At 66.7% G+C, this 229737-nt stretch carries 222 protein-coding genes (2 of these 222 cut by a window edge); 158 read left to right on the top strand and 64 right to left on the bottom strand.

Translation table 11 applies throughout. The annotated features are described in order from the left end of the window. The 9 genes from rpoB to K6L26_RS25635 all read left to right on the top strand — a co-directional run. On the top strand, nt 1-3286 hold the 3' portion of the coding sequence (rpoB, locus tag K6L26_RS25675) for a DNA-directed RNA polymerase subunit beta (RefSeq protein WP_036389104.1). It extends 227 nt beyond the left edge of the window; 3286 of the gene's 3513 nt are visible here — the last part of the coding sequence; the start codon falls outside the window, past its left edge; its stop codon occupies nt 3284-3286. Nucleotides 3287-3334: 48 nt separating this feature from the next. Then, complete coding sequence (locus K6L26_RS25670; RefSeq protein ID WP_076215837.1) at nt 3335-7300, top strand: DNA-directed RNA polymerase subunit beta'; 3966 nt, start codon at nt 3335-3337, stop codon at nt 7298-7300. A 194-nt stretch (nt 7301-7494) separates the two neighbouring features. After that, nucleotides 7495-8319 carry a type IV toxin-antitoxin system AbiEi family antitoxin gene (locus K6L26_RS25665; protein WP_234709460.1) on the top strand — a complete coding sequence of 275 codons (825 nt, stop codon included), beginning with the start codon at nt 7495-7497 and terminating at the stop codon, nt 8317-8319. 96 nt (nt 8320-8415) lie between these two features. Next, nucleotides 8416-9168, top strand: a complete 753-nt coding sequence (locus tag K6L26_RS25660; RefSeq protein WP_019348653.1) for a deoxyribonuclease IV — start codon at nt 8416-8418, stop codon at nt 9166-9168. Between the two features lie 66 nt (nt 9169-9234). Then, entirely contained in the window at nt 9235-10347 is a 1113-nt protein-coding gene (locus tag K6L26_RS25655; protein ID WP_064896485.1) for a phosphatase PAP2 family protein, read from the top strand. 224 nt (nt 10348-10571) lie between these two features. Further along, on the top strand, nt 10572-12200 hold the full coding sequence (locus K6L26_RS25650; RefSeq protein ID WP_221851959.1) for an acyl-CoA dehydrogenase family protein: 1629 nt from the start codon (nt 10572-10574) through the stop codon (nt 12198-12200). An 88-nt stretch (nt 12201-12288) separates the two neighbouring features. Further along, nucleotides 12289-13209, top strand: coding sequence for a crotonase/enoyl-CoA hydratase family protein (locus tag K6L26_RS25645; RefSeq protein WP_019347813.1), 921 nt, complete (start codon nt 12289-12291; stop codon nt 13207-13209). Nucleotides 13210-13228: 19 nt separating this feature from the next. Then, complete coding sequence (locus K6L26_RS25640; protein WP_047036432.1) at nt 13229-13942, top strand: PaaX family transcriptional regulator C-terminal domain-containing protein; 714 nt, start codon at nt 13229-13231, stop codon at nt 13940-13942. Beyond that, nucleotides 13939-14706, top strand: coding sequence for a crotonase/enoyl-CoA hydratase family protein (locus K6L26_RS25635; RefSeq protein ID WP_019348729.1), 768 nt, complete (start codon nt 13939-13941; stop codon nt 14704-14706). Before K6L26_RS25640 ends, K6L26_RS25635 begins: the two co-directional genes overlap by 4 nt. Here K6L26_RS25635 and K6L26_RS25630 read toward each other — a convergent pair. Both K6L26_RS25630 and K6L26_RS25625 read right to left on the bottom strand, forming a co-directional pair. After that, nucleotides 14703-15119: a DUF3060 domain-containing protein gene (locus K6L26_RS25630; protein WP_019348730.1), complete on the bottom strand. Its 417-nt coding sequence runs from the start codon at nt 15117-15119 to the stop codon at nt 14703-14705. The two genes, K6L26_RS25635 and K6L26_RS25630, sit on opposite strands and share 4 nt — an antisense overlap. A 41-nt stretch (nt 15120-15160) precedes the next feature. Continuing rightward, entirely contained in the window at nt 15161-15493 is a 333-nt protein-coding gene (locus K6L26_RS25625; RefSeq protein WP_019348731.1) for a DUF3060 domain-containing protein, read from the bottom strand. Nucleotides 15494-15670: 177 nt separating this feature from the next. On the opposite strand from K6L26_RS25625, the gene K6L26_RS25620 reads away from it, so the two are divergent. The 13 genes from K6L26_RS25620 to K6L26_RS25560 all read left to right on the top strand — a co-directional run bounded on the left by K6L26_RS25620 (nt 15671) and on the right by K6L26_RS25560 (nt 28850). Further along, nucleotides 15671-16255: a DUF3558 domain-containing protein gene (locus K6L26_RS25620; protein ID WP_047036329.1), complete on the top strand. Its 585-nt coding sequence runs from the start codon at nt 15671-15673 to the stop codon at nt 16253-16255. A 2-nt stretch (nt 16256-16257) separates the two neighbouring features. Next, nucleotides 16258-16788, top strand: coding sequence for a DUF3558 domain-containing protein (locus K6L26_RS25615; protein WP_245008642.1), 531 nt, complete (start codon nt 16258-16260; stop codon nt 16786-16788). A 79-nt stretch (nt 16789-16867) separates the two neighbouring features. After that, nucleotides 16868-17491: a TetR/AcrR family transcriptional regulator gene (locus K6L26_RS25610; protein WP_019344482.1), complete on the top strand. Its 624-nt coding sequence runs from the start codon at nt 16868-16870 to the stop codon at nt 17489-17491. Between the two features lie 270 nt (nt 17492-17761). Further along, entirely contained in the window at nt 17762-18136 is a 375-nt protein-coding gene (gene rpsL, locus K6L26_RS25605; RefSeq protein WP_003881867.1) for a 30S ribosomal protein S12, read from the top strand. Continuing rightward, entirely contained in the window at nt 18136-18606 is a 471-nt protein-coding gene (rpsG, locus tag K6L26_RS25600) for a 30S ribosomal protein S7 (RefSeq protein ID WP_003881868.1), read from the top strand. The genes rpsL and rpsG overlap by 1 nt, the downstream gene beginning before the upstream one ends. A gap of 87 nt (nt 18607-18693) precedes the next feature. Continuing rightward, nucleotides 18694-20796 carry an elongation factor G gene (fusA, locus tag K6L26_RS25595; protein WP_019344481.1) on the top strand — a complete coding sequence of 701 codons (2103 nt, stop codon included), beginning with the start codon at nt 18694-18696 and terminating at the stop codon, nt 20794-20796. 166 nt (nt 20797-20962) lie between these two features. After that, a complete protein-coding gene (gene tuf / locus K6L26_RS25590; RefSeq protein WP_003881870.1) occupies nt 20963-22153 on the top strand; it encodes an elongation factor Tu in 1191 nt (396 codons plus the stop codon). A gap of 220 nt (nt 22154-22373) precedes the next feature. After that, entirely contained in the window at nt 22374-23243 is an 870-nt protein-coding gene (locus K6L26_RS25585) for a hypothetical protein (protein WP_221851957.1), read from the top strand. A gap of 78 nt (nt 23244-23321) precedes the next feature. Beyond that, entirely contained in the window at nt 23322-24161 is an 840-nt protein-coding gene (locus K6L26_RS25580) for a cutinase family protein (RefSeq protein ID WP_047036333.1), read from the top strand. A gap of 57 nt (nt 24162-24218) precedes the next feature. After that, nucleotides 24219-25064, top strand: a complete 846-nt coding sequence (locus K6L26_RS25575; protein ID WP_019344478.1) for an SHOCT domain-containing protein — start codon at nt 24219-24221, stop codon at nt 25062-25064. 138 nt (nt 25065-25202) lie between these two features. Continuing rightward, entirely contained in the window at nt 25203-26657 is a 1455-nt protein-coding gene (locus K6L26_RS25570) for a basic amino acid/polyamine antiporter (protein ID WP_064896477.1), read from the top strand. A gap of 25 nt (nt 26658-26682) precedes the next feature. Continuing rightward, nucleotides 26683-27930 carry an arginine deiminase gene (locus K6L26_RS25565; protein WP_043368158.1) on the top strand — a complete coding sequence of 416 codons (1248 nt, stop codon included), beginning with the start codon at nt 26683-26685 and terminating at the stop codon, nt 27928-27930. Between the two features lie 65 nt (nt 27931-27995). After that, nucleotides 27996-28850: a mycofactocin-coupled SDR family oxidoreductase gene (locus K6L26_RS25560; RefSeq protein ID WP_019344475.1), complete on the top strand. Its 855-nt coding sequence runs from the start codon at nt 27996-27998 to the stop codon at nt 28848-28850. 5 nt (nt 28851-28855) lie between these two features. Here K6L26_RS25560 and rocD read toward each other — a convergent pair whose 3' ends face one another. Then, nucleotides 28856-30106: an ornithine--oxo-acid transaminase gene (gene rocD / locus K6L26_RS25555; RefSeq protein WP_065064499.1), complete on the bottom strand. Its 1251-nt coding sequence runs from the start codon at nt 30104-30106 to the stop codon at nt 28856-28858. Continuing rightward, the gene (ddaH, locus tag K6L26_RS25550) at nt 30103-30948 is read right to left on the bottom strand and encodes a dimethylargininase (protein WP_221851956.1); all 846 of its coding nucleotides are present in this window, start codon (nt 30946-30948) and stop codon (nt 30103-30105) included. Before ddaH ends, rocD begins: the two co-directional genes overlap by 4 nt. A 113-nt stretch (nt 30949-31061) precedes the next feature. Here ddaH and K6L26_RS25545 point away from each other — a divergent pair, with 113 nt between their 5' ends. After that, nucleotides 31062-31508 (top strand): Rv2324 family transcriptional regulator, encoded by a 447-nt coding sequence (locus tag K6L26_RS25545; RefSeq protein ID WP_043368157.1) that lies wholly within the window; start codon nt 31062-31064, stop codon nt 31506-31508. Between the two features lie 91 nt (nt 31509-31599). After that, a complete protein-coding gene (locus tag K6L26_RS25540; RefSeq protein WP_036389089.1) occupies nt 31600-32787 on the top strand; it encodes an NAD(P)/FAD-dependent oxidoreductase in 1188 nt (395 codons plus the stop codon). 11 nt (nt 32788-32798) lie between these two features. On the opposite strand, the gene K6L26_RS25535 is transcribed toward K6L26_RS25540, so the two are convergent. After that, nucleotides 32799-34079 carry a VOC family protein gene (locus tag K6L26_RS25535; RefSeq protein WP_221851954.1) on the bottom strand — a complete coding sequence of 427 codons (1281 nt, stop codon included), beginning with the start codon at nt 34077-34079 and terminating at the stop codon, nt 32799-32801. Further along, complete coding sequence (locus K6L26_RS25530; protein ID WP_036390124.1) at nt 34076-34591, bottom strand: RNA polymerase sigma factor; 516 nt, start codon at nt 34589-34591, stop codon at nt 34076-34078. The genes K6L26_RS25535 and K6L26_RS25530 overlap by 4 nt, the downstream gene beginning before the upstream one ends. 94 nt (nt 34592-34685) lie before the next feature. Between K6L26_RS25530 and K6L26_RS25525 the strand changes: the two genes are divergently transcribed. Further along, nucleotides 34686-35429, top strand: coding sequence for a phytanoyl-CoA dioxygenase family protein (locus K6L26_RS25525; protein ID WP_245008641.1), 744 nt, complete (start codon nt 34686-34688; stop codon nt 35427-35429). Here K6L26_RS25525 and mftR read toward each other — a convergent pair. Then, a complete protein-coding gene (gene mftR / locus K6L26_RS25520; protein WP_036389086.1) occupies nt 35415-36020 on the bottom strand; it encodes a mycofactocin system transcriptional regulator MftR in 606 nt (201 codons plus the stop codon). The two genes, K6L26_RS25525 and mftR, sit on opposite strands and share 15 nt — an antisense overlap. Before the next feature lie 93 nt (nt 36021-36113). On the opposite strand from mftR, the gene mftA reads away from it, so the two are divergent. The 7 genes from mftA (at nt 36114) to mftG (ending at nt 42605) form a co-directional block, all read left to right on the top strand. After that, the gene (gene mftA, locus K6L26_RS25515) at nt 36114-36209 is read left to right on the top strand and encodes a mycofactocin precursor MftA (protein WP_019344466.1); all 96 of its coding nucleotides are present in this window, start codon (nt 36114-36116) and stop codon (nt 36207-36209) included. A gap of 23 nt (nt 36210-36232) precedes the next feature. After that, nucleotides 36233-36526, top strand: coding sequence for a mycofactocin biosynthesis chaperone MftB (gene mftB / locus K6L26_RS25510; protein WP_019344465.1), 294 nt, complete (start codon nt 36233-36235; stop codon nt 36524-36526). After that, nucleotides 36523-37701 carry a mycofactocin radical SAM maturase gene (gene mftC / locus K6L26_RS25505; protein ID WP_221851952.1) on the top strand — a complete coding sequence of 393 codons (1179 nt, stop codon included), beginning with the start codon at nt 36523-36525 and terminating at the stop codon, nt 37699-37701. The genes mftB and mftC overlap by 4 nt, the downstream gene beginning before the upstream one ends. Before the next feature lie 4 nt (nt 37702-37705). After that, a complete protein-coding gene (gene mftD / locus K6L26_RS25500) occupies nt 37706-38896 on the top strand; it encodes a pre-mycofactocin synthase MftD (protein ID WP_019344463.1) in 1191 nt (396 codons plus the stop codon). 134 nt (nt 38897-39030) lie between these two features. After that, nucleotides 39031-39774: a mycofactocin biosynthesis peptidyl-dipeptidase MftE gene (gene mftE / locus K6L26_RS25495; protein WP_221851950.1), complete on the top strand. Its 744-nt coding sequence runs from the start codon at nt 39031-39033 to the stop codon at nt 39772-39774. Beyond that, nucleotides 39771-41183 carry a mycofactocin biosynthesis glycosyltransferase MftF gene (mftF, locus tag K6L26_RS25490; protein ID WP_019344461.1) on the top strand — a complete coding sequence of 471 codons (1413 nt, stop codon included), beginning with the start codon at nt 39771-39773 and terminating at the stop codon, nt 41181-41183. Before mftE ends, mftF begins: the two co-directional genes overlap by 4 nt. A gap of 6 nt (nt 41184-41189) precedes the next feature. Beyond that, nucleotides 41190-42605, top strand: coding sequence for a mycofactocin dehydrogenase MftG (mftG, locus tag K6L26_RS25485; RefSeq protein ID WP_221851948.1), 1416 nt, complete (start codon nt 41190-41192; stop codon nt 42603-42605). On the opposite strand, the gene K6L26_RS25480 is transcribed toward mftG, so the two are convergent. Next, nucleotides 42535-44166: an MFS transporter gene (locus tag K6L26_RS25480; RefSeq protein ID WP_221851946.1), complete on the bottom strand. Its 1632-nt coding sequence runs from the start codon at nt 44164-44166 to the stop codon at nt 42535-42537. The genes mftG and K6L26_RS25480 overlap by 71 nt on opposite strands. 84 nt (nt 44167-44250) lie before the next feature. On the opposite strand from K6L26_RS25480, the gene K6L26_RS25475 reads away from it, so the two are divergent. Continuing rightward, nucleotides 44251-44874, top strand: coding sequence for a TetR/AcrR family transcriptional regulator (locus tag K6L26_RS25475; RefSeq protein ID WP_065064509.1), 624 nt, complete (start codon nt 44251-44253; stop codon nt 44872-44874). On the opposite strand, the gene K6L26_RS25470 is transcribed toward K6L26_RS25475, so the two are convergent. Continuing rightward, a complete protein-coding gene (locus K6L26_RS25470; protein ID WP_221851944.1) occupies nt 44859-46112 on the bottom strand; it encodes a cytochrome P450 in 1254 nt (417 codons plus the stop codon). The two genes, K6L26_RS25475 and K6L26_RS25470, sit on opposite strands and share 16 nt — an antisense overlap. 109 nt (nt 46113-46221) lie before the next feature. On the opposite strand from K6L26_RS25470, the gene K6L26_RS25465 reads away from it, so the two are divergent. Together K6L26_RS25465 and K6L26_RS25460 are read left to right on the top strand one after the other, a co-directional pair. After that, nucleotides 46222-47835 (top strand): carboxylesterase/lipase family protein, encoded by a 1614-nt coding sequence (locus tag K6L26_RS25465; RefSeq protein WP_221851942.1) that lies wholly within the window; start codon nt 46222-46224, stop codon nt 47833-47835. A 5-nt stretch (nt 47836-47840) separates the two neighbouring features. Further along, nucleotides 47841-48194 (top strand): YybH family protein, encoded by a 354-nt coding sequence (locus K6L26_RS25460; protein ID WP_221851941.1) that lies wholly within the window; start codon nt 47841-47843, stop codon nt 48192-48194. A 15-nt stretch (nt 48195-48209) separates the two neighbouring features. On the opposite strand, the gene K6L26_RS25455 is transcribed toward K6L26_RS25460, so the two are convergent. Continuing rightward, nucleotides 48210-48683, bottom strand: coding sequence for a hotdog fold domain-containing protein (locus tag K6L26_RS25455; protein ID WP_221851939.1), 474 nt, complete (start codon nt 48681-48683; stop codon nt 48210-48212). Between the two features lie 491 nt (nt 48684-49174). Between K6L26_RS25455 and rpsJ the strand changes: the two genes are divergently transcribed. From rpsJ to K6L26_RS25380, 15 genes are all read left to right on the top strand, one after another. Then, the gene (gene rpsJ, locus K6L26_RS25450; RefSeq protein ID WP_003883485.1) at nt 49175-49480 is read left to right on the top strand and encodes a 30S ribosomal protein S10; all 306 of its coding nucleotides are present in this window, start codon (nt 49175-49177) and stop codon (nt 49478-49480) included. Between the two features lie 10 nt (nt 49481-49490). After that, a complete protein-coding gene (rplC, locus tag K6L26_RS25445; protein ID WP_070186343.1) occupies nt 49491-50165 on the top strand; it encodes a 50S ribosomal protein L3 in 675 nt (224 codons plus the stop codon). Then, nucleotides 50165-50812, top strand: a complete 648-nt coding sequence (rplD, locus tag K6L26_RS25440; RefSeq protein ID WP_019345610.1) for a 50S ribosomal protein L4 — start codon at nt 50165-50167, stop codon at nt 50810-50812. Before rplC ends, rplD begins: the two co-directional genes overlap by 1 nt. After that, a complete protein-coding gene (gene rplW, locus K6L26_RS25435) occupies nt 50812-51114 on the top strand; it encodes a 50S ribosomal protein L23 (protein ID WP_019345609.1) in 303 nt (100 codons plus the stop codon). Before rplD ends, rplW begins: the two co-directional genes overlap by 1 nt. Nucleotides 51115-51142: 28 nt before the next feature. Further along, nucleotides 51143-51979: a 50S ribosomal protein L2 gene (gene rplB, locus K6L26_RS25430; RefSeq protein ID WP_019345608.1), complete on the top strand. Its 837-nt coding sequence runs from the start codon at nt 51143-51145 to the stop codon at nt 51977-51979. 21 nt (nt 51980-52000) lie between these two features. Continuing rightward, nucleotides 52001-52282 (top strand): 30S ribosomal protein S19, encoded by a 282-nt coding sequence (rpsS, locus tag K6L26_RS25425; protein WP_003883480.1) that lies wholly within the window; start codon nt 52001-52003, stop codon nt 52280-52282. Beyond that, entirely contained in the window at nt 52279-52743 is a 465-nt protein-coding gene (gene rplV, locus K6L26_RS25420; RefSeq protein ID WP_019345607.1) for a 50S ribosomal protein L22, read from the top strand. The genes rpsS and rplV overlap by 4 nt, the downstream gene beginning before the upstream one ends. Beyond that, entirely contained in the window at nt 52743-53576 is an 834-nt protein-coding gene (gene rpsC, locus K6L26_RS25415) for a 30S ribosomal protein S3 (RefSeq protein WP_036389073.1), read from the top strand. The genes rplV and rpsC overlap by 1 nt, the downstream gene beginning before the upstream one ends. 2 nt (nt 53577-53578) lie before the next feature. Beyond that, nucleotides 53579-53995, top strand: coding sequence for a 50S ribosomal protein L16 (gene rplP / locus K6L26_RS25410; protein WP_019348878.1), 417 nt, complete (start codon nt 53579-53581; stop codon nt 53993-53995). Continuing rightward, nucleotides 53995-54228, top strand: coding sequence for a 50S ribosomal protein L29 (rpmC, locus tag K6L26_RS25405; protein WP_019348877.1), 234 nt, complete (start codon nt 53995-53997; stop codon nt 54226-54228). Before rplP ends, rpmC begins: the two co-directional genes overlap by 1 nt. Then, on the top strand, nt 54228-54524 hold the full coding sequence (gene rpsQ, locus K6L26_RS25400) for a 30S ribosomal protein S17 (protein WP_019348876.1): 297 nt from the start codon (nt 54228-54230) through the stop codon (nt 54522-54524). Before rpmC ends, rpsQ begins: the two co-directional genes overlap by 1 nt. A 141-nt stretch (nt 54525-54665) precedes the next feature. Next, nucleotides 54666-56594, top strand: coding sequence for a cellulose biosynthesis cyclic di-GMP-binding regulatory protein BcsB (locus K6L26_RS25395; protein WP_234713688.1), 1929 nt, complete (start codon nt 54666-54668; stop codon nt 56592-56594). Then, complete coding sequence (locus K6L26_RS25390; RefSeq protein WP_043367957.1) at nt 56591-58117, top strand: hypothetical protein; 1527 nt, start codon at nt 56591-56593, stop codon at nt 58115-58117. The genes K6L26_RS25395 and K6L26_RS25390 overlap by 4 nt, the downstream gene beginning before the upstream one ends. Then, nucleotides 58114-59601, top strand: a complete 1488-nt coding sequence (locus K6L26_RS25385) for a glycosyltransferase (protein ID WP_019343956.1) — start codon at nt 58114-58116, stop codon at nt 59599-59601. Before K6L26_RS25390 ends, K6L26_RS25385 begins: the two co-directional genes overlap by 4 nt. Further along, nucleotides 59598-61286, top strand: coding sequence for a glycosyltransferase family protein (locus K6L26_RS25380; protein ID WP_081281686.1), 1689 nt, complete (start codon nt 59598-59600; stop codon nt 61284-61286). Before K6L26_RS25385 ends, K6L26_RS25380 begins: the two co-directional genes overlap by 4 nt. A gap of 4 nt (nt 61287-61290) precedes the next feature. Here the strand turns inward: K6L26_RS25380 and K6L26_RS25375 are convergent, their stop codons facing one another. Further along, a complete protein-coding gene (locus K6L26_RS25375; RefSeq protein ID WP_221851938.1) occupies nt 61291-62484 on the bottom strand; it encodes a lipase family protein in 1194 nt (397 codons plus the stop codon). A gap of 122 nt (nt 62485-62606) precedes the next feature. Here K6L26_RS25375 and K6L26_RS25370 point away from each other — a divergent pair, with 122 nt between their 5' ends. The 6 genes from K6L26_RS25370 (at nt 62607) to K6L26_RS25345 (ending at nt 71759) form a co-directional block, all read left to right on the top strand. Next, entirely contained in the window at nt 62607-63890 is a 1284-nt protein-coding gene (locus K6L26_RS25370) for a glycosyl hydrolase family 28-related protein (RefSeq protein ID WP_221851936.1), read from the top strand. 315 nt (nt 63891-64205) lie between these two features. Further along, nucleotides 64206-66290, top strand: coding sequence for an alkyl/aryl-sulfatase (locus tag K6L26_RS25365; RefSeq protein WP_245008640.1), 2085 nt, complete (start codon nt 64206-64208; stop codon nt 66288-66290). 78 nt (nt 66291-66368) lie between these two features. Further along, nucleotides 66369-68960, top strand: coding sequence for a winged helix-turn-helix domain-containing protein (locus K6L26_RS25360; protein WP_076215786.1), 2592 nt, complete (start codon nt 66369-66371; stop codon nt 68958-68960). Between the two features lie 9 nt (nt 68961-68969). Continuing rightward, the gene (locus K6L26_RS25355; RefSeq protein ID WP_019343837.1) at nt 68970-69494 is read left to right on the top strand and encodes an NUDIX hydrolase; all 525 of its coding nucleotides are present in this window, start codon (nt 68970-68972) and stop codon (nt 69492-69494) included. Between the two features lie 55 nt (nt 69495-69549). After that, entirely contained in the window at nt 69550-70974 is a 1425-nt protein-coding gene (locus K6L26_RS25350; RefSeq protein WP_221851934.1) for an NAD(P)/FAD-dependent oxidoreductase, read from the top strand. A 77-nt stretch (nt 70975-71051) separates the two neighbouring features. Then, nucleotides 71052-71759, top strand: a complete 708-nt coding sequence (locus K6L26_RS25345; protein ID WP_019343839.1) for a TetR/AcrR family transcriptional regulator — start codon at nt 71052-71054, stop codon at nt 71757-71759. A 4-nt stretch (nt 71760-71763) separates the two neighbouring features. On the opposite strand, the gene K6L26_RS25340 is transcribed toward K6L26_RS25345, so the two are convergent. Further along, nucleotides 71764-72465, bottom strand: coding sequence for a TetR/AcrR family transcriptional regulator (locus K6L26_RS25340; protein ID WP_051752336.1), 702 nt, complete (start codon nt 72463-72465; stop codon nt 71764-71766). 54 nt (nt 72466-72519) lie between these two features. Here K6L26_RS25340 and K6L26_RS25335 point away from each other — a divergent pair, with 54 nt between their 5' ends. The 13 genes from K6L26_RS25335 to rplO all read left to right on the top strand — a co-directional run bounded on the left by K6L26_RS25335 (nt 72520) and on the right by rplO (nt 80937). Beyond that, nucleotides 72520-73197, top strand: a complete 678-nt coding sequence (locus tag K6L26_RS25335; protein ID WP_221851933.1) for a DUF2306 domain-containing protein — start codon at nt 72520-72522, stop codon at nt 73195-73197. A gap of 73 nt (nt 73198-73270) precedes the next feature. Next, on the top strand, nt 73271-75634 hold the full coding sequence (locus tag K6L26_RS25330; RefSeq protein WP_221851931.1) for an arylsulfatase: 2364 nt from the start codon (nt 73271-73273) through the stop codon (nt 75632-75634). A gap of 46 nt (nt 75635-75680) precedes the next feature. Beyond that, nucleotides 75681-76556, top strand: a complete 876-nt coding sequence (locus tag K6L26_RS25325; protein WP_221851929.1) for a formylglycine-generating enzyme family protein — start codon at nt 75681-75683, stop codon at nt 76554-76556. Nucleotides 76557-76742: 186 nt separating this feature from the next. Then, nucleotides 76743-77111, top strand: a complete 369-nt coding sequence (rplN, locus tag K6L26_RS25320; protein ID WP_003883432.1) for a 50S ribosomal protein L14 — start codon at nt 76743-76745, stop codon at nt 77109-77111. Beyond that, the gene (gene rplX, locus K6L26_RS25315; protein WP_019343844.1) at nt 77112-77429 is read left to right on the top strand and encodes a 50S ribosomal protein L24; all 318 of its coding nucleotides are present in this window, start codon (nt 77112-77114) and stop codon (nt 77427-77429) included. Beyond that, the gene (gene rplE, locus K6L26_RS25310) at nt 77429-77992 is read left to right on the top strand and encodes a 50S ribosomal protein L5 (RefSeq protein ID WP_003883430.1); all 564 of its coding nucleotides are present in this window, start codon (nt 77429-77431) and stop codon (nt 77990-77992) included. Before rplX ends, rplE begins: the two co-directional genes overlap by 1 nt. A 4-nt stretch (nt 77993-77996) precedes the next feature. After that, nucleotides 77997-78182, top strand: coding sequence for a type Z 30S ribosomal protein S14 (locus K6L26_RS25305; RefSeq protein WP_003883429.1), 186 nt, complete (start codon nt 77997-77999; stop codon nt 78180-78182). Between the two features lie 85 nt (nt 78183-78267). Beyond that, complete coding sequence (gene rpsH / locus K6L26_RS25300) at nt 78268-78666, top strand: 30S ribosomal protein S8 (protein ID WP_003883428.1); 399 nt, start codon at nt 78268-78270, stop codon at nt 78664-78666. 13 nt (nt 78667-78679) lie between these two features. Further along, nucleotides 78680-79219: a 50S ribosomal protein L6 gene (rplF, locus tag K6L26_RS25295; protein WP_019343845.1), complete on the top strand. Its 540-nt coding sequence runs from the start codon at nt 78680-78682 to the stop codon at nt 79217-79219. 3 nt (nt 79220-79222) lie between these two features. Continuing rightward, on the top strand, nt 79223-79639 hold the full coding sequence (gene rplR, locus K6L26_RS25290; RefSeq protein WP_047036352.1) for a 50S ribosomal protein L18: 417 nt from the start codon (nt 79223-79225) through the stop codon (nt 79637-79639). 25 nt (nt 79640-79664) lie between these two features. Continuing rightward, nucleotides 79665-80312: a 30S ribosomal protein S5 gene (gene rpsE, locus K6L26_RS25285; protein WP_076111965.1), complete on the top strand. Its 648-nt coding sequence runs from the start codon at nt 79665-79667 to the stop codon at nt 80310-80312. Nucleotides 80313-80314: 2 nt separating this feature from the next. Next, the gene (gene rpmD / locus K6L26_RS25280; protein ID WP_019346190.1) at nt 80315-80497 is read left to right on the top strand and encodes a 50S ribosomal protein L30; all 183 of its coding nucleotides are present in this window, start codon (nt 80315-80317) and stop codon (nt 80495-80497) included. Next, nucleotides 80494-80937 carry a 50S ribosomal protein L15 gene (rplO, locus tag K6L26_RS25275; RefSeq protein WP_019346191.1) on the top strand — a complete coding sequence of 148 codons (444 nt, stop codon included), beginning with the start codon at nt 80494-80496 and terminating at the stop codon, nt 80935-80937. Before rpmD ends, rplO begins: the two co-directional genes overlap by 4 nt. A 57-nt stretch (nt 80938-80994) precedes the next feature. Here rplO and K6L26_RS25270 read toward each other — a convergent pair whose 3' ends face one another. Next, nucleotides 80995-81924: an LLM class flavin-dependent oxidoreductase gene (locus K6L26_RS25270; protein ID WP_221851927.1), complete on the bottom strand. Its 930-nt coding sequence runs from the start codon at nt 81922-81924 to the stop codon at nt 80995-80997. A gap of 84 nt (nt 81925-82008) precedes the next feature. Between K6L26_RS25270 and sppA the strand changes: the two genes are divergently transcribed. Together sppA and K6L26_RS25260 are read left to right on the top strand one after the other, a co-directional pair. Further along, entirely contained in the window at nt 82009-83793 is a 1785-nt protein-coding gene (gene sppA / locus K6L26_RS25265; protein WP_221851926.1) for a signal peptide peptidase SppA, read from the top strand. A 244-nt stretch (nt 83794-84037) separates the two neighbouring features. Beyond that, a complete protein-coding gene (locus K6L26_RS25260) occupies nt 84038-85456 on the top strand; it encodes an MFS transporter (protein ID WP_245008775.1) in 1419 nt (472 codons plus the stop codon). 95 nt (nt 85457-85551) lie between these two features. On the opposite strand, the gene K6L26_RS25255 is transcribed toward K6L26_RS25260, so the two are convergent. The 4 genes from K6L26_RS25255 to K6L26_RS25240 are packed head-to-tail and all read right to left on the bottom strand — an operon-like array spanning nt 85552 to nt 89233. Further along, on the bottom strand, nt 85552-86472 hold the full coding sequence (locus K6L26_RS25255; protein WP_221851922.1) for a class I SAM-dependent methyltransferase: 921 nt from the start codon (nt 86470-86472) through the stop codon (nt 85552-85554). Between the two features lie 17 nt (nt 86473-86489). Beyond that, on the bottom strand, nt 86490-87395 hold the full coding sequence (locus K6L26_RS25250) for a class I SAM-dependent methyltransferase (RefSeq protein WP_076215762.1): 906 nt from the start codon (nt 87393-87395) through the stop codon (nt 86490-86492). Nucleotides 87396-87402: 7 nt separating this feature from the next. Next, complete coding sequence (locus K6L26_RS25245; RefSeq protein ID WP_047036358.1) at nt 87403-88308, bottom strand: class I SAM-dependent methyltransferase; 906 nt, start codon at nt 88306-88308, stop codon at nt 87403-87405. A gap of 10 nt (nt 88309-88318) precedes the next feature. Then, entirely contained in the window at nt 88319-89233 is a 915-nt protein-coding gene (locus K6L26_RS25240) for a class I SAM-dependent methyltransferase (RefSeq protein WP_047036360.1), read from the bottom strand. Nucleotides 89234-89547: 314 nt separating this feature from the next. On the opposite strand from K6L26_RS25240, the gene secY reads away from it, so the two are divergent. From secY to K6L26_RS25185, 11 genes are all read left to right on the top strand, one after another. Beyond that, the gene (secY, locus tag K6L26_RS25235) at nt 89548-90873 is read left to right on the top strand and encodes a preprotein translocase subunit SecY (RefSeq protein ID WP_019345884.1); all 1326 of its coding nucleotides are present in this window, start codon (nt 89548-89550) and stop codon (nt 90871-90873) included. Beyond that, complete coding sequence (locus K6L26_RS25230) at nt 90870-91415, top strand: adenylate kinase (protein ID WP_019345885.1); 546 nt, start codon at nt 90870-90872, stop codon at nt 91413-91415. The genes secY and K6L26_RS25230 overlap by 4 nt, the downstream gene beginning before the upstream one ends. Next, nucleotides 91412-92209, top strand: a complete 798-nt coding sequence (map, locus tag K6L26_RS25225) for a type I methionyl aminopeptidase (protein ID WP_064964409.1) — start codon at nt 91412-91414, stop codon at nt 92207-92209. The genes K6L26_RS25230 and map overlap by 4 nt, the downstream gene beginning before the upstream one ends. A 115-nt stretch (nt 92210-92324) precedes the next feature. After that, a complete protein-coding gene (locus K6L26_RS25220; protein WP_019345887.1) occupies nt 92325-92852 on the top strand; it encodes a sigma-70 family RNA polymerase sigma factor in 528 nt (175 codons plus the stop codon). Further along, nucleotides 92849-93583, top strand: a complete 735-nt coding sequence (locus K6L26_RS25215) for an anti-sigma factor family protein (RefSeq protein ID WP_036389050.1) — start codon at nt 92849-92851, stop codon at nt 93581-93583. Before K6L26_RS25220 ends, K6L26_RS25215 begins: the two co-directional genes overlap by 4 nt. A gap of 282 nt (nt 93584-93865) precedes the next feature. Then, nucleotides 93866-95599 (top strand): thiamine pyrophosphate-binding protein, encoded by a 1734-nt coding sequence (locus tag K6L26_RS25210; RefSeq protein ID WP_221851920.1) that lies wholly within the window; start codon nt 93866-93868, stop codon nt 95597-95599. Beyond that, entirely contained in the window at nt 95580-96260 is a 681-nt protein-coding gene (locus K6L26_RS25205; protein ID WP_221851918.1) for an SRPBCC family protein, read from the top strand. Before K6L26_RS25210 ends, K6L26_RS25205 begins: the two co-directional genes overlap by 20 nt. 9 nt (nt 96261-96269) lie before the next feature. After that, nucleotides 96270-97319, top strand: coding sequence for a 3-oxoacyl-ACP synthase III family protein (locus tag K6L26_RS25200; protein WP_221851916.1), 1050 nt, complete (start codon nt 96270-96272; stop codon nt 97317-97319). Beyond that, nucleotides 97319-98350: a pyridoxal phosphate-dependent aminotransferase gene (locus K6L26_RS25195; protein ID WP_221851914.1), complete on the top strand. Its 1032-nt coding sequence runs from the start codon at nt 97319-97321 to the stop codon at nt 98348-98350. The genes K6L26_RS25200 and K6L26_RS25195 overlap by 1 nt, the downstream gene beginning before the upstream one ends. A gap of 70 nt (nt 98351-98420) precedes the next feature. Then, nucleotides 98421-98924 carry a MarR family winged helix-turn-helix transcriptional regulator gene (locus tag K6L26_RS25190; RefSeq protein WP_047036365.1) on the top strand — a complete coding sequence of 168 codons (504 nt, stop codon included), beginning with the start codon at nt 98421-98423 and terminating at the stop codon, nt 98922-98924. A gap of 56 nt (nt 98925-98980) precedes the next feature. Then, a complete protein-coding gene (locus tag K6L26_RS25185; RefSeq protein WP_221851912.1) occupies nt 98981-99406 on the top strand; it encodes a hypothetical protein in 426 nt (141 codons plus the stop codon). Nucleotides 99407-99433: 27 nt separating this feature from the next. On the opposite strand, the gene K6L26_RS25180 is transcribed toward K6L26_RS25185, so the two are convergent. Beyond that, nucleotides 99434-100648: a GAF domain-containing sensor histidine kinase gene (locus tag K6L26_RS25180; RefSeq protein ID WP_019349232.1), complete on the bottom strand. Its 1215-nt coding sequence runs from the start codon at nt 100646-100648 to the stop codon at nt 99434-99436. Beyond that, nucleotides 100645-101307, bottom strand: coding sequence for a response regulator (locus K6L26_RS25175; RefSeq protein ID WP_019349231.1), 663 nt, complete (start codon nt 101305-101307; stop codon nt 100645-100647). The genes K6L26_RS25180 and K6L26_RS25175 overlap by 4 nt, the downstream gene beginning before the upstream one ends. 104 nt (nt 101308-101411) lie before the next feature. On the opposite strand from K6L26_RS25175, the gene K6L26_RS25170 reads away from it, so the two are divergent. Together K6L26_RS25170 and K6L26_RS25165 are read left to right on the top strand one after the other, a co-directional pair. Then, the gene (locus tag K6L26_RS25170) at nt 101412-102209 is read left to right on the top strand and encodes an HAD family hydrolase (RefSeq protein ID WP_036390111.1); all 798 of its coding nucleotides are present in this window, start codon (nt 101412-101414) and stop codon (nt 102207-102209) included. Nucleotides 102210-102317: 108 nt separating this feature from the next. After that, nucleotides 102318-103154, top strand: coding sequence for a putative endonuclease domain-containing protein (locus K6L26_RS25165; protein ID WP_019348643.1), 837 nt, complete (start codon nt 102318-102320; stop codon nt 103152-103154). A gap of 56 nt (nt 103155-103210) precedes the next feature. Here K6L26_RS25165 and mmsB read toward each other — a convergent pair whose 3' ends face one another. The 4 genes from mmsB to K6L26_RS25145 form a co-directional block, all read right to left on the bottom strand. Continuing rightward, complete coding sequence (mmsB, locus tag K6L26_RS25160) at nt 103211-104083, bottom strand: 3-hydroxyisobutyrate dehydrogenase (protein WP_221851910.1); 873 nt, start codon at nt 104081-104083, stop codon at nt 103211-103213. A 12-nt stretch (nt 104084-104095) separates the two neighbouring features. Beyond that, the gene (locus K6L26_RS25155) at nt 104096-105256 is read right to left on the bottom strand and encodes an isobutyryl-CoA dehydrogenase (protein ID WP_047036368.1); all 1161 of its coding nucleotides are present in this window, start codon (nt 105254-105256) and stop codon (nt 104096-104098) included. Nucleotides 105257-105264: 8 nt separating this feature from the next. Beyond that, nucleotides 105265-106785, bottom strand: a complete 1521-nt coding sequence (locus K6L26_RS25150) for a CoA-acylating methylmalonate-semialdehyde dehydrogenase (RefSeq protein ID WP_019349209.1) — start codon at nt 106783-106785, stop codon at nt 105265-105267. 125 nt (nt 106786-106910) lie between these two features. Next, on the bottom strand, nt 106911-107735 hold the full coding sequence (locus K6L26_RS25145) for an MOSC domain-containing protein (RefSeq protein ID WP_047036369.1): 825 nt from the start codon (nt 107733-107735) through the stop codon (nt 106911-106913). A gap of 76 nt (nt 107736-107811) precedes the next feature. Between K6L26_RS25145 and K6L26_RS25140 the strand changes: the two genes are divergently transcribed. The 3 genes from K6L26_RS25140 to K6L26_RS25130 all read left to right on the top strand — a co-directional run bounded on the left by K6L26_RS25140 (nt 107812) and on the right by K6L26_RS25130 (nt 110873). Continuing rightward, on the top strand, nt 107812-109323 hold the full coding sequence (locus K6L26_RS25140; RefSeq protein WP_047036371.1) for an FAD-dependent oxidoreductase: 1512 nt from the start codon (nt 107812-107814) through the stop codon (nt 109321-109323). Continuing rightward, entirely contained in the window at nt 109320-109919 is a 600-nt protein-coding gene (locus K6L26_RS25135) for a TetR/AcrR family transcriptional regulator (RefSeq protein WP_047036373.1), read from the top strand. Before K6L26_RS25140 ends, K6L26_RS25135 begins: the two co-directional genes overlap by 4 nt. A gap of 90 nt (nt 109920-110009) precedes the next feature. Beyond that, the gene (locus K6L26_RS25130; RefSeq protein ID WP_047036374.1) at nt 110010-110873 is read left to right on the top strand and encodes a class I SAM-dependent methyltransferase; all 864 of its coding nucleotides are present in this window, start codon (nt 110010-110012) and stop codon (nt 110871-110873) included. 1 nt (nt 110874) lies between these two features. Here K6L26_RS25130 and K6L26_RS25125 read toward each other — a convergent pair whose 3' ends face one another. Continuing rightward, nucleotides 110875-111291, bottom strand: coding sequence for a GbsR/MarR family transcriptional regulator (locus K6L26_RS25125; protein WP_411431139.1), 417 nt, complete (start codon nt 111289-111291; stop codon nt 110875-110877). 184 nt (nt 111292-111475) lie between these two features. On the opposite strand from K6L26_RS25125, the gene K6L26_RS25120 reads away from it, so the two are divergent. Genes K6L26_RS25120 through K6L26_RS25110 form a run of 3 tightly spaced genes read left to right on the top strand, consistent with a single transcriptional unit; the run spans nt 111476 to nt 113813 of the window. After that, on the top strand, nt 111476-112348 hold the full coding sequence (locus tag K6L26_RS25120) for an ABC transporter ATP-binding protein (protein WP_019345387.1): 873 nt from the start codon (nt 111476-111478) through the stop codon (nt 112346-112348). Further along, entirely contained in the window at nt 112345-113058 is a 714-nt protein-coding gene (locus K6L26_RS25115) for a fluoroquinolone export ABC transporter permease subunit (RefSeq protein ID WP_019345388.1), read from the top strand. The genes K6L26_RS25120 and K6L26_RS25115 overlap by 4 nt, the downstream gene beginning before the upstream one ends. Continuing rightward, a complete protein-coding gene (locus K6L26_RS25110; protein WP_019345389.1) occupies nt 113055-113813 on the top strand; it encodes an Rv2686c family ABC transporter permease subunit in 759 nt (252 codons plus the stop codon). The genes K6L26_RS25115 and K6L26_RS25110 overlap by 4 nt, the downstream gene beginning before the upstream one ends. Before the next feature lie 4 nt (nt 113814-113817). On the opposite strand, the gene K6L26_RS25105 is transcribed toward K6L26_RS25110, so the two are convergent. Continuing rightward, nucleotides 113818-114228: a MarR family transcriptional regulator gene (locus K6L26_RS25105; protein WP_019345390.1), complete on the bottom strand. Its 411-nt coding sequence runs from the start codon at nt 114226-114228 to the stop codon at nt 113818-113820. A 167-nt stretch (nt 114229-114395) separates the two neighbouring features. Here K6L26_RS25105 and K6L26_RS25100 point away from each other — a divergent pair, with 167 nt between their 5' ends. The 4 genes from K6L26_RS25100 to K6L26_RS25085 all read left to right on the top strand — a co-directional run bounded on the left by K6L26_RS25100 (nt 114396) and on the right by K6L26_RS25085 (nt 118311). Continuing rightward, on the top strand, nt 114396-115433 hold the full coding sequence (locus K6L26_RS25100) for a substrate-binding domain-containing protein (protein ID WP_221853468.1): 1038 nt from the start codon (nt 114396-114398) through the stop codon (nt 115431-115433). 83 nt (nt 115434-115516) lie between these two features. After that, entirely contained in the window at nt 115517-116146 is a 630-nt protein-coding gene (locus K6L26_RS25095; RefSeq protein ID WP_019345392.1) for an AmiS/UreI family transporter, read from the top strand. A 30-nt stretch (nt 116147-116176) separates the two neighbouring features. After that, nucleotides 116177-117214: an aliphatic amidase gene (locus tag K6L26_RS25090; protein WP_019345393.1), complete on the top strand. Its 1038-nt coding sequence runs from the start codon at nt 116177-116179 to the stop codon at nt 117212-117214. Nucleotides 117215-117225: 11 nt separating this feature from the next. Further along, nucleotides 117226-118311: an AAA family ATPase gene (locus tag K6L26_RS25085; RefSeq protein WP_043368472.1), complete on the top strand. Its 1086-nt coding sequence runs from the start codon at nt 117226-117228 to the stop codon at nt 118309-118311. Here the strand turns inward: K6L26_RS25085 and K6L26_RS25080 are convergent. After that, nucleotides 118308-119171: an EamA family transporter gene (locus K6L26_RS25080; protein ID WP_052773166.1), complete on the bottom strand. Its 864-nt coding sequence runs from the start codon at nt 119169-119171 to the stop codon at nt 118308-118310. The two genes, K6L26_RS25085 and K6L26_RS25080, sit on opposite strands and share 4 nt — an antisense overlap. Further along, nucleotides 119168-119779, bottom strand: a complete 612-nt coding sequence (locus K6L26_RS25075) for a TetR/AcrR family transcriptional regulator (protein ID WP_019344673.1) — start codon at nt 119777-119779, stop codon at nt 119168-119170. Before K6L26_RS25075 ends, K6L26_RS25080 begins: the two co-directional genes overlap by 4 nt. Before the next feature lie 98 nt (nt 119780-119877). Between K6L26_RS25075 and K6L26_RS25070 the strand changes: the two genes are divergently transcribed. Next, nucleotides 119878-121002 (top strand): DmpA family aminopeptidase, encoded by a 1125-nt coding sequence (locus K6L26_RS25070; RefSeq protein WP_221851908.1) that lies wholly within the window; start codon nt 119878-119880, stop codon nt 121000-121002. Then, a complete protein-coding gene (locus K6L26_RS25065; protein WP_221851906.1) occupies nt 120999-122420 on the top strand; it encodes an APC family permease in 1422 nt (473 codons plus the stop codon). Before K6L26_RS25070 ends, K6L26_RS25065 begins: the two co-directional genes overlap by 4 nt. Here the strand turns inward: K6L26_RS25065 and K6L26_RS25060 are convergent. From K6L26_RS25060 to K6L26_RS25025, 8 genes are all read right to left on the bottom strand, one after another. Continuing rightward, nucleotides 122411-123022 carry a dTDP-4-dehydrorhamnose 3,5-epimerase family protein gene (locus K6L26_RS25060; protein WP_221851904.1) on the bottom strand — a complete coding sequence of 204 codons (612 nt, stop codon included), beginning with the start codon at nt 123020-123022 and terminating at the stop codon, nt 122411-122413. The two genes, K6L26_RS25065 and K6L26_RS25060, sit on opposite strands and share 10 nt — an antisense overlap. After that, on the bottom strand, nt 123019-124014 hold the full coding sequence (gene rfbB / locus K6L26_RS25055) for a dTDP-glucose 4,6-dehydratase (protein WP_036389029.1): 996 nt from the start codon (nt 124012-124014) through the stop codon (nt 123019-123021). The genes K6L26_RS25060 and rfbB overlap by 4 nt, the downstream gene beginning before the upstream one ends. Nucleotides 124015-124039: 25 nt before the next feature. After that, nucleotides 124040-124891, bottom strand: a complete 852-nt coding sequence (locus tag K6L26_RS25050) for an LLM class F420-dependent oxidoreductase (protein WP_036389028.1) — start codon at nt 124889-124891, stop codon at nt 124040-124042. 36 nt (nt 124892-124927) lie between these two features. Continuing rightward, the gene (locus tag K6L26_RS25045) at nt 124928-125791 is read right to left on the bottom strand and encodes an LLM class F420-dependent oxidoreductase (protein ID WP_221851902.1); all 864 of its coding nucleotides are present in this window, start codon (nt 125789-125791) and stop codon (nt 124928-124930) included. 336 nt (nt 125792-126127) lie between these two features. Continuing rightward, nucleotides 126128-127615, bottom strand: coding sequence for an ATP-binding protein (locus tag K6L26_RS25040; RefSeq protein ID WP_019344835.1), 1488 nt, complete (start codon nt 127613-127615; stop codon nt 126128-126130). Between the two features lie 33 nt (nt 127616-127648). After that, nucleotides 127649-129340: an NAD(P)/FAD-dependent oxidoreductase gene (locus K6L26_RS25035; protein WP_036389025.1), complete on the bottom strand. Its 1692-nt coding sequence runs from the start codon at nt 129338-129340 to the stop codon at nt 127649-127651. 36 nt (nt 129341-129376) lie between these two features. After that, nucleotides 129377-130906 carry a flotillin family protein gene (locus tag K6L26_RS25030; protein ID WP_036389024.1) on the bottom strand — a complete coding sequence of 510 codons (1530 nt, stop codon included), beginning with the start codon at nt 130904-130906 and terminating at the stop codon, nt 129377-129379. A 39-nt stretch (nt 130907-130945) separates the two neighbouring features. Next, nucleotides 130946-131440: an NfeD family membrane protein gene (locus K6L26_RS25025; protein WP_221851901.1), complete on the bottom strand. Its 495-nt coding sequence runs from the start codon at nt 131438-131440 to the stop codon at nt 130946-130948. Between the two features lie 327 nt (nt 131441-131767). Here K6L26_RS25025 and infA point away from each other — a divergent pair, with 327 nt between their 5' ends. The 8 genes from infA to truA all read left to right on the top strand — a co-directional run bounded on the left by infA (nt 131768) and on the right by truA (nt 136411). Continuing rightward, on the top strand, nt 131768-131989 hold the full coding sequence (gene infA / locus K6L26_RS25020) for a translation initiation factor IF-1 (RefSeq protein ID WP_003418601.1): 222 nt from the start codon (nt 131768-131770) through the stop codon (nt 131987-131989). A gap of 86 nt (nt 131990-132075) precedes the next feature. Next, on the top strand, nt 132076-132189 hold the full coding sequence (gene rpmJ / locus K6L26_RS25015; RefSeq protein WP_003879483.1) for a 50S ribosomal protein L36: 114 nt from the start codon (nt 132076-132078) through the stop codon (nt 132187-132189). Nucleotides 132190-132375: 186 nt separating this feature from the next. Further along, a complete protein-coding gene (gene rpsM / locus K6L26_RS25010) occupies nt 132376-132750 on the top strand; it encodes a 30S ribosomal protein S13 (RefSeq protein WP_019347692.1) in 375 nt (124 codons plus the stop codon). 5 nt (nt 132751-132755) lie between these two features. Beyond that, complete coding sequence (gene rpsK, locus K6L26_RS25005; RefSeq protein ID WP_004571524.1) at nt 132756-133169, top strand: 30S ribosomal protein S11; 414 nt, start codon at nt 132756-132758, stop codon at nt 133167-133169. 15 nt (nt 133170-133184) lie between these two features. Next, nucleotides 133185-133790: a 30S ribosomal protein S4 gene (gene rpsD / locus K6L26_RS25000; protein ID WP_019347691.1), complete on the top strand. Its 606-nt coding sequence runs from the start codon at nt 133185-133187 to the stop codon at nt 133788-133790. A 75-nt stretch (nt 133791-133865) separates the two neighbouring features. Further along, on the top strand, nt 133866-134921 hold the full coding sequence (locus K6L26_RS24995) for a DNA-directed RNA polymerase subunit alpha (RefSeq protein WP_019347690.1): 1056 nt from the start codon (nt 133866-133868) through the stop codon (nt 134919-134921). 58 nt (nt 134922-134979) lie between these two features. Continuing rightward, entirely contained in the window at nt 134980-135522 is a 543-nt protein-coding gene (gene rplQ / locus K6L26_RS24990) for a 50S ribosomal protein L17 (RefSeq protein WP_019347689.1), read from the top strand. Nucleotides 135523-135538: 16 nt separating this feature from the next. Next, nucleotides 135539-136411: a tRNA pseudouridine(38-40) synthase TruA gene (gene truA / locus K6L26_RS24985; protein WP_221853467.1), complete on the top strand. Its 873-nt coding sequence runs from the start codon at nt 135539-135541 to the stop codon at nt 136409-136411. Nucleotides 136412-136520: 109 nt separating this feature from the next. Here the strand turns inward: truA and K6L26_RS24980 are convergent, their stop codons facing one another. The 5 genes from K6L26_RS24980 to K6L26_RS24960 all read right to left on the bottom strand — a co-directional run bounded on the left by K6L26_RS24980 (nt 136521) and on the right by K6L26_RS24960 (nt 140410). Continuing rightward, on the bottom strand, nt 136521-137168 hold the full coding sequence (locus tag K6L26_RS24980; RefSeq protein WP_064897788.1) for a cutinase family protein: 648 nt from the start codon (nt 137166-137168) through the stop codon (nt 136521-136523). A gap of 91 nt (nt 137169-137259) precedes the next feature. Continuing rightward, nucleotides 137260-137913 (bottom strand): cutinase family protein, encoded by a 654-nt coding sequence (locus K6L26_RS24975; RefSeq protein ID WP_221853466.1) that lies wholly within the window; start codon nt 137911-137913, stop codon nt 137260-137262. 75 nt (nt 137914-137988) lie between these two features. After that, nucleotides 137989-138654, bottom strand: a complete 666-nt coding sequence (locus K6L26_RS24970; protein ID WP_047036378.1) for a cutinase family protein — start codon at nt 138652-138654, stop codon at nt 137989-137991. A gap of 24 nt (nt 138655-138678) precedes the next feature. Next, nucleotides 138679-139347 carry a cutinase family protein gene (locus K6L26_RS24965; protein WP_076111849.1) on the bottom strand — a complete coding sequence of 223 codons (669 nt, stop codon included), beginning with the start codon at nt 139345-139347 and terminating at the stop codon, nt 138679-138681. Nucleotides 139348-139372: 25 nt separating this feature from the next. After that, nucleotides 139373-140410, bottom strand: coding sequence for an EamA family transporter (locus tag K6L26_RS24960; RefSeq protein ID WP_221851899.1), 1038 nt, complete (start codon nt 140408-140410; stop codon nt 139373-139375). A 92-nt stretch (nt 140411-140502) separates the two neighbouring features. On the opposite strand from K6L26_RS24960, the gene K6L26_RS24955 reads away from it, so the two are divergent. Beyond that, nucleotides 140503-141054, top strand: coding sequence for a CGNR zinc finger domain-containing protein (locus K6L26_RS24955; RefSeq protein ID WP_043367495.1), 552 nt, complete (start codon nt 140503-140505; stop codon nt 141052-141054). A gap of 65 nt (nt 141055-141119) precedes the next feature. Beyond that, a complete protein-coding gene (gene eccB / locus K6L26_RS24950) occupies nt 141120-142523 on the top strand; it encodes a type VII secretion protein EccB (RefSeq protein ID WP_221851897.1) in 1404 nt (467 codons plus the stop codon). On the opposite strand, the gene mycP is transcribed toward eccB, so the two are convergent. Beyond that, nucleotides 142476-143816, bottom strand: a complete 1341-nt coding sequence (mycP, locus tag K6L26_RS24945; protein ID WP_221851895.1) for a type VII secretion-associated serine protease mycosin — start codon at nt 143814-143816, stop codon at nt 142476-142478. The two genes, eccB and mycP, sit on opposite strands and share 48 nt — an antisense overlap. Next, entirely contained in the window at nt 143813-145159 is a 1347-nt protein-coding gene (gene eccD, locus K6L26_RS24940; protein WP_064897780.1) for a type VII secretion integral membrane protein EccD, read from the bottom strand. The genes mycP and eccD overlap by 4 nt, the downstream gene beginning before the upstream one ends. A gap of 169 nt (nt 145160-145328) precedes the next feature. On the opposite strand from eccD, the gene eccCb reads away from it, so the two are divergent. From eccCb to K6L26_RS24920, 4 genes are all read left to right on the top strand, one after another. Then, a complete protein-coding gene (gene eccCb / locus K6L26_RS24935) occupies nt 145329-149027 on the top strand; it encodes a type VII secretion protein EccCb (RefSeq protein ID WP_435405375.1) in 3699 nt (1232 codons plus the stop codon). Next, nucleotides 149024-150172 carry a type VII secretion-associated protein gene (locus K6L26_RS24930; protein ID WP_019343749.1) on the top strand — a complete coding sequence of 383 codons (1149 nt, stop codon included), beginning with the start codon at nt 149024-149026 and terminating at the stop codon, nt 150170-150172. The genes eccCb and K6L26_RS24930 overlap by 4 nt, the downstream gene beginning before the upstream one ends. A gap of 78 nt (nt 150173-150250) precedes the next feature. Further along, entirely contained in the window at nt 150251-150574 is a 324-nt protein-coding gene (locus tag K6L26_RS24925) for a WXG100 family type VII secretion target (RefSeq protein ID WP_043367875.1), read from the top strand. Nucleotides 150575-150586: 12 nt separating this feature from the next. Next, the gene (locus K6L26_RS24920) at nt 150587-150883 is read left to right on the top strand and encodes a WXG100 family type VII secretion target (RefSeq protein WP_036390101.1); all 297 of its coding nucleotides are present in this window, start codon (nt 150587-150589) and stop codon (nt 150881-150883) included. A gap of 66 nt (nt 150884-150949) precedes the next feature. Here the strand turns inward: K6L26_RS24920 and K6L26_RS24915 are convergent, their stop codons facing one another. After that, the gene (locus tag K6L26_RS24915; protein WP_043367877.1) at nt 150950-152356 is read right to left on the bottom strand and encodes a DEAD/DEAH box helicase; all 1407 of its coding nucleotides are present in this window, start codon (nt 152354-152356) and stop codon (nt 150950-150952) included. A 250-nt stretch (nt 152357-152606) separates the two neighbouring features. Between K6L26_RS24915 and K6L26_RS24910 the strand changes: the two genes are divergently transcribed. From K6L26_RS24910 to K6L26_RS24900, 3 genes are all read left to right on the top strand, one after another. Continuing rightward, complete coding sequence (locus K6L26_RS24910; RefSeq protein WP_221853464.1) at nt 152607-153911, top strand: helix-turn-helix domain-containing protein; 1305 nt, start codon at nt 152607-152609, stop codon at nt 153909-153911. Nucleotides 153912-154030: 119 nt separating this feature from the next. Further along, on the top strand, nt 154031-155554 hold the full coding sequence (gene adh / locus K6L26_RS24905; protein WP_036390099.1) for an aldehyde dehydrogenase: 1524 nt from the start codon (nt 154031-154033) through the stop codon (nt 155552-155554). An 86-nt stretch (nt 155555-155640) separates the two neighbouring features. Then, the gene (locus tag K6L26_RS24900; RefSeq protein ID WP_019347564.1) at nt 155641-156039 is read left to right on the top strand and encodes a GlcG/HbpS family heme-binding protein; all 399 of its coding nucleotides are present in this window, start codon (nt 155641-155643) and stop codon (nt 156037-156039) included. Between the two features lie 4 nt (nt 156040-156043). Here K6L26_RS24900 and K6L26_RS24895 read toward each other — a convergent pair whose 3' ends face one another. Then, nucleotides 156044-156742 carry a (2Fe-2S)-binding protein gene (locus K6L26_RS24895; protein ID WP_221851893.1) on the bottom strand — a complete coding sequence of 233 codons (699 nt, stop codon included), beginning with the start codon at nt 156740-156742 and terminating at the stop codon, nt 156044-156046. A 125-nt stretch (nt 156743-156867) separates the two neighbouring features. Between K6L26_RS24895 and K6L26_RS24890 the strand changes: the two genes are divergently transcribed. From K6L26_RS24890 to K6L26_RS24850, 9 genes are all read left to right on the top strand, one after another. After that, nucleotides 156868-157296, top strand: a complete 429-nt coding sequence (locus K6L26_RS24890; protein WP_019347562.1) for a diol dehydratase small subunit — start codon at nt 156868-156870, stop codon at nt 157294-157296. Nucleotides 157297-157306: 10 nt separating this feature from the next. Then, the gene (locus tag K6L26_RS24885; protein ID WP_221851892.1) at nt 157307-159025 is read left to right on the top strand and encodes a propanediol/glycerol family dehydratase large subunit; all 1719 of its coding nucleotides are present in this window, start codon (nt 157307-157309) and stop codon (nt 159023-159025) included. Nucleotide 159026: 1 nt separating this feature from the next. After that, a complete protein-coding gene (locus tag K6L26_RS24880) occupies nt 159027-159623 on the top strand; it encodes a propanediol/glycerol family dehydratase medium subunit (protein WP_019347560.1) in 597 nt (198 codons plus the stop codon). Further along, complete coding sequence (locus K6L26_RS24875; protein WP_221851890.1) at nt 159623-161482, top strand: diol dehydratase reactivase subunit alpha; 1860 nt, start codon at nt 159623-159625, stop codon at nt 161480-161482. The genes K6L26_RS24880 and K6L26_RS24875 overlap by 1 nt, the downstream gene beginning before the upstream one ends. A gap of 28 nt (nt 161483-161510) precedes the next feature. After that, complete coding sequence (locus K6L26_RS24870) at nt 161511-161831, top strand: glycerol dehydratase reactivase beta/small subunit family protein (protein ID WP_245008638.1); 321 nt, start codon at nt 161511-161513, stop codon at nt 161829-161831. 216 nt (nt 161832-162047) lie between these two features. Then, nucleotides 162048-163463 (top strand): ethanolamine permease, encoded by a 1416-nt coding sequence (gene eat, locus K6L26_RS24865; protein WP_221851886.1) that lies wholly within the window; start codon nt 162048-162050, stop codon nt 163461-163463. Then, on the top strand, nt 163460-164875 hold the full coding sequence (locus K6L26_RS24860; RefSeq protein ID WP_036389004.1) for an ethanolamine ammonia-lyase subunit EutB: 1416 nt from the start codon (nt 163460-163462) through the stop codon (nt 164873-164875). The genes eat and K6L26_RS24860 overlap by 4 nt, the downstream gene beginning before the upstream one ends. Further along, complete coding sequence (gene eutC, locus K6L26_RS24855; protein ID WP_019347556.1) at nt 164872-165645, top strand: ethanolamine ammonia-lyase subunit EutC; 774 nt, start codon at nt 164872-164874, stop codon at nt 165643-165645. Before K6L26_RS24860 ends, eutC begins: the two co-directional genes overlap by 4 nt. Nucleotides 165646-165658: 13 nt before the next feature. After that, nucleotides 165659-166936, top strand: coding sequence for an HAD family hydrolase (locus tag K6L26_RS24850; RefSeq protein WP_221851884.1), 1278 nt, complete (start codon nt 165659-165661; stop codon nt 166934-166936). 61 nt (nt 166937-166997) lie between these two features. On the opposite strand, the gene K6L26_RS24845 is transcribed toward K6L26_RS24850, so the two are convergent. Then, on the bottom strand, nt 166998-167846 hold the full coding sequence (locus K6L26_RS24845; protein WP_221851882.1) for a hypothetical protein: 849 nt from the start codon (nt 167844-167846) through the stop codon (nt 166998-167000). A gap of 263 nt (nt 167847-168109) precedes the next feature. On the opposite strand from K6L26_RS24845, the gene rplM reads away from it, so the two are divergent. From rplM to K6L26_RS24810, 7 genes are all read left to right on the top strand, one after another. Continuing rightward, the gene (gene rplM / locus K6L26_RS24840; RefSeq protein WP_019347553.1) at nt 168110-168553 is read left to right on the top strand and encodes a 50S ribosomal protein L13; all 444 of its coding nucleotides are present in this window, start codon (nt 168110-168112) and stop codon (nt 168551-168553) included. 8 nt (nt 168554-168561) lie between these two features. Beyond that, nucleotides 168562-169026 (top strand): 30S ribosomal protein S9, encoded by a 465-nt coding sequence (gene rpsI / locus K6L26_RS24835; protein WP_085980482.1) that lies wholly within the window; start codon nt 168562-168564, stop codon nt 169024-169026. Between the two features lie 333 nt (nt 169027-169359). Then, complete coding sequence (locus tag K6L26_RS24830; protein ID WP_019347551.1) at nt 169360-169791, top strand: hypothetical protein; 432 nt, start codon at nt 169360-169362, stop codon at nt 169789-169791. 140 nt (nt 169792-169931) lie between these two features. Further along, nucleotides 169932-171272 (top strand): phosphoglucosamine mutase, encoded by a 1341-nt coding sequence (gene glmM / locus K6L26_RS24825; RefSeq protein WP_221851881.1) that lies wholly within the window; start codon nt 169932-169934, stop codon nt 171270-171272. Nucleotides 171273-171341: 69 nt separating this feature from the next. Next, the gene (locus K6L26_RS24820; protein ID WP_043370201.1) at nt 171342-171638 is read left to right on the top strand and encodes a type VII secretion target; all 297 of its coding nucleotides are present in this window, start codon (nt 171342-171344) and stop codon (nt 171636-171638) included. 3 nt (nt 171639-171641) lie between these two features. Then, complete coding sequence (locus tag K6L26_RS24815) at nt 171642-173117, top strand: hypothetical protein (RefSeq protein ID WP_221851880.1); 1476 nt, start codon at nt 171642-171644, stop codon at nt 173115-173117. A 63-nt stretch (nt 173118-173180) separates the two neighbouring features. Continuing rightward, nucleotides 173181-173837, top strand: coding sequence for a TetR/AcrR family transcriptional regulator (locus tag K6L26_RS24810; RefSeq protein WP_036388997.1), 657 nt, complete (start codon nt 173181-173183; stop codon nt 173835-173837). 13 nt (nt 173838-173850) lie between these two features. Here K6L26_RS24810 and K6L26_RS24805 read toward each other — a convergent pair whose 3' ends face one another. The 9 genes from K6L26_RS24805 to K6L26_RS24765 all read right to left on the bottom strand — a co-directional run bounded on the left by K6L26_RS24805 (nt 173851) and on the right by K6L26_RS24765 (nt 183686). Next, the gene (locus K6L26_RS24805) at nt 173851-174891 is read right to left on the bottom strand and encodes an LLM class F420-dependent oxidoreductase (protein ID WP_019343099.1); all 1041 of its coding nucleotides are present in this window, start codon (nt 174889-174891) and stop codon (nt 173851-173853) included. Between the two features lie 79 nt (nt 174892-174970). After that, nucleotides 174971-176317 (bottom strand): NAD-dependent succinate-semialdehyde dehydrogenase, encoded by a 1347-nt coding sequence (locus tag K6L26_RS24800; RefSeq protein WP_221851878.1) that lies wholly within the window; start codon nt 176315-176317, stop codon nt 174971-174973. Nucleotides 176318-176339: 22 nt separating this feature from the next. Then, nucleotides 176340-177296, bottom strand: coding sequence for a PDR/VanB family oxidoreductase (locus K6L26_RS24795; protein ID WP_036388989.1), 957 nt, complete (start codon nt 177294-177296; stop codon nt 176340-176342). Beyond that, nucleotides 177296-178087 (bottom strand): gamma-glutamyl-gamma-aminobutyrate hydrolase family protein, encoded by a 792-nt coding sequence (locus K6L26_RS24790; protein ID WP_019343096.1) that lies wholly within the window; start codon nt 178085-178087, stop codon nt 177296-177298. The genes K6L26_RS24795 and K6L26_RS24790 overlap by 1 nt, the downstream gene beginning before the upstream one ends. Beyond that, nucleotides 178084-178800 carry a gamma-glutamyl-gamma-aminobutyrate hydrolase family protein gene (locus tag K6L26_RS24785; RefSeq protein ID WP_047036394.1) on the bottom strand — a complete coding sequence of 239 codons (717 nt, stop codon included), beginning with the start codon at nt 178798-178800 and terminating at the stop codon, nt 178084-178086. Before K6L26_RS24785 ends, K6L26_RS24790 begins: the two co-directional genes overlap by 4 nt. Nucleotide 178801: 1 nt before the next feature. Further along, entirely contained in the window at nt 178802-179503 is a 702-nt protein-coding gene (locus tag K6L26_RS24780; protein ID WP_221851876.1) for a substrate-binding periplasmic protein, read from the bottom strand. Then, the gene (locus tag K6L26_RS24775; protein ID WP_019345295.1) at nt 179500-180885 is read right to left on the bottom strand and encodes a glutamine synthetase family protein; all 1386 of its coding nucleotides are present in this window, start codon (nt 180883-180885) and stop codon (nt 179500-179502) included. Before K6L26_RS24775 ends, K6L26_RS24780 begins: the two co-directional genes overlap by 4 nt. A 47-nt stretch (nt 180886-180932) precedes the next feature. Beyond that, on the bottom strand, nt 180933-182138 hold the full coding sequence (locus tag K6L26_RS24770; protein WP_019345294.1) for a cytochrome P450: 1206 nt from the start codon (nt 182136-182138) through the stop codon (nt 180933-180935). A gap of 36 nt (nt 182139-182174) precedes the next feature. Beyond that, a complete protein-coding gene (locus K6L26_RS24765; RefSeq protein WP_221851874.1) occupies nt 182175-183686 on the bottom strand; it encodes an APC family permease in 1512 nt (503 codons plus the stop codon). Nucleotides 183687-183827: 141 nt separating this feature from the next. Between K6L26_RS24765 and K6L26_RS24760 the strand changes: the two genes are divergently transcribed. Together K6L26_RS24760 and K6L26_RS24755 are read left to right on the top strand one after the other, a co-directional pair. After that, on the top strand, nt 183828-184580 hold the full coding sequence (locus tag K6L26_RS24760; protein ID WP_019345292.1) for a FadR/GntR family transcriptional regulator: 753 nt from the start codon (nt 183828-183830) through the stop codon (nt 184578-184580). A gap of 79 nt (nt 184581-184659) precedes the next feature. Next, nucleotides 184660-185412 (top strand): PDC sensor domain-containing protein, encoded by a 753-nt coding sequence (locus K6L26_RS24755; RefSeq protein ID WP_221851872.1) that lies wholly within the window; start codon nt 184660-184662, stop codon nt 185410-185412. 24 nt (nt 185413-185436) lie between these two features. Here the strand turns inward: K6L26_RS24755 and K6L26_RS24750 are convergent, their stop codons facing one another. Continuing rightward, nucleotides 185437-188565 carry an NAD-glutamate dehydrogenase domain-containing protein gene (locus K6L26_RS24750; RefSeq protein ID WP_221851870.1) on the bottom strand — a complete coding sequence of 1043 codons (3129 nt, stop codon included), beginning with the start codon at nt 188563-188565 and terminating at the stop codon, nt 185437-185439. Between the two features lie 182 nt (nt 188566-188747). Here K6L26_RS24750 and gabT point away from each other — a divergent pair, with 182 nt between their 5' ends. From gabT to K6L26_RS24725, 5 genes are all read left to right on the top strand, one after another. Then, nucleotides 188748-190100, top strand: a complete 1353-nt coding sequence (gene gabT / locus K6L26_RS24745; RefSeq protein WP_435405374.1) for a 4-aminobutyrate--2-oxoglutarate transaminase — start codon at nt 188748-188750, stop codon at nt 190098-190100. Between the two features lie 35 nt (nt 190101-190135). Then, entirely contained in the window at nt 190136-191332 is a 1197-nt protein-coding gene (locus K6L26_RS24740) for an acyl-CoA dehydrogenase family protein (RefSeq protein ID WP_221851867.1), read from the top strand. A gap of 31 nt (nt 191333-191363) precedes the next feature. Beyond that, nucleotides 191364-192830: an aldehyde dehydrogenase family protein gene (locus tag K6L26_RS24735; RefSeq protein ID WP_221853463.1), complete on the top strand. Its 1467-nt coding sequence runs from the start codon at nt 191364-191366 to the stop codon at nt 192828-192830. Beyond that, nucleotides 192827-193942, top strand: coding sequence for a CaiB/BaiF CoA transferase family protein (locus K6L26_RS24730; protein WP_221851865.1), 1116 nt, complete (start codon nt 192827-192829; stop codon nt 193940-193942). Before K6L26_RS24735 ends, K6L26_RS24730 begins: the two co-directional genes overlap by 4 nt. Before the next feature lie 68 nt (nt 193943-194010). Continuing rightward, nucleotides 194011-195555 carry a PucR family transcriptional regulator gene (locus K6L26_RS24725; protein ID WP_064897733.1) on the top strand — a complete coding sequence of 515 codons (1545 nt, stop codon included), beginning with the start codon at nt 194011-194013 and terminating at the stop codon, nt 195553-195555. A 19-nt stretch (nt 195556-195574) separates the two neighbouring features. Here the strand turns inward: K6L26_RS24725 and K6L26_RS24720 are convergent, their stop codons facing one another. After that, nucleotides 195575-196426, bottom strand: coding sequence for a dienelactone hydrolase family protein (locus tag K6L26_RS24720; RefSeq protein WP_019345364.1), 852 nt, complete (start codon nt 196424-196426; stop codon nt 195575-195577). An 87-nt stretch (nt 196427-196513) separates the two neighbouring features. Here K6L26_RS24720 and glmS point away from each other — a divergent pair, with 87 nt between their 5' ends. From glmS to K6L26_RS24705, 3 genes are all read left to right on the top strand, one after another. Beyond that, on the top strand, nt 196514-198391 hold the full coding sequence (gene glmS / locus K6L26_RS24715) for a glutamine--fructose-6-phosphate transaminase (isomerizing) (protein ID WP_221851863.1): 1878 nt from the start codon (nt 196514-196516) through the stop codon (nt 198389-198391). Nucleotides 198392-198486: 95 nt separating this feature from the next. After that, a complete protein-coding gene (locus tag K6L26_RS24710) occupies nt 198487-199743 on the top strand; it encodes an IS30 family transposase (RefSeq protein WP_420094197.1) in 1257 nt (418 codons plus the stop codon). 69 nt (nt 199744-199812) lie between these two features. Next, nucleotides 199813-200730 carry an alpha/beta fold hydrolase gene (locus K6L26_RS24705; protein WP_221851862.1) on the top strand — a complete coding sequence of 306 codons (918 nt, stop codon included), beginning with the start codon at nt 199813-199815 and terminating at the stop codon, nt 200728-200730. Nucleotides 200731-200742: 12 nt separating this feature from the next. On the opposite strand, the gene K6L26_RS24700 is transcribed toward K6L26_RS24705, so the two are convergent. Continuing rightward, the gene (locus K6L26_RS24700; RefSeq protein ID WP_221851861.1) at nt 200743-201501 is read right to left on the bottom strand and encodes a DeoR/GlpR family DNA-binding transcription regulator; all 759 of its coding nucleotides are present in this window, start codon (nt 201499-201501) and stop codon (nt 200743-200745) included. Nucleotides 201502-201536: 35 nt separating this feature from the next. Then, a complete protein-coding gene (locus K6L26_RS24695; protein WP_221851859.1) occupies nt 201537-203486 on the bottom strand; it encodes a PTS mannitol transporter subunit IICBA in 1950 nt (649 codons plus the stop codon). A 194-nt stretch (nt 203487-203680) separates the two neighbouring features. Here K6L26_RS24695 and K6L26_RS24690 point away from each other — a divergent pair, with 194 nt between their 5' ends. Then, nucleotides 203681-204760 carry a zinc-dependent dehydrogenase gene (locus K6L26_RS24690; RefSeq protein ID WP_221851857.1) on the top strand — a complete coding sequence of 360 codons (1080 nt, stop codon included), beginning with the start codon at nt 203681-203683 and terminating at the stop codon, nt 204758-204760. Nucleotides 204761-204762: 2 nt separating this feature from the next. Here the strand turns inward: K6L26_RS24690 and K6L26_RS24685 are convergent, their stop codons facing one another. Then, nucleotides 204763-205431 carry an MSMEG_1061 family FMN-dependent PPOX-type flavoprotein gene (locus K6L26_RS24685; protein WP_245008637.1) on the bottom strand — a complete coding sequence of 223 codons (669 nt, stop codon included), beginning with the start codon at nt 205429-205431 and terminating at the stop codon, nt 204763-204765. 11 nt (nt 205432-205442) lie between these two features. Beyond that, nucleotides 205443-206402 (bottom strand): PDR/VanB family oxidoreductase, encoded by a 960-nt coding sequence (locus K6L26_RS24680; protein ID WP_221851853.1) that lies wholly within the window; start codon nt 206400-206402, stop codon nt 205443-205445. A gap of 68 nt (nt 206403-206470) precedes the next feature. On the opposite strand from K6L26_RS24680, the gene K6L26_RS24675 reads away from it, so the two are divergent. The 10 genes from K6L26_RS24675 to K6L26_RS24630 all read left to right on the top strand — a co-directional run bounded on the left by K6L26_RS24675 (nt 206471) and on the right by K6L26_RS24630 (nt 215386). Next, nucleotides 206471-207109, top strand: coding sequence for a TetR/AcrR family transcriptional regulator C-terminal domain-containing protein (locus K6L26_RS24675; protein WP_245008636.1), 639 nt, complete (start codon nt 206471-206473; stop codon nt 207107-207109). A 118-nt stretch (nt 207110-207227) separates the two neighbouring features. Further along, nucleotides 207228-208640 (top strand): NAD(P)H-hydrate dehydratase, encoded by a 1413-nt coding sequence (locus K6L26_RS24670; protein ID WP_221851851.1) that lies wholly within the window; start codon nt 207228-207230, stop codon nt 208638-208640. A gap of 15 nt (nt 208641-208655) precedes the next feature. Continuing rightward, nucleotides 208656-210038, top strand: coding sequence for a glutamate decarboxylase (locus K6L26_RS24665; protein ID WP_019344354.1), 1383 nt, complete (start codon nt 208656-208658; stop codon nt 210036-210038). A 69-nt stretch (nt 210039-210107) separates the two neighbouring features. Further along, a complete protein-coding gene (gene alr / locus K6L26_RS24660) occupies nt 210108-211265 on the top strand; it encodes an alanine racemase (RefSeq protein ID WP_221851849.1) in 1158 nt (385 codons plus the stop codon). Next, on the top strand, nt 211262-212350 hold the full coding sequence (locus K6L26_RS24655) for an alpha/beta fold hydrolase (RefSeq protein ID WP_076210958.1): 1089 nt from the start codon (nt 211262-211264) through the stop codon (nt 212348-212350). Before alr ends, K6L26_RS24655 begins: the two co-directional genes overlap by 4 nt. Then, a complete protein-coding gene (gene tsaE, locus K6L26_RS24650; protein WP_019344357.1) occupies nt 212343-212810 on the top strand; it encodes a tRNA (adenosine(37)-N6)-threonylcarbamoyltransferase complex ATPase subunit type 1 TsaE in 468 nt (155 codons plus the stop codon). Before K6L26_RS24655 ends, tsaE begins: the two co-directional genes overlap by 8 nt. Next, nucleotides 212807-213445 carry a tRNA (adenosine(37)-N6)-threonylcarbamoyltransferase complex dimerization subunit type 1 TsaB gene (tsaB, locus tag K6L26_RS24645; protein WP_221851848.1) on the top strand — a complete coding sequence of 213 codons (639 nt, stop codon included), beginning with the start codon at nt 212807-212809 and terminating at the stop codon, nt 213443-213445. Before tsaE ends, tsaB begins: the two co-directional genes overlap by 4 nt. Beyond that, nucleotides 213442-213903: a ribosomal protein S18-alanine N-acetyltransferase gene (rimI, locus tag K6L26_RS24640; RefSeq protein WP_076210956.1), complete on the top strand. Its 462-nt coding sequence runs from the start codon at nt 213442-213444 to the stop codon at nt 213901-213903. The genes tsaB and rimI overlap by 4 nt, the downstream gene beginning before the upstream one ends. After that, nucleotides 213900-214934, top strand: coding sequence for a tRNA (adenosine(37)-N6)-threonylcarbamoyltransferase complex transferase subunit TsaD (gene tsaD / locus K6L26_RS24635; RefSeq protein ID WP_221851846.1), 1035 nt, complete (start codon nt 213900-213902; stop codon nt 214932-214934). The genes rimI and tsaD overlap by 4 nt, the downstream gene beginning before the upstream one ends. Then, entirely contained in the window at nt 214931-215386 is a 456-nt protein-coding gene (locus K6L26_RS24630; protein WP_221851844.1) for a nuclear transport factor 2 family protein, read from the top strand. The genes tsaD and K6L26_RS24630 overlap by 4 nt, the downstream gene beginning before the upstream one ends. Here the strand turns inward: K6L26_RS24630 and K6L26_RS24625 are convergent, their stop codons facing one another. Further along, entirely contained in the window at nt 215387-216421 is a 1035-nt protein-coding gene (locus K6L26_RS24625; RefSeq protein WP_036388961.1) for a PucR family transcriptional regulator, read from the bottom strand. 117 nt (nt 216422-216538) lie between these two features. Then, complete coding sequence (locus K6L26_RS24620) at nt 216539-217981, bottom strand: APC family permease (protein WP_221851843.1); 1443 nt, start codon at nt 217979-217981, stop codon at nt 216539-216541. 245 nt (nt 217982-218226) lie between these two features. Between K6L26_RS24620 and K6L26_RS24615 the strand changes: the two genes are divergently transcribed. Genes K6L26_RS24615 through K6L26_RS24605 form a run of 3 tightly spaced genes read left to right on the top strand, consistent with a single transcriptional unit; the run spans nt 218227 to nt 222520 of the window. Further along, a complete protein-coding gene (locus K6L26_RS24615) occupies nt 218227-220500 on the top strand; it encodes a propanediol/glycerol family dehydratase large subunit (RefSeq protein WP_221851841.1) in 2274 nt (757 codons plus the stop codon). Continuing rightward, nucleotides 220497-220856 carry a diol dehydratase small subunit gene (locus K6L26_RS24610; RefSeq protein ID WP_019344365.1) on the top strand — a complete coding sequence of 120 codons (360 nt, stop codon included), beginning with the start codon at nt 220497-220499 and terminating at the stop codon, nt 220854-220856. Before K6L26_RS24615 ends, K6L26_RS24610 begins: the two co-directional genes overlap by 4 nt. Beyond that, nucleotides 220853-222520, top strand: a complete 1668-nt coding sequence (locus K6L26_RS24605; RefSeq protein ID WP_221851840.1) for a diol dehydratase reactivase ATPase-like domain-containing protein — start codon at nt 220853-220855, stop codon at nt 222518-222520. The genes K6L26_RS24610 and K6L26_RS24605 overlap by 4 nt, the downstream gene beginning before the upstream one ends. Here the strand turns inward: K6L26_RS24605 and K6L26_RS24600 are convergent. Continuing rightward, the gene (locus K6L26_RS24600; protein ID WP_221851838.1) at nt 222455-223747 is read right to left on the bottom strand and encodes an HNH endonuclease; all 1293 of its coding nucleotides are present in this window, start codon (nt 223745-223747) and stop codon (nt 222455-222457) included. The genes K6L26_RS24605 and K6L26_RS24600 overlap by 66 nt on opposite strands. Before the next feature lie 132 nt (nt 223748-223879). On the opposite strand from K6L26_RS24600, the gene K6L26_RS24595 reads away from it, so the two are divergent. The 4 genes from K6L26_RS24595 (at nt 223880) to K6L26_RS24580 (ending at nt 228126) form a co-directional block, all read left to right on the top strand. Then, nucleotides 223880-225175, top strand: coding sequence for an integrase core domain-containing protein (locus K6L26_RS24595; protein ID WP_221851836.1), 1296 nt, complete (start codon nt 223880-223882; stop codon nt 225173-225175). A gap of 297 nt (nt 225176-225472) precedes the next feature. Continuing rightward, nucleotides 225473-225775 carry a co-chaperone GroES gene (gene groES, locus K6L26_RS24590; protein ID WP_036390082.1) on the top strand — a complete coding sequence of 101 codons (303 nt, stop codon included), beginning with the start codon at nt 225473-225475 and terminating at the stop codon, nt 225773-225775. Between the two features lie 86 nt (nt 225776-225861). Then, nucleotides 225862-227481, top strand: coding sequence for a chaperonin GroEL (gene groL, locus K6L26_RS24585; protein WP_115150684.1), 1620 nt, complete (start codon nt 225862-225864; stop codon nt 227479-227481). 165 nt (nt 227482-227646) lie between these two features. Beyond that, the gene (locus K6L26_RS24580) at nt 227647-228126 is read left to right on the top strand and encodes an SRPBCC family protein (protein WP_221851834.1); all 480 of its coding nucleotides are present in this window, start codon (nt 227647-227649) and stop codon (nt 228124-228126) included. Here the strand turns inward: K6L26_RS24580 and K6L26_RS24575 are convergent. Next, nucleotides 228089-228601, bottom strand: coding sequence for a hypothetical protein (locus tag K6L26_RS24575; protein WP_221851832.1), 513 nt, complete (start codon nt 228599-228601; stop codon nt 228089-228091). The two genes, K6L26_RS24580 and K6L26_RS24575, sit on opposite strands and share 38 nt — an antisense overlap. 247 nt (nt 228602-228848) lie before the next feature. Here K6L26_RS24575 and K6L26_RS24570 point away from each other — a divergent pair, with 247 nt between their 5' ends. After that, nucleotides 228849-229737: the 5' portion of an FAD-binding oxidoreductase gene (locus K6L26_RS24570; RefSeq protein ID WP_221853461.1), read on the top strand. It continues 545 nt past the right edge of the window; only the first 889 of its 1434 coding nucleotides appear in the window; its start codon is at nt 228849-228851; its stop codon lies beyond the right edge, outside the window.

Here is a 229737-nt window from a genome sequence, read left to right as displayed (position 1 = left end):
CGGCCTCGAAGAGGTGCTCGAAGAGCTCTCCCCGATCGAGGATTTCTCGGGCTCGATGTCGCTGAGCTTCTCCGACCCGCGCTTCGACGAGGTCAAGGCGCCGGTCGACGAGTGCAAAGACAAGGACATGACGTACGCGGCCCCGCTGTTCGTCACGGCCGAGTTCATCAACAACAACACCGGTGAGATCAAGAGCCAGACGGTCTTCATGGGTGACTTCCCGATGATGACCGAGAAGGGCACCTTCATCATCAACGGCACCGAGCGTGTCGTGGTGAGCCAGCTCGTGCGCTCTCCCGGTGTGTACTTCGACGAGAGCATCGACAAGTCCACCGAGAAGACGCTGCACAGCGTCAAGGTGATCCCCGGCCGCGGTGCGTGGCTGGAGTTCGACGTCGACAAGCGCGACACCGTCGGCGTCCGCATCGACCGCAAGCGTCGTCAGCCGGTCACCGTGCTGCTCAAGGCGCTCGGTTGGACCAACGAGCAGATCACCGAGCGCTTCGGGTTCTCCGAGATCATGATGGGCACCCTGGAGAAGGACAGCACCGCCGGTCCCGACGAGGCGCTGCTCGACATCTACCGCAAGCTGCGCCCGGGCGAGCCGCCGACCAAGGAATCCGCGCAGACCCTGCTGGAGAACCTGTTCTTCAAGGAGAAGCGCTACGACCTGGCCCGCGTGGGTCGCTACAAGGTCAACAAGAAGCTAGGCCTCAACGCCGGCCAGCCGATCACGTCGTCGACGCTGACCGAGGAAGACGTCGTCGCCACCATCGAGTACCTGGTGCGCCTGCACGAGGGCCAGACCACGATGACCGTCCCCGGCGGCGTCGAGGTCCCGGTCGAGGTGGACGACATCGACCACTTCGGTAACCGTCGTCTGCGCACCGTGGGTGAGCTGATCCAGAATCAGATCCGGGTCGGCCTGTCCCGCATGGAGCGCGTCGTGCGTGAGCGCATGACCACCCAGGACGTCGAGGCGATCACGCCGCAGACCCTGATCAACATCCGTCCCGTCGTGGCGGCGATCAAGGAGTTCTTCGGTACCAGCCAGCTGTCGCAGTTCATGGACCAGAACAACCCGCTTTCGGGTCTGACCCACAAGCGTCGCCTGTCGGCGCTGGGCCCCGGCGGTCTGTCCCGTGAGCGTGCCGGCCTTGAGGTCCGCGACGTGCACGCCAGCCACTACGGCCGCATGTGCCCGATCGAGACCCCTGAGGGTCCGAACATCGGTCTGATCGGCTCGCTGTCGGTGTACGCCCGGGTCAACCCGTTCGGCTTCATCGAGACGCCGTACCGCAAGGTCGTCGACGGTGTGGTCACCGACCAGATCGACTACCTGACCGCCGACGAGGAGGACCGCCACGTCGTGGCGCAGGCCAACTCGCCGATCGACGCCGACGGCCGCTTCACCGAAGACCGCGTCATGGTGCGTCGTAAGGGCGGCGAGGTCGAGAACGTGGCCCCGTCCGACGTCGACTACATGGACGTCTCGCCGCGCCAGATGGTGTCTGTCGCGACCGCGATGATCCCGTTCCTCGAGCACGACGACGCCAACCGCGCCCTGATGGGTGCCAACATGCAGCGCCAGGCGGTTCCGCTGGTGCGCAGCGAGGCCCCGCTGGTCGGTACCGGCATGGAGCTGCGTGCCGCCATCGACGCCGGCGATGTCGTCGTCTCCGAGAAGGCGGGCGTCGTCGAGGAGGTCTCGGCCGACTACATCACCGTGATGGCCGACGACGGCACCCGGCACACCTACCGGATGCGCAAGTTCGCGCGGTCCAACCACGGCACCTGCGCCAACCAGCGTCCGATCGTGGACGCCGGCCAGCGCGTGGAGGCCGGCCAGGTCGTCGCCGACGGTCCGTGCACCGAGAACGGTGAGATGGCCCTGGGCAAGAACCTGCTCGTGGCGATCATGCCGTGGGAAGGCCACAACTACGAGGACGCGATCATCCTCTCGAACCGGTTGGTCGAAGAGGACGTGCTCACCTCGATTCACATCGAAGAGCACGAGATCGACGCCCGCGACACCAAGCTGGGCGCCGAGGAGATCACCCGGGACATCCCGAACGTCTCCGATGAGGTGCTGGCCGATCTCGACGAACGCGGCATCGTCCGCATCGGCGCCGAGGTCCGCGACGGCGACATCCTGGTCGGCAAGGTCACCCCGAAGGGTGAGACCGAGCTGACCCCGGAAGAGCGCCTGCTGCGTGCCATCTTCGGTGAGAAGGCACGCGAGGTCCGCGACACCTCGCTGAAGGTGCCGCACGGTGAATCCGGCAAGGTCATCGGCATCCGCGTGTTCTCTCGCGAGGACGACGACGAGCTGCCCGCCGGCGTCAACGAGCTGGTCCGCGTGTACGTGGCCCAGAAGCGCAAGATCTCCGACGGCGACAAGCTCGCCGGACGCCACGGCAACAAGGGCGTCATCGGCAAGATCCTGCCCGTCGAGGACATGCCGTTCCTGCCCGATGGCACCCCGGTGGACATCATCCTGAACACCCACGGTGTGCCGCGTCGTATGAACATCGGCCAGATCCTGGAAACCCACCTCGGGTGGGTGGCCAAGGCCGGCTGGAACATCGACGTCGCCGCGGGGACTCCGGAGTGGGCGAGCAAGCTGCCCGAGCAGCTGTACTCGGCCCCGGTCGACAGCATCGTGAGCACCCCGGTGTTCGACGGTGCCCGCGAAGAGGAGCTGGCCGGTCTGCTCGGCTCGACGCTGCCCAACCGTGACGGCGACGTCATGGTCGACAGCGACGGCAAGGCGACCCTGTTCGACGGCCGCAGTGGCGAACCGTTCCCGTACCCCGTGACGGTCGGCTACATGTACATGCTGAAGCTGCACCACCTGGTGGACGACAAGATCCACGCCCGCTCCACCGGTCCGTACTCGATGATCACCCAGCAGCCGCTCGGTGGTAAGGCGCAGTTCGGTGGCCAGCGATTCGGTGAGATGGAATGTTGGGCCATGCAGGCCTACGGCGCCGCCTACACCCTGCAGGAGCTGCTGACCATCAAGTCCGACGACACCGTCGGCCGGGTCAAGGTGTACGAGGCCATCGTCAAGGGCGAGAACATCCCCGAACCCGGTATCCCGGAGTCGTTCAAGGTGCTTCTCAAGGAGCTGCAGTCGCTGTGCCTCAATGTCGAGGTCCTGTCTTCTGACGGAGCCGCGATCGAGATGCGTGACGGTGACGACGAGGACCTGGAGCGCGCTGCCGCGAACCTGGGAATCAACCTGTCGCGCAACGAGTCCGCTTCAGTCGAAGACCTCGCCTAAGACCGCCAGCCATTTAGTTTCAACACCCGCAAGGGGAAAGGGAGTTACGTGCTAGACGTCAACTTCTTCGATGAACTCCGCATCGGCCTGGCCACTGCGGACGACATCCGCAACTGGTCCTTCGGCGAGGTCAAGAAGCCGGAGACCATCAACTACCGCACGCTCAAGCCCGAGAAGGACGGCCTGTTCTGCGAGAAGATCTTCGGACCGACTCGCGACTGGGAGTGCTACTGCGGTAAGTACAAGCGCGTCCGCTTCAAGGGCATCATCTGTGAGCGCTGCGGCGTCGAGGTCACTCGCGCCAAGGTGCGCCGTGAGCGGATGGGCCACATCGAACTGGCCGCACCCGTCACGCACATCTGGTACTTCAAGGGTGTTCCGTCGCGGTTGGGCTACCTGCTCGACCTGGCCCCGAAGGATCTGGAAAAGATCATCTACTTCGCGGCCTACGTGATCACCTCCGTCGACGACGAGATGCGCCACAACGAGCTGTCCACGCTCGAGGCCGAGATGGCCGTCGAGCGCAAGGCCGTCGAGGATCAGCGCGACTCCGACCTGGAGGCCCGGGCACAGAAGCTCGAGGCCGACCTGGCCGAGCTCGAAGCCGAGGGTGCCAAGTCCGACGTCCGCCGCAAGGTGCGCGACGGCGGCGAGCGTGAGATGCGTCAGCTCCGCGACCGGGCCCAGCGTGAGCTGGACCGGCTCGACGAGATCTGGACCACCTTCACCAAGCTGGCTCCCAAGCAGCTCATCGTGGACGAGGTGCTCTACCGCGAGCTGCAGGACCGCTACGGCGAGTACTTCACCGGCGCCATGGGCGCGGAGTCGATCAAGAAGCTCATCGAGAACTTCGACATCGAGGCCGAGGCCGAGAGCCTGCGTGAGACCATCCGCAGCGGCAAGGGGCAGAAGAAGCTGCGCGCCCTCAAGCGCCTGAAGGTCGTCGCGGCCTTCCAGCAGTCGGGCAACTCCCCGCTGGGCATGGTGCTCGACGCCGTCCCGGTGATCCCGCCGGAGCTGCGTCCGATGGTTCAGCTCGACGGTGGCCGCTTCGCCACCTCCGACCTGAACGACCTGTACCGCCGCGTGATCAACCGCAACAACCGGCTCAAGCGACTGATCGACCTCGGCGCGCCCGAGATCATCGTCAACAACGAGAAGCGCATGCTTCAGGAGTCGGTGGACGCGCTGTTCGACAACGGCCGTCGCGGCCGTCCGGTCACCGGTCCGGGCAACCGTCCGCTCAAGTCGCTGTCCGATCTGCTCAAGGGCAAGCAGGGCCGCTTCCGTCAGAACCTGCTGGGTAAGCGCGTCGACTACTCGGGCCGTTCGGTCATCGTGGTCGGCCCGCAGCTCAAGCTGCACCAGTGCGGTCTGCCGAAGCTCATGGCTCTCGAGCTGTTCAAGCCGTTCGTGATGAAGCGTCTGGTCGACCTGAACCACGCGCAGAACATCAAGAGCGCCAAGCGCATGGTGGAGCGTCAGCGTCCCCAGGTGTGGGATGTCCTCGAAGAGGTCATCGCCGAGCACCCGGTGCTGCTGAACCGTGCACCTACGCTGCACCGCCTGGGTATCCAGGCCTTCGAGCCGCAGCTGGTGGAAGGCAAGGCCATCCAGCTGCACCCGCTGGTGTGTGAGGCGTTCAACGCCGACTTCGACGGTGACCAGATGGCCGTGCACCTGCCCCTGTCGGCAGAGGCGCAGGCCGAGGCCCGCATCCTGATGCTGTCGTCGAACAACATCCTGTCGCCCGCGTCGGGTAAGCCGCTGGCCATGCCGCGTCTGGACATGGTGACCGGCCTGTACTACCTGACCACCCTCGTCGAGGGTGACAAGGGCGAGTACGCGCCGGCCGGCAAGGATTCGCCGGAGCAGGGTGTGTACAGCAGCCCGGCCGAGGCCATCATGGCGATGGACCGCGGCGCCCTGTCGGTGCGCGCCAAGATCAAGGTGCGGCTGACCGACGCGCGTCCGCCGGCCAGCGTCGAGGCTGCACTTTTCGGCTCCTCCGAGCACGGTGGCTGGAAGCCGGGCGACGCCTGGACCGCGGAGACCACGCTGGGCCGGGTGCTCTTCAACGAGCTGCTGCCCAAGGGCTACCCGTTCGTCAACGAGCAGATGCACAAGAAGGTCCAGGCCCGGATCATCAACGATCTGGCCGAGCGCTTCCCGATGATCGTGGTGGCGCAGACCGTCGACAAGCTCAAGGACGCCGGTTTCCACTGGGCCACCCGTTCGGGTGTCACGGTCTCGATGGCCGACGTTCTGGTGCCGCCGCAGAAGCAGGAGATCCTGGAGCGGCACGAGGCCGAGGCCGAGGCGATCGAGCGCAAGTACCAGCGCGGCGCGCTGAACCACAACGAGCGCAACGAGTCCCTGGTCAAGATCTGGCAGGACGCCACCGAAGAGGTGGGTAAGGCGCTGGAGGAGTACTACCCGGCCGACAACCCGATCATCACGATCGTGAAGTCCGGCGCCACGGGTAACCTCACCCAGACCCGCACCCTGGCCGGCATGAAGGGTCTGGTGACCAACCCGAAGGGTGAGTTCATCCCGCGCCCGATCAAGTCCTCGTTCCGTGAGGGCCTGACAGTGTTGGAGTACTTCATCAACACCCACGGTGCCCGTAAGGGTCTGGCCGACACCGCTCTTCGTACCGCCGACTCGGGTTACCTGACCCGTCGTCTGGTGGACGTGTCGCAGGACGTCATCGTTCGCGAGAACGACTGCGAGACCGAGCGCGGCATCATCGTCACGCTGGCCGAGCGCGCTGCGGACGGTTCGCTGATCCGCGACGCCCACGTCGAAACCTCGGCGTTCGCCCGGACCCTGGCCACCGACGCAGTCGATGCCGACGGCAACGTCGTCATCGAGCGCGGCCATGACCTGGGTGACCCGGCCATCGACGCGCTGCTGGCTGCCGGCATCTCGCAGGTGAAGGTCCGCTCCGTGCTGACCTGTGGCTCGGCTGCCGGTGTGTGTGCCAAGTGCTACGGCCGTTCGATGGCCACCGGCAAGCTGGTCGACATCGGCGAGGCCGTCGGTATCGTCGCCGCCCAGTCCATCGGTGAGCCCGGTACCCAGCTGACCATGCGTACCTTCCACCAGGGTGGTGTTACCGGTGGCGCCGACATCGTCGGTGGTCTGCCCCGCGTGCAGGAGCTGTTCGAGGCTCGTATCCCGCGGAACAAGGCGCCCATCGCCGACGTCGCGGGCCGGGTCCGGCTGGAGGAGAGCGACAAGTTCTTCAAGATCACCATCGTTCCCGACGATGGTGGCGAGGAAGTTGTCTACGACAAGCTCTCCAAGCGTCAGCGCCTGCGCGTGATCACCCACGAGGACGGCTCCGAAGGCGTGCTGTCCGACGGTGACCACGTCGAGGTCGGCGACCAGCTGATGGAAGGCTCCGCCGATCCGCACGAGGTGCTGCGTGTCCAGGGCCCCCGCGAGGTGCAGATCCACCTCGTCAAGGAGGTCCAGGAGGTCTACCGGGCCCAGGGCGTGTCGATCCACGACAAGCACATCGAGGTCATCGTCCGGCAGATGCTGCGTCGCGTCACGATCATCGACTCGGGCGCCACGGAGTTCCTGCCCGGTTCGCTCACCGAGCGGGCCGAGTTCGAGACCGAGAACCGTCGCGTCGTGGCCGAGGGCGGCGAGCCCGCGGCCGGACGTCCGGTGCTGATGGGTATCACCAAGGCATCGCTGGCCACGGATTCGTGGCTGTCGGCGGCGTCGTTCCAGGAGACCACCCGCGTGCTGACCGATGCGGCGATCAACTGCCGCAGCGACAAGCTGCAGGGTCTGAAGGAAAACGTGATCATCGGCAAGCTGATCCCGGCCGGTACCGGCATCGCCCGTTACCGCGACATCCAGGTGCAGCCGACCGAAGAAGCCCGCGCTGCGGCGTACACGATCCCGTCCTACGAGGATCAGTACTACAGCCCGGACTTCGGCCAGGCCACCGGTGCTGCGGTGCCGCTGGACGATTACGGATACAGCGATTACCGCTAGCGCGTAGCTGCGCGAGCAGACGCGAATGTCCCCGCACGCCCGGCGTGTCGGGGACATTTGCGTCTGGTGGGCAAGTTATCCACAGGTGCTCGACCTCGCCGCTTTGTAGTGAGCCGGCGGGCAATCACGATGAACGGGTGTTCATCGATGAGGTGTTCGCCGTCAACGGCGGTGTGGCTACGCACCGGCAGCTGATGGAAGTGATGTCCCGAAAGGCTCTCGCGCAACATTTGCGTGTCGGAGCCATCACCCGGGTGTGGCACGGAATCTACGCACTCAACTCGCCGGATACTCGCGACCGGCTCGCCGGGCTGGACCTGATCGCCGGCAAGCCCATGGTCGCCTGCCTGTATACCGCAGCTGACCTGTATGGCTTCGGCACCGACGGTGATGCACGAGTTCATGTACTCGACCCTGGTGTCCGGATGCGCCCGACTGTCGGGCTGATGGTCCATCAGAGAACTGGGGCGCCGTTACAGCGTGTGCACGGTCGGTTGGCGACGGCTCCGGCATGGACGGCCATCGAAGTCGCGCGAACCTTGCGCCGGCCGCGTGCCCTGGCGGTGCTCGACGCCGCTGTGCGTAGCGGCACCTGCAGTGCAGTGCAACTCGACGCAGCGATACGGGAGCAGAAGGGGCGGCGCGGGATCGTCAAGGTCCGCGAGCTGCTGCCGCACGCCGACGGCCGCGCGGAGTCTCCGATGGAGAGTGAAGCACGGCTCGCGTTCATCGACGGCGGACTGCCTCTGCCTGAGTTGCAGTACGAGATCGTCGATCGGTGCGGGCAACTGTGGCGCGTCGATTTCGCTTGGCCGGAAGCGATGGTGGTGGCCGAGTACGAGAGCATGGATTGGCATGCCAGCCGCGAGGCGCTGAAGCACGACCGGCTGAAGGTCGCCCGGCTGCAGGAGTGCGGTTGGATGTCAGTCCCGCTGGTGGTCGATGATGTTCGTCGCCATCCATTGGACCTGGTTGCCAGGATTCGCCACCATCTGGAGCGCCCCTTACTCGCGGGCTGAGCAGACACATATGTCCCCGACACGCCGCGGAATGAGGGACATATGTGTCTGGTCGGCGGAAGTTGGGTGTCACCGTCCCCGCCTAGACTTGGCGGCGTGCTCATCGGCTCGCATGTAGACAACACCGACCCATTGGCCGCGGCCGCCGCAGACGGTGCCGACGTGGTGCAGTTCTTCCTCGGCAACCCGCAGAGCTGGAAGAAACCCAAGCCGCGCGAGGACGCCGAGGTGCTGAAAGCGTCGACGGTGCCGCTGTATGTGCACGCGCCGTACCTGATCAACGTGGCCTCAGCCAACAACCGGGTGCGGATTCCGTCCCGTAAGATCCTGCAGGACACGTGTGACGCCGCCGCCGAGATCGGCGCGACCGCCGTGATCGTGCACGGCGGCCATGCCGATGACAACGACATGGAGGCCGGGTTCGAACGTTGGGCCAAGGCACTGGACTACCTGAACACCGATGTGCCGGTCTACCTGGAGAACACCGCAGGCGGCGACCACGCCATGGCCCGGCATTTCGACACCATCTCCCGGTTGTGGGATTCCATCGGGGACAAGGGAATTGGCTTCTGCCTCGACACCTGCCACGCCTGGGCGGCGGGGGAGGCGTTGATCGACGCGGTGGACCGGATCAAGGGCATCACCGGCCGCATCGACTTGGTGCACTGCAACGATTCCCGCGACGCGGCCGGCTCGGGGGCGGACCGCCACGCCAATTTCGGTGCCGGGCAGATCGATCCGCAGTTGCTGGCGGCAGTCGTCAAGGCGGCTGACGCGCCGGTGATCTGCGAGACCGCGGAAGCGGGACGTAAGGATGACATCGCCTTCTTGCGTGAGCACGCGCGCTGATAACGATCGGTGGTCTGAACCGTTTTCAACGGCCACATGACGTGTTGGTGAACTACCGTCACCTCTGTGACCGCGGTTGATGACTCGGTAACCGACGTAGCTCCCGCGCAGGCGGGCCCGCCGGCACGCGCACGTCGGCTGCGCATCCTGCGATACGCGGCCATCCTGACCTGGGCCGCCGTGGTGGTCTACCGCACCGTCACCGACGGTTTCGCGTTCAACCGCGAACTTTTGCTGCTCTACATCGCGACCGGTCTGCTGGCGGCCAGCATCGGGCAGGGCCGACGGATGCTCTATGTCATCCGCGACTGGCTGCCGTTCGCGGTGGTGCTGGCGGCCTACGACCTGAGCCGCGGTGCGGCCACCCTGGTCGGCCGGCCCACCCTGTGGCACTGGCAGGTCGACGCGGATCGGTGGATGTTCTTCGGCACCGTCCCCACGGTGTGGTTGCAGGAACGGCTGAAACTGCCGCACCCGCCGTGGTGGGAAGTGGTGATCAGCACCGTGTACATGTCGTTTTTCATCCTCCCCTACGTCGTGGCGGGTGTGCTGTGGCTGCGTGACCGCGAGGAGTGGAAGCGGTTCGTGCGCTTGTTCGTCGGGCTCTCCTTCGTGGCGTTGGCGATCTATGCCCTGCTGCCGGCCGCGCCGCCGTGGGCCGCGGCGCGATGCACCGCCGATGACGTGGACGGCGGGCCCTCCGGACCCAGGTGCATGTTCCGGTCGGCGCGCGAAGCCGTCGACGGCGGGCTGCTGGGCGCGATGCAGGACAGCCAGCACGGCGCGCACGAGTGGATCGAACGGATCGTCACCCGGGGCTGGGGCAAACTCAACCTGCACACCGCGACTGCGTTGATCGATCAGGGCCAGGCCAGCGTGAACCTGGTTGCCGCGATCCCTTCCCTGCATGCCGGGCTCACGGCCGCGGTCGCGGCGTTCTTGTGGAACCGGGTGAACCGCGGGTGGCGGCCGTTGTTGGTGGCCTATCCGCTCGTCATGGCCTTCACGCTGGTCTACACCGCCGAGCACTATGTGGTCGACATCCTGCTCGGCTGGGCCTTGGCAGCTGTGGTGCTGTTCGCGCTCAATCGCTACGAGGCGTGGCGGTCGAGCCCGCCTGTCCCGGTCCAACGGGACAACGAGCAGCCGGCGCCTGGTGCCGAACTCGACCCGGCCTGAGTGCCTTTCGCTTTGTCACGCTGGAGTGGCGGTCGAGCTCGAGAGCCACGCTGGCGTGACGAGCGTGGGTGGCCGCGCCGACCTCGCCCGCCCAGCGTCACGCTGGAGTGACCGCGGACGTCCACTGCCACTCCAGCGTGACAACGCGGCGGGCGAGACGGGCCGAGACCGACGACGTCATTACAACTATTGTGCGGTTGTCGGAAATTTGTAACACTGGGCGCATGGCCGATACGCATGTCGTCACCAATCAAGTCCCTCCACTGGAGGACTACAACCCCGCCACGTCACCGGTGCTCGCTGAGGCATTGATCCGCGAAGGCGGCGAGTGGGGCATCGACGAGGTCCACGAACTGGGTGCCATCAACGGCAGTGTCCAGGCTCAGCGCTGGGGTAAGCTGGCCGACCGCAACCAGCCCGTGCTGCACATCCACGACCGCTACGGCTACCGGATCGACGAAGTCGAATACGACCCGGCGTATCACGAGCTGATGAATGTGGCGGTCACCCACGGTCTGCACGGTGCCCCGTGGGCAGATGACCGCGAAGGCTCGCACGTGGTGCGCGCCGCCAAGACCTCGGTGTGGACGGTGGAGCCGGGGCACATGTGCCCGATCTCGATGACCTACGCGGTGGTGCCCGCGTTGCGGTTCAACCCGGAGCTGGCCGCCGTCTACGAGCCGCTGTTGACCAGCCGGGTGTACGACCCCGAACTCAAGCTCGCCTCGACGAAAGCCGGCATCACGGCGGGTATGTCGATGACCGAGAAGCAGGGCGGCTCCGATGTCCGCGCCGGCACCACCGAGGCCACGCCCAACGGCGACGGCACGTACTCGCTGCGCGGGCACAAGTGGTTCACCTCGGCCCCGATGGGTGACATCTTCCTGGTGCTCGCCCAGGCCCCGGGTGGCCTGAGCTGTTTCTTCCTGCCACGCATCCTGCCCGACGGCAGCCGCAACCGGATGTTCCTGCAGCGGCTCAAGAACAAGCTGGGCAACCACGCCAACGCCTCCAGCGAAGTCGAGTACGACGGGGCCACCGCTTGGTTGGTGGGCGAGGAAGGCCGCGGTGTGCCGACCATCATCGAGATGGTCAACCTGACCCGCCTCGATTGCACACTGGGCAGCGCCACCAGCATGCGCACCGGCCTGACCCGTGCTGTTCACCACGCCCAGCATCGAAAGGCGTTCGGCGCCTACCTGATCGACCAGCCGTTGATGCGCAATGTGCTGGCCGACCTGGCTGTGGAGGCCGAGGCCGCGACCATGCTGGCGATGCGGATGGCCGGCGCCACCGACAAGGCGGTCCGCGGCGACGCACGCGAAGCGCTGCTTCGCCGCATCGGCCTGGCGGCCGGCAAGTACTGGGTGTGCAAACGGGCCACCCCGCACGCCGCCGAGGCGATGGAATGCCTGGGCGGTAACGGTTACGTCGAGGATTCGGGTATGCCTCGGTTGTACCGCGAGGCCCCGCTGATGGGCATCTGGGAAGGCTCCGGCAACGTGAGTGCGCTGGATACGTTGCGCGCCATGGCAACCCGGCCCGAGAGCGTCGAGGTGCTGTTCGACGAGCTGTCCAAGACCGCTGGGCAGGACCCGCGGCTGGACCGCCACGTCACCACGTTGCAGACCGAGCTGGCCGACCTCGAGACCATTCAGTACCGGGCCCGCAAGGTTGCCGAGGACATCTCGCTGGCGCTGCAGGGCGCACTGCTGGTGCGTCACGGCCACCCGGCGGTGGCCGAGGCGTTCCTGGCCAGCCGGCTCGGAGGGCAGTGGGGCCAGGCGTTCGGCACGCTGCCGACCGGGCTGGACCTCGCGCCGATCCTCGAGCGGGCGTTGGTCAAGGGGTGACGGCTACTGTCGATCCGACACGAAACTGCCCTTTTCGAGCCGAGAGTGGGCAGCTTTGTGTCTGCTCGCGGGGAAGGTGACCCACCGCATGACCGTCGACTTCGACAATCTCAAGACGATGACCTATGAGGTCACCGATCGCATAGCGCGAATCACGTTCAACCGCCCCGAAAAGGGCAACTCGATCGTGGCGGACACCCCGCTGGAACTGCAGGCCCTGGTGGAGCGCGCGGACCTCGACCCGAACGTGCACGTGATCCTGGTGTCGGGTCGTGGCGAGGGCTTCTGCGCCGGATTCGACCTGTCCGCCTACGCCGACGGCACGGGCGAGGCCGGGGGCCACCGCTATGACGGAACCGTGTTGTCGGGCAAAACCCAAGCCGTCAACCACCTTCCGGATCAGCCGTGGGACCCGATGGTCGACTACCAGATGATGAGCCGGTTCGTGCGCGGCTTCTCCAGCCTGATGCATGCCGACAAACCGACCGTGGTCAAGATCCACGGCTATTGCGTGGCCGGCGGCACCGACATCGCACTGCACGCCGACCAGGTGATCGCCGCCTCCGACGCCAAGATCGGATACCCGCCGATGCGGGTATGGGGTGTTCCGGCCGCGGGTCTGTGGGCACACCGGCTCGGGGATCAACGCGCCAAACGCCTTCTGTTCACGGGCGATTGCATCACCGGTGCGCAGGCCGCCGAGTGGGGCCTGGCCGTCGAGGCGCCTGAGCCCGAGGATCTCGACGAGCGCACGGAGCGTCTCGTCGCGCGCATCGCCGCGATGCCGGTCAACCAGCTCATCATGGCCAAGCTGGCCTGTAACACGTCCCTGCTGCAGCAGGGCGTGGCAACCAGTCGGATGGTCAGCACCGTGTTCGACGGCATCGCCAGGCACACCCCGGAGGGGCACGCCTTCGTCGCCGACGCGGTCGAGCACGGCTTCCGCGAAGCGGTGCGCCACCGCGACGAACCGATGGGCGACTACGGGCGTAGGTCGTCCGGGGTCTGAGGTGCCCGTGCTCAAACGGATGACAGCCCGCTCGGTGGTGTTGAGCGTGCTGCTCGGTGCGCATCCGGCCTGGGCGAGCGCTGCCGAGTTGGTCCGGCTGACAGCCGATTTCGATATCAAAGAGCCGACGCTGAGGGTGGCGCTGACGCGCATGGTCAGCGCCGGGGACCTGGTCCGCTCCGAGGACGGCTACCGGCTGTCGGATCGGCTGCTGACCCGCCAGCGCCGCCAGGACGACGCGATCGACCCGCGGCTTCGCGAGTACGACGGGCAGTGGCTGACGCTGGTCATCACCAGTGTGGGCACCGATGCCCGCACCCGGGCGGCCCTGCGGAACACGTTGCAGCAGTACCGCTTCGGTGAGCTGCGGGAGGGAGTCTGGATGCGCCCGGACAACCTCGAGCAGGTGTTGCCCCAGGACATCACCGACCGGGTGCGGGTGCTGCGCGCCTGTGATCAGGATCCCGCTGATCTGGCCGCCAGGTTGTGGGATCTGCCGGGCTGGCGGCGCACGGGCGAGCTGTTGCTGCACGAGATGGCCGACGCGACCGATGTGCCGGGACGGTTCGTCGCGGCCGCGGGCATCGTGCGCCACCTGCTGGCAGACCCGGTGCTGCCGGACGAATTACTGCCCGACAACTGGCCGGGCGCCCAATTGCGCAAGGCCTACAACGACTTTGCCGCCGAGCTCGTCGAGCGGCGGGACGGCACCGAACTCATGGAGGCGACATGACCGACGCTGTGCGGGTGGACCGCAACGGACCGGTGACCACGGTGATCATCGATCGGCCGCATGCCCGCAACGCTGTCGACGGCCCCACTGCCGCGGCCCTGTTCGCCGCGTTCGAGCAGTTCGACGCCGACGACGATGCCGCGGTGGCGGTGCTGACCGGCGCCAACGGAACGTTCTGCGCCGGAGCCGATCTCAAAGCCTTCGGTACTCCGCAGATGAATGAGCTGCACCGCACCGGCCCGGGGCCCATGGGGCCGAGCCGGATGGTGTTGTCCAAGCCGGTGATCGCCGCGATCAGCGGCCACGCGGTGGCCGGCGGTTTGGAGCTGGCCCTGTGGTGTGACCTGCGCGTGGTCGAGGAGGACGCCGTGATGGGGGTGTTCTGTCGCCGGTGGGGTGTGCCCCTGATCGACGGCGGCACCGTGCGGCTGCCCCGGTTGATCGGGCAGAGCCGCGCCATGGACCTGATCCTGACCGGCCGCGCGGTCGACGCCACCGAAGCGCACGCGATCGGCCTGGCCAACCGGGTGGTGCCGAAGGGCCAAGCCCGCCGACATGCCGAGGAACTGGCCGCGGAGCTGTCCCGGCTACCGCAGCAATGTCTGCGGGCCGACCGTATGTCGGCACTTCATCAATGGGGCGAATCCGAAGAGGCGGCCATGGAATTCGAATTCGCCAGCATTGCCCGCGTAGCCGATGAGGCCGCCCGCGGTGCCGGTCGGTTCGCGGCGGGGGCCGGCCGGCACGGCGCCAGCGCCGACTAACCCTTGTTGATCTTGTTGTTGCTACCGGTGTTGTTGATCTTGGGGTCGCCTGCGGCATAGGTGATGGTGTTGTTGAGCCCGAAGATCGTCAGTCCCTTGTCGATCCGCTCGAACGTGATCTTGTTGTCGGATCCGCCGACGTTCACGTTGGCGCAGGTGCCCTTGACCGTCAACGTGTTGTTGGTGCCGCCCACGGTGAGTGACTTGCCGTCGGCGCAGTCGATGTCAGTCGTGGTGCCGACCGACATGTAGTTGATGGTGTTGCCGACTTCGAGATTGACCCCGGACTCGCCCGCGGTGGCGCTGGGCGTGGAGGTATCCGAGCTTTCGGAACCACAGGCCGCCAGGCTGAGGGCAGCGGCTGCCGCGCCGACTCCGAGGATCAGCTTGCTGTGGGGGAAACGGGTACGCACGGGTCTACTCTGCTTTCTTGCTCAGGCGCCCTGAGGCGCCGTCAGGCGGGCACGCGGCTGATCTGGTTGGTCATCCCCAGTTCACGGCCGCGGTCGACGAGTATCGGATCGCCGTTCTTGAAGAACACGGTCTGGTCATAGCCGTACACCGTCACGTCGTTGATGACGTTGTCGGCGATGACCACGTTGGACGACCCCTGCACGGCCACCGCCCAACACGTACCCAACGCGTTGACCCGGATGCCGGTTCCGTTGACGAACAGCGTGGCGTTGTTGCAGTCGATGGTCTGGTCGACGCCCTGGCCGGTGATGGTGGTGTCACCGTTCTTGGCCGCCGCGCCGGGAGCGCCGATGGTCAGTGCCAACGGCAACATGAGCAGTCCGGCAGTAGCTATCCGGCCCACAGCTGTCCATTTCACGGTGAGATCCCCTTCCGATCCGCTGCGAGAAGAGTACGTGGCGCGCTTGCGCCGTCGGCAAGTGTTGATCAGTTTGACGGGCGGTTGCCGACAGGTCGCGTGCGGTGTCCTTGCTGGGTACCGTGTTCAGCAATGCGTCGGTGTGTTGTTGCAGCTGCTGCCGTGGCAGTCACAGCCGTGGTGACCGTCGCGGGGTGTTCGCACACCATCGACGGCGCTGCCCAGCGCGCGTCGGCAGACACCGCCGATACCGATCGCAGTTTCGGGTACGTCGACGACCGGTGCGGGTTGCTCGTCGACAGCACGGTCCAGGAGATCCTGGCCGCCGACAACCTGGTGCGGCCGTACAGCGGTGCGGTCTGCCAGTACGTGTTGTCACGCAAGACCCAGCCCGGTCCCGAGGCGAATGCGGACTCGCCCGCGATGCTCGACGTGATCTTCTCGTGGTTCGAGAAGGGCTCGCTGGATCGTGAGCGAGCGGTGGCCCGCAGCCGGGATGCCGAGATCACCGACGTCGTGGTCGAGCGGCATCAGGCGTTCGTGGCGCGTCGCGACGTGACGGGCGCGGCCTGTGCGGCCACGGCGGCGGCCGGGTCGGGTGTGATCAGTTGGTGGGTGCAGTTCCGCAAGGCGGGCGGCGCGGTCCAGGCCGGCAAGGGTGACCCGTGCCAGGACGCCAAGAAGTTGCTGTCGGCCACTCTCCAGTCGGAACTCTGACCGTGACGTACCGCTACCTCGCAGCGAGGTGTCTGATCGGCGTCGCAGCGGCAGTCGCGCTGCTTACGGCGTGCGGATCGACCGACAAAGCCGCTGCCCCCGACTCGGTGCCCGTGGGCGACGGATTTCACGGCGCGGACTGCAACGGCATCACCGACGCCGACATCGCCGATGCCGTCGGCTCTTCGATGTTCACCAAGGCGGTGGTCAGCGACACCGGGTGTTTCTGGCAGGAGAACACGGTGCTGGGCACCTTCGGCGCCGGCATGGGCATCTCCACCTGGTGGTACCGGGGCAGTGACATGGACACCGAGAGGACGCTGGAGACCCGGGCCGGACGCACGCTGACCGAGCTGTCGATCGACGGCAACAAGGGCTTCCGTGCCTCGGATCCCAATGTCTGCAGCATCTACGTGGCCAAGGGTCAGGACGTGATCACGTGGTCGATTCAGACGATGAACCCGGCCAGCCTGCCCGACCTGTGCCAGGTCACGGAGAAACTCGCCCGGCTCAGTCAGGGCCGGGTGAACTGATCTGCGCTGTCAGAGGGGCTACAGTTTCACGGCGACCCGAATGGCGGCGTCAATCACATCGACTCGAAGGCAGTGCCACATGTCAGCTCGGCCGGAGGCACAGGCGGCGGGAACTCGGCGTTCCCAGTCCCGGCCGGCGCGCACCACGAAGCTCAGCCGTGACGCGATCGTCAATGCGGCGCTGACGTTCCTGGACCGTGAGGGCTGGGATGCCCTGACCATCAATGCGCTGGCCGGCCAGCTCGGCACGAAGGGCCCGTCGCTCTACAACCACGTGCACAGCCTCGACGACCTGCGCCGCACGGTTCGGATGCGCGTGATCGACGACATCATCGAGATGCTCAACACCGTCGGTGCCGGCCGTACCCGCGACGATGCGGTGGCGGTCATGGCCAGCGCCTATCGCAGCTACGCGCATCACCACCCCGGCCGCTACTCGGCATTCACGCGGATGCCCTTCGGTGGGGACGACCCGGAGTACTCGGCGGCCACCAAGGCCGCGGCCGGGCCGGTCATCGAGGTCCTGACCTCTTACGGCCTGGAGGGGGAGGACGCCTTCTATGCCGCACTGCAGTTCTGGTCGGCTCTGCACGGGTTCGTCCTGCTGGAAATGACGGGTGTTATGGACGATATCGACACCGATGCGGTGTTCACCGATATGCTGCGACGACTGGCCGCAGGTATGGGGCAGTCGGAGTCGTAGCGTCTGACCTGGGATTAGGTCGTCGTGAGCGGGTTTGGTTCGTCGCGCCCAGCCCTGGTATTGTGGTAGATCGTGCCTGGCCGGAAGGCGCACGTGGCTGAGTGTTTCGCTAGCGTGCCCGCACGCCGGGCGAATTTGCATGTCTAACACGCATCGGAATTCCGCCGGTGTGAGCACGTGCGACACGCCCGGGCGCGGGGTACGCGGCCGGGGGATAACTGCAGTACAGAGACTTAGAACAGCAAGAAGCAACACAGAGAAAGCCGGTACATGCCAACCATCAACCAGCTGGTCCGCAAGGGTCGCCGCGACAAGGTCGCGAAGGTCAAGACCGCGGCCCTCAAGGGCAGCCCGCAGCGCCGTGGCGTGTGCACCCGCGTGTACACCACCACCCCGAAGAAGCCGAACTCGGCGCTTCGCAAGGTCGCTCGCGTGAAGCTGACCAGCGGCGTTGAGGTCACCGCTTACATCCCCGGTGAGGGTCACAACCTGCAGGAGCACTCGATGGTGCTGGTGCGTGGTGGTCGTGTGAAGGACCTCCCCGGTGTCCGTTACAAGATCATCCGCGGGTCGCTGGACACCCAGGGTGTCAAGAACCGCAAGCAGGCCCGTAGCCGTTACGGCGCCAAGAAGGAGAAGAGCTGATGCCGCGCAAGGGTCCCGCGCCGAAGCGTCCGTTGGTCAACGATCCGGTCTACGGGTCGCAGCTGGTCACCCAGCTGGTCAACAAGGTTCTGCTGGACGGCAAGAAGTCGCTGGCCGAGCGCATCGTCTACGGCGCGCTGGAGCAGGCTCGCGACAAGACCGGCACTGATCCGGTCGTCACCCTCAAGCGCGCGCTCGACAACGTCAAGCCCGCCCTCGAGGTGCGCAGCCGCCGCGTCGGTGGTGCCACCTACCAGGTGCCGGTCGAGGTCCGCCCCGATCGCTCCACCACCCTGGCCCTGCGTTGGCTGGTCAGCTTCTCCAAGGCCCGTCGTGAGAAGACCATGATCGAGCGCCTCGCCAACGAGATCCTCGACGCCAGCAACGGCCTTGGCGCCGCTGTGAAGCGTCGTGAGGACACTCACAAGATGGCCGAAGCGAACCGGGCTTTCGCGCACTACCGCTGGTGACACCCGCGCCCGGCATCCAGCGTCGGGTGCCGGTAAGCGCGCAATCGAACACCTAATCAAGCAAGCGAAAGAGTTGGGAAGACTTCCGTGGCACAGGACGTGCTGACAGACCTGAACAAGGTCCGCAACATCGGCATCATGGCGCACATCGACGCCGGTAAGACGACGACGACCGAGCGCATCCTCTATTACACCGGCGTCAACTACAAGATCGGTGAGACGCACGACGGTGCCTCCACCACCGACTGGATGGAGCAGGAGCAGGAGCGTGGTATCACCATCACCTCCGCAGCCGTGACCTGCTTCTGGAACAACAACCAGATCAACATCATCGACACCCCCGGGCACGTCGACTTCACCGTTGAGGTGGAGCGTTCGCTCCGTGTTCTTGATGGCGCCGTCGCAGTGTTCGACGGCAAGGAGGGTGTTGAGCCCCAGTCCGAGCAGGTGTGGCGTCAGGCCGACAAGTACGACGTGCCCCGGATCTGCTTCGTCAACAAGATGGACAAGCTCGGTGCGGACTTCTACTTCACCGTGCAGACCATCAAGGACCGCCTCGGCGCCAAGCCGCTGGTGATCCAGCTGCCGATCGGTGCGGAGAACGACTTCGAGGGCATCATCGACCTGGTCGAGATGAACGCCAAGGTGTGGCGCGGCGAGACCAAGCTCGGTGAGAGCTACGAGACCATCGAGATCCCCGCCGAGCTGGCCGACAAGGCCGCCGAGTACCGCAGCGAGCTGCTGGACACCGTCGCCGAGACCGACGAGGAACTTCTGGAGAAGTACCTGGGCGGCGAAGAGCTCACGATCGATGAGATCAAGGGCGCGATCCGCAAGCTGACCGTGGGCAGCGAGCTGTACCCGGTGCTGTGCGGCAGTGCGTTCAAGAACAAGGGTGTGCAGCCGATGCTGGACGCCGTGATCGACTACCTCCCGTCGCCGCTGGACGTCGAGTCCGTCAAGGGCCACGTCCCGGGCAAGGAGGACGAAGAGGTTCTGCGCAAGCCGTCGACCGACGAGCCGTTCGCCGCGCTGGCCTTCAAGATCGCCGTGCACCCCTTCTTCGGCAAGCTCACCTACGTTCGCGTGTACTCGGGCAAGGTCGAGTCCGGTGCCCAGGTCGTCAACGCCACCAAGGGCAAGAAGGAGCGTCTGGGCAAGCTGTTCCAGATGCACGCCAACAAAGAAAACCCTGTGGAATCCGCCAGTGCGGGTCACATCTATGCCGTGATCGGCCTGAAGGACACCACCACCGGTGACACCCTGTGCGATCCGAACCAGCAGGTCGTGCTGGAGTCGATGACCTTCCCGGACCCGGTTATCGAGGTGGCCATCGAGCCCAAGACCAAGAGTGACCAGGAGAAGCTGGGCACCGCGATCCAGAAGCTCGCCGAAGAGGACCCGACCTTCAAGGTGCACCTGGACCAGGAGACCGGCCAGACCGTCATCGGCGGCATGGGCGAGCTGCACCTGGACATCCTGGTGGACCGCATGCGTCGCGAGTTCAAGGTCGAGGCCAACGTCGGTAAGCCGCAGGTGGCCTACCGCGAGACCATCCGCCGCAAGGTGGAGAAGGTCGAGTTCACCCACAAGAAGCAGACGGGTGGATCCGGCCAGTTCGCGAAGGTGCTCATCGACCTCGAGCCGTTCGTCGGCGAGGACGGTGCCACCTACGAGTTCGAGAACAAGGTCACCGGTGGCCGCATCCCGCGCGAGTACATCCCGTCGGTGGATGCCGGTGCGCAGGACGCCATGCAGTACGGCGTGTTGGCCGGCTACCCGCTGGTGAACCTGAAGGTGACGCTGCTCGACGGCGCCTACCACGAGGTCGACTCCTCGGAAATGGCGTTCAAGGTGGCGGGTTCGCAGGTGCTGAAGAAGGCCGCCCAGGCGGCCCAGCCGGTCATCCTCGAGCCCATCATGGCTGTCGAGGTCACGACGCCCGAGGATTACATGGGCGATGTGATCGGCGACTTGAACTCCCGCCGTGGTCAGATCCAGGCCATGGAGGAGCGCAGCGGTGCGCGTGTCGTCAAGGCGCAGGTGCCGCTGTCGGAGATGTTCGGTTACGTGGGCGACCTTCGGTCGAAGACCCAGGGCCGGGCGAACTACTCCATGGTGTTCGACTCGTACGCCGAAGTTCCGGCGAACGTGGCGAAGGAGATCATCGCGAAGGCGACGGGTCAGTGAGCATCGATGGCCGCTTGCGGCCAAGGCGCGAACTGGGCCGGAGTCGAGCCATCGATCACGCGAAGGCGACGGGTCAGTAAGCTCGTCGCGGCAACTCGCGGGCACACAACTGAACACATCGAAACTGCTTTAACCAAAGCACCAACAAGTCCAGGAGGACACCACAGTGGCGAAGGCGAAGTTCGAGCGGACGAAGCCGCACGTCAACATCGGGACCATCGGTCACGTTGACCACGGCAAGACCACGCTCACCGCAGCAATCACCAAGGTTCTGCACGACAAGTACCCCGATTTGAACGAGTCGCGCGCATTCGACCAGATCGACAACGCGCCTGAAGAGCGTCAGCGCGGTATCACCATCAACATCTCGCATGTTGAGTACCAGACCGAGAAGCGCCACTACGCACACGTGGACGCCCCCGGCCACGCCGACTACATCAAGAACATGATCACCGGTGCCGCCCAGATGGACGGCGCGATCCTGGTGGTCGCCGCGACCGACGGCCCGATGCCGCAGACCCGCGAGCACGTGCTGCTGGGCCGCCAGGTCGGCGTGCCCTACATCCTCGTGGCGCTGAACAAGTCGGACATGGTCGATGACGAGGAGCTCCTCGAGCTCGTCGAGATGGAGGTCCGCGAACTGCTGGCCGCCCAGGAGTTCGACGAGGACGCCCCGGTCATCCGCGTGTCCGCGCTGAAGGCACTGGAAGGCGACCCGAAGTGGGTCAAGTCGGTCGAGGACCTCATGGAGGCCGTCGACGAGTCCATCCCGGACCCGGTTCGTGAGACCGACAAGCCGTTCCTGATGCCCGTCGAGGACGTCTTCACCATCACCGGTCGTGGCACCGTGGTGACCGGTCGCGTCGAGCGTGGCGTGATCAACGTCAACGAAGAGGTCGAGATCGTCGGCATCCGCCCGACCACGACCAAGACCACCGTCACCGGTGTGGAAATGTTCCGCAAGCTGCTCGACCAGGGCCAGGCCGGCGACAACGTCGGTCTGCTGGTTCGTGGCATCAAGCGCGAGGACGTCGAGCGTGGCCAGGTTGTGGTCAAGCCCGGCACCACCACCCCGCACACCGAGTTCGAGGGCAGCGTCTACATCCTGTCCAAGGACGAGGGCGGCCGCCACACGCCGTTCTTCAACAACTACCGTCCGCAGTTCTACTTCCGTACCACGGACGTGACCGGCGTGGTGACCCTGCCCGAGGGCACCGAGATGGTGATGCCCGGTGACAACACCGACATCTCCGTCAAGCTGATCCAGCCCGTCGCCATGGACGAGGGCCTGCGCTTCGCGATCCGCGAGGGCGGCCGTACCGTCGGCGCCGGCCGGGTTACCAAGATCATCAAGTAGGCTCCGCCTACTGGGATCACCTAAGTGATGATCTGACCTAGTACGCGAAAGCCCCCGAAATCTCACAGATTTCGGGGGCTTTTGCGTACCTGCTGAAGGGGCGGCGGACGGACACGCGCATGTCGCGCGGCTGGGTGATAGTTTGGCGGAGGCGACGTCGTTGAAACTGCAACGGTCGGGACCGCGATCGTTACGGGGCGAGCTAGAGATGGACGTTGATGTGACAGAACCGATCTCGGCGTCGGTGCCGCTCGCCGACCGGATCCGGACGCAATTGAGTCCGTCACGAATCGTGGCCGGGGTCTCGACAACCGTGGCGGTCGCCGCGGTGGGAACCCTGGTCTGGGTGGTCGGGCACGAACCCGAGAAACCGGCGGCCGAGACCGAGAGGCCCGTTGCCGCCGCGGCGGCGGCACCGGTCCCACATGCGCAGCAAGTAGCGGCCCATCCCGCGCCGTCGGTGATTCCGGATGTGTTGCCTTCGGTGACACCGTCGCCGAAACCGCCGAGTCGGGCGACGTCGTCGCTGCCGGTCTTCGGCGGGCCCAGCCGGGGTGCCAATATCGCGAGCCGTTCCGAACCGGTGCTGCCCTCGTTGCCCGAGGCGCCGGCTGAGCTACCGACCATCTCCTGGCCGCAGTTCGACGCGGCGGCCGTGCAGCCGCCGTGGTCGACGTTGATCGACACGAATGCGCAGAACACCGCGGGCACCATCGCTTCTTCGGTTTCCGGCGGGGTCGGTGGCATCGGTGGCGGCGCATTGGATTTCCTGGGCGCCGTCATCACCGCCGCCAACTACGGCAATCAGAACTCCGGATTACCGTCTCCGGATGGTTTGACCGCGCTGATGCTGGGCCCGGCAGTTGCCGGAGCGGGCATGCCGGCCCTGCCGCCTCCGCCGGCGTTCGACTTCACGAAGTTACCGCCACCGCCGGCGTTCGATTTCTCGAAGCTGCCGCCACCGCCGTCCTTCGATTTCTCGAAGCTGCCGCCCCCGCCCGCGCTGCCGCCTCCGCCCCCGCCTCCGTCGTTCGACAATCCGCTCACCAAGCTGCCCAGTATCACCCGGGCGGTCGGCCTCCCGTTCTGATCCCACGGGCCTGCTGTAACGCATGTGATCCGTGAGGCGATGGATCCCACATAGACCGAAGGGTATGGGGGTCCGCTGATGTTTCGACGGGTAGGTGCACTGGTAGGCGCCGCTGTGGTCGCCGGTGCGACGCTGATCGGCTTGGCCGGCCCGGCCACGGCGATCCCCGGATGTCCGGACCTGCACTGGATCGGCGTCGCCGGCTCAGGCGAGCGTGACGATCCCACGGTCAACGCCGGCATGGGCCGCGTGGTCTACAACTCGCTGCGCGACCTGAATCAATGGGTCCAGCAGGATGGGCGCACCATGACCGCCGAGGCCGTGGCTTACCCGGCGGCACCGGTGCCGGCAGACGGAGACCTCCTGGGTTGGGGCGGCTTCATGAGCAGCGTCGACGCCGGCGTGGCGGCTCTGGGAAACCAGTACGCCGCCTTCACCCAGCAGTGCCCGTCCAGCAAGGTGGTCCTGGCCGGCTACTCGCAGGGCGCGATGGTGGTGCACCGCAATCTGGCCGGCCTGGCGGGTAGCCCGAATCTGGTCGCCGCGTTGTTGGTGGCGGATGGCGACCGGTTGCCTGCCGATCCCACCGTGAACTTGGGGACCGCGACGGCTATGCCGGGGGCCGGCAAGGGCGTCGCACAGGACTGGCCGATCCTGGCCCACGCTCCGGCGCCGCTGCCCGCCACGGTCGGCAGCCGCACCATCAGCGTGTGTGACCGCGGCGACGCGGTGTGCGACTACGACGAGGACGCCGAAGAGGTGACGGCCACCGCCATCGCGGTGCACACCAGCTATGCCCGGTCGAGTAGCGGGGGATACCGCTGGACGTGGCCGCTGTACCGGATGCTGGGCCCGTCGCCGATGCAGCAGCAGACGGTGCCGACGGCGATCGCGCCCGATGGAGTCGTTCACTCCTGATTTGCGTGGTCTCTGGCGCTAATCTGATGGCGCCCGCGATGACGACAGGAGACCGCGATGTCCACATTCTGGCGGTACATCCGCATTCAGGCCTTCGTACTGTTGTGCGGCATCGTAGGTCCGATCTTCCTGGTCATCTACTTCGCCGGCGGCGGTGACCCGTTGCTGAAATGGATGTTCTGGACGGGCCTGTTGGTCACCGCCATCGATGTTCTGATCGCGCTGGGGCTCACCGCTGCCGGGTCGAAGTCGGCCGCGCAGAACCAGAAGCTCGAACAGGTCGGCGTGCTGGCCATGGCCCAGGTCACCGGAATTCACGAGACCAACACCCGCATCAACGAGCAGCCGTTGGTGAAGCTGGATCTGCAGATCTCAGGGCCCGGCATCGCGCCGTTCGCCAGTCAGGACCGCGTGCTGGCCTCGGTGTCGCGGCTGCCCATGATCACCAATCGCAAGTTGGTCGTCCTCGTCGACCCGGCCACCAACGAATACCGGATCGATTGGGAGAGAAGCAGTCTGGTCAGCGGCCTGATGCCGGCGACGTTCACGATCGCCGAGGAGAACAAGACCTACGACCTCACCGGTCAGTCCGGCCCGCTGATGGAGATCCTGCAGATCCTCAAGGCGCACGGCATCGCCGTCAACAGCATGGTCGATCTGCGGGCCAATCCGGTGGCCCGCGAAGAGGTTCAGGCCGTGGTGCGGCGCGCGGCCGCACAGCAGGCGGCGCCGTCGTCGCCGGTGGCCGGCACGGAACCGGCCGCGCCGTCGGCCCCATTCCTCGCGCCGCCCGCGCCGTCGACGGCCCAACGCCTACAGGAACTGGAAACGCTGCGGGCGACGGGCGCCGTCAGCGAAGACGAGTACGCGGCCAAACGACAGCAGATCATCGCCGAGCTCTGATCTGGACCCCGGTCAACCCGATTGTTGCGTTTACTGTTTGGGTCCGGCACGTTCACCGGCTGTTTGGTGAACGTGATCTATGGTTAGCCGCATTCACGATCGTTCCGGTACCGGCCAACGCACTGCGAAGGACGACATATGAGCACGGCTGAACCGAAGACAGATTTGACGGGTGAAAAGGTCAGTCTGCCGACGCTGACCGCGATGGTGGTCGGCTCGATGGTGGGCTCGGGGGTCTTCCTGCTGCCGCGCCGGTTCGGCGCGGAGTCCGGTGTGCTGGGGGCGATCATCGCCTGGACCATCGCCGGCACGGGAATGTTGATGCTGGCGTTCGTATTCCAGCGGCTGGCCACCCGCAAGCCCGATCTGGATGCCGGGATCTTCGCCTACGCCAAGGCCGGATTCGGCGATTACGTCGGATTCAACTCGGCCTTCGGCTTCTGGGCCTCGGCATGTGCGGGCAACGCGTCGTACTGGGTTCTCATCATGACCACCGCCAGCGCGATGTTCCCGCAACTGGGCGACGGCAGCACAGTGCTCGCGGTGTTGGTGTCGTCGATCGGGGTGTGGCTGTTCTGCTTCCTGATCCTGCGCGGGGTCAAGGAAGCGGCGGTGATCAACCGGATCGCCACAATCGCCAAGATCGTCCCTATCGTGGCGTTCATCGTGATCGCACTGGTCGCGTTCAAGGCCGGGGTGTTCGCCGACAATTTCTGGGGCGGGTGGAAGGCCGAGGGTGGCCCGTCGGCCTCGGTGTTCGAACAGGCCAAGGGCACGATGCTGATCACGGTGTTCGTGTTCATGGGTATCGAGGGTGCCAGCGTGTATTCGCGTTACGCGAAGAAACGTGAGGACGTCGGCCGCGCGACCGTCATGGGATTCCTTTCCGTACTCGCTGTTTTCGCTCTGGTCACTCTGGTGTCCTACGGCGTATTGCCGCAGTCCGAACTCGCGAACGTAAGCCAGCCGTCCATGGCCTCGGTGCTCGAATCCATCGTGGGTCCATGGGGTTCGGTGTTCATCCGGGCCGGCGTCGTGCTCTCGGTACTGGGGGCGTACTTGGCCTGGACGCTGATGGCCGCCGAGATTCTGTACATCCCGGCGAAATCCGAGGACATGCCGCGGTTCCTGGCCCGCACGAACAGCCACGATGCGCCGGTGACGGCCTTGGTGTTGGCCGGTGGCCTGGTGCAGTTGCTGCTCATCCTGCTGCTGTTCACCTCCGAGGCCCTGGATTTCATGCTGGACCTCACCGCGGCGCTGGCGCTGATTCCCTACTTCCTGGCCGCCGGTTACGCCCTCAAGCTGGTGCTGACCCGGGAGACCTACGAGGACCGGAGACCTCCGCTGGCGGACGGCGTGGTGGCCGGGCTGGCGACGGTGTACACGTTGTTCCTCGTCTACGCCGCCGGATTCGACCATCTGCTCCTGTCGTGCATCCTCTACGCGGCCGGGGCGGTCCTGTACGTGATGGCCCGCCGGGAGCGCGGCCTGCGGCTGTTCACGGCGCCGGAGGCGGTGTTGTTCGTGATCATCCTGCTCGGGGCGGTGGCCGGCATCGTCGGGTTGTTCACCGGACACATACAGATCTAGTGCCACACAACGTGAAAGGAAGATGATGTCGAATCCGTCCGGCACGTACGGCGTGCACTCCGAGGTCGGAAAGCTGCGCAAGGTACTGGTCTGCTCGCCAGGTCTGGCCCACGAACGACTCACCCCGACCAACTGTGACGATCTCCTGTTCGACGACGTGTTGTGGGTGCAGAACGCGCGGCGCGACCACTTCGACTTCATGGACAAGATGCGCGACCGCGGGGTGGAGGTCGTCGAGCTGCACAACCTGCTCACCGAAACGATCGAGATTCCCGAGGCCAAGGCGTGGTTGCTGGATCGCAAGATCGTGGCGAACGAGGTGGGCGTCGGGTTGGTCGACGACACGCGCGGATTCCTGGATTCCCTTCCGGAGCGCCGGCTCACCGAGTTCCTAATCGGCGGCCTGTCCACCCGGGATTTGCCCGCTGAGGTTCGTTCGGGGTACCTGGCGCTGGCGCGCGAGGACACCGGGGTCAACGAATATCTGATGCCGCCGCTGCCCAACACGCTCTACACCCGCGACACCACCTGCTGGATCTACGGCGGGCTGACGCTCAACCCGTTGTTCTGGCCGGCCCGGCACGACGAAACCTTGCTGATGAAGGCGATCTATCAGTTCCATCCCGACTACGTGGGCTCGACGGTGTGGTGGGGTGACCCGGAAAAGTCATGGGGCCAAGCCACTCTCGAAGGCGGAGACGTGTTGATCCCCGGCAATGGCGTGGTGCTGATCGGGATGAGCGAACGCTCCTCCCGGCAGGCGATCACCCAGGTGGCCGCGGAACTGTTCGCCAGCGGCGCTGCCGAGAAAGTGATCGTCGCGGGCATGCCCAAGCTACGTTCTGCCATGCACCTGGACACGGTGTTCACTTTCGCCGACCGTGATGTGGTGACCATCTATCCCGAGATCGTCGACAACATCGTCGCGTTCACCCTGCTGCCCAGTGATACCGAGCCGGGTGTCGAGGTGGTGCCGGAATCCAAACCGTTCATCGAGGTGGTGGCCGGAGCGTTGGACCTGCCGAAGCTTCGTGTCGTCGAGACCGGCGGCACCGCCTACGACTCGGAGCGGCAGCAGTGGGACAGCGGCAACAATCTCGTCGCCGTCGAACCCGGGGTGGTGTTCGCCTATGACCGCAACACCCACACCAACTCTCTGCTCCGCAAGGCCGGCGTAGAGGTGATCACGATCGTCGGTGCCGAGCTGGGCCGCGGCCGAGGTGGCGGGCACTGCATGACCTGCCCGATCATCCGCGATCCCATTCAGTGGTAGGAGTCCAGGAACACGTTCTACTTCTGCTGTTAGCCTGTGGCCAGGCTCACTGAAAGGACCCAGGGATGGCGGCAGGTAACGGAACTCTGGAAGGCCGGGTGGCATTCGTCACCGGCGCTGCGCGCGGTCAGGGACGCGCGCACGCGGTGCGGTTGGCCAACGAAGGTGCCGACATCATCGCGATCGACGTGTGCCGGTCGGTCGGCGACACGATCACCTATCCGGCCGCGACGTCAGAGGATCTCGCCGAGACCGTCGCCGCCGTGGAGGCCGCGGGCCGCAAGGTGCTGGCGCGTGAGGTCGACGTCCGTGACCTGGCGGCCCAGCAGCAGGTGGTGGCCGACGGTGTCGAGCAGTTCGGCCGGCTCGACGTCGTGGTGGCCAACGCCGGGGTGCTCAGCTGGGGTCGGCTGTTCGAGCTTTCGCCCGAACAGTTCGACACCGTCGTCGACGTCAACCTCAACGGCACCTGGCGGACCATCCGGGCCGCCGTGCCCGCCATGATCGAGGCCGGCAATGGCGGGTCGATCATCATCGTCAGCTCTTCGGCCGGGCTCAAGGCCACGCCGGGCAACGGGCACTACGCGGCCTCCAAGCACGGCCTGGTGGCTTTGACCAACACGTTGGCACTTGAGGTGGGGGAGTTCGGTATTCGGGTCAACTCGATCCATCCCTACTCGATCGACACCCCGATGATCGAGCCGGAGGCGATGGCGGAGATCTTCGCGAAGTACCCGAGCTACCTGCACAGCTTCGCGCCCATGCCGTATCACAAGGTGACCGACGGCAAGAACGAGGGACTCGCGGCGTTCATGGCGCCGGAAGAGGTTGCCGATGTCGTGGCGTTCCTGGCCAGTGACAACTCGGCGACCTTGTCGGGCAGCCAGATCGCCGTCGACCGGGGCGTGCTCAAGTACTGACCGGGCTACCGGCGCGCCTGGATCAGCACGTCGGCGAACTGGTCGACGGCCCAGTCGAGTTCGTCTGCGGTTACCACCAGGGGAGGGGCGAACCGCAGGGTCGAGCCGTGGGTGTCCTTGACCAAGACCCCACGTTCGGCCAATGCGAGGCCGAATTGCTTGCCGGTGCCCAGATCTGGGTCGATGTCCACGCCCGCCCACAGGCCCATGCCGCGCACCGCGGTGACTCCGTGCCCGATCAGCCCGGTGAGCCGCTGGTGTAGGCGGGTTCCGAGTTCAGTTGAGCGGCGCTGGAATTCGCCACGTTGCAGCATGCCCACCACGGTGGTCCCGATGGCCGCGGCCAGTGGGTTGCCGCCGAAGGTGGAACCATGTTCGCCGGGGTGCAGAACGCCGAGGATGCCTTGGTCGGCCACCACCGCGGACAGTGGCACCACGCCACCGCCGAGGGCCTTGCCGAGCAGGTACACGTCGGGAATCACATCCCAGTGTTCGCAGGCGAAGGTGCGCCCGGTGCGGGCCAGGCCGGACTGGATCTCATCGGCGATCATCAGCACGCCGTTGCGGATACAGGTGTCGCGGACGCGGGGCAGGTAGTCGGCCGGCGGAACGATGATCCCGGCCTCGCCTTGGATGGGTTCGATCAGGACCGCGGCCGTGTTCTGGTCGATCGCCTCGTCGATTGCTCGGTGGTCGCCGAAGGGCACCGAGCGGAATCCGGGGGTGTACGGGCCGAAGCCGCGGCGGGCGGTGTCGTCGTCGGAGAAGCTGATGATCGTGGTGGTGCGGCCGTGGAAGTTGTTGTGCGCCACCACGATGTTGGATTCGCCGGCGGGAACGCCCTTGACATCGGTGGCCCATTTGCGGGCCACTTTGATGCCGCTCTCGACGGCTTCGGCGCCACTGTTCATCGGCAGCACCATGTCCTTGCCACACAGTTCGGCCAAGGCTTCGGCGAACGGGCCCAGGCGGTCGGAGTGGAAGGCGCGGCTCACCAGGGTCAGCCGATCCAGTTGGGCGTGTGCGGCGGCGATGATCTCCGGGTTGCGGTGGCCGAAATTGACCGCCGAGTACGCGGCCAGGCAGTCGAGGTAGCGCCGGCCGGTCACATCGGTGATCCAGGCTCCCTCGGCGCTGTGGGCCACCACCGGCAGCGGTGAGTAGTTGTGGGCGACATGGCGATCGTCGAGCGCGATGGCCTGGGCGATCGCAGAATCCGGGGTGGCCTGATTGTCCACGCTGTCCAGGATGGTCATGAATGTAGCTCCAGGGTGCAGCATTTGACGGATCCTCCGCCTTTGAGGAGTTCGGACATGTCGACGCCGACCGGCTCGAATCCGGCCCGGCTCAGTTGTGCGGCGAATCCGGTCGCGGCTGCGGGCATCACGACGTGGCGGCCGTCGGACACCACGTTGAGGCCGAGGACGTATGCGTCGGCCGATCCCACTTCGATGGCGTCACCGAACAGGTCGGCCAACTGCTCTCGGGCGGCGGCGCTGAAGGCCGGGGGATAGTAGGCGATCGTCGAATCGTCGAGCACGGCCAAAGCCGTGTCGAGGTGATAGAAGCGCGGGTCGATGAGCTCCAGGCTGGTGACCTCGAGGCCGGTGATGGCCGCGATTTCACCGTGGGCTCGCAGGTCGGTGCGAAAGCCGTATCCGGCCAACAGTTTTGATCCGACGAGCAGCAGGTCGCCCTGGCCTTCGTTGACGTGTTCGGTGCGAACCGGACGGTAGCCGGCCGCAGTCATCCACTCGGCATAGGCGTCGGCCTCTGCGGCGCGCTGCGGGTAGGCGAATCGTGCCACCACCGCGATGTCCCCGCACAGGAAGCCCCCGTTGGCGGCGTAGACCATGTCGGGCAGGCCGGGGCGCGGGTGCACCAGGTCGACGGTGTGGCCCAGTTCGACGTATACGCGGCGCAGCGTGTCCCACTGGGCCAGTGCGAGTGAGGGATCCACCGGCGTGGCGGTGTCCATCCACGGGTTGATCGCGTATTCGACGGTGAAGTACTTCGGGGCGGTCATGGCGTAGTGGTGGGTGGCGGCGGTCCGAGCTTCGGGCGCAGCCTCGGGCATGACTTCATCGAAGATGGTCATGAATCGACGATATGAAGTGCTCGTAGCACAATCAATCACCGTTCATTGCGTGATGAGTAGAGATACATTGCACAAATCGTGATACTGCGACGGTTTATTGCGTGGAGGGTGATGTGGACCGTTTGGATGACACCGACGAGCGGATTCTGGCCGAACTCACCCAGCACGCCAGGGCGACATTCGCCGAGATCGGGCAGCGCGTGAACCTGTCGGCGCCCGCGGTCAAGCGGCGGGTGGACCGCATGGTCGCCGACGGGGTGATCCGGGGCTTCACCACCGTGGTCGACCGCAACGTGCTCGGTTGGAGTACCGAGGCGTACGTGCAGGTGTTCTGCCAGGGCACCATCGCGCCGGACCAGTTGCGCGCCGCCTGGATCGACATCCCGGAAGTGGTCAGCGCGGCCACGGTGACCGGCACCGCCGACGCGATCCTGCACGTGCTCGCCCGGGACATGCGTCACCTCGAGGAGGCCCTCGAGCGCATCCGGTCGACGGCACGGATCGAGCGCAGCGAGAGCATCGTGGTGCTCACCAACGTCATCGACCGGGGCCGGCCGTAACGTCACTTAGGAGAACGTCGGCATCAGCGGCCGGCCTGGGCAAACGTAGGGTGCCCTACAACGTTTGACCCCGATCGTGTAAAAACCCCACGTGACTACTTCAGCGGGATCAGCAGCGGGCATCGTCATCGTCGGCGGCGGCTTGGCTGCGGCCCGGACGGCCGAACAGCTGCGCCGCTCGGAGTACGCCGGGCCCATCACCATCGTCAGCGACGAGGACCATCTGCCCTACGATCGGCCTCCGCTCTCCAAGGAAGTGCTGCGCGCCGAGACGGATGACGTGACGCTCAAGCCGGCCGAGTTCTACGCCGAGAACAACATCACGCTGCGGCTGGGTTCCGCGGCGCAATCGGTGGACACCGCGGCCAAGACCTTGAAGCTGGCCGATGGCAGCGACGTGGCCTATGACGAGCTCGTCATCGCCACCGGCCTGGTGCCGAAACGCATTCGGGCGTTCGGTGATCTGGCGGGCATTCATGTGCTGCGGAACTACGACGAGAGCATGGCCCTGCGCGAGCAGGCCGGAAAGGCTTCGCGGGCCGTGGTGGTCGGCGCGGGCTTCATCGGCTGCGAGGTGGCCGCGAGCCTGCGCAAGCTGGGCGTCGAGGTGGTGCTGGTGGAACCGCAGCCGACGCCGTTGGCCTCGGTGCTGGGTGAGCGGATCGGGGCATTGGTGACCCGGCTGCACCAGGCCGAAGGTGTCGACGTGCGTTGCGGTGTCGGCGTGAGTGAGGTGCGTGGCGCCGAGAAGGTCGAGCAGGTCGTGCTGGGCGACGGCACCGAGCTCGACGCCGACCTGGTTGTGGTCGGTATCGGTTCGCATCCGGCGGTGCAGTGGCTCGAAGGCAGCGGTATCGAGCTCGACAACGGCGTGGTCTGCGATGAGGTGGGCCGCTCCAGCGCTGCGGGCGTGTGGGCCATCGGCGATGTCGCGTCGTGGCGCGATCACGTGGGAGGCCAAGCGCGCGTTGAGCATTGGAGTAACGTCGCCGACCAGGCCCGGGCCATGGTGCCGGCGATCCTGGGCCAGGAGGCCTCGCCCGTGGTGTCGGTGCCGTACTTCTGGAGCGATCAGTACGACGTCAAGATCCAGTGCCTGGGTGAGCCCGAGGCCGACGACGTCGTACACGTGGTGGAGGACGACGGACGCAAGTTCCTGGCCTTCTACGAGCGCGACGGCGTGGTGGTCGGCGTGGTCGGCGGCGGCATGCCGGGCAAGGTGATGAAGGCCCGCGGCAAGATCGCCGCAGGCGCCCCCATCTCCGACGTCCTGGGCTGACCTGCTCGGCGTCAGAACTGGCCGAGGTAGAACCGGCTGCCCTGGTCGTCGGTGCACTCTGCCATCAGCCCGTAGTCCTGCCTCGACGGCTGTTGCAACACGGTGCCACCGGCCTCGATGACACGGCTGACCGCGGCGTCGATGTCGGCGACCGTCCACATGGGCACGGTCACGGCCCGTCTGCCGCCGCCGGCCATACCTGACATCGGCTGGCTGCCCTGCACACCCCAGCCGTCGTTGACCCGGCCGGGTTCGAAGGTCCAGAAGAACAGGCGGCTGTAGAACTCCTTGAACGCCGTCGAGTCGGGGACCTCGTAGGTGATGTACGAGAGTTCGCCTGGCCCTGCGCCGTTCAGTTTTGGCCGACGGGTGCCCGGCTTGGGCAAGAACACCGCGAACGGGGCACCGGCCGGATCGGTGGCGTCGAGCACGGTGCCGTAATCGAAGTCCTGCGTCTGGCCGGGTCGGCCCCCACCTGCCACGATCGCCTGGCGGGCGCCGTCGAGGTCAGCCACCGCGTAGCAGCAGAAAAGTGTCGCCGGACCGGCCACGCTGAAGATGCCAACGGGCTGCTCGGTGTTGGTCACCTGCCGGGTGGCCGGGTCGTAGGTCCAGCCCAGGACGTGACCGTAGAACGCCGCGGCCCGCTCGGCGTCGGGCACCCAGACCGAGACGTAGCCGACATCGCCGTGCTGGATGGGCACGGCGGCCCCGGTCACCGGTCCGGACAGCATCCAGCGGTGGCCCGATGGGTCGACGAAGGCGGCGTTGCGGGTGCCGTAGTTCTCATACGGTTCCCGTTGCACCTGCGCACCCAGCGTCCGGGCCCGCTCCAGTGTCGCGTCGGTGTCGGCGACCGCGAGCATGAGGCTCACTGAATTGGCTTGTGGCGCCGGTGCTCTCAAACCAAGTTCGGGATACTCGTCGGCCAGGTACAGCACGCCGTCACCGATCTGCAGCTCTGCATGTCCGATGCGGCCGTCCTCCATCACGATCGGCTCGCCGATCGGCGCCGCTTCGAGCGCATCGATGTACCAGGCGATCGCGGCCCGGGCGTCGGGTACGGCCAGGTAGGGAATGGCCGCCGGGCGCGGGGGTGCAGGCACGGGCGCGGGCTGGTTCAATTCGGCGATCGCAGTGTCGGTTCCGCTCATTTCAACTCCTTCGGCGTGGGTGGGCAGGGTGAGCGCAGATTCCAGTCGTGCGCGCAGCCGGGCGGCGAACGCCGGATCGGGGGCGACCGGGTGGTCCCCGCCGCTGAGCACGGTCAACGGATCGTGGCTGTTGATCACGGCGTCCCTCCCTCCGGTGTCGGGTACTCGGATCTGAAGGCGCGGCGGGCCCGCACCAGCAGGGCCTCGGTGGCGTGTACGGTGCGGCCGATCAACTCGGCGCATTCACCCACCGACCGGTCGTCGAGGTAGCGCAGCGCCAGCACGGTCCGATGGTGTTCGGGCAGGCGGGCCAGGACCGCCTCGGCGACAATGCGATCCAGTTCGGTGTCCCAGTCGTCGATGGGGTCCACCGGTTCGGGCAGCTCGGCCACCGGCACGGTGAACCGGTCGCGGCGGCGCCGGTAGTGGTCGGCCAGCTTGTGCCGAGCCACCCCGATCAGCCAGGGCACCGACATCGGCGGCGGCGAGGGTTTCCTGGCCGCGTCCATCGCGGCCAGGAACGTCTCCGAGGTCAGGTCCTCGGCGGTTCCGCGGTCACCGCAGCGTCGCACGAAGTACCCGTACACCACCGGCAGGGCCTCGTCGTACAGGTTCAGCAGCGCCCGCGGAGCGTCTGTTTCGGCGCTCACATCCATATCGTCGCCGCCGGGCGTCGAACTCCGACGGGGTTGGGCGAAGAATTTTCGCCGGAAAATCATTGGCGTAGGTCAGCAGGGGTGGGTCATGGTGGTCGGTGTGGTGGACGTCGATGCCTTCGAGCGGGACGGTTTCGTCAAACTCGAACAGGCAGTTCCCGTCGAAATCGCCGATGCCGCCAGGGATCTGCTGTGGCATCAAATAGGGGTCCGCGCGGACGAACCGGCATCGTGGACCAGTCCGGTCGTGTGGACGGCTGACCTGACCGGTGCCGGGCCGTTCCAGCGGCTGGTGCGCAACGCCGCGCTCACCGAGGCCCTCGAGGTGATCTGCGGTGTAGGCGGTTGGCTGCCGCGCGGATCCCTGGGCAACATTCCGGTCCGATTTCCGGTCGATCCGCCCGCTGATGACCGGGGTTGGCACATCGATGCCAACACTGAACTGCCGGGAGGGCGGTGGGCGGTCAGCGGTCGCCCGCACACCGTGCTGGTGCTGACGCTGATGTCGGAGGTCGGGCCCGCCGACGCGCCGACGCGTATCCGGGTGGGTTCGCATCGCTGCGTGGCCGGAGTGCTGGGGCCGGAGCCCCTCGACTTCGTCGACGCCGGGGCCATGGTGGACGAGGTGAGCCGCGGCTGTCCGGTGGCACAGGCGACGGGGCGGCCCGGCGACATGTACGTGGTTCACCCGTTCACGGCGCATGCCGCCGATGTACATCGAGGCCGCACACCACGTTTCATGTCCCAGGCTCCCGTGATGCTCAGCGAGCGGCTCAGCCCCACAGGGCCGCGGGCTCTGGCTGCGGCATGGGACGGGCTATCGCGGGGCTAGCGCTTCCAGCCCGGGCCGGGCCAGCTCGAAGGCCTGGGCAATCGCGTCGGCCAGCGCGACCGCCTCGTCGGCCAGCCAGTGCTCGTACGCCGACAGTGCGACGCCCAGCATCAGCCAGCCCGCGGTCTGGGGCATCAGATCGGCGGGTGCTGCGCCGATCCGCTGCGCCACGTAGGTCGCGATCACCTCGCGCCAGCCGGCGTACATCGTCATCGAATAGGCCTGCAGCCCAGCGGTTTCCAGAATCACCCGCATGCGCCGGCGATGCTGGGCCATCTCCTGGTCGTCGTAGGTGTTGAACGACAGCAGGGCCTCGCGCAACGCCTCGGCCAGCGGGATCTCGGTGCTGAGGCCATGGAGCAACTCGCGCAGGTGCTGGAGGTGGGCGTCGAAGTCGCCCCAGGGGATGGCGTTCTTGGAGGCGTAGTAGCGGAACAGGGTGCGCCGGGCGATGCCGGCGGCCTTGGCCACGTCGTCGACACTGACTTCGTCGAAACCTCTGCTGGCGAACAGGGCCAGCGCCACGTCGGTGATGTGGTCCTGCGTGGTGGACGGGCGTCGGCCGACACGGGGCCCCGATACCTGGCGCATGAAACCCGCCCTTCCATTTGTGCACTCGATGCCATATTCTTGCGACTCAGGTCACAATTGTCGAGACCCACAGTTGCAGGAAAGGTGCGATTCATGGATCAGAACCCGCAGGTTGAAACCGAAACCCAGCTCGTCACCGAGACGCTCGTCGAAGAGGTCTCGATCGACGGTATGTGCGGGGTTTACTGACGGTGTCCGCAGAGGTTGCCGATATGGCTGGGCGCACTGGTGTCGTATTCGACCCCGATGTCAGCTGGCGGTTGCACCACCAGGTGGCGGTGCGGCCGGAGCCGTTCGGCGCCCTGCTGTATCACTTCGGAACTCGCAAGCTGTCGTTTCTGAAGAACCGGACGGTCGTCGAGGTGGTCAACTCATTGGCTGATCACCCCGACGCCCGGTCCGCGTGTCGCGCGGCCGGCATCGCAGACTCCGACCAAGGTCCCTACCTGCATGCGCTGAGCGTGCTGGTGTCCTCGAAGATGCTCATCCCCGGGAACTCACAATGACTTCTGTTGCCCCTGTGCCCAGGCTCGTCGATCAATTCGAGAGCGGGCTCGACGCCCCGATCTGCCTGACCTGGGAGCTCACCTACGCCTGCAACCTGGTGTGCGTGCACTGCCTGTCCTCCTCGGGCAAGCGGGATCCGCGCGAGCTGTCCACGCAGCAGTGCAAGGACATCATCGACGAGCTGGAACGCATGCAGGTGTTCTACGTGAACATCGGCGGCGGCGAACCCACTGTGCGCCCGGACTTCTGGGAACTGGTCGACTACGCGACCGAGCACCACGTCGGGGTCAAGTTCTCCACCAACGGTGTGCGCATCACGCCGGAGGTGGCCGCCAAGCTCGCCGCCAGCGACTACGTCGACGTGCAGATCTCACTGGACGGGGCCAACGCCGAGGTCAACGACGCGGTGCGCGGCAAGGGCTCGTTCGACATGGCCGTGCGCGCGCTGGAAAACCTTGCCGCCGCAGGCTTTTCCGATGCCAAGATCTCGGTCGTGGTGACTCGCCACAACGTCGACCAGCTCGACGAGTTCAAGGCGCTGGCCGACCGTTACGGGGCCACGCTGCGGATCACCCGGCTGCGTCCGTCGGGCCGCGGTGCCGATGTCTGGGACGAGCTGCACCCGACCGCGGACCAGCAGCGCCAGCTGTACAACTGGTTGGTCGCCCATGGTGAGCGGGTGCTGACCGGCGATTCGTTCTTCCACCTGTCGGGGCTGGGCGAGCCCGGCGCGCTGGCCGGGCTGAACCTGTGTGGGGCCGGTCGTGTGGTGTGCCTGATCGATCCGGTGGGCGACGTCTACGCCTGCCCGTTCGCCATCCACGACAAGTTCCTGGCCGGAAACATCTTGGAAGATAACGGTTTCCAGAATGTCTGGCAGAACTCCACCCTGTTCCGCGAGCTGCGCGAGCCGCAGTCGGCCGGTGCCTGCAGCGGTTGCGGACATTACGATGCCTGCCGTGGCGGCTGCATGGCGGCCAAGTTCTTCACCGGTCTGCCGATGGACGGACCGGACCCCGAGTGCGTCGAAGGCTGGGGCGAGCCCGCCCTGGCTCAGGAGCGCACCAAACCCAAGCCCAGCGGTGACCACTCCCGCGGCACCAAACAAGGCCCGGTGGCACTGAAGTTGCTGACCAAGCCGCCCGCCCGCATCTGTAACGAAAGTCCGGTATAAATCCATGGCCCGTGATACCTGGTTCGAGACCGTCGCCATCGCCCAGCAGCGGGCGAAGAAGCGGCTGCCCAAGTCTGCCTACTCGTCGCTGATCTCTGCCAGTGAGAAGGGTGTGACGGTCTCCGACAACGTGGAGTCGTTCGCCGAGCTCGGGTTCGCCCCGCACGTGGTGGGCGCCACCGAGAAGCGTGAGATGGCGACAACCGTGATGGGGCAAGACATCTCGATGCCGGTCATCATCTCGCCGACGGGTGTGCAGGCCGTGGACCCCGACGGTGAGGTGGCCGTGGCCCGCGCGGCGGCGGCCCGTGGCACCGCCATGGGGCTGTCCTCCTTCGCCAGCAAGCCGATGGAGGAAGTCACCGCCGTCAACGACAAGATCTTCTTCCAGATCTACTGGCTCGGGTCGCGTGACGAGATCGCCGAGCGGGTGCAGCGCGCGAAGGATGCCGGTGCCGTCGGGCTCATCGCGACGACCGACTGGAGCTTCAGCCACGGCCGCGACTGGGGTAGCCCGAAGATCCCGGAGCGAATGGACCTGCGCACGATGTTGCGGATGTCTCCGGAGGTGCTCACCAAGCCCCGCTGGTTGTGGAGCTTCGGCAAGCACCTGCGCCCGCCGGACCTGCGCGTGCCCAACCAGGGCCGGCGTGGTGAGCCGGGGCCGACCTTCTTCGAGGCCTACGGGCAGTGGATGGGTACCCCGCCGCCGACCTGGGAGGACATCGCCTGGCTGCGTGAGCAGTGGGGCGGTCCTTTCCTGCTCAAGGGCATGGTGCGCGTCGACGACGCCAAACGTGCCGTGGATGCGGGTGTTTCGGCCATCACGGTGTCCAACCACGGCGGCAACAACCTGGACGGCACGCCTGCGGCGATCCGTTGCCTGCCCGCCATCGCCGAGGCGGTGGGGGACCAGGTCGAGGTTTTGCTGGACGGCGGGATCCGCCGCGGCAGCGATGTCGTGAAGGCGGTGGCGCTGGGTGCCCGTGCGGTGATGATCGGACGCGCCTACCTGTGGGGGCTGGCCGCCAACGGTCAGGCCGGTGTCGAGAACGTGCTGGACATCCTCAGCGGCGGCATCGACTCGGCGCTGCGCGGGTTGGGCAAGTCTTCGATCCACGACCTGACGCCGGACGACATCCTGGTTCCCGAGGGCTTCACCCGGACCCTCGGCGTGCCGCGCACCGACTCCTGACGGCCGGCCCCGGCGCGTCGCGGCGTGGCGTGACAGGGGTGGCAGAAGGGACGTACGTGATGTTCATGGCGGCTGTCGGAGAAAGCTAAGGCAAATCAATTGCTGCTCGGGCTCCAACAATTGGCGCACAGTAGGTGAATTCGGCCTACGATCGGCACGTGGCTTTCCCCAGCGGGCTCGGGAACTCAACGTCGAGACAGCTACGCAGCATGTCGCCAATGTTGATCATCCCCGTGGGCTCTACCGAGCAACATGGTCCGCACCTGCCTCTGGACACTGACACCCGGATCGCGACAGCCGTCGCCCGGGAGGTCCTCGAGCAGCTCGACGACGCCTCGACCGGCGACTGGATGGTCGCCCCGCCCGTGTACTACGGCGCCAGCGGCGAGCACGAGGGGTTCCCCGGCACGGTATCGATCGGCACTGCCGCTTTGCGGTCGTTGCTGGTGGAGTACGGCCGCTCTGCCTCCAGCTGGGCCCGCCGACTCGTCTACGTCAATGGTCACGGGGGCAATGTGGAAGCGCTGGTCGCCGCGGTGACCCTGTTGCGCCAGGAGGGCCGCGACGTTGGCTGGGTCCCGTGCATTGCCACGGGTGCCGACGCCCATGCGGGGCACACCGAAACATCTGTATTGCTACATATTTCGCCCGGCGATGTCTGGACCGATGACCTGACAGTGGGGAACACGGCCCCGCTGGCCGAGCTGATGCCTGCGATGCGCAGTGGTGGGATCGCGGCTGTCAGCGAAGTCGGGGTACTCGGTGACCCGACAACCGCCACGGCTGCCGAGGGGGAGCGTATCTTTGCTGAGATGGTCAACGGCTGCGCCGGTCGGATTAGGCGGTGGCAGCCCGACCGGAACGGATTGCTGACATGACCGGACCGAGGCTGCCCGACGGCTTTGCCGTGCAGGTGGACCGCCGGGTCAAGGTCCTCGGCGCCGGCGCGGCGCTGCTCGGCGGCTCACCGACCCGGTTGCTGCGGTTGGCGCCGACGGCGCAGACCATGCTCAACGGTGGCCGCTTGGAGGTGCACGACGCCCAGAGCGCGCAATTGGCGCGGACTTTGCTCGACGCCACGGTCGCCCACCCCCGTCCGCCCAGTGGGCCGTCTCATCGCGACGTGACGGTGGTTATCCCGGTGCGCGACAACGTATCCGGTCTGCACCGGCTGATCGCCGCGCTGCGCGGGTTACGGGTGATCGTCGTCGACGACGGCTCGGCGGTGCCGGTCGCGCAATCGGAGTTCGCCGGGATGCACTGCGATGTCCAGGTGCTCCGGCACCTCCGCAGCAACGGTCCGGCGGCCGCCCGCAACACCGGGCTGGCCGCGTCCGAGACCGACTTCGTGGCGTTCCTCGACTCGGACGTGGTGCCGCGGCGCGGGTGGCTGGAAGCGTTGCTCGGACACTTCTGCGACCCGGCGGTCGCGCTGGTGGCCCCGCGTATCGTCGGGCTGCACACCGCCGACAATGTGGTCGCCCGGTACGAGGCCGTGCGTTCGTCGTTGGACCTCGGGGTGCGGGAGGCGCCGGTGGTGCCCTACGGACCGGTGTCCTACGTCCCGAGCGCTGCCATCATCTGCCGGCGGTCTGCGCTGGCCGCGGTGGGCGGGTTCGACGAGACCATGCAGTCCGGCGAGGACGTCGACCTGTGCTGGCGTCTGGTCGAGTCGGGTGCCCGGCTGCGGTACGAGCCGATCGCGCTGGTGGCCCACGACCACCGGACGGATCTGCGAGAGTGGTTCAACCGCAAGGCTTTCTATGGGACATCGGCAGCGCCGCTGAGTGTCCGCCACCCCGGTAAGACCGCCCCTGTGGTGATCTCGGGCTGGACGCTGATGGTGTGGCTGTTCCTGGCCATGGGGTCGTGTTTCGGTTATCTGGGCTCGGTGGTGATCGCGATCATCACCGGTCGGCGGATCGCGCGCTCGCTCAGTACCGTCGAGACCGAACCCACGGAGGTCGCCGCGGTGACCGCACGCGGACTATGGTCGGCGGCCCTGCAGTTGTGTTCGGCGATCTGCCGGCACTACTGGCCCGTGGCGCTGATCGCCGCCCTGCTGTTCCGGCGGGCCAGGCATGCGGTCCTGGTGGCCGCGGTGCTCGACGGGGTGGTCGACTGGGCGAGCCGGCGCGGCAATGCCGACGATGACACCAAACCGGTCGGCCTGCTGGCCCACATCCTGCTCAAGCGTCTGGATGACCTGGCCTACGGCATCGGGCTGTGGACCGGTGTGGTGCGCGAACGCCGGCTTGGTGCCCTCAAGCCGCAGCTGCGGAGCTAGAACCAATTGACCGATGTCCTGATCGTCGGCGCCGGAAGCGCCGGTTCAGTTCTGGCTGAACGGCTTTCCAGCGATCCCGATTGCCGCGTCACCGTCGTCGAGTCCGGCCCGGCGCCGAGTGACCCGCGGGTGGAAGCGCAGATCACCGACGCCCTGCGGCTGCCGATCGGGGCGGCCAGCTCGGTGGTGCGCCACTACGCGTCGGTGCTGACCGATAACCCGCCGCGGCTTACCCAGATCATGCGCGGTGCGGTCGTCGGTGGTTCCGGTGCGGTCAACGGCGGCTACTTCTGCCGGGGGCTGCCGACGGACTTCGACCGGTGGGCGGTACCCGGGTGGGGCTGGGACGACGTGCTTCCGCATTTCCGTGCCATCGAGACCGATCTGGATTTCGGCACCGCGTTGCACGGCGACACCGGCCCGATCACTGTCCGTCGGGTACGTGAATTCGACGGTTGCACAGCGTCATTCGTCGATGCTGCGACACGCGCCGGATTCGGGTGGATCGACGATCTGAACGGTTCGGACGCCGGTGCGGCGTTGCCGGCCGGCGTGGGCGCGGTCCCGTTGAACATCAACGGCGGCACCAGAGTCGGGCCGGGCGGCGCCTACCTGAAGCCGGCGTTGGGGCAGCCGAATCTCGACCTCCGTGCCGATACCCGGGTCCAGCGGGTGTTGTTCCGGGGGAACCGAGCGGTCGGGGTCGCCTGCGCGGACGGTTCTGTTCTGCGCGCTGATCGAATTGTGCTGTGCTCCGGCGCGATTGGCTCGGCACACCTGCTGCTGCTGTCGGGTGTCGGGCCCCCGTCCGACCTGGAGCCGCTGGGTGTTCCGGTGGTGGCCGGCCTGCCGGTCGGTATGCACACCGTGGATCACCCGGAGTGGGTCCTTCCGGTGTCGTGGGTACCCACCCACGACCTACCGCCGTTGGAGGCGGTCCTCACCACATCGGAGGGCATCGAGGTTCGTCCGTACACGGCCGGCTTCGCGGCGATGGTGCACGGGCCCGGGCATGACCCCGCGGAGCTTCCGCACCTCGGGGTGGCGCTCATGCGTCCGCACTCGCGGGGCCGGGTCCGGTTGGCGTCGGCGGATCCGAACGTGGCGCCGGTGATCGAGCACCGCTACGACACGGTGGCAGCTGATGTCGACGCCCTGCGGCAGGGGTCCCAGTTGGCCCGCGAATTGGTCAGCCGCACAACCGAAGTCGGTGAGGCGTCATGGTCTACGTCGCAGCATCTGGCCGGCACTGCTCCGATGGGAACCGGGCCGCAGGCAGTAGTCGACCCGACGTGCCGCGTGCTGGGCGTCGAGGGCCTCTGGGTGGTGGACGGGTCGATCATGCCCGCGATCACCAGCCGCGGCCCGCACGCGACCATTGCCATGATCGGTCATCGGGCGGCGGAGTTTCTCGCCGCTTGATCCGGCGGACGAACCGCAGCTGTTCACCGTCGCGGCCCGGTGCCCAAATTCCGACGAACGCCGCCGCCACGGCCAGTACCACCGCCATCACCAGCATGGCCGCGTTGGCGGCGTCGAGAAACGCCTGCTTGGCGAGTTCGGTGACGGCTTCGCCTCGCGGGCCCAGATGCGCGGCCACCGACAGGGCTTCGGCCAGCGAGCTCAGGGTGGAGTCGCGCACTTCGGCGGGTAGCCCGGTCAGCTCGGGGGCCAACTGGTTCTGATAGTGGGCGGCCAGGATCGAGCCGGCCACCGCGATGCCCAGCGCCGCACCGACTTCCCGGGTGGTGTCGTTGACGGCGGAGGCCACCCCCTGCTTGTCGTCCGGAACCGCGCCCATGATGGCCGATGTGGTCGGCGCCGTGCACATGCCGATGCCGATGCTCATGATCACCAGCGGCCAGGAGTATTGCGGATAGCTGGAGTCGATTTCGAGCCAACGCATGCACACGAGTCCGGCCGAGATGATCAGGAGGCCGACGAACACGCAGGTGCGCAACCCCAGCCGGGGCAGATACAGGTGCGTGGTGGCGCTGAGGATCAACAGAGGTACGGCCAACGGGCACAGCGCTATTGCGGTTTGGATCGGGCTATAGCCCATCACCAGCTGGATGTATTGCATGCTGACGTAGAAGTAGCCGAAGTTCACGAAGAACAGGAATGTCACGCCCACCGCGCCGGTTGCGAAGTCGGGCTTGGCGAACAGCCGCACGTCGAGCAGGGGGTGTCGCTGCCGCAGCTGTACCACGGTGAACGCGGCGGCCAAGACGACGCCTGCGGACAGGCAACCCCACACCACCGGGTGCGTCCAACCGCGCATCGGCGCCTCCACCACGCCGAGCACGAAGACCGCCACCGCAGCGCCGATCAGGATGGCGCCGAGCCAATCCACCGGGGCGCTGTGTTCGTCGCGTGAGGAGGGCACGGTGCAGGTCAATACGAACAAACCCACCCCGGCGCCGACGAATGTGACGAAGATGGACTGCCATTGCCAGAGATGCAGCAGGCCGCCGGTGACCAGGAAGCCGACGATGGCTCCCGATCCGACCACACCGGCCCAGATGCCAACCGCCTTGTTGCGCTCCGCCTTTGGGAATGCCGCGGTCAGAAGGGACAGGGTGGCCGGCATGATGAAGGCCGCGCCGGCCCCGGCCACCGCACGCGCTGCGATCAGTTGAGCGGGACTGTCGAAGATCAGCGGCGCCGCCGAGGCCAGCACGAAGACCACGAGCCCGGTCAGCAGGGCGCCGCGGCGACCGTAGCGGTCACCGATCGCCCCGGCCGGTAGCAGCAGGCAGGCGAGCACCAGGGTATAGCCGTCGATCACCCAGGTGAGTTGGGCTTGGGTGGCCGAGGTCTGGCGGGCGATGTCGGGCAGTGCGGCATTGAGCGCCACCATCGACGCGATCACGATGGAGACGTCCATGCAGGCGACGGCGAGCAGCCAGTACCGCTGCTTGATCGTCAGATCCGCCATGCGCGGGTCGCTATCCTGGCTGGACTCGACCAGGGTGTCGGACATGCTTCGCCCTCCTGCGTCGATGAAGTTCTGAGACTAACAGTCTCGGAGCAAGACGGTAAGTCTCTTTTAGGAAGGTGCAGGCGAATGGCTGCCGAAAGCGCTGACCCGCGCCCCGCCCGGTCCCGGGCCCGGCTGCTGGAGGCGGCGACCGCGCTGTTGCGGTCGGGCGGACCCAGCGCGGTGACCGTCGACGCCGTGACAAAGCACGCCAATGTGGCCAGGGCGACGTTGTACCGGCACTTCCCGAGCGGAAACGACTTGCTGGCAGCGGCATTTCGCGCGCTCATTCCGGCGGCGCCGATGCCGCCGGAGGACGGAACGCTGCGCGACCGGCTGATCGCGCTGGTTCAGGCGCAGGCCGATTCGATCGCCGAGGCGCCGATCAGTATCACCGCGATGTCGTGGTTGGCGCTGGGCGGGGATCTGGAGAAGCTGCCGTGGCGGACCGGTGACAGCGATGAGGTGCGGACGCTGCGCGAGCGGGTGGCCGAGCAGTATGCGAAGCCGTTCGAGGCGATCTTCGACAGCCCTGACGCCGTGGCCGAACTCGGTGAGGTGGATCGTACGCAGGCCGCCGCGCTGCTGTTGGGCCCGATCGTGTTGGGCAAACTCAGCACGGTGGCTGAGTTCGACTACGTCTCATGCGTGCGGGCCGCGGTGGATGGCTTCCTGGCCACCCACCGCCGCGACCCTCAGCGCAGGGAGTAGCGAATCGGCAGGTGCTTGAGCCCGCCGACGAACGTGGTCGCGGAAAGCTCTGGCGTTCCGGCCAATTCGATCGAGTCGAGCCGGCTCAGCAGCTCGGTGAACAAGCTGTTCATCTCCATCCGGGCCAGCGCCGCGCCCAGGCAGAAGTGCACGCCGTATCCGAAGGCCAGGTGCTTGTTCGGATCCCGCCCGACATCGAAGCGGTGGGGGTTGTCGAACACCTCCTCGTCGCGGTTGCCCGAAACGTAAGCCAGGTAGACGGATTCGCCCTTGGCGATCGGCACGCCGCGCACAGTGGTGTCGGCCGTGGCGGTGCGCATGAACTCCTTGACCGGGGTGGACCACCGGATCATCTCCTCGACCGCGGTGCCCATCAACCCGGGCTGTGCCTGCAGTCTGGCCAACTGGCCCGGATTCTCGATGAGCGCGTGCAGCCCGCCGGAGATGGCGTCCTTGGTGGTGTCGTGGCCCGCGCTGGCGACGATGACGTAGTACGACGCGGTGTCGACGTCGGACAGCGGCTCACCGTCGATGGTGCCGTTGGCGATGGCCGACGCCAGGTCCTCGGTCGGGTTGGCGCGGCGCGACGCGGTCAGCGTGGAGAAGTAGGCGAAGAAATCCATCAACACTGCCAGTTGGTCTTCCAGCGAACCCCCGTCGCGCTTGTATTCGTCATCGTCGCCGCCGAACATCTCCTGGGTGAGCATGTGCATGCGGCCAAAGTCCTCTTCGGGCAGCCCGAGCAGGGACATGATCACGTAGAGCGGGAAGTCGACGGCGATGGCGGTGACGAAATCGCATTCGGGCCCGATGTCGCGCATCTTGTCGACGTAGCGTTTGGCGAGCTCGTCGACCCGAACCTTGAGGGCTCGCATTGCCTTGGGGCGGAACCAATCCGCGCCGATGGCCCGTACCTTGCGGTGGTGCGGGTCGTCCATGTGGATCAGGGTGCGCAGGCCCATGCCCGCCTCGAGTTGCTGCTTGGCCAGATCGTCGGCGGCCGCAGTGGCCAGCAGCGGCCGGGGTTCGCTGATGAAGAGCTCGTTGTCCCGCTCGATGGCCATGATGTCGGCGTGCTTGGTGATCGCCCAGAACGGCCGGTAGGGCCGGTTGTCCACCCAGGCCACCGGATTGTTGGCGCGCAAATGGGTCAGCGCGGTGTGCAGTCGCGAATCGTCGGCGTAAGCCGTCGGGTCGGCGAGCACCTTCGCGGCTTCATCCATTGTCGGCGCGCTCATACAGAACTCCTCCCGGGGCGGGTACTTGACGGGTGTCAACTACCACCATATGTGATCGCCGCCACGTAAGGGAGCTGATTTTGCCGATCCGCCCCGTACGCTCGCAGCCATGCGGTCGGGCCGTTGCGTCGTCGCGTTGCTGGCACTGCTGGCGATGCTGGTGGGAGGCTGTGCGCAAGGTGGCGGCCACGCGGTGACGCCGCCCCGGCCCTTCGATGGCGCGCCGGGGCGGGTCCAGGGGCCTGACCCGGCGGTGGTGCGCACGGCCGCCGGAACCCTGCGTGGCACAGTGGCATCCGACCATCGGCTGTTCGCCGGGATCCCGTATGCCGCAGCGCCGGTAGGTCCGTTGCGGTTCGCCGCACCGGCGCCCGCCCCGGGTTGGCCGGGGGAGCGCGACACCACCGCGCCGGGGCCACGCTGCGTGCAGGATCCGGATTCGGATCCCGAACGCGGAGCCAACACCGCGGAGGACTGCCTGAACCTCAACGTCTGGACGCCGCCGGTCTCTCAGGAGAAGCGCCCCGTGATGGTGTGGATTCACGGCGGCGCGTTCGCGGGCGGCAGCAGCGGTATCTACGACGCGGCGCGTCTCGCCGCGCGTGGCGGCATCATCGTGGTCACCATCAACTACCGGCTCGGCACCCTGGGGTTTCTCGCCCACCCCGCTCTGGGGGCCGGCGGCGATGTCGGCAACTACGGTCTGGCTGACCAGCAGGCAGCGCTGCGGTGGGTACGGGACAACATCGCCGATTTCGGCGGGGATCCCGAAAAGGTCACCATCGCAGGTGAATCCGCCGGAGGGATGTCCGTCTGCGACCATCTGGTGGCACCGGGTTCGGCGGGCCTGTTCCATGCCGCGATCCTGATGAGCGCACCATGTCAGGCGCAGGCCGGTCTGGCCGTCGCGACCGGCCGTTCAGTCGACTACGCGGCCGCGGCCGGCTGCCCCGACCCGGTGACCGCCGCCGGTTGCCTGCGCGCCCTGCCGGTGGATGCGCTGCGAAAGCCGGTGTGGTACTTCAATATCGGAAGTGATCAGTTGACCGGTCCGGTCACCGACTCGGCAACTATTCCCCAGCCGCCGTTGGCGGCTTTCGGTGCCGGCCGCTCGGAAACCGTGCCGCTGCTCATCGGCACCACCCGCGATGAGTTCACCCTCTTCGTGGCGTTGCGCTACCTGCGGCAAGGTCAGCGCTACGTTCCGGCGGACTACCCGCGGTTACTGGCCGAGACCTTCGGAGCCGATGCGGCAGCGGTCGGTGCGCACTATCCCGTCGACCGGTACGGCGGTGTGGCGCAGGCGTATTCGGCGGCCGTCACCGATGGCGCCTTTGCCTGCGTATCGGAACGAATGGCGGGGGAGCTGTCTCGCAGCGCGCCGGTCTACGCCTACGAGTTCAACGATCGCTCCGCCCCCGCGCCCGAGGTGATGCGAACGCTGCCTTTCCCGGTCGGGGCCAGCCACTCGTTGGAGCTTCGCTATCTGTTCGACGTCGGCGGGGCGCCGGCGTTGGACCCGGCCCAGCAACGGCTCTCCGACCAGATGATCGACTACTGGAGCGCTTTCGTGCGCAACGGTGATCCCGCGGTCGACGGCCAGCCGGCGTGGCCGAAATTCGATGAAGGCCGAATGTCGTTGCAGCCGGACGGCAGTCGCGTCGACAATGTCTACGCGACCGTGCATCAATGCTCTTTCTGGGCCGGGCTGAAGGAGAAATGAACTCGATGGCGACACCGGATCCGCAGGCCTTCGCGCAAGAGTGGGCGAGTGCGTGGAACGCGCACGACGTGGACGCGGTGCTGGCTCATTTCCACGACGACGTGGTGTTCAGCTCACCGGTGGCGGCGCGGCTCTTCCCGGAGACCGGGGGCGTGGTGCGCGGCAAGGACGCGTTACGTCACTACTGGACGACGGCCCTGCCGAGCATGCCGGATCTGCACTTCGAGGTCGTCGGTGTCTACCGCGGTGAATCGGCCCTGGTCATCCATTACCGCAACCAGAAGGGCGGCCTGGTCAACGAGGTGCTGCTGTTCGACGGCGATCTGGTGCGCGAAGGTCACGGCACCTACTTGGACTAGCGCCGACGATCCGCCTCAGACTGGCGTCACCCAGGTGGTGATGTCGGCGTGCACCACTTCGACACCATGGCGGTCGGTGATGCTCACCGGAACCACGATGTCGGTTCCTTGTGTGACGGCACCGAAATCCGGCGGATCGAGCTTGGCCCTGGCCCGCAGCGAGGTGGTGGCCTTGGCCAGGTACTGCACGTTCATGGCTTTTGGGATCCAGCGGTGCGTCGTGGGCACGGTGGCCTCCATGAGCATGCCCATCGCCATCTCGGCGGCGTTGCATGACGCGATCGCGTGCACGGTGTGCAGGTGGTTGTACACGTAGAACCACTTCGGCACGGTCACCTCGGCCAGGCCGGGTTCCATGCGTACGACGTGGGGCAGGATCGATGCGAAATACGGCACCCGGGCCATGGCGGCGGCCGAGAACGCCCAGCTGCCGCCGGGAAACGGCGACATCTTCTTCCAGGCGCGGTACGTAGGGCTGGGCTGCGTCATGCGCCATACCTTACTCAAAAGTAAGTTCCAGGTTCCCCGCGCCGCGGAATCACGACTGCCGCGTGTGAAGCGCTGTGGCGCTCGAAAGCGCGAATTTCCGCCACAGCGCTTCATGCGCGGAGCTCATGGGTGGGAAGATGGGTGCGGCCGGGCGGCTTCCTAGCTGCTCGATCGCAGATTTGGAGCATGCCCGGATCTAAGGCATACTGTTCGGGTTGCCTTGCGCCGGGTATTCCTGGCCGGGCATACGACCGGCGCCCCCACGGGCGCATCCGGTCCCAACACTAGATCGCGACTGAATTTCAGGGCGAGCAAGTGTGCGCGAGGGCGACACGCCCGACCGCGGGGGTCGGTGGACCACAGACAGGTAAACAGCGGCGGCAATACTCGGCGCATCCGCGCCGGGGCACCAGGCCCGACGGGTTTCGATGGGGTAATCCCATCAAGCTTCGATACGGCCGGCCGATGAACGAAGTAGAGGTAGGAGAAGCGTGGCGGGACAGAAGATCCGCATCAGGCTCAAGGCCTACGACCATGAGGCCATTGATGCCTCGGCGCGCAAGATCGTCGAAACGGTCACCCGTACCGGTGCCAGCGTGGTGGGCCCCGTGCCGCTGCCGACCGAGAAGAACGTGTACTGCGTCATTCGGTCGCCGCACAAGTACAAGGACTCGCGGGAGCATTTCGAAATGCGCACCCACAAGCGACTGATCGACATCCTCGACCCGACGCCGAAGACGGTTGACGCGCTCATGCGCATCGACCTGCCGGCCAGTGTCGACGTCAACATCCAGTAGGAGAACAGAAATGGCTAACAGTGCTAGTTCTGCCGCTCCGCGGCGTGGCATTTTGGGCACCAAGCTGGGCATGACGCAGGTGTTCGACGAGAACAACAAAGTCGTCCCGGTGACGGTCGTGAAGGCCGGCCCCAACGTGGTGACCCTTATCCGTACCCCCGAGCGCGACGGCTACAGCGCCGTGCAGCTCGCCTATGGCGAGATCAGCCCGCGCAAGGTCAACAAGCCCGTCACCGGTCAGTACGCCGCCGCGGGTGTCAACCCGCGCCGCCACCTGGCTGAGCTCCGGGTCGACGAGGCCGCTGCCGCCGAGTACGAGGTGGGCCAGGAGCTGACCGCCGAGATCTTCGCCGACGGTGCTTACGTCGACGTGACCGGCACCAGCAAGGGCAAGGGCTTCGCCGGCACCATGAAGCGTCACGGCTTCGCCGGTCAGGGCGCCGCTCACGGTGCCCAGGCGGTGCACCGTCGTCCCGGCTCCATCGGTGGCTGCGCCACCCCGGGCCGCGTGTTCAAGGGCACCCGGATGTCGGGCCGTATGGGCAACGACCGGGTGACCACGCAGAACCTCAAGGTTCACAAGGTCGATGCCGAGAACGGCGTGCTGTTGATCAAGGGCGCCATCCCCGGACGCAACGGTGGTCTGGTGGTTGTCCGCAGCGCAATCAAGCGAGGCGAGAAGTAATGACTTTGAAGATTGACGTCAAGACTCCGGCCGGCAAGAAGGACGGTTCCATCGAACTGCCCGCCGCGCTGTTCGACGTCGAGCCCAACATCGCTCTGATGCACCAGGTCGTCAACGCTCAGTTGGCTGCCAAGCGCCAGGGCACCCACTCGACGAAGACCCGCGGTGAGGTCTCCGGTGGCGGCAAGAAGCCGTACCGGCAGAAGGGCACCGGCCGGGCGCGTCAGGGTTCGACCCGTGCACCGCAGTTCACCGGTGGCGGTATCGTCCACGGCCCGCAGCCGCGCGACTACAGCCAGCGGACCCCGAAGAAGATGATCGCCGCCGCCCTGCGCGGTGCGCTCTCGGATCGGGCCCGCAACGAGCGGATCCACGCGATCACCGAGCTGATCGAGGGCCAGACCCCGTCGACCAAGAGCGCCAAGGCGTTCCTGGGCTCTCTGACGGACAACAAGAAGGTCCTGGTCGTGATCGGCCGCACCGACGAGGTCGGCGCCCGCAGCGTTCGTAACCTGCCCGGTGTGCACGTGATCTCGCCGGATCAGCTGAACACCTACGACGTGCTCAACGCTGACGACGTGGTGTTCTCGGTCGAGGCCCTGAACGCCTACATCTCGGCGAATACCAAAGAAGGAGCGTCGGTCTGATGGCAACGATTACAGACCCCCGCGACATCATCCTGGCCCCGGTCATCTCGGAGAAGTCGTACGGGCTGATCGAGGACAACGTGTACACGTTCATCGTGCACCCGGACTCCAACAAGACGCAGATCAAGATCGCTATCGAGAAGATCTTCGACGTCAAGGTGAGCTCGGTGAACACCGCCAACCGGCAGGGTAAGCGCAAGCGCACCCGCTCGGGCTTCGGCAAGCGCAAGGACACCAAGCGCGCCATCGTGACCCTGGCCGCCGGCAGCAAGCCGATCGAACTGTTCGGAGCCTCGGCCTAAGGCCGGGAACTAAGAGGATTTAACTGATATGGGAATTCGCAAGTACAAGCCGACGACCCCGGGTCGTCGCGGTGCCAGCGTCTCCGATTTCGCCGAGATCACTCGTTCGACTCCGGAGAAATCGCTGATTCGCCCGCTGCACGGCAAGGGTGGACGTAACGCCCACGGCCGCATCACCACCCGTCACAAGGGTGGCGGCCACAAGCGTGCCTACCGCGTCATCGACTTCCGTCGCCATGACAAGGACGGCGTCAACGCCAAGGTCGCGCACATCGAGTACGACCCCAACCGCACCGCGAACATCGCGCTGCTGCACTTCCTGGACGGCGAGAAGCGCTACATCATCGCGCCGCAGGGCATCAAGCAGGGCGACGTGATCGAGTCGGGCGCCAACGCCGACATCAAGCCGGGCAACAACCTGCCGCTGCGCAACATCCCCGCCGGCACCGTGATTCACGCTGTGGAGCTGCGGCCCGGTGGCGGCGCCAAGCTGGCCCGCTCGGCCGGCGTGAGCATCCAGCTGCTGGGTAAGGAAGGCACCTACGCCTCGCTGCGTATGCCGTCCGGTGAGATCCGTCGCGTCGACGTGCGCTGCCGCGCCACCGTCGGCGAGGTGGGCAACGCCGAGCAGGCCAACATCAACTGGGGCAAGGCCGGCCGTATGCGATGGAAGGGCAAGCGCCCGACCGTCCGTGGTGTCGTGATGAACCCGGTTGACCACCCGCACGGTGGTGGTGAAGGCAAGACCTCCGGTGGCCGTCACCCGGTCAGCCCGTGGGGCAAGCCCGAGGGCCGCACCCGCAAGCCCAACAAGCCGAGCGACAAGCTCATCGTCCGTCGCCGGCGCACCGGCAAGAAGCGCTAGGCCGCGGAAGGAGTAGCAGCGATGCCTCGTAGTCTTAAAAAGGGTCCGTTCGTCGACGACCATCTGCTCAAGAAGGTCGACGTCCAGAACGAGAAGAACACCAAGCAGGTCATCAAGACCTGGTCGCGTCGGTCGACCATCCTCCCCGACTTCATCGGGCACACCTTTGCGGTGCATGACGGCCGCAAGCATGTCCCGGTGTTCGTCACCGAGGCGATGGTCGGGCACAAGCTCGGCGAGTTCGCCCCGACGCGCACCTTCAAGGGTCACATCAAGGACGACCGGAAGAGCAAGCGTCGATGAGCACTGTCACTGAATATCCGTCCGCGCAGGCGAAGGCGCGCTTCGTGCGCGTCTCGGCCAGCAAGGCGCGCCGCGTCATCGATCTGGTCCGCGGCAAGAGCGTCGAGGAAGCCCTCGACATCTTGCGGTGGGCGCCGCAGGCCGCCAGCGAGCCGGTCGCCAAGGTGATCGCCAGCGCTGCCGCCAACGCGCAGAACAACGAAGGCCTGGACCCGACGACCCTCGTGGTCGCCACCGTCTACGCAGACGAGGGTCCGACCGCCAAGCGCATCCGTCCGCGTGCCCAGGGGCGTGCGTTCCGGATCCGCAAGCGCACCAGCCACATCACGGTGATCGTCGAGAGCCGGCCGCCGCGGAAGGGCAGCGAGAAGGGTTCCGCAGCATCTTCGCGCAGCCGTCGTGCGCAGGGCAGCAAGGCCGCCACGAAGAAGTCTGCCGAGACGAAGGGAGGCTCGGAGTAGTGGGCCAGAAGATCAATCCCCACGGTTTCCGGCTCGGTATCACCACCGAGTGGAAGTCCCGTTGGTACGCCGACAAGCAGTACTCGGACTACGTGAAGGAAGACGTCGCCATCCGGCGTCTGCTGGCCACTGGTCTGGAGCGCGCCGGTATCGCCGACGTGGAGATCGAACGCACCCGGGACCGGGTCCGCGTTGACATCCACACCGCGCGTCCCGGCATCGTCATCGGCCGCCGCGGCACCGAGGCCGACCGCATCCGCGCCGACCTGGAGAAGCTGACCGGCAAGCAGGTTCAGCTCAACATTCTCGAGGTGAAGAACCCTGAGTCGCAGGCTCAGCTCGTCGCCCAGGGTGTCGCCGAGCAGCTGAGCAACCGTGTGGCGTTCCGTCGCGCGATGCGCAAGGCGATCCAGTCGGCCATGCGTCAGCCCAACGTCAAGGGCATCCGGGTGCAGTGCTCGGGTCGCCTCGGCGGTGCTGAGATGAGCCGCTCGGAGTTCTACCGCGAGGGTCGGGTTCCGCTGCACACGCTGCGCGCGGACATCGACTACGGCCTTTACGAGGCCAAGACCACCTTCGGCCGGATCGGTGTGAAGGTGTGGATTTACAAGGGCGACATCGTCGGTGGCAAGCGTGAGCTGACCGCCGCCGCGCCGGCCAGCGATCGGCCGCGTCGTGAGCGTCCGTCGGGCACTCGGCCGCGTCGTAGCGGTGCCTCGGGCACCACCGCGACGAGCACCGAGGCCGGCCGCGCCGCGACCGGTGACGATGCACCGGCCGCAACCGAGGCCGCGGCTGCTTCGGCACCCGCAGCTGAGAGCACGGAGAACTAATCATGCTGATTCCCCGCAAGGTCAAGCACCGCAAGCAGCATCACCCACGGCAGCGTGGCATCGCCAGCGGTGGCACGTCCGTGAGCTTCGGTGATTACGGCATCCAGGCCCTGGGCCACGCCTACATCACCAACCGGCAGATCGAGTCCGCTCGTATCGCCATCAACCGGCACATCAAGCGTGGCGGCAAGGTCTGGATCAACATCTTCCCGGACCGCCCGCTGACCAAGAAGCCCGCCGAGACCCGCATGGGTTCCGGTAAGGGTTCGCCGGAGTGGTGGGTCGCCAACGTCAAGCCGGGCCGCATTTTGTTCGAGATCAGCTACCCCGACGAGAAGATCGCCAAGGAAGCACTGACTCGCGCAATCCACAAGCTGCCGATCAAGGCACGCATCGTGAGTCGAGAGGAGCAGTTCTGATGGCAGTGGGAACTACGCCTGGTGAACTGCGCGAACTGTCCGACACCGAGTTGACGGACAAGCTGCGCGAGTCGAAGGAAGAGCTGTTCAACCTGCGCTTCCAGATGGCAACCGGTCAGCTGGCCAACAACCGTCGGCTGCGCACTGTGCGCCAGGAGATCGCACGGGTTTACACCGTGCTGCGTGAACGTGAGTTGGGTCTGGCTTCCGGGCCCGGAGGTGAGGAAAGCTAATGGCGGAGACTAAGGGCCCCAAGCACACTCCGCGCACCGAGCAGGCCCGAGGCCGTCGCAAGACCGCCATCGGCTACGTGGTGAGCGACAAGATGCAGAAGACCATCGTGGTCGAGCTGGAAGATCGTAAGAGCCACCCGCTCTACGGCAAGATCATCCGGACCACCAAGAAGGTCAAGGCGCACGACGAGAACGGTGATGCCGGCATCGGCGACCGCGTCTCGCTGATGGAGACCCGGCCCATGTCGGCCTCCAAGCGCTGGCGCCTGGTCGAGGTGTTGGAAAAGGCGAAGTAGCGAAGGCTTCTTCTCCTTTCCCGCGCGAGCAGACATCAAAGTGCCCCAAACCTTTGGGTTTGGGGCACTTTGGTGTCTGCTCGACAACGAATTTCGAGTTTGCGCAGGCGAGGGACGGAGCTCACCCCTAGTCTGTTTCGAGTGACTGTCCGAATCTCTCGGCTGTTTGCCGCCGCTATCGTCGTCACTGCGGTCACGGTCATGCCGGGGACGGCCGTGGCCGCTCCGGGAGATGACCCGTCGCTGGTGAGTTCACCGACGCTGAATCTACGAACGCTCGGCGTGCCCCCGGATATCGCGCTGTACGGCGTCCAGGGCTCACAGACCCTGACAATTCCGGTGCCGCGCGGACTCGTTCCCACTGAGCTGGCCGCCACTGTGCTGCTTCCCGTGAACGTCCGCGGGGGCACCCTCGAGGTGACACAGGATCAACGGGTCGTGTCGCGCGTCCCGCTGCCGCCGGATCAGGCGCCGATCACGATTCCGCTGGCCGGCGCTCGGGTGGTGGAGAACGCCGTGACGGTGCAGCTGACCAGTTATCTGACGGTTCCCGACGACTATTGCGCTTACGATCCGACGAACCCGCTGCGGTTGATCGACAGCGACGTCCGATTCACCGGCATCGAACAGCCGCCGATGGTGATTGCCGACTTCTTGCCGCCGGTACTGAGCAAGCTCACGCTGTTCGTCCCGCCCGATCCGTCGCAGTCGGAATCCGACGCCGCACTTCGGATCTCGACGGCAGTGGTGGCGCGTTACGGCGCCCAGCGTCCGGCCATCGACATCGTCACGACCGACGGCGGGCCGGTCGCGCCGCCGCAACCGCTGGAGCGCCAGGTCATCGTGCGGGAGGGGGATCCGGCCGGGTTGAGCCTTCAGGGGCCCAATGTGGTTCCTGCTCTACTGATTTCGGGTCCTGCCGGTGAGGTGACGAACCAGGCCCGGTTGCTCTCGAGTGACATATCGCAGCTGGCCGTGCAGTCGAAGGCCGTTGTGGGGCCGCTGTCCAACACGCCTCAACTGCCGAGTGACCACACCACGATCCGACAGCTCGGCCAGCCGGGCGTCAACGCGACCGCGCTGGTCAATCCGCGGGTCACCGTACCGTTGGATCAGACCCGATTGGGTCGAGCGGCCCACAACGTCCGGATCCACCTGCAGGGCTCGTACACCCCATTGCCTGCGGGCATCGCAGGCCAGGTGGTCGTCAGCATCGGGGGCCAGACCATCGACCGCTGGCCGACTGAAGCCAACGGCCGGATCGACCGCTGGATCGACGTTCCTGACCGGCTCCTGCAGCGCTACACCAACGTGGACATCGCAGTGCAGGCGGCAGGCAACACCGGTCGATGTGGTGAGTTCCAGCCGATCACACTGACGATCGACGGGGAGACCCCGGTTGAGAGCACACTCGCGAAACCCCCTGTCCCGGCGGGCTTCCAGTCCTTGCCGCAGGCTTTGATGCCACGGGTCGTGGTGGGTATGGACCCTGGATTCGCCAACCTGCGGCGTGCGGTGCAGATTCTGACGGGGCTGCAGCGGCTGAGCTCACGGCCGTTCGACGCCGAGGTCCGTTCGATCCCCGATGCCGTCGCGTCCGCCAACCCCGCGCTGCTGATCAGTCCCGACGGCTGGGATGACGCGCGGATCGCGCTGCCCGTGGCGGTGGATGCCGATGGCGTGATCACCGTCGAAAACGTTGACGGATCGGGTAATTCGTCCACATTGACGCTAGATCCCAAGGTGGGTTTCGGATCGCTCCAGACCGTCTATACCGGTGGCCGTTCGGTGCTCGTCGCCACGTCGAGCAAGGCTCCCCAGGAGTTGGATCGGCTGCTGAGCTGGTTGGGCGGCGACGTGTCGCGTTGGTCGGGTCTGTCAGGAAATGCCGCGCTCGCGATGCCGGGCCGCGACCCGTTCACACTGACTACGCCTGCCGCCGAATCGGAAAGCGTCGCAGGACCGGAACATAAGTCGTTGCGGCTGTGGGCCGGGGCCGGTGCCGTGGTGCTCGCGGCGCTGGGTGCCGGGTTGGTCGCGTGGCGTGGGCGGTCCCGGGGCACGTCGTGACGACGACGGCCCCGGACACTCGCGGCGAGTGGGACCGGCTGGCGGCGTGGTGGTTTTCACTGAATCCAGTGGTCCGCCTGACGGCTCGCTGGGCGCTCATCCTCACGCTCACGGCGGTGGCGTTCCGGAACAGCCTGGTCAATCTGTGGCAGACCACGTTGGCCGGCGGCCTGATCGGTTATATGTGGATGGTTCCGGTCGCGGCCACACTGGCCGCTGTGGGGATCAATTTCCGGCGCCGCACGGAGCTGCCCATCCATGACCGGCAGACCGATGTGATCGTCGGTGTCATCGGTCTCGGTCTGGCGCTGATGGTCCAGGGCGTCCTGCTCAAGCGGTATTCCGAGTTCTTCCATCTGGTGCGCCTCGACATCTTCGCGATGTGGGTGTTCGCACTGAGCAGCGCATTGGTGTTGTTCGGCATTCGTCCGGTGGCCCGGTTCGGCTGGGCCTGGGCGCTGATGGGGGCGTCCTCCGCGCTGCCGTATCAGGTGGTCGTAATCCTGCTCGGTGGCGGGAAGTTCGCTGCGGGGATCGGGACGTTGTTGATCGCCGCGGCCGCGTCCGCGATCGCGGTGGGCCGTACCCGAAGGCGTGCGGCCATCGGCGCTGCTGTGTCGTTCTTGATCGGCCTGGTGATTCTGGTGGGCATGGAGTTTCTGGCTCCTGATCTGCCGATCCTGGCCTTTCAGATGATTCCCTCGCTGGCCTCGATCGTGGTCGTCGGCGCTGCCGCGTTCGTCTACCGGCGCCGCAATCTGACCAAGGAGCTGTTCAGCCGGAAGATCGAACCGCTTGCCGCCAAACAGATCTGGTCGGCCATTCCGGTAGTGGTGGCAGTTGCGGTGGCATTGGCGTTCATGCCGCTGCCGACGCAGACGAGCACGACGGTGATCAGCCGCACCGTCCCCTTCGATCTGGTGCCGGGCCGGCCGATGGTGGCACCACCCGGCTGGACGATCACCGAGGAGCACACCGTCACCGATGTGTCCCGGTACTACGGTGACGACGCGCAACTCGTCCGGCAGAAGCTGACCGCCGATGTCGGTGACCCACGGTTCGACAAGTTGTCGGCGCCACGCACCGTCGTGGTGGACAGCATCGTCAGTGACCTACCGTTCTCCTTCGACGCCTATCCCGGGCAGGTGCTCTATGACACCACGGCCGCCCGGTTGAGCAGTCAGCTGTCGATCGATCTCGGCTACGGGGTGACCGGGAAGCTGGTGTCGGCTGTCGATGACCGTCTACTGGTCACGTGGGATGTGTTGCGGTTCGCCTGGGGCGACCAGGACGAGGAGCAGGTTGTCGACATCTTCGCCGTCGACAACCATCTGCCGGACGCGCCGTTCCCGATCCCGCAACGCGGTCTGGTGTCCACCCTCCGCAATCTGCTGACCGTGTTGTTCCGCGGCAACGCGGTCCTGGTCCAAAGCCGCCCGTCTTTCAAGGATGAGGAGCTGCTGACGGAGTTCGGCCGCGCATTCGTCGCCGCCCAGTTCGAGAATGAGAGGGTCGCGCAATGATATTCCGTGAGACCTTCGATCCGGAGACCGTCACCGAGGAACAACGGGCGTACGCGCTCGACCGGGCGATCAATGGCCTCCGGGAAGACGAGCCCATGCATTCGGCGTCCAAGCCCCTGATGGGTTGGCAGCGGCCGGTGATCGTGGCCGTTCTGGTCGTCGTCGCCGCCCTCGGGATCTGGAAGCCGCTGGAAACCGTGGTGGTGCTGATCGGGTTGTGTACGCTCGCTTATCTTTTGACACTCGGCGACCGGGTGTTGATCTTCAAGCGCGGCCTCGCGTCACGGCCCATCGTCATTCCCGACGACGTGGCGCGTGCCATTCCGGACGACGAGCTGCCGCCGTACACCATCCTGGTGCCGGCCTACAACGAGCCGGAAGTGGTGGCCGACCTCATCGCGGCCATGGATGCTCTGGAGTATCCGCGGGATCGGTTGCAGGTACTCCTGCTGTTGGAGGCCGACGACCACGTGACCATCGAAGCGGCGAGGGCCTGCGGGGAATCCGAGGTCATCACGATTCTTCTGGTGCCGCCCGCGGATCCGCGAACCAAGCCCAAGGCGTGCAACTACGGTCTGCATTTCGCGACGGGGGAGATCGTCACGATCTTCGACGCCGAGGACCTGCCTGAGCCGTTGCAGTTGCGCCGGGTGGTCGCGGCGTTCCGCGACCTTCCCGACGAGGTGGCCTGTGTGCAGGCCAAACTGGTGTATCACAACGGCCACCAGAACCTGCTGACCGCCTGGTTCACGGCAGAGTATGCGTTGTGGTTCGGCTACCTGCTGCCCGGCATGATGGTGAGCTCATCACCGATTCCGTTGGGCGGCACGTCCAACCACCTGCGTCGCGACATTCTGCGCGAGATCGGCGCCTGGGACCCGTTCAACGTCACCGAGGATGCTGATCTCGGCCTGCGCATCGCGTCGTACGGATATCGCACCGCTGTGATCGACTCCTACACACTTGAGGAGGCCAACAGCGACGCGATCAACTGGGTCCGTCAGCGGTCACGGTGGTACAAAGGTTACCTGCAGACCTGGCTGGTCCATATCCGCGAGCCGCTGAAGCTGTACCGCACCTTGGGGTTACGCAGTTTCGTCCGGTTCAACCTGGTGCTCGCCGGAACCCCGATCATCGCGGTACTCAACCTGCTGTTCTGGTTCATCACCGTGTTGTGGTTCCTGGGCCAGCCCGGGGTTGTCGCGCAGGTGTTTCCACCACTGATCTACTTCCCGGCGCTGATCGCGATGATCATCGGCAATGTGACGGTGATGTACATGAACATGATCGCGCTGCGTGAGGACGACCGGTCCGATCTGCTGCTGGCGGCGCTGAGTGTGCCGTTGTTCTGGCTGATGATGAGCATCGCTGCGGCCAAGGGCCTGTATCAGTTGATTCGCCAGCCGTCCTATTGGGAGAAGACATTTCACGGGCTGGCCGGCCATCCTGATGAGGCAACCGCTGACGCCAAGGCCGCAGCGTGACCAGCGCTGTGCTCGGCGGTTCGGATCGTCGACTGAAGATCACGGTCTACTTCGCGTTCCTGGTTCTCTATCTGGCCGTCGGCTACTGGCTACAGGTTAGGCACGACTTCATCATGGGCGACACCCTGTCCCGCGTGGTCGCCACGCAATCGGTGTTGTTCAGCCGCGATCCGCACCTGGCGGCGTTGGGTTTCATCTTCACGCCGGTGTCGGCCATGGTGCAGATTCCCGCGGTTCTGCTGAGCCCGTGGTGGCCGGATATCGCGGTGCGCGCCTTCGCGGGGACGATCATGTCCTCACTGTTCATGGCCGGCGCCGCCGTGCAGATCTTGAGCATGGGCACTGATCGCGGTCTGCCGCGGGCATATTCGGTGACCATCACGCTGTTGTTCGCGCTGAACCCGATGATCGTCTTCTACGGCTCCAACGGGATGAGTGAGGCGCCGTTCGTCTTCTTCATGACGTGGGCGGTGCGCCGGCTCATCATGTGGATGGTCGATGACGATGTGCACCATCTCATCACCGCAGGCGGTATCGCGATGGGCCTGGCCTATCTGACCCGCTATGACGCGCTGGCCTCGGTCGGCTCCGCGGGGTTGCTCGTGGGGATCACCACCTACCTGCGGGCCAAGCCGGCGCCCAGATTACGGCGGGCCGTCTTGGACATGCTGATCGTGAGCGGCCCGGGTGTCCTGGCATTCTTCGGGTGGGCGGCCGCGGGCTGGTTGATCACCGGGGAGGCGTTCGCGCAATTCACTTCGCAGTACGGCAACACCGCCATCCTCGAGCAATCCGGGCAGACGGCACCCAACTTCGGCAACGGGATCGAGTTCGCCATGGTCTGCGTCATGCTGCTGGCGCCGACCATGCTGCCCCTGGCGTTGTGGGTGGCGATGCAACGCTGGGGACGCCCGAACTGGCAGGTTCTCGTCGTCCCGCTGACGATGTTCGGTGCCGTGCTGGCCTTCCAGGCCTACAGCTACGCAACCGGTTCGACGTTCCCGTTCCTGAGGTTCTTCATCATCGCCATTCCGCTGACCGCCTGCCTGGCGATGCTCGCGGTGCCAGACGGTGTGCTCAGGGAGCCAACCCGACGCGGCAGGTATGCGCCAACCGTGCCGCCCGAAACGCCGCAGCACCGTTCCGCGGCGCGCTACATCGCTGTCGCTGCAACGGTTGCCCTGGGCATCCCTCTGACGTTGTTCGGCATGGCGCAGCCCACCTATGCGCCACAGGAATACGGGCTCGGAGCGATACTGAACCCCGACCCGTACAACGTCACCGATCGCAAGGCCACCGAGCACCGCATCGCCAGGACATTCGGTACCGAGCGCAAGATCGCCGAGTACCTGGAGAACCTGAATCTCCCGGACAGTTCGGTGATCACCGATACCGTCTACGGTTTCGGCATCCTGGCCGCCTCCAGCCGGCCGCGGGTCTTCGTGATCCCGTCAGACCCTGATTTCACCGAGCTGCTCAACGATCCACCCGCCAACGGGATCCGGTATCTGCTCGCGGTGCCCCGGGCCGGCCGGGGCACAGCAGACGCCCTCAACGTTCGCTACCCGACGCTGTATGACACCGGAGCCGAGGTCGCGACGCTGGAGTTGGAGATCCCCAATGACGGTGACGGTCAGCCGGATTGGCGGCTGTACCGGGTGAACGAGCCGGTCACCCGGAGATGACCGGTCATCGTGGGTGCGCCGCCGTGAAAGCCGGGCAGTCGTTGGCCGCCGGAATCGATTGCATCCGGTCATTCAGCCAGCCCAATGCCGCGACGGGTTCGACCTGTTCGCGTGTGGATTCGGGCCAGAATGCGATCTGGATGCCGTCGCCCATCTTGCAGGCCTCGGCCAGCGCCCGCTCCGTCGATGCGGCGGGTACCACCGCGTCCCTCCCGGCGTAGATGACGTACATCGGCGCCGCGGTGGGCCCTTGTGGCAGGTTCGTCTTCTGCAGGTAGCCGCGCAACGTCTTCAGTGCTTCGGGACCGGCGGGACGTAGGTCATCGGCGCTCAACTTCTCGGCCAATGAGATTCGCTGGGCGGCGTCGTTGCAGCTGAGCAGGGCGTCCCAATTCTCCTGGGCGGCGCCGCGTCGGTAATCGTCGAGTTCGAAGTCGTAGTAATACTGATCTTTCAACGCGGCGAGGTAGGCGACGAAGGCGAGTTTCTGGTCGGTGTTCAGCGTGCCGGCCATCGCAGCATCCGCGAGTACATCGAGGTTGGCCATCGGTGCTAGAGACGCTGTCGCGATCAGGTTGAGGTCGTAGCCGTAGTTGTCGATGAGTTCGTTTGCGGCCCAGGCGGCTTGCCCGCCTTCACGAGCTCCCAGCGCCGCCCAGGACGTCGATGTAGGGGCAACCATGGTGCGGGCCGCCCGCACGGCGTCGATCATGTTGTAGCCAGCGGTGGTCGAATCCAGGTAAGGGTGGAAGTCGTAGTCGTCGGGCTTGGCCGGCTGTCCCAGACCCTGGTAGTCGGGCACGGTGACGACATACCCGGCGTTCAGCAAGGCCACCACCGTCGATGCTTCACCACGCAGGTCGGGAGACAGCGAGGGTGCGCAGTCGGCGGATGTGCCGGTGGTCCGGTGGCCCAGTGCCACGATCGGAAAGCCGTCCGCGGGTGGGTTGCCCTTGGGGACGAACACCGTTCCCGTCACGTGCGAGACTGCGTCGTTGACCCCGTTGCGAGAGGCATACGTCATGGTCTTGGCTTCCGCACTTGCCTCGCGCAGCGCCGGTGCCAGGTTGTCCAACGGCGCCTGAGACACGACGTGGCCGGCACTGTCCGGGTCTTCCGCCGAGTCCTGGGTCGGAGATCCGCCACACGCCGTGAGAACGGCGAGAGCGACCGAGAACAGAACGGTGACTCGAACCATCGAACGTCCCCTGCCTGGTTTTCCGTAGCCGGTCGTGGGCATCCACCATCTTTTCATCGGAGCGTGCGGCACGTGAGCGGATACCCGATCGAATACCCGGGACACGCAATAGATTGGGCACCATGTCGGTGATCGATGTGAGGTCGCACGGGGCCACCGGGGACGGCACGACCGACGACCATGCGGCCGTGATGGGCGCGATCCGGCAGGCGGACGATGACGGTGGCGGCACGGTGTTCTTCCCGGCCGGTGAATATGCGTTGTCGGATTCGATCGGAAATGGCGCCGACGGGTTCTCCCACGTCTGGCTGCTCGGCGACGGTGAACGTGCGGCGCGGCTGCGGGTCACGGCGGACGTCGCGCCCATCAGTGGGCACTGGACCGAATGCCGCATCGAAAACCTCAAGATCGATGCGGGTACTCGCGGATCTCCCGGGCTCGATGTCGATCTGGACAAGAGCTACGTCAGACACTGTTGGATCGTCGGTTGGACCGATTACGGCATGCGGCTCAACGCCCGTACCGAGGGCCTGCTGAACTGGATCGACGACAACTTCATCGAGCAGAGCACCGGCTACGGCATCTACACCACCTACCGGTTTTACGACTCGTGGGTCGTCAACAACAACATCGGGTCGACGGGACCCAATCTGTCGATCGAGGCCGGTCCGGTACGGATCCTTGCCAATCACCTCAACGGCGCCCCGCAGCACAACATCGAGCTGCGCGGAAACAAGCAGCTGACGATCATCGGCAATATCTGTGAGGGTGCGCGCAGAGAAGCCATTGTCTTCACGATGCCGCCGTGGCTGGATGCGGATGACGAGCAGGTGGCTATCGTCGGGAACAACATCACGAACGGCGGTAAAGGTGCGCCGGACCAGTATTCCGCGATCGGGATCTACTCGGTCGACGCCGACCACCGGGCTCGAGGGTTCAACGTCACCGGCAACTTCATCGCCAATACCGACGACGGTGCGGGCTGGAGCTACGCGGTAGACGCGAGATTCGTCGATGACCTTGCGATCTCCGGAAACCAGTGGGACAACAACGGATATTCCATCGCTCCGGTGCGCGCCGAGGGCAGCAACGTCGGCATTGCCGGCAACACATCGGGAAACCTGGCGCCGGCGCGACGTGTGGTGATCACTCTGTCCGGAGACGCCGTACTCGCGAACGCGCGGGACACCGAGTACGTGTACCTGCTGGCATCAGGGGCGAGCGCGGTAACCCTGCCCACTGCCGTGGACAATTCCTGCCGATACACAGTCAAGAACATCTCGGGCGTCGACGCTGGGCTGGGCACTTCGAAAGGGCAACGCATCGACTCCGAATCAGAATTGGTGCTTATCGACGGGGCAGCCGTTGCGGTGATCTCCGACGGGACGAATTGGTGGACCGTATGACATGCACTGAGGGCGAATTCGGATATCAACTCACCCTTTTTGGGTGAGGCGCCGCGTGGGGAGCGTGCTGCCTCTTCGAGAATTCCGACCGGGCAGTGCCCGATGGCTTGCAGTGCGGTCTGCGGACAGATGTCGAGTACCGCTGTGGTCAGCATTCCGGTTGCGCTGTCGTGGATTTCGTGGTCTAGCGGCCCGGTTGCGCGCGACCCGTATTCACTACTGGTTAATCTCGTCCGTCGCAATTGGCCGCTCCAATTCGGATCGCTGAGGCGAATTGTCCGACATCTGGACGACGCGACGGCATAATTGGCCCGCATGGATCCCAATTCGAAGCCATATCAATCAGATGAGCCTGACGAATTGCGTGCGCAGCTCCCGCGGCGCAGGATGCTCGGCGGCCTAGTCGTGGCTGGCATCGCGACCACGCTCATCGCCGCGTGTGAGGACAACGCCGGCGGTGGGTCATCAGGCGGCGATGGTGGTGCAGTCAAGACCGACAACAGCGTCAAGGGTGCGACCGAGGCCACCAAGGCGGCCAACAAGAAGGTTGCGGATGCCCTTCCGTTCAACGACAAGTCCGATTTCGAGGACGCCAGACGTGGTCTGCTCGAGCGGCCTGACACTCTGACGATCAAGAACACCAACGGTGACGTGATTTGGGACCTGGAGGAGTACAAGAAGTACATCTCCGCGGACAAGCCGGCACCGGACACGGTCAATCCGAGCTTGTGGCGCAACGCCCAGCTGTGCATGGAATACGGGCTGTTCGAGGTGGTTCAGGACAAGATCTACCAGGTGCGCGGGTACGATCTGTCGAACATCACGTTCATCCGTGGCAACACCGGCTGGATTGTGTACGACACCCTCATCTCACCCGAAACCGCCACGGCGGCATTGGATCTGGTCAACAAGAAGCTGGGTCCGCGGCCGATCGTGGCTGTTCTGCACAGCCACTCGCATGTGGACCACTACGGCGGTGTCCGCGGCATCATCAACCAGGCTGACGTCGACTCCGGCAAGGTGAAAGCCGTTGCGCCGGCGAACTTCGTCGAAGATGCCGTCAGCGAGAACGTGATCGCGGGCAACGCGATGGGTCGACGCGCCGTCTACATGTACGGTGCGCTGCTGCCGCGCAACGCCGAAGGTGGCGTCAACGGGGGTCTCGGCATGACGGTGTCGACCGGACTACCGACATTGATCCTCCCGACCGATCTCGTCACCACCAGCGGGCAGAAGATGACCATCGACGGCGTGGACATGGAGTTCCAATTCACTCCCGGCACCGAGGCGCCCACCGAGATGAACACCTACTTCCCTCAGTTCAAGGCGATGTGGATGGCCGAGAACACCACAAACACCATGCACAACCTGCTGACTCTGCGTGGCGCCCAGGTGCGCGATGCCCGGATCTGGGCGAAGTTCCTCGACGACACCATCAACACGTACGGGCCCAACACCGACGTGAAGTTCCAGAGCCATCACTGGCCGATGTGGGGGCGCGAGAAGATCATCGACTACTGGAAGAAACAGCGTGACATGTACAAGTACATTCACGATCAGTCGGTGCGCCTGATGAACAACGGCCTCATCGGTTCCGAGATCGCCGAAGAGATCCAAATGCCGCCCGAGCTCAACAATTTCTGGCCTGACCGCGGGTACTACGGCACTCTCAAACACAATTCGCGGGCGGTGTATCAGCGTTATATGGGCTGGTATGACGGCAACCCCGCGGACTTGGACGATCTTCCCCCCGAGCCCGCGGGCAAGAAGTACGTCGATTACATGGGCGGTGCGGAAGCGGTTCTGGAGAAGGCCAAGCGAGACTTCGACAACGGCGAGTATCGCTGGGTGGCCATGGTGCTCAAGCACGTGGTGTTCGCCGATCCGAACAACACCAACGCCAAGAACCTTCTGGCAGACAGCTTCGAGCAGATGGGTTATCAGGCCGAGTCCGGTCCGTGGCGGTCGGTGTATCTGCAGGGAGCCTACGAACTGCGCAACGGTGTGCCCAGTGCGGGCGGAACCGATGTCGCCAGCCCGGACACCATCAACGCCATGCCGCCGGAAATGATGTTCGACTACCTGGCCGTCCGGCTGAACGGGCAGAAGGCAGCGGGCAAGACCATCACGATGAACGTGGATTTCACCGATCTCAAGAGGCAGTACGGTCTGCGGGTCGAGAACGGCGTGCTCAACTACACCACCGCGCCGATCCCGAATGCCAACGCGAATCTGAAGCTGACCAAAGACACGATGAACGAGATTCAGTTGGGCAAGCTCAAACTCAACGACGGCATCGATCAGAACAAGGTCACGCTCGACGGCAACCGGCAATCGGTCGACGATTTCGTCGGCATGCTCGACACCTTCCCGTTCTGGTTCAACATCGTCACTCCATAGCTGGGACAATGGTGTGCTGCCCTGCGGCCCGTAGGGCAGCACACCGCGTCCCGGGCAGTGATCGATAGGAACCCCAAAGTGCAGCCCTCCGGAACATCGTCGATGCAGCCGGTGCCGTGGTTTCTGGCCACCATTCCGTCATCGAGCCGCGGGATGCTGCCGCGCCATGCCATCGGTCACCGACTGGACGAGCACATCGACACCAGGCGCGCCGTTCTGGTGGCCGCCCCGTCCGGGTTCGGCAAGACCGTCGCCGTCGCGCAGTGGGCGGTCGAGCGGCAACGGGCCGAATCAGGTTCTGCGGCATGGCTGACCGTCACTGAGCGGATCAACGACCGTAGGGATGTACTGCGCGGCGTGCTGACCGCATTGCTGAACAGCGCACGCGATGCGGGCGACCGGGCGCTGGATCAGTCCTTATCCGCGGCCTTCGACTCGGCCTCCTACGACGGGGCGGTAGCTGCGCTCATGGCCATCGACGCCCATCGCACCGTGACCATCGTGATCGACGACTTCCAGTTCGCGCGGTCGGCATGGGGCGACGAGGAAGTGGTGGAGCTGGTCGAGAACGGGCCGCAGTGGTTGCGGTTCGTCCTGATCACGACGGACCCGGTCAGCCCATCGTGGGCCCGGCTGCGAGTCCACGACAAGGTGGCGGTCATCGGCTCTGGGGAACTGGCCTTCACGCGTGATGATGTGCAAGCCCTGGTCGAACAACGCGATATCTCGGCGCGGCCTGAGGACATCGCCCGCATCATGACGGCCAGCGGCGGGTGGCCCGGTGCGGTTCGGCTCATGCTGGTCAGCGGTGACGAAGCCGGCGCGTTCTCCGACGATGTCGACCTCACCGACTACATCGGCACCGCGGTGCTCGCCAGGCTGCGGCCAGATCTGGCCGATTTCGTGCTGAGGGCCACTATCTGCCCTCGGGTGGACGCGCAGCTGGCCCGGGCACTCACGGATCGTCCGGACAGTGGAGAACTGCTCAACGACTGCGTTGCCGCGGGCCTTTTCCTCGAGCGCGTCGGTTCGGGCGAAAGTGCAGTCTTTCAATGGCATTCGCTCTTTATGAAGCACTGTCAGGAGATACTGAGGCAACGGCAGCCCGAGGAGTGGACACGGCTCAACCGGTTGGCGGCGGCCGAGCTGGCACCGCAGTACCCGCTGGAAGCTGTCGAACTCGCGATCCGCGGCAACGACCGTTGCGGGTATGACGTCGTTGCCGAACATTGGCTCGAGCTGCTGCTGCAATCTCGTTCGGGTGCACTGGATCTGGCCTGCGTGCGACTTTCCGAAGCCTTCGGGGAGAATCCCGAGATCCTGATGATCCGGTCCAGCTGTCGAGCCATGGCCGGTGATGATGTCGCGGCGGCACTGTTGTTCGACCGGGCCGCGCGGATGTCGCAGTCGGAACAGAGGCAGGGGCGCCTCGACCTCATCGCGGATCTCACGCAGCTGCTGATCTCTGACGACCGAGAGGTGATGGACGGGGCCGCAGGCCGCGTCGAGGTCGCGCTGTCAGACCGTGAATTGGTCGCGCCGCGCATCTACGCGTGCGCGCTGTTCGTGCTCGGCTGGGCGGATTCGCGGTTGCGGCGCAGCCCGACTCGCGGTTCGGAGTACCTGGAAGCGGCCGTCCACGAATGTGCGGCCCTCGGACTGCCGGAGGTGGCACACCGCGCCCGGCAGAGTTTGGCTTTCGCCCTGGCGCACTCAGGTGAGTTGGGCCGCGCCCAGCAGGCACTGCACCTGGCTGTGTCATCGTGCGCTTCGACGCCCGAGCTCTGGCTGTCGCACGACGGCGACGGTATCGAGCGCTTCACGGCAGGCTGGATTCGCTTCTGGCATGGTGAGATCACCGCCGCTGTAGCGGATTTCATCTCGTCGAGCGGCACCGTTGGCGTCGGATATCCCGACACGTCACGGATGTTCCTCGCGTTCAGTGCGGCTACCCTTCGCGACAACGGGGTGCTCGCCGCCGCCGAGGCCGCCGTGGCCCGCATGCCTGACGTCGATACTCACGGCGTGCCGTGGGGCAACTACAAGACAGGCAGTCGTGCACGGTTGGCTGAAGCGCGCGGCGAGCATCGACTGGCACTCGCGCTGGCTGCCAGGGTCGTCGGCGCCGCGCACCTTCCCATGGTGTCAGCGGTGCTCTCGGGGATGTGCCGACGACTCGGTGCGCCCGAGTTGGCCGGCCGCCTGGCCCGCCAGGCGCTGGAGCCGCGGCTGCCGGGCTATATCGCCGCTTACGCGCTGTACACGTTGGCGTTGTTGGACTGGCAGGACGGGCAGTCTGAGCGGGCTCACAAGCGGATGGAAGAGATGTTGGCGGCCGCATGCCCGGAGCACGTGCGGTACCAGTTCGTCGACAATCCCGACTCGGTCTGCCAGGAACTGCTGGCAGCCCACCGCTCGTACACCGCCTACCCCGACTTCGTCGAGCAAGCCCTGTTGGCGAGTGAGCATCATCGGCCGGATTCCGGTGCGGCAGGCCTGACGCGGCGCGAGCGGGAGATTCTGGCTTTCCTGCGGACGCCGATGACGATGCAGGAGATCGCCGGCAAGATGTCGATTTCGGTGAACACGCTCAAGACTCACCAGCGCGCCATCTACCGCAAACTCGGTGCGTCCAACCGTCGCGAAGCCATCAACCGGGCGGCCCGCTAGCGTGAAGCGGTGACCGAAGAACTCGTCACGGTGTATGACGCCGACGGCAATGTGATCGGCGCCCAGCCACGTTCCCGGGTGTACGCCGAGGGTCTGTGGCATGCCAGTGCCGGTGTGCTGGTGCGTTCTGTCGACGGGGCGCGCATCTATGTCCACCGCCGCACCATGACCAAGGCGGTGTTCGCCGGCATGCACGACTGCCTGGCGGGCGGGGTCGTCGACCCGGGGGAGACGCCGCTGCAGGCTGCCACCCGGGAGTTGGCCGAGGAACTCGGCATCAGCGGCCCACCCTTGACGGCACTGGCTTCGGTGGCCTGGGACGGTCAGTGGGCGGGAAATCCCATGCGGTGTCACCTGTTCGCCTACGAGGCGCGCTGGGACGGTCCAATTAGCCACCAACCCGAAGAGATCATCGACGGCTGGTGGTGGACCGACGAGGAACTGGCAACGCACCTGGCCGACCCGGATTGGCCGTTCGTCCCAGATACCCGAGTTCTGATCCCACAGCTGCTGCGTTTACGTCAACACCCTTGAGGTAGTGCGAGCCATGGTTCTTACTGGGTGATACCTCACCACCCAGGAAGAAACCGTGCAAACCGTCTTCGAACGACACACCCCCGCAGGCAGCCTCATCGACCGCTCATTGGCCACGTCGGCGCTCCAGCCTTTCTGGCTCGACGACATACCTGATCAGCCCAACTATCCGGTGCTGACCAGCGCGTCGTCGCACTACGACCTCGTCGTGGTCGGCGGTGGGTATACCGGGCTGTGGTCAGCCTTGCTGGCAAAGCAGCGGGACCCGGGAATCCGGGTCGCCCTCGTCGAGGGGCAGACCATCGGATGGGCAGCTTCGGGACGTAACGGCGGGTTCGTCGAAGCGTCGCTGACCCATGGTGCCGAAAACGGACGTAGCCGCTGGCCTGACGAGATTGACACGCTCGACCGGCTGGGCCTGGAAAATCTGGACGGCATCGCGAAGACCGTCGACACGCTCGGCCTCGACTGCGACTTCGAGCGGACCGGCTCGATCGCGGTAGCGGTCGAGCCTTACCAGGCTGCCGAACTCGCCGGTGCCGCACTGCGGCCCGACCAGGTCTACCTCGACCAGCAGGCGATCCGCGCCGAGGTGCAGTCACCCACATACCTGTCCGGGGTCTGGTCGAAGGACGCCGCGGCGCTGGTTCATCCGGCAAAGCTTGCGAGCGAACTCGCCCGGGCCGCAGGTGAACTCGGTGTCGAGATCTACGAGTACAGCAAGGTGCTCGGTTTGGCGCAGGATCGCCGCGGTGGGCCGCTGTCGGTTCGGACCGAACGCGTGACGGTACGTGCCGACCGGGTGATCCTGGCGACCAACGGTTTTCCGTCACTGCTCAGGCGATACCGTTACCACACGGTGCCGGTATACGACTACGCCTTGATGACCGAGCCGCTGACCGATGCCCAGCTTGCCGACATCGGCTGGACCAATCGGCAAGGAATCAGCGACATGTCGAACCAGTTCCATTACTACCGGCTGTCGAAGGACAACCGGATCCTGTGGGGCGGGTATGACGCCATCTATCACTTCGGCGGCCGGATCCGGCCCCAGTACGAGGATCGTGACGCCACCTATCGGCGTCTCGCGGGCCACTTCTTCACGACATTTCCACAGCTCGAGGACGTCACGTTCACCCACCGGTGGGCCGGGGTGATCGACACCTCGACGCGGTTCTGCGCATTCTTCGGGTCGGCCTACGGGGGCCGAGCCGGGTATGCCGCCGGCTTCACCGGGCTCGGGGTGGCGGCAACGCGTTTCGCTGCCGAGGTGATGCTCGACCGCTTCGCCGGCGCGCCGACGGTTCGCACCGAACTCGACATGGTCAAGTCCATCCCCGCGCCGTTCCCGCCGGAACCGTTGGCCTCGGCCGGTATTCAAGCGACCCGCTGGTCGTTGGACCGGGCTGACCATCACGAGGGGCGCCGCAACATCCTGCTGCGGGCGCTCGACTCGGTCGGGCTGGGATTCGACTCGTAGCGTTTCCGTGCGCCGGACGCGGCCGCGCCGCACAATGGCTGGAGGGCGTTGACGTAAGCGCGGAGAAAGCAGTGCGGATGGGCCGAACCTTGAAGTCCGAGTCGCCGCGGCGACGGCGGCGGCAGACGAAGCAGGGTGTGGTGCTGTCCGAGGAACTCATCGTCGAGGCCGCCTTGCGGGTGTTGCAGTACCACGGTGCCGCCGGTCTCACGGTCCGGCGCCTCGGGGTCGCGCTCGGCGCCGACCCGACCGCCCTGTACCGCTACTTCCGCGGCATCGAGGATGTGGTGCTGGCCATCACCGACGAGCTGCTGCGGCGCGTGGTCGACGGATGGGAACCGACGGGGCTGTGGCGCGAAGACATGCGGGAACTCGGGCTGCGCATACACCGGGTCTACCTCGACCACCCACAGGCCGGAGTACTGGCGGCGAGCCGGGTGACCGGAGGTCCCCACGAGATCTCGATCATCGAGACGGTGTTGGGCTCACTGCGCGCAGCCGGATTCCCCGAGCGGGAAGCCGTCGAGGTGTATCACGCCTTCATCGACCAGATGTTGGGCTTTGCCGCGCTCGACGCCGCGTTTGAGGCCCTACCTGCCGAGCACAAGAAGCGCGACGACGACACGTGGGGTGACACCTACGCGCGGTTGCCGGCCCAGACACATCCGAACATCGCGGCCACCAGCCGCTTTCTCGACGAGTCGATGCGGCGGAGCGGGTGTGAATCGGCGCTGGAGCTGCTGCTGGACGGCATTGCCGCCAGGCTCGACGCTCGACGGCGCTGACGGCTCATCCCAGTCTGGCGGCAATACCGTCCAGCAGTTGAGCCAGGCCGCAACGGAATTCGGTCAATGGGTCCTCGTCGGACCGATCGAGTGCGCCCGCATCGATCGCGGCCGCCAGGGCCGGGAACCGCGCCGGGGTCACCAGGCGACGTAACAGCCCGGGGTACTCGCTGTCGTCCACATCGCGGGCTTCGATGGCCAACGCGGCCGAACCGCGGGTGAAGATCAGCACGGCCATGACTGCGGTGAGCTTCTCGCGTTCGGTCAGGCGGGTGCCGGACAGGCCGGCCAGTGCGGCGTCCAGCCAGGCCAACTGGCCGGGGTCGGCGGGAAGCCCAGCCGACGCACACTGCAGGACCCAGGGATGGCGGTGGTAGACGTCCCACAGGGCGCCAGCCCAATTTTCCAGTGCCGTACGCCAATTCGCGTCCACGGGTGCCGACGGCGCCGGGCCGGGCGCGACGGCCAGCATGAAGGTGACCAGCTCGTCTTTGTTGGCCACGTGCCGGTAGAGCGACATGGTGCCGCACCCGAGTTTCTCGGCCAGTCGTGCCATCGACAAGGCGGCCAGGCCGTCGTCGTCGGCGAGTTCGACAGCTGCCGCGACGATGGTCTCGCGGGTCAGTCCACGTGACCGACGTGGCTCGGCGTCCTGCTGCCAAAGCAGGCGCAAGGCGCGGGGGAGTGGAGCATCGGCGCTGGTCATCAGTGTTCAGAATAACCAGTGACATCGCTATGCGTATGCCATACCCTTTTGCGTATGACATACGCATCCCTGCGTTCCGTCCGCTGGGCAGCGGCACTCACCGTGATCGTGACGGTGTTTCTCGTGTACTCGCTGCCGCCGTATCTGACCGGCGGGACTCGGGTACAGGCCACGTTCGGGCTGCACTACCCGTTGCTGGTCGCACATGTCCTGTTGGCGAGCGTGGCGATGGTGTGCGCGGTCGCGCAGGTGTGGCCGGGACTGCGGCGCCGCCACCCGGCGTGGCATCGACGTACCGGGCGGATCTATGCCGCCACCGCCATCCCGGCGACCCTCTGTGCCATCGTGATCGGGGCGGCCACACCCTTCGGCCCGATCCTGGGGGTCAGCAACGTCGTACTCGCAGCGTTGTGGTTCTGGTTCACCGTCGACGGCTTCCTGGCGGCACGGCAGCGCCGGTTCGGTGCACACCGGCGTCAGATGCTGCGCAGCGCGACGCTGGCACTGTCGATCATCACCAACAGAGTGTGGACCCCGGTGCTCTACCTGGGCTTCGATCCATTGCGCGACAGCATCTTTGGCGGGAACGAGGAGAAGTATGTCTGGGTTGTAGCGGGCGTGGGCGGTTGGCTGGGCTGGACGATTCCGCTGCTACTCCTGCAGGTATGGCTGCGTCGGCACCCGGGGACCGGCTCTGAGCCCGTGCCGATGGCTGCCTCGGTTCCCCGGTAAACGCCAGTGAGCAAGAGTAGTCTCCTGCGCGACCAGTCTTACCGGTGCTGAATCGCCAACAAGTGAGGTCGCCATGGCAGCCGTGTCCAACTCAGCGTTCAACGGCAAGATCGCCCTGGACATCAGGGATTCCGAACCGGACTGGGCGCCCTATGCGGCACCCACCGCCGTCGAGAACGCTCCCAACGTCCTGTATCTGGTGTGGGACGACACCGGCATCGCCACGTGGGACTGCTTCGGTGGGCTGGTGGACATGCCCGCCATGAGCCGGATCGCCGAACGCGGAGTTCGGTTGTCGCAGTTCCACACCACGGCGCTGTGCTCACCGACCCGAGCCTCACTGCTCACCGGACGCAATGCCACCACGGTGGGGATGGCCACCATCGAGGAGTTCACCGACGGGTTCCCGAACTGCAACGGCCGGATTCCGCATGAGACGGCGCTCCTGCCGGAGGTGCTGGCCGAGAACGGCTACAACACCTACTGCGTGGGCAAGTGGCACCTGACGCCGCTGGAAGAGTCCAACCTGGCTGCCACCAAACGGCATTGGCCGTGCGCGCGGGGGTTCGAACGGTTCTACGGATTCATGGGCGGCGAGACCGACCAGTGGTATCCGGACCTGGTCTACGACAACCACCCGGTCGATCCGCCGGCCACTCCGGAGGAGGGCTACCACTTGTCGCGCGACCTGGCCGACAAGACCATCGAGTTCATCCGCGATGCCAAGGTGATCGCCCCGGACAAGCCCTGGTTCACCTACCTGTGCCCGGGAGCCGGCCACGCCCCGCACCATGTGTTCAAGGAGTGGGCCGATCGGTACGCCGGTCAGTTCGACATGGGTTACGCGGCCTACCGCGACATCGTGCTCCAGAACCAGAAGCGGCTCGGCACCGTGCCGTCCGACACCGAACTGTCACCGCTGAACCCTTACGCGGATGTCAAGGGCCCCAACGGCGAAGCCTGGCCCGCGCAAGACACCGTCCGGCCATGGGAGTCCTTGTCGGCCGAAGAGAAGCGGCTGTTCGCCCGGATGGCCGAGGTGTTCGCCGGGTTCCTGTCCTACACCGACGCGCAGATCGGCCGGGTGCTGGACTTCCTGGAGCAGACGGGCCAGCTCGACAACACGATCATCGTGGTGATCTCCGACAACGGGGCCAGTGGCGAAGGCGGGCCGAACGGTTCGGTCAACGAGACCAAGTTCTTCAACGGCTATATCGACACGGCCGAGGAGGGGCTGAAGTTCATCGACCGGTTGGGCTCACCGGATACCTACAACCATTACCCCATCGGGTGGGCCATGGCCTTCAATACGCCCTACAAGCTGTTCAAACGCTATGCCTCTCATGAGGGCGGGATCGCCGACACCGCAATCATCTCCTGGCCCAATGGCATTCGGGCCCATGGTGCGGTGCGCGACAACTACGTCAACGTCTGCGACATCACCCCGACGGTTTACGACCTGCTCGACATCACGCCGCCGGCCAGCGTGCGCGGCGTTCCGCAGAAGCCGTTGGACGGGGTGAGCTTCAAAGTGGCACTGGATGATCCGGATGCCCCGACGGGCAAGGAGACCCAGTTCTACACCATGCTCGGCACTCGCGGCATCTGGCACCAGGGCTGGTTCGCCAACACCGTGCACGCCGCCACGCCCTCGGGATGGTCGCACTTCGAAGCCGACCGCTGGGAGCTCTTCCATATCGAACGCGACCGCAGTCAGTGCCATGACCTGGCCGACGAAGAACCCGACAAGCTCGAAGAGCTGAAGGCCTTGTGGTTCAGCGAAGCCGACAAGTACAACGGCCTGCCGCTGGCCGATCTCAACATCTTCGAGACGATGACGCGGTGGCGGCCCTATCTGGTCGGGGAGCGGACCCGCTACACCTACTACCCACACACCGCCGAAGTCGGCCTCGGTGCGGCCGCCGAACTGCGCGGGCAGTCCTTCACCGTGCTCGCCGAGGTCACTGTTGACGGCGCTGACGCGCACGGCGTGTTGTTCAAGCAGGGCGGGGCGCACGGCGGCCATGTGCTGTTCATCGCCGACGGGCGGCTGCACTACGTCTACAACTTCCTCGGCGAGCACGAACAGGCGTTGGTCTCTCCCGATCCGGTTCCGTTGGGGCGGCACCTCTTCGGAGTCCAGTACCGGCGCACCGGCACCGTCGAGGGCAGTCACACCCCGCTCGGGGACACCGCCCTGTACATCGACGACACGGCCGTCGCCGAGCTTGCCGGGATGCGAACCCACCCCGGTATGTTCGCGCTCGCCGGGGGCGGCATCTGCATCGGACGCAATACCGGATCGGCTGTGTCCCAGCGATACCGGGCACCGTTCGCGTTCACCGGCGGTGCCATCGGCCAGGTCACCGTCGATTTGTCCGGCGAGCCGTACCAGGACCTCGAGCGCGAACTCGCCGCGGCGTTCGCCAAGGACTAGCGAGGAGCCGTCGAATCGGTCGGTTGCGACGACTAGCCTCGAATCCGTGGTCACCGAACTCATCGAACTGCCCGGCGGCACCTTTTCGATGGGATCGACGGCCTTCTATCCCGAAGAGGCGCCGGTGCACGCCGTGACCGTCGCCGGATTCGCCATCGAGAAGCACCCCGTCACCACCGCGCAGTACGGCGCCTTCGTGGAGGCCACGGGATACGTCACGGTCGCCGAACGCCCGATGGACCCGGCGTTGTACCCCGGCGTGGCCGAGGAAGACCTGGTGCCCGGCGCCCTGGTGTTCCGGCCCACCGACGGCCCCGTCGACCTACGGGACTGGCGTCAATGGTGGGACTGGGCGCCCGGCGCCAATTGGCGGCATCCCTTCGGTCCCGATCGCGGCGCGGCCGCACCGGACCATCCCGTGGTGCAGGTGGCCTACCCGGATGCGGTGGCGTATGCGGCCTGGACCGGGCGCCGGTTGCCCACCGAGGCCGAATGGGAGTACGCGGCGCGTGGGGGAGTCGATGGCATCTACGCCTGGGGCGACGAGGTCGCCCCAGACGGGGTGCTCATGGCCAACACCTGGCAGGGCCGGTTCCCGTATCGCAACGACGGCGCCTTGGGCTGGCGCGGTACCTCACCGGTCGGAGCCTTCCCGCCGAACGCGTTCGGCCTGTCCGACATGATCGGCAACGTGTGGGAGTGGACCACCACCCGCTTCGCCGGACACCACCGTCCGCAGGCCGATGCCCCGGCGTGCTGCCCACCTCCCGGCGACCCCGATCCGATGGTGAACCAGGTGCTCAAGGGCGGTTCGCACCTGTGCGCGCCGGAGTACTGCCACCGCTATCGCCCGGCTGCGCGGTCACCGCAGTCGCAGGACAGCTCGACCACGCACATCGGGTTTCGCTGCGTGGCCGGCTGAAGCCCGCAGAACCGGATCTACGGCGATTTGGCGCATTCGCCGTGCTCACCTAGTATGTAGGGGTTGCCTTGGGCAGACCTCGGTTGACTGCTGTTTTGAGTCAGCCCCGCGTGCCCTTCGGAAACAAAGACCGCGCACGTCCAGGTCGGTATCTGGCGTGCATACAAAACCAGGTCAGGAGATCGAGTGATTCAGCAGGAATCGCGGTTGAAGGTCGCCGACAACACGGGCGCCAAGGAAATCTTGTGCATCCGCGTGCTCGGTGGCTCATCGCGACGCTACGCCGGCATCGGTGATGTCATCGTCGCGACCGTCAAGGACGCCATCCCCGGCGGCAACGTCAAGCGCGGCGACGTCGTCAAGGCAGTCGTGGTGCGCACCGTCAAGGAGCGCCGCCGCGCCGACGGCAGCTACATCAAGTTCGACGAGAACGCCGCCGTCATCATCAAGGCCGACAACGACCCGCGCGGTACCCGCATCTTCGGGCCCGTCGGCCGCGAACTGCGCGAGAAGCGCTTCATGAAGATCGTTTCGCTGGCGCCGGAGGTTTTGTAAATGAAGGTCCACAAGGGCGACACCGTGCTGGTGGTCTCGGGCAAGGACAAGGGCGCCAAGGGCAAGGTCATCGAGGCCTACCCGGCTCGCGACAAGGTCCTCGTCGAGGGCGTCAACCGGATCAAGAAGCACACCGCGCAGTCGCAGAACGAGCGCGGCGCATCGTCGGGCGGCATCGTCACCCAGGAAGCCGCGATCCACGTGTCCAACGTGATGGTCGTCGACTCCGATGGCAAGCCGACCCGTGTGGGTTACCGCGTCGATGAGGAGACCGGCAAGAAGGTCCGCATCGCCAAGACCAATGGCAAGGACATCTGATGACTGCACCAGAGAAGGTTCAGCCGCGGCTGAAGCAGCGCTACCGCGAAGAGATCCGTGAGGCGCTCAACAAGCAGTTCGAGTTCGACAACGTCATGCAGATCCCGGGCGTCGTCAAGGTTGTCGTCAACATGGGTGTCGGCGACGCCGCCCGTGACGCCAAGCTGATCAACGGCGCGGTCAACGACCTGGCCCTGATCACCGGCCAGAAGCCGGAGATCCGCAAGGCCCGCAAGTCCATCGCACAGTTCAAGCTGCGTGAGGGCATGCCCATCGGTGCCCGCGTCACCCTCCGTGGCGACCGGATGTGGGAGTTCCTGGACCGGCTGATCTCGATCGCCCTGCCCCGTATCCGCGACTTCCGCGGCCTGAACGGCAAGCAGTTCGACGGCACCGGCAACTACACCTTCGGCCTCAACGAGCAGTCGATGTTCCATGAGATCGACGTGGACTCCATCGACCGCCCCCGCGGCATGGACATCACCGTCGTCACCTCGGCGACCAACGACGACGAAGGCCGTGCGCTGCTGAAGGCGCTGGGCTTCCCCTTCAAGGAGAACTGAGCACATGGCAAAGAAGGCGTTGATCCACAAGGCCAACAAGAAGCCCAAGTTCGCGGTCCGCGCGTACACGCGGTGCAACAAGTGCGGTCGTCCGCACTCGGTTTACCGCAAGTTCGGGCTGTGCCGTATCTGCCTGCGCGAGATGGCGCACGCGGGTGAACTGCCCGGCGTGCAGAAGTCCAGCTGGTAACACAGACCCCCAACAACAGGTTGCGGAAGGCCTCCCCCAATAACTGGGCAAGGGGAACCGCCGCGAGGAAGGTGAGCCGGTTGTCATGACGATGACTGACCCGATCGCAGACTTTTTGACACGTCTGCGCAACGCCAATTCGGCGTACCACGATGAGGTGACTCTGCCCCACTCGAAGCTCAAGGCGAACATCGCCGAGATCCTCAAGAAAGAGGGCTACATCAACGACTACCGCACCGAGGATGCTCGCGTCGGTAAGTCCCTGGTGGTCTCGCTCAAGTACGGCCCCAGCCGTGAGCGCAGCATCGCCGGCCTGCGCCGGGTGTCCAAGCCCGGCCTGCGGGTCTACGCAAAATCCACCAACCTGCCTCGGGTGCTCGGCGGCCTGGGCGTGGCGATCATCTCCACGTCCTCGGGTCTGCTCACCGACCGCCAGGCAGCACGACAGGGCGTGGGCGGCGAAGTCCTCGCTTACGTCTGGTAGGGGGCAGCAGAACATGTCGCGTATTGGAAAGCAGCCGGTCCCGGTTCCCGCCGGGGTCGATGTGACGATCGACGGCCGCAACGTCTCGGTCAAGGGCCCCAAGGGCACCCTGACCCTGGATGTCGCCGAGCCGATCACCGTCGAGCGCAACGAAGACGGCGCCATCGTGGTCAGCCGTCCCGATGACGAGCGGCGCAGCCGCTCCCTGCACGGGCTGTCCCGGACCCTGGTGGCCAACCTGGTCACCGGTGTCACCGAGGGCTACACCCGCAAGATGGAGATCTTCGGCGTCGGCTACCGCGTCCAGCTCAAGGGTTCCAACCTGGAGTTCGCACTCGGTTACAGCCACCCCGTGGTGATCGAGGCGCCCGAGGGCATCACGTTCGCCGTCGAGACGCCCACCAAGTTCTCGGTCTCAGGTATCGACAAGCAGAAGGTCGGTCAGATCTCCGCGGTCATCCGCCGCCTGCGCCGCCCCGACCCGTACAAGGGCAAGGGTGTGCGTTACGAAGGTGAGCAGATCCGCCGCAAGGTCGGAAAGACAGGTAAGTAAGTCATGGCTACAACTAAGACTGACTCAGCAGCTGCCGCCGTCCGTAAGCCGGTGGGACAGAACATCTCTGAGACCCGTCGCAACGCCCGGCTGCGTCGGCACGCCCGGCTCCGCAAGAAGGTCTCCGGCACCGCCGAGACCCCGCGCCTGGTGGTCAACCGCTCGGCACGGCACATCCACGTCCAGCTCGTCGACGACCTGGAAGGCGTCACGCTGGCCGCTGCCAGCTCGATCGAGGCCGACGTGCGCGCCGTCGAGGGTGACAAGAAGGCGCACAGCGTTCGGGTCGGTCAGCTGATCGCCGAGCGCGCCAAGGCTGCCGGTGTCGAGACCGTGGTGTTCGACCGTGGTGGTTACACCTATGGCGGCCGGATCGCCGCGCTGGCGGATGCCGCGCGCGAGGGCGGGCTGAAATTCTGATGACTGTCAACGAGAGGACTGCATGATGGCCGAGCAGGCAGGAGCCGCTCCGGCGCAGGAGAACCGTGGCGGCCGTGGTCGTCGCGACGACCGCGGTGGCCGTGGCGGCCGCGACAGCGGCGAGAAGAGCAACTACATCGAGCGCGTGGTGTCGATCAACCGCGTCTCCAAGGTGGTCAAGGGTGGTCGGCGCTTCAGCTTCACCGCACTGGTCATCGTCGGTGACGGCAAGGGCATGGTCGGCGTCGGTTACGGCAAGGCCAAGGAAGTTCCGGCCGCTATCGCCAAGGGCGTCGAGGAGGCTCGCAAGGGCTTCTTCCGCGTGCCGCTGATCGGTGGCACCATCGTGCACCCGGTTCAGGGTGAGGCCGCTGCCGGTGTCGTGATGCTGCGTCCGGCCAGCCCCGGTACCGGTGTGATCGCCGGTGGTGCGGCTCGCGCGGTGCTGGAATGCGCCGGCGTGCACGACATCCTGGCCAAGTCGCTGGGCAGCGACAACGCGATCAACGTGGTGCACGCCACCGTTGCCGCGCTGAAGCAGATCCAGCGGCCGGAAGAGGTGGCGGCCCGTCGCGGCCTGCCGCTGGAGGACGTTGCGCCGGCCGGCATGCTGAAGGCCCGGCGTGAGAGCGAAGCGCTGGCTGCCGCAGCAGCGCGTGAGGGATCGGCATAACCATGGCAGAGCTCAAGATCACCCAGGTGCGCGGAACCATCGGCGCACGCTGGAAGCAGCGCGAAAGCCTGCGGACGCTGGGGCTGAAGAAGATCCGTCAGTCCGTGGTGCGTGAGGACAACGCTCAGACGCGTGGCCTCATCAATGTTGTCCATCACCTCGTCGAGGTTGAGGAAGTCAAATGAGTGTTATCAAGCTTCACGACCTGAAGCCTGCTCCTGGAGAGAAGACCGCCAAGACCCGCGTGGGTCGCGGTGAGGGCTCCAAGGGTAAGACTGCCGGTCGTGGTACCAAGGGCACCAAGGCCCGCAAGAACGTCCCCTCGACGTTCGAGGGTGGCCAGATGCCGATCCACATGCGGCTGCCGAAGCTCAAGGGCTTCAAGAACCGCTTCCGGACCGAGTACGAGGTCGTCAACGTCGGCGACATCAACAAGGCCTTCCCGCAGGGCGGCACCGTCGGTGTCGACGAGCTGGTCGCCAAGGGCCTGGTTCGCAAGAACAGCCTGGTGAAGGTTCTCGGCGACGGCAAGCTGGCCGTCAAGGTCGACGTGACCGCCAACAAGTTCAGCGGTAGCGCCCGTGAGGCCATCACCGCTGCCGGCGGTTCGGCCACCGAACTGTAATTCTGCGCGAGCAGACACAAAAGCCCCCGCTTCGGCGGGGGCTTTTTGCGTCGGCGGTCAGCTCAGCCGGGGGATCACGTCGGCGGCCAGCCGTTCCAACTGCTCGCGATCCTCCGCGATGGTCGCACCGGTGGGGTTGAGCACGATGGTCTGCGCGCCGGCATCCAGAACCGCACGCAGGCCGTGCACCACGTCTTCTACCGTGCCGGCGACGGCCACATCCCCGAGTTGGTCGGCCCGGTCGCCGTAGATGCGCCGCAGGCCCGCCTGCACCCGGTCCCGGGCGCGGGCGCTGTCGTCGTCGACGATGAGATACACCCGCTTGCCGATCCGGAACCGGTCGGCATCCTTGCCCTGTTCGTTGAGCTCCCGGCGCACCGTGCGCACGGCCTCGGCGAAGGCCGCGGTGGTCGAGGAGCCGGCGCCGAGAAACGCGTCGCCGTGCCGCACGGCCCGGGCCAGTGCCGCCGGGGCGTTGGCGCCGAACCAGATCGGCGGGTGCGGGCGCTGAACGGGTTTGGGACTGATGGCCAGGTCGTCGACATCGCGGAAGCGGCCGTGGAAGGTGATCCTGGGCTCGTCCGACCACGCGGCCTTCATCAGCTCCAGCCCCTCGGTGAAGCTGGCGATGAACGTCGAGCGGTCCACCCCGAAGGCCGGGAACTGCCGGAAACTCCCGCCGGGAGCCACACCGACGTCGAGGCGGCCGTGGCTGAGCCGGTCCACCGCGGTGATCGCCGACGCCAGTTGCAGCGGATCGTGCAGCGACGTGACAAGGACCGCCACACCCAGCCGCAGCCTCGTGGTGACCGCTGCGGCGTAGGACAGCAGCTCCAGCGGGGCGATCGTCGGAGCCGGACCCACGGTCTGCTCGATCGTCCAACCGCCCTCGAATCCGAGTTCCTCGGCGCGAGCCAGGTAGGCCTTGAAGCCCGATTCGTCGAAACCGTCGTGATCGAGCTGCGGAAGCGAGATGGAGAAGGTCACCTGTATCACGGTACGACGACGAGGTGGACGTGCCGAGGTTTCTCGTCGACGCGCGCGCAGTACGCGGATCGGTAGGCTCGTTTCATGTTCGCGTTTCTCCCAGGGATCCCGGGCCAGGACGAACTGAAGGTGCTGGCCCGGCGCATTGACACCGCCCGGCACAACGGCGTCCCGAACGGATGCGTGCTGGAACTGGATCTGCTGTCGATACCGCCGGAGACCGCGGGCTTCGACCCGTTGGCCATGATCGCGGGCGGTGGTCGGCCGCTCGTGCTGCGGCAGGCCATCGCGGCGATCCACCGCGCCGCAGAGGACGATCGGGTGGCGGGACTGATCGCGCGGGTGCAGCTTCCCGCCGCCGCTCCAGGGCCGGTGCAGGAACTGCGGGCCGCCATAGCGGAATTCAGCGCCGTCAAACCCACGCTGGCCTGGGCCGAGACCTACCCTGGCACGCTGTCGTACTACCTGGCATCGGCGTTTCGTGAAGTCTGGATGCAGCCGTCGGGAACGGTCGGCCTGGTCGGTTTCGCCACCAATGCGACGTTCCTGCGTGATGCGCTCGACAAGGTGGGCATCGAGCCGCAGTTCGTCGCGCGCGGTGAATACAAGTCAGCGGCAAATGTTTTCACCGAGGATCGCTACACCGACGCGCAGCGTGAGGCTGACGGCCGGATGATCGAGAGCCTGCAGTCGCAGGTGTGGCAGGCCATCGCCGAATCCCGTCAGCTGAGCATCGAGGCGGTCAACGCACTGGCCGACCGGGCACCGGTGTTGCGGGACGATGCGGTGACGGCCGGTCTGGTCGACCACATCGGGTTCCGCGACGAGGCCTATGCGCGCATCGGTGAACTCTCGGGTGGCCCCGAGGCGGCCGGTACCGATGCCGACAACCATCCGGATGCCTTGCCGCGGCTTTATCTTTCGCGTTATGCGCGGACTTCCCCGAAGGTGCCCGCACCGCAGATCCCGGGCCGTAAATCCAAGCCCACCATCGCGGTGGTGACGCTGCACGGTCCCATCGTCAGCGGTCGCGGCGGTCCGCAGGTGTTGCCGTTGGGCAATTCCAGTGCCGGCGGCGACACCATCGCCGCGGCCCTGCGTGAGGCGGCCGCCGACGACGACGTCTCGGCGATCGTCCTGCGGGTAGACAGTCCCGGCGGTTCGGTCAGTGGTTCGGAAACCATTTGGCGGGAGGTGGTTCGGGCCCGCGATCGAGGAAAACCCGTCGTCGCGTCGATGGGCGCGGTCGCCGCGTCGGGTGGCTACTACGTGTCGATGGCGGCCGACGAGATCGTGGCCAACGCCGGCACCATCACCGGATCCATCGGCGTGATCACCGGCAAGCTGATCTCACGCGAACTCAAGGACAAGCTCGGGGTGGGGTCGGATTCGTTGCGTACCAATCCCAATGCCGATGCCTGGTCATCGAATGCTCCGTTCACCGACGAACAGCACACCCAGATCGAAGCCGAAACCGACCTGCTCTACACCGATTTCATCGAGCGGGTGGCGGTCGGGCGCAAGCTGTCGGTCGAGCAGGTCGATGAAGTGGCTCGGGGACGGGTCTGGACCGGCGCCGACGCCAAAGATCGCGGCCTGGTCGACGAACTCGGCGGGCTACGGGCCGCGGTCACCCGCGCCAAGGTGCTGGCCGGGCTGGACCCGGACACCAAGGTACGGGTGCTGAGTTACCCGGGCTCGTCCTGGCTGGACATGTTGCGGCCCAAGCCGTCTTCGCAACCGGCCGCGGCGACACTGCCGCAAGCCGTCGGGAACCTGCTGGGCCAATCGGTCGTGGGAGCGATCGAAAATGCGGGCCGCACGATGACCGGGGCCAGTGCCCTATGGCTGGGCGACCACCGATTTTGACGATTTTGACGTAAAGGACAATTGCGACAGGGTAACGCCGCGGTGCATCGACCCGGCCGGCGCGGTAACGTCAGATCTTGGCAATTGATGATTTGTCGACGAAACGACGGCCTGGCCCTGCGGTGTTCAACCCAGTCAGAGCAGCCGTAACAGAGTGCGCGGCGGGGAACGGTGTCGTCAGACACATGGAGGACCCGTGCCCGCGCGCAAAAGCCCGATCAGGGGCTTTGGAGACAAACCGGAGATCGACTACCGCGAACCTGCCGAGAATCCGCCGGACCCTGGCGTACTGAAGCGGGCGATCGCCGCATCGGCGATCGGTAACGCCACCGAATGGTTCGACTACGGCATATACGCCTACGGCGTGGGCTATATCTCGGCCGCCATCTTTCCCGGGGACGCCCAGCAGGCGACCTTGCTGGCATTGGCCACGTTCGCCATTTCGTTCCTGGTCCGTCCGCTCGGCGGCTTCGTCTGGGGACCGCTCGGCGACCGGCTCGGCCGTAAACACGTGCTGGCCATCACCATCGTGCTGATGGCCGGCGCAACCTTCTGCGTCGGGCTGATTCCGTCGTACGCCTCGATCGGAATGTGGGCCCCGGCGCTGATGGTGGCCTTGCGGATGATCCAAGGTTTCTCCACCGGCGGCGAATACGGCGGTGCGGCAACATTTATGGCGGAGTACGCGCCGTCGCGGCGACGCGGGTTCCTCGGCAGTTTCCTCGAATTCGGCACGTTGGCCGGTTTTTCGGTGGGCGCCCTGTTGATGCTGACGTTCTCGGTGGTGCTCAGCGATGAGCAGATGGGGCAATGGGGATGGCGCCTGCCCTTCCTGGTCGCCGCCCCGCTCGGGCTGATCGGCGTCTACCTGCGTTCGCGGCTGGAAGACACCCCGATATTTCGTGAGCTGGAGGAGTCCGGCGAGACCGAACAAGGTGCGGTCAGCCAGTTCCGCGATCTGGTGGTGGAGTACTGGGCCCCGATCCTGCGTCTGGTGGGCCTGGTCGTAGCCCTCAACGTGGTCAACTACACGTTGCTCACCTATATGCCGACCTATCTGGAACAGACCATCGGCTTGTCGAGCAGTCACTCGCTGATCGTTCCCGTGATCGGGATGCTCTCGATGATGGTGTTCCTGCCGCTCAGCGGCCACATCTCGGACCGGGTCGGCCGCAAACCGATGTGGTGGGTCTCGCTTATCGGCCTGTTCATCGCCGGCGTGCCGATGTTCCTGCTGATGTCGACGAACATGGTCGGCGCGATCATCGGATTCGCCGTGCTCGGGCTGCTCTATGTGCCGCAGTTGTCCACCATCTCGGCGACGTTCCCGGCGATGTTCCCCACCCAGGTCCGCTATGCCGGGTTCGCCATCGCCTACAACGTGTCGACGTCGCTGTTCGGCGGTACCGCGCCGGCGATCAACGACTGGCTGGTCAACAAGACCGGCGACCAGCTGATCCCGGCCTACTACATGATGGTGGCCTGCGTGATCGGCATGCTGGCGCTGATCAAGGTGCCCGAGACGGCCCGATGTCCGATCAGCGGCACCGAGATCCCCGGGACTCCGGAAGCCCCGGCACAGCTCGATTACGAGACGGGGGCCGAGGAGGAGTCGGAGGCCGATGCCGGCGCGGGCACGCCGGCCGCGTCAGCCGACCGGTAGCCGGGCGATCCATGTGAGGGCGACTCGGTCCGCGCATGAAGCGTGGTGGCGGTTGCAGGGCCGATTTTCCGCCGTAGCGCTTCATACGCGGGGTGTCATTCCAAAGTGCCGCTGATATAGACGATTTCGCCCATCGGGTCGTTCTCGTCACGGTCGGGTACCGGCAGGCCGTGGCGGACGAACAACTCCGAACGCACCACGCCGTTCATCTGCCAGCCCTTGGCGCTCAAATAGTCGGCAGCCGAATGCCGCTCGCCGTGATAGATCAACGACGGCATGTCCAGGTTCAACCCCATCTGGCTGAAGGCCGCGGTGGCGGCGCGGGCCTTCTCCGGGTCGAAATCCTTGAGCCCCGGCACGAACTCGGTGGCCACCGCGCTGCCCCGGGCACTGAGCGCGGCGATGTTGTCGAACAACCGATCCTGCGCTTCGGGCGGCAGATAGATCAACAACCCCTCGGCGCACCACGCGGTCGGAGCAGCGGGATTGAATCCCGCTGCCTGCAGCGCGGCCGGCCAGTCGTCGCGCAGGTCGACGGGCACGGTGCGGCGTTCCGCCGTGGGTTCGGCGCCCAGATCGGCCAACGTGCGGGTCTTGAACTCGATCACCTCGGGCTGGTCGATCTCATAGACCACGGTGCCCTCGGGCCACGGCAGCCGATAGGCGCGGGAATCCAGGCCCGAAGCCAGGATCACCGCCTGGCGAATCCCCGCCTTTCCTGCCGCGATGAAGAAGTCGTCGAAAAACCGGGTACGCACCGCCATTTCGTCGATGTTGGCGCGAGCCCGGTCGGCGGCGTCCGGTGTCAGCTGAGCCAGCGATTCCAGGCTCAGCTCACCGTCGACCATCTTGGTGAACACGTCGATGCCCACCGCGCGGACCAGCGGCGCCGCGAACGGATCGTCGATCAGCCCGTGCGGTTCCCGGCTGGCGATAGCCCGCCCCGTCGCCACCAACGTCGCGGTTGCCCCGACACTGGAGGCCAGATCCCAGCTGTCGCCGTCGGTACGTGTCATCGTGTGTCTCCCGATCTCTAGTTCGATGCCTTCAGGGTTGCCGACAGATAACCGGAATCGCCCGCGAGATCGGCGAGCTCCTCGGGATAGTCGAAACCGTGCGAGTCGTAGGCCGCCTGGGTGGGTAGCACCGTGACGTCCCAGCCCTGGGGTGCGAGGTGATCGCGGACCGCGGTGCGCTCGCCCGAATAGAACAGGTCCGTCAGATTCACGTCGGATCCGACCTTCTTGGACCATTGGCTGACCCGTTCGGACCACTTGTCGGTGAGCGAGGCGGCGTCCATGTGTTCGGTGGCCAACCGGCTGCCCGGGGCGCTGAGCGCGGTGATGTTGTCCAGCAGCCGGTCCTGAGCTTCCGGCGGCAGGTAGATCAGCAGGCCTTCGGCGATCCAGGCGGTCGGAACCTGTGGGTCGAAGCCGTTGTCACGCAGAGCCTTCGGCCAGTCGTCACGCAGATCGATCGGCACCGTGTGAAGTTCGGCGGCCGGTTGAGCCCCGAGATCGGCCAGGGTGCGGGTCTTGAACTCCAGGACCGCCGGCTGGTCCACCTCGAACACGACGGTGCCGGCGGGCCAGTCGAGCCGGTAGGCGCGGGTGTCCAACCCGGCCGCCAGGATCACCGCCTGCCGGATGCCGGCCTCGCCTGCGGCACTGAAGAAGTCGTCGAAGAACCGCGTGCGTACCGCGATCTGCTCGCACATCCGCTGCCGGTCGAGCATCACGTCGCCCTCGACGCACACCTCTCCGTCGGCGAGCCGGATGCTGTGTTCCAGGCCTACCGCACGTACGAGCGCGTCAGCGTACGGATCGTTGATCAGCGGGTCGGGTTGCTTGGTTGCCAACGCGCGGGATGCCGCGACACCAGTCGCGGTAGCGCCGACGCTGGTGGCCAGATCCCAGGTGTCGCCTTCGGTGCGGGTCATGGTGCTCCTAGTCTCGTATCGCGGTGACGGCCTGCGAATTCTGTTGCAGGGCGGCGGCTTCGCCGGAGGGGAAGCTGCGGCCGTAGTCGGCGAACAGCTCGGGCCGCCGCCGCGCGGTCACCGACCATCCGCGCTCGGTGAGGTAATCGACGACCGAATTGCGCTCGCCGTCGTACCAGAGATTTGCCAGGTCCAGGTCCAGGCCGTGCTGACGCCACTGCTCGCTCAACACCTGCCCGCGCTCCCGCAGGTTCACCGCCATACCGGGCAGGTGGTACTCGGTGGCCAGCCTGCTGCCTCGTGCGCTGAGCGCGGTGATGTTGTCGAACAACCGGTCCTGGGCCTCCGGCGGCAGATAGGCCAGCAGTCCCTCGGCGCTCCATGCGCTCGGTGCGCTCGGATCGAAGCCGGCGGCCTGAAGCGCGGCGGGCCAGTCCTCACGCAGGTCGACGGCCACGGTGCGGCGTTCGGCCGTGGGCGTGGCCCCGATCTGCGCCATGGTGGCGGTCTTGGCGCCGATCACCGCGGGCTGGTCGAGCTCGTAGACCACGGTGCCGTCGGGCCACGGCAGCCGGTAGGCGCGGGAGTCCAGGCCGGAGGCCAGGATCACCGCCTGCCGGATCCCGGCGTCGGTCGACGCGGTGAAGAAGTCGTCGAAGAACTTCGTCCGCACCGCCATGATGCCGGTCATCAGCGCGGCGCCTTCGGCCAGCTCGCCGTCGAGCGCGACCTCGCCGTCGACGAGCTTGGTGAAGAACTCGACGCCCACCGCGCGGACCAGATCCGCCGCGTACGGGTCGTTGATCAGCGGATCGGGCTCAGCACTCGCGATCGCCCGGGCCGCGGCGACCATCGTCGCCGTCGCGCCCACACTGGAGGCCAGATCCCAGCTGTCGGTGTCAGACCGTGCCATCGCCCGCCCCTCAGTTCTCGGCTTCGATGTAGAGCACCGATGCCGCGTGGGCCTCGTCCTCGACCGGCGGCAGGCCGGTCCGGATCAGCAGATCGTTGGACGAGATGGCGGTGGTCTTCCAGGAATGCCCTTGCAGATACGTCGTCACGTCGGCACGGTCGCCGAGGAAGATCAGCTCGTTGAGGTCCATGTCCAGGCCGTGTGCCCGCCACCGGTCGGTGAACTCCTGCATCCGGGCCCGGATCGTCTCCTCGTCGTTGGTCTCGGTCGCGGGCACTCCCTCGACGCCGAAGCGGCTGCCCGGCGCGCTCAGCGCGGTGACCTGATCGAGCAAACGGTCCTGCGCATCTCCCGGCAGGTAACCCAGCAATCCCTCGGCGATCCACGCCGTCGGCACCGACGGGTCGAACCCCGCCTCGGTCAGCGCCGTCGGCCAGTCGAAGCGCAGGTCGATGGCCACGGTGCGACGATCGGTCGTCGGGACCGCGCCCAGGCTCGCCATCGTGGTGGTCTTGAACTCGATCACCTCGGGCTGGTCGACCTCGTAGACCACCGTGCCGTCCGGCCACGGCAGCCGGTAGGCGCGGGAGTCCAGACCGGCCGCCAGGATGACCGCCTGTCGGATTCCGGCGCGGCATGCGCTCAGGAAGAAGTCGTCGAAGAAACGCGTGCGGGCGGCCATGCCGTTGGCGAACCGGACCAGACCGGTGGCCGCCTCTTCGTCGAGACCCTCGGTGGTGAAGTCCTCGTCGACGAGCTTGGTGAAGAATTCCATCCCGACGGCGCGGACCAGGGGAGCGGCGAACGGATCGTCGATCACCGGATCGTCTGAGTTCGTCGCCATCGCGCGCGCTGCCGCGACCATCGTCGCCGTCGCACCCACGCTCGATGCGAGATCCCACGAGTCGTCAGCAGTCCGGGCCATGAATTCCCCTTTGTTCAGTCGGAATCTACGTGTTAGTTAGGTGGTGTAACGAGCTGTCGCCGACTGTACGCCCCGATTCTGAAGAGAAGCTTGGCTCGCAGCTCGGCGGTATCGCGAGCCGATCGGGGACGGTCGACGCGGGTGCGCGCAGGGGTCCTCTCCGCGGCAACTGTTACTCTCGTAGACTGATTTGACGGCTGAGTCCGCAGGCTGCGCGCCTGCTGGGCGGCCGGACATGACTTGACCATTGACGCTGGCTCCACCCAGCCCCATTTGGCACGCCGCGCTGAGAGGTCGGCTGCGCAGGAGGAAGAGTGCTTTCGGCTTTCATCTCATCGCTGCGGACGGCCGACCTCAGACGCAAGATCCTGTTCACGTTGGGCCTGGTGATCCTGTACCGGGCCGGCGCCTCGATCCCGTCGCCGGGGGTTAACTACCCGAACGTCCAGAAGTGCATCGAGCAGGTCAGCGGCGGAGATTCGGCGCAGATCTACTCGTTGATCAACCTGTTCTCGGGTGGCGCGCTGCTGCAGCTGACCGTGTTCGCGGTGGGCGTCATGCCCTACATCACCGCCAGCATCATCGTGCAGCTGCTGGTCGTGGTGATCCCGCGCTTCGAGCAGCTGCAGAAGGAGGGCCAGGCCGGTCAGGCCAAGATGACGCAGTACACGCGTTATCTGTCGATCGCGCTGGCCATTCTGCAGGCCACCAGCATCGTGGCACTGGCCGCCAACGGCGGCCTGCTGCAGGGCTGCAGCCTCGACATCATCCAGGACAGCTCGGTCTTCGGGCTGATCGTCATCGTGCTGGTGATGACGGCGGGCGCCGCGCTGGTGATGTGGATGGGCGAGCTGATCACCGAGCGAGGCATCGGCAACGGCATGTCCCTGCTGATCTTCGCCGGCATCGCCGCCCGGATCCCGTCCGAAGGCCAGACCATCCTGGAGAGCCGCGGCGGCCTGGTGTTCACCGCCGTCGTGGCCGCGACGCTGCTCATCATCGTCGGCGTGGTGTTCGTCGAGCAGGGCCAGCGCCGCATCCCGGTCCAGTACGCCAAGCGCATGGTGGGCCGCAAGATGTACGGCGGCACCTCCACCTACCTGCCGCTCAAGGTCAACCAGGCCGGCGTCATCCCGGTGATCTTCGCGTCGTCACTGATCTACATCCCGCACCTGATCACCCAGCTGATCCAGAGCGGCAGCTCGAACCCGGGCTCCGGTTGGTGGGACAAGTTCGTCGCCGACTACCTGACGAACCCGGCCGACCCGGTCTATATCGCGATCTACTTCGGCCTGATCATCTTCTTCACGTACTTCTACGTGTCGATCACGTTCAACCCCGACGAGCGTGCCGACGAGATGAAGAAGTTCGGCGGATTCATCCCGGGCATCCGACCAGGCAAGCCGACCGCGGACTACCTGCGGTACGTGCTCAGCCGGATCACCTTGCCCGGCTCTATCTACCTCGGTGTGATCGCCGTTCTGCCGAACGTCTTCCTGCAGATCGGAAACACCGGCTCGGTACAGAATCTGCCGTTCGGCGGTACCGCGGTTCTGATCATGATCGGTGTCGGTTTGGACACCGTCAAACAGATCGAGAGCCAGCTCATGCAACGCAACTACGAAGGGTTCCTGAAGTGAGAGTCGTCCTACTCGGACCGCCCGGTGCGGGCAAAGGCACGCAGGCAGAAAAGCTGTCCGAGAAGCTCGGCATCCCGCAAATCTCCACCGGGGACCTCTTCCGCAAGAACATCGGTGACGGCACCCCGCTCGGACTCGAAGCCAAGCGCTACCTGGACGCCGGCGACCTGGTGCCTGCCGAACTGACGAACCGTCTGGTCGAGGACCGCATCGATCAGCCCGACGCCGCCGACGGTTTCATCCTGGACGGCTACCCGCGTTCGGTCGAGCAGGCCGGTGCGCTCAAGGACATGCTTGCCGCGCGCAACACCAAGCTCGACGCGGTGGTGGAGTTCCAGGTGTCCGAGGACGAGTTGCTGACCCGCCTCAAGGGCCGCGGCCGCGCCGACGACACCGACGAGGTCATCCGCAATCGCATGAAGGTCTACCGCGACGAGACCGAGCCGCTGCTTGAGTACTACCGCGACGACCTGAAGACCGTGGATGCGGTGGGCGGCCTCGACGAGGTGTTCGCCCGCGCGTTGCACGCACTGGGTAAGTGATCAGATTGCCGGGGTTGCGTAAGCGCAAGGTTGTTGCGCAGCGTAGCGCCGGAGAGTTGGACGCGATGGCGGTGGCCGGGGCCCTGGTCGCCTCGGCGCTGCGCGCGGTCCGCGATGCCGCCGCCCCGGGCGTGTCCACGCTCGAGCTGGATCAGATCGCCGAATCCGTGATCCGGGACGGTGGCGGTACGCCGTCGTTCCTCGGTTATCACGGATTCCCTGCCAGCATCTGCGCCTCCGTGAATGACCGTGTGGTGCACGGCATTCCGTCGGCCGGCGAGAAGTTGGCGGCCGGGGATCTGGTGTCCATCGACTGCGGTGCGATCGTCGACGGTTGGCACGGCGACTCGGCCGTCACGTTCGGGATCGGCACACTCATCGCCGCTGACGAAGCCCTTTCTGCCGCAACGAAATCGGCGATGGAGGCCGGGATCGCGGCGATGCTGCCGGGAAACCGGCTGACCGATGTCTCGCACGCGATCGAGGTGGAGACCCATGCCGCCGAAGCTCGTCACGACCGCAAGTACGGGATCGTCGACGGCTACGGCGGTCACGGCATCGGCCGGCAGATGCACATGGACCCGTTCCTTCCGAACGAAGGCGCCCCCGGGCGCGGGCCGTATCTGGAGCCGGGCTCGGTGCTGGCCATCGAACCCATGCTCACCCTGGGCACCACCGAGACCAGGATCCTCGACGACGAGTGGACCGTCGTCACCGCCGACGGGACCCGCGCGGCGCACTGGGAGCACACCGTCGCAGTCACCGAAGACGGCCCACGAATCCTCACCCAGTAATTAACGCCAGCAATCACTACTCGAATCGCGCCCAACCGTTGGTCTGCGCCGGCGCGCAAAGGTAGTAATTGAACCGGATTGCCTCCAACGTCGTATCACAGACGGAGGTAAGGAAGTGGATGATCCGGAGGCCGCCATGATGCGGGTGCTCTACGACGAGCACGCTGCTGCGCTCTGGCGCTATGCCCTACGGCTCACGGGTGACCGAGCCCGGGCCGAGGACGTGGTGCAGGAGACGTTGTTGCGTGCCTGGCGCCACCCAGATGTCACCGCCGACACCGATCGATCGGCCAGGGCTTGGCTGTTCACCGTCGCGCGGAACATGATCATTGATGAGCGCCGGAGCGCCCGCTTTCGCAACGAAACCGGGGTGCCCGATCCCGAACAGGTGGCAGACCATTCCGGCGCCGCTGCCACACCCGACCAGGTGGACACCGCGTTGGACAGAATCCTGCTGAGCACGGCCCTGAGCCAGCTCTCCGACGAACACCGAGCGGTGGTCCGCCGGGCCTATTACCAAGGCTGGACCACCGGCCAGATCGCCGAAGACCTACAGATACCTGAGGGCACCGTGAAGTCACGGCTGCACTACGCGGTACGCGCGTTACGACTGAACTTGCAAGAGATGGGGGTGACACGATGACACAGTTCGGTGTACCCCACATCCCTGATCCGGTGGAAACCGATCGTTACCGGACCTGGGATGCGGCCTATGTGCTCGGATCGCTGGACAGCAGTGAGCGCCGCGAGTACGAGGCCCACCTGGAATGCTGCACGCAGTGCCGTGCCGCCGTGGCCGAGCTGAGCGGTATGCCCGCGCTGCTGGCCATGCTCGACCTCGACGAGGTGACCGCCCTCGAATCCGAACAGCCCGATCCGCCGCTGCGGCCCGAGGTGCTGCAGTCCGTGCTGGCCAAGGTCAGCTGGCGGCGACGCCGCTCACGATGGGTGACCACCGCAGCGGTCGGCCTGGCCGCGGCGCTGCTGGCGGTCGGCGTGGTGATCGGTATCAGGCCGGGGGTACTCGGCCTGCACAGTGGCACCGAGCAGCAGAACTCGCAGATGATGGCGATGTCCAAGATGTCCGACACCCCGATCAACGCGAGCATCGCGATGGCCAGTTACTCCTGGGGCACCCGGATCGACATGGCCTGCAGTTACGGCAGTTGGGGCAAGCAGGACGCGCCCCCGCAGAACCTGGGCATGGTGGTGATCGGCCGGGACGGCAGCCGCAACGAGATCGCGACGTGGATCGGGTTGTCCGGCGCGACCGCCCTGCCGAGCGGCAACACCCAGATGCCGAAGGCGGATATCGCTGCGGTGCAATTGGTTACGTCACCCGATGGAAAGGTGCTGCTGGAAAAGCAGCTCTGAGAGGCATGCTGGGCGGGCTACGGCGCCCGGGTCCGCTCGGGCTCGACAGGCGCCGTCCCGGTCGATACCGGCTGTGTCATCGATGCCTCCGATCGTGGGGTCTTGCGGCCCCCGGTGCCAATAGCCCCCGCCTTCCACTATCCCCCTCGGTTCCCGCCGATCTTGATGGTGTGCTGGGTATTTCCTGCGGTATTGCGGGGAATTGACGCCAATCCGTGCCGGTGGTGAACCGCCGCAGCGCACGCGTCGTGTCACACAACAGAGCACGAAAGTAGGTGACACATGGTCGAGGTGAACCGGGTGGTTGACCACATCGTCGGCTATCTGGCCGCGACCGGGATCACGCATATCTTCGGCGTGGACGGCGCCAATATCGAGGATCTCTACGACGCCGCGCACTTCCGCGACGACATCACCGCGGTGTTGGCGAAGCACGAATTCTCAGCTGCCACAATGGCGGACGGATACAGCCGCAGCGGAGGCGGAGTCGGTGTGGTGGCCGCAACCTCCGGTGGTGGCTGCCTGAACACCGTGCCCGGGCTGGCGGAATCGCTGGCCAGTCGGGTACCGGTGCTGGCACTCATCGGGCAGGCGCCGACAACGCTCGACGGCCGGGGCGCCTTCCAGGACACCAGCGGGGACAACGGAAGCCTGGACGGGCATGCGCTGTTCTCGGCGGTCTCGCTGTACTGCCGCAGGCTGCGCAAGCCCGCCGACATCCTCACCGCGCTTCCGCAGGCGTTGGCCGCCGCGCGCTCCGGTGGCCCGGCGGTGTTGTTGCTGCCCAAGGATATTCAGCAAGCAGATGTGGGCGAGCCCGCAGCCGGCAACGGCCGGACCGGGGCGGTCGGTAAGACGGCGCGCCATGCCGATCTCCGGGTGCTCGAGCGAGCCCTGCGTGGCGTCGACGGCCCGGTCACGATCATCGCCGGTGAGCAGGTGGCCCGCGACGATGCCCGTGCTGAGCTGGAACGGCTGCGGGCCGTCCTGCGCGCACGGGTCGCCACGGTGCCCGACGCCAAGGACGTGGCGGGCACCCCGGGTCTCGGTTCGTCCTCGGCATTGGGCGTAGCCGGTGTGATGGGCCACCCCGGGGTGCCTGTTGCCGCCGCGCAGAGTGCGCTGTGCCTGCTCGTCGGCACCCGCATGACGGTGACCGCCCGCGCCGGGCTCGACGCGGCGCTGGCCTCGGTGCCGACCTATTCGATCGGCGCCCAATTGCCTTACCCGCCGTGCACCCATGCCCACTCGGATGACCTACGCGCCTCGCTGACGGCGCTGGCCCGGGCGTTGTCGGGTCCCGGCCGCCCCGCCCAGGTGAGGGTGCCGGACACCGCGCCGCGCACCGAACTGCGCCCGCCGGCCTACGACGGCCCCGGTATCCGATATCGCGACGCGATGTGCGTACTCGACGACGCCCTGCCCGACGGCACCGACATCGTCGTCGACGCGGGCAACGTGGGTGCCTCCGCCATCCACTACCTGCCGGTCCGCCGCGACGGCCGATTCCTGGTGGCGCTGGGCATGGGCGGCATGGGCTACAGCTTCGGTGCGGGTATCGGGATGACGTTTCACCGGGCCGCGGCCGGTGCTGCGCGCCGCACCGCTGTCATCGCCGGTGACGGCTCATTCTTCATGCACGGCATGGAGATTCACACCGCGATGCAGTACCGCCTACCGATCACCTTCGTGCTGTTCGACAACCATGCCCACGCCATGTGCGTCACGCGGGAGCAGCTGTTCTACGAAGGTCGATACTCCTACAACAGGTTCGGCCCGAGCCGGCTGGGGGCCGGGCTGGCGGCCATGTTCCCCGGACTGCCCGCCTATGACGTCGCCGAGATCCGTCAACTGCCCCAGGCCCTGGGCATGGCCCTCGACGCCGACGGCCCGTCGGTACTGAGCATCGAATGTTCAGCCGACGAAATCCCGCCGTTCGCAGCGTTTCTCACCACCACGGTCAGCACACCTTCTAACTCAGAGGAGAACTCGCCCCATGTCACTACCCGCGCTTGAAGACATCGCGGCCCATCGGGCTAGCCGCACGCCGCTGGACGGCCTGATCCGGATCGAGACCTCGCCCAAGGAGCAGGCCACGCCGATCATCATGGAGATGATGCGGTCGGTATACCCGCATGATCAGGTGTTCGGCCAGTACTGCACCGTCAACGACTACATCGAGTGCCCGCCCGAGGAATTGTTCGGCTATCTGTCCGACACCCGCTGTCTGGAGGAGTGGACCTACAGCCTGCGCGGTTTCACCCAGACCGAGGAACCCGGGCTGTGGCTGGCCCACGACCGGCTCGGCGCCGGCCCGTCGGGGCCGGGCAGTGAGATCTACACCCGCACTGTGGCCAACCGCGACGCGCTCACCGTCGACTACCACTGCGCCTGGGATCAGGGCAAGCATCTGTGGATGATCTACCTGATGCGCATCGTCGACGCGCAGGTGGTCTTCGACAAGCCGGGTTCTGTTGTGCTGTGGACCAATTGCCATCATCCCTTCTATGACGAGAACCCCTATCCGGAGACCGCGCCCCCGGCGCGACCGGTGTGGGTCGGTGACTTCTGGGACATGTTCGGTCCCGGCCATCTGCTGGAGTTGCGAAACCTCAAGGCCATCGCCGAATACCGGCACCGCAACGGGCTGCCCGTGACCCCGGCCTGGATGAAGTGAGGTTCGGCCATGTCTGACCAGAATCCCGTCAGCCTCATCGACGTGTCCACCTACCTCCCCGGTGACCCGATCGGGGCGGACTACTACGCAGGGTTCGCCGAAACCGACGAGCTGGCCGAGAACGTGATGTTCCGCGCGCCACGGTTCCGTCATCACGTGGGACCCGAGGAAACCGCGATCGACATGGTGGAGCGGGCGGCCGCGGGGGTGATCGAGCGGCACGGTGCCGACGTCATCACCGGAGCCGACGTGTTGATCACCCACACCCAGCTCCCGGACATGCCGTTCTACGGCGGAGGGGGTGGCATGGCACACCGGCTGGGTATGAAACCCAACTGGGTGATCGACCTCCACAACGGCGGCTGCGCCGCTTTCGTCCTCGGGCTCAAGGTGGCGCGCACACTGCTCACCGCGGGAGAGGGCCGCACCGCGGTGATCGCGATCGCCCAGAACTCGGCGGGGCAGGTCTTCGATCAGAAGACCATCCGGCGCAAGGCGCAGGCGGCGGTGCCCGGGGACGGCGCGGCCGTCGGATTGGTGACACTGTCCGACCAGTCTCCCGTCCTCGACGTCGAGTGCCGTACCTACGGCGAGTACGCCGGGGACATGACCGTCGTGATGGATCCGCCGCGCAAATGGTGGCAGGCCGGGCCGGGTGAGGCGTGCATCGGATTCACCGAGAGCAAGATCACCAAGGTGCTGGCCCGCGGCAACCGACAGGTGCCCGAGGTGGCCTACGCGGTGTGCGACCGGATCGGTGTACAGCCCAAGGACATCGACCTGTTGGTGACCAATCAGCCCAACCGGGTATTCCTGCGGAACTGGCGTGAGGCACTGGAGTTGCCTCCCGAGCGCCACCTGGACACGTTCGATGAATGCGGAAACCTTTTCGCCGCAGGCATTCCCGTCAACCTGGACCGGGCCGTCACCAGCGGTCGGGTCAAGGCGGGCGATACCGTGCTGATGGCCGCCTTCGCCCACGCCGGTGACTTCGCCGGCGCTGCGGCGGTGCGCTGGGGCGGGCGGGCAGGCGACGGCGCCGACGCGGGGCGCGTGTGATGGCGGCACCGCGCACCACGCTGTCCGATGCGGTCGGCGCACTGCCGCAGGCCGTCAATCCGTTGGCCTTGTCGCTCAACGAATGTCCGTTCCCCCCGTTGCCCGCGGTGCGTTCGGCGCTGCGGGCGTGCGACGGGGCGGCCAACCGGTATCCGGAGTTCCTGCCGCGACGGCTGCGGTCGCTGATCGCCGAGCACGACGGGGTGGCCGAAGACCAGGTGATCGTCGGTGCCGGCGCCACCGGGGTCATCATGCAGGTGCTGCATGCGGTGACCAGCCCGGGCGACTCCATGGTGATGGCCTCGCCCACGTTCGACGGATATCCGATCTTCGCGCAGATGGCACGATTGCGGACGATCACGGTGCCGCTCGATGCGCACGGCCACCACGACCTCGATGCGATGGCCGAGGCCGGCAGCCGCGCGAGGGTGGTGGCGGTCTGCCGGCCTCACAACCCGACGGGCACCATCGAGCCGGCCGCCGAGATCGAACGCCTGCTCACCCGGCTTCCCGAAGACACCGTGGTGCTGCTCGACGAGGCATATGTGGAGTTCTTGACCGCCGAGCAACGTATCGACGGGCCCGGACTGGTCGCCAGGTTCGGCAATGTCGTGGTGGTGCGAACCTTTTCGAAGGCATATGGCCTGGCGGGACTACGGATCGGCTATGGGTTCTGCGCCCCGGACCTCGGCGGGCAGCTGTGGCAGATGCAGCTGCCGTTCGGGATCGGGCTCAGTGCGCAGGTCGCCGTCGCCGCCTCGTATGAGGCCGAAAGCCAACTGCGCCAACGTATCCGGATGATAGCCGCAGAGCGGCGTTATCTGCAGAACCGGTTGCGTGCACTGGGCGTCTACAGCACGGACGGTCAGGCGAACTTCCTGTACCTGCCCGGCGGGACCATTCCCTGGCCGGAGGTGTTCGAGGGCACCGGACTTCAGGTCCGCCACTACGGTGACGGCGGCGTGCGGATCACCGTCGGATCCAGGCCGTCCACCCGAGCCGTGCTGAAAGCGGTGACAGCGGCCGCCTGATCGCCCCCTGCCCGCGGCCGGATGCGCGCGGAATGCGCGGCCCCCGCTCGGTGATGCGGTAAGAAGAGGCGTGCCCTCACCACCGGACAAACGTGACCCCATCGCGCAGGCCCGCGCGAACTGGGAGGCCGCGGGGTGGGGCGACGTGGCAGGCGGCATGGTCGCGGTGACGTCGGTGATGCGGGCCCACCAGATCCTGCTCGCCCGCGTGGAGTCCGCACTACGGCCTTACGATCTGAGCTTCTCGCGGTTCGAGCTGCTGCGGCTGCTGGCGTTCAGCCGGGCCGGTGCCCTGCCGATCACCAAAGCCTCCGATCGTCTCCAGGTGCATGTCACCAGCGTCACCCACGCCATTCGGCGCCTGGAAGCCAATGGTCTGGTGGAGCGTGTTCCGCACCCGACCGATGGGCGCACGACATTGGTGCAGATCACCGAACTCGGGCGTTCGACGGTCGAGGACGCCACGGTCACCCTGAACCAGCAGGTCTTCGCCGACGTCGGGATGTCCGACGAAGAGTCTCAAGCGTTGGTGGCGTCGATCGAGACGCTGCGCCGACACTCCGGGGACTTCTGACCCTGGGCCGGGCGGGCAAACCCGCCTACCCTCGAGCGCAGTTGAGGGGAGGCTGCATGAACGTCAAACGGGTGGGTGCGGCACTGGGTGCCGTCGCCGTCGTGTCGATGGCGGCCTGCAGTACCACCACCACCGGGGTGGCCACCGCGCCCGGTGACGTGACGCCGTTCACGACGTCGTCGAAGGCGCCCAGGTCCACCGCCGCACGGAGTCCCCGTCCGGCTCCGGGCGCCGCGCAGCTGCCGCCGGAGGCGTTCGCCGAGGTTCGCGCCGCCGGTATTCAAGGCTCTGACAAGGCCATCCGCGAGCAGTTGATGCTGGCCTGCATCATGGCCGGCGGAAGCTTCAACAAGACGAGACAAGACGTCGTCGATGTGCTGATCAAAATGGGCAGCCGAGTTTCTCCGGGTGCTCTCAGGACGATCGTGGACGTGGCGCTCAAGTACGAGTGCCCCGAACTGGCCGGGAAACTCGGCGGCTGATCGGCGATGAGTCGAGCCTAGACCTGGCTACTCCATGACGGACGGCAACGGGATCGTCGCGGTGACCGTGGTACCCGCGCCCGGCCTCGACCGGATGTGGAGCCGGCCGCCGACGATCTCGGCCCGTTCGGCCATCGAGAGCAATCCGTACCCGCCCATCTCGTCACTGCCCAGCGGGTGCTCGAAGGTGTCGAAACCCTTTCCGTCGTCCACGATTTCGAGGCGTGCCACACCGTCGTCGACGGCGAAGGTGAGCCGGGCCCGATCCGCCTCGGCGTGTTTGACCACATTCTGCAGGCACTCCTGGGCGATCCGGTACAGCGCCAGCTCGATGTGATCGGGCACCCGGGTCTCGGCCAGGTCGACATCGATGGGAATCCGGGGGATCGAGCGGGCCAGGCTGGCCAACCCGCCCGACAAACCCAGGTCGTCGAGCACAGGTGGACGCAGGCCGCTGATCGCCGCCCTGGCCTCCTGCAGAGTCAGCGCCACCAGCTCACGGGCGGCGGCCAACTGTTCGGCCACCGCCTGCGGGTCGACCGCGCGGGCCGCGGCGTCGAGCCGGTAGGACAGCGTCACCAGGCGCTGGGAGATGCCGTCGTGAATGTCGCCCGCCAAGCGTCGTCGCTCGATCTCCTGCGCCTGGATGACCTGTTCGACGAAATTCTCGTGGGCGCGTTCGCGTGCCACCAGTTGCCGGTGCAACCGGGCCTGGTGCAAAGCCCCGGCGATCAGCCGGCCGATCACCAACAGCAGTTCCACGTCGCGCGGCGTGAACTCGCGGCGGTCGACGGTGTGCACGTTGAGCACGCCGACGAGGCCACCCGGCCCGGTCTCCATCGGGACCGAGACCATCGAGGTGAAATCCCGCCCGCGCAGCGACTCGAACGGCTTGTAGCGGGGATCGGACTCCTTGTCGTGGCTGATCACCACGGGCTGGCGGTGGCTGGCCACCCAACCGGAGATGCCCTGCCCCAGCGGGAGCCGGATCTTGCCGATCTCGGCGTCGAACGGCGGGGTGGCCCCGGCCAGCGTCAGCGCGCGATCCGAATCGTCGAGCACGTGCACGAAGCACACGTCGGTGGCGGTGGCCTCGGTGATCATCCCGGCCGCAGCGGCGGCCAGCGGCTCGACGCCCGGGCCGCTCGATGCGGCGCGGATGAGCTCGCGCAGCAGGGCCAGCTCACGGTCGGCGGTGAGATCGATCGGGCCAAGTTCACGTCCCGGCTTCTCGTCGGTCATTGGTAGATGCCCTCGCGCAGCGCGGTGGCCACGGCGCCCGCGCGGTCGCTGACCCCGAGCTTGCGGTAGATGGAACGCAGGTGCGTCTTCACGGTTTCCTCGCCGATCACCAGCTTGTTGGCGATCCCGCGGTTGGACAGGCCGGCGACCACAAAGGACAGGATCTCGCTCTCACGCTGGGTCAGGCCCTGCCGAACCCCGGGCCAGAACTCGTCGCGCTGCAGCCGGGCCGCGGTGCCGGCCGCTCGAGCCGCCATCCCCGGATCGATCGCGGTCTGGCCGCTGTGGGCGAACTCGAGCTGACGCACGAGCTCATCGCTGCTGATGCTCTTGAGCAGATAGCCCGCGGCACCCACCCGCAGCGCCTGGAACAGGTATTGCTCGTCGTCGTAGACCGACAGCATGACCACTTTGCGGTCCGCGTCGCGCTCACGCAGCACCCGGCACAGGTCCAACCCGCTGGAACCCTCCATGCGCACATCGCACAGCACGATGTCGGGGTCGAGTGTCTCGATCACGCTCAGCGCACGTTCGGCGCCTACGGCCTGGCCGACCACTTCGACCCGGTCGTTGAACGCGGCAAGCATGGCCTTGAGACCCTCGATGACCATCTCATGGTCGTCGACCAGCACAAGGCGCACTGGGTTGGAGGGCGCCATGGCATCACCCTAGAGGGGGTGAGGTCTGGAGTAGATCAACTTGACCGGCCCAATCCCCCCTACGGGGGACGCGCCGTCGGTGTGACGTGGGCCACTCTCATGTGGTGTCGTCAACACAAGAGAAGTCATGGCGGGCCGGGCGGTTCTGGTGGGACTGTTCGCAGCCTGATACGAGTGCCCATCCGCTGCGTGCGGTGATCCTGGACCTCGATGCGCTGTCGGATCTCGACGTCGACGGACATCGGGTTGTCTTCAACGCCGCCTTCGCCGCCCACGGTCTGCCCATCGAGTGGGGCGTGGCGCGGTATCGGCAGCTTCTTGCGCTGCACGACGAACGTCAACGGGTCACTGCCGAACTGCGCAAGCGCTGTGTCGGGCCGGACTGCGATGTGCTCACCGAAGTGCTCGCCGACGAGATCTGCATGACCAAGGACATGATGTTCGACGAGATGATCCTCGACGCCGGCCTGACGCCGCGGGCTGGCCTGGAGGATCTGATGAACGACGCGTTCCTGGCCGGGCTGCCGGTCGGCGTGGTCGCCGCGGGCCGTCGGCGCTGGGCCGAACCGCTGGTGCGCCAGCTGGTCGGTGACGGCCTGGTGGAAACGGTCGTCACCACCGATGACGTCAGCGCGGCCAGGGCCGAGCTGTACCGGCACGCCCTGGATGAGCTGGGTGTGGCCGGCCACGACGCGCTGGCCGTCGCCGGCTCGGCGCCAGGTCTGCGGGCCGCCAACGACGCCGGGATGGCCAGTCTGCTCATCGACCCCGAGACCGGGTCCGGGTCGTACGCGGCGGTCGCGGTCCGGCCGGACTTCGCCGGCGCCGAGCCGCTGCGCCTGCCGGTGTGTCAGCGCTTGCACAGCCAGTGGTGGGCTCAGCGCAGCCCGTCTGCTGCCTAAGCCAGTGGGGGGCTCGCGTTCGTAACGTGGCGGCGGTGAAACTCGGTTTCTGGCGCCACCACGTTACGAACGCGAGGCTGTCGGTGGGCGCGGGCAGACTTCGCCCGCATGGTGGAGCCGTTCATCGGCAGCGAGGCCGTTGCGGTCGGCAGGCTGACACGCCACGATCTGCGTGCCCGGTTCACCGCTGTGCACCACGACATCTATGTGCCCCGGGGGACTCGGCCCACCGCGGTGCTGCGTGCCAAAGCAGCCTGGTTGCGATCACGGCGGCGGGGCGTATTGGCCGGGTATTCCGCGTCGGCGCTGCATGGAGCGCGTTGGATCGATCCTGCGCTTCCCGCCAACCTTCTCGACACCAATCGGCGACCGACCCGGGGAGTCGTCGCCTGGGCCGACGCGGTCGATGATGACGAAATCTGTCTGATCGGCGATATCCGGTTGACCAACCCGCTACGGACGGCGGTAGACCTCGCCTGCCGACTGCCAGAAGACGCCGCTGTGGCAGCGATCGATGCCCTGGCGCGGGCCACTCGGCTGAAAGTCGCTGACATCGAACTGGCAGCGCAGCGGTATACCGGCCGCAAAGGCATCAAACAGGCACGTGCGAGCATTGCCCTGGTCGACCCCGGAGCCGAATCCCCGCAAGAAACCTGGTTGCGGCTGTTGGTTGTTCGTGCCGGCTATCCACCACCACAGACACAGCATCCGATCTACAACGAGTACGGCGCATTGATCGGAGAGGCCGATCTTGCCTGGCCGAAGCTGAAGATCGTCATGGAGTACGAAGGCCTGCACCACACCGATCCCGATGTTCTCCGCAAGGACATCGCCCGTATCGACGCGATGATCGAAATGGGCTGGACCGTCATTCGGGTCACCTGCCGCGACGGCGAGGCCAATGTTCTCGGCAAGCTTGCCAAGGCCTGGCGCTCGCGTTCGTAACGTGGCGGCGGTGAAACTCGGTTTCTGGCGCCATCACGTTACGAACGCGACGAGAATCAGCTCCGCAGCGTCTCGATCACCGCACTGAAGTCCTTGTCGGCATGCTCGTCGGCGAACGCGGCGTAGATCTGGGCGGCATGCGTGCCGAGCGGAGCCGAGGACCCGGTCGACATCACCGCCGCCATCGCCAGACCGAGGTCCTTGTTCATCAACGCGGTGGCGAACCCCGGCTTGAAGTCGTTGTTGGCCGGCGACGTCGGAACCGGTCCTGGCACCGGACAATTGGTGTGGACGGCCCAGCAGTTTCCGGTCGCGCCGGTGATCACGTCGAACAGTGACTGCGCGGACAGGCCCAACTTCTCGGCCAGTACGAAAGCCTCACCGACGGCGATCTGCTGCACCGCGAGCACCATGTTGTTGCAGAGTTTGGCCGCCTGACCGGTGCCCGAGCCGCCGCAGTGGATGATCTTGCCCGCCATGGGGTCCAGCACCGGGCGGGCGCGCTCGAATGCTTCATCGGTACCGCCGACCATGAACGCCAGCGTGCCCGCGGTCGCGCCCTTCACCCCGCCGGACACCGGGGCGTCGAGCTGGACGTGCCCGTGTTCGCCTGCCTTGGCATGGATCTCGCGGGCGTCGTCGACCGAGATGGTCGAGGTGTCGATGAACAAGGTGTCATTCGGCGCTGCCGGCAGCACCTCGGCATAACACGCTTTGACGATGTTGCCGTTGGGTAGCGAGGTGATCACCACCTCGGCACCGGACACCGCCTCGGCGCCGGTGTCGAAGATCTTGGCGCCGTTGGCCTCAGCGGCCGCCTTCAACGCAGGCACGGGATCGAAGCCGTGCACCGTATGGCCGGCCGCTGCCAGGTTGGCTGCCATCGGCCCGCCCATGTGGCCCAAGCCGAGGAACGCGATCGTGGTCACGTGTGTCTCTCCCTATGCAGAGTTGCGGGTGCGGGCCGACTCGGAACGCCCGATGACCACCCGCATGATTTCGTTGGTTCCCTCAAGGATGCGGTGCACCCGCAGATCCCGGACGATTTTCTCCAGACCGTACTCGCGCAGATACCCGTAGCCGCCGTGCAACTGCAGCGCCTGATCGGCCACCTCGAAGCAGGTGTCGGTGACGTACAGCTTGGCCATCGCGCACAGCGTCACCTTGTCGGGGTGATCGGCATCCAGCGCGGAAGCCGCCCGCCACAACATGTTTCGGGACGTCTCCAGGCCGGTGGCCATATCGGCCAAGGTGAACCGAATGGTCGGCTCGTCGAGCAGGGACCCGCCGAAGGCCTGACGGTCGGCCAGGTAGGCCAGCGCCTTGTCGTAGGCGGCCTGGGCGCCACCGAGCGAGCACGCCGCGATGTTGATCCGGCCACCGTTCAGACCGTTCATCGCGATGCCGAACCCGGTGCCCTCTGCGCCGCCCAGGAGGGCCTCGGCCGGAACCCTCACACCCTCGAGTATCACCTGCGCCGTGGGCTGGGCATTCCAGCCCATCTTCTGCTCCTGCACGCCGAAACTGAGCCCCGGCGCGTCCTTTTCGACCAAGAACGCCGAGATGCCCCTCGGGCCGTCAGCCCCGGTGCGGGCCATCACCACGTACACGTCGGAGCTGCCCGCCCCGGAGATGAACTGCTTGACCCCGTCGAGCACGTAGTCGTCACCGTCGCGCACCGCCCGCGTCCGCAGCGCGGCCGCATCCGAGCCGGCTCCCGGTTCGGTGAGGCAGTAACTGGCGATGGTCTCCATCGACGCCAGCCTGGGCACCCAGGCCTTGCGCTGTTCCTCGGTGCCGAAGGTGTCCACCATCCACGCACACATGTTGTGGATGGACAGGAACGCGGCCAGGGTGGGATCGGCTGCGGCGAGCGCTTCGAAGATGCGCACGGCATCCAGTCGACGCAACCCGCTGCCGCCGGTGTCCTCACCACAGTAGATGGCGCCCATGCCGAGTTCGGCCGCCTCGCGTAATACGTCGGTGGGGAAGTGGTGGGACTCGTCCCATTCCAACGCATATGGCGCGATGCGCTTTTCGGCGAACGCGGCCGCCGTCTCGGCGATCACGCGTTCGTCCTCGTCCAGATCGTGCAGGTTCACGTTCGGTGCTACTTCATGGTCGGGATGACGAACTCGGCGCCATCCTTGATGCCTGACGGCCACCGCTCGGTGACGGTCTTGGTCTTGGTGTAGAACAGGATCGAGTGTGGCCCGTGCTGGTTGAGGTCACCGAATCCGGACCGCTTCCAGCCGCCGAAAGTGTGGTAGGCCACCGGAACCGGGATCGGCACGTTGACGCCGACCATGCCGACCTGCACGCGGGACACGAAGTCGCGTGCTGCGTCGCCGTCCCGGGTGAAGATCGCCACGCCGTTGCCGTACTCGTGCTCCGAGGGCAGTTTGAGCGCTTCTTCGTAGTCGTGGGCGCGGACGATGCACAGCACCGGGCCGAAGATCTCGTCGGTGTAGATCGACATGTCGGTGGTGACGTTGTCGAACAGGGTGGGGCCGATGAAGTAACCCTTCTCCAGGCTGTCATCGCCGAAAGTCAGCTCGTTGCTGGCCCGTTCGCGACCGTCGACCACGAGCTCGGCACCGGCCTCGACGCCCTGGCCGATGTAGTCGCGCACCCGCTCGAGCGCGGCGCCGGTGACCAGTGGCCCGTAATCGGCCTTGGGGTCGAGGCTGTGCCCGACCCGCAGCTGGTTGATGCGCTCGACGAGGCGATTGCGGAGGCGGTTCGCTGTTTCTTCGCCCACCGGCACCGCGACGCTGATGGCCATGCAGCGCTCGCCGGCGCTGCCGTAACCGGCGCCGATCAACGCGTCGACGGCCTGGTCCAGGTCGGCGTCGGGCATCACGATCATGTGGTTCTTGGCGCCGCCGAAGCATTGCGCGCGCTTACCGTGCGCGGCCGCCCCGGAGTAGATGTACTGCGCGATGTCGGAGCTGCCGACGAAGCCGACGGCCTTGATGTCGGGGTGTTCGAGGATCGCGTCGACGGCTTCCTTGTCGCCCTGCACGACCTGGAACACACCCGCGGGCAGCCCGGCTTCGATGAACAGCTCGGCCAGCCGCAGCGGCACCGACGGGTCGCGCTCGGAAGGCTTGAGCACGAACGCGTTTCCGCATGCCAGCGCGGGGCCGGCCTTCCACAGCGGGATCATCGCGGGGAAGTTGAACGGCGTGATGCCCGCGACCACGCCGAGGGGCTGGCGGATCGAGTAGACGTCGATGCCGGTTCCTGCGCCCTCGGTGAACTCACCCTTGAGCAGGTGGGGGATGCCGACCGCGAACTCGATGACCTCAAGGCCGCGCTGGATGTCGCCGTGCGAGTCGGCCACGGTCTTGCCGTGCTCGAGGGACAGCATTTCGGCGAGCTCATCGGCATTCTGGTGCACCAGTTCGATGAACTTCATCAGCACCCGAGCGCGGCGCTGCGGGTTGTAGGCGGCCCATTCCTTCTGGGCCTCGGCAGCGCCGGCCACCGCGGCGTCGACGTCGGCGGCTGAGGCCAGGACCACCTGCGCCTGCACCTCGCCGGTGCTGGGGTTGAGCACGTCGGCGGTGCGGGTAGACCCGGCGGTGGTGCGCTGGCCGTTGATGAAGTGGGGGATCTGAGTGGTCATGGCGTTCCGTCCAAAGAGGATGTGCACAGTGGTTGGCCCGGGAAGCACCCGAGATACTTGGATATCCTAGTAATTGGTCGGCGTGGTTCGCAAGGGTTCTGGTGTTCTGTTCGTGCCGAGGTGGCTCAGCCGAGCGAAGCTCGGTCGCCGACCCGCACAGTGCCTTCAGTGACTACCTGAAGGTAAGTGCCGGCACACGGCAGGGGACCTAGCCCGAAGGCCTCGACTCGATTCTCGGCGGCGGGTGTGCGCAGTGCGTGTGGCGCGCGGGGCAGGTGACCGTGCTCGAGGGTCGGAATGATGCAGCGGGGAGTAGGTCCCATGGCCCGTAGCCTGGTTCCGCCCACGCTGAGAATTTCGTCGGTCCACTCGTTCTCGGCGTACGGGGGATAACCGGGCGGCGTGGCGATCACCAGGTTGGGGCGATAGCGCGCGGCCTCGACGCCGATGCGTTCCAGAGTTGCCGTGGTGATCGCATGCACGGGAGCCAGATCGGTGAACGAGTTCCCCGGGGTCGCCAGTGCCAGTTCCAGGATCGGAGCGTCGACTTCTGCCTCGACGCCCTGCTCCAGCACCTGATCCGGGTCCGCCCGCTCGATCGAGGCGCCGGCGGGGCGACTGTCGATCAGTCGAACCGGCCGCCCGGCGAATTGTGACAGCAGGTCGTCGACGTCGTCCCCGTCGGTTGTCGTGGTGCTGCCGTCCGGCAGATGGATTCGTACATGCCGATTCTCGGTGACGGCGCTGCACGACAAGAGTCCGCGCCATAGCCGGGCCTGCTTCGCGCTCGCCACCCGACCGCTGGATGCGTCGATGAGCGCGTATGTGCGGTCGCCATCGACTCCGCCGGCGTTGACGAACAGTGAGTCCAGGCTCTCTCCGAGCATCGACTTGACGGGATACCGGTAGAGGCTGCCCACCCGCATGTCTTGTGCTGATTCGGCGCCCATGGGGCGACGATAGCCGGGCCTGGGGATTTGCGGACCGCTTCTTTAATTTACGGAACGGTACCGTTACCATAATTGGGTGGCCTTCTCGAATGGGAACCCGGATGTGATCGTGGTCGGTGCCGGCCCAACGGGGTTGACGTTGGCCTGCTCGTTACGTCTGCATGGCGTCTCGGTGCGCGTCGTGGACCGAGCGCCGGGGCCGGCGACCACGTCACGGGCCAACTTCCTGCACGCGCGAGGATCGGAAGTGCTGGGCCGGATCGGTGCACTGGGAACGCTGCCAGGCGAGTCGCTGCGCGCGATGCGCATCACCAACTATCTCGGCGACCGTCCCGTGATGACCCTGGAGTTCGGCGATCCCGGCATGGGGACCGCCGCACCGCCCATGGTGGTGTCCCAGGCCAAGGTCGAAGCGGCACTGCGGGCCCGGCTGGCCGAGTTGGGGGTCGAACCGGAATGGGGGCGGGGTCTGGTCGGTGCGCGGCAGGAGGGCGATGCCGTCGACGCCGAACTCTCCGATGGTGAACGCGTCCGGGCGAAATGGCTCGTCGGATGCGACGGATACTCCAGCGTCGCCAGGCAGCAGGCGGGCATCGGGTTCCCCGGCGTCAAACTCTCCGAACGTTTTCTGCTGGCCGATATCCATCTGGACTGGACGCTCGACCGTGGCGGCACGACCGGCTGGATTCATCCCGACGGAGTGGTCGGCGCGATGCCCATGCCCGATCCCAGTGGCCGTGACGACTTGTGGCGGCTGTTCGTCTACGACCCGGCACTCTCGCAAAAGCCAAGCGACAATGCGATTCTGGAGCGGATCAAACAGGTGGTACCACAGCGCACCGGCCGTACCGTAACCGTTGGCGACCCCGAGTGGCTATCGGTGTTCACCGTGCACCGCCGGCTCGCCGACACATATCGGCGCGGGCGCATCCTGATCGCCGGTGACGCCGCGCACGTCCATGCGCCGTTCGGTGGTCAGGGAATGTTGACCGGCATCGGCGATGCGGAAAACCTGGGCTTCAAACTGGCCCTGGTGATCCGGAACCTGGCCTCCGACAGACTCATCGACACCTACGAGACCGAGCGCAGGCCACTGGCCACCGAGGTTTTGCGCGGCACCAGCGCGGTCACACGGGTCAACGTCGCGAGCAATCCGATCGGCCGGTTCTTGCGGGACCGCGTGGCCACCCGTCTCTTCGGCCTGGCGTTCATCCAGCGGTGGACGACGTACACGGCTTCACAGCTGTGGGTGAGCTATCGCAAGGGGCCACTCGGCGGACGTGGCCGCAAGCCGCGACCAGGAGACCGGATCGCGGATCTGCCCTGCACCCGCGCCGACGGGTCGACGACTCGGTTGCACGCCGAGCTCGGTGGCCGCTGGGTGCTACTGCTGCCCGATGGCGCGCCCGACAACCTCGAACTTCTGCGGCGTCACCTAGGCGAATTCGTCGTGGCGCTGCATCACGACAGCGCAGAGGTCTTGTTGGTCCGGCCGGACGCTCACCTGGCCTGGCGGGGAAGGCCTGACGACGAGGGGCAGCTATACCGTTGGCTGACAACCGCTTTGGGCTCGGGATCGGTGCGGTGACCACCCCCGGCCGCGGCCGGCCCCGGGATGTGGCGGCCGACCGCGCGATTCTGCAGGCAGCGCTGGACCTGTTCATCGAGCGTGGAGTCGAGGGTTCCAGCATCGAGCAGATCGCCAAACGTGCCGGTGTCGGCAAGCCGACCATCTATCGACGATGGTCGACCAAGGAGGACGTGATCGCGGCGGCGATGGAGACGTTGGTCGCCGAGGAGGTGGGCTGGGCGTCGCCCGAGGCCATCGACGTCGAATCGCCGTACGAGCTTGTGGAGGCCGCGATCGAAAGAGCCGCGGTGGTCACCACCACGCCGTCCTATCGCGCGCTGGTGGCACGGGTTTACGGTTCGGCGGTCAGTCATCCGGCACTCATGGCGGTGTACTGGGATCGCTATATCCGGCCGCGTCGCGCGGTCGCGGCTCGGCTGCTGGAGCACGCGCGGGAGCATGGAACAGTCTCTGCAGAAACTGATTTCGACGTGGCAATCGATATGATGGTCGGTGCGATCACCTACCGAGTGCTCCAGCCCGAACCTCCTGACGCCGATGAGATGCGGCGCTATCTGCGCGCGATATACCGCCAAATTGGTTTGTTGCCTTGACTATTAGGCCCCGCACCCTGTTACGCTGAGCACTGGTGTGCCGGGAAGCCTGGTCGGCAGTATATGTTTCTGCGACCGTGAGGTGCACGTATGGGGATAAAAGTACAGCGGACCGCGTTGGGCCCGACTCTGATCGTCGCACTCGATCAATACAGTGACCCGCCAGTGGTGCCAGATCCCTGGGCAGCGCGAATCTTGCCGCAACGCTGGCGTATCCCCGTTCGTCTGGGCCGGTCACATGCGATACGGCGATCGATGATCGCTGCGACGGAGAAGTCGGTCCCAGGTGGATGGGCCAGCCTCCTCTGCCGAAAGCGTTATATCGACGATGCGGTGGGGGAGGCGGTCGGCCGGGGGCTCGACGCGGTCGTGATCATCGGTGCGGGTTATGACACCCGGGCGTATCGCGTGCCGGAGCTGGCCGGAATCCCGATATGGGAGGTAGACCTTCCCGCGAACGTGACAGCCAAGTCGGAAGGATTGGCACGCTGCTTCGGTCGTGTTCCTCCCGAAGTCAGCTTGGTTGCGGCTGATCTGGAAACCGACAGCCTCATGGAGCGATTGACCGGAAGCGGATATGACCTCGGCATGACGACGTTCTTCGTCTGGGAATCGGTGACGATGTATCTGCCAGAGCAACTGGTGCGCCGGACACTTCGTGAGCTCTCGGGTGCTGTCAAGGGAAGCGAGCTGGTATTCACGCATTTCCGGAGAGACTTCCTCGACGGTACCGCGTTGCACGGTGCCGACAACGCCTATCGCAGGTTCGTGGTCAGAGAAGGTCTGTGGAAGTTCGGCCTGAACCCGGAAGATGTCGGTTCCTTCCTCGCCGAATTTGGTTGGCAGGTAATGGAGCAACCGGGGCCGTCGGCCTATCGCGAGCGGTATCTGGTGCCGGCTGGGCGCAGTGAACCGGTGTCGGAAATCGAGCGTGCGGTGCGCGCGCGGCGATGAGTCATGGCCGGTCGTCGTTGCCTGGCGCCTGGGTGTGCTGCTGCCACCGCTCGAGCACTGCGGGAATCTCCGCCAGCAGGAACGCGTAGAAATCCCGCATCTGAGTCAGCCGGTGATGGGCCGGGCTGCTGCGGTCAGCGACCGCGATTCCGGCGTCCGCGGCGGCTTGCATCGCCGCGAGCGTCTCGTTCTGATTCGTGAACAGGGTCGCCCACGCATTGTCGCGAAGCCGGAAGTGGTCGCGCCGGCTTGCCGGGGCCGGCACCCGCTCGGCCAGGCCCACCGAGGTCAGCATCTTGAGTGCGCCCGAGATCGATCCGGCGCTGGCATACAAAGTGTCGGCAAGTTCGGTCATCGTCACACTCGATTGGCCTGTGAACAGCAGGGTGGCGAGCACCCGCGCGGGCATCCGTTGCATGCCGTGACTGCTGAGCACCAAGGCGAGGCGTTCAGCTTCCTGCTGCAGATTTGCGGATCTCGGCACCACCAATCCTCCTCGCCGGAAAAGCTCTTCAATAATTTCTGAAAGTTTAGTACAGTCGTGGCCGGTGCTCCGGGAAGTCTGGTCGGAAACGGTATTGGCCTGCGCTGAAAGGGCACTGATGCACACTTCGACCGATGTCATCGACGTTCGCGGATTGACGTTCACCTATCCGAGATCAACCGAACCCGCCGTGCGGGGAATGGACTTCGCCGTCGGGAACGGGGAGATCTTCGGTTTCCTCGGCCCCAGTGGCGCGGGAAAATCCACCACTCAGAAGCTGCTCATCGGCCTGCTGCGCGGGCACGGCGGCCACGCCACGGTGTGGGGGCGTGATCCGGTGGACTGGGGGCCCGACTACTACCAGCGCGTCGGTGTGTCCTTCGAGCTGCCCAACCACTATCACAAGCTCACCGGGCTGGAGAACCTCCAGTTTTTCGGCTCCCTGTACGACGGACCCACTGCCGATCCGATGGAGCTCCTGGATGCGGTCGGTCTGGCCGATGCGGCCAACGCCCGGGTTTCCAAATACTCCAAGGGAATGCAGATGCGGCTGACGTTCGCGCGGTCGTTGATCAACAATCCTGAGCTGCTGTTCCTCGACGAGCCCACGTCAGGGCTGGATCCCGTCACCGCCCGCAAGGTAAAAGACATCATCCTGGACCTGAAGGCACGCGGCCGCACGATCTTTCTCACCACCCACGACATGTCGACCGCCGACGAGCTGTGCGACCGGGTGGCTTTCGTCGTCGACGGAACCATCGTCGCGCTCGACGCTCCCGCCGAGCTGAAGATCGCCCGCAGTGAGCGCCGGGTCCGCGTGCAGTACCGCACGTCCGATGGCCTGGCCACGACGGAGTATGCGATGGACGGCCTGGCCGACGATCCCGACTTTCACGCCATCCTGCGCGATCACCACGTCGAGACGATTCACAGCCGCGAAGCCAGTCTCGATGACGTGTTCGTCGAGGTCACCGGACGGCGGCTGACATGACCCGGTTGATGGCCGCGACCCGGCTCGAGTTGCTGGTGCAATACCGGCAGAAGTTCCTGCACGCGGGAATCTTCTCCGGGCTCATCTGGCTTGCGGTGCTGCTGCCGATGCCGCACAGCCTGCGCCCCGTCGCCGAACCGTACGTGCTGGTCGGTGACATCGCGATCATCGGATTCTTCTTCATCGGCGGCTCGGTGTTCTTCGAGAAGCAGGAACGCACGCTGGGTGCGGTGATCCCCACGCCATTGCGGTTCTGGGAGTACCTCACCGCGAAACTTGTGGTGCTGCTGTCGATCTCGCTGCTCGTCGCCCTGGTGGTGTCCACCGTCGCCGACGGTTTGTCCTACCGCCCGGTGCCGCTGATCCTCGGGGTGGTGCTCGGCACTCTGCTCATGCTGGTGGTCGGGTTCATCACATCGCTGCCGTTCGCCTCGGTCACCGACTGGTTCCTGGCCGCCACCATCCCGCTGGCGGTCATGCTGGTGCCGCCGCTCATCTACTTCTCGGGGCTGTGGCCGCACCCGGTGCTGTACGTCGTCCCCACTCAGGGACCGTTGCTGCTGTTGGGCGCCGCGTTCGACCAGGTGTCGTTGAGCGATTGGCAGTTGCTCTACTCGGTGCTGTATCCCGTGCTGTCGCTGGTCGTGCTGTGGCGCGTCGCCCATGTGCTGTTCGTCCGCTACGTCGTCGAGAGGTCAGGTGTGCTGTGACCGCGATTCTGGGCTCCACCACGAGCAAGGCCCTGGCTGCTTTCGGCCGCAATGACATCCGCGGTACCTACCGTGATCCGCTCCTGGTCATGGTGGTGGTCGCGCCGGTCATCTGGACTACCGGCGTCGCGTTGCTCACGCCGATGTTCACCGAGATGCTGGCGCAGCGTTACGACTTCGACCTCGTGCCCTACTACCCGCTGGTGCTCACCGCGTTTCTGCTGCTCACCAGTGTCATCATCGCCGGCGGTCTGGGCGCGTTCCTGGTTCTGGACGAGGTGGACGCCGGGACCATGACCGCGTTACGGGTCACCCCGGTGCCGATGTCGACATTCTTCGCCTACCGGGCCGTGACGGTCATGGTGGTGACGACCGTCTATGTGATCGCCACGCTGGCGTTCAGCGGCATCCTGGAGCCGGGATTGATTCCGGCGTTGATCCCGATCGGACTGGTCGCCGGGTTGTCCGCCGTGGTGACGTTGCTCCTGATCATCACCATGGCGGGCAACAAGATCCAGGGCATCGCGATGTTGCGCGCGCTGGGCATGCTCATCGCCGGGCTGCCGTGCCTGCCCTGGTTCATCGACTCGCCGTGGAACCTGGCGTTCGGTGTGCTGCCGCCGTACTGGGCGGCCAAGGCGTTCTGGGTCGCCAGCGCGCATGGCACGTGGTGGCCGTACCTGGTCGGCGGCGTCATATACAACCTGGTGATCGCCTGGCCGTTGTTCCGGCGATTCCTGGCCAAGAACAGCTGACGCGTCAGCTGCCCGCTCGCATCCACGGGCTGACGCCGTGCTGGTCGAACCAGGCCTGCTCGGCCGGCCGGACCGTGGTGAGCAGGCGGGTATGCAGGGCGGCGCCGCGCTTGCTCAGATTCACCCGCACCTTGCGGCGGTCGTCGGCGTCGACCTCGCGGAACACCAGCGCGCGGCCTGCCAGCCGGTCGACCACCCGGGTCAACGTGGGCGCGGCGGCCTGGGTCTGGGTGCGCAACTCCGCCATCGTCAGGCCGGGGGAGTCCGCGAGTGCCGCCAACACCAGCCAATCGTCGAGCGTCAGGTCCTCGCCGCTGACCTGGCGTTCGATGACGGCGCCGAGCATGCGCGCCGCGCGGAGGACCTCGCTGCTCGTCGGCGTGGCGGCGCCGTCCGGTGGGAGCACGTCTCTCATCGCGGCCGCCCTCCCAACTGGCGATTGCCTCGCACCGCCTACGCGAGGATACTTCCAATTGGAATGATTCTAGCCGACCATCTCGTCTGCCCGGTAACGAGGATTGGACTGCGGGGGTGAACGTACGAGTACGCACCGTCGGCCGCGATGCCGAATGGCGGCTGGCGATGGTGGTGCCGCTGCAGGGGCCCGCCGGGATCTTCGGGCCGTCCTGCGAAGCGGTCGGAGACCTGGTCGCGCACGACCTCAACGCGGCCGGCGGAGTGATGGGCCGCGAGGTCCACATCGAGGTGGTCGACGGGGGCGCGCATCCGGCGGCGGTGGCGGCCGAGGTGAAGCGGTTGATCGACGACGGGCGTATCGACGCCGTGAGCGGATGGCACATCTCGTCGGTGCGCCACGCGCTGGCGCCGGTGGTGGCCGGCCGGGTGCCCTACACCTATCCCGCGTTGTACGAGGGCGGTGAACGAAGGCGCGGAATCTATTGCTGCGGTGAGACACCCGACCAGCAGCTGACGCCGGCACTGCGCTGGATGCGCGACAACCTCGGCATCCGGAAATGGTTCGTGGTCGGCGATGACTACGTGTGGCCGCGGACCTCGTTGTCCGAGGTTCGCCGGTATGTCCAGGAGCTGTCACTGGATCTAGTCGGCGGTTCGTTCGTGGCGCTCGGTCAGGGCGACATCGCCCGGCTCGTCGACAAGGTCGCGCGGTCACGGTGTGAGGCCGTGCTGATGCTGCTGGTCGGTCAGGATGCGGTCGAGTTCAATCGGGCTTTCGCGCAACGGGGGTTGCACCAGGAACTCCTGCGGTTCAGTCCGCTGATGGACGAGAACATGTTGATCGCGAGCGGCCACGACGCGACCAAGGGACTGTTCGTCGCGGCCTCCTACTTTCGCTCGATGGTGGGCCGCAACTCGATGGAGCTTCTCGACCGGTACCTGGCGGTGAACGGCTCGGGTGCCCCTGCGCTGGGCAATGCGGCCGAATCATGTTATGAGGGAGCTTATTTCCTCGCCGAGATGATCCGCCGGTCCGGTCGCGGAGTGGACTTCGATGCGGTCGCCGACGGCGCCGCTTACGACAGTCCCCGCGGCACGGTCGAATTCAGTGGGCACCGCACCCGCCAGCCGGTTCACCTCGCGGTTGCCGACGGCGTCGATTTCGAGATCGTCACAACGCTGCCGGCTCACCTGTGTGACTGAACCGAGTCACCTGTTGACAGTGTGGCGGCCGTCACTTACTGTCATTTGGACATATTCCATCTGGAAGTAATTGAGGTGTCTCGATGGGCAACGTCGGTCTCCTTTACGTCGGCGCAGTGCTTTTCGTCAACGGGTTGATGCTGTTGGATGTCGTGCCCGCACGGTCGGCGGCGGTGCTGAACCTGTTCGTCGGCGCCCTGCAGTGTGTGCTGCCGACGGTGATGTTGGTGATCGCCGCCGGGGACCCCGCCGCCGTCCTGGCCGCATCGGGGCTGTACCTGTTCGGATTCACCTACCTCTACGTGGGGATCGTCAACCTGGCCGGGCTGGAACCCGAAGGCATCGGCTGGTTTTCGCTCTTCGTCGCCGGGGGAGCGGTGGTGTACTCCGCCCTGTCGTTCACCGTCGTCAACGATCCCGTGTTCGGGGTCATCTGGCTCGCCTGGGCAGTGCTGTGGCTGTTGTTCTTCCTGGTGCTCGGGCTTCACCGGGCCCGGCTGACCCGCTTCACCGGCTGGTCGGTGGTACTGCTCAGCCAGCCGACGTGCACGCTTCCCGCGTTTCTGATGCTCAGCGGCAACTACCGCACCTCGCCCGGCATCGCGGCGATCTGGGCGGTGGGACTCGCCGCCCTGCTGTTCGTCGCCAGGGTGCTCAGCTCGCACCGCGCACACCAACCGCGCACGGCCGCAACCGAACCCGTATTCAGCTGAATCATCACCACCCACATCAAGGAGTAAACAATGAGGCACGGAGATATCTCGTCTAGCAACGACACCGTCGGCGTCGCCGTGGTGAACTACAAGATGCCCCGGCTGCACACCCGGGCCGAAGTGCTCGACAACGCCCGCAAGATCGCGGACATGCTGATCGGCATGAAGTCGGGCCTGCCCGGCATGGATCTCGTTGTGTTCCCCGAGTATTCGACGCAGGGAATCATGTACGACGAGCAGGAGATGTATGACACGGCGGCCACCGTCCCGGGTGACGAGACCGCCATCTTCTCGGCCGCCTGCCGGGAGGCCGGAACGTGGGGCGTCTTCTCCATCACCGGTGAGCGCCATGAGGACCACCCGAACAAGCCGCCTTACAACACCCTCGTGTTGATCGACGACAAGGGCGAGATCGTGCAGAAGTACCGCAAGATCCTGCCGTGGTGCCCGATCGAGGGTTGGTACCCGGGCGACACCACGTACGTCACCGACGGCCCGAAGGGTCTCAAGATCTCCCTGATCATCTGTGACGACGGGAATTACCCGGAGATCTGGCGGGACTGCGCGATGAAGGGTGCCGAGCTGATCGTGCGCTGCCAGGGCTACATGTACCCGGCCAAAGACCAGCAGGTGCTGATGGCCAAGGCCATGGCGTGGGCCAACAACTGCTATGTGGCAGTGGCCAACGCGGCCGGCTTCGACGGGGTCTATTCCTACTTCGGCCATTCGGCGATCATCGGGTTCGACGGGCGTACCCTCGGCGAAACCGGTGAGGAAGAGTACGGAATTCAGTACGCACAACTGTCTTTGGCCGCGATCCGCGATGCGCGAGAGAACGACCAGTCGCAGAATCACCTGTTCAAGCTGCTGCACCGTGGCTACTCCGGCGTGCATGCGGCCGGCGACGGCGACAAGGGTGTGGCCGACTGCCCCTTCGAGTTCTACAAGCTGTGGGTGACCGACGCGCAGAAGGCTCAGGAGCGGGTCGAGTCGATCACCAGGACCACGGTCGGAGTCGCCGACTGCCGGGTCGGTTCACTTCCGGTCGAGCAGACCGTCGAAGCCTGAAGGGCCGCGCGTTGCCATACCTCACCGATATGTACCACGAGCAGAACCGTAACTCGGCGCGGGTGGCCGAAGAACCCGACGCCCCAACGGGTTCCGCCGGTGGGTTCGACCCCGACGCGCTGTCGCGGAAGCTCAACGTGGCGATTCTCGGGCAGCGTGCCGCGGTCGACGCGGTGGTGCGTGCGGTCTCGATCGCGCACATCGGTGTGGCCGACCCCGGTCGGCCCCTGTCCAGTGTCCTGCTGGTGGGGCCGACCGGAGTCGGGAAAACCGAACTGGTGCGGCAGGTCGCCGCCGCACTGCGGACCGGCCCGGACGACATGTGCCGAATCGACATGAGCGCACTGGCCCAGGAGCACTACGCGGCATCGCTCTCGGGAGCGCCCCCGGGCTACGCCGGCAGCAAGGAATCGTTCACGCTGTTCGACAAGGCCAAGATCGAGGGCGGGCCGTATCTGCCCGGCATCGTGTTGTTCGACGAGGTCGAGAAGGCAGACGCCATCGTGCTGCGAGCGCTGCTGCACGTTCTGGACACCGGTGAATTGCGGTTGGCCAACGGTCAGCAGAAGATCTCATTCCGCAACAGCTACATCTTCCTGACCTCCAACATCGGCTCTTCGGAGGCTGCCGCGCTGCAGCGGTCCAGGCGGAAACGATGGCGGCGCCTTGGGTTTCGGCCGGCGACCACCTCGGATCTGGTGCGCCAGGCGGTCGAATCGTTCTTCGATCCGGAATTCTTCAACCGGATCGACGAGACCGTCGTGTTCGACGCTTTCGACGACGACACCGCAGAACGCGTGACCCGCAAGGAGGTCCGTGATCTCGTCGGCCGGCTCAAACGGCGCGGGGTGGAACTCCAGGTGGACGACGACGTCATCCAGTTCGTCCGGCGCAGCGGATTCGATCCGGTGTACGGGGCCAGGGGACTGCGGCGGGCCATCCGCACAGAACTCGCCGAACCCGTCGCGCGCACCGTCCTCACCAACCGGTCATCGCCCCGCCCGCTCGTGCTGAGAGCGCACCTCGCCGAGGGGGATCTGGTGGTCGTGTCCGCGAGTGATCCCGGGCCGAACGCGGTGGCAGAGGTCGGCGGTTAGCCGAGCGGCTCGGCAGGCCTGGCGTACGCCGAGCGCACCGCGCCGATACTGGCGACGGTGACGAGCGCGACGCCGAGGTAGCCGAGCAGCCCGATCTGTTGACCGAGCACCACCAGGCCGGCCAATGCCGCGGTGACCGGTGACAGGCACGTCAGCACCGCGAATGTGGCCGGTGGGAGCCGACGCAGGGAGATCAGCTCCAACGAATACGGGATCACCGAAGACAGCACCCCGACGGCAGCGCCCACCCCGAGCACGTGCCAGGTGAGTGCTGTCGGGTCCACCGAGACCAGTGCGAACGGCGCCACGGCGAGCGCACCCATGGCGGTGGCCAGGGCCAGGCCGTCGACCCGCCGAAACTCGGCGGCCGTGCGGGCCGAGGCCAGGATGTAGCCGGCCCAGGCGACGCCCGCGGCGGCTGCGAAGGCGAATCCCGAGGCTTCGAAGTGCCCGCCGCCGGGCAGGCCCAGCAGTGCGACCCCGGCGAAGGCCAGCACCGCCCACAACCACGCTATCCGCCGCGTGCTGGTCACCACCGAAAGGATCAGTGGCCCAAGGGCTTCGACGGTGACTGCGACGCCGAGCGGAATGCGCGCGATCGCCAGATAGAAGCAGAAGTTCATCACGGCCAACGTCGCTGCCAGTGCGACCGCCGCACCCCAGGCCGGTCGCGTCAGGCCCCGAACGGCCGGGCGGACCGCCACGCACAGGATGACGCCTGCCACCGCGAACCGGGCGAACAGCGCACCGACGGTGCCGACCGCGGCGAACAGCCCGACCGCGACGGCGGCGCCCACCTCCTGGCTGATTGCGGCGATCACCACCAGCAGCGCCGCGCCACTTGTGGCGCGAGTGGTCACACCGGCACCGACAGCGTGGCTCCGGTGGCCAGCTCCGCATAGCCCCGCATCAGCCGCAGCGCGGTGGACCGGTCGAGGTCGGGATCGCGCGCCACGATGCGGTACCCGAGGTAGTCCTCCATCGCCATGAGTGTCATCGCGATGTCGCGGGGTGGTGCAGATAAGGTGAAATCACCTGCGGTAGAGCCGGTTTCGAGTATTGAGGCGTAGAGATTCACCTGCCGGTGGTAAATGTGCTGAACATCGCGGCGCTGGTGGAGTTCGAACCCGGCGGCCAGTACGGCGCGCCAGATGGCGCGCCACTCGGCGTCCTCGGGACCGCTGGGCAGCCCGGCGGCGATGGTCAGCGCGAGCTGGTCGCGAGCGCTCTCCGTGCGGCGGACCACTGCGAGCCGGTCGTCGTAGAACCGGCTGTCGGAGCGTTGGGCGAGCTCGGAGAGCAGTTCTTCCATCTCTCGGAAGTAGTACCGCACGGCGTTCGGGGTGAGCCCGAGCTCGGCGGCCACATCGGCGATCCGCAAGGTGGCCAGGTCGTGGCGCTCGATCAACGTGATCGCCGCCTCGAGAATCTCTTCGCGTCGTTGTGCCTGTCGGTTCGGCCTTGCCACAACTCCATCCTTCCGGATTTCCCCATTCTGGTTGCGCGGGGAGCCCCTCAAGGTCATTATTTTCCGATCGTGAAAAAAACGCTAGAGACGGAGGCCGTATGACGAATGGCTCCCAACAGCCGAGACCGCGCGCCCGTGACATCGGCGTCGTGCTGGGCGAACACCCCACCGGTCCGCACAACGCCATCACCGACGTGGCCGGGGTCCGCGTCGGCCACACCACGATCCAGCTGCCCGGCCCGAATCCGGTGAACACCGGAGTCACCGTCGTCGTCCCGCATCCCGGCATCTTCAACGAGCCGGTGTTCGCCGGCGCGCACCGCCTCAACGGCAGCGGCGAACTCACCGGGCTGGAGTGGATCCGCGAATCCGGCGAGCTCACCACGGCCATCGCCCTGACCAACACGCACAGCGTCGGGGTGGTGCGCGATGCGCTGGTCGACGCTCAGGTGCAGGCTCGCGGCGAGGGTCTGTACTGGTCACTGCCGGTGGTGGGGGAGACCTACGACGGGCTGCTCAACGACATCAACGGTCACCACGTGCGCGCCGAACACGTCCACGCCGCGCTGGCCGCGGCCTCCGACGGACCGGTGGCCGAGGGCAACGTCGGCGGTGGAACCGGGATGATCTGCCACGGTTTCAAAGGCGGCATCGGTACCGCCTCCAGGGTCACCGACACCGCGGGTGGGCGCTACACCGTGGGCGCTCTGGTCCAGGCCAACCACGGCCGACGCGAGCGGCTGCGGATCAGCGGCGTGCACGTCGGCGAGTTGATCGGCCCGGAATTGATTCCCACGCCCGACCCGCCGATGGCCTACCAGCCCGGCTCCGGCTCGATCATCGTGGTCATCGTCACCGACGCACCGCTGCTGCCGCACCAGTGCACGCGCCTGGCGCAGCGCGCGGCCCTGGCCGTCGGCCGTCTCGGCGGGACCGGCGAGCAATACAGCGGTGACCTGATGCTGGCCTTCTCCACCGGAAACCGCGGCATCCCGCCCTACGCCTGGGACGAGAACGTCAACGTGGAGCGCCCCGAGATCGGGGTGCGCATGATGGCGCCCCAGCTCATGACCCGGCTGTTCGATCTGGTGATCGAGGCCACCGAGGAAGCCATCGTCAACGCGCTGGTGGCCGCCGAGACCCTGACCGGCCGGGGCGGGCTGACCGCGCACGCCCTCGACCACAAACTGCTGCACGCCGCACTGCTGTTGGAGGGACATTGAGCACGCCGGACACCGTCACCAGCGGGGAACATCAACGTCTGCAGGGAAGGCTCGGCCCGGTCGGCGTGGTGTTCATGGTCGTCGCCGCCGCCGCGCCGCTGACCGTGATCGGCGGCAACATGCCGCTGGGCATGGGCTTGGGCAACGGCGCCGGGGCTCCGGTCGGATTCATCATCGCGGCCCTGGTGCTGCTCGTGTTCAGCATCGGGTTCGTCGCGATGACGCCCTACGTGCCGGAGGCCGGCGCCTTCTTCTCCTACGTGACGCTGGGACTCGGCCCGCGCCTGGGCAGCGGCATCGCCGCAGTCGCCCTGATCGCCTACACCGCGATCCAGGTGGGCATCTACGGATACATCGGCTGGGCCATCGGTGACACGGTGCGGTTCTACGGCGGTCCGGAAATACCATGGCCGGTCTACTCTTTGGCCACTCTGGCAATCGTCGCCCTGTTGGGCTACCGGCACATCGAACTCAGCGCCAAAGTGCTCGGCGTCGCCCTCGTCTGCGAAATCGGCATCGTGGTCCTGCTGGACCTGGTGATCGTGGCCCACCCCGGGCCAGCCGGGCTCAGCCTGGCGTCCTTCACACCGGCGGTATTCACCGACGGCGTGCTCGGCATCGCGGTGCTGTTCGCGCTCACCGGATTCATCGGTTTCGAAGCCACGGCGGTCTTCCGTGACGAGGCTCGCGATCCCGAGCGCACCATCCCGCGGGCCACCTACGCCGCGGTGTTGCTGATCGGCGGCTTCTACGCAGTGACCTGCTGGGCCTTCGTCGTGGCGATCGGCCCCGACCAGGTCGCGGAGGTAGCCCAACGCACCCTCGACGGTGACGCCAACATGCTGCTGGACACCACGAACGACAACCTGGGCCGGCTGGGGCGCGACATCGTCAACGTGCTGCTGTTGACCAGTCTGTTCGCCTGCGTCCTGTCCTTCCACAACGTGATCGCTCGCTATCAGTTCGCGCTGGCCCGAAAAGGCTTGCTGCCCAAACCTCTTGCAGTCGTGCACGGCCGGCATGGCTCGCCGTCTGTGTCGTCGCTCGTGCAGACCGTCACGGCCACGGTGATCGTGAGCATCCTCGCGGTGCTCGGAGTCGACCCGCTGGTCGGTGTGTTCGGGTCGATGGCCGGAGTCGCCACCGTCGGCATGGTTCTGCTCATGCTCACCACGTCAGTGGCGGTATTGGTCTACTTCCTCCGCCACGCCGAGCACGCGAGCGGACGCCTCTGGCAGACCCGTATCGCGCCGATCCTGGCTTGTGCCGGACTGTTGGGCAGCCTGTGGTTGGTGCTCACCAACTTCACCCTGGTGACCGGTGGCAGCGCGACCCTCAGCGCGATCCTGGCTGCCATTCCGTTCGCCGGACTACTGGTGGGCGCACTGGCGCGCCGGCCGCAACCGGCTCAGGCCTGATGCCGGGCCCGCGCGCGTAATTCGTCGACGAACGCGCGGGCCTGGTCCCACGTCGGCAACAGCCCCGCGGTCCGCACCTGCTCCAGGGTCGGGGCGGCCGCGTCGCGCTCGGACAACACCGGTTCGCCTTCGATGGGCCAGTCGATCCCGAAACCCGTGGCCAAGATGGTGTGTTCCCGCTCCGGGGCGTACAGCGCCGAGCACAGGTACATCACGGTCGAATCATCCTGCAGCGCAAGGAAAGCGTGTCCAAGCCCTTCGGACAGGTAGACCGAACGCCGAGTCTGATCGTCGAGCAGTACCGAATCCCACTGCCCGAAGGTCGGCGAGCCGACCCGGATGTCGACCACCACATCGAGTACCGCACCGCGCACGCACGTCACGTACTTGGCTTGGCTGGGCGGCACTTCCGCGAAATGCACCCCGCGCAGCACCCCGGCCGCCGACACCGAGCAGTTGGCTTGCCGCACATCGAAGCGATGCCCGGTCATCTCGGTGAAGCCCGCCTCGGTGAACCATTCGAAGAACAGCCCGCGTGCATCGCCGTGCAGCTTCGGCGTGATCTCCCAGGCGCCGGGAACGCTGAGCTCGCGCGCGGTCACTGGCCGCGCTCCGAATACGTGTCTTCCACCTTATTTTTCAATGGGCCCCACCAGGATTCGTTGTCGCGATACCAGTCGATGGTGGCCTGCAGCCCCTCGTCGAAATCGGTGTGCTCGGGTGCCCAGCCCAGTTCGTCGTGCAGGGCCGACGGATCGATCGCATAGCGCAGGTCATGCCCGGCCCGGTCGGTGACATGGTCGAAGTCATCGGGGTCACGGCCCATCAGCCGCAACAGGGTGCGCATCACCGTGAGATTGTCGCGCTCGCACTCGGCGCCGATCAGATACGTCTGCCCGAGGCCGCCCTTGGTGAGGATCTGCCACACCGCGCGGTTGTGGTCGTCGACGTGGATCCAGTCGCGGACATTGGCACCCGCGCCGTAGAGCTTCGGACGCCGGCCGGTGAGGACGTTGGTGATCTGGCGCGGGATGAACTTCTCCACATGCTGGTACGGGCCGTAGTTGTTGGAGCAGTTCGAAATCGTGGCGCGCACACCATAAGAGCGCACCCAGGCCCGCACCAGCAGATCGGCGGCCGCTTTGGTGGACGAGTACGGGCTCGACGGGTTGTACGGCGTGCCCTCGGTGAACCGCGCCGGGCTGTCGAGCTCGAGATCGCCGTACACCTCGTCGGTGGAGATGTGGTGTAACCGGACCCCGTGTGCCCGCACGGCTTCCAGGATCGCGAACGTCCCGATCACGTTGCTGTGCAGGAACGGTCGCGGGTTGGCCACCGAGTTGTCGACATGGGTCTCGGCGGCGAAGTGCACGACGGCGTCGGCCTCGCCCACCAACGTGTTCACCAGCTCGGCGTCCGCGACGTCGCCCTGCACCAGCCGGATACGGTCGGCCACCGGCGCCAGCGATTCCTGACTGCCCGCGTACGTCATGGCGTCGAGCACCGTCACCGATGTGGTGAGTGCCTCCCGGAGGGCGAGATGAACAAAGTTCGCCCCGATGAACCCGGCGCCGCCGGTGACCAGTAGCCGCATGGGTCAACCCTAATGGGCAAACCCCTCAGCTTTTGAGACCCAGCGGTCCGGCGAGCTCGGTCAACGTCGGGATCAGCTTGTCTTTGCCGCCGAGTACCTGAATCGCGACATGGTCGGCGCCGTTGGCGACATGTTGCTGCAAACGCGCCGCGATGGCGTCTGCCGTGCCATGCGCGACGACCGCGTCGATCAGCTTGTCGCTGCCGGGCTTGGCGATGTCGTTTTCGGTGAATCCGAGCCGACGCCAGTTGTTCAGGTAATTGCTCAGATTCAGATAGAAGTCGACCGTGTCGCGTCCGATCGCGCGGGCCGCGGCACCGTCGGTGCTCAGCACCACTTTGTGCTCGGGAGCCAGGAACACCGACTCGCCCAGCACGTCGCGGGCATGGGCAGTGTGCTCGGGAGTCGTCAGATAGGGGTGTGCGCCCGCGCTGCGGTTGGCCGCGAGCCGCAACACCTTGTCGCCCAGCGCGGCGATCACCAGCCTGCTGGTCGGAACCTTGGCCGCGTCCAGCGCGTCGAGGTATTCCACCAGTGCGTCGTAGGGCTTGCGGTACTCGTCGGTGTGTTCGGGATGCCCGACGCCGATGCCCAGCAGAAAGCGGCCGGGGTGTGCCGCTTCGATGCGATGAAACGATTCGGCGACCGCCGCGGCGTCGGCGGTCCAGATGTTGACGATGCCGGTGGCCAGCTGAAGACCTTCGGTGCGCTCGAGGATGGGTTCGGCGAACGCGAGGTCGGCGGCGGGGGAGCCGCCCACCCACAGCGCGCCGTAACCCAGTTTCTCGATTTCGGCGGCCTGGTCAGGCTGCACCGCCCCGAACGTCCACACCCCGTAGCGGCCCAGATCCGGTTTGAGCGAAAGCGATTCGGTCATCTACGAGTCCTTTTCTATCGCGGTCTGTCTGCGCTTCTAGGCCAGGCCGAGCGGCCCGGCGAGTTCGGCCAGCGCCGGTACCAGTTTGTCCGGTGAGGTCAACACTTGTACAGGCACATGGTCGGCGCCCGCGTCGCGATGCGCTCGCAGCCGCGCGGCCACCTCGTCCACCGTGCCATGCGCGACGACAGCGTCGATGAAGCGGTCACTGCCCGGCTTGGCCAGGTCCTCATCGGTGAAGCCGAGGCGCTTGAAGTTGTTGAGGTAGTTGCTCAAACCCAGGTAGATGTCGAGTGCCTTGCGCCCGACCGATCGGGCCTTGTCCACATCGGTGGTGAGCACCGCCTTGTGTTCGGGAGCCAGGAACGCGTCCGGCCCGATCAGCTCGCGGGCCTGTGCGGTGTGCTCCGGTGTGGTCAGGTACGGATGTGCTCCTGCCGAACGAGTGGCCGACAGTTTGAGCACTTTCGGGCCGAGAGCGGCTACCACCCGGCGGTTCTTCGGCACGCCGTACTCATCGAGTTTGTCGAGGTAGTCAGTGAGAGCGTCGAGCGGCTTGCGGTACTCGCCGATGGCCTCGCGGTGACCGACCCCGATGCCCAGCAGGAACCGGCCGGGGTAGGCGGCCTCGATGCGGTGAAACGATTCGGCGACCGGACCGGCGGCCGCACTCCAGATGTTCACGATGCCGGTGGCCAGCTGCAAAGTGGTGGTGGAAGCCAGGATCGGATCGATCCACTCCAGTTCGGCGGGCGGCGATCCGCCGGCCCAGATCGCGCCGTAACCCAGCCCTTCGATATCCCGCAACTGCTGCGGCGACAGCTGCTGGAACTGCGCGTAGTGGCCGAACGCTCCGAATGTGCCGAGGTCGGGCTTGGCGCCCGCTGTGGTCTGGGTCATGAACGTCTCAACCCGGGTGCGTCCGGGACCTATTCCTGGCGAATCACGCTGATTCTGGATCTGGCCGCTACTCCGACGCGGGCGTCGTCACTCCAGCGTGGCGCTCGGCACCGACGGCCACTCCAGCGTGACATTGGGGACGGCGCGGCCTCGGCGCCGGGGCGCGTCGTCACTCCAGCGTGGCGCTCGGCACCGACGGCCACTCCAGCGTGACATTGGGGACGGCGCGGCCTCGGCGCCGGGGCGCGTTGTCACTCCAGCGTGGCGCTCGGCGCCGACGGCCACTCCAGCGTGACAATCGCGGGCGAACTGGTACCGGCAGATCAGCCGGCTCCGCTACTCCGACGCTTGCGACTCGGAGGCCTGTCCCTCCGGCGCGGGCGCTTGCAGCGGCAACAGCACGATGAAACGGGTGTCACCGGGCTTGGACTGCACCCGCAGATCCCCGTGGTGCTTTTCCACCACGATGCGCCAGGCCAGGTCCAGGCCGAGCCCGGTGCCCTCACCGAACGGTTTGGTGGTGAAGAACGGGGTGAAGATCCGGCTGATGTCCTCGGCGGGGATGCCCGGTCCGTCGTCGCAGATCTCCACCCGGATCATCTCGTCGGTCTCTCGGCTGGTGCGCAGCGTGAGCCTGCCGTGGCCGTCCATCGCTTGAATGGCGTTGTCGATGATATTGGTCCAGACCTGATTGAGATCGCCTGGATAGCAATGCAATTCGGGCAGCGACTTGTCGAGTTCCTTGCACAGGGTGACCGGCTTGTCCTTACCGATCTTGTCGCCGAACATCATCAGCGTGCTGCGCAGCAGTTCGTGTACGTCGGCGCTCTGATAATCACCGCGGTCCATCTGCGAGTACTGCTTGGCGCCGGCCAGCAGCGCAGAGATCCGCTTGCTCGCCTCGGCGATCTCGTTCATTCGCAACTCGGTGTCGATGGTGTATTTCAGCCAGCCCAGAGCCGCCTGCAGGGTCGCCGACGCTTCACCGTCCTTGAGCGCGTCGTCAACCGAAGCCGAGATGCGTTCCAGCCAGTCGATGTCGAGACCGGCTTCGACGAACGTCGGGGCGTAGTCCCAGGCACCCACGATGTCGTGGTCCTCGAGCCAGTCGCCCATCTCGTCCTCGCGGTCGGAGGTCTCCAGGGCGGTGAGCTCCAACCCCTTGTTCTTGGCGACCTGTTCGGCGACCTCGTCCTGGATGGTCACCAGCATCCGCAAGGCTTGCGGGGTGAACTTGCCGTCGGCCAGCATCGCCAGCTTGTGCCGCATCTTGCCGACGCCTTCGCGCAGGTCGGCCACGGCGCGCGCGGTGGCCGCGGCCGGGTTGTTCAGCTGGTGGGTCAGGCCCGCGGTGATGTTGCCGAGCGCCAGCAGCTTTTCGCGCTGACCGATGATCTGGCTCTGTCGCCGGCCACCGACCTTGTGGCCTTCCAGCAGGTGCACCGCCATCGGGAACTGCGACTGCATGAAACTCGCGAACGCGTTGGCGTCCAGGACGAACACCCGTGACGGCTTGGTCAGCCGAACCGACGCTTCGTAGACATGCTCTTCACCGGGGATGTAGGCGGACCAAGCGCCGAAGTACACCCCGCGCATCGACGTGCGATTGGTCTGGATGTCGACGCCGCCGGAGCGCTTCGACATCACCAGTTCACCGTCGAGCATCACGTAGAAACAGGTGGCGGGGTCACCCTCGGTGACGATCGGGCCGGCCGGGAACGTCTCGATGCTGCCGGCCTCGCACAACGTGTCGAGTTGTGCGTCGGAAAGATGCTCGAACAAAAACAGTGTCCGAAGTTCGTCCCGCACGCACATCTCGCCCATATCCGTCCTCAAATCCTCAGGCCTTGCCGGCCGTTACGCTTCTGCCAGGTAGCGGTGCACGAGCATCACGGCCATCGATCCTTCGCCGACGGCGGCAGCTACCCGCTTGGCGGACTCGGCTCGCACGTCTCCTGCAACAAACACACCGGGCACACTTGTTTCCAGGTGATGCGGCGGTCGTTCCAGCGACCAGCCGCACACGTCGCGCAGATCGGGGCCGGCCAGGATGAACCCGTGGTCGTCGCGGGCCACCACGCCGTCGAGCCACTCGGTGCGCGGGGTGGCGCCGATGAAGCAGCACAGTCGCGTCGCCCGGACTTCCTCGTGCTCCCCGGTCTGCCGGTCCACCAACTCCAGGCCCACGAGATGGTCGTCCTCGCCGATGGCACCGACCACCTCCGTGCAGGTGCGCACGAAGATGTTGGGTGTCTGCTCGATCTGTTGGATCAAGTAGTACGACATCGAGGCTTCCAGTGACGGGCCGCGCACCAGCAGCGTCACCGACTTGGCTTCGCGCGACATGAACATCGCGGCCTGTCCCGCCGAGTTGGCGCCGCCCACGATGTAGACGTCCTCGCCCTTGCATTCGGAGGCGTCCGACACCGAGGCGCCGTAGTACACGCCGCGGCCGACGTAATTGTTCGGGTTGTCCGGATCGGCCCAACAGCCCGGCACCGGGAGCTGGCGGTACTCGACACCGGTGGCCAGGATCACCGCGCGGGCCCCGATGGTCTCGCCGTCGGCGAAGGTGATGGTGCGGGCCGCGCCCGCGATGTCGAGGGCGACGGCCTCGCGGGTGGTGATCACCTCGGCGCCGAAGCGCTCGGCTTGCCTGCGGGCTGAGGTGGCCAGTTCGGCACCGGACACCCCGGTCGGGAAGCCCAGGTAGTTCTCGATCCGGGAGCTGCGGCCGGCTTGCCCGCCGGTCGTGGTGCCCTCGATCAGCACGGTCTTGAGGCCTTCGGAGGCGCCGTACACCGCCGCGGCCAGACCTGCCGGGCCGCCGCCGATCACCGCCAGGTCGTACATGGTCAGCGACGGGGTGGTGGACAACCCCAGCATGTCGGCGAGCTCGCCGTCACTGGGTTCGACCAGGGTCTCGCCGCCCTCGGTGATCACCACCGGCAGCTGCAGGCCGTCCAGCCCCGCGGCCTCCAGCAGCTGGCGGCCGACGGGTTCGTCGGTGGTGAACGACCGGAAGGTGTGCTGATTGCGGGCCAGGAACTGACGCACCTCCCAGGACCGCGAACTCCACTGATGCCCGATCACCTTGGTGTGCGGGATGGCCCGGTCGCCGACGGCGTGCCAGGCCTCCAGCAGGCCGTCGACCACCGGGTACAGCTTCTCCTCGGGCGGGTCCCACGGCTTGAGCAGGTAGTGGTCGAGGTCGACGACGTTGATGGCGTCGATGGCCGCAGTGGTGTCGGCGTACGCCGTCAGCAGCACGCGCCGGGCCATCGGGTAGAGGTCCATGGCCGATTCGAGGAACTCGATGCCGCTCATCTGCGGCATCCGGTAGTCGGCGACGAACACCGCGACGGTGTCGCCGCGCAGCTTCAGCTCGTTGAGGGTTTCCAAGGCGTCCGGGCCGGATTCGGCGCGGACGATGCGGTAGCGCTCGCCGTAGTGGCGGCGAAGGTCGCGGGCGACCGCGCGAGAGACCGCGGGATCGTCGTCGACGGTCAGGATCACGGGTTTACGGGGCGCAGAGGCGGGGCCGGTCATCGCTAGTAATTATGCGCCCCGCCGCCAGCAGTTTTCTCAGCTCGTGTGTGCGCTGTCCCCGTTGGTGGAATTCGACCCTTGCAGCATGGCGGCCACATCGATTCCCGAGGCCTTGAGCGACTCCAAGATGTTGGACACCGCGAGCGGGCTGATCCCGAGCAGGTTCCCGACCGCGCCCTGGGTGTCGCTCGAGCCGCCGATGATCGACAGCCGGTCGATCTCGGCCAGCGGTGCGGCGGCGGCTTCGGTGGCCTTGACCACCGAGGCCAGCACGTCGGGCAGCATCAGCAGGCGTGCCGCGTCGGCGGTGTAGCCGTTGAGCGCGGCGGCGATCTCCTTCTTACCGTTGGCCTCGGCCAGCAGCTTGGCTTCGATACCGGCGGCTTCTGCCTGCTGCTCGACCCGCAGCGCATCGGCCAGTTCCTTCTTACCGGCGGCCTCGGCGACCAGCTTGGCCTGCAGGCTGTCGGCTTCGGCCTGCTTCTCGACCCGCAACGCGTCGGCGGCGGCCTTACGGGCATCGGCCTCGGCCTGGCCCTTCCGCCGCTCGGTCTCGGCGGCGGCCTCGGCGGCCAGGATCGAGGACTGGCGCTGGCCTTCGGCGATCGCGATGTCTGCCTGCCGCTTCGCTTCGGCCGGGGCGATCACGTCGGCCTGCAGGGCAGCCTGGGCCTGTTCGGCGCGGCGCTGCTCCACCTCGATACGGGCCTGCACCCGGGCGGCCTCGGCCTGCTCGATCGCGATGCCGACGTCTTTCTGGGCCCGGGCGTTGGCCAGCGGTCCGGCCTGATCGGCCTGGGCGTTCTCGGCCTCGGTCTGCGCACGCAGCCGGGCCAGCTCGACGTCGCGCTTCTGGTTGGCGGTGGCGATCGCGGTGTCCGCTTCGGCCTGGGCGATGGACCCTTCCTGGCGGGCCTTGGCCGACTGGATCTGCGCGTCGCGCTCGGCCTCGGCGGTACCGACCGTGGCGTCCCGCTTGACCTCGGCGATGCGGCGCTGACCGAGGGACTTCAGGTAGTCGTTGGCGTCGGAGATGCCGGCGATCTTGAGGACGTCGACCTCCATGCCGATCCGGGCCAGGTCACCGCCGGCCTCTTCGACCACACTGCGGGCCAGGCTGTCGCGGTTGGAGTTGAGGTCCTCGACGGTCATGGTCGCGGTGATGCCGCGCAGCGAGCCGGCCAGGATCTCGTTGATCTGGCGCTGCAACTCGTTGAGGTCGGAGGTCAGGAAGCGTTGCACCGCGGTCTGCACGGCCTCGTCGGCCGAGCCGATGCGCACCAGCCCTACTGCCTCGACATTGACCGGCACACCGTTGTTGGACAGTGCGTTCTGCAGATTGATGCTGACGTTGAACGGTTCGAGGCTCATGATGTCGACCCGCTCGATGCCGGGCATCCGGAACCTGGCGCCGCCGCGGACCACCTTCGGCGTGCCGCGGCCGGTGAACACGGCCACCTCGTTGGGCGGCACCTTGATGTAGTTCTTGACGTAGACCATCGGCAACACCACCAGGATCAGAATCGCGGCGATGGCGGCGAGGACGACGATGAGCAACAGGGACACGATGGTGCCTTTCTGAAGGTTCGGTGCTCGGGGTACTGCTCAGGTCTCTGGAACTGAGACGACGTGGACGAAGTCGGGATCGATGTCGGAGATGTAGACGCGGGTGGCCTTGGGCAGAGCATCGGCTTCGTCGCTCTTGGCGCGGGAGAACACCCGGTTGCCGTCGGCGTCGACGAAGGACACCTCGCCCCAGCCGCCCGGCGGTACCTCGAGGGTGACCGTGCCGAGCAGGCCGACGTAGGAGGAGCGGCCCCGATGCGAGTTGGATTGCTGGCGACGCAGGTAGGGCAGCAGCAGGCCGTTGAGGGTGAAAACCAGGACGACGGCGCAGGCCGCGGCCAGCACGGCCGACCAGACCGTGCCGAACCCCAGCCAGGTGCCGATCAGACCGCCGGTGCCGGCGCCGAGCAGGGCGACCGACAGCCCGGTCAGGCTCAGGAACGGCATCCCGTCCCCGTGCCCGACATCGGCCAGCAGCAGGGCGGCCAAAACGGCGATGCCGCCGACGACGAAAGCGGCCAGATACACAGCCATCACGTGCTCGTGGTCTCCGTTCTCCGAGCGCGGATCAGTCCGTACTATTCTCGCCTGTTCCGGGGCTCCGCGGCGCACCAATCCGGAGCGGAGATATTCGGTGGCCGCAGCTGATCAGCCGTGATTTTGGTACAGCCCGTTGAACGGGTATTGTGGACCAACGGTGCGGCTATCGCGCCGACTTTTTGCGTGCCCCGTCTTGGAACTGCTGAGTTTCTGCTCTGCCTCGATCCGGCTCACGTTTTGAAGTTGGTCGGTTTCCGCAGCACGACGGGCTGCATTGTGACTGATGAAGCTACGAAACGAAAGCAAGGATCGCCGAAGAGTATGGCCAAGAAAGACGGTGCCATCGAGGTCGAGGGTCGCGTGGTCGAACCTCTGCCCAATGCGATGTTCCGCATTGAGCTGGAGAACGGACACAAGGTCTTGGCCCACATCAGCGGCAAGATGCGGCAGCACTACATCCGCATCCTGCCCGAGGACCGCGTAGTGGTGGAGCTTTCGCCCTACGACCTGTCCCGGGGCCGCATCGTGTACCGGTACAAGTGACCCGATAGAAGCCCGACCAGTAACGACGAGAAACGGTGACATGCGTGTCTGCATGACACCAACAAGCCAGAAGGATCGAAACAGCCGTGAAGGTGAACCCGAGCGTCAAGCCCATCTGCGATAAGTGCAGGGTGATCCGCCGGCATGGGCGGGTCATGGTGATCTGCAGCGATCCCCGCCACAAGCAGCGGCAGGGCTGATCCGTCAGCTGACGGATCACACCACAACTGAATGATGAACTCCCAGCACCACTGAGCGGATCCGCCGCTCACAAGCGATGAGCACTCATCCACGTCCGGCACGGAGGCCGGACCCCTTGGAGCCCTTAGGGGCTGAAGGGAACGGGCTGGGACCAGACCTCCGCAGAGAAGAAGGAACACCGCCACATGGCACGCCTCGTAGGCGTTGATCTTCCGCGCGACAAGCGCATGGAGATCGCGCTGACCTACATCTACGGCATCGGCCGTACCCGTTCGAACGAGATTCTCGCCGCGACGGGCATCGACAAGAACATGCGCACCAAGGACCTGACCGACGATCAGGTGACCATCCTGCGCGATTACATCGAAGGCAACCTCAAGGTTGAGGGTGACCTGCGCCGCGAGGTGCAGGCCGACATTCGCCGCAAGATCGAGATCGGCTGCTACCAGGGCCTGCGGCACCGCCGCGGTCTGCCCGTGCGCGGCCAGCGGACCAAGACCAACGCGCGTACCCGCAAGGGCCCCAAGCGCACCATCGCCGGCAAGAAGAAGGCTAGGTAACCCCGATGGCACCCCCGAAGAAGGCTGCCGGCGCCAAGCGCGGCAAGACCACCCGTCGCCGGGAAAAGAAGAACGTCCCGCACGGCGCTGCTCACATCAAGAGCACATTCAACAACACGATCGTCTCGATCACCGACCCCCAGGGCAACGTCATCGCCTGGGCGTCGTCGGGTCACGTCGGCTTCAAGGGTTCGCGTAAGTCGACCCCGTTCGCCGCGCAGCTGGCCGCCGAGAACGCTGCCCGCAAGGCGCAGGAGCACGGCGTGAAGAAGGTCGACGTGTTCGTCAAGGGTCCGGGCTCGGGCCGCGAGACCGCCATCCGCTCGCTGCAGGCCGCAGGCCTCGAGGTGGGCGCGATTTCCGACGTCACTCCGCAGCCGCACAACGGCTGCCGTCCGCCCAAGCGGCGCCGGGTCTAGGGAGGATAAAAGAAAATGGCACGTTACACCGGCCCCGCCACCCGCAAGTCGCGTCGTCTCGGCGTCGACCTGGTCGGCGGAGATCAGTCGTTCGAGAAGCGCCCCTACCCGCCCGGCCAGCACGGCCGTGCGCGGATCAAGGAGAGCGAATACCGCACCCAGCTGCAGGAGAAGCAGAAGGCTCGCTTCACCTACGGCGTGCTGGAGAAGCAGTTCCGCCGCTACTACGAAGAGGCCAACCGCCAGTCGGGTAAGACCGGCGAGAACCTGCTCCAGATCCTGGAGAGCCGCCTGGACAACGTCATCTACCGTGCGGGCCTGGCCCGGACCCGGCGGATGGCGCGTCAGCTGGTCAGCCACGGCCACTTCACCGTCAACGGTGTCAAGGTGAACATCCCGAGCTACCGGGTGTCGCAGTACGACATCATCGACATCAAGGAGAAGTCGCTCAACACCCTGCCGTTCGAGGTTGCGCGGCAGACCGCCGGCGAGCGTCCGGTCCCGTCGTGGCTGCAGGTCGTCGGGGAGCGTCAGCGCATCCTGGTGCACCAGCTGCCCGAGCGCGCCCAGATCCAGGTGCCGCTCACCGAACAGCTCATCGTCGAGTTCTACTCGAAGTAATGGCTTACCGGTCATCCGGCCGGTAGGTACCCAGACGGCATCAAATAGCGGGTGCCGAGAAGGAGAAGAAACACCATGCTGATCTCTCAGCGACCCACACTGTCCGAGGAAACCCTCGCCGACAACCGCTCCAAGTTCGTCATCGAGCCGCTGGAGCCGGGTTTCGGTTACACGCTGGGTAACTCGCTGCGGCGCACGCTGCTGTCGTCCATCCCGGGCGCAGCGGTGACGAGCATCCGCATCGACGGTGTGCTGCACGAGTTCACCACCGTCCCCGGGGTGAAGGAAGACGTCACCGACATCATCCTGAACCTCAAGGGCCTGGTCGTGTCCTCCGAAGAGGACGAGCCGGTCACCATGTACCTGCGCAAGCAGGGCCCGGGTGCGGTCACCGCCGGTGACATCGTGCCGCCGGCCGGTGTGACCGTCCACAACCCGGACATGCACATCGCCACCCTCAACGACAAGGGCAAGCTCGAGGTCGAGCTCGTCGTCGAGCGGGGTCGTGGCTACGTCCCGGCCGTGCAGAACAAGGCCTCGGGTGCCGAGATCGGCCGTATCCCGGTCGATTCCATCTACAGCCCCGTGCTGAAGGTGACCTACAAGGTTGAGGCCACCCGTGTCGAGCAGCGCACCGACTTCGACAAGCTGATTCTCGACGTGGAGACCAAGAACTCGATCAGCCCGCGTGACGCCTTGGCGTCGGCCGGCAAGACCCTGGTCGAATTGTTCGGTCTGGCACGCGAACTCAACGTCGAGGCCGAGGGCATCGAGATCGGCCCGTCGCCGGCCGAGGCAGACCACATCGCCAGCTTCGCGCTGCCGATCGACGACCTGGACCTGACCGTCCGTTCGTACAACTGCCTCAAGCGCGAGGGTGTGCACACGGTGGGCGAGCTCGTCGCCCGCACGGAGTCCGACCTGCTGGACATCCGCAACTTCGGCCAGAAGTCCATCGACGAGGTGAAGATCAAGCTGCACCAGCTGGGTCTCTCGCTCAAGGACAGCCCGGCCACGTTCGATCCGTCTGAGGTCGCCGGCTACGACGCCGCGACCGGCACCTGGACCGCGGACGCCGGCGGCTACGACCTGGATGACACCCAGGACTACGCCGAGACCGAGCAGCTTTAACAAATCCGTCCCGGTCCTACCTGATACGGGGACCGGCCCCATTTAGGAGATAGTCGCAATGCCCAAGCCCACCAAGGGTGCTCGCCTCGGCGGGTCGTCCTCACACCAGAAGGCGATCCTGGCCAACCTGGCCACCTCGCTGTTCGAGCACGGTCGCATCAAGACGACCGAGCCTAAGGCCCGGGCGCTGCGTCCGTACGCCGAGAAGCTGATCACCCACGCCAAGAAGGGTGAGCTGCACAACCGGCGCGAGGTGATGAAGAAGATCCGCGACAAGGACGTCGTGCACGTCCTGTTCGCCGAGATCGGCCCCTTCTTCGCCGATCGTGAGGGTGGCTACACCCGCATCATCAAGGTCGAGAACCGTAAGGGCGACAACGCTCCGATGGCGGTCATCGAGCTGGTGCGGGAGAAGACCGTGACCTCTGAGGCGGATCGTGCTCGTCGCGCCGCCGCCGCACAGGCCAAGGCCGCTGAGGCTCCCAAGGCTGACGAGGCCGAGGAAGCTGCGGAGGAAGCCAAGGTCGAGGCGACCGAAGAGGCCGCCACCGAAGAGGCTCCGGCCGACGAGGCAGCTTCTGAGGATGAAGCCAAGTCCTGATCAGGCATCCAACGACATGCCCGCCATCGATTCCGGTGGCGGGCATGTCGCATTAGTCCGCCTGCGGCTCGACATCGCGTATGACGGGACCGATTTCGCCGGCTGGGCGGTGCAGGCGGGTCAGCGCACGGTCGCCGGGGTGATCGACGAGGCGCTCTCGACGGTGTTCCGCACGCCGGTGGTGACGCGTACCGCGGGCCGTACCGACACCGGGGTGCATGCCACCGGTCAGGTGGCCCACGTCGACGTCCCCGTCGATGCCGTCGCGCACGCATACCCCCGCACGACCCGGCCGGGGGATGCCGAATTCACCCCGCTGGTGCGCCGATTGGCGCGGTTGCTGCCGACCGACGTCCGGATCCGCGACATCGTGCGGGCTCCTGCCGGTTTCGACGCCAGGTTCTCGGCGCTTCGCCGGCACTACACCTACCGGCTGAGTCTCGCGCCTTACGGCGTGGAGCCGGCCGAAGCGCGGTTCGTCACGCCGTGGTCGAAGCCGCTCGACCTTGATGCGATGACGGTCGCGTCTCGGGAGTTGGTCGGGCTCAACGATTTCGCGGCGTTCTGCCGACATCGACCGGGCGCCACTACGATCCGGGATCTGCAGCGGCTGGAGTGGGTCCGTGATGGCCACTATGTGACGGCGCATGTCACCGCGGATGCCTTCTGCTGGAACATGGTTCGCTCGCTGGTCGGTGCGCTGCTGGCGGTCGGGGAGGGTAGGCGGCCGGTTTCGTGGACTGCTGGGCTCTTGAGTGAGACGAGTCGATCCAGTGATTTCGCGGCTGCCCCTGCCCGGGGGCTGACGCTGGTACAGGTCGATTACCCAGCCGATGACCAGCTCGAAGCTCGCAACCTGATCACCCGGGACGTGCGAACGGCCGACTGAACGCTGCAGCTCGCCGGTTCCTACTCCAGGGCGGTAGCCGCCCGGGTGGATTCAAGGTTTGGCAACCCCGGGGTAGAAATCGGTACACGGCCAGAGGTTTCTGCAGCCCTCAGAGCCGGGCCGAGACGAATCTGGCCGCCTGCGCCACCATGCCCGAGCGGATGTAGCCGGGCGCAAGATGATCCTGCCAACCGGCCCGCCAATTGTAGGGGCTGCTGGGGTTGCAGATCGGATCATCGGAGTGGCACAGATCGATCGTGCGGTTGCGGTAGGCCGGGTTGAACAGCGTGATCGGCGCTGCCCAGTTGGCGCCGTTACCGAACAGCGCCACCGCTGCTACGTGACGTTCGGCGCCGGCGGGCAGGGGACTGTTGAAGGTGAACGCCTTGATGGGCATGGCCAGAACCAGGTCGGTGGCGGCGGCGCCCAGTGAGTAACCGCCCAGCACGAGCTTGGTTCTCGGGCAGTTGCGCATCATCCACTGCACGTGGCGACTCATGTCATTGGCGCCCACGTCGACCTGGGTGTCCGCCGGGTACTTCACCGGATAGAGGGCGATATTCGGACCGCGCAGCGTGCGCAGCGCGTTGACGAACGAGGCACCGACTTGTCCGGGGCCTGGGGGCTCCATGCGGCCGCGGGCGAACACCACTTCCGCCGGTGGGCACGTGACGGCATGTGCAGCGCCGATCATGCTGGGCGCCACCGCTATTGGTGCCACAACGGTCGACAGAGCGGTGATCAGTGCGGCCGACATGCGACGGCCAATCACGGGTTAGATGGTATTTACGGGCCCGTCGAGAATGGGTGCCGGTTCGGCAACGATCCGGCGACGAAGTGTTTTCGGGTCAGAGGCGGCCGGCCACGAAATCCGCGGCCTGATTGACCATTCCACCGTCGATGTAGGCGCCGGCCAGGTGATCGGGCCAGTTGTTCCGCCACGTGTCCGGGTCGGCTGGGTTGCAGATCGGATCGGCGCCATGGCACAACTCGATGGTCCGGTCGGAATAGATCGGACTGAAGCGCGTGATGGGGCCGACCCACGCGGCGCCGTTGCCGAACAGCGCGACCGCGGCGATGTGCTCGTCGGCGCCTGCCGGGAGCGGGGTCTTGAAGCCGAAGCCGGTGAACGGAACGGCCAGCACCACATCGGCGACCGCCGCGCCCAGCGAATACCCGCCGATCACCAGTCGGGTGTCGGGACAGTTGTTCATCATGTATTGGATATGGCCGCTCATGTCGTTGGCGCCGATGTCCACCTCGGTGTCGGCCGGGTAGCGGACGGCGTAGACGCCGATGTTCTTGTCGACGCGAGAGCGCAGCGCGTTGACAAAGGCATTGCCGAGGGTGCCGGTGCCGGCGGGTTCGGTACGGCCGCGGGCGAATACGACCTCGACCGGAGGGCACGGGGCGGCGTTTGCCACCGCGACCGAGCCGACATGGCCGGCGGAGACGACCGGCAGGAGCGCTACTGCCGCCGCGATGACGGCGGCCACACCCATCCAGCGCCGAAAAGGTCGGGCGGCATGGTATTCAGTGGAATGTTCGACCACCTCAGCGATGGTAGCCGACGTCGACTACAACAGACCGGCCACGAAGTTCGCGGCATCGTTGGCCGGGCCTTCGTATGCGCGGTGTGCGGGCACGCTGTCGCCGTCGCCGCAGACCGGGTCGCCGGGGTTGCACAGGTCGATCGCGCGGGACCCGTACACCGGGCTGGCGGTCAGTGGCAGCCCGAGCTTGGCGGACGGGTTGCCGAAGACGGCCACCGCGGCGACGTGTTCGGGGACGTTCGGCGGTAGCGGCGCGGTGAAGCCGACAGCCGGGAAGGGGACGGCGGCGATCACGTCGATCACCGCGGCGCCCTGGGAGTAGCCACCGAGCACCAGCCGGGTGTCGGGGCAGTTGTCCACCATCCACTGAATGTGCCCGGAGGCGTCGTTGGCGCCGCCTGCCGCGGCCAGGAAGTCGTAGCTGGCGGGGTAGTTCACCGCGTAGGCGCCGACGGAACGGCCGCCGACCTTGTTGCGTAGCGAACTGACGAACGCATTGCCGATCCGGCCCAGGCCGGGGGTGTCATTCGTCCCGCGGGCGAAGACCACCTCGATGTCCGGGCATGCGGCCGAAGCCGCAGGCAGACCCGAGGACATGGAGGGCACCGCAACCGGTGCGACGATTGCGGCGGCAGCGGTGAGCGCGGCCGCCACGAACACGGTGCAGCGACGAACAAGATCAATGGCCACACCGAATCCTAACGTCTCGAGCGATCAGACGATTCCCGCGACGAAGTTTGCCGCCTGATCCGCCATGCCTGATGTCACGTAGTCGCTGTGCGCGAATGGGTTCCGGCCGCGTGAGCAGATCGGGTCCCCGTCCTTGCAGAGGTCGATCGCCTTGCCGCCGAACACCGATGAGGTGAGCGGGATCCCGAATTTGGCGGAGGGGTTCCCGAAGGCCACCACCGCGGCGATCTGCGGCACCAGCTCGGCCGCCAGCGGCGGTGCCGAACCGATCTCCCCGACCCGGTTGCCCAGGGGCGGGATGCCGGCCAGCATGTCCACCACTGCGGCGCCCTGCGAGTAGCCACCGAGCACGACGCGGGTGGACGGGCAGGTCGAGGCCAGCGTGGCGATCCGATTGGCCGCGTCGGCCGCGCCGTCGGCGGCGGCCAGGAAGTCGTAGCTGGCGGGGTAGTTCACCCCGTAGGTGGATACCGTGCGACCGCCTACCTGCGAGCGCAGCGCGTCGGCGAAAGCCTGCCCCGGGCGGCCCAGATCAGGTGCGTCATTGGTTCCGCGGGCGAAGATGACCTCGATGTCGGAGCACGGCGCCGCCGCGGCCGGCGCGGCGAGTGCCAGCGGGAAAGCCGCACTGACCAGGGTTGAGACGATCGCGGCCACCCGGGCCGACTTCCGGAGGAGACTCACGGGGGACATATTCACACAAAATGGTTAGCCGCGGCTAATCGTTTGCCCGCTCCGCCTTCTCCTGCAGAGCGAGATCGGGCCAGGTCGCCAGCTCGATCTGGGTGGCCTCCCGTGGGCTCGCCTGCTCGCTGCGATCGCCTTGCCGGGCCACGGCCAGCCCGACCAGCACCACGGCGCCGCCGATCGCCTGGCTCACCGACATCGCTTCGCCGAGCATGACCCAGGCGATCAGGACCGCGAACAGCACTTCGGACAGCCCGACCAGTGAGGCGAAACGTGGCTTGAGCCGTGCGATCCCGACGATGCCGAGGGTGTAGGCCAGGGCGGTGGGGATCAGGCCCAGGGCGATCACCGGAACCAGCCATGCGGTGGTGTGTCCGGCAAGGGTCACGGGGTTGGTGGTGAAGGTCAGTGGCATCACGCCGGTGACGCCGAGCAGGGCGACCGCGGCGGTGCCGACGATCAGGCCCCCGGTGGCCAGGCTGATCGGGCTGAGCCCGTCTCCGTCGGTGCTGGCCTGGTTGGACATCATGAAGTAGCAGGCGGCGCATACCGCGGCGGCCAGCCCCCAACTCACCCCTAGGAGGTTGATGTGGGCGCCGCTGAACACGTCGAGTACCAGGACGATGCCGAGGATGGCGAGCGCCACACCGCCGAAGGTCATGGCACTGGGGCGCCGGCGGGTGGTGGCCCAGACCCAGCCGACGACCAGGATCGGTGCGGTGTACTCCAGCAGCAGCGCCACACCGACCGACAGGTGCGCGACGGCGTTGTAGTAGCAGAGCTGGGCACCGGCGATCGGGATCAGGCCGTAGCCCACGACGGTCTTGGCATGCCCGAGCACCTCGCGAACCCATCCGGGACGGACAACACCGGCGAAGGCGGCCATCATGACCGCGCCGCCGGCGAGCCGGGCCGTCACGGCCGCGGTGGGACTCCAGCCGGCTTCCATCAGGGCCTTGGCGAAAGGGCCCGATGAGCCGAATGTGAGCGCGGAGCTGACGGCGAACAGGAGGCCGAGCCGGAAGTGGTTATCGGCGGTTGTGCGGTCGAGCTGGGCATCGGCAGTCATCGGTACACGTCCCCCGGAGCATGTCATGAGCAAAATTGGTTACGGTAGTGACATTAAGGTGGACGCTACTGGGACAGGGGGTCATGAGTCAAATGCTTTTTACCTATGACACGGAGCTCACGCTCCGGGCTGCGATGGTGTTGGTGAACACCGATCGGGTAGAAGGCGAACAACTGGCTGACCAGTCCGATCTGAGCGCCTACCTGGATGACTTCGGCTGGACCGGCCGGCGTGACCGCGACGACGCCGAATTGAAGGCTGTCCGCGCACTGCGCACCCGCCTCGGTGAGATCTGGGCGGTGGCCGACGACGAGGAGGAAGCGGTCCGTCGGGTCAATGCCCTCCTGAGCGATACCAAGGCGTCGCCATGGCTGACCCGGCACAAGGAGATGCCCGAATGGCACCTGCACCTGGCCTCGGTCGACGACCCGCTGGCTCAGCGCATGGGCGCCGAGATGGCGATGGCGCTGGCCGACCTCATCCGTGGCGGCGAACTGCGCCGCCTCAAGATCTGCGCGGCGCCAGACTGTGAGGCCGTGCTGACCGACCTGTCGCGCAACCGCTCCCGCATCTTCTGCGACACCGGCAACTGCGGCAACCGGCAGCACGTCGCGGCTTACCGGCAGCGTCAGCGTACCGAGTAGCGCGCTGCCCGAATCGGTGTAATCGCGCTGTCGGAGGCCGGGTTAGGGTTGCGCACGGGGGACATATGGCACGGCGACCAGCCACGCGATTACAGCTCAGCGGACATCGATTTCTGTTGCGGCGCATGGCACACGCGCTCGTCCGTGGTGACGCTCGCATGCTCGACGACCCATTGCGGGCACAAGCCGTCGCGTACGGCGCAGGGTGTGTGCTGACGGCCATCGCTGTCGCGGTGTGTGCGGTGCTCGCATTGATGCGCCCGGGCTCGGCGCCGGGAGACGCGCCGATCCTGATGGCGCGCGACACCGGTGCGCTGTACGTGCGGATCGACGACACCGTGCATCCGGTGGCCAACCTCGTCTCGGCCCGGCTGATCGTCGGTAGTCCGGCGAATCCCGTTGTGGTCGATGACGCGGTGATTGCGAAGTTCCGGCGTGGGCCCCTGGTCGGCATACCCGGGGCGCCGATGCAGATCGGCCGGCCGCTGGACCTCGACGAGTCGGGCTGGGAGATATGCGATGTCGCCGAGCCCGCCGAGACAGTGCTGGTGGCCGGCCGGACGGATCGGCAGGCCTCGCCGTTACGCGGCGGGCAGGGGCTGTTGGTATCGGCGCGCGCCGTGGGAGCCGCGACCTATCTGCTCATCGACGGCTGGCGGGCTCGAGTGGACCTTCGTGACATCGCCGTGGTTCGCGCCCTACGCCTGGAAGGTGTTCCGGTCCAGCCGGTTTCGCAAGCTCTGTTGGACGTTGTGCCTGAGGCGCCCGCCCTGAAGGCGCCGCTGATCGCGGGGATGGGCGCGCGGGGACCGGCCGCACTGGGAGGAATCGCCGTGGGCACGGTCGTACGCGTGGTGCGTGCCGGGCCCGCCGAGTTCTATGTGGTGCTCTCCGACGGGCTGCAACGCATCGGCAGGGTGGCGGCGGATGTCATCCGCTTCAGCGTGGCGCAGTCCGATGACGAACCCCCTGTTGTGCCCGCGGACGTGGTGGCCGACGTACCGGTCGCCGACAGCCTCGCGGTGGCCCGGTTCCCGGATCAGGTCCTGCCTGGCGGGCGCGCGACGGTGTGCGCCCGTTGGGACCCGAGACAACCCGGACCTGACACGAACACCACTGTGGTGCTGTCTGATTCATTGCCTACTGCCGGCATTCTGCTGGCTCAGGCAGACGGTGCCGGGCCGAACATCGACCGCGTGCACATCTCGGCAGGCCGCAGTGTCCTGCTACAAGCCGGCAGTCTGGTCCGCGGTACGACCGTAGGTGGACCGCTGTATCTGTTGAACGACCTCGGCGTGCTGTTCGGGATTCGTGACCCGCAGACCGCCGAACGCGTCGGCCTGGGAACCGGCGTCGTCCCCGCACCGTGGCCCATGCTGGCCGGGCTGCCACGCGGACCCGAACTCGACCCGGACGCGGCCTCAGTCGTGCGGGACGTGGTCCCCGGCGTCGTAGCCGCGCCGGCGTAACCGGTTGGCTGTCAGGGTTACCGCGGTCAACACGGTCAGGGCGATGCACACCGCAGCACCGCCGAAGGCGATACGCCGAGGCGCGGAATCGGTCGGCGGGTACACCGTGGGTGTCACCGACGCCGGACTGGTCGCGGTGGAGGCCGGCGGTGAAGTACTGTCGCTGACCGCGGCCATGGCGTCGACCACACCGTTACCGACGTGCGAATTCCAGCCCTCGGCGGGCCTGTGTGCGGTGTCTTCGATGCGACGCATCACCTCCCGCGCGCTCAGTTGCGGGAACCGAGAGCGCACGAGCGCGGCGACACCCGCGACTACCGGTGCGGCATAACTGGTTCCGGATATCGGGGCATCGCGGCCGATCGTGTCGATCAACTGCGCACCGTCGGGATGCAGCGACACCAGGTTCTCCCCGGGCGCGGCCACATCCACCCACGGGCCCGCCAAGCTGAAAGCCGATGCGGCGCCGTCGGATCCGACAGAGCCCACCGCCAGCACCAGATCGTCGTACCAGGCCGGGCTGGACACCGAGCGCACGTTGTTCCAGTCGGGCACGCCCACCTGGCCGAGGCGGCCCTCCTGCTGAGTGCAGCCTGCGCCGACGTTGCCCGCCGCGACCACCACCACGACGTTGCGTACGTCGACGGCATAGCTCAGCGCGGCGCCGAGGGCGCGGTCGTCGGGTGCGGCGTCGGCCGGCACGCATGCCACCGACGAGATGTTGATGACGGTGGCGCCGAGGTCGGCCGCGGTCCGTACCGCCATGGCGAGGGTGTGGACGTCGCCCACGCCGCTCGCTGCGCCATCAGCGGCGAACTTGTTGCTGGATTGCCGGATGGCCAGCACGTCGGCATCTGGTGCAACGCCGCTGAACCCGGCACTCGGTGCGCCGGCGGCGATTCCGGCGACGATAGTGCCGTGCCCATCGCAATCCGCGGTTCCGTCGCTTCCGGATACGTAGTCGCCGCCACCGTGCAGGCGTGGTAGGAGTCGGTGCCTGGCCACCCCGGTGTCGATCACCGCGATCGTCTGGCCCTCACCGCGGGTGAGCGCCCATACCGCGTCCAGATTCAGCGGGCTACCGCCCGTATCCGAGGCGCCGGGCGCCGATCGGTAGCAGGGCTGACGTTGTTTCGCGGGCCCGACGGGTCCCGGCGGCGCCGGCGGGGGAAGCAAGGTGGAATCCACCGCGGGCGGTAGGACGGTCGGCGGCTCGATCGCCGAGGCCGGCCCGATGGCCAACAGCGGAAGCCCGGTGATCAGCGTTGCGGCCAATCGCCCGGACCGGTTCACCGCAGCCCCAACTCACGCAGGACGTCGAATACACCGGCGAGCCAACATGCCAGCGGCACCACTGCGGCCAGCGCCGCGTATTCGATGATGTCGGCGATTCGCGACGCCACGGGACTCTGGACGGTGACCGGCCAGAGCGCGGCGACGCCGGCGCCCACCGCGGCGATGCCGATCCAGCTGCCGTGTGCGGGAGTTCCGACCACCACGAGTGCGAAAGCCGCTGTGAGGGACAGGACTCCGCAGCTGATGGTGACGGCGCGGCAGTGGCCCGAGGCATAGGTGCGGGATCGCAGGAGCAGCGCCACGCCGACAGCAGCGGCGAAGGCCACCTCGACGGCGGTGACCTGACGAAAACCGGAGAGTGCCAGGATCGTGGTTCCCAGCGCGCCCGCAGCCGCACCGCCTGCGACCAGGCCCACGAGATTGCGATGTCCGAGTACGACATGTGTGTCGTCGTCGGATTTGTTGTCGGCCAATGAGTCTCGATCGCCTCCTGGAAGTCCCGGAACCATGGGGGTAAGGCCCGCCAGCGCGATGGACAACCGCGGGGTCAGCGGCAGCAATCCGAGGCCGACGGCGCTCACCATCGCGCCCACCGCGGGCGCGGGTACAGCCCACAGCACTGAGATCCCGGTCGCCAACGACAGCGCCCCGGCCCCGGTGACTACCGCGAGCAGGAGTGCTCTGCCGCAAGGCGACGTCCGGATCAACAGCACGCCCAACGACGCCGCCGCTGTGGCAGCCAGGAAGAAGTTCGCCGAGGCGGGCCCGGCGGGGACCACGAGAAATCCGAGTGTCCCCGCGAATGCCACGGCGGCGACGTTGAGCGTTGCGGTCACGTGCGGACCCAGCCTCAAGCGCGATGCGGACACCGCGACAGCGGTTATGGTGACGGCAACCACCGCTGCAGTGGCGATACGACTCCATCCGGCGCTGCCGATCCCCGCCCACGCCAGGGCCACGAGGCCCAGCGCGCAGGCCCACAGGCAGGCAGCGACCCGCAGTCCGGCGGGCAGGGGATCATCGGCCGAGCCCACGGCCAACGCGGCGGTCAGTGGCCGCTCGAATGGGGGCCGGCCGCAGGCTTCGGTCAGGACCAGAATATCGCCGTCATGAATATCGTTCTGCATCAGGGTTGCTGAGGTGTCCAGCCCGTCACCGCCGAGTCGCGCCAGCCGCCAATGCCGTGGTGTGCCGTCGGAGACGCCGAGAATGTCGACGATCCAGGGCAGCAGTTCGGCCACGGTCATCGCGGCGGGTAAGGCCAAATCGACTGTGGCGACTCGCTGAACCCCGGGCGGCGGGCCGCAGTGAACCGACACGTGGCACAAGGAATCCGGCATCGCATCACCCCCCGGTTGACGCCGATACATCTCACGCTAACCGAACGGGCCGAGGTGCCGGCGCACCAAAATTTCGGTGACAACTGGGAACCCGAAGGGCCCGGCGTGCGTCCAAAAGTCGATGGACACCAGCCACACACCGCAAGCACTGGAGCCGTCGACCGGGGAGATGGTGATCGACGCGCCACCCGCGCTGCCGCTTCACACCCCGACCGGCCCACTGGCCAGGTTGCTGCCGCTGGTGCTCGTAGTGGCGGTGCTCGGCATGATCGCCGTGTACGTCACCTCTGGAGCGGCTGCCAGTCGCGGCCCGGCAGCCACGATGTTCCCGGTCATGATGGCGATGTCGGCGATCGGCACGGTGGCCTACAGTTTGAAAGGCAACGGCCGGGCGCAGCAGATCCACCGCGACCGCTGCGAGTATCTGCGCTATCTCGACGGGATCGACGCCGTGGCCGGGGAAACCGGCCGCGCACAGTGGTTGGGCCTGCATGCGGAACATCCGGACCCCGGACAACTGTGGACGCTGGCCGGCAGTGAGTGGATGTGGCGGCGCCGCCCCGGTGGCCCCGACTTCTGTGTGGTGCGGATCGGAGTGGGGGAGCGCTCGCTGTCCCCACGGCTGGTGACCGCCGCCGCCGATCCGGGCCACGATGCGGATCCGGTAACGGTATCGGCTCTGGCACAGTTGGTCCGACGTCGCTCGACGGTGGCCGACGCGCCGGTGACGCTGAACCTGTGCGGGCTGGCTCACGTGACACTGGGCGGTGCGGCCGGCACGGTCCGCGCCCTGCTACGCGCCGTGGTCTGTCAGCTGGCCACTGCACACAGCCCGCGACACCTGCGCATCGCGGCCGTCATCGACGGCGGGACCGTCGCGCACTGGGAATGGCTGAAATGGCTTGGCCACCAAGCAGTTACCGACAGTAGTGGCGAGATCAGCGCGTTGCGGCTGCACACCTTGGCCGAGTTGCCGCCCGCGGCGCCCACGGTGCACACCGTTGTCATCGTCGACTCCGACTCGGCTGCGGTGCCCACCCCGGGCCCCGGTGTGACGCTGTTGGTCGTTGCCGGTCCCGGCGCCGACGCGACGGATTGCGATCTGCATCTGGACCTGGACTCCGATGTGGTGCACTGCGAAGGCGCCCCGGCGCGACCCGATCAGATGTCCCAGGAGCAGGCCCTCACCTGTGCCCGCAGATTGGCGCGCTTCCGTGCGGCTGACACGGCCGACGACTCCGCCTGGCCGGCGCTGATAGGCATCGAGGATCCTGGACGAATCCATCCGCGCAGTGTCTGGTTCTCATCGGAGCCGCAGCGGTTCCTCCGGGTTCCGGTCGGCCGCTGTGCGGACGGCACCGCGCTGCATCTCGACCTGAAGGAAGCCGCACATGGCGGCATGGGGCCGCATGGGCTGTGCGTCGGGGCCACCGGCTCAGGGAAATCGGAGTTCCTGCGCACACTGGTGTTGGGTCTGATCACCACCCATTCGCCCGAGGAGCTCAACCTCGTCCTCGTCGATTTCAAGGGCGGGGCAACGTTTCTCGGATTGAACACTGTGAACCACGTCAGCGCGCTGATCACCAACCTGGCGCAGGAGGCGCCGCTGGTCACTCGGATGGCCGACGCCCTGGCCGGGGAGATCACCCGCCGTCAGGAGCTGCTGCGGGCAGCCGGGAACCTGGCCAACATCGCCGAGTACCGGCGCCGGGCCGATCTGCCCGCGTTGCCGGCCCTGCTGATCGTGGTCGACGAGTTCTCCGAACTGCTGCAGCAGCACCCGGACTTCGCCGAACTGTTCGTGGCGATCGGCCGGCTCGGACGGTCGCTGGGAATCCACTTGCTGTTGGCCAGCCAGCGCCTCGACGAGGGCAGGTTGCGGGGGCTGGAGAGCCACCTGTCCTACCGGGTCTGCCTCAAGACGTTCTCGCCCAGCGAATCTCGCTCGGTGCTCGGTGTTGCCGATGCGTACGAGTTGCCCAATACGCCGGGAGCGGCCTATCTGAGAACTCCGTCCGGAGAGGTCATCCGGTTCCAGACCGCGTTCGTGTCGGCCGAGTGCCCTACGCGCGAGCAGCCCGTGTCACCAGAGTTGGGCGCGGTACAGCCGCGACTTTTCACCGGATTCGCAACGGCGACCGATCGCCGCATTGCTGCGCCTGCCACGACCACGGTTCTGCACCAGGTGGTCAACCGGTTGACCGGCCACGGCACACCGGCACATCAGGTGTGGTTGCCGCCGTTGCCGCGGGCCGTTCCGCTCAGCGATGTGCTGCTGTCGGATCACGAAACGCTGACGGTCGCGGTCGGGTTGGTCGACTGTCCCTTCGAGCAGCGACGGGACCGCCTGATGCTGGCACTGGGCGCCGCCAACGGCAACGTGGCGATCGTCGGCGGCCCCCAGTCCGGGAAGTCGACGGCGGTCAAGACTTTGGTGGTGGCGTTGGCGGCCACCCATCATCCCCGCGACGTCGCGATCTACGGATTGGACTTCGGCGGCGGGGCGTTGAGCGCGCTACGGGCGCTTCCGCATGTCGGGGCGGTGGCCGGACGCGCCGATACCGATCTGGTCCGGCGCACGGTAGCGGAGCTGCAGGCGTTGGTCGGTGCCCGCGAGGCGCGCTTCACCGCTCTCGGTGTCGGTTCCATCGCCGAGTACCGGGCCCGTCGCCGCGCGGGGGAGTTCGACGATCCATTCGGTGATGTGTTCCTGGTCATCGACGGGTGGTCGACGTTTCGCGGCGAGTACGAATCTCTGGAGTCATCGATCACCGCTCTTGCGGTACAGGGGCTTTCGCTCGGAGTCCATGTGGTGCTGACGGCGTCGCGGTGGGCGGAGTTCCGCCCGGCACTCAAGGATCAGCTGGGGACCCGCATCGAGTTGCGTCTGGGTGATCCGGCGGAATCGGAGATGGACCGAAAACGCGCCAGGCAGCTGGCTCAGAGCGCACCGGGGCTAGGTCTGACGCGTGAGGGACGCGAGTTCCTGATCGCGCTGCCGCGCCTTGACGGCCGGGCGCGCGACACCGGAATGGCTACGGCGCTGGCCGGCACCGGTGATGTCCTGCGAGTGCAGTACGGCGATGCCCGCGCACCCGCGGTCCGGCTGCTGCCGGCGTGTGTGCGCGGGGCCGAGCTGGCGGCGACGCGGCCGAAACGGCCCACGACCGACGTGCTGCTTGGCCTGGGCGAACGCGAACTGGCCCCGGTGACACTTGATTTCGCCGCACAACCCGATCTGGTGATCCTGGGGGACAGCGGCTGTGGCAAGTCCACGACCTTGCGCACCCTGTGCCGCAATCTCGTCGACGGCAACGATCCGTCCGGCGTCCAAGTGCTCATCGTGGACTTTCGGCGTGCTCTGCTGGGAACCGTCGAATCGCAGCATCTGGCCGGTTACGCGGCCTCGGTCGCGGCGCTGGACGCCGTGCTGCCCAGAGTGCTCGAGACACTGCGCAGCCGGATGCCCGGCCCCGAGGTGACCCAGCGGCAGCTGCGTGACCGCTCGTGGTGGTGTGGCCCCGAACTCTACGTCGTCGTCGACGATTACGACCTGGTGGTCACCGGAACCACCAATCCGCTCTCGCCGCTGTTGCCCTACCTACCGCATGCGCGTGACCTCGGACTGCATCTGCTACTCGCGCGACGTTCGGGCGGTGCGGCGCGGGCGATGTTCGATCCGGTGCTGGCGGCGGTCAAGGACCTCGGCTGCATGGGCCTGATGATGAGCGCGAATCCCGATGAGGGTGTGCTGCTGGGATCGGCGCGCCCGGTGCGACTTCCGCCCGGACGCGGCACGCTGGTGACCCGGGCGGCACCCGAGCAACTCGTTCAGGTCGCGCTCGCCGACGGGGCGGATGTGTCGTGACATCGGCGGTCGTCGAGGTCGGTCCGGTGAGTGTGTATGGGCCCGAGCCGGTCTGCGACCTCGCCGTGGTCGCGGTGGCCGGCATCGACGACGAGCTGGTCTTGGTCGACGACCGACCGGTGCCGGTTTCGGATTTGTGGGAGCAGGTGCTCGATACCGCGGCCGCGCAGTGGCGAAACATCACCCTGGTCTGCCCGACGTGGTGGAGCGCCCAACGCTGTGATCGAGTGCGATCTGCCGCCGCCGCTTCGGGCGCCGACGTTGTCGTGACGCGGCGGGCTCAGGCCGTGGGGGCGGCGCTGACCGCAACGTCCTGGGCCGTGGTCGAGATCGCCGACGACCTCGTCATCGTCACGGCCAGGGATGCCCGCAGCATCACCCTGGCTCGTCACACCGAGCAGGATCTGGATCCGGAGATCGTGGTACGCACCGTATTCGATCTCGCAGGGACATCGGTCGAGGTGGCCGTCGATGTCCCCGACGGCGTCGCGGGCGCAGCGGATCTCGGTGCAGCGGTGATGACCGCGCTGGGCCACCGTGGCGTGCGCGTCACCCGGGTCGATCCCCGGGACTGGTGTAACGCCCTCGTCGCACCCGACACCCGGGCGGCCCGTGATCGGGCACGGACGCCGACCGGTCGGGTCATGGTCGGTGCGGCAACGGCGTTGGCCGTGATGCTGGGCGCGATCTCCTTCGCCGGTGTGGACGCGCCCGCGGACCACGCCGCGATGACGGTTCTGACCGAGGGGCGGGTAGCTGTGCAGATCCCGGCCGGGTGGACGGTGCAGCAGATCACCGACGGTCCGGGATCGGCTCGGGTCCAGGTAGTTTCACCGAAGGACCCGCAGGTGATGATTCACCTCACCCAATCGCCGACCGGGGACGGCGCGGTGGCCGACACCCTGAAACGGGCCCTGCAGGGGCAGCCTGACGGGGTCTTCGCCGACTTCGACCCGGCCGCGGTTGTCGCCGCGCGTCCGGTGGTCAGCTACCGGGAGGTCCGTGCCGGCCGAGAGATTCGTTGGGCGGTGTTCACCGATGGGCCGGTGCGGATCGCGATCGGGTGCCAGAGCGCACCGGGGCATACCGAAGAGGTGTGGCCGGCCTGCGCGGCAGCCATCCGGTCGGCACATGCGACATCTTGAAATTCGATGGAACCGAACCGGGCCGGCCTGCGTCGAATTGGTATATCTCGCAAGACAACACTGGAGGACTCACAGGATATGTCACCAGGACCGACGGGGCCGTTGGGCACCGACTTTGACGTAATGACGAGCGTGGCCGGCCGGATCGACGTCCTCAACGACGACGTCCGGGCCATGCTGCAGACCTTCATCCAGAAGATGAGCAGCGTGCCTTCGTCGGTGTGGGGCGGTGCGGCGGCCGTACGTTTCCGCGATGTGGTCGACCGCTGGAACGGTGAATCGCTGACCTTGCACACCTCATTGAGCCGGATCGCCGAGACCATCCGCACCAACGAGCGCACGTTGCGCGCTGCGGCCGAAGCTCACGCACAGCGCCTCGGCACTGTCGGCGACGGAATCTGAGCGGAGCCCATGATGGATCAGGTTCTGTCGTACGACTTCGGTGAGATCGAGTACTCGGTCCGCCAGGAGATCCACACCACGTCCGGCCGTTTCAACGCCGCCCTCGACGAATTGCGTTCGCAAATCGCACCTTTGCAGCAGGTGTGGACCCGTGAGGCGGCGCAGGCCTATGCCGTCGAACAGGCGCGGTGGAACCGGGCCGCGGCGGCACTCAACGAGATCCTGTTCGCTCTCGGCAATGCGGTGCGCGACGGCGCCGACGAGGTGGCGGCCACCGACCGCAGCGCGGCCAACGCATGGGGAGCGTGACCGGACCGGAAAAGCCTGTGCGGTCCCGATCGGAGGAGAGGACGAGCGGGACCGCACACTTCTTCTCTAGCGGCCTGAGCCGGAGTCGTTCGAACGTCGGGGGCGGCGGTGGCCGCCGCGCTGTCCGCCGCCACCGGAGCCGGATCGGGCTGCCGGTGCACCGCCGCCGTTGCGGGAAGACCCGTTCGGACGGTTGCGTCGCGGCTGGCCGGACTTACCCGGTTGGCTGGGCTTGCCGCCCTGGCGCCGTGGCGCCGGAGCGGTCTGCACCGTCGGCTCGGGACGGATCGGATCACCGAAAACGCGTTCTCCGGGGGCGATCTCACGCAGCACGGGATGGTCGGTGCCGTTGACGCGGGTGATGGTGGGCTTGACCCCGGCTTTGCGCGTCAGGCTGCGCACATCGGAAACCTGGGCATCCTGCATGAGCGTCACCACGGTGCCCTCGTTCCCGGCGCGGGCGGTGCGGCCGGACCGGTGCAGGTAGGCCTTGTGCTCGACGGGCGGATCGGCGTGCACGACGAGGCTGACATCGTCGACGTGGATGCCGCGGGCGGCGATGTCGGTGGCGACCAGCACTCCGGCCGATCCGTCGGAGAACGCGGTCAGGTTGCGGGTGCGGGCGTTCTGGGACAGGTTGCCGTGCAGCTCAACCGCTGCGATGCCGCGTGAATTCAGCTGACGGGTCAGGTTTTTCGCCCCGTACTTGGTGCGCGCGAAGACGATGGTGCGTCCCGGTGCGGCGGCCAGGTCGGCTACCACGTTGATCCGGGTCGAATTGTCCACGTGCAGCACGTGATGCACCATCGCGGCGACCGGAGACTGCGCGGAGTCCACGCTGTGCACCACCGGGTCGTGCAGGTAGCGGTCCACCAGAACATCCACCCCGGCGTCCAGGGTGGCCGAGAACAGCAGGCGCTGACAGTTTTTCGGGGTCCGGTCCAGCAGCCGCTTCACACCCGGCAGGAAGCCGAGGTCGGCCATGTGATCGGCCTCGTCGAGCACGGTGATCTCGACCGAGGACAGGTCGGCGTGACCGGACTTCACATGGTCCTCGAGGCGGCCCGGGCAGGCGATCACGATGTCGACGCCCTGCTTGAGCGCAGCGATCTGCGGGTTGGGGCCCACCCCGCCGAAGATATTGATCGAGCGCAGTCCGGTGGCCGCGGCCAGCGGAGCCAGCGACGCCTCGATCTGGGTGACGAGCTCGCGGGTGGGCGCCAGGATCAGCGCACGCGGCCGGTTCGGTGCCCGGCGGGTGCCGCTCGTGGCGAGGCGGGCCACCAGTGGCAGCAGGAAGGCATAGGTCTTGCCGGAGCCGGTGCGGCCGCGGCCGAGGACATCGCGGCCGGTCAGCGAGTCGGGCAGGGTGGCGGCCTGGATGGGGAACGGGCTGTGCACCCCGTTGGCGGCCAGCGCGGTCACCAGCGGTGCGGGCAGGCCGAGGTCAGCAAAAGACGTCTGGGCAGACAAAAACAAACTCCGAAGAAAGTGGGCGGTTGTCCTGCCCGGCGCGGGTGATCCCGCGGCGCTGAGAGTGAGGATCGAGATTGCGGCAGAGGCAGAACAGGCAAGCCGCGACGGCTCAACCATACCGGTCCGGGAGTGGATTCCCCGATTCCTGACGGCTGACCGGCCGGTGGTCTCCATCACAGGCCGGGCTGGTCAACTATCCTGGCGGTTACGCGTGAATGCCATACCCCATGGCCCGACGCCGGGAGAGATGATCGCCGTGGCCGCATCGAGGAACGCGGGAGGCCGGATATCGTCCCGGGCACTGCCCGCGAAGGTGCGCGCCATCCACGATCTGTTCATCGAAGGCCAGGTGGATGCGGATTCCCTGGACTCCACACCGGTACGTCGCATCATCGTCGAGAGCTGGCAACGCAGCCTGGCCACCGGCGTCGACCCCGACCTGGGCACCCGGGCGGCGGCCGCCGCGGCGGCGCTGACCGAGCTGCGCAACGCCCATCCGCTGGCTCCCACGCTGCCGCTGATCCGTCGCCTTCTGGTCGATGACGCCGTCGACTCCGGGGTGCTGGTGGCGATCACCGCTGCCGACGGCACCCTGCTCTGGGTCGAAGGGGATCCGGGAGTGCGGCGTAAAGCCGAGGCGATGAACTTCGTGCCGGGGTCCGATTGGAGCGAGCGGACCGCCGGGACGAATGCGCCGGGCACCGCGCTGGCACTGGATCGCGAACTGCAGATCCTCGGCTCCGAGCACTTCTCCCGCATCGTGCACCCGTGGAGTTGCACCGCGGTTCCGGTTCACGATCCGGCCACCGGGGCGCTGTTGGGTGCCATCGACCTGACCGGTGGTTCCAAGGTGGCGTCGCCACAGACGTTGGCGCTGGTCAGGGCCACCGCAGCGGCGGTCGAGAACCAGCTGGCCCTGCTGCGGCTCACCGCGCCCGCCGTCCCCGCCGCAGACGAAGGTACGCGGCTGACGGTGCTGGGCGCCGACCGCCCGTGCTGGCGCGTGCCCGACGCCGCCGGCCGGGCCCAGGACAGTGTGCTGACCGGCCGCCACGCCGACATCCTGGTGTTGCTGATCCGCCACCCCGAAGGGCTGAGTGCCGATCATCTGGCGATGCTGCTCGACGACAAGGACCTCGACGTGGTGACGGTGCGGGCCGAGGTGTCGCGGTTGCGCCGGGTCATCGGCAGCGCGTACATCGAGTCGCGGCCCTACCGCCTGATGGAGCCGGTCGCCAGCGACATGGGCGACGTGTTCGACGCGCTGCAGGCCGGCGATGTCGCGGCTGCCCTGGACGCGTATTCGGGGGCGTTGCTACCGCAGTCGGTCTCGCCGGCGATCGCGCGGCTGCGCACCGAGCTCAGTGCCAGCCTGCGTGAAGCGGTACTGGCCGGAGGTGACCTGGCGTTGCTGCGGCGGTGGCTGGCACTGCCCGACGGACGCGACGACCGACAGGGCTGGCGGGTGTTGCACGACCATGCCCAGGCCGATCCGGTGGCGCGCGCGCAGGCCCGCGGTCACCTGGCCGGAATCGACTCCGAACTGGGTTGATTTTGTCGGCACGCCGACGTGCCCCTGCCCGATTCCACGTGTGCAACTGTGCTGCAACGTACTGCTGACTACCTTTAGTGACGACCGACACATCTGGGTGTCCGATGCAGGAGATTGCCATGACTGTTTATGCACGTCCGGGTGCCGAGGGCGCCCTGATGTCGTTCGAGGCCCGCTACGACAACTACATCGGTGGCGAGTGGGTGGCTCCCGCCGACGGCCGCTACTTCGAGAACCCCACGCCGGTCACCGGTCAGGTGTTCTGCGAGGTGGCCCGCTCCACCGAGGCTGACGTCGAGAAGGCACTGGACGCCGCGCACGCCGCCGCGCCGGCCTGGGGCAAGACCTCGCCCGCGGAGCGCGCCGTCATCCTCAACAAGATCGCCGACCGGATCGAGGAGAACCTCGAATCGGTCGCGCTGGCCGAGTCGTGGGACAACGGCAAGCCGATCCGCGAGACGCTGAACGCCGACATCCCACTGGCGGTCGACCACTTCCGGTACTTCGCCGGCGTGCTGCGCGCCCAGGAAGGCTCGCTCTCGCAGATCGACGAGGACACCGTCGCCTACCACTTCCACGAGCCGCTCGGTGTCGTCGGCCAGATCATCCCCTGGAACTTCCCGATCCTGATGGCGGTGTGGAAGCTGGCCCCGGCACTGGCCGCCGGCAACGCCGTGGTGCTCAAACCCGCTGAGCAGACCCCGGTTTCGGTGCTTTACCTGATGTCGCTGATCGGTGACCTGCTGCCCGCCGGTGTGGTCAACGTGGTCAACGGGTTCGGTGTCGAATGCGGCAAGCCCCTGGCCTCGAGCAACCGGATCGCCAAGATCGCCTTCACCGGTGAGACCACCACAGGCCGGCTGATCATGCAGTACGCCAGCCAGAACCTGATCCCGGTGACGCTGGAGCTCGGTGGCAAGAGCCCCAACATCTTCTTCTCCGACGTGCTGTCCGCGGCCGACGACTTCCAGGACAAGGCCCTGGAAGGGTTCACCATGTTCGCCCTGAACCAGGGTGAGGTGTGCACCTGCCCGTCGCGGTCGCTGATCCAGGCCGACATCTACGACGAGTTCCTCGAACTGGCCGCCATCCGCACCAAGGCCGTGCGTCAGGGTGACCCGCTGGACACCGAGACGATGATCGGCGCCCAGGCCTCCAACGATCAGCTGGAGAAGATCCTGTCCTACATCGAGATCGGGAAAACCGAAGGCGCCCAACTGATCACCGGTGGCGAGCGGGCCGATCTGGGTGGCGACCTGGCCGGTGGCTTCTACGTGGCGCCGACGATCTTCACCGGGCACAACAAGATGCGGCTGTTCCAGGAGGAGATCTTCGGTCCCGTCGTCGCGGTGACGTCGTTCAAGGATTACGACGATGCCATCTCGATCGCCAACGACACCCTCTACGGCCTGGGCGCCGGGGTCTGGAGCCGCAACGGCAACACCGCCTACCGGGCCGGCCGGGACATCAAGGCCGGCCGGGTGTGGACCAACTGCTACCACGCCTACCCCGCGCACGCGGCGTTCGGCGGCTACAAGCAGTCCGGCATCGGCCGGGAGAACCACAAGATGATGCTCGACCACTACCAGCAGACCAAGAACCTGCTGGTCAGCTACGCCAACAAGGCCCAGGGCTTCTTCTGATCTCCGCCGAACGTTGGCTTGGGTGCGAAAACCCCCGCAAAACTCGCACCCAAGCCAACGTTCGCGGTCCACTTGAAGGGATACGCATGACATCTCTGCCGCTGCCGACGGCGCAGAAGGTGATCGACGCCGCCGTCGTCAAGGCCGACGAGATCGGCCAGCCGATGAACATCGCCGTGGTCGACGACGGAGGCCACCTGGTTGCCTTCGTGCGGATGGACGGCGCGATCAAGGCCAGCATCGACATCTCGATTCGCAAGGCCCGCACCGCGGTCATGATGAACCTGCCCACCAGCGCGCTCATGGAGGCCTGCCAGCCGGGTGGCGAACTGTACGGGTTGGAGCAGACCTCGGGCGGCCTCGTGGTGTTCGGCGGCGGGATTCCGCTGGAAGCCGACGGCGTCGTGATCGGTGCGGTCGGGGTCAGCGCCGGCAGTGTCGAGCAGGACGTGGCGGTGGCGACCGCTGGTGTCGCGGCCCTGTAGGCCGTCACGCCAATACGCAGTCACCGCAGTAGCCACCGCCGGGCACCTGATAGAACAGGCAGCAGTTGCGTCGTCGGAACCGTTGTCCCACAACCTCTGCGGTGCCGCGCAGCGGTTCGGTGGCGATCAGCGCGGCGACGAGGTCGAGGCCGCGCGCCCGCGCGGCAGGGTAGGACTGGGCCAGCACGGTGACCGCACCGTTGGCCGCTGATGCGATGTTTCCCCACATCACCTGGGGCGAAAGGGATTCCGCCCGCCGCATGGTGTTGTTCAAGAGGCTCAGCACGCTTCCGATCAGCGAACCGGCGATGACGTCGGCGGCCCGGCGCGGATCTGTCTCGGTGACCGATTCGGCGCCCGCGGTCCCGAGAACGGGGCGGTGGGACGAATCCGGTTGCCAGAACAGCGAATCCAGGGTCAGCAGCGGGACGGTGCCCAGACAGGCCCCGGCGCCGACGACGGGGGAGAGCAGTCTGGCGGTGATCGAGAGGTGCACCGAGGAGGCCGCGGCTTTGACGGGGACCTCTGCTTCGTCGATCCGGAACCCCGCCGCCGTCGCGGCCCGGGTGCGCATCGTGTACTCGTGCACGGCCGCTTGGTCGCCGCACAGTGTCGCGATCGGTCGCCAGGTGGCGGGATCGGCCGCCGGAAGGGCAAAGAAATCGCCCAGCGCCGCGATCGGGTCCGATTTTCCATCGTTCATCGTCGGGCCAGGTTAGCCGCACTGACCTGCGGCGCAACGTTGTTGCAACGTGATGCAGCGCACAATTGGCTCGCGTTGTGTGGTACGCCGGTTGCCGAACCGGCCCGAGTCAGTTGGAGTGGTGAATGACGGAACCGATCCTCGATCCTTCGGTCGATTACCCGCTGAGCATCCATCGCGAGGACCTGCTGTTCACCCCCAACGGCAAGCCGATCGGCGACATCACGATGGATGCGGTGATGTCTGGCGAGGTGGCCGCGTCGGATCTGCGGATCACCCCGCAGACCTTGCGCCTGCAGGCCCAGATCGCCGAGAAGGTGGGCCGGCGGCAGCTCGGCTCGAACCTGCGTCGCGCGGCGGAGATGACCGCCATCAGTGACGAGCGGGTGCTGCAGATCTACAACGCGCTGCGGCCCAACGCCTCCACGAAGGACGAACTCGACGCGATCGCCGACGAGTTGGACACGAAATACGGAGCGGCGTTGCTGGCCGGCCTCGTCCGCGAGGCCGCCGACGTCTACGAGCGCCGCGACATTCTGGCCACCAGCGAATAGGAGCACACCGGTGACGGCAGTATCGCCACAGCATTCCGCGGCCGGCCAACGCAGGCAGTCTGAGCGCACCAAGGTGCTCGAGGACCGGCCGGTCAACCTCGACGGCTTCGTCGAGGAATGGCCCGAGGTAGGCATGGTCGCGCTCGACAGCGAATTCGATCCCGCGCCCAGTGTGCGTGTCGCCGACGGAATGATCGTCGAGATGGACGGCCGGGACCGTGCCGAATTCGACTTCATCGACCAGTTCATCGCCGACCACGCCATCGACGTGGCGACCACCGAACAGGCCATGGCGATTCCGGCGGTCGAGATCGCCCGGATGTTGGTCGATCCGCACGTGACCCGCGACGAGGTGATCGCGGTGACCGGCGGCCTGACGCCGGCCAAGCTGCTCGAGGTCGCCAAGACGATGAACATCGTCGAGATCATGATGGGGATGCAGAAGATGCGGGCCCGTCGTACGACGGCCAACCAGGCACACTGCACCAGCGCTCGCGACAACCCGTTGCAGGTGGCCTGTGAGGCCGCCGAGGCGTCACTGCGCGGATTCTCGGAAGTGGAAACGACTTTGGGTGTGGTGCGCTACGCCCCGCTCGTGGCCATGGCACTGCAGATCGGCAGCCAGGTCGGTTGCGGTGGGCGTCTGACCCAGTGCGCGCTGGAGGAGGCCACCGAACTCGAGCTGGGCATGCGCGGGATCACCGCCTACGCCGAGACCATCTCGGTGTACGGCACCGAGTCGGTGTTCGTCGACGGCGATGACACGCCGTGGTCGAAGGCCTTTCTCGCGGCGGCCTACGCGTCGCGGGGGATCAAGATGCGGTTCACCTCCGGCACCGGTTCCGAGGTCCAGATGGGTAACGCCGAGGGCCGCTCGATGCTGTATCTGGAGATCCGGTGCATCTTGGTGGCGAAAGGCGCAGGCGTGCAAGGCCTGCAGAACGGCTCGATCTCGTGCATCGGCGTGCCGGGTGCGGTGCCGGCGGGTATCCGGGCGGTCGCGGCGGAGAACTTGATCGCCTCAGCGGTGGACCTCGAATGCGCGTCCGGCAATGACCAGTCCTTCTCGCACTCGCCCATGCGGCGGACGGCCCGCTTGTTGCCTCAGATGATGCCCGGCACCGATTTCATCACCTCCGGATACTCGGCAACACCCAACTACGACAACATGTTCGCCGGGTCCAACGTCGACGCCGAGGACTTCGACGACTTCAACACCATCCAGCGGGACCTGCAGATCGACGGCGGGTTGCGCCATGTCAACGAGTCCGAGATCCTCGCCGCGCGCAGCCGGGCGGGCAGGGCGCTGCAAGCTGTGTTCGCCTACCTCGATCTGCCCGCGATCACCGACGCGGAGATCGAGGCCGCGGTGTACGCCCACGGCAGCCGCGAACTGATCCCACGTGACGTCCTGGAAGACCTCAAAGGCGCACAACAGGTGATGGACCGCGGCGTGACCGGTCTGGATCTGGTGAAAGCTCTGGAATCCACCGGCTTCTCCGACATCGCCGAGAATCTGCTGGCCGTTCTGCGCCAACGGGTTTCCGGTGATCTCCTGCAGACCTCGGCGATCATGACGCGCGAGCTGCAGCCGCTGTCCGCGGTCAACGACCGCAATGACTATGCCGGGCCCGGCACCGGTTACCGCCCCACGGGCGCGCGCTGGGAGGAGATGAAGCGGCTGCGTCACGTGACCAGCGCCGAAAACCCTGAACTGGAGGTCGAGTGACATGTCGGCAGTGACCGGGCAGCGCACCCTGACGTTCACCGGCGAGCGGCCGGCCGAACCGGGGCAGCGCTCCGATGAAGTGGTGCTGGCGATTTCGCCGGCGTTCGCCGACTTCTTCAGTCAGACCATCGTCGGCCTGTCCCATGCCGAGGTGATCCGCCAGATCCTGGCCGGCATCGAGGAGCAGGAGGTGGCCGCACGATGCATCCGGGTCCGCCACAGCAGCGACCTCGCCGTCGTCGCGCATGCGGCGGCCAAGCTGAGCGGGTCGGGTATCGGCATCGGCATCCTGTCTCGCGGCACATCGATGATTCATCAACGTGATCTGCCGAGGTTGTCCAGCCTCGAGCTGTTCCCGCAGAGCCCACTGATGACGCTGGAGACCTATCGCCGCATCGGTTCGAACGCCGCGCAGTACGCCAAAGGCGAGTCGCCCGAACCGGTTCCGACGCTCAACGATCAGATGGCCCGACCCCGCTGGCAGGCCAAGGCGGCGCTGCTGCACCTGAAGGAGACCGAGCAGATCCGCAAGCAGGCCCGCCCGGTAGAGGTGACGCCGGAGTTCGCCGAGCTGACTTCCGAGGCCCTGGGTACCTGATGGCACTGACCGTTGTCGGTGTCGACATCGGCAACTCGACGACCGAGGCCAGTGCCGCGGTCGTCGCGACTGACGGCTCGGTCAGCTTCCGGGGCGCCGCGCTGACCCCGACGACCGGAGTCAAGGGCACGCCCCGCAACGTCGACGGCGTGGCCCAGGCGGTGGCTCGTGCGCTGGAGGCGAGCGCAATGGGGTTGGCCGACCTCGACGTCGTCTTGCTGAACGAGGCCACGCCGGTGATCAGTGGCATGGCGATGGAAACCATCACCGAAACGATCATCACCGAGTCGACGATGATCGGCCATGATCCCCGCACCCCGGGCGGTCGTGGTCTCGGGGTCGGGGTCACCGTCGCATTCGACGCACTGTCCCAAATCCGAACCGGGGCTGAGGTGATCGTGGTGGTCCCCAAGGCGGTGGACTTCGACGACGCTGCCCGCACGATCAATGCGGCCGGTGCACGCGGGATCGATGTGCGCGCGGTGATCCTGGGCAACGACGACGCCGTGTTGGTGGCCAACCGGCTCGACTCCGTGGTCCCGGTGATCGACGAGGTGTCGCGCATCGATGCGGTGCCGCTGGGCATGCTGGCCGCGGTCGAGGTGGCTGCGCCTGGCAACTCGATCCGGACCTTGTCCAACGCCTATGGGCTGGCCACGATCTTCGATCTGGACGCGGCGGCCACTAAAGTGATCTCCCCGGTGGCTCGGGCGCTGACCGGCAACCGCTCGGCGGTCGTGGTGCGCACCCCGGCGGGCGATGTCGCCGATCGCAGTATCCCGGCCGGCTCACTGGAGTTGTCGGGTGCGCACAAACGCGCGACGGTCGACGTATCGCGTGGTGCGTCGGAGATCATGAGCGCGGTCGAGCGAGTCGCCCCGCTGGCGGATGTGACGGGGGAGTCCGGCACCAACACCGGCGGCATGATCGCCAACGTCCGGCGCAGCATGGCCGAACTCTCCGGTCACGCACTTGCCGACGTCTGCATTCAGGATCTGCTGGCGGTGGACACCTTTGTGCCCCAAGAGGTTCGCGGCGGGGTTGCCGGTGAGGTGGCTCTGGAGAACGCGGTCGCGCTGGCCGCCATGGTCCGGACCCGGGAAAGCGGTATGCGTGCGGTGGCCGAGGAGGTGTGCAACCGGTTGCGGGCTGCCGGGGCCCGCGATGTCGAGGTGCGCGTCGGCGGTGTCGAAGCAGAGATGGCCGCGCTGGGGGCACTGACCACCCCGGGCAGCGACAAGCCGCTCGTGGTGCTCGATCTCGGTGGCGGCTCGACCGATGCCGCACTGATCGAGGTGGACGCCCAGATCGCTGCCGTGCACCTGGCCGGGGCGGGCGATCTGGTCACCAAGCTGATCGATGCCGAACTCGGCCTGGACAACCTGGAACTGGCCGAAGACATCAAACGATCACCACTTGGCAAGGCGGAGAGTTTCTTTCACGTTCGGCTGGAGAACGGCACCGTGATGTTCTTCGAGAAGCCGTTGCCTGCCGCATCGTTCGCGCGGGTGGTCACGCTGGACGAGTACGGCATGAATGCGATCCCCACCCGCCATTCCATGGACCGGATCAGATTGGTGCGCCGCGCGGCCAAGGAACGGGTTTTCGTCGTCAACGCGCTGCGTGCGTTGCGCACTGTCGCCCCCGGCGGCGACCTGCGACAGATCGGGTTCGTGGTGCTGCTGGGCGGCTGCGCGCTGGACTTCGAGATCCCCGAGCTCATCGCCGATGCCCTGGCTCCGTTCGGAATTGTCTGCGGCACAGGAAATGTGCGTGGGTCTGAAGGTCCGCGGAATGCGGTGGCCACCGGCTTGGTGGCGTCACACGCTCGGCTGGTCGGAGCGGGTGTCGGTGCGTAGTGGTGGTCAACCCGATCGTCCTGCGATCGTGGTGTTGAGTGCGGGCGGCCGCCAGGTCGAACGTGACGTCCTGGCGGGTATCGAAGAAGAAGGCGTGCCGTACCTGCTGATTGCCGGTGACGCGCAGGCGACGGCAGCGGAGCTGGCACGTCGCGCGGCGCTCAGGTCGCCGCTGCATGTCGGGGTGGGGATCGGCGCCAGGGGCGACGTGTGCGTGCAGCACTCCAAGTTGTCAGATCCGTTGCCGGAGTTGTCTTCCGGGCGCGAAACGGGCGCTGTGTCGGGGCGCGAACTGGGCCACAACGCCGCCCGGATCGTGGTCGGTCTGCCACTGAAACCCGACGATTGAGAACCAAATCGGTCGTTGGGGTAGACACCGCCGCGTAGTGGGGCAATAATCTTCGATTAAAGGTTGAGTTTCATACCTTTGAATAGGTCAACCAGCCGGATATCCGGCGTCGGTCCGGCGGTGTTGCCGGCGTAAAGGTTGGGTCACGGCGTACAGGACCGTCACCAGATGGCGGCGTCACATACGAGACAACCGTTGTAAACAAAGGAGTTTGACATGGCGGGTGTGGAAGGACACCTGGAGAGCGCTGACTATCTCCAGAAACGTCAGCTGAAGTCCGGCAGCGCCGGCTGGCTACTGCTGGCCGGTCTCGGCGTCAGCTACGTGATCTCCGGTGATTTCTCGGGCTGGAACTTCGGCCTCGAGCAGGGCGGCTTCGGCGGCCTGCTGATCGCGGTGGTGATCATCGCCGCCATGTACTTCTGCATGGTGCTGGGTCTGGCCGAGCTGTCCTCGGCCCTGCCCGCGGCCGGTGGCGGCTACACCTTCGCCCGCCGCGCGCTCGGACCGTGGGGTGGGTTCGCCACCGGGACCGCGATCCTGATCGAGTACTCGATCGCGCCCGCCGCGATCGCCACGTTCATCGGCGGCTACGTCGAATCCCTCGGTCTGTTCGGCATTCACAAGGGCTGGTGGATCTACCTGGCGGCCTTCGTCATCTTCATCGGTATCCACCTCGCCGGTGTGGGTGAGGCGCTGCGGTTGATGTTCGTCATCACCGCGATCGCCCTGCTGGGCCTGGTCATCTTCGCCGTCAGCGCCATCGGCAGCTTCGACGTCGCCAACCTGACCGACATCGCCCCCGACGCCGCCGCGGCAGGAGCATCGAGCTTCCTGCCGCACGGCTACCTGGGTATCTGGGCCGCCATCCCGTTCGCCATCTGGTTCTTCCTGGCCGTCGAGGGTGTGCCGCTGGCAGCCGAGGAGACCGCCAACCCCGAGCGCAACGTGCCGCGCGGCATCATCGCCGCGATGAGCGTGCTGATCCTCACCTGCGTGACGGTGCTGTTCCTCACCACGGGAGCCGGTGGCGCAGAAGCGATGTCGACGGTGGACGATCCGCTGGTGCAGGCGCTCGGCGGCAGCGGTTTCGCTGCCAAGGCCGTCAATTACATCGGTCTGTTCGGGCTGATCGCCAGCTTCTTCTCGATCATCTACGCCTACTCCCGGCAGACGTTCGCCCTCTCGCGGGCCGGCTACCTGCCCACCGGGCTGTCGGTGACCAACAAGCGCAAAGCCCCGACGCTGGCGCTGATCGTCCCCGGCGTCGTCGCCTTCCTGCTCTCACTGACCGGGCACGGCGACCTGATCCTGAACATGGCGGTGTTCGGCGCGGCGCTGAGCTACGTGCTGATGATGATCAGCCACATCACCCTGCGGGTGCGCGAGCCCAACATGCCGCGGCCGTACCGCACCCCGGGCGGCATCGTCACCACTGGCTTCGCCCTGATCATCGCGGTCGTGGCGCTCATCGCGACCTTCGTGGTCAGCCCGGTGGCCGCGGGCCTGTGCCTGGCAGTGTTCTGCGCGTTCATGCTCTACTTCGCGCTCTACAGCCGGCACCGCCTGGTGGCCAACTCACCCGACGAGGAGTTCGCGATGCTCGCGGAAGCGGAGAGTGCCCTGAAATGAAGTACCACCAGCAGGTCTCGGGGGTGAACTACAGCTTCGACGGTCTCGTCGAGGTGATGGCCAAGGCCACCCCGCTGCGCTCCGGCGATCAACTCGCCGGCTGCGCGGCCGAGCACGACGGTGAACGGGCCGCGGCCGCCTGGGTGCTCGCCGACCTGCCGCTGGAGGTCTTCCTCAACGAGGAGCTGGTGCCGTACGACACCGACGAGGTGACCCGGCTGATCATGGACAGCCATGACCGCCAAGCCTTTTCGGAGATCTCACATCTCACGGTCGGCGGCCTGCGGGACTGGCTGATGGACACCGCGGCGCACGATCACAGCGCGCAGCGGCTGGCCGCGGTCTCCCCGGGGCTGACCCCGGAAATGGTGGCCGCGGTCAGCAAGATCATGCGCAACCAGGATCTGATCGCGGTGTCGGCAGCGGCGGAGGTGACCGCGGCGTTCCGGACCACCGTCGGCGCCCGCGGCACCCTGGCCACCCGGCTGCAGCCCAACCATCCCACCGACGACCCGCGCGGGATCGCCGCGGCGGTGCTCGACGGGCTGCTGCTCGGCTGCGGTGACGCGGTGATCGGGATCAACCCGGCCACCGACTCGCCGCAGGCCACCGCGGACCTGCTGTACCTGCTGGATTCGATCCGCACCCGCTACGACATCCCGGCCCAGTCGTGCGTGCTGTCGCATGTCACCACCACCATCGGCTTGGTGGAGGCGGGGGCGCCGGTGGACCTGATGTTCCAGTCTGTGGCGGGTACCGAGGGCGCCAACACCGCCTTCGGGGTGAACCTGCAGTTGCTGCGGGAAGGCAACGAGGCGGCGCGGTCGCTCAACCGCGGCACCGTCGGCGACAACGTCATGTACCTGGAGACCGGGCAGGGCTCGGTGCTCAGTTCCGGTGCGCACCTGGGCGTCGGCGGCAAGCCCGTCGATCAGCAGACGCTCGAAGCCCGGGCCTATGCGGTGGCCCGCGACCTGCAGCCACTGTTGGTCAACACCGTCGTCGGGTTCATCGGGCCGGAGTACCTCTACGACGGCAAGCAGATCATCCGGGCCGGCCTGGAAGACCACTTCTGCGGCAAGCTGCTCGGCCTGCCGATGGGTGTGGACGTCTGCTACACCAACCACGCCGAGGCCGACCAGAACGACATGGACACCCTGCTGACGTTGTTGGCCGCGGCCGGGGTTGCCTTCGTCATCACCGTGCCGGGCGCCGACGACGTGATGCTCGGCTACCAGAGCCTGTCGTTTCATGACGTGCTGACCACGCGTCGCACCCTGGGTCTGCGTCCGGCCGCCGAGTTCGAGGCGTGGCTGCGCAGCGTCGGCATGGTCGACGACTCCGGCAAGCTGACCCCGTTCGACCTGGAGCGTTCCGTGCTGCGGTCGCTGACTTCCGCGGAGACGCCATGAGTTCCAATGATATTGCGGTTCAAGAGTTCTGGGATGAGCTGCGCAAGACCACCCAGGCCAGGATCGGGCTCGGTCGGGCCGGTAACGCGTTGCCCACCCGCCGAGTGCTCGAGCTGGCCGCGGCGCACGCCGCCGCCCGGGATGCCGTGCATGTGCCGCTGGACGTAGAGCGGCTCAGCGAAGCTGTCCGCGACGTCGGCATCGGCGAGCCGACCGTGGTGACCAGTAAGGCCACCTCGCGCGACGAATATCTGCGTCGCCCCGATCTCGGCCGGGCCCCCGCCGACGGCATGTCGGTGCCCGACACCCCGGCCGACATCGGCTTCGTGCTGGCCGACGGACTGTCGCCGACCGCGCTGGATCACCACGGTGCCGCACTGTTGGCGGCGTTGGTGGACCAGCTGAAAGACCGCTACACCTTGGCCCCGCCGGTGATCGCGACGCAGGCCCGGGTGGCGCTCGGTGACCACATAGGAGCGCAGGGGCACATGCGGACGGTTCTCGTCATCATCGGGGAGCGGCCCGGTCTGAGCGTGGCCGACAGCCTCGGCATCTACCTGACGCACCTGCCGATGCCCGGCCGAACCGATGCCGACCGCAACTGCATCTCCAACATCCACCCGCCCGACGGGCTGGGATACGCAGAAGCCGCGCGGGTGGCAGCCGGATTGGTCGACGGCGCACTGGCGCTCGGCCGCTCCGGCGTCGACCTGAAGGACACCTCCCGCACCTCCGCGCTCGACCCCACCAGCATGGCCCAGCTCAACTGAATCAGGAGTCTCAATGACCGCGCGTGCCGTCCTGTCCCTGCTCGCCGCGACCACTGTCGCCGTCACCATCGCTGGGTGCGGTTCCGGCGGTGATTCGGCGGAGCCGTCGACCGTCCAAACGCCGGCCGCCGGCTGCCGAACCCTGGCCGAAAACCCCGGCTGGTACGGCGACAATCGGGACAGGATCGACGCGATGCTCGCGGAACTGGGCACCTGCGGGGCCGACGGCTCGGTGGCCGACGGCGCCCCGCTGGCACTCTTCGACTGGGACAACACCGTGGTCAAGAACGACATCGGCGACGCGACGTTCTTCTGGATGGTCCGCAACGGCAAGCTGCGGGCACCCGCCGGCGGTGACTGGTCGACCACCAGCCCGTACCTGACCCCGCAGGCCACGGCCGCGCTGTCCAAGGCGTGTGCCGCGGCCAAGCCCGGTGAGCCGATGCCCACCAACACCGATCTGGGCTGCGCCGACGAGCTGCTGTCGGTCTACACCGATGGCGAGACGCGGGCCGACGAGCCGGCGTTCGCGGGTTTCAACGCCCGCCGGTTCGAGCCCTCGTATGCCTGGGCCGCGCAGATGCTGGCCGGCTGGCCCGAATCGGAGCTGACCAGTTTCGCCGAGGCCGCCCGCAAGGAGAATCTGGAAGCTGCCGAGGGCACCGAGCAGAAGGTCGGCAGTGGCGAGGAGACCGGCTGGGTTCGGTACTACCCGCAGATGAAGGATTTGGTGGAAACCTTGCGGGCGAACGGTTTCGATGTCCGGATCATCTCCGCGTCGGCCGAGCCGGTGGTGCGGGTCTGGGCGGCGGAGTTGGGCTTCACACCGGACAAGGTGATGGGTGTGCGCACCGAGCGCGACGGTGACGTGTTGACGTCGAAGCTCGTGCCGTGTGGTGGCGAGACAGCCATCCCGTACATCGAGGGCAAACGGTGCCGGGTCAACGAGGACGTCTTCGGTGTGAAAGGGCCGGCTGCGTTCGAGCAGCAGGCCGAACCCAAACGTGCCGCGTTCGGCGCCGGGGATTCCGACACCGACGTCACGTTCCTGACCGATGCCACCGCACTGCGCCTGGTGCTCAACCGCAACAAGACCGAGTTGATGTGCACGGCGTACGACAACTCTGACGGTCGCTGGCTGGTCAACCCGATGTTCATCGATCCCAAGAAGAAGCAGGGTGACCCGTACGACTGCGCGACCGAGGGCTACATCGAGCCCAGCGGTAAGGAAGCCCCGCTGCACCGTGCGGACGGCAGTGTGGTGCCTGACCAGCAGGACGCGGTGTCCTAAGTGTCGAGCGTTGGCCTGTGTGCGAGATTTCTCGAAAAACTGGCACACAAGCCAACGTTCGTCAGTGCGGAGCCCCTGCGGAGCGCAGGGCGGCACGAGTGCGACCGATGATCGTGGCTTGGCGATACCTGAGCAGGTCGGCGCCGACACGGACGATGCGCCACCCCAGGTCCTCGTATTCGACGGTCTGGTCGATATCCCGTGTGCGCTGCCCCGGATCGGTCCAGTGCTGAATACCGTCGTACTGGACCCCCACTTTCCACTCCGGCCAACCCATGTCGATGCGACCGACCTGTCGGCCGTGGTCGAACACCTCGATCTGGGTGTGCGACGGACGCATGCCCGCCTCGGTATACAGCAGTCGGAGCCGGGTCTCCTGTGGTGACTCGGCACCGTCGTCGGCCAGCTGGAGCACCCGCCGCAGTTGCACCACACCTCGAGCCCCACGGTGCCGATCGGCCATTGTCGCCACATCGGCGAGTTTCAGACGAGTTGCCTGGATGAGTGCATCGACACGGATGACGGCGGTTGTGACGCCGCGTCGACGGCCGAGATCGAATGCTGTGCGTTCTGGTGTGGTGGTGCGGATGCCGCGGATCAGCGAGGTCTCGCCGTCAAGCAGGGTGTCGCTGTGGATGAGAATGCCGGGCGGTTGCGAGCGACTCGGTTGGTTGAGTTCGGCCGGGTGCTTGGCATCGATCCACAATGTGCCGTGAAGAGCGGCGGCCGACAGACCGACTGCGATTGCCTGCCGACCTGACCACAGCCACGCCGCCACGGCTTTGTCCTTCGGCGTCAGCTCGGTGCCCGTCGGCACGTAGACGTTGCGGAACACCGGTTCATAACGGGTGCGCAGGCTGTACCGGTTGAGCTTGCCGGCGGCCAATGCCTCAGTGCCCAGAAATGGCATGCGAATAGGACGCCGGCGGACGGGTTGCCGGTTCCCCTTGGCGCGAGCGTTGGCTTGTGTGCGAGATTTCTCGGAGAACTGGCACACAAGCCAACGCTCGGCGCCGAAAGCCGCGTTTTGACCTGCACCGACGCCCACCGGTAAGCTGCTCCGTTGGTGTGTGCTGCCCTTTTGGGCATGCGTCCCGGGTCAACGTCGGTCGCCGGGATGCGGTAGCGCACTCACCTGACCGGCATCTAACCCGAGAAGAAGAGGTAAGCGCTGTGCCTACGTACACGCCGAAGGCGGGTGACACCACGCGTCAGTGGTATGTCATCGACGCCCAAGACGTGGTGCTCGGCCGGCTCGCCGCTGCAGCTGCCAATCTGCTGCGCGGCAAGCACAAGCCGACATTCACGCCCAATGTCGATGGCGGCGACTTCGTCATCGTCATCAACGCCGACAAGATTTCCGTCAGCGGCAACAAGCTGACCAACAAGTTCGCTTACAGCCACTCGGGTTACCCGGGCGGTCTGCGCAAGCGCACCATCGGCGAGCTGCTGGAGAAGCACCCGACCCGCGTCGTCGAGAACGCGATCATCGGGATGCTGCCGCACACCAAGCTCGGTCGGCAGATCCAGAAGAAGCTCAAGGTCTACGCCGGCCCGGATCATCCGCACGCCGCGCAGCAGCCGGTTCCGTACGAGATCAAGCAGGTGGCCCAGTGACCGAAACGATTGAGAACGGCGACGTGGTCGAAGCCGTGACCGAGAGCGTCGAGGTGGAGCAGGAGCACCGCGAGCCGGTCATCATCGACCGTCCCATCCAGACCGTGGGCCGCCGCAAGGAGGCCGTGGTCCGGGTGCGCCTGGTGCCCGGCACCGGCCAGTTCAACCTGGACGGCCGCAGCCTGGAGAACTACTTCCCGAACAAGGTGCACCAGCAGCTGATCAAGGCTCCGCTGGTCACCGTCGACCGCCTCGAGCAGTTCGACATCTACGCCCACCTCGATGGTGGCGGCCCCTCGGGTCAGGCCGGCGCGCTGCGCCTGGCGATCGCCCGTGCGCTGATCCTGGTGCAGCCGGAAGACCGGCCTGCCCTCAAGCGTGCCGGCTTCCTGACGCGTGACCCGCGTGCCATCGAGCGCAAGAAGTACGGCCTCAAGAAGGCCCGCAAGGCGCCTCAGTACAGCAAGCGCTGATCGCCTCGCCTTTACGGCCGAACGAACCCGCCGGGTGTGTCCTGTACGCACCCGGCGGGTTTGTTTTTTGCCTGCATGCACTTCGCCGAGTTCTACATCTGGGCTGCTCTGGCGGCATTTCGCGACCGTGGTGTCGAAAGCGGCGCCGTGTGCGCAGAATTTTTTTCGCGGATTGTGGTTTGAGCCTCGTAAAGACGTGGAAGCCAACTCCCCGGAGGGCTGGGGGCCGCTTTGTGTCAGCAGAGGTCGTGCCCGCAGGAAGTTCCTGCCACCGGTGATCGTCGTGCCGACGTCGGGGGACCGGATGCCGCTTTCCCATCGGAAGGAGTAATTGTGGGGAACTTCGTGAAGACAGCGGCCGCAGGCGCGATGCTCGGCGGGTCGCTGCTGTTCAGCGTCGGCCTGGGGATCGCCCATGCGGCGCCGGAGACGGCCGGCGACGGCAAGGTGAATCTCACCCTTGGCAATGTCTCGGTTCTGGAGAACGTCGATGACGCCGCGGCCGCCCAGATCGCGGCGGGGGTGTGTGAGAACACCGACACCGCATCGTTGACCACCGCCGTCCAGGGGGTCGACGCGAACGGCACTGATCACGTGGTCTGCACCAACAACCTCGGGACCATCTCGTTCAGCCAGAACGGCACCGCGGAGCGGCCGGGTAGCGCCGCTCAGGGGACGGCGCCGCACAGCCTGGCTCCGACGACGGCGCCCAGCACCGTGGCGCCGGGAGGCACCCACTCGTCGTCCGATACTGACGGCAGCTAGCGATTTCTCACTGATCCCCGCCCGCGAATTCGACCGCGGGCGGGGATCGGCCATCACGGACGGGTATCGATCTGGCCCCGGGATGGTCGCTGACCTCGTCGGTTGTGTTTCGGGCGGCCAATTATGAGAAGTTTAAGGGCATGGCTCGACTGTTCGGCACCGACGGAGTGCGCGGAGTCGCCAATCGCGATCTGACTGCTGAACTGGCAGTTGCACTCGGTTCGGCGGCGGCCCGGCGTCTCGGCAATTCCACAGGTAAGGGCCGTCGGCTTGCCCTGGTGGGCCGGGATCCGCGGGCCAGCGGCGAGATGCTGGTGCCGGCGATGCTGGCCGGCATTGCCAGTGAAGGGGTCGACGTCTTACGGGTCGGTGTCTTGCCGACCCCCGCAGTGGCCTACCTGACCAGCGCCTACGATGCCGATTTCGGCGTGATGATCTCTGCCTCACACAACCCGATGCCCGACAACGGCATCAAGATCTTCGGTCCCGGCGGGCACAAGCTCGACGACGCCGCCGAAGACCGTATCGAGGAGTTGGTGAACGGGGGACCGGGGCTGCGACCGACGGGCGCCGGCATCGGCCGGGTTCTCGACGCCGACGACGCGCTGGACCGCTACCTGCGCCATGTCAGCAAGGCCGTCACCACTCGACTCGACGGCCTCACCGTCGTCGTCGACTGCGCCAACGGCGCGGCGTCGACGGCCGCCCCGCAGGCCTACCGGGCCGCCGGGGCCAACGTCATCGCGATCAACGCCGAGCCCAACGGCCTCAACATCAACGACGGCTGCGGGTCCACTCATATGGAGGTGCTGCAGGCCGCTGTCGTCGAGCACGGTGCCGATCTGGGTCTGGCCCACGACGGCGACGCCGACCGGTGCCTGGCCGTGGATGCGGCAGGGCGGGTCATCGACGGCGACGCGATCATGGTCGTGCTGGCACTCGCGATGCAGGAAGCCGGCGAGTTGGCCTCGAACACGCTGGTGGCCACGGTGATGAGCAACCTGGGATTGCACCTGGCCATGCGGGCAGTCGGGATCGACGTCCGCACCACCGCTGTGGGTGACCGCTACGTGCTGGAGGAACTGCGGGCCGGTGAGTTCTCGCTCGGCGGCGAGCAGTCGGGGCACATCGTGTTGCCGGGCTTCGGCACCACCGGGGACGGCATCGTCACCGGCCTGCGGCTGATGTCGCGGATGGCGCAGACCCGCTCCACCTTGGCGGCCTTGGCCGAGCCGATGCACACGCTGCCGCAGGTTCTGATCAATGTGCAGGTCGACGACAAGGCGACGGTGGCCAAGTCGCCGTCCGTGCAGTCCGCCGTGGCACAAGCTGAGGCCGAACTCGGCGATACCGGACGAATCCTGTTGCGGCCCTCGGGCACTGAGCAGGTGGTTCGGGTGATGGTCGAGGCGGCTGACGAGAACACGGCGCGGATGCTGGCGGTGCGGGTGGCCGATTCGGTCAGCGGCCAGTCGGTCTGACGAGCGCTCGCGCGAGGAACATTCAAACCCGAGGGAACCGGATGCTGCCCGGCTGCGTCTAAACCGGGCATGGGAGATGTAAGCGCCGCGCGGGTCGACGCCGAGGCGTTACGACAGGTGGCGCGGGAGCACCGGGCGGCCGCCGACATCATCGAGTCCGCTGCCCAGGTGCGGCTCCGGTTCGACGGGGCGGCGGCCGGTCGCGAACACGTCGCCTCGGGCAACTCGGTGCGGGCCGCGCTCGACGAACGGATCGCGTCCCTTCGGCAGTGGGCCCGGGCGGCAGGCGAGGTCGCCGAGGTATTGACGAGCACCACCGACCGATACCTCGCCGCAGACGCCGACGCGGCTGCCCGGGTGGGCTGAGTTATGGTCCAGAGCGCTGACGTCGCAGGGCGTCTGGACCAGGGACAGTCCGCCGTCGAGACCTTCGCCGAGTTCGTCTGGGCCTGCGCACTTCTGGGCTACCAGAACCCAGACCTCACCTCCTACGTCGGCCAGGTGCACGATTGGTACGCCACCGAAGATGGCCTGGACCTGCCGGTGCTCGACGCCGATTGTGCGGCGTTGACCGCGGTTGCCGGGCGGGCCGAGCAGGCGCTGGGGCTGCAGGACGCTCAGCTGAGCGCACTTGATCTGGCCTGGCAGGGGCGCGGTGCGCAGGCCGCACGGGAATTCCTGTACCGCCACGCTGATGCGGCCCGGCAGGCGGTATCGGCCGTGCGAGCAGCGGTCGACACGCTGACGCTGCTGCACGACCAACTGTGGCGGGCGGTCGACACCAAGGTCGCGGTGACAGAACGTATCGAAGCGCGATGTGCGGCGCAGCGCCAGGACTGGTTGGCGGCGGCGCGTGCCGTGCGGACCGGACTCGGGAATCGCGACCTGGCCAGCGAGTTGATCGACGCACAGGTGAAGCCCTTCGTTTCCAACGACATCGGCGCCGACTGGGTGCCCGCGATGCGTTCGGCGAGAGCCGCGGTATCCGACGCCTACGCCGCGGCGATCACCGCGCTGTCCGATGGCCCGGCGCCGGTGTTCGAGATCCCCGGTGATCTTGGGCCGGCGTGGACACCTCGCGTCGGCGCGGCGGTGTCGGCGGTAGGCGGTGCCCGCACCGTTCCGGTGGGATTCGTAGCACCGGCCGATTCCGCCCCAGTGCCCTGGGGATCCACTGCCGGGTCCGCTGGCGCGACGCCGCCGATCGGTCAGATGCCTGCTGCTGCACCGACTCTCGCGCCACCGGCGGTCGGTTCGGCCGCAGCGCCCGAGCAGGCCGTGCTGCCGGCCGTCAGTCCGGCCGCAGCGGATCCGACGGCCGGGTGGGGTTCGCCGTCGGGTGACGGTTTGTCCGGTGGCGGTTTGTCCGGCATGGGTTCCGGGATGTCGGGCCTGGGCCGGCAACTCGCTGACATGCTCGACGGGTTGATCGGATCAACCGACGGTGCGCTGGGTTCGAACGCCGACGACGCCCTGCCCGGGCAGCTCGACCCACCGGAAACCGCCGACGCGGCCGACGAGTTGGACGACGCAGATGACGCCGGCGAGGAGGAAGACGAGGAGGAACCGGACCTCGAACCGGATGACGACGACGTGGAAGCCGAAGACCTTGCGGCCGAGGAGGATAACGTGGCGGACGACGACCCTGCCGAAGCGAAGGCCGAGGAGATTTCGGCCGCGGTGCCCGGGTCCGTGCCTCCCGAAACCACTGTCGAGCCTGCCGCCGAACCGGTGCCCGTCGTCGCTCCCGGTGCCCCGGTTCCGCCGGACGACGCGGCGGTTGTCCCGGCCGACGAGACGCCGTGCGCGATCGCGGCCGACGAGCTACCCCAGGTCGGCGGCTAGCGGGGCATCGCTGACAACCGTCGTGGTCACCCGGGGCGTCGATTTCTGCGTCAAGATGGTCCGATGAGCGCGACCAAGACCGCCAAGACCGGGCCCGGCCGGCCCGCAGGTATCGACAGTGGCGACACCCGGCAGCGGGTGATCGATGCAGCCTGCCAGTGTTTTGCGCAGTTCGGCTACGGACCGGCCACCAACAACCAGATCGCCGAGATTGCCGGCGTCACTGCTGGATCGGTGTATTACCACTTCGGCACGAAAAGCAAGTTGTTCGAAGAAGTTTGCGCGGATGTTTACGGCAAGATCCTGGCCAGTGCCGCGCCGGCGATGGCCGGGCCGCGCTCGATGCACGAGCTGTTGCGAGCCGCGCTGTCCGAATCCATCCGCATCAATCGTGAGTTTCCCGAGCTCGCCGGTTTCGTCGCGACGGCACCGATCGATGCCCGCAGGCACCAGGAGCTGATCGCGGGTTTTGCGCGACAGGGTGCTCGGATGACGGACGCGCTCGCGCGGTCGGTCGTCGAAGGTCAGCGAGCCGGACTGATCCCCGCCGAGCACGACGCGGTTCAGGTGGCGCGGGTGATCGGTGCCATCGTCGACGGTTTCGCGCACGCGGCGGCTGTCACCGATCCGGAGGAGATGGACGGCGTGAACCGGTTGTTCGAATCGCTGCTCCTCGATGCCGAGGCCCGCGATCGGTCAGCTGCCTCAGATCCTGGCTGACCCGCTTGGTTTCCTACCGGGTGAGCTCCACCAACTCCTCGCAGAACTTCACGGTCTCGGCGCCGTCGGTGGCCAGCGGGTGCACCAGCATCGTGGTAACCCCGGCCTCGGCGTAGGCGGCCAGGCGTTCCTTGACGAAGCCCTTCGGCCCCACGAGTGACACGTTGCGCACCAGGTCGTCGGGCACCGCCGCGATGGCCTCGGCTTTCTTGCCGGCCAGGAACAGATCCTGGATGTGGTCGGCGACCTCGCCATAGCCGTACCGGGTGGCCAGCTTGTGGTAGAAGTTCTGGCCGCGCGCACCCATGCCGCCGATGTACAGCGCCAGTTGGGGTTTCGCCCACTCCAGCCGATCGTCGACATCGTCGCCGATCGCCAGGCTGGCACTGACCATCACGTCCAGCGGACCCAGTTCCGGATCGCGTTTGGCCGCCCCGGCGCGCAGGGCGTCGCCCCACACGTCGTCGGCCTTCTCGGGCAGGTAGAAAACCGGTTGCCAGCCCTCGGCGATCTCGGCGGTCAGCTCGACGTTCTTGGGTCCCAGCGCGGCGATGGTGATCGGAATGCGCGCCCGCACAGGGTGATTGATCAAGTGCAGTGACTTGCCCAGCCCGGTGCCGCGGTCGGCGGGCAATGGCAGCTGGTAGTACTTGCCGTCGTAGTCGAGGTTCTCGCGCCGCCACACCTTGCGGCAGATCTCGACCACCTCGCGGGTGCGGCCCAGTGGCGCGTCGAACGGCACCCCGTGGAATCCCTCCATCACCTGTGGACCGGACGTGCCGAGGCCCAGGCGGAAGCGGCCGTCGGATACATAGTCGACGCCCGCCGCGGTCATGGCCATCAGGGCCGGCGTGCGGGTGTAGATCGGGACCACGCCGGTGCCGAGTTCCATGGTGGAGGTCTTGGCGGCCAGGTAGCCGAGCTGGCTGATCGCGTCGTAGGAATACGCTTCGGCGACCAGGGCGATGTCGACGCCCACCTTTTCCAGTTCGACTACTTGGTCGGCGGCTTCTTTGAAGCCGCCGGCGTAACTCAGGAAGATGCCAGTGCGCATCGCAGGAGTGTAGCAACCCAACCAGTTGGTTGGGATGGTGGTGGTGGTGGCGAGAGCCGCGTCATGACCGTGCCACCGATCACCCGACCGTGCGGATCAGCTTCTTGTTGACGAACTCGCTGATGCCGAGTGTGCCGAGTTCGCGGCCGAAGCCGGACCGCTTGATGCCGCCGAACGGCAGTTCCACGCCGTCGGCCTGGACGCCGTTGATGAACACCATGCCGGCGTCGATCTTCGCGGCGACCCGCTTGGCTTGTTCGGCGTCGGTGGTGAAGACGTAGGAGCCCAGGCCGAACGGGGTGTCGTTGGCCAGCTCCAGGGCCTCGTCTTCGGACCCTGCCTTGAAGACCATCGCGATGGGGCCGAACAGTTCTTGGTGGTAGACGTCGTTGTCGGGCTTGACGTCGGTCAGCACGCCGGTCGGGAAGTACGCACCGTTGCGTTCGCCGGCACTGGTCAGCGTCGCACCCTGTTCGACGGCGCTGTCCACCTGTGCCTGCAGCCGATCGGCGGCCAGCTCCGATGACAGCGGGGTGATGTCGTCGGCGGCGGCGAGGACGGCGGCGGTGAATTTCTCCAGAAACGCGTCGTAGAGGTCGTCGGCCACGATGAACCGTTTCGCCGCATTGCAGGCCTGCCCGGTGTTGTCGAGGCGGGCGGCCGCCGCTTTGGCGACGGTGTCATCGAGATCGGCGGTGGACAGCAGGATGAACGGGTCCGAGCCGCCGAGTTCCAGGACGACCTTCTTCAGATTGCGTCCGGCGATCTCGGCGACGGCGGCACCGGCGCGCTCGGAGCCGGTCAGCGAAACCCCGGCCACCCGTGGGTCTTCGATGAGCCTGGCCACCTGTTCGTTGGTGGCATAGATGTTCACATACGCCCCGGCCGGGAAGCCGGCGTCATCGAAGATCTGCTGGATCGCGGCGGCCGACTCCGGGCATTGCGGGGCGTGCTTGAGCAGGATCGTGTTGCCGACACACAGATTGGGCCCGGCGAACCGGGCGACCTGGTAGGCCGGGAAGTTCCACGGCATGATCCCCAAGAGGACGCCGTAGGGGCTGTTCGTGATCACCGCTTCGCCTGCGCCGTCGAGCAGTTCGATCGGCTGGTCCCGCAGCAGCGTCTCGGCATGGTCGGCGTAGTACTCGTAAATCGAGGCGCTGAACTTGACTTCACCGACCGCGGCGTCGCGCGGCTTGCCCATCTCACGCACGATGATCGCGCCGAGTTCGTCCGCACGCTCGGCATGCAACTCACCGACCCGACGGATGAGGGCCGCGCGCTCGGCAACGGTGGTCTCGCGCGCCCACGCCTTGCTCGCGGTCACGGCAGCCGACAGGGCGTTGTCGATATCGATCTCGGTGGCGGTCGGGTACTCCTTGACGACGTCGCCGGTGGCCGGGTCGGTCACGACGTACAAGCTCATTGGTGTTCTCCAGTCTGTGTGGTCAGTAGAGTTCGATGACGAGTTTGTCGCTGCGAGAGCGGGATACGCACAGCGCCATTTCTTCGTTGTTGGCCTTGACGGTGGCCGACAGGCAGTTGTCGCGGTGATCCGGAATGCCCTCGACGACACCGGAGACGCAGGACCCGCAGATGCCCTCGCCGCACGACCTGAACACGTCGCAGCCCGCTTCCTCGAGCACGTCGAGTATCGAGCGGTCGGCCGGGATCTCGAACACCTCACCGGTGGTCAGTTCGACGGTGAACGCCGTGTCGCCGGAGGTGTCGACTTCCTTCGGGGTGAACGCTTCGAGGTGGATGTGGTCGGCGCCGACCGCGGGCGTGAACGCGGAAACCACCTGGTTCATGAATCCTTCTGGGCCGCAGGTGTATACGTGGGTATCGGTCGAGAGGCTCGATGCCATCCGCTCGAACAGCGCGGGTTGCTCGGTGCGCGGTACCCCGATGTGGAGGGTGACGAAGTCACGGTATTCGACTCGTTCGGTGAGGAAGTCGTCGAACGCCATCTCCTCCCGTGACCGCGCGAAGTAGTGCAGCTCGAAGTCGGCGCCCCAGCTGTACAGCTCGAAGGCCATGCTCATCAGCGGGGTGAGGCCGATGCCGCCGGCGATCAGAATGTGTTTGGCGGCGTCGGGGACGATGCCGAGCATGTTGCGCGGCTTGCTGATCTTCAGGTGATCGCCGACCTTGAGCGCATGCATGGCCGCTGAGCCGCCTTGCGGCCCTTCTTTTTTCACTGCGACCCACATCGACGAATCGTCCTTGGGGGAGCCGGCCAGTGAGTACTGGCGAAGCACCCCGGTGGGTCCGGTCACGTCGATGTGCGCGCCGGACTGCCACTCACCGAAGGGAGACCCGTCGAGCTGCTCCAAGCGGAGACCCCGGATGTCGGGTGTCTCGACCTGGATCTCGGCGATCCGGACGACGATGCTGTTTTCCATCAGCGGGCCTCCGGGGCAGGCGCACCGGCGGCGATGAAGCCGGCGAGCAGCTGGTACAGCGGTTCCAGTGGTCCGTCGTCGTCTTCCGGGTGGAACTGCACACCCAGCACCCAGTCAGTCGGGTGCTCAACGCCTTCGACGATGCCGTCGAGGGCCCGGGCCGCGACGACGAGCTCATCTGCCACGTCGTCGACGGCCTGGTGGTGACCGGACCGGACGACCAGAGGCCCCGCACCGAGGATGACGGCCAGCCGGGTCTCGGGCAGGACCTCGACCTTCTCATCGATGAAAAGGTGTTCGCCCGGCCCGCCGCGATGCAGCTGGTAATCAGTGATGTCTCCGATGATGGTGCCCCCGTAGCACACGTTGATCAGCTGCGAACCGCGGCAGATACCCAGCACCGGGCGGCCGGCGTCGATGTACGCCCGGATCATGGCGAGGCTGACCCGGTCCGCTTCCGCGTCGACCCCGTAGGAGTTCGGCAGGGTGCCTTCCGGTCCGCCGTAACAGGTCGCGGCGATATCGCCGCCACCGAGCACCAGCAGGCCGTCGGCATCGACGACCACGTCGACGCTTGCGGGTTCGGAGGTGTCCACGAGCTCGAAACTGGCATCGAGCTCGGCCAGTGCGCTCAGGGCGGTGCGGGTGAAGCGCCGGTGCAGTGCGGCGACCGGTGCGGTGAGATCGGGAAAGTTGAGGGATACCAGCACCGCGACGTGCGGGCGTCCCGGTTCCCGGTTACGGGTGCGGGACGGTTCGACCTCGTCGCGCAGGACGACGGCGTTGTTCATACCAAGGCCTCCATTCTGGATTTGGCGGCTCGTTCGGAGAGATCGGCGAAAAGCGCTGCATCGCTGCGCGAGGACGCGTGGAGATCCTCCGGATGCCATTGCACGGCAAGCAGATGTCCGCCGGTGTGTTCGAGGGCTTCCACGCACCCGTCGGCTGCGGTGGCGACCACCCGCAGGTCGGCGCCGATCACACCGACCGCCTGATGGTGATACGACGACACCGGGACCCGTGTGGACCCCGTGACCTGGAACAGCCGGCTGTCCTCGGCCACCGTCACGTCGTGCACGGCGTTGCCGTGCCCGACGCTGCTCGGCGGCAGGTGTTGAATCAGATCACCGCCCTGCACCACGTTGAGGATCTGCATACCGCGGCAGATCGCCAGCGTCGGGATGTCGAGTCGCACAGCGCAGGACATGACCGCCATGTCGAACGCATCCTGGTGTGCCACCGGATCTTCGGTCTCCGCAACAGGCTGCTGCCCGTAGTGCCGCGGGTCCAGGTCTGCCCCTCCGGGCATGCAGATGCCGTCGAACCGGGCCAGCCGGTCGGCCAGTTCGGCGGCAGGGTCATCGTCCGGGCCGTGCAGCACGAGCGGCTCGCCGCCACCCGCCCACACCGCCTCGCAGATCGCCTCTGCGGCCAGGGTCGCACTGAAGCGCAGGATCGGCACGCGGGCAGCACGCCGGCCCGGCACCGCGATCAGCGGTCGCATGTCAGCCCACCTCGAAGGGGTAGTCCAGCGTCGGCAGCCAGTGCGCCCACGCGGACTTCAGCCGGCCGTCGGCGATGATCCGAGCCAGCGCACCGTCAAGGGCTGCAAGGGTTTCCGGGCGGTCCTTGGCGACGGCGATGCCCCACGGGTTGTTGGTCTTGACGACGAACGCGAGCTCGAAATCCGGGTCGGAGTCCCCGAGCGGGACGAACACGACGTCGTCATCACAGACGGCGTCGACCTCGCCCGTGCGGAGTGCGGCCAGCATGTCCTCGTAGACGTGCTCCGATTCGAACTCGACCACCTCGGCGCCGGTGAACGAGGCGGCCAAGTTGTAGTTGGCCGAGGCACGGATGGCGGCGATCCGTTTGCCGACCAGGCCGGCCGGGTCGGGCACCGCCTCGCCGCGGCGCATCAGGATGCCTTCGTGGAAGATCCCGTACGGCCGGGTGAAATCGGCCTGCTCCAGGCGGGCGGGGATGATGCCCTGACCGCACAGCACGCCGTCCACCCGATGGTCGCGGGCGGCGGGCAGCATGTCGCCCCACGGCATGATGACCCACTCCAGTTTCCGGTTCAGTTCGGCCGCAAGGAGTTCGGCCACGGCCGGCTCGTATCCCAACCGGCCGCCCGGCGACGAGGCGAGCCCGAACAGCGGCGGAGCGTCGGCGTCGATGCAGGCCAGGCGCAGCGGCTCGGTCACGGGGTGTCCTCCCAGTACATGTTGCGCTCCCAGTCGGTGATCGAGCTGTTGAACCGCGCCCACTCGTCGGTCTTGTACTCCAGCAACAGATTCCCCAGCGGAGCACCCAGCGCGTTGATCAGGTAGTCGTCGGCCTTGAACGCCGCCAGTGCGTCACCGAGGGTGAGCGGCAGTTCGCCGAACAACTCCGGTTCCGTGGACTCGTAGCTCGAGCCGACCGTCGGTGCGCCGGGGTTGATCTGGTTCTTCAGGCCGTCGTCGATGGACACCAGCATCGCCGCGTGGGTCAGGTACGGGTTGCATGCGGCATCGGGGAGCTTGTACTCGAGCCGGCCGTTGGCCGACAGCCGCACCGTGCAGGTCTTGTTGTCGAGGCCCCAGTTGATCTTCGACGGGGCGAACTGTCCCGCATCCCAGTATCGCTTGTAGGAGTTGACCGTTGACCCCATGATCAGCATCGCGCCCGGGGTGTGGGTGAGCAGCCCGCCCAGGGCGTACTGCCCCTCCTCGGTCAGGTGCAGGTCGTGGCGGCCTTCCTCGGCCAGGATGTTGACGTCGCCGCGCCAGAGGCTGAAGTTGTGGTGGCAGCCGTTGCCCATGTAACCCTGGCCGGGTTTGGGCATGAAGCTCGCCTCGATGCCGAGCTCCCGGGCGACCTGCTTACAGATCTGCCGGTAGGTCATCAGCCGGTCGGCCGTTGCGTCGCTGTGGTCGAACATCCAGTTGAGCTCGACCTGGCCGGCGTCCTCGAAGTCGCCTTCGACCATCTGGAAACCCATGAACTTCGCGTAGGTGATCACCTTTTGGTAGATCGCGCGGTACCGCTCGAGGTGCTCGATGTGATAGGCGGGGCTCGAGTCGGGTCGTGATGAGGTGATGAAACCCGGTCCTTCCCAGGTCATCTCGGGTTCGGTGCCGGTGCGCAGTTCCAGCCCGGTCCGATCGGTGAATGCGGCGTGCAGTCGCTTCATCAGGCCGCGGGTGTCGGTCGGCAGGGGAGCGCCGGGATCGACCATCACGTGGTCGGGCTCGTACAGGCTGCAGAAGACGCGTGCGGTCTTGTGGTCCCAGGGCAGCACCGAGAACGTGTCGAGGTCGGGCATCGCGCAGTACTCGGCTGCGCCGACGCCGCCGCCGAGCAGGATGCCCTCGCGGGTGGTCTGCAGGTTGGCGATGGCAGTGCGGTGCTGCATGACGCCGCGGGTCGCCAGCCGCGTGAATTGGTCGGCGGGCACGACTTTTCCGACGACTCGCGCAGTGATCGTCACGGCCTGGAAGTAGACGAACTCCACGCCGTACTCCTCGATCGCCGCGAGTGCGGCGTCGAGGGCTCCGGGTGCGGAATTGGCCTCTCGGTGTTGGTCGAGCGCTGTTGTGCTCATGGACGCGGACCTTTCGGGATGAGTGTGTGGGTGGATGGATGGCCCGCTCAGGCGGGGGTGAAGCTGATCGGCAGCTTGTTCGCGCCGGTGTTGCCCGAGTCGGGCATCCAGTCGGCGCCGTCGAGCATCTTCGGGTCCCGAAGCCGGCGGGCCAGCAGCGGCAGCGCCTCGGCCATGTCGGCACGGGCCACGAAATGCCCCAGGCAGTGGTGGGCCCCGCCGCCGAAACCGAAGTGCGGCTTGCGTTCTGCGGCGATGTCGAAGCTGGGCTGCCCGAACACTCGCGGGTCGGTGCCCGACGATTCGCTGAACAGGTGGACGGTGGTTCCGGCATTGATCGCCAGTCCCTGGTATTCGAAGTCCTCGGTTGCCTCGCGGGTGACCCAGCGGACCGTCGGATTGGTCCGCATGACCTCTTCGACCGCCTTGCCGCCGAGAGCGGGGTTCTGTGCGAGCAGATCCCACTGATCGGGGTTGTCGATGAAGCTCTGCATCGCCAGGCCGAGTTGGTTGCGGGTGGTGTCGTAGCCGCCGAAGATCATCAGTACGAAGGCATCGCGCAGTTCCTCGGCGGACAGCCCGCCGTCGTTCTTGGCTTGCACCAACGTCGTCGTGAAGTCGTCGCGCGGATTGGCCTCGCGGTCGGCGATCGCGGCATCGGCGTACTCGAACAGCGTGGCCAGGGCGGCCTCGATCCGGGGCAACTCCTGCTTGAAGGTGATGCCCATCGCCAGCCCGATGGTGGCGGATTCGCGGGCGATGATCTCCCACTCCGACTCGGGCAACCCGAGCATGATGGCGATGACGCGGGCGGCATACGGATCGGCGAATTCGCCGATGAACTCGCACTCGCCCCGCTCGGCGAATGCGTCGACGAGTTCGCCTGCCAGCGCCTGGAATCGAGGCACCAGGCCTTTGATCAACCGCTTCGAAAAGGCGGGGTTGAGCAGGGTCCGCAGCCGGCGGTGCTCTTGGCCCTCCTTGTTCAGGATCCAGCTGTTCCACCAGTCCAGGAACGGGCCGTCGGTCACCCCGTTGTGGGCCGGCCAGTGCACACTGCCCTGGCGCAGGCTCGGATGGTGCATGAGCTCGCTGACCTCGGCGTAGCGCAGGACGGCGATCCCGTACTCGGTGTGGGCGAACCAGCTGGCCTCGCGGGCGTCGTGGACCGCGTCCGAGGTGATCGAGAACGAGGGATCGGTGACATGCAGTCGCGGCGCCTCGGTGTCGGTGGTGATGGTGTTCGGAGTCACGGTGACTCTCCTCTGGTGTTCGTAGTCTGAGATCGGCTAAACCGGCTGCACCACAACGGGTTTGTCCGGCGATTCGGCCGGGGCCGTTGGGATCGCGTCGGCGTGTGGCGTGGTGCCGTTGGAGTGGGAACCGACGATGGCCATGTAGAGCAGACCCAGCCCGAGGACGATGCCCGACATCAGCAGCACGATGTAGTTGTCGTACCAGGGCGCCTCGGGCGTCCGGGGCCAACAGATGTTGACGATGGCTGCCACGCCGTAGACCAGGGCACCGACGTTTACCAACATTCCCCATCCGCCCAGGCGGTACTTGCCGCTGGGGACCCAACCTTTGATGCGGGCACGCAGCGCGGCGAACACGACCATCTGAAAGGCGATGTAGATGCCGACCGAACCGAAGCTGATGAGCTTGGTCAGCGCGTCGGTGGAGACGATCGATCCGATGATGAGGGCGGCGGGGATGACCGCGGCGGCGAGCAACGCATATGGGGGGACGTGGCGCTTCTTGTCGAACCGGGCCCACAGCTTGGAGCCGACGATCATGCCGTCGCGGCCGTACGAGTAGAGCAGCCGGCTGGCTGCGGCCTGCAGGCTCAGGGCGCAGGACACGAACGAGATCAGCACGATGCAGAGCACGATCTTGGATCCGACCGGGCCGAAGGCCGTGGCCAGCACGGTCGAGATCGGATCGACGTCCTCACCGCGGATCACCGCACCGATGTCGACGACCGACAGAACCAGGCTGAGGCAGACGAAAGTGGCTGCGGCGCCGCCGATGTAGATGGTCCGTCGCATCGACTTCGGGATCTGCACCCCGGGGTTGCGGACCTCCTCGGCCACGTCACCGCAGGCCTCGAATCCGTAGTACTGGAAGACGCCGATCAGGCTGGCGGCGAGAAACGCGTAGAGGAAGCTGTGCTCGCCCTGCGCTCCGAAGCTGTCGAACAGTACGCCCAACCCGTGGTGACGTTGGGTGAGCAACAGCCACCCGCCCACGATCAGCGCGCCGATCAGCTCGGCGGTGAAGCCGAAGATCGCGAAGTAGCTCAGCATCTTGGTGCCGGTGAGGTTGATGACGGTGGCCAGCAGCAGCACGATCAGCGCACACACCACGGTGGTGTAAACCGTTGAGGTGAAACCGAATACGGTCGCCACGAACGGGCCGGCGCCGTAGGCCACGCCGGCGATGGTGGCCAGCAGCGCGAAGATGTACACCCAACCGGTCATCCACGCCCATTTGCGGCCCCACAGCCGGCGGGCCCACGGGTACACGCCGCCGGCCACCGGGAACTGGGCGACGATCTCGCTGAACACCAGCGCGACCAGCATCTGGCCGAAGCCCGCGATCAGCAGGCTCCAGATCATCGGCGGGCCGGCCGCGGCGAGTGCGAAGGCGAAGACGGTGTAGATGCCGACGACGGGCGAGAGGTAGGTGAAGCCGAGCGAGAAGTTGGCCCAGAGGCTCATGTCTCGTTTGAACTCGGACTGGAAACCGAGCGCGGCGAGTTGCGCGTGGTCCTCGTCGTGCGGCTCGGGTGTTTTCAACATAGGCGGCCGGCTTTCTGTGTCAGGGGCCATGTTCAGAGGTGGGCTGTGAGGCAAGCCATAGATTTAAAACATAAAGGACCATAGTTCATAGTTCAAGACTTATCGCGTACCATCGTCGAAATTGCCCTGGCAGGAGGAACAGTGGCGGTCGAACAGTTGCGCGGGCTGACCGCGGTGGGGGCTGTGTTGTCGCCTTTGGCGGGCAGCGGCCCCCGCACGGATGCCGTGGTGGCGCGGATCTCGGCGGCCATCGGCCTCGGGGTGATCTCCGACGGTGAGCAACTTCCGAGCGAGATCGATCTGGCCACTCAACTCGGCGTATCGACCATGACCCTGCGTGAAGCGCTGGCCATCTTGCGGGAGCAGGGGCTGGTGGTGACGAAGCGGGGGCGCGGCGGCGGAAGCTTCGTGCGCGCCTCGGCTGAAGACGTGCACACGCGATCGCTGGCCCTGCTGCAGGAGCTGACCGTTGAGGGGTTGCGCGATCTGGGCGACGAGCACTTCGCGGTCGCCGGTGCCACCGCGGTTCTCGCGACCCGCCGGGCCGTGGCGGCCGACATCGCGCGGCTTCGTACGTTGGCGAACCGCCTTGCGGCCAGCGATGATGCGATCACCAGCCGCCGCGCCGACAGCCGGTTCCAGATCGAGATCGCGGTGTGCTCGCAGTCGGCTCGTCTCACCCGCGCAGAGGTGAACATTCAGGCCGAATTGGCGGCGATGGTCTGGCTGCCACGGTTGGGGCTGGATCCGGCGGACGAGGCGGCCCGGCATCACCAACTCGTCGACGCGATCGAGACCGGGGATCAAGCCGGCGCGCGATCATTGGCAGAGGAGTACAGCGCGCTGACCATCCGACGGCTCATCGGCCTGCGGATGGAGCTCGCCAGAACATGAGTCCGCGGGTTGATCCGGCATCCTGCCGGGCGCCGGTGCCTAGGCTGACGCCGATACAGACGGAAGGGCATTCGAGATGATGGCGAACGGAACGGACCGGTCGTTTCGCGCCGACAACGGCGATGCGGCACTCGAGCCGGTCTCTGCGGCCGTGACCGCACTCGTAGAGAACCTCTTCGCCTCGTTGAGCACCGTCGCAGCGGCCACCCGTGTGCTGTGGGACCACATCGAGGACTCCGGCGCCAAGCCGACCTCGTCGGACCTGGCGGCGCTGCGCGACCCGGTGATCGGTGAATTGCGGCGGCAGGCCCATCTGGTGAACGGGGTCGGATTCGTCGTTGCGGACGGCGCGTTGGCGGACGTCCCTCGGTACCTCAAGTGGTGGCAGCCAAATCCCAAAACCGGTGGAGAGGCCCAACGCCTCGAACTGGATCTCAATCCGGGCAGCGAGTACTTCTACGACTATTCCACGATGGAGTGGTATTCGGTGCCCCGCGATCGCGGCACCCGGTGGGTGTACGGGCCGTACCTGGATTACACCGGCGTCGATCTGTACGTGTGTACGTTCGCCGTCCCGGTGCGCTCCGGGCGTGGGGAATTCATCGGTGTGGCAGGAGCCGATGTGCCGGTGGCTCGACTGGACGCGGCGCTGTTGCCGACCTTCGCGGCGCATCGCACACCCCTGGCACTCACCAACTCGCAGGGGCGGGTGATCGTCGCCAACGATGCCGAGCACGTCGCCGGTTCCAAGCTGGAAGACCCGAATTCCCCGAGAGCGCTGCCGGTTTCAGCGACGCCCTGGTCGTTGGTGTCGCTGGGCGGCGACTCGTGAAGGCCGGTTGACGGTTACGCACGCTCAGCGGATCAGGTCGTCGGTGTGGCGAAGAAGGAGCGCGAGTTCGGCGAGTACGGTGGCCCCTCGGGCGACGTCGATGACGCCGTCGCGACCCAGCTCGGCGCGCATCCGGCCGAAGCGGGCCAGCGCCGCCGCTGCGCCGTCACGCCACACCCGCAGCGCTTCCTCGGGGTCGGCGGCCAAGCTCAGGACCGCGGCGGTCAGCTGATGATGGGTATCGGCGAACTGGTCATACAGGGCGCCCACACCCATCGCGTCCCACCAGGTCGATGTGGTGTGCGCCCGCAATCCGCGTTCGATCCAATCCAGGTCGAGCTGGTCGTCGATCGCCAGGAACACGCCGGCCACCACCGTGATATCCCCGCCCATCCTGGTGGCGGTGCGGCTGAGGTCCAACGAGTCCGGGCGTAGCCGGGGCCACCGGTCGCCGAAGTCGCGGCGCTGGTCATGCAGGGCATCGACGTGTCGCCGGTAGGCCGCGATGGTCGAGCCGATGTCGAGAATCCCGCTGTGCCGGCGCAGCAGGCGTCCCGCGGTGTATTCGATGAAGTGCTGCACCGAGTGGAGTGCGACGTTCCGTTGTGCCGGGCACGCGGCGGTCTGCTCCAGCGCCTCGCGCCACATGTCGTCGATCCCGAAGAGATGCCGCACCACCGTGTAGGCCGCCGCAACCGTCGGTGTGGATACGCCGAGGCGCTCGTCGAGTTGATAGATCAGGCCCGGACCGACGTGGTTGATCAGGTCGTCGGCGATCTGGGTGGCGATGATCTCCCGGGCGAGCCGATGGCAGGAGATGTCGGCATCGAGGTGGATGCGAAACGGCGTGGGGAAGTAGTCGCGCAGCGCGGTGGAGAAGATCGGATCGTCGGGCACCGCGGAGTCCAGCAGCTCGTCGCGGACGACGTTCTTGGAATGCGCCAGCAGCACCGCGATCTCCGGACGCGTCAGCCCGCGGCCGGCGCGGGTACGGGAGACGAGTTCGGCCCTGCCGGGCAACATTTCGGCCGTACGGCTGATACCGGAGACCTGTTCGAGATTCTCGATCAGCCGTTCGTGACGGTTGAGTAGCGCAGGGGCTTGCGCTTCGGCCAGACCGATGGCCAGCACTTGGTTCTCACAGCGGCGCAGGACCGCCGCGGCGACCTCGTCCTCACAGGCGGCCAGCAACTCGTCACGTCCGGGAACCGTGACCCGCTCGGCGCGCAGGGCCGACTGCAGGGCGATCTTGAGGTTGACCTCGCGGTCGGATGAGGCCACGCCCGCGGCGTTGTCGATGAAGTCGGCGTTGATGCGGCCGCCGGCCAACGCGTACTCGATGCGGGCACGTTGCGTCAGCCCGAGGTTCCCGCCCTCGCCGATGACGGCCACGCGCAGCTGCTCTGCATCGACGCGGATGGCGTCGTTGGCCGGATCCGCTGCATCGGTGTGGTTTTCGCGCGCGGCCTTCACGTAAGTGCCGATTCCGCCGTTCCACAGCAGATCCGCGTCGGCGGTGAGGATGGCCCGGATGACGTCGTTGGGAGCGGCCGTTTCGGCGGTGAAGCCGAGCACCTCGCGTGCCGCGGCGGGCAGGTCGATTCGCTTGGCGTCGCGCGACCAGACCCCGCCGCCGGGTGACAGGACGGTGCGGTCGTAGTCGTCCCAGCTGCTGGCCGGCATCGCGGCAAGCCGGGTTCGCTCGGCGTAGCCGGTCCGCGGGTCGGGATCCGGGTCGATGAAGATGTGGCGGTGATCGAAGGCGGCGATCAGTTTGAGGTTGGGGGACAAGAGCATTCCGTTGCCGAAGACGTCACCTGACATGTCGCCGATCCCTATGACGGTGAGGGGGTCGGCGTCGGCGTCGCGACCGAGCTCGGCGAAGTGTGCGCGGACCGACACCCATGCCCCGCGGGCGGTGATGCCCATCTTCTTGTGGTCGTAGCCTGCTGAACCGCCGGAGGCGAAGGCATCGCCCAGCCAGAACCCGCGGTCGAGCGCCAATTCGTTGGCGACGTCGGAGAAGCGGGCAGTGCCCTTGTCGGCGGCCACCACCAGATAGGTGTCGTTTCCGCCGTAGACGACGGTGTGTTGCGGCGGGCAGACCTGGTTGTCGATGAGGTTGTCGGTGAGGTCGAGCATCCCGGCGACGAAGGTGCGGTAGGCCTGCTCGACGCTGACCCTCGGATTCTTGCGCACGAATGCGCCCTTGGCGCCGACCGGAACGATCGGTGAGTTCTTGACGGTCTGAGTCTTCATCAGCCCGAGGACTTCGGTGCGGTAGTCCTCGGGCCGATCGGAGAAGCGCAACCCGCCGCGCGCCACCGGCCCACTGCGCGCGTGGATTCCCTCGACGTCCTCGCTGTCGACGAAGATCTCCCGGAACGGAACGATGGGCCCCGGCGGATATAGCGCCGCGGATTCGATCAGGTAGGCCGCCCGGCGCTTCGGATGGCCATCGGGGCCGCGCTGAAACCAGTTGGTGCGCAAGGTGGCCGACACGAACGAGGTGAAGGCCCGCAGAATCCGGTCCTCGTCGACCGAGGTGGTCTCTTCGATCAGGGTGTCGATGCGGTGCTGCGCGTGGGCCATCCGTGGTTCGCGGTCGCGCAACTGCGGGTCGAACCGCGCCGTGAACAAAGCGACCAGGGCGGCGACGAAGTCGGCGTTTCGGGTCAAGGTGTCGATGACGTAGCGCTGCGACATGCCGAGCCCGGCCTGGCGCAGGAATCGGCTGGCCGAACGCACCAGGACGACCTCACGCCAGGTGATGTTCGCCGACGGGATCAGGCGTGCGTAGTCGTCGATCAGGAAACCATGTGCAGTGCGGGCGGCGAATGCGTCGGCGACCTTGTCCCTGGCGCCTGCCCGCCATGGCTGCGAGGTCAGGAAATCGAACACCGACACGGTCATCGGAAGTTCGGCGGCGTCAACGGTGTGCTGGGCCGCCACCCGAAGGCCGAAGTGCTCGAACAGCGCGCAGGCCTCGGTGAGCAGCGGCGTCGGGTCGGCCCATGCCACCACGGCGCGGGTGGTGTCGATCCCGTCCTGGTCGACGAAGACCATCTGTTCGCCCGGCGGCTGCATCCGGCCGAGCGCCTCGGCGATCATCCCGCTGTGCAGCCGCGCGGTGGTGACGATGTCAGAGCCCATGACGGTTTTCCTCCATTCGGCGTCGGCGTTCGACGCCCACAGTGTTGAGGACCCGCCCGCGTTCTGGAACCACCGCTATGTACAGTGCGGACGCGAATTTTGTCCAAGTCGGCGATAGGATTCCTGGCGGTTCCGTTCGTAATGTGACGCCCACATCGACGGAAGGAATGAGCGAGATGACGATGCTCGACACGGCGGTCGGCGGTCCGAAACTCCGTCAGGAACGCCGACTCGTTACCGAGGTGCCCGGGCCGCGCTCCCGCGAATTGGCGGCCCGCCGCGCGGGTGCGCTGCCGGCCGGTCTGGCCAGCGGGGCACCGGTCTACGCGGCCGCCGCCGGCGGCGGCGTGATCGTCGATGTCGATGGCAACTCGTTCATCGACCTGGGCAGCGGCATCGCGGTCACCACCGTGGGCAATGCCGCGCCGGCCGTCGTCGAGCGTGCCGCCGACCAGCTGGCCCGCTACACCCACACCTGCTTCCTGGCCACGCCGTACGAGCCCTACATCGAGGTGGCCGAAACGCTCAACCGGCTCACCCCCGGGACACACGAGAAGCGCACCGCGCTGTTCAACACCGGCAGCGAGGCCGTCGAGAACGCGGTCAAGTACGCCCGCGCCGCCACCAAGCGGCCCGCCGTGGTGGTGTTCGACCACGCCTTCCACGGCCGTTCGCTACTGACGATGACCATGACCGCCAAGAACCAGCCCTACAAACACAGCTTCGGGCCGTTCGCCCCCGAGGTGTATCGCGCGCCGATGGCCTACCCGTACCGCTGGCCGTCCGGCCCGGAGAATTGCGCCGCCGAGGCGTTCAGCCAGTTCGCCCAACTCGTCGACGCGCAGATCGGCGCTGACGCGGTGGCCTGCGTGGTGGTCGAACCCATCCAGGGTGAAGGCGGATTCATCGTTCCCGCCGACGGTTTCCTGCGTGCGGTGGCCGACTTCTGCCGCGACCACGGCATCCTCTTGGTCGCCGACGAGGTGCAGGCCGGCATCGCTCGCACCGGGACCTGGTTCGCCAGTGAGCATGACGGCCTGGTGCCCGACCTGGTGGTCACCGCCAAGGGCCTGGCCGGCGGCATGCCGTTGGCGGCGGTCACCGGGCGCGCCGACATCATGGACGCCGCGCATCCGGGCGGGATCGGCGGCACGTACAGCGGCAACCCGGTGGCTTGCGCGGCCGCTCTCGGCGTCTTCGACGAGATCGAGAAGCATCAGTTGCTCGACCGCGCGCAGGCCATCGGCGACATCCTGGTGTCCGGACTTCGTGGAATTGCCGCGACCACCGACGTACTCGGCGACATCCGCGGTCGCGGCGCCATGATCGCCGCCGAGCTCGTCGTCCCCGGCACCCGCACCCCCAACCGCGACGCGGTGGCCGCGGTCAGCCGCCACTGCCTCAACAACGGTGTGCTGACGCTGACGGCCGGAACCTTCGGCAACGTGCTGCGCTTCCTGCCGCCGCTGTCCATCTCCGATGATCTGCTCATCGAGGCACTGGCGGTCGTACGCGACGCCTTCGCCGCGCTCTGAACTCACCCGAAACAACCAACGCCCAGGAGTTACCCATGACGCTGACCACCGCCCCCGCTGCCAAGAAGTCCACCTACCGGCCGCTGGAGTTGTTCGACACCGACCGCCTGCTCGACAGCGACGAGCGTGACATCGCCGCGACGGTGCGCCAGTTCGTCGATACCCGGCTCAAGCCGAATGTCGAGGGCTGGTTCGAATCGGCCACCTTGCCAAAGGAATTGGCCAAGGAGTTCGGAGATCTGGGCGTCCTGGGCATGCACTTGCAGGGGTACGGGTGTGCGGGTACCAATGCCGTGAGCTATGGGTTGGCCTGCATGGAGTTGGAGGCCGGTGACAGCGGATTCCGCAGCTTCGTGTCCGTGCAGGGATCGCTGTCGATGTTCTCGATCTACCGGTTCGGCTCCGAGGAGCAGAAAAACGAGTGGCTGCCGCGGCTGGCCACCGGTGAGGCGATCGGTTGTTTCGGCCTGACCGAGCCGGACTTCGGCTCCAACCCGGCCGGCATGCGTACCCGGGCCCGCCGCGACGGGAGCGATTGGGTGCTCAACGGCACCAAGATGTGGATCACCAACGGCAACCTCGCCGACGTGGCCACAATCTGGGCGCAGACCGATGACGGTATTCGCGGCTTCCTGGTGCCGACCGACACCCCGGGATTCACCGCCAACGCGATCCACCGCAAGCTGTCCCTGCGGGCCTCGGTGACCTCGGAGCTGGTGTTGGACAACGTGCGCCTGCCCGCGTCGGCACAACTGCCGTTGGCCCAAGGATTGTCGGGCCCGTTGTCGTGCCTCAACGAGGCCAGGTTCGGCATCGTGTTCGGTGCGCTCGGCGCCGCGCGTGACAGCCTGGAGACGGCGATCGACTACGCGTCTGCGCGGGAGGTGTTCGACAAGCCGCTCATCAGCTACCAGCTCACCCAGGAGAAGCTGGCCAACATGACCCTGGAGCTGGGCAAGGGGATGTTGCTGGCGATTCACCTGGGCCGCATCAAGGACGCCGACGGGGCGCGGCCCGAACAGATCAGCCTGGGCAAGCTCAACAATGTGCGCGAGGCCCTGGCCATCGCCCGGGAGTGCCGAACCCTGTTGGGCGGCAGCGGAATCACCCTGGAGTACTCGCCGCTGCGGCATGCCAACAACCTCGAATCGGTCCTGACCTACGAAGGCACCTCCGAGATGCACCTGCTCGCGATCGGCAAGGCCCTGACCGGCCAAGCCGCGTTCCGCTGAGCCGCAACCTGATTGGAGCAATCGAATGACCATGCAGACCCCTACACGGCTGCAGCACCTCGTTGCCGGGCAATGGATTTCCGGCGAGGGTGACGGTGTCCGGAGTGTCGATCCTTCGCGGCCACAGTCGATCGTCGCCGAAGGCGGCGCCGCGAGCACGGACCATCTGGACGCAGCGGTGGCCGCGGCCGGCGACGCGGTTCGCGGATGGGCGGGCACTCCGATGGCCGCGCGCGGTGGCGTGCTGCTGACCGCCGCCGAGATTCTCGACGAGAAGGCCGCCGAGTGGGGGCGCGACCTCTCGGTCGAAGAAGGCAAGACGCTGGCCGAGGGTGTCGGTGAAGTGCGTCGTGCTGCCCAGATTCTCCGTTACTACGGCAACGAGGGCGATCGCCAAGCAGGCGAGATCTACGCCTCGCCGCGTGCCGGTGAACAGATCCTGGTCACCCGCAAGCCGGTTGGTGTCGTCGGGGTCATCACCCCGTTCAACTTTCCCATCGCCATCCCGGCCTGGAAGATCGCGCCGGCGCTTATCTACGGCAACTCGGTGGTGTGGAAGCCGGCCAGCACCGTGCCGCTGCTCGCGATGCACCTGGCGAGCGCGCTCGACACCGCGGGTCTGCCGGCGGGTGTGCTCAATCTGCTCATCGGTGGCTCGGCCATCGGCGACGGCATCGTCAACCATCCCGACGTCGATGCGGTCACTTTCACCGGATCGACCGGCATCGGGCGGCGGATCGCGAGCCAGGCAGCCGAGCGCGGGGTGCCCGCCCAGGCCGAGATGGGCGGCAAGAACGCCGCTGTCGTACTCGACGATGCCGATCTGGACCTGGCGGTCGAGCAGGTGATGCTGGGCGCGTTCCGCTCGACCGGTCAAAAGTGCACCGCCACATCCCGATTGATTCTCTCCGAGAAGATCGCCGACCGCTTCCTGGACGTCCTCACTGACCGTGCCGGGGCACTTGTCGTGGGCGATCCGGTCGATGAGGCCACCCAGATGGGGCCGGTCGTCAGCGAGTCGGCGCACAAGACGATCACGACCGGGATCGAAACCGCGCGGTCGCAGGGAGCGGCCGTCCTGGCCGGCGGGCAGCCCTACAGCGACGAAATCCGTTCCCGCGGTTACTTCGTCGCGCCCACCGTCATCGAACTCGGCGACCAGCCCGCCGACCTGTGGACCGACGAATTGTTCGGCCCGGTGCTCGCGGTGCGTCGCGCCGCCGACGCCGACGAAGCGTTCGCGTTGGCCAATGACAGTGAATTCGGCCTCTCGGCCGCGGTTTTCACCCAGGACCTGACCCGCGCGCTGCAGGCGGTCGAACACCTCGACGTCGGGGTACTGCACGTCAACTCCGAATCCGCCGGGGCCGATCCGCATGTGCCGTTCGGCGGCGCCAAGAAGAGCGGGCTGGGGCCGAAAGAACAGGGATCGGCGGCCCGGGAGTTCTTCACCCACACCACGACGGTGTACCTGCGCGGTGGAGCACCGCGCTCATGAGCACCGGTGCGCTCGACGGAATCACCGTCGTCGACTTCAGTCGTGTACTCGCCGGCCCGTACGCCACCATGATGCTCGGCGACTTCGGTGCCGATGTCATCAAGATCGAGCGGCCCGGCGTCGGGGACGACACCCGCGAGTGGGGACCGCCCTACGATGCCGACGGCGTCGCCACCTACTTCAATTCCGTCAATCGCAACAAGCGGTCTCTGGTGCTCGACCTCACCGATCCCGACGATGTCGCCCGGGCCCTCGAGTTGGTCAGCCGCGCCGACATCGTCGTCGAGAACTTCCGGCCCGGAACCATGGAAAAGCTCGGACTCGGCTATGACACCCTCCGCGAAGTCAAGCCAGACCTGATCTACTGCGCCATAACCGGATTCGGGCACGACGGCGGGGCAGCCTTGCCCGGCTACGACCTGCTGGTCCAAGCTGTCGGCGGTCTGATGAGCATCACCGGTCCGCAACCCGGTGACCCCACCAAGGTCGGGGTCGCGATGGTCGACGTGCTCACCGGCATGCACGCCGTCACCGGCATCCTGGTGGCACTGGCCCACCGCGACCGCACCGGGCAGGGGCAACGTGTCGACACCAACCTGCTTTCGGTGTTGTTGTCCTCCATGGTCAACCAGGCCTCCGGCTTCCTGGGTGCGGGAAGCGTCCCGACGATCATGGGAAATCGCCATCCCAGCATCGCGCCGTACCAGACCTTCAACACCGCGGATCGGCCGATCGCACTGGCGGTCGGCAATGACAAGCAGTTCCGGTTGCTGGCCGCCGCGCTCGAACTCGACGGCCTCGCCGATGACGAACGCTTCGCGTCCAACGCATTACGGGTGCGGCACCGAGACGAACTCTGTGCTCTGTTGGAGGCCCGGTTGATCACCCATGGCGCCGACCACTGGTATGAGGTACTCACCACCGTGGGCGTGCCGGCAGGGCCGATCAACGACATGGCGGAGGCGTTCACCTTCGCCGAGAAGCTGGGGCTGACGGTGACCGTACCGGTGCCCGGCAGCAGCACCCCGCAGGTCGCCAATCCGGTCTCGCTGTCGATCACACCGCCGCAGTACCGCAGCGGCCCGCCCCGCCTGGGACAGGGCACCACCTGACGCGCGCGCCCTTACATTAGAACTGTGGTGCACAGTGCTTCCCTCGACGCCGGCACAAGGGCGTGCCCATGACGATGACCGTGCGCCGGCTCGCGCAGACCCCCGGCCTCGGGCTGAGCTTGATCGCCGGCCGCGACGGAGGTGACCGCTCGATCGGGTGGGCTCACGCTATCGAACTCGAAGATCCGACGCCATATCTGTCGGGCGGCGAACTCGTGATGACGACCGGCATGAACGTGGGGGACACCGCCGACCGACAGTTCGAATATCTGGCTCGGCTGTCCTCGGCCGGAGTCGCCGCGTTGGCCTTCGACACCGGGACCACGCATCCGGCGGTGCCGGCCGGGATCATCGCCGCGGGCGACGCGCTGGGGTTGCCCGTGCTCAGCGTTCCGCCGCAGACCCCGTTCATCGCCATCAGCCGAGCCATCATCGATGAAGTCACCGCCGACCAACTCCGCTCGGTCCAGCGCGTCGTCGATCAACAGGAAGTGCTGGCCCGGGAAACCCTGAGAAACGGTATCCCCGCTGTCGTCGCCGCATTGAGCAAGCTGCTCTCGGCTACCGTCGTCGTCATCGACGTCGACGGTAATGCCTTGGCGGCCAGCGGATCCGAAACCGATCATGTCTGCGCGCTGGGCGCGGGCCTGATCGAGGACAGCGCCAACAGGCGAACCAAACACGCCAGCCGCGTCGTCGCCGACGGCTCCGGTTACTGCACGTTGCAGGCGCTCAAGGCGGCCCAGCCGCTGCGCGGGTATCTGGCCGTCAAGACCAACGAGCCACTGTCTCCCACCGAACGCCTGCTTGTTTCCCATGCCGTGTCGCTGATCTCCATCGAGATGGGCAAGCCTGCCAAGATCCTCGACGCCGAGCACCGGCTGCGGGTCGCCACCACCGCCGGGCTCATCGCCGACCCGCCGACCATCGATCACGCCGTCCTCAGATACTTCCGGTTCGACCCCGACGAGGACATCGCCGTGGTGGCATTGACCGGCACCGGCCCCAGTCTCACCGCCGAGACTCACGCGCTCCGCGTGCTCGAGTCCCGGCACTCCCGGTACCTGATCTGTTCGGGCGCAGGCGAATTGATCGTCATCTTGCCCGCCGCCGAGTCCGCCGCCGCGCCGTTGTTGGTCACCGAGGTCGGCGCCCAACTGCAGAAGCGGGTGCGCGGTGGCCTGAGCAAGCCCGCCACATTCGGCAACATCGCCACCGCGGTGAACCAAGCCCGCACTGCGGCGCTGATCGGTAACAGCGACGACGCGTTCCAAACCTATGCTGAGATCGGGCTTTTCGACGTCATCCTCGGCGGCCGCAGCGCAGATGAATTGCGCCTGATCGCCGAACCCATTGCCCCGCTTGTCGATCAGGACACGAGCCCCAACGGCACCGGCGACGGACTGCTCGTCACATTGGAAAGCTACCTGCGGCACAACGGTCACCTGGAAGGTGCAGCGGCCGAGCTGGGCGTCCACCGCCACACCATGCGCAACCGCGTCGCCAAGATCGCTCAGCTGACCCGGCGCGACCTGCAAAGCCCCGACGTCCGGGCTCAGCTACTCCTGGCGATCAGGGCTCGCGAGCTGCTGCGGATCGACCGCCCGGATTGATCCGGCCGCGCCCGCTCGATCACGGCTTGAGCAGCGCGACGACCTTGTCCTCGAGCGCCACCGGATCAGCATTCGGGTCGGCCGTTTCGGTGTGCGGCAACGCGGCCTCGGGATCGGCGAAATCGCGGTAGGTCTTGTCGCCGGCGAGTGTCGCCAGCAGATATCCCGTGAGCAGGCCGCGCACGATCTTCTGGGTGTCCTTGTCGGCGCCGGGCAACCCGAAGAAACGCGCCAGGCGACGCCCCTCGACCAGGCCGCCGGCCTGCGCCTTGCTGACCGTCCGCAGCGTCGCCCCGTCCCAGGCCCGGGACAGCTCCACAGCGTTCGAACGCAGCGTCATCTGGTCGCCCGGGGCGGTCAAGACCAGGCCTGGCACCTTGAGCGTGGCGGCGGGTTGCTCTGCCGGCGGCTTGGTCACCGTCGGGAACAGGGCCACCACAGCCTTCGGTCGGTGGGCGTCACCGCCCATGCCCGCGGCGGCGAACACCGCCGCCGACCCGCCGAAGCCGTGGCCCACCACGCCCCGCTTGCCTGGATGCACGCTGATCTTGCCCGTACCCAGTCGCACCCCGGTGATGATCTCCAGCGCCGCACCGAGGTCGAAGGCGAAATTGAGCACCGAGGGAGCCACGCTTTTCTCGGTGTTCGGCGCCGCGGCCACGATGCCCCAGGACGCGAGGTGTTCCAGCGTGTGCGCGTAATTGCCGGCCTGTGCCATCCAGTCGTGGGCGAACACCACCCCGGGTAGGTTCAGGCCGGACTCCGGCGTGTACACCACCCCGGGGACGCCGGCGAAAGCCAGGTCGCCGCGCAGGACGCGATGCGGTCCGCGCCGGGTCAACCCTGCGAAGAGCTTCTTTGTGCTGGCCACGCGTTGACCGTAGCGCAGGGTGATTTGTGTCAAACCCCTTCGCCGCCGAATCGGGTCAGACGGCCGGCTGCACTACCCTGGGACCCTATGTGTGGAATCGTCGGCTACGTCGGGCCGCGCCCGGCTCGCGGCATCGTGGTCGACGCGCTGCGGCGGATGGAATACCGAGGCTACGACTCCGCGGGAATCGCGCTGGTCGACGGCAACGGTGGGTTGACGGTACGTCGCCGCGCCGGCCGGCTGGCCAACCTGGAGACCGCCCTCGCCGAGACCGACGACAACATCCTGACCGGCAGCACCGGCCTCGGCCACACCCGGTGGGCCACTCACGGTCGTCCCACCGACCGCAACGCCCACCCACACCGTGACGCCGCGGCCAAGATCGCCGTCGTCCACAACGGCATCATCGAGAACTTCGCCGTCCTGCGCGCCGAGCTCGAAGCCGCCGGGGTGGAGTTCGCCAGCGACACCGACTCCGAGGTGGCCGTGCACCTGGTGGCACGCCAGTACGCCACCGGTGACACCGCCGGAGACTTCCCGGCCTCCGTGCTGGCTGTGCTGCAGCGCCTGGAAGGGCACTTCACCCTGGTGTTCGCCAACGCCGACGACCCGGGCACCATCGTGGCCGCCCGGCGGTCCACCCCGCTGGTGGTCGGTATCGGCGACGGCGAGATGTTCGTCGGCTCCGACGTCGCGGCTTTCATCGAACACACCCGGCACGCCGTGGAGCTGGGCCAGGACCAGGCGGTGGTGCTGACCGCCGACGGCTACCGGATCACCGACTTCTTCGGCCGCGACGATCTGCAGGCCGATCGTGACTACCGCGAGTTCCACATCGACTGGGATCTCGACGCCGCCGAAAAAGGTGGCTACGACTACTTCATGTTGAAGGAGATCGCCGAGCAGCCCGCCGCGGTCGCCGACACCCTGCTGGGCCATTTCGTCGACGGCCGGATCGTGCTCGACGAGCAGCGGCTGTCCGATCAAGAGCTTCGCGAGATCGACAAGGTCTTCATCGTCGCCTGTGGCACCGCGTACCACTCGGGCCTGCTGGCCAAATACGCCATCGAGCACTGGACCCGGCTGCCCGTCGAGGTCGAGCTGGCCAGCGAGTTCCGCTACCGCGACCCGGTGCTGGACCGCAGCACCCTGGTGATCGCCATCTCGCAGTCCGGCGAGACCGCCGACACGCTGGAAGCGGTGCGGCACGCCAAGACGCAGAAGGCCAAGGTGCTGGCGATCTGCAACACCAACGGCAGCCAGATCCCGCGTGAGGCCGATGCGGTGCTCTACACCCGGGCCGGGCCGGAGATCGGCGTGGCCGCCACCAAGACGTTCCTGGCCCAGATCGCCGCGAATTACCTGGTGGGGCTGGCCCTGGCGCAGGCCCGCGGGACCAAGTACCCAGATGAGGTCGAGCGCGAGTACCACGATCTCGAGGCCATGCCGGATCTGATCGCCCGGGTGCTGGCCGGCATCGAATCGGTGGGGCAGTTGGCTCGGCAGTTCGCCAAGTCACCCACCGTGCTGTTCCTCGGGCGGCACGTCGGCTACCCGGTGGCGCTGGAGGGCGCGCTCAAGCTCAAGGAGCTGGCCTACATGCACGCCGAGGGCTTCGCCGCCGGTGAGCTCAAGCACGGCCCGATCGCGCTGATCGACGAGGATCTGCCCGTGATCGTGGTGATGCCGTCGCCCAAGAACGCGCAGATGCTGCACGCCAAGCTGCTGTCCAACATCCGTGAGATCCAGGCCCGCGGGGCGGTGACCATCGTGATCGCCGAGGAGGGTGACGACACGGTGCGGCCCTACGCCGACCACCTGATCGAGATCCCGGCGGTGTCAACGCTTTTCCAGCCGCTCCTGTCGACGATTCCGCTGCAGGTGTTCGCGGCCGGCGTGGCCCGGGCTCGCGGGTACGACGTCGACAAGCCGCGCAACCTGGCCAAGTCCGTCACCGTCGAGTAGGCGACCGCGCTCGAATGTCGGCTTGTGTGCGAGTTCTCGCCGGCGGTTTCTAGGCGTCGTTGCAATAGCAGCTGATTCTGATGGGAAGTGCTGCTATGCCGCGTCCACCGTTGTCGAGTGTTGTTCGGGAGTTCTGGGGTTGTGTCGGTGCGGGTTGCACCGCTGGTGAAGCCGGTGCGGCTGTCGGCGTGTCGTGCGCTACGGGGGTTCGCTGGTTCGCCGACGCTGGCGGGGTGAAACCTCAATTCCGTATGCCTAAGTCGTCGGGTCCTCGACCACGGCTGACGCTCGCTGAGCGGATCCAGATCGAGATCGGAGTCAAAGTCAACGAGTCGCTGAACTCGATCGGTAAACGGCTGGGCAGGGCTGCGTCGACGATCAAGTACGAACTCGACGTCAACGGTGTCGATCACAACGACGGACGTAAGTCCGGCTATCGACGCAAGGAGGCGTTCGGAGCACGTCAAAGCGGCAAGACTGCGGTTGTCCGCTACGACGCGTTGATGGCACAGTCGCGGTCGGAGGAGCGCGCTCGTCGTCCGCAGCCGGGCAAGCTGGCCCGCAATCAGGTGTTGCATGATGAGGTGCAGGCCAAGCTGCTCGACGAGCATAGTCCCGAGCAGATCGCGGCGCGGTTGATCATCGACTACCCCGACGATGCGGAGATGCGGGTGTCTCACGAAACGATCTATCGGTCAATCTACTTGCAGGGCAAGGGAAATCTACGTCGCGAGTTGCACACATGCCTACGCACTGGACGCGCATTGCGCAAGCCGCAGGGGCGCCCCGACCAGCGTCGCGGTCGTCTGCGCGGCATGGTCAGTATCAGTGAGCGGCCCGCCGAGGTGGAAGATCGTGCGATCCCCGGGCACTGGGAGGGGGACCTCATTCTGGGCAGTACCGCCTCGGGGTCGGCGATCGGCACCGTCGTGGAACGCACCTCGCGTTTCGTCATGCTCTTGCACCTGCCCGACAACCACACCGCCGAAGCCGTCCAGGACGCGATCGTGGCCAAGATGGCCCAACTGCCGGCCATCCTGCGCCGCACGCTGACTTGGGACCAGGGCAGGGAGATGGCCAACCACGCCGCCATCGCCAAGGCCGCCGACCTCGACATTTACTTCTGCGACCCGCACTCTCCATGGCAGCGCGGCACCAACGAGAACACCAACGGACTACTGCGCCAGTACTTTGCTAAAGGCGCTGATCTCTCGATCTTCCCGGCCGACTACCTCGACTACGTCGCCGCCAAACTCAACACCCGACCCCGCAAGACCCTCGGCTGGAAAACGCCCGCCGAAACCCTCGACGCACTACTCTGCAACCCACTCAATCCAACCGCTGTTGCATAGACGTCTTGAACCCAAGGCTGATTTTTCGCACACAAGCCAACGTTGGCCGTCGGTGACGGAGTTGCCCTGATGGACCTACGTGTACCCACGGTCAACGTCGCGGGGCGATGGGCCAGGGGTGGCCTGGGCGCCTTCGTCTCCGAGGCGGCGTTCGAGCATTTCCTGGGCGCCTACCGGGAAGGCATGGCGACCCTGCCGCCCTTCGAACTGTTCGACGTGCCAACGTCATTCGGCACCGTGCGGGCCTACCGCTTCGGCGGGGCAGTCGCGGGGGCGCCGGTGGTGCTGCTGTCGGGCCGCAACGCATCGACGCCGATGTACCGGACCAACCTCGGGCCCTTGCTGCAACAGCGCACGGTGTATGCGATCGACCTGCTCGGTGAGGCAGGACTGTCGGTCCAGCACAAGAGCATTCGCGACGCCCGCGACCAGGCCCAGTGGCTCGACGAGGCGCTGGCCGGTCTCGGGGTGGAACAGGCGCATCTGCTCGGGGTGTCGATCGGCGGCTGGACCGCCGTCAACGCTGCGGTGCACCGGCCCAACCGCGTAGCTTCGCTGACCCTGCTCGATCCCGTGTTCACCTTCACCGGCGCCCCGGTCAAGGCGATTGTCGCCTCGGTGGCGTTGTTCGCGCCCGTGCCGGGGCGCTGGCGACGCCGAGTGCTGAGCTGGATATCCGGAGGCGCCGACGTGGCGGACGCCGAGGTCGAATCCGCACTGATCTCGGCGGGGGCAAAGGACTTCACGGTGCGCACACCGGCACCGAAACTGTTCACCGACGAGCAGCTGCGCGGCCTCGACATACCCGTGCTGGCGCTGATCGCCGGCCGCAGCGTCATGCTCGATCCCACCCGGGCTGTCACGCGGGCGCGAGAGCTTTTGCCGCGCGGGCAGGTAGAACTGTGGCCCGAGGCATCCCATGCCATCAACGGTGAATACCCGGAAGAGATCGCGCGCCGTGCGGGGCAGTTCTGGGACGAGGTGTGAGCGCCCAGGTAATCAGGCGCGGATCACCGCCGGTCCCAGGGCTTCATAGCGGTGTGCTTGCTCGGCGGCCAACTCGGTTCCGGTGACGATCGACTCGAAATCGGAGACCTCGGCGAATCGGCAGAAACTCGTCTCCCCGAACTTGGAATGCGCAGCTACGAGGATGCACCGTTGCGCGACCTTCACCGCGGTCTGCTTGACCGCCGCCACCGCGGGATCCGGTGTGGTGAGGCCGTGTTCGACAGTGATCCCGTTGGTGCCGAGGAAGGCGATGTCGATCACCAGACTGTTCAGTCGCTCCACCGCCCACTGGTCGACGGTGGCCAGGGTGCGTCCCCGCATGCGCCCGCCGATCATCAGGACCGTTACCGTCTCGCTGTGGGCCAGCGCTTCTGCGGCCAGCAGTGAGGATGTCACCACCGTCAGCTCGTGATCGGCGAGTTGTTCGGCGATCAACCGTGGCGTGAAACCCTCGTCCAGGTAGACGGTTTCGGCGCCGTGCAACTGATGTGCCGCCGCGGCGGCGATGCGGTGCTTCTGGGCCAGGTCCACCTGGCTGCGGTATTCGACGGTGGATTCGAACGCCGCGGTCTCCAATGGGATCGCGCCGCCGTGTACCCGCTTGAGCAGACGTCTGCCGGCCAGCGCCTTGAGGTCGCGGCGGATCGTCTCGGCCGCGACGTCGAGTTCGTCGGCCAGCGCCAGCACGTCGACACGGCCCCGGCTGCGCGCGAACTCGACGATGCGGCTCTGGCGGGTATCGGCATCCACGCTTGCCATTCTGAAGCACCCGGGTGTGCCGTCGGCTATTCGCTGTCGGAGAGCACTGAACGCACCTCGTCGGCGCTGGTCGCCGCCCGCAGCCGGGCCACTTCGTCCTTGTCGAGGAAGACGTGGGCGATCTTGGTCAGCAGCGCCATGTGGTCGTTACCCTGCCCAGCGATCCCGACGACGAACTCGGCGGGCTTGCCGTTCCAGTCGATGGGTTCCGGGTAGCGGACGAAGGAGATTCCGGTGCGGCGGATCGTGCTCTTCGCCTCGTTGGTGCCATGCGGGATCGCCAGCCCGTTGCCCATGTAGGTCGACACCGACTTCTCGCGCTCGTGCATGGCATCCACATAGGCCGGCTCGACCGCGTCCGCCGCGACTAACAGGGCACCGGCCTCGTCGATGGCACCGGCGGCCGAGGTGGCGGTGCCGGCCATCACGATCGAGTCCAGCGGCAGCACATCGTTCGCAGTGCTCTCGGGCCGCTCCTCAGCGATCTCGCCCGCAGCCGAGTTCGTGTCCCGCAGCGTCTCGACGATCTCGTCGTAGCGCGGCGAACTCATGAAATCGTCGACCGAAACATGAACGGCTGAACCGGTTTTCAATCGCGCCCGGTCGGTCAGGTCGCGGTGGGTCACCACCATGTCGTACGTGTCGGTGAGGTTCGCGATCGACTGGTTGGTTACGGTGATATCGCCGAAGCCTGCGGAACGGATCTTCTTGCGCAGCACCGACGCGCCCATCGCCGAGGAGCCCATACCGGCATCGCATGCGAATACGATGCTGGTCACCGGCTGCCTGTGCGCACCCACGAGGGTGGAGGCCACGCTGGATTTCTTTCCCTTGAGCGCTTCCATCTCGGCGGTGGCCGCGGCCAGATCGGGTACCTCGGCGGCACGATCGGTCTTGAGAAGCAACGAGGCGACGGCGAACGAGACGGCGGTGGCCCCGAGCACCGCCAATGTCACGCCGAGAAAGCTGCCGCTTGCCGTCTGCGCGTAGATCGCGATGATCGAACCGGGGGCGGCCGGGGCGCGCAGGCCGGAACCGAACAACACGTTGATGAAGACTCCGGTCATGCCGCCGAGGATGGTCGCGGCGATCAGCTTGGGTTTCATCAGCACGTACGGGAAGTAGATCTCGTGGATGCCGCCGAAGAACTGGATGATCGCCGCGCCCGGTGCCGAGGCGCGGGCAGCGCCGTGACCGAACACCATGAACGCCAACAGGACTCCCAAACCGGGGCCGGGGTTGGTCTCCAGCAGGAACAGGATCGACTTCCCGGTGTCCAGTGCCTGGGTGGTGCCCAGTGGGGTCAGCACCCCGTGGTTGATGGCGTTGTTGAGGAACAGCACCTTCGCCGGTTCGATGAGCAACGAGGTGAGCGGCAGCAAGTCGTTGCTGACCAGAAAGTCGACCGCGTTGCCGGCGGCGCGGGTGAACGACGACACGATCGGGCCGACACCGAAGAAGCCGAGGATCGCCAGCAGCATGCCGAGGATGCCTGCGGAGAAGTTGTCGACGAGCATCTCGAAGCCGGGCCTGACCCTGCCTTCCCAGAGCGCGTCGGCCTTCTTCATCGCCCAGCCGCCCAGCGGTCCCATGATCATCGCGCCCATGAACATCGGGACGTCGGCACCGGCGACCACACCCATGGTGGCGATCGCGCCGACGACGGCGCCGCGGTTGCCGTGGATCATCCGGCCGCCGGTGTAGCCGATCAGGACCGGCAGCAGGTAGGTGATCATCGGGCCGACGATTCCTGCGCCGCCGTAGCTGCCCCAGCCGCCGATCCTGGCCACCCAACCGTCGGGGGCCCTGAGTCCGGAGAAGATGGCCTGCAGCCAGCCCTGCTCGATGAACAGGGCCGTGATCAGGCCCCAGGCGATGAAGGCGCCGATGTTCGGCATCACCATGTTCGACAGCGAGGTGCCCAGCTTCTGCACGTGCACCCGGACCCCGGTGCGTGGCGCTTCGACAGTGGACATCTGACGACCTCCGATCTTGCCGGCTGCTGGGTGACGCCGGTCACATGCACACTCAGTACACCGCATAAGTGGGCATGCCTGCAAGCAAACGGGCGTAAATGGGCAAAATGAGTTGTGGTTTTATGACCGGATTGGCGTTAGGGTGCTCCTACCGACCCGGTTAGCGCCAGTCCCTGCGAGTCGAGAGGACCGCCATGAAAGCCCTGCGTTACTACGCGCCCGAGGACGTCCGACTGGAGGATGTGCCGGAGCCCCAGTGCGGCCCCGGCGAAGTGAAGATCAGGGTGCGCAACTGCTCCACCTGCGGCACCGACGTCAAGATCCTGCACAACGGACACCAGAACCTGACCCCACCGCGCACCATCGGCCATGAGATCGCCGGTGACATCGTCGAGGTCGGTGCCGACGTGAACTCCACTTACGGCACCGACTGGGCCGAGGGCGACCGGGTTCAGGTGATCGCAGCGGTTCCCTGCGGCGAATGCCACGAGTGCCGCAAGGGCTGGATGGCGGTGTGTCAGAACCAGACATCGATGGGCTACCAGTACGACGGCGGTTTCGCCGAGTACATGATCGTTCCCCGTCAGGTGCTCAAAGTCGATGGGCTGAACCGGATTCCGGACAATGTCAGCTATGACGAGGCGTCCGCGGCCGAACCGTTCGCGTGCGCCATCAACGCCCAGGACCTCCTCGGCATCGAAGAGGGTGACACCGTCGTGGTGTTCGGTGCCGGCCCGATCGGTTGTATGCACATCCGCATCGCGCGCGGGGTGCACAACTGCGGGCCGGTCTACCTCGTCGACGTGAACGAAAGCCGGCTCAAGATGTCGGCGGATGCCGTGCACCCGGACGAGGTGATCAACGCGGCCGAGGTCGACGTCGTGGAGAAGGTGATGGAACTGACCGGCGGCCGTGGCGCCGACGTCATCATCACCGCCACCGCGGCCAACGTCACCCAGGAACAGGCCATCGCGATGGCGGCCAGAAACGGCCGCATCTCGTTCTTCGGCGGACTGCCCAAGACCAACCCGACCATCACGTGCGATTCGAATGTGGTGCACTACCGCCAGTTGCACATCCACGGCGCCAACGGTTCCGCGCCGGAGCACAACAAGCGTGCGCTGCAGTACATCTCGACCGGCCAGGTTCCGGTGAAGGACCTCATCACGCGCCATATTCCGCTGGACGACGTGCTCGACGCGTTCTCGATCGTGCAGAACGGTGAGGCCATCAAGGTGACGGTGGAGCCTGCCGCGGCCACGGCAGCGGTCTGAGGTCAGTACAGCCCGTTCTCGTAGTGGTCGTCGATCACGGCATGAAGCGAGCCGGCCAGGTCGCCGAGTTTCTCGGCCATCTTCGCCGCGCTCTCCGTGATCGAGAGGGTGTAGAAGTCCCCGCCCAATGTCACGGCGTCGGCGAGTCCGCGGCTGTCGCCGTCCCAGAGCTTGGCCCGGATCACGGCCTTGCCGCACTGGCCGAACACTTCGCGAATGCGCACGATGGTGGCCAGCACGGCGGGTTTGCCGTCGGCGCTGAGCATTTCGAGTAGCTCCGGGTCGTCGGTGACGAACGCGTCCCCGTTCACCCTGATCACCTCTCGGATGCCGGGCACGAAGAAGACCAGTCCCACGGCGGGATGCGCGGTGATGTTCTTGTGGGTGTCGGCGAGCTTGTTGCCCGGCCGGTCGGGGATGGCGAGAGTCCACGGGTCGAGGATCCGCACCGATCCCGGTGGGTCTCCGCGGGGGCTGGTGTCCAATTGACCGTCGGAGGCCACCGTCGCCATGCAGAAGAACGGACTGTGCGCGATGAACCGAGCCGAGAATTCGCCGAGCTTCGGCTCCTTCTTCTCGGCGATGAACCGTTCCGGGTACCCGACGATCTCCCTGACGCGCTCCATGGTGATGGGGGAGTACGAGTCGGCCGCTGTGCCTGTGGTTTTCATCATCGAATTCCCTAGACGTCGAGAACCAGCCGGGGAGTTTGCGCCCGGGATACGCAGACGAACATGCGGTCGTTGGCGGCGCGCTCGCTCTCCGAAAGGATGCCGTCCCGATGGTCGGGCAATCCCTCGATGACAGTGGTCTGGCAGGCACCGCAGATCCCGGATCGGCACGACGACGGCACGTTGATTCCCGCCCGCTCAAGCGCCGCGAGGATGCTCTGGCCCGCTTCGACATTGATGGTTCTGTCCGACGCGGCACATACCACTTCGACGGGTTTGTCGTCGGCGGCGGCCGCCTGCTTTCGCGGCTTGAAGCGTTCGAGATGCAGGCTGTCTGCCGGCCAGTGTGCGGTGGCGTCCTGCAGTGCCGACAGCAGCGCGGCGGGGCCGCACGCATAGATCTTCCCGCCGCAACGGACCTGTGCGAACTGCTCGCCGAGTGGGATGCGACCGCCGGCGTCGGAGGCGTAGAAGCTCACCCGCGTTCCGTATCCGCGGAGTTCGTCCGAGAACGGCATCGAGGTCGCGGTGCGCCCGCCGTAGAGCAGTTTCCAGTCCAGGCCCCAGGATTCGGCCTGACGGATCATCGGGAGGATGGGGGTGATCCCGATGCCGCCGGCCACGAACACATATGAGGTGGCGCGACGCAGCTCGAAGGTGTTGCGTAGCCCGGCAACCGTGAGTTGCTGCCCCGGGCGCAGGAACGCGTGCACGTACTCGGAGCCGCCGCGGCTGGTGCGTTCCCGCCGCACTCCGATGCGGTAGTACGACCGCTCACCGACCGGTCCGCACAACGAGTACTGGCGCTGGATGCCGGTCGGCAGGAGCAGATCGATGTGGGCGCCGGGTTCCCAGGCCGGCAGCAGCTCGCCGGAACGCGGCTGCAGTTGCACGGACACCACACCGTCGGCCTCCCATGTCAGTTGGCGAACGGCGACGCCGATCCCGCCGGCGGTCAGTTCGCTGCCCATACCGCGTCCTCCCTTCCCGCGTTAACAATGTTAATTGCAGGTCAGAGCGTAGTGTTAACATCGTTAACGTGTCAACCGCCTCGACTGGCCGCGATCGCGTGGCGCTCGCCAAGCTGACGGTGGACCACGTGGTCGGGGAAGCCCTGGCGCTGGTCAACGACGGTGGGCTGGAATCGCTGACGATGCGCCGGCTGGCCGACCGGCTGCAAGCGCACCTGCCGACGATCTACCGGCTGGTCGACGGCAAAGACGCCCTCGTCGACGAGATGGCCGAGACGATTTTGGCGAAGGCACTCGACAATGCCGACACTGCCGACCCGGAATGGACTCATCGCGTCAAAAGCCTTGCTGGGGGACTCCGTTCGGCTCTGCTGGCACAGCGCGACGGAGCCCGGATCGTCGGCGGCAACTATGCCGCCAAGCGAGCCAACCTGACCTTCGTCGACACGCTCGTCGGCAGTATCCAGGCTGGCGGTCTGGCCAGGGAGCACGCCTTGTGGGCGGCGAGCTCACTGTTCTGCTACGTCCTCGGCGAGGTGCTGGAACAACAGGGCGCGGCCGGCGGTGAGATCGAGACGCTCGAAGGTGTGGTTCGTGCAGGCGAGTATCCGCACCTCGCGTCAAGCCCCGTCGAGCAACTGCTCGACTTCGACGCGCGGTTCGAGTTCGGGTTGCACCTGCTCATGTCGGGCATGCGTTGCGGATAACGCCTCGCCCAGAGCCTCCACCCCGTCACTTTCGGTGACTGTCAGCGGTCCCGAGTAAACACACGTAACCTGTTGGCGCGCGGCAAAGTCGACGACACATCGAGCGAAGCGGGAGCAGATGCGGTACTACTACTCGGCCGATGCGATCCGTGAGGCCGAGGCGCCACTGCTCGCATCGCTGCCCGACGGAGTGCTGATGGGCCGTGCCGCGTACGGACTGGCGACGGCGATCGCCACCGAACTGAAGCTGCGGACCGGTGGTGTCGCCGGCCGGCGGGTCTGTGCCGTGGTGGGCTCGGGCGACAACGGCGGCGACGCGCTGTGGGCGGCGACATTCCTGCGCCGCCGCGGAGCAGCCGCTGATGCTGTCCTGCTCAACCCGGAGAAAACTCACGCCAAGGCCCTGGCCGCGTTCCGTCTGGCCGGCGGCCGCCTCGTGTCCGGCATCTCGGCGGCAACCGATCTGGTGATCGACGGTGTGGTCGGTATCTCGGGGCGCGGGCCGCTGCGACCCAACGCCGCGGCGGTGTTCGAGGCGAGCACGGCCCCGGTGGTCGCCGTCGACATCCCCAGCGGCCTCGACGTGCAGACCGGAGCCGCCGACGGCCCACATGTGCACGCTGTCCTCACCGTCACCTTCGGCGGCCTGAAACCGGTACACGCGCTGGGGGAGTGCGGCCGGGTCGAACTCGTCGACATCGGCCTGGACCTGGCACCGACCGAACTGGCCGGCCTGGAGGCGGCCGAGGTCAGAAAGCTGTGGCCGGTCCCGGGCCCACACGACGACAAGTACACCCAGGGTGTCACTGGTGTGGTGTCCGGTTCGGCCACTTACCCCGGGGCGGCGGTGTTGAGCACCGGGGCGGCGGTGGCCGCGACTTCCGGCATGGTCCGCTATGCGGGAAGTGCCGGCCCGCAAGTGCTTTCCCACTGGCCCGAGGTGATCGCCGCACCCAGCCCACAGGAAGCCGGGCGGGTCCAAGCCTGGGTGGTCGGGCCCGGGCTCGGCACCGACGATACGGCGAAGGCCGCGCTGCGTTTCGCGCTCGAATCCGATCTGCCGGTGATCGTCGACGCTGACGGTCTGACCCTGCTGGCCGCCGACCCAAGACTGCTGGCCGGTCGCAGCGCACCGACCGTGCTCACCCCGCATGCCGGGGAATTCGAGCGGCTGGCCGGAGCGCCTCCGGGCACCGACCGCGTCACTGCTACCCGCAATCTGGCTGAGCGGCTCGGCGCCACAGTCCTGCTCAAAGGCAATGTCACAGTCGTCGCCTCACCCGGCCACGCGACCTATCTCAACCCGGCCGGTCAATCCTGGGCAGCCACAGCCGGATCCGGCGACGTGCTGTCCGGAATCATCGGCGCCCTGCTGGCCGCCGGCCTGTCCGCCGGCGATGCGGCAGCCGCAGCCGCCTTCGTCCACGCCCGCGCCGCCAACCTCTCGGCGGCCGATCCAGGCCCCAGCCCGGCGCCCACCTCGGCGTCGCGCATCCTCGCCCATGTCCGCGCCGCCATCGCCGCGCTGTAGCAGAAAAGGAACTCCATGCCGCACAAGCACCATCGCGCCCCGCACATCTCGCCCGCCTACACCGGCAGGCTGGCAATGGCACCCGTTCCGTCGCTGCGCCTGCCCGATGACGCGATGGAACCCAGTGCGGCGTACCGGTTCATCCACGACGAGCTGATGCTCGACGGCAGCTCACGGCTGAACCTGGCGACGTTCGTCACCACCTGGATGGACCCCGAGGCCGAGAAGCTCATGGCCGAGACGTTCGACAAGAACATGATCGACAAGGACGAGTACCCGGCCACCGCTGCGATCGAAAGCCGTTGCGTCAGTATGGTCGCCGACCTCTTCCACGCCGAAGGGCTCAGCGCTGAAGATGCGTCGGCGGCGTGCGGCGTCTCCACGATCGGCTCGAGCGAGGCAGTCATGTTGGGCGGGCTCGCCCTCAAATGGCGGTGGCGGGAGAAGGTCGGCAAGGACTGGAAGGGCCGCACCCCCAACCTGGTGATGGGTGCCAATGTCCAGGTGGTATGGGAGAAGTTCTGCCGGTACTTCGACGTCGAACCGCGCTACCTGCCGATGGAAGAGGGCCGCTACGTCATCACCCCCGAGCAGGTGCTCGACGCGGTTGACGAGGACACGATCGGCGTCGTCGCGATCCTGGGGACCACCTACACCGGGGAGCTGGAACCGATCGCCGAGATCTGCGCGGCGCTGGATCAGCTCGCGCAAGACAAGGGCCTGGACATCCCCGTACACGTCGACGCCGCCAGTGGCGGATTCGTCGTCCCGTTCCTGCACCCCGACCTGGAATGGGACTTCCGGCTGCCGCGCGTGGTGTCGATCAACGTCAGCGGGCACAAATACGGGCTGACCTATCCGGGCATCGGGTTCGTGGTGTGGCGGAGCAAGGAGTATCTGCCCGAAGACCTGGTGTTCCGGGTCAACTACCTCGGCGGGGACATGCCGACGTTCACCTTGAACTTCTCGCGGCCCGGTAACCAGGTGGTGGGGCAGTACTACAACTTCCTGCGCCTGGGCCGGGCCGGATACACGCAGGTGATGCAGTGCTTGTCGCAGACGGCGCGCTGGCTGGGCGACGAGCTGCGCGACAGCGAGCACTTCGAGCTGATCACCGACGGGTCGGCGATCCCGGTGGTCAGCTTCCGGCTCAAGGGCAATCCGGGATACACCGAGTTCGACGTGTCGGAGGGCCTGCGCTCCTTCGGCTGGCAGGTGCCGGCTTACACCATGCCCGAGGGTGCCACTGATGTCGTGGTGCTCCGGGTCGTGGTGCGCGAGGGCTTCTCGGCCGACCTGGCCCGCGCCCTCAAAGACGACACCATCACAGTGCTGAAGCGGCTCGACGCGCTCAAGCCCCGCGGAGCGTTCGACGACCTGCAGCCATTTGCGCACTAGAGGCGCCCTGTCGATCCGCTGATCTGCCCGGACGGGGGTCTCTGGGACAATGGTCGGCGGTGATATGACATGCAGACGACCGAACTCGAGACACCGCTGACCCCGCGCGCAGTGGTGGACCTCGGCGCGATCGACCACAACGTGCGCCTGCTGCGCGAACATGCCGGCAGCGCCCAGGTGATGGCCGTGGTCAAGGCCGACGGTTACGGCCACGGCGCCGTCGAGGTGGGCAAGGCCGCGTTGGCCGCCGGGGCTGCCGAACTCGGGGTCGTGACGATCGCCGAGGGGTTGGCGTTGCGGGCCGGCGGCATCGCCGCCCCCGTGCTGTGCTGGCTGCACCCGCCGGGCACCGATTTCGCCCCGGCACTCGAGGCCGGTCTGCAGATCGCGGTGTCGTCGGTACGCCAAGTCGACGATGTGGTGGCGGCCGTTCAGCAGACCGGCCGTAGCGCGACCGTCACGGTGAAGGTCGACACCGGGCTGAGCCGCAACGGTGTCAGCCCAGCCGATTTCCCGGCGTTGATCGACGCGCTGGGTCGCGCCCAGGCCGCCGGCGCGCTCCGGCCGCGCGGCATCATGAGTCACCTGGTGCACGGCGACGAGCCGGAGAACCCGTTCAACGACCTGCAGGGCAAGCGGCTGACCGCGATGCGGGAACAGGCCGCCGCCCAGAGGGTGGTGTTCGAACTGGCCCACCTGTCGAATTCGCCTGCGGCGCTGACCCGTCCGGACTTGGCGTTCGACATGGTGCGTCCCGGTATCGCGGTCTACGGGCTGAGCCCCATCCCGGAGCGTGGCGACATGGGTTTGATCCCCGCCATGACGCTGAAATGTCCTGTGGCGCTGGTGCGCTCGGTGCATGCCGGCGACGGGGTGTCCTACGGCCACCGGTGGATCGCCGACCGGGACACCACGCTGGCGCTGTTGCCGGTGGGCTATGCCGACGGGATCTTCCGTTCGTTGAGCGGCAAGATCGAGGTGCTGATCAACGGCCGTCGCTGCCCGGCGGTCGGGCGGATCTGCATGGACCAGTTCGTCGTCGACCTCGGGCCGGGCGTCACCGACGTCGTCGAAGGTGACGATGCGATCCTGTTCGGCCCGGGCACCCAGGGCGAAGAGACCGCCCAGGATTGGGCCGAACTGCTGGGCACCATCAACTACGAGGTGGCGACCGGCCCGCGCGGCCGGATCACCCGCACCTATGTGCAGGCGGGTCGCGGGCGTTGAGTCGCAATGCTCAGTGGTTGGCCGGTGCCGCCGGGCTGACTGCCGTGGGCACGGTGGCCGGCCGGTCGGTGGCGCGCTCACTGACCCGCCGCGCCGCCGGCGAGGATCCCTACCTGGGTGAGGACTTCGAGCGCCTCGATGCCGACCGCAGCTCTGTGGTGACCACCGAGGACGGGGTGCCGCTGGCGGTGCGTGAGGTCGGTCCCGGTGACGCCCCGCTGACGGTGGTGTTCGCCCACGGCTTCTGCCTGCGCATGGGCGCCTTCTACTTTCAGCGCACCCGGCTGGCCGAGCAATGGGGGCCGCAGGTGCGGATGGTGTTCTACGACCAGCGCGGCCACGGTCAGTCCGGAGCGGCGTCACCGGATACCTACACCGTCGAACAACTCGGGCGCGATCTGGAAGCCGTTTTGGCCGTGACAGTTCCGCGCGGGCCGGCAGTGCTGGTCGGCCATTCCATGGGCGGCATGACGGTGCTCTCGCACGCCCGTCAGTTCCCGCATCGCTATCCGAAACAGATCGTCGGTGCCGCGGTGATCTCCTCGGCGGTCGAAGGGGTGGCCCGCTCGCCGCTGGGGGAGATCCTGCGCAACCCGGCGCTGGAGGCAGTGCGGTTCGTGGCCCGCTATGCGCCCGGGGCGGTGCATCGCACCCGCGGTGCGGCCCGGTCGGTGATCGGGCCGGTCCTTCGCGCGGCGTCCTACGGCGACGAGGCGGTCAGCCCGAGCGTGGTCGAGTTCTCCCAGCGGATGATGCACGGCACCTCGATCACCACGCTCGTCGAGTTCCTGCACGCCCTCGAGGTCCATGACGAGGCGGCGGCGCTGCGGGTGTTGGCGAAAGTGCCGACCCTGATCGCCTGCGGTGACCGGGATCTGCTCACCCCAATGGAATACTCGAAGGCCATGGCCGCACAGTTACCCCGCTCCGAACTGGTGATCGTCGGGGGAGCCGGCCATCTGGTCCAGCTTGAGGAGCCCGTGGTGATCGACGATGCACTGGTCCGGCTGGTGGAGCGGGCTACCCCCTCCAAACTCGTCACGCTGAGCCGCCGGGTTCGCGATCGGGTCCGGTTCCGTGGCTGAGCGCAGTGCCGGTACCGCCGAGCTGGCCACCGCCGAGGACACCATTGCCTTGGGCGCCACGCTGGGCGCCGGGCTCAAGGCCGGTGACGTGGTGGTGCTCTCGGGTCCCTTGGGTGCGGGCAAGACCGTGATGGCCAAGGGCATCGCGGCGGCGATGGATGTCGACGGTCCGGTGGTCTCGCCCACGTTCGTGCTGGCCCGGGTGCATCCGGCTCGGCAACCGGGCCGGCCCGCCATGATCCACGTCGACATGTATCGGCTGCTCGACCACCCCGGCGTGGACCTGCTGGGGGAGCTCGACGCACTCGATCTGGACACCGATCTGGACGATGCCGTGGTGGTGGTGGAGTGGGGTGAGGGCTTGGCCGAACGCCTCTCCGACCATCACCTGGACATCCGGATCGAGCGCGACACCGAAACCGAGACGCGCACGGTGATCTGGCAGTGGAGTGCCCCATGAACATCCTGACCATCGACACCGCGACCCCGGCGGTCAGTGCCGGCGTGGTCCGTCGCGGCGAGGACGGTGCGGCTCAAACCCTCGCCGAACGGGTCACCGTCGATGCCCGAGCGCACGCCGAACAGCTCACCCCGAACGTGCTCGGCGCGGTGTCCGATGCTGGGATCACGGTGGCCGATCTGGACGCGGTTGTCGTCGGCTGCGGGCCGGGTCCGTTCACCGGGCTGCGGGTGGGGATGGCCAGTGCCGCGGCGTTCGGTCATGCGCTGGACGTTCCGGTGCACGGGGTGTGCAGCCTGGACGCCATCGGAATCCACACCGACGGCGACGTATTGGTGGTCACCGATGCGCGGCGGCGTGAGGTGTACTGGGCGCACTATCGCGACGGTGTACGGGTCGACGGCCCCGCGGTCAACGCGCCCGCCGACGTGGCGGCTGTTCTGGCGAGCTCCGTTGCGGCGGTGGCCGGTTCACCCGAGCACGCCGCGCTGTTCGCGTTGCCCCGGCTCGACGTGGTGTACCCGACGCCCGCAGGCCTGGTGCGCGCCGTCGCGGATTGGGATGAACCGCAACCGCTGGTCCCGCTGTACCTGCGCCGGCCTGACGCCGAACCCTCTGCAACGGTACGGAAATGATCGTGTTCGATGCGCTGACCCGGGCCGATGCCGTGCGGTGCGCCGAGCTGGAAGCCAAGCTGTTCGCCGGCGACGATCCGTGGCCGGCGCGGGCGTTTCTGGCCGAACTCGACGCCAAGCACAACCGTTACATCGCCGCCCGCAGCGACGGGGTGCTGGTCGGCTACGCCGGAATCTCACGGCTGGGCCGGATGCGCCCGTACGAGTACGAGATCCACACCATCGGCGTCGATCCCGACTTCCAGGGGCAGGGGATCGGGCGCCGGTTGCTCGGCGACCTGCTGGACTATGCCTCGGGCGGAACGGTTTTCCTGGAGGTCCGCACCGACAACGAGCCGGCCATCGCCCTGTACGAGAGCTTCGGATTCGTCAACATCGGCCTGCGTAAGCGGTACTACCACGCCAGCGGGGCTGACGCCTACACCATGCAACGCCTTCCCCAAGGGGCCCCGACATGATCATTCTGGCCATCGAAAGTTCTTGTGACGAAACCGGAGTCGGCATCGCCGACCTCGCCATTGACGACGGTGGTGGGGTGACCGTTTCTCTTTTGGCCGACGAAGTCGCCTCCAGCGTCGCCGAGCACGCCCGCTACGGCGGCGTCGTCCCCGAGATCGCCTCGCGTGCGCACCTGGAAGCCCTGGGGCCGACCATGCGCCGCGCCCTGGACGCGGCGGGCATCGAGCGGCCCGACGTCGTCGCCGCGACCATCGGGCCGGGGCTGGCCGGGGCGCTGCTGGTCGGGGTGGCCGCCGCCAAGGCGTACGCCGCCGGCTGGAACGTCCCGTTCTATGGTGTCAACCACCTGGGCGGGCATTTGGCTGCCGACGTCTACGACCACGGGCCGCTGCCGGAAAGCGTGGGCCTGCTGGTCTCGGGTGGGCACACCCACCTGCTGCATGTCCGGTCGCTGGGGGAGCCCATCATCGAGTTGGGCAGCACGGTCGACGACGCCGCCGGGGAGGCCTACGACAAGGTGGCCCGGCTGCTCGGCCTGGGCTATCCGGGCGGAAGGGTGCTCGACGAGCTGGCCCGCACCGGCGACAGCGATGCGATCGTCTTCCCGCGGGGCATGACCGGGCCGCGGGATGACCCGTATGTGTTCAGCTTCTCGGGACTCAAGACCGCGGTGGCCCGCTACGTGGAGGCCCACCCGGAGGCCTCGCAGGCCGACGTGGCCGCTGGTTTCCAGGAGGCTGTCGCCGACGTGCTGACTGCCAAGGCCGTGCGTGCGGCCACCGATCTCGGGGTGTCGACCCTGCTGATCGCGGGCGGGGTGGCGGCCAACTCCCGGCTACGCGAGCTCGCCGAAGAGCGTTGCGCCGCAGCAGGTTTGACGCTGCGAGTGCCTCGGCCGCGGTTGTGCACCGACAACGGCGCGATGATCGCGTCCTTCGCTGCCCACCTGATCGCGGCCGGTGCGACGCCGTCGCCGCTCGATGCGGCCAGCGATCCGGGGCTACCGGTGGTGAAGGGCCAGGTGGCATGAGCGTCGCGGACAAGCTTGAAGTCGCCGAGCTGCTGTACCGCTATGCCGAGTTGATCGACGCCGGTGACTTCGACGGCGTGGGTGAGTTACTGGGCCGGGCCACGTTCGGCGGTCCGGCCTCGGGCAGCGTGGCCGGAGCCCGGACCATCGCGAAGTTGTTCGCCCACACCACGCGGCGTTTCCCCGATCACGCCAACACCCCGCGGACCCGGCACCTGGTACTCAATCCGATCATCGACATCGATGGTGAGCGGGCCACGTCGCGCTCGACGTTCTGTGTGGTGCAGAAAACCGACACCGTGGCCCTTCAGCCCATCGTGGTGGGCCGGTACTTCGACGCGTTCGCCCGGGATGACGAGGGCTGGTACTTCACCGAACGCACGGTGGATGTGGAGATGGTGGGGAATGTGTCCGATCACCTCATGATCGACCCGGGGCAGTACGAACGCTAGTCAGCGCGCTTCGTTGATCTGGTGCACCCGCACACTGACTTCCAGTTGGAAACGGTCGGCGGGGTTCTTCAGCGACAGCCCGGTGAGTTCCTCGATCAGTTTGATCCGGTACAGCAGGGAGTGCCGGTTCAGGAACAGCGCCCGGGCCGCCGCACTGGTGTTCGTGGCCTCGTCCAGCAGGATCTCCAGGGTGTGCACGAGTTGTCCCCGCCGGGTGCGGTCGTAGTCGACGAGCGGCTGCAGCGTGCGCAGGATGGTCGCCATGCTGCGCGGGTGCTGACGCAGCACCTCGGCGAACTGCATGGGACCGGCCGGGCCCTCGGGCAGGGACGGCGATACCGGCGCGGGGACGGTGACCGCGTGGCCGTGGGCGGGCGCCAGCAGCGCCCAGGTCACGAGATCCTCGGGAAGCATGCTGAGTCGCTGTGCGGAATCGACCAAGCCGGATACTGTCGATTCTGTTGGGGCCGAGGAGAAATGGCTCATCACGAGGTCATCGGTGATCGACGACGTGACCGTCAGGCCGGCGGCGAGGGCCAGCTCGTGCAGCGCCTTGGCGAAGCCGTCCGCGGTGTCGCTCCACCGCGGGTCGTCGCGCACCCGACGCCCGATGACCATCTGCACTCGGCTGTCCGGCGGGGCCGGACTGACCAGCGGCAGCAGGGTCTTCTGGACGTCGGCGAAGGCAATTTCCCAGGGCAGCAGGACAAATGGGCACGCATGCTGGTCGGCGAGGGGGATCATCAGCTCGAGCAGATCGTGCGCATCCACATCCGGGGGTGGGCTGAGGATGATGCCGGCGGCCGGTGAGGCCACCAGGGAAACCAGGAATTCGCGCACACCGGGTTGCCGGAGGTCGGCGCCGGTGGTCAGCACCAGGTCACCGGGTCGGACGAAGTCCTCGGCGGGTGCGTGGATGATGTCCACCCAGCGGACTTCGCGGGACAGTCCGCGGTGCCCCGCGACCACCGACCCCTGATCCAGCGGTGGGATCGTCAAGACCGCCGCCACACTCAGCGACGAGTCCTCGGACATGCCGCTCCCCTTCTGATCAACTGCTCGGCGGTGCGTCGAAGCCGAAGCCGACGGTATCAGCGACCAGTCACACCGGTGGCCACCTGCCCGGCAGGTGGCCACCGGTGCCGGGGGGTGTCAGCCGACCGACGATATCGGGGCGAGCTCCGCGGTGGACCGTCGGCTCAGCAGCATCCCTACCGCGAAGAACACCAGCGGCATGACACCGAAGATCGCGGCCAGGGTGGGCGTGCCGCCGACCACCAGCGTCAGGTTGGACACCACCAGGACCAAGGCCGCCGCCAGGGCCAGCGTCGCGAACGAGGCCAGCACCACCTTGCCGGTCGAGTTGCCGCGGCGCACGAAGAAGATCACCACCGAGATCGTGGTCAGCAGCCACAGCAGCGCCAGAGCCAGGATGCCCAGGCCACCGCCCGGGCCGAAGATCTGCAGCACCGGGTCGAGCTGCAGCGCGGCGCAGATACCCATGACCACGAACGAGGCCACGGTGATGGCCAGCGAGGCGTTCGACGGGGAGCCGTGACGCTCGTGCACCTTGCCGATCTTCGTCGAGAAGACGCCGCTCTGTCCGAGCACGAACGCGTACCGCGACGCGATGTTGTGGAACGCGAGGGCACACGCGAAGACACTGACCGCCCACAGGACGGTGTTCAGATCACGCCCGACCATGCCGAGGTACTTGCCCGCGGTGTTCACCATGAAGTTGTCGGGGTCGTCGGTGGCCAGCTGGATGGCGTCGTGCCCGCCGTTGCCCTCGACCAGCGCCCAGCTGGTGAAGGCGTAGAACACGGCGACGATGCCCACCGCCCAGTAGGTGGCGCGCGGCACCGTGCGGTCGGGGTCCTTGGCCTCGTCCCGGAAGACCGCGGTCGCCTCGACACCGACGAATCCCCAGAGGGCGTACAGCAGCGCGATGCCGAAGCCGCCGGCGATGCCCTGCGGCGTGAACGAGTCGCCGGTGAGGCCGTGCTCACCGCCGCGTACCACGATGACCAGATCGACCACCATCAGGATCGCGACCTCGGACACCAGGAAGACACCGAGCACCTTGGCGCTGAGGTCGATGTCGCGGTAGCCGAGCCAGGCAACGGCCGCCAGCACCAGCCCGGTCAGCAGCCACCACGGGATGTCGGGGCCACCGAACCGGGTGATCAGCTCGTTGAGGATGACGCCGTCGTAGGCGGCCACGGCGATCAGGGTCGCCATGTAGGCCGGCAGCGCGAGCACGGCCGCACCGGTGCCGGCCGCCCGGCCGAGCGACTCACGGATGTAGGCGTAGAAGGCGCCGGCGTCGGTCACGTACTTCGACATCGCGACGAAGCTGGCCGCGAACAGTCCGAAGATGACGCCCGCGACGATGAACGCGACCGGGATGCCGGTGGTATTGCCCAACGCCATCGCGATCGGCACATTGCCGCCGATGGTCGACAGCGGTGCCGAGGCCGCCACCACCATCAGCACGATGGCGGGCACGCCGAGGCGGCCACGCAGTTTGGCCGGAGCTCCGGCAGGTGATGTGTCGAGTGTGGGCGGGTGGCCCGCGTTGACAACCTCGGTCATGGGTTGATTCCTCCTAACTGCCGGTCGCAGATGGCGGCCGGGTGAAGTCCGGGGCAAGTTTGCGAGAACCACGGGCCGGTCCGCCAGCGCAGCCGGCCACTTTCCAACACCTTGTTGTAAGGCAGCTCACATCGGTCACGCCGGCGTCAAACACTGTGTTGGAAGGTGCCGGGCGGGCGTTGTTTCCAGCGCGGCATTCGGTCGATGCTTGGCCGGTCACGCGACAGAGAGGTACGACGACCGCCATGAATCCGGACCGCAGCGAAACCGAACAGGATTACCGGCTGGGGCGCATCCGACTACTGGATGAGCAACGCGTCAACCTGGACGGATTCGCTCAGGCCGACCCCGAACTGGGCATGATCTCGCACCTGTCGCCCCACGATCCGGAACCTTCCTGGAAGGTGGCCGACGACGGCTCCGTGCTGGAGATGGATTCCAAGGCGGCCGCCGACTTCGACACGATCGACGAGTTCATCGTCCGCTATGCCGTCGACCCGGTGCAGGCTCCGCAGTCGATGGCGATGAGCGAGATCGACCTGGCCCGGATGATCGTCGACTCGGCGGTGCCGCGCGACGAGGTGCTGCGGGTCTGCGGCGGACTGACCCCGGCCAAGATGGCCCGGGTGGTGGCGATGCTGCAACCTGTCGAGATCCAGATGGCGATGATGAAGATGCGGGCCCGCCGCACGCCCGCGAACCAGGCCCATGTCACCAACCGGCTCGACGACCCCTTGCTCATCGCGGCCGACGCCGCCACCGCCGTCGTGTACGGGTTCCGGGAACTGGAAGCCACCGTCCCGGTGCTCGACGACGCCCCGGCCGTCGCGGTGGGCCTGCTGATCGGTTCCCAGGTACCCGCGCCGGGAGCGCTGACGCAGTGCTCGGTCGAGGAGGCGCGGGAGCTCGAACTCGGGGTGCGCGGCCTGGTGTCCTATGCCGAGACCGTCTCGGTGTACGGCACCGAGCAGGTCTTCACCGACGGTGACGACACCCCCTGGTCGAAAGCCTTTCTCACCTCGTCCTACGCGTCCCGCGGGATCAAGATGCGACTCTCCAGCGGTGCGGGCTCGGAGGTGCTGATGGGCCAGGCCGAGCGCAAGTCGATGAACTACCTGGAGTCCCGCTGCGTGGCCCTGGCCAAAGGTATTGGTGCACAAGGGGTTCAGAACGGTGGTATCGACGGGGCCTCGATCACGGCGTCGGTGCCGGGCGGTGTGCGCGAACTCATCGCCGAGAACCTGATGGTCATGCTGCGCGGACTCGAATCCTGCAGCGGCAACGACTCACTGGTGTCCGAGTCGACCATGCGCAGAACCAGCCGGACGCTACCGGTGCTGTTGTCGGGGTCGGATTTCATCTTCTCCGGATTCGGTTCGGTGGTGGCCTACGACAACATGTTCGGGCCGTCCAACTTCAATGCCGCCGACCTTGACGACTATCTGGTGATGCAGCGCGATTGGGGCGTCGATGGCGGCCTGCGGTCGGTGGACCCGACCACGCTCGAAGCCATGCGGCGTCAGGCCGCCGAAGCCACCCGGGCCGTGTTCGAATATCTGGGGCTCGCCGATTTCGACGACGAGCACGTGGAAGCCGTTGTCGGGGCGGAGGGTTCCAAGGACCTACCCGACACCGACGGCGTGAAGATACTCAGTGCCGCCCGGATGATCGAGCAGTCGGGTCTGACGGTGCTCGACATCGTCGCCGCCCTCGCCGAGACGGGTTTCACCGATATCGCCGAACGCGTCCTGGGGATGGCCAAAGCCCGTGTCACCGGTGACTACCTGCAGACCGCGGCGATCTTCGACGAGCAGATGAACGTGCTGTCGGCCCTGCAGGATCCGAACGACTACCGCGGTCCCGGCACCGGCTACCGGCCGACGGCCGAGCGTCAGGCTCAGATCGACGCGGTGCGGCAAGCCCGGTCGGTCACCGACCTGGTCAAGGAGCAGGCGACCTTTGCCGACCCGGACCGGCTGGTCGTGCGGGGTCCCGCGGGCGTGGGGGATGACCCCCGTGAAGTCGTGATCGGGGTGTCTCCCGCGTTCGGGGTCAAACTGTTTCGCACCCTGTCGGGGATGGTCGTCTACGACGCGTTGGAGCAGATCCTGGCCGGGCTGGAGGAGGAGCAGTGCGTGCCGCGCCTGGTGCGGATCGCCGACTCCGTCGATCTGGGAGTGATCGGCAAATCCGCGGCTCGGCTGTCGGGCTCGGGGATCGGCGTCGGGCTGCAGGCCAAGGGCACCACCCTGATCCACCGCCGCGACCTTCCGCCGCTGGCCAACCTCGAATTGCTCAGTGTCGCACCGCTGATCACGCCGGAGATGTACCGCCTGATCGGGATCAACGCCGGCCGGCACGCCAAGGGCGCGACACCCGCCCCGATGCGCAACGCGTACACCGACGAGGCGATCACCGCCCGCTACCACACCCGGGTGGTGTCGATGGTGGCGATCGAGCGGTCCGAATGCGATCGCGACGACCGCGGCGTGAACATGGAATTGGAGCTGAAGCGATGACGATCACTGCCCACTCGGGTCGCAGCCTCGCCGAGGTGACGGTCGAGGCCGCCCGCAACGGTGACCTGGTGCTCGACGACATCCGGGTGAGCCGGGAAACCCTGCTGGCACAAGCGGATACCGCGCAGCGCTCCGGTTCTGTGCAGCTGGCGATGAACCTGCGGCGGGCCGCGGAGATGACCGCACTCAGCTCGGAGGAGATGCTGGCCGCCTACGAGGCGCTGCGTCCCCACCGCTCGAGCTTCGCCGAACTCCAGGAACTGGCGCAGCGCCTCGCGGACCGGGACGCGCCTACCTGTGCGGCGCTGGTTCGAGAGGCCGCGACGGCCTACCAGCGGCGCGGCCTGCTGCGGTGACCGTCTGGGCCGGTGTCGACATCGGCAACTCCACCACCGAGGTGGTGCTCTGCCGGATGGATGACGAACTCGCCGTGCTGGCCAGTGCCCGCACCCCGACTCGTGGCGGCAAGGGCTCGTCCCGGGCGGTGCAGGGCGCCGCACAGTTGGTGCGGCGCCTCACCGAGGGGCACGGGTTGGTGCTCGACCGGGCCGCGTTCGCCCCGACTCCGCCCGTGGAGTCGACGGTCGAACAGGTCCGACTGGAGGCGCAGCGCACGGGCAGGCTCACGATCGTCACCCGGTCGGCGGCCACCACCGCCGGGGACGCGGTAGGTGTGGGGCAGCCAGTTCTGGTCGAGTGCCTCGGCGCTGTCAAGTCCGGGCGCCCGGTCGTCGCCTGCGCAACGGCGCAGTGGGGATACCGTGAGGTCGCGCAGCGAGTGAATGACGCTGTAGCCCAGGGGTGCAACGTCACAGCGGTGCTGACAGCCAACGACGAGGCCGTGCTGGTGTCGAATCGCCTGAGCTCGGCACTGCCGGTCGTCGATGATGTCGACGTCGCGGCGCTGTTGTCGTCAGCCCGCGTCGCCGTCGAAGTGCGCCAGGGCATCGCACCCCTGCAACGGCTCACCGACCCCTTCTGGCTCGCCGACGTATTCGGCCTGAGCGATGCCGAGCGGGCGGATGCACGGGTGATCGCCGACCAGCTCTTCGACAGTGCATGCGCGGTGGTCTGCCTCGGTGAAGCGGAATCTGCGGTAGCTGAGCCCGTCCTCCGGCCGGCGGGGGAGGGTGCCCACGTGGTTCATCTCGCCGATATCTCGGCGCAGGCCAATTCACGTCGAGGGTCGGTCGCCGTGGACAGTCTGGTGATGGCCAGCCTGTGCGGCGAGCAGGAACCGCCGGCGGGAGCCGACGAGCTGGCCCGGGCGTTGGGGGTGCCGGTCACACGCGTCGATTCGGAGGCCGCGGCGGCCCGCGTCGGCGCCCTCACCACACCCGGAATCACCGCGGATGTCGTGGTGGTGGATGTCGGCGGCGGCACTGTCGACGTCGTGTCCGAAGGATCCCGCTGCGTGCTGCCGGGCGCGGGGCAAATGCTGACGGCGGCGACGGCCGCTGCCTTGGAGATCTCCCGAAGTGCCGCCGAGTACGCCAAACGTGCCGAGGCCGTCACCGCCGTCACGGTCCAGCTCATCGAGGACGAACACGGCCGGCGGCAGTTCTTGGACACGCCGGTCAGCGGGCGGTGCAGCGGATGGCTGCTGACCGCAGCTCCCAGCGGCTGGTTGCCCTTCACGGCACGGCTGTCGGGGGCCGAGTGGCGCAGTTGGCGGCTGGCCGCCAAACGACAGGTGATCGGCGGCAATGTGATGCGCGGTATCGAGCAGGCTGCGCCGGGAGTGACCGGGGTCCTGCTCGTCGGAGGCGGCGCCGGCGACGACGAACTGGTGCGCGCGGTCACCGAGCAGCTCGGCCACGACGTGAGCGTCGGACGTGGAAACGTGGCAGGTCAGCTGGGGCATCGGTTCGCGGCGGCCTACGGGCTGGTGGCCATGGCGGCGCGGATGCCGGGCGGTCAGCCGCGAGATGAAGAGCTGGACCGGGCCGACCGGTCAGGCGGCAGCGTGAATACGCACGACATGGATGTCGCTGGTGAACACCCGCGCGCCAGTGGGTAACGGCGGTGCGGTACTTTGATAGGTCCGGCCCGTCGGCGTGGTGAGTTCTGTGGTGTGCCGGCCATAACCGTCGTAGGTGGTCACGGTCTGCCACCCGGGGCTTTCCTTTGCGTAATTGCAGCGTTCGCAAAGCCCTTGGCCGTTCACGGAGGTGGTCGCGCCGCCGTCGGCGTGCCGGGTGATGTGGTCGATGTGCCGGATGGGGGCGTCGCAATACGGCGTGCGGCACCTCTGGTCACGCATGGCGATCAGCCAGCGCAACCCCTTGGGGAACGCCCGGGCGGTGGACTCCATGGCGACCAGGTTGCCGGTGGCCGGATCGGCGTAGAGCTTGCGCACCGTAGCCTCGGCTCGGGGGTCCAGCAGAGCTGCCAAGGCCATCTGTCGGGCCACCTCTGCCGGGATGGGGCCGTATCCCTGCAGCACCGCAGGTTCGGAACCCTGGGCCAGCAAGCTCTCGTCGGAGACCACCAGATTGAGCGCGACCGGGACCGCGGCTTCGACCTCACGCCCGGTGATCCGTCGGTAGAAGGCATCGGCCATCAACGGGCCTCGCCCTTGGCTTCCACCTCCGGCGGCGATCGAGGCGGCCCCGGCGGAGGCGGCCTCCGCCTGCAGCGCCTGATAGGCCGTAACGCCTTCTGCGGAGGTCAGCAGCGCCGTCACGTACGCCATGCCGTGCGGGGCCGGACGCAGCGTGACAGTGCGATCGCACTGATGGCGGCTGATGCGCGCCATCACCGCGTCGTGGTCGAGCCGAAAAGCCACCCGCCCGGCCTCAGCCTCAACCTTTCTGTCCCCCAGACCATCCAGCACGGCAGGATTGGCGCACAGTTCGGCGTCCATCGCGTGTCGATCTGCTGGTGACAGGCAGGCGGCCTGGTCCGCGATGATCATCGCCCGGTCTTCGGTAAGCAGGCCGGACTCCAGAGCCGCGAGTGTGTAGGGCATGTCGTCGACCAGGATTCTGGACGCCTTCAGATACCTGGCCCCGTGCCAAGGGGAGGCCTTGCGGGCCAGTCCCACCTCGGATGCCAGCCCTTGAGCGCGTCTGGCGGCAGGCACACCCTCAGCGGCCTTACGGGCGAGGCGCTTGGCTTCCAGCATCGTCGTCACTCTGGCCTGTGCCGCGGCAATGCCGGCGGTCGCGCGGGTCATCGCAGCTAGCTGGTCGACCAACGCCGCCTCCGTGGCGTCGGGGTCGATGTTCCAATCAACTTCGAACATGTGTTCGAGTATAGCACCGTCCACTGACTCATACTTGTTATCTCTCAGGACATCGGTGACAGTTCCGCATCAGGACATCGGTGACAGTTCCGGTGGTCTTGGTGGTGACACTTCTGGGGCCACGCTCTGGCGGTGGCTGGTAATGAACCCATCGATCCTCGTGTTCGCCTTGCGATCTCGCAGTGGCCTGATGACGCACCCCGCGGAGCGGTGTCGACGTTCTGCGCCGAACACGGCATCTCCCGCAAGTCGTTTTACGTCTTGCGGAATCGCGCCAAGGCCGACGGACCGGCCGCAGTGCTCGAACCGAGGACCCGACGGCCGAAGTCCAGCCCGTCGACATTGAGCGATGGGGTCAAGGATCAGGCCATCAAGGTTCGTGCCGCACTTGAGCAGTCCGGTCTGGATCACGGGCCGGTCAGTGTGTACGACAAGATGCGCACGATGGGCCTGCAGCAGGTCCCGTCCACAGCGTCGCTGGCGCGCATCTTCCGCGAGGCGGGCGTGGCTCGTGCGGAGCCGAAGAAAAAGCCCCGCTCGGCATGGCGACGGTTCGTGTATCCGGCCCCGAACGCGTGCTGGCAACTGGACGCCACCGAGTACGTGCTCAGCGGCGGCCGCAAGTGTGTGATCTTCCAGCTTATCGACGATCACTCCCGCTACGCGGTCGCCTCCCATGTCGCCTGGAGTGAGACTGCTGAAGCCGCAATCACATTGGTGGACAAGGCAATTAACGCACACGGCGTCCCGCAGCGACTGCTCTCTGACAACGGGGCCGCGCTGAACCCGTCACGACGTGGGTACAACGGCCAACTCGTCGCACACGTGTCTCGACTGGGTGTGGAGGCGATCACCGGCAAGCCCTACAAGCCGACCACCCAGGGCAAAAACGAACGCTTCCACCAGACCCTGTTCCGCTACCTCGACAAACAGCCGCTGGCCGAGACGCTCGACGAACTGCAAGCCCAGGTCGACGAATTCGACCGCATCTACAACACCGAACGTCCCCACCAAGGACTGCCCGGGCGTGTCACCCCGCTGACCGCGTGGGAAGCGACCCCAAAAGCTGATCCACCCCGACCCAAACCGGACCGGCCACTCTTCGAGAAACCCGCCCCGCGCCGCCACCAACGCCTCCGGCCGCAGCTGCCCGCTGACCTGCCCGCCGGCGCACAAGTCAGAACCGTGACCACATCGGGCACCATCGGCCTGGACCGCGTGCAATACAAGCTCGACGTCGACCTCGCATTCCAACCGGTCCTCGTCGTCAGCACCGGCAACAACACCGGCGACGCGATCATCATCACCGACCTGCAAGGCGAGGTCCTTGCTGAGCACACCCGACCCGCACCCGGCATCCGATACGTCGGCAACGGCCGACCACCAGGAACCCGCCCCAGAACCCCACAACCGTCACCGAAGTCCTGATACACCAACTGTCACCGAAGTCCTGATGCAGAACAGTCACCGATGTCCTGATACATCACACACTGACTCATACTTTTGGGCAGGGTTCGAGCCCATAGACGAGTTCGAGGGCGGAGCACAACCCACCCTTGAGTGCTAGCACTCGCATGTATAGAGTGCTAGGTGGCACGCGGCCAACCCCCAGCGCCGGCACCCGCGACGACGGAGCGAAGGGCACGGACGCTTGCCGAACACCTGGTTAACCCGAGGGCCCCGGAGCACACCGGGACTCGATACCCAAACAAGTGGAGGGCTTCCATCGTGGCAGTCAACATCAAGCCACTCGAGGACAAGATCCTCGTTCAGGCCAACGCGGCCGAGACCACGACCGCTTCCGGTCTGGTCATCCCCGACACCGCCAAGGAAAAGCCGCAGGAAGGCACCGTCGTCGCAGTTGGCCCCGGCCGCTGGGATGAGGACGGCGAGAAGCGGATCCCCCTGGACGTTGCCGAGGGCGACACCGTCATCTACAGCAAGTACGGCGGCACCGAGATCAAGTACAACGGCGAGGAGTACCTGATCCTGTCGGCTCGCGACGTGCTGGCTGTCGTCGCCAAGTAAGTACTCGTGCGTCCGCCCCGGAGATCCCCGTGTTCAGCACGGGCGGTGTCCGGGGCGGTATGCGTTAGGAGTCATGAAAGAGACTTATGAGCAAGCAGATTGAGTTCAACGAGACTGCGCGCCGGGCCATGGAGGCCGGTGTCGACAAGCTCGCCGACGCGGTCAAGGTGACGCTGGGTCCGCGCGGTCGGAACGTGGTGCTGGCCAAGGCCTTCGGTGGCCCGCAGGTCACCAACGATGGTGTGACCATCGCCCGCGAGATCGACCTGGAAGACCCGTTCGAGAATCTCGGCGCCCAGCTGGTGAAGTCGGTGGCCACCAAGACCAACGACGTCGCAGGCGACGGCACCACCACCGCCACCGTGCTGGCGCAGGCCCTGGTCAAGGCCGGCCTGCGCAACGTGGCCGCCGGTGCCAACCCGATCGCACTGGGTCTGGGGATCGGCAAGGCCGCCGATGCGGTGTCCGAGGCCCTGCTGGCCGCGGCCACCCCGGTGTCCGACGAGAAGGCCATCGCCCAGGTCGCCACGGTGTCCTCACGCGATGAGCAGATCGGCCAGCTGGTCGGCGAGGCCATGACCAAGGTCGGTCACGACGGTGTGGTCACCATCGAGGAGTCCTCGACGCTGAACACCGAGCTCGAGGTCACCGAGGGCGTCGGCTTCGACAAGGGCTTCATCTCGGCCTACTTCGTCAACGACTTCGACTCGCAGGAAGCTGTCCTCGAAGATGCCGTGGTGCTGCTGCACCGCGACAAGATCAGCTCACTGCCGGACCTGTTGCCGCTGCTGGAGAAGGTCGCCGAAGGTGGCAAGCCGCTGCTGATCATCGCCGAGGACGTCGAAGGCGAGGCCCTGTCCACGCTGGTCGTCAACGCCATTCGCAAGACGCTCAAGGCCGTCGCCGTCAAGGCGCCGTTCTTCGGCGATCGTCGCAAGGCGTTCCTGGACGATCTCGCCATCGTCACCGGCGGCCAGGTCGTCAACCCCGACGTCGGCCTGGTGCTGCGTGAGGTGGGTCTGGACGTGCTGGGCACCGCGCGTCGCGTGGTGGTCAACAAGGACAGCACCGTGATCGTCGACGGCGGCGGCTCGGCCGACGCGGTCGCCGACCGGGTCAAGCAGCTCAAGGCAGAGATCGAGACCACCGACTCCGACTGGGATCGCGAGAAGCTGCAGGAACGGCTGGCCAAGCTGTCCGGCGGCGTCGCGGTGATCAAGGTCGGCGCGGCCACCGAGACCGACCTGAAGAAGCGCAAGGAAGCGGTCGAGGACGCCGTCGCGGCGGCCAAGGCTGCTGTCGAGGAGGGCATCGTCACCGGTGGTGGCGCCGCACTCGTGCAGGCCCGCTCTGCCCTCGACAAGCTGCGCGGCGAGGTCAAGGGCGACGAGGCCCTCGGTGTCGAGGTGTTCGCCTCCGCGTTGTCGGCCCCGCTGTACTGGATCGCCACCAACGCCGGCCTGGACGGCTCCGTTGTGGTGAACAAGGTCAGCGAGCAGTCCAACGGCCAGGGCTTCAACGCCGCCACGCTGTCCTACGGTGACCTGGTCGCCGAGGGCATCGTGGACCCGGCCAAGGTGACCCGCTCGGCGGTGCTCAACGCCGCATCCGTGGCGCGCATGATCCTGACGACCGAGACGGCCGTCGTGGACAAGCCTGCCGAGGAAGACGAGCACGCCGGTCATCACCACGGCCACGCTCACTAGGTAGTCCCGTAGAACACCCCCGGCCCTGTTGGGCCGGGGGTGTTTTCGTTGGTGGCCCTCCACGCCGAGACTGCGCGGTCTTCGGCGAAAACGGACCTGACCGCAATGTCGATCGCCGGGGTGCAGCCTCGATGAGTTTCTGACCCACCGCCCGTCAGTACAGGTATGACTGACGACAGCATGAGCGCCGGATGCACCATCAACGCGCCGGCCGAAACCGTGTTCGCGGTGCTGGCCGATCCGACCACCCACCAGGCGATCGACGGCACCGGTTGGGTGCGGGAGTCGCTGGACGGCAAGCACCTGACCGAAGCCGGCCAGATCTTCCGCATGGCGATGTACCACGACAACTTCGGCGGCATGCACTACGAGATGGCCAACCGGGTAGAGGTTTTCGAGCCTCCGCGGGCGATCGCGTGGCTGCCGGGTCAAGGCGCCGACGACGCCAACATCGAGTTCGGCGGCTGGATCTGGCGTTACGACCTTGAGCCGCTGGGCGACGACCGGACGAAGGTCACGCTGACATATGACTGGTCAGCGGTGTCGGCCGCGCTTCGCGAACACATCGAGTTCCCGCCGTTCGACCGGCAGCACCTGGACAACTCGCTCAAGCACCTGGCCGGGCTGGCGCAGGGTCAGGCGTAGCCGTCGGCTGGATGGTCACCAACCGCAACGCATCCGGCCGCGACTCGTCGGACACGAACCGGACGATCAGGCTGTCGGGAGGGAACTTGGTGGCCAGCTCGTTCAGAGTCCTGGGCAGGAACACCCTGGCCTTCGCGTTGCCGTACCAATTGGGGTTGGCGGGTGACGTGTCGAGACCACTGATGTTGTCGATTTCGGTGTCCCACTGCTGAACGGGGCCCGGTGGTGTGTCGCCGAATCCCGACGATTTCAGATACGCATCTGCTTGTCCCGCAAGCGTGATCGCCGGTCCGCCGCCAACCGGTGTTCCGGTGATCGTGCCGTCGACGACGTCGGCCGTCACCGATTCCAGTCGCGCTGCGCAGACGTTGTCGACGAGGTTGGGCGGCACACAGAATCCGGGGAGCGGGTTCGCGTGAGCCGGCGCGATATTCAGGACAGCCGGTATGGCAAGTGCGGCCGTCGCGGCGCCCACAGCGATCACTGCACGGCAACGATGATTCGGCATCCGGCTTACCCCCCCTTCAGACGTGCTGAACTGTATGTCGGCGCGCCCGCCACGGAAGTTGCAGAACGTCACTGCTCCTCAGTGTGTTCGTAGTCTTCGGCGGTCATAACCTCGGATCAGAATCGGTATCGGACTGATACCTGGACACGTCGTGTGGCACTGCAGCTTTTCACCGCCGGTAGCTCAGAATTCGGACATGACGGAACCGCGGGAAGTGCCGCGTGGGGTCTCGCGTCAGACGTTCCTGCGCGGCGCCGTCGGGGCGTTGGCCGCCGGAGCGGTGTTCGGATCGAGCCGCGCCGGCGCGGACCCGGCCGGCTGGGGCGATCTTGCTGCCGCCATCAAGGGTCAGGTGATCCTCCCGGACAACGGTGGACAATTCGCTTCCGCCAAAAGCGTTTTCAACACCAACTTCAACGGCCTGACTCCGGCGGCAGTCGTCACCCCCACGTCGGCGTCAGACGTGCAGAAGGCGATGACCTTCGCCGCTTCACACAACCTCAAGGTCGCCGCGCGCGGTGGCGGGCATTCCTACGTCGGCGCGTCGACGGCCAACGGCACCATGGTCTTGGATCTGCGCCAATTGCCCGGGGACATCAACTACGACGCCGGCACCGGGTACGTCACCGTGACGCCCGCGACCGGTCTGTATGCGATCCACCAGACGCTGGCCGGGGTCGGCCGAGGGATTCCCACCGGTACTTGCCCGACGGTCGGCGCGGCCGGGCATGCCCTGGGCGGAGGGCTGGGTGCCCAATCGCGACATGCGGGCCTGATGTGCGATCAGTTGGTGTCGGCGACGGTGGTGCTGCCCGGTGGTACCGCAGTCACGGCGTCGGCCGGTCAGAATCCAGACCTGTTCTGGGCGTTGCGCGGTGGCGGCGGCGGCAACTTCGGGGTGACGACCGCGCTGACCTTCGCGACGTTCCCCATCGGCGACGTGGATGTGGTCGGGCTCCATTTCCCGCTGCAGGCGTTCGCGCAGGTTCTGGTCGGGTGGCAGAACTGGCTGCGTACCGCCGACCGCAACAGCTGGGCACTGGCCGACACGATCACCGACCCGCAGGGCGCACACTGCCGCATCCTGGCCACCTGCCCGGCCG

It is taken from the genome of Mycobacterium farcinogenes (assembly GCF_019739075.1).
GTDB classification, from domain to species: domain Bacteria; phylum Actinomycetota; class Actinomycetes; order Mycobacteriales; family Mycobacteriaceae; genus Mycobacterium; species Mycobacterium senegalense.
This window is presented reverse-complemented; position numbering and strand designations above follow the sequence as displayed.

Excerpts from the sequence above, each read along its gene's own strand:
- K6L26_RS25665 (WP_234709460.1), top strand. The coding sequence starts at position 7,495 with ATGGAAGTGATGTCCCGAAAGGCTCTCGCGCAACATTTGCGTGTCGGA.
- K6L26_RS25650 (WP_221851959.1), top strand. The coding sequence starts at position 10,572 with ATGGCCGATACGCATGTCGTCACCAATCAAGTCCCTCCACTGGAGGAC.
- K6L26_RS25645 (WP_019347813.1), top strand. The coding sequence starts at position 12,289 with ATGACCGTCGACTTCGACAATCTCAAGACGATGACCTATGAGGTCACC.
- K6L26_RS25640 (WP_047036432.1), top strand. The coding sequence starts at position 13,229 with ATGACAGCCCGCTCGGTGGTGTTGAGCGTGCTGCTCGGTGCGCATCCG.
- K6L26_RS25635 (WP_019348729.1), top strand. The coding sequence starts at position 13,939 with ATGACCGACGCTGTGCGGGTGGACCGCAACGGACCGGTGACCACGGTG.
- K6L26_RS25625 (WP_019348731.1), bottom strand. The coding sequence starts at position 15,493 with ATGTTGCCGTTGGCACTGACCATCGGCGCTCCCGGCGCGGCGGCCAAG.
- K6L26_RS25620 (WP_047036329.1), top strand. The coding sequence starts at position 15,671 with ATGCGTCGGTGTGTTGTTGCAGCTGCTGCCGTGGCAGTCACAGCCGTG.
- K6L26_RS25610 (WP_019344482.1), top strand. The coding sequence starts at position 16,868 with ATGTCAGCTCGGCCGGAGGCACAGGCGGCGGGAACTCGGCGTTCCCAG.
- rpsL (WP_003881867.1), top strand. The coding sequence starts at position 17,762 with ATGCCAACCATCAACCAGCTGGTCCGCAAGGGTCGCCGCGACAAGGTC.
- rpsG (WP_003881868.1), top strand. The coding sequence starts at position 18,136 with ATGCCGCGCAAGGGTCCCGCGCCGAAGCGTCCGTTGGTCAACGATCCG.
- K6L26_RS25580 (WP_047036333.1), top strand. The coding sequence starts at position 23,322 with ATGTTTCGACGGGTAGGTGCACTGGTAGGCGCCGCTGTGGTCGCCGGT.
- K6L26_RS25575 (WP_019344478.1), top strand. The coding sequence starts at position 24,219 with ATGTCCACATTCTGGCGGTACATCCGCATTCAGGCCTTCGTACTGTTG.
- K6L26_RS25570 (WP_064896477.1), top strand. The coding sequence starts at position 25,203 with ATGAGCACGGCTGAACCGAAGACAGATTTGACGGGTGAAAAGGTCAGT.
- K6L26_RS25565 (WP_043368158.1), top strand. The coding sequence starts at position 26,683 with ATGTCGAATCCGTCCGGCACGTACGGCGTGCACTCCGAGGTCGGAAAG.
- K6L26_RS25560 (WP_019344475.1), top strand. The coding sequence starts at position 27,996 with ATGGCGGCAGGTAACGGAACTCTGGAAGGCCGGGTGGCATTCGTCACC.
- rocD (WP_065064499.1), bottom strand. The coding sequence starts at position 30,106 with ATGACCATCCTGGACAGCGTGGACAATCAGGCCACCCCGGATTCTGCG.
- ddaH (WP_221851956.1), bottom strand. The coding sequence starts at position 30,948 with ATGACCATCTTCGATGAAGTCATGCCCGAGGCTGCGCCCGAAGCTCGG.
- K6L26_RS25525 (WP_245008641.1), top strand. The coding sequence starts at position 34,686 with ATGGTGGTCGGTGTGGTGGACGTCGATGCCTTCGAGCGGGACGGTTTC.
- mftR (WP_036389086.1), bottom strand. The coding sequence starts at position 36,020 with ATGCGCCAGGTATCGGGGCCCCGTGTCGGCCGACGCCCGTCCACCACG.
- mftA (WP_019344466.1), top strand. The coding sequence starts at position 36,114 with ATGGATCAGAACCCGCAGGTTGAAACCGAAACCCAGCTCGTCACCGAG.
- mftB (WP_019344465.1), top strand. The coding sequence starts at position 36,233 with ATGGCTGGGCGCACTGGTGTCGTATTCGACCCCGATGTCAGCTGGCGG.
- mftC (WP_221851952.1), top strand. The coding sequence starts at position 36,523 with ATGACTTCTGTTGCCCCTGTGCCCAGGCTCGTCGATCAATTCGAGAGC.
- mftD (WP_019344463.1), top strand. The coding sequence starts at position 37,706 with ATGGCCCGTGATACCTGGTTCGAGACCGTCGCCATCGCCCAGCAGCGG.
- mftF (WP_019344461.1), top strand. The coding sequence starts at position 39,771 with ATGACCGGACCGAGGCTGCCCGACGGCTTTGCCGTGCAGGTGGACCGC.
- K6L26_RS25480 (WP_221851946.1), bottom strand. The coding sequence starts at position 44,166 with ATGTCCGACACCCTGGTCGAGTCCAGCCAGGATAGCGACCCGCGCATG.
- K6L26_RS25475 (WP_065064509.1), top strand. The coding sequence starts at position 44,251 with ATGGCTGCCGAAAGCGCTGACCCGCGCCCCGCCCGGTCCCGGGCCCGG.
- K6L26_RS25470 (WP_221851944.1), bottom strand. The coding sequence starts at position 46,112 with ATGAGCGCGCCGACAATGGATGAAGCCGCGAAGGTGCTCGCCGACCCG.
- K6L26_RS25465 (WP_221851942.1), top strand. The coding sequence starts at position 46,222 with ATGCGGTCGGGCCGTTGCGTCGTCGCGTTGCTGGCACTGCTGGCGATG.
- K6L26_RS25460 (WP_221851941.1), top strand. The coding sequence starts at position 47,841 with ATGGCGACACCGGATCCGCAGGCCTTCGCGCAAGAGTGGGCGAGTGCG.
- K6L26_RS25455 (WP_221851939.1), bottom strand. The coding sequence starts at position 48,683 with ATGACGCAGCCCAGCCCTACGTACCGCGCCTGGAAGAAGATGTCGCCG.
- rplC (WP_070186343.1), top strand. The coding sequence starts at position 49,491 with ATGGCTAACAGTGCTAGTTCTGCCGCTCCGCGGCGTGGCATTTTGGGC.
- rplD (WP_019345610.1), top strand. The coding sequence starts at position 50,165 with ATGACTTTGAAGATTGACGTCAAGACTCCGGCCGGCAAGAAGGACGGT.
- rplW (WP_019345609.1), top strand. The coding sequence starts at position 50,812 with ATGGCAACGATTACAGACCCCCGCGACATCATCCTGGCCCCGGTCATC.
- rplB (WP_019345608.1), top strand. The coding sequence starts at position 51,143 with ATGGGAATTCGCAAGTACAAGCCGACGACCCCGGGTCGTCGCGGTGCC.
- rpsS (WP_003883480.1), top strand. The coding sequence starts at position 52,001 with ATGCCTCGTAGTCTTAAAAAGGGTCCGTTCGTCGACGACCATCTGCTC.
- rplV (WP_019345607.1), top strand. The coding sequence starts at position 52,279 with ATGAGCACTGTCACTGAATATCCGTCCGCGCAGGCGAAGGCGCGCTTC.
- rplP (WP_019348878.1), top strand. The coding sequence starts at position 53,579 with ATGCTGATTCCCCGCAAGGTCAAGCACCGCAAGCAGCATCACCCACGG.
- rpmC (WP_019348877.1), top strand. The coding sequence starts at position 53,995 with ATGGCAGTGGGAACTACGCCTGGTGAACTGCGCGAACTGTCCGACACC.
- rpsQ (WP_019348876.1), top strand. The coding sequence starts at position 54,228 with ATGGCGGAGACTAAGGGCCCCAAGCACACTCCGCGCACCGAGCAGGCC.
- K6L26_RS25385 (WP_019343956.1), top strand. The coding sequence starts at position 58,114 with ATGATATTCCGTGAGACCTTCGATCCGGAGACCGTCACCGAGGAACAA.
- K6L26_RS25375 (WP_221851938.1), bottom strand. The coding sequence starts at position 62,484 with ATGGTTCGAGTCACCGTTCTGTTCTCGGTCGCTCTCGCCGTTCTCACG.
- K6L26_RS25370 (WP_221851936.1), top strand. The coding sequence starts at position 62,607 with ATGTCGGTGATCGATGTGAGGTCGCACGGGGCCACCGGGGACGGCACG.
- K6L26_RS25365 (WP_245008640.1), top strand. The coding sequence starts at position 64,206 with ATGGATCCCAATTCGAAGCCATATCAATCAGATGAGCCTGACGAATTG.
- K6L26_RS25345 (WP_019343839.1), top strand. The coding sequence starts at position 71,052 with ATGGGCCGAACCTTGAAGTCCGAGTCGCCGCGGCGACGGCGGCGGCAG.
- K6L26_RS25340 (WP_051752336.1), bottom strand. The coding sequence starts at position 72,465 with ATGACCAGCGCCGATGCTCCACTCCCCCGCGCCTTGCGCCTGCTTTGG.
- K6L26_RS25335 (WP_221851933.1), top strand. The coding sequence starts at position 72,520 with ATGACATACGCATCCCTGCGTTCCGTCCGCTGGGCAGCGGCACTCACC.
- K6L26_RS25330 (WP_221851931.1), top strand. The coding sequence starts at position 73,271 with ATGGCAGCCGTGTCCAACTCAGCGTTCAACGGCAAGATCGCCCTGGAC.
- rplX (WP_019343844.1), top strand. The coding sequence starts at position 77,112 with ATGAAGGTCCACAAGGGCGACACCGTGCTGGTGGTCTCGGGCAAGGAC.
- rplE (WP_003883430.1), top strand. The coding sequence starts at position 77,429 with ATGACTGCACCAGAGAAGGTTCAGCCGCGGCTGAAGCAGCGCTACCGC.
- K6L26_RS25305 (WP_003883429.1), top strand. The coding sequence starts at position 77,997 with ATGGCAAAGAAGGCGTTGATCCACAAGGCCAACAAGAAGCCCAAGTTC.
- rpsH (WP_003883428.1), top strand. The coding sequence starts at position 78,268 with ATGACGATGACTGACCCGATCGCAGACTTTTTGACACGTCTGCGCAAC.
- rplF (WP_019343845.1), top strand. The coding sequence starts at position 78,680 with ATGTCGCGTATTGGAAAGCAGCCGGTCCCGGTTCCCGCCGGGGTCGAT.
- rplR (WP_047036352.1), top strand. The coding sequence starts at position 79,223 with ATGGCTACAACTAAGACTGACTCAGCAGCTGCCGCCGTCCGTAAGCCG.
- rpsE (WP_076111965.1), top strand. The coding sequence starts at position 79,665 with ATGGCCGAGCAGGCAGGAGCCGCTCCGGCGCAGGAGAACCGTGGCGGC.
- rpmD (WP_019346190.1), top strand. The coding sequence starts at position 80,315 with ATGGCAGAGCTCAAGATCACCCAGGTGCGCGGAACCATCGGCGCACGC.
- rplO (WP_019346191.1), top strand. The coding sequence starts at position 80,494 with ATGAGTGTTATCAAGCTTCACGACCTGAAGCCTGCTCCTGGAGAGAAG.
- sppA (WP_221851926.1), top strand. The coding sequence starts at position 82,009 with ATGTTCGCGTTTCTCCCAGGGATCCCGGGCCAGGACGAACTGAAGGTG.
- K6L26_RS25255 (WP_221851922.1), bottom strand. The coding sequence starts at position 86,472 with ATGACACGTACCGACGGCGACAGCTGGGATCTGGCCTCCAGTGTCGGG.
- K6L26_RS25250 (WP_076215762.1), bottom strand. The coding sequence starts at position 87,395 with ATGACCCGCACCGAAGGCGACACCTGGGATCTGGCCACCAGCGTCGGC.
- K6L26_RS25245 (WP_047036358.1), bottom strand. The coding sequence starts at position 88,308 with ATGGCACGGTCTGACACCGACAGCTGGGATCTGGCCTCCAGTGTGGGC.
- K6L26_RS25240 (WP_047036360.1), bottom strand. The coding sequence starts at position 89,233 with ATGGCCCGGACTGCTGACGACTCGTGGGATCTCGCATCGAGCGTGGGT.
- K6L26_RS25215 (WP_036389050.1), top strand. The coding sequence starts at position 92,849 with ATGACACAGTTCGGTGTACCCCACATCCCTGATCCGGTGGAAACCGAT.
- K6L26_RS25210 (WP_221851920.1), top strand. The coding sequence starts at position 93,866 with ATGGTCGAGGTGAACCGGGTGGTTGACCACATCGTCGGCTATCTGGCC.
- K6L26_RS25205 (WP_221851918.1), top strand. The coding sequence starts at position 95,580 with ATGTCACTACCCGCGCTTGAAGACATCGCGGCCCATCGGGCTAGCCGC.
- K6L26_RS25200 (WP_221851916.1), top strand. The coding sequence starts at position 96,270 with ATGTCTGACCAGAATCCCGTCAGCCTCATCGACGTGTCCACCTACCTC.
- K6L26_RS25195 (WP_221851914.1), top strand. The coding sequence starts at position 97,319 with ATGGCGGCACCGCGCACCACGCTGTCCGATGCGGTCGGCGCACTGCCG.
- K6L26_RS25185 (WP_221851912.1), top strand. The coding sequence starts at position 98,981 with ATGAACGTCAAACGGGTGGGTGCGGCACTGGGTGCCGTCGCCGTCGTG.
- K6L26_RS25180 (WP_019349232.1), bottom strand. The coding sequence starts at position 100,648 with ATGACCGACGAGAAGCCGGGACGTGAACTTGGCCCGATCGATCTCACC.
- K6L26_RS25175 (WP_019349231.1), bottom strand. The coding sequence starts at position 101,307 with ATGGCGCCCTCCAACCCAGTGCGCCTTGTGCTGGTCGACGACCATGAG.
- K6L26_RS25165 (WP_019348643.1), top strand. The coding sequence starts at position 102,318 with ATGGTGGAGCCGTTCATCGGCAGCGAGGCCGTTGCGGTCGGCAGGCTG.
- K6L26_RS25150 (WP_019349209.1), bottom strand. The coding sequence starts at position 106,785 with ATGACCACTCAGATCCCCCACTTCATCAACGGCCAGCGCACCACCGCC.
- K6L26_RS25145 (WP_047036369.1), bottom strand. The coding sequence starts at position 107,735 with ATGGGCGCCGAATCAGCACAAGACATGCGGGTGGGCAGCCTCTACCGG.
- K6L26_RS25130 (WP_047036374.1), top strand. The coding sequence starts at position 110,010 with ATGGGGATAAAAGTACAGCGGACCGCGTTGGGCCCGACTCTGATCGTC.
- K6L26_RS25125 (WP_411431139.1), bottom strand. The coding sequence starts at position 111,291 with ATGCAACGGATGCCCGCGCGGGTGCTCGCCACCCTGCTGTTCACAGGC.
- K6L26_RS25120 (WP_019345387.1), top strand. The coding sequence starts at position 111,476 with ATGCACACTTCGACCGATGTCATCGACGTTCGCGGATTGACGTTCACC.
- K6L26_RS25115 (WP_019345388.1), top strand. The coding sequence starts at position 112,345 with ATGACCCGGTTGATGGCCGCGACCCGGCTCGAGTTGCTGGTGCAATAC.
- K6L26_RS25105 (WP_019345390.1), bottom strand. The coding sequence starts at position 114,228 with ATGAGAGACGTGCTCCCACCGGACGGCGCCGCCACGCCGACGAGCAGC.
- K6L26_RS25100 (WP_221853468.1), top strand. The coding sequence starts at position 114,396 with ATGGTGGTGCCGCTGCAGGGGCCCGCCGGGATCTTCGGGCCGTCCTGC.
- K6L26_RS25095 (WP_019345392.1), top strand. The coding sequence starts at position 115,517 with ATGGGCAACGTCGGTCTCCTTTACGTCGGCGCAGTGCTTTTCGTCAAC.
- K6L26_RS25090 (WP_019345393.1), top strand. The coding sequence starts at position 116,177 with ATGAGGCACGGAGATATCTCGTCTAGCAACGACACCGTCGGCGTCGCC.
- K6L26_RS25070 (WP_221851908.1), top strand. The coding sequence starts at position 119,878 with ATGACGAATGGCTCCCAACAGCCGAGACCGCGCGCCCGTGACATCGGC.
- rfbB (WP_036389029.1), bottom strand. The coding sequence starts at position 124,014 with ATGCGGCTACTGGTCACCGGCGGCGCCGGGTTCATCGGGGCGAACTTT.
- K6L26_RS25050 (WP_036389028.1), bottom strand. The coding sequence starts at position 124,891 with ATGACCGAATCGCTTTCGCTCAAACCGGATCTGGGCCGCTACGGGGTG.
- K6L26_RS25045 (WP_221851902.1), bottom strand. The coding sequence starts at position 125,791 with ATGACCCAGACCACAGCGGGCGCCAAGCCCGACCTCGGCACATTCGGA.
- K6L26_RS25040 (WP_019344835.1), bottom strand. The coding sequence starts at position 127,615 with ATGGGCGAGATGTGCGTGCGGGACGAACTTCGGACACTGTTTTTGTTC.
- K6L26_RS25035 (WP_036389025.1), bottom strand. The coding sequence starts at position 129,340 with ATGACCGGCCCCGCCTCTGCGCCCCGTAAACCCGTGATCCTGACCGTC.
- K6L26_RS25025 (WP_221851901.1), bottom strand. The coding sequence starts at position 131,440 with ATGGCTGTGTATCTGGCCGCTTTCGTCGTCGGCGGCATCGCCGTTTTG.
- infA (WP_003418601.1), top strand. The coding sequence starts at position 131,768 with ATGGCCAAGAAAGACGGTGCCATCGAGGTCGAGGGTCGCGTGGTCGAA.
- rpsM (WP_019347692.1), top strand. The coding sequence starts at position 132,376 with ATGGCACGCCTCGTAGGCGTTGATCTTCCGCGCGACAAGCGCATGGAG.
- rpsK (WP_004571524.1), top strand. The coding sequence starts at position 132,756 with ATGGCACCCCCGAAGAAGGCTGCCGGCGCCAAGCGCGGCAAGACCACC.
- rpsD (WP_019347691.1), top strand. The coding sequence starts at position 133,185 with ATGGCACGTTACACCGGCCCCGCCACCCGCAAGTCGCGTCGTCTCGGC.
- K6L26_RS24995 (WP_019347690.1), top strand. The coding sequence starts at position 133,866 with ATGCTGATCTCTCAGCGACCCACACTGTCCGAGGAAACCCTCGCCGAC.
- rplQ (WP_019347689.1), top strand. The coding sequence starts at position 134,980 with ATGCCCAAGCCCACCAAGGGTGCTCGCCTCGGCGGGTCGTCCTCACAC.
- truA (WP_221853467.1), top strand. The coding sequence starts at position 135,539 with ATGCCCGCCATCGATTCCGGTGGCGGGCATGTCGCATTAGTCCGCCTG.
- K6L26_RS24980 (WP_064897788.1), bottom strand. The coding sequence starts at position 137,168 with ATGTCGGCCGCACTGATCACCGCTCTGTCGACCGTTGTGGCACCAATA.
- K6L26_RS24975 (WP_221853466.1), bottom strand. The coding sequence starts at position 137,913 with ATGGGTGTGGCCGCCGTCATCGCGGCGGCAGTAGCGCTCCTGCCGGTC.
- K6L26_RS24965 (WP_076111849.1), bottom strand. The coding sequence starts at position 139,347 with ATGTCCCCCGTGAGTCTCCTCCGGAAGTCGGCCCGGGTGGCCGCGATC.
- K6L26_RS24960 (WP_221851899.1), bottom strand. The coding sequence starts at position 140,410 with ATGACTGCCGATGCCCAGCTCGACCGCACAACCGCCGATAACCACTTC.
- K6L26_RS24955 (WP_043367495.1), top strand. The coding sequence starts at position 140,503 with ATGCTTTTTACCTATGACACGGAGCTCACGCTCCGGGCTGCGATGGTG.
- eccB (WP_221851897.1), top strand. The coding sequence starts at position 141,120 with ATGGCACGGCGACCAGCCACGCGATTACAGCTCAGCGGACATCGATTT.
- eccD (WP_064897780.1), bottom strand. The coding sequence starts at position 145,159 with ATGCCGGATTCCTTGTGCCACGTGTCGGTTCACTGCGGCCCGCCGCCC.
- eccCb (WP_435405375.1), top strand. The coding sequence starts at position 145,329 with ATGGTGATCGACGCGCCACCCGCGCTGCCGCTTCACACCCCGACCGGC.
- K6L26_RS24925 (WP_043367875.1), top strand. The coding sequence starts at position 150,251 with ATGTCACCAGGACCGACGGGGCCGTTGGGCACCGACTTTGACGTAATG.
- K6L26_RS24920 (WP_036390101.1), top strand. The coding sequence starts at position 150,587 with ATGGATCAGGTTCTGTCGTACGACTTCGGTGAGATCGAGTACTCGGTC.
- K6L26_RS24910 (WP_221853464.1), top strand. The coding sequence starts at position 152,607 with ATGATCGCCGTGGCCGCATCGAGGAACGCGGGAGGCCGGATATCGTCC.
- adh (WP_036390099.1), top strand. The coding sequence starts at position 154,031 with ATGACTGTTTATGCACGTCCGGGTGCCGAGGGCGCCCTGATGTCGTTC.
- K6L26_RS24900 (WP_019347564.1), top strand. The coding sequence starts at position 155,641 with ATGACATCTCTGCCGCTGCCGACGGCGCAGAAGGTGATCGACGCCGCC.
- K6L26_RS24895 (WP_221851893.1), bottom strand. The coding sequence starts at position 156,742 with ATGAACGATGGAAAATCGGACCCGATCGCGGCGCTGGGCGATTTCTTT.
- K6L26_RS24890 (WP_019347562.1), top strand. The coding sequence starts at position 156,868 with ATGACGGAACCGATCCTCGATCCTTCGGTCGATTACCCGCTGAGCATC.
- K6L26_RS24880 (WP_019347560.1), top strand. The coding sequence starts at position 159,027 with ATGTCGGCAGTGACCGGGCAGCGCACCCTGACGTTCACCGGCGAGCGG.
- K6L26_RS24875 (WP_221851890.1), top strand. The coding sequence starts at position 159,623 with ATGGCACTGACCGTTGTCGGTGTCGACATCGGCAACTCGACGACCGAG.
- eat (WP_221851886.1), top strand. The coding sequence starts at position 162,048 with ATGGCGGGTGTGGAAGGACACCTGGAGAGCGCTGACTATCTCCAGAAA.
- K6L26_RS24860 (WP_036389004.1), top strand. The coding sequence starts at position 163,460 with ATGAAGTACCACCAGCAGGTCTCGGGGGTGAACTACAGCTTCGACGGT.
- eutC (WP_019347556.1), top strand. The coding sequence starts at position 164,872 with ATGAGTTCCAATGATATTGCGGTTCAAGAGTTCTGGGATGAGCTGCGC.
- K6L26_RS24850 (WP_221851884.1), top strand. The coding sequence starts at position 165,659 with ATGACCGCGCGTGCCGTCCTGTCCCTGCTCGCCGCGACCACTGTCGCC.
- K6L26_RS24845 (WP_221851882.1), bottom strand. The coding sequence starts at position 167,846 with ATGCCATTTCTGGGCACTGAGGCATTGGCCGCCGGCAAGCTCAACCGG.
- glmM (WP_221851881.1), top strand. The coding sequence starts at position 169,932 with ATGGCTCGACTGTTCGGCACCGACGGAGTGCGCGGAGTCGCCAATCGC.
- K6L26_RS24820 (WP_043370201.1), top strand. The coding sequence starts at position 171,342 with ATGGGAGATGTAAGCGCCGCGCGGGTCGACGCCGAGGCGTTACGACAG.
- K6L26_RS24815 (WP_221851880.1), top strand. The coding sequence starts at position 171,642 with ATGGTCCAGAGCGCTGACGTCGCAGGGCGTCTGGACCAGGGACAGTCC.
- K6L26_RS24810 (WP_036388997.1), top strand. The coding sequence starts at position 173,181 with ATGAGCGCGACCAAGACCGCCAAGACCGGGCCCGGCCGGCCCGCAGGT.
- K6L26_RS24805 (WP_019343099.1), bottom strand. The coding sequence starts at position 174,891 with ATGCGCACTGGCATCTTCCTGAGTTACGCCGGCGGCTTCAAAGAAGCC.
- K6L26_RS24800 (WP_221851878.1), bottom strand. The coding sequence starts at position 176,317 with ATGAGCTTGTACGTCGTGACCGACCCGGCCACCGGCGACGTCGTCAAG.
- K6L26_RS24795 (WP_036388989.1), bottom strand. The coding sequence starts at position 177,296 with ATGGAAAACAGCATCGTCGTCCGGATCGCCGAGATCCAGGTCGAGACA.
- K6L26_RS24790 (WP_019343096.1), bottom strand. The coding sequence starts at position 178,087 with ATGAACAACGCCGTCGTCCTGCGCGACGAGGTCGAACCGTCCCGCACC.
- K6L26_RS24785 (WP_047036394.1), bottom strand. The coding sequence starts at position 178,800 with ATGCGACCGCTGATCGCGGTGCCGGGCCGGCGTGCTGCCCGCGTGCCG.
- K6L26_RS24775 (WP_019345295.1), bottom strand. The coding sequence starts at position 180,885 with ATGAGCACAACAGCGCTCGACCAACACCGAGAGGCCAATTCCGCACCC.
- K6L26_RS24765 (WP_221851874.1), bottom strand. The coding sequence starts at position 183,686 with ATGTTGAAAACACCCGAGCCGCACGACGAGGACCACGCGCAACTCGCC.
- K6L26_RS24755 (WP_221851872.1), top strand. The coding sequence starts at position 184,660 with ATGGCGAACGGAACGGACCGGTCGTTTCGCGCCGACAACGGCGATGCG.
- K6L26_RS24750 (WP_221851870.1), bottom strand. The coding sequence starts at position 188,565 with ATGGGCTCTGACATCGTCACCACCGCGCGGCTGCACAGCGGGATGATC.
- gabT (WP_435405374.1), top strand. The coding sequence starts at position 188,748 with ATGCTCGACACGGCGGTCGGCGGTCCGAAACTCCGTCAGGAACGCCGA.
- K6L26_RS24740 (WP_221851867.1), top strand. The coding sequence starts at position 190,136 with ATGACGCTGACCACCGCCCCCGCTGCCAAGAAGTCCACCTACCGGCCG.
- K6L26_RS24735 (WP_221853463.1), top strand. The coding sequence starts at position 191,364 with ATGCAGACCCCTACACGGCTGCAGCACCTCGTTGCCGGGCAATGGATT.
- K6L26_RS24730 (WP_221851865.1), top strand. The coding sequence starts at position 192,827 with ATGAGCACCGGTGCGCTCGACGGAATCACCGTCGTCGACTTCAGTCGT.
- K6L26_RS24725 (WP_064897733.1), top strand. The coding sequence starts at position 194,011 with ATGACGATGACCGTGCGCCGGCTCGCGCAGACCCCCGGCCTCGGGCTG.
- glmS (WP_221851863.1), top strand. The coding sequence starts at position 196,514 with ATGTGTGGAATCGTCGGCTACGTCGGGCCGCGCCCGGCTCGCGGCATC.
- K6L26_RS24710 (WP_420094197.1), top strand. The coding sequence starts at position 198,487 with ATGCCGCGTCCACCGTTGTCGAGTGTTGTTCGGGAGTTCTGGGGTTGT.
- K6L26_RS24705 (WP_221851862.1), top strand. The coding sequence starts at position 199,813 with ATGGACCTACGTGTACCCACGGTCAACGTCGCGGGGCGATGGGCCAGG.
- K6L26_RS24695 (WP_221851859.1), bottom strand. The coding sequence starts at position 203,486 with ATGTCCACTGTCGAAGCGCCACGCACCGGGGTCCGGGTGCACGTGCAG.
- K6L26_RS24690 (WP_221851857.1), top strand. The coding sequence starts at position 203,681 with ATGAAAGCCCTGCGTTACTACGCGCCCGAGGACGTCCGACTGGAGGAT.
- K6L26_RS24685 (WP_245008637.1), bottom strand. The coding sequence starts at position 205,431 with ATGAAAACCACAGGCACAGCGGCCGACTCGTACTCCCCCATCACCATG.
- K6L26_RS24680 (WP_221851853.1), bottom strand. The coding sequence starts at position 206,402 with ATGGGCAGCGAACTGACCGCCGGCGGGATCGGCGTCGCCGTTCGCCAA.
- K6L26_RS24670 (WP_221851851.1), top strand. The coding sequence starts at position 207,228 with ATGCGGTACTACTACTCGGCCGATGCGATCCGTGAGGCCGAGGCGCCA.
- K6L26_RS24665 (WP_019344354.1), top strand. The coding sequence starts at position 208,656 with ATGCCGCACAAGCACCATCGCGCCCCGCACATCTCGCCCGCCTACACC.
- alr (WP_221851849.1), top strand. The coding sequence starts at position 210,108 with ATGCAGACGACCGAACTCGAGACACCGCTGACCCCGCGCGCAGTGGTG.
- tsaB (WP_221851848.1), top strand. The coding sequence starts at position 212,807 with ATGAACATCCTGACCATCGACACCGCGACCCCGGCGGTCAGTGCCGGC.
- rimI (WP_076210956.1), top strand. The coding sequence starts at position 213,442 with ATGATCGTGTTCGATGCGCTGACCCGGGCCGATGCCGTGCGGTGCGCC.
- tsaD (WP_221851846.1), top strand. The coding sequence starts at position 213,900 with ATGATCATTCTGGCCATCGAAAGTTCTTGTGACGAAACCGGAGTCGGC.
- K6L26_RS24630 (WP_221851844.1), top strand. The coding sequence starts at position 214,931 with ATGAGCGTCGCGGACAAGCTTGAAGTCGCCGAGCTGCTGTACCGCTAT.
- K6L26_RS24625 (WP_036388961.1), bottom strand. The coding sequence starts at position 216,421 with ATGTCCGAGGACTCGTCGCTGAGTGTGGCGGCGGTCTTGACGATCCCA.
- K6L26_RS24620 (WP_221851843.1), bottom strand. The coding sequence starts at position 217,981 with ATGACCGAGGTTGTCAACGCGGGCCACCCGCCCACACTCGACACATCA.
- K6L26_RS24615 (WP_221851841.1), top strand. The coding sequence starts at position 218,227 with ATGAATCCGGACCGCAGCGAAACCGAACAGGATTACCGGCTGGGGCGC.
- K6L26_RS24610 (WP_019344365.1), top strand. The coding sequence starts at position 220,497 with ATGACGATCACTGCCCACTCGGGTCGCAGCCTCGCCGAGGTGACGGTC.
- K6L26_RS24600 (WP_221851838.1), bottom strand. The coding sequence starts at position 223,747 with ATGTTCGAAGTTGATTGGAACATCGACCCCGACGCCACGGAGGCGGCG.
- groL (WP_115150684.1), top strand. The coding sequence starts at position 225,862 with ATGAGCAAGCAGATTGAGTTCAACGAGACTGCGCGCCGGGCCATGGAG.
- K6L26_RS24580 (WP_221851834.1), top strand. The coding sequence starts at position 227,647 with ATGACTGACGACAGCATGAGCGCCGGATGCACCATCAACGCGCCGGCC.